General features: G+C 62.6%; 192 protein-coding genes, 1 other RNA gene, 2 pseudogenes and 1 riboswitch (1 of these 196 cut by a window edge). Of the genes and pseudogenes, 122 read left to right on the top strand and 73 right to left on the bottom strand.

Going from position 1 to position 230,686, the window contains the following annotated elements:
• The 5 genes in view from Q390_RS0100965 to Q390_RS0100945 are tightly spaced (at most 39 nt apart) and all read left to right on the top strand, a layout consistent with a single transcriptional unit that may run on beyond the window.
• On the top strand, positions 1-1,471 hold the 3' portion of the coding sequence (locus Q390_RS0100965; protein ID WP_027994388.1) for an adenosylcobalamin-dependent ribonucleoside-diphosphate reductase. It extends 989 nt beyond the left edge of the window; 1,471 of the gene's 2,460 nt are visible here — the last part of the coding sequence; the start codon falls outside the window, past its left edge; it ends in the stop codon at positions 1,469-1,471.
• Positions 1,468-2,790 (top strand): NnrS family protein, encoded by a 1,323-nt coding sequence (locus tag Q390_RS0100960; RefSeq protein ID WP_245606832.1) that lies wholly within the window; start codon positions 1,468-1,470, stop codon positions 2,788-2,790. The genes Q390_RS0100965 and Q390_RS0100960 overlap by 4 nt, the downstream gene beginning before the upstream one ends.
• Positions 2,774-3,406 (top strand): nitroreductase family protein, encoded by a 633-nt coding sequence (locus tag Q390_RS0100955; protein ID WP_037471912.1) that lies wholly within the window; start codon positions 2,774-2,776, stop codon positions 3,404-3,406. Before Q390_RS0100960 ends, Q390_RS0100955 begins: the two co-directional genes overlap by 17 nt.
• Positions 3,407-3,445: 39 nt before the next feature.
• Positions 3,446-3,850, top strand: coding sequence for a hypothetical protein (locus Q390_RS0100950; RefSeq protein WP_027994385.1), 405 nt, complete (start codon positions 3,446-3,448; stop codon positions 3,848-3,850).
• 5 nt (positions 3,851-3,855) lie between these two features.
• Positions 3,856-4,407: a hemerythrin domain-containing protein gene (locus Q390_RS0100945; RefSeq protein ID WP_037471966.1), complete on the top strand. Its 552-nt coding sequence runs from the start codon at positions 3,856-3,858 to the stop codon at positions 4,405-4,407.
• Positions 4,408-4,483: 76 nt separating this feature from the next.
• Here the strand turns inward: Q390_RS0100945 and maiA are convergent, their stop codons facing one another.
• Genes maiA through Q390_RS0100915 form a run of 6 tightly spaced genes read right to left on the bottom strand, consistent with a single transcriptional unit; the run spans position 4,484 to position 9,712 of the window.
• A complete protein-coding gene (gene maiA, locus Q390_RS0100940) occupies positions 4,484-5,155 on the bottom strand; it encodes a maleylacetoacetate isomerase (RefSeq protein ID WP_027994383.1) in 672 nt (223 codons plus the stop codon).
• Positions 5,156-5,190: 35 nt separating this feature from the next.
• Complete coding sequence (locus Q390_RS0100935; RefSeq protein WP_027994382.1) at positions 5,191-6,213, bottom strand: fumarylacetoacetate hydrolase family protein; 1,023 nt, start codon at positions 6,211-6,213, stop codon at positions 5,191-5,193.
• A 60-nt stretch (positions 6,214-6,273) separates the two neighbouring features.
• Positions 6,274-7,272, bottom strand: coding sequence for a TRAP transporter substrate-binding protein (locus Q390_RS0100930; protein WP_027994381.1), 999 nt, complete (start codon positions 7,270-7,272; stop codon positions 6,274-6,276).
• Between the two features lie 34 nt (positions 7,273-7,306).
• Complete coding sequence (locus Q390_RS0100925) at positions 7,307-8,584, bottom strand: TRAP transporter large permease (RefSeq protein WP_027994380.1); 1,278 nt, start codon at positions 8,582-8,584, stop codon at positions 7,307-7,309.
• Positions 8,581-9,138 carry a TRAP transporter small permease gene (locus Q390_RS17140; RefSeq protein ID WP_037471910.1) on the bottom strand — a complete coding sequence of 186 codons (558 nt, stop codon included), beginning with the start codon at positions 9,136-9,138 and terminating at the stop codon, positions 8,581-8,583. The genes Q390_RS0100925 and Q390_RS17140 overlap by 4 nt, the downstream gene beginning before the upstream one ends.
• 34 nt (positions 9,139-9,172) lie before the next feature.
• Complete coding sequence (locus Q390_RS0100915) at positions 9,173-9,712, bottom strand: VOC family protein (protein WP_027994379.1); 540 nt, start codon at positions 9,710-9,712, stop codon at positions 9,173-9,175.
• Positions 9,713-9,854: 142 nt separating this feature from the next.
• On the opposite strand from Q390_RS0100915, the gene Q390_RS0100910 reads away from it, so the two are divergent.
• Positions 9,855-10,769, top strand: a complete 915-nt coding sequence (locus Q390_RS0100910) for a LysR family transcriptional regulator (RefSeq protein WP_027994378.1) — start codon at positions 9,855-9,857, stop codon at positions 10,767-10,769.
• Here Q390_RS0100910 and Q390_RS17135 read toward each other — a convergent pair.
• The 8 genes from Q390_RS17135 to metK form a co-directional block, all read right to left on the bottom strand.
• Positions 10,722-12,608, bottom strand: a complete 1,887-nt coding sequence (locus Q390_RS17135; RefSeq protein ID WP_037471908.1) for a glycosyltransferase — start codon at positions 12,606-12,608, stop codon at positions 10,722-10,724. The two genes, Q390_RS0100910 and Q390_RS17135, sit on opposite strands and share 48 nt — an antisense overlap.
• Before the next feature lie 4 nt (positions 12,609-12,612).
• Positions 12,613-14,592 (bottom strand): tetratricopeptide repeat protein, encoded by a 1,980-nt coding sequence (locus tag Q390_RS0100900; RefSeq protein WP_027994377.1) that lies wholly within the window; start codon positions 14,590-14,592, stop codon positions 12,613-12,615.
• Between the two features lie 181 nt (positions 14,593-14,773).
• Positions 14,774-15,826, bottom strand: a complete 1,053-nt coding sequence (locus Q390_RS0100895; RefSeq protein WP_027994376.1) for a bifunctional nicotinamide-nucleotide adenylyltransferase/Nudix hydroxylase — start codon at positions 15,824-15,826, stop codon at positions 14,774-14,776.
• Positions 15,827-15,985: 159 nt separating this feature from the next.
• Positions 15,986-17,173, bottom strand: coding sequence for a nicotinate phosphoribosyltransferase (pncB, locus tag Q390_RS0100890; protein ID WP_027994375.1), 1,188 nt, complete (start codon positions 17,171-17,173; stop codon positions 15,986-15,988).
• 134 nt (positions 17,174-17,307) lie between these two features.
• Positions 17,308-17,493 (bottom strand): DUF1328 domain-containing protein, encoded by a 186-nt coding sequence (locus Q390_RS0100885; protein ID WP_027994374.1) that lies wholly within the window; start codon positions 17,491-17,493, stop codon positions 17,308-17,310.
• Positions 17,494-17,654: 161 nt separating this feature from the next.
• Positions 17,655-18,326, bottom strand: coding sequence for a LysE family translocator (locus tag Q390_RS0100880; RefSeq protein WP_245606831.1), 672 nt, complete (start codon positions 18,324-18,326; stop codon positions 17,655-17,657).
• Positions 18,327-18,380: 54 nt separating this feature from the next.
• Entirely contained in the window at positions 18,381-19,211 is an 831-nt protein-coding gene (locus tag Q390_RS0100875) for a helix-turn-helix transcriptional regulator (RefSeq protein WP_245606830.1), read from the bottom strand.
• Between the two features lie 17 nt (positions 19,212-19,228).
• Positions 19,229-20,416, bottom strand: coding sequence for a methionine adenosyltransferase (gene metK / locus Q390_RS0100870; RefSeq protein WP_027994371.1), 1,188 nt, complete (start codon positions 20,414-20,416; stop codon positions 19,229-19,231).
• Positions 20,417-20,548: 132 nt separating this feature from the next.
• On the opposite strand from metK, the gene Q390_RS0100865 reads away from it, so the two are divergent.
• Together Q390_RS0100865 and Q390_RS0100860 are read left to right on the top strand one after the other, a co-directional pair.
• Positions 20,549-21,403 (top strand): lysophospholipid acyltransferase family protein, encoded by an 855-nt coding sequence (locus Q390_RS0100865; protein ID WP_027994370.1) that lies wholly within the window; start codon positions 20,549-20,551, stop codon positions 21,401-21,403.
• Positions 21,400-22,266 carry a lysophospholipid acyltransferase family protein gene (locus Q390_RS0100860; protein WP_027994369.1) on the top strand — a complete coding sequence of 289 codons (867 nt, stop codon included), beginning with the start codon at positions 21,400-21,402 and terminating at the stop codon, positions 22,264-22,266. Before Q390_RS0100865 ends, Q390_RS0100860 begins: the two co-directional genes overlap by 4 nt.
• A gap of 75 nt (positions 22,267-22,341) precedes the next feature.
• Here Q390_RS0100860 and yihA read toward each other — a convergent pair whose 3' ends face one another.
• On the bottom strand, positions 22,342-23,088 hold the full coding sequence (gene yihA, locus Q390_RS0100855; RefSeq protein ID WP_027994368.1) for a ribosome biogenesis GTP-binding protein YihA/YsxC: 747 nt from the start codon (positions 23,086-23,088) through the stop codon (positions 22,342-22,344).
• A gap of 73 nt (positions 23,089-23,161) precedes the next feature.
• Here yihA and Q390_RS0100850 point away from each other — a divergent pair, with 73 nt between their 5' ends.
• The 5 genes from Q390_RS0100850 to Q390_RS0100830 all read left to right on the top strand — a co-directional run bounded on the left by Q390_RS0100850 (position 23,162) and on the right by Q390_RS0100830 (position 29,280).
• Positions 23,162-23,791, top strand: a complete 630-nt coding sequence (locus tag Q390_RS0100850; RefSeq protein ID WP_027994367.1) for a c-type cytochrome — start codon at positions 23,162-23,164, stop codon at positions 23,789-23,791.
• 134 nt (positions 23,792-23,925) lie between these two features.
• Entirely contained in the window at positions 23,926-26,070 is a 2,145-nt protein-coding gene (locus tag Q390_RS0100845; RefSeq protein ID WP_027994366.1) for a cytochrome c biogenesis protein ResB, read from the top strand.
• Complete coding sequence (ccsB, locus tag Q390_RS0100840; protein ID WP_027994365.1) at positions 26,067-27,440, top strand: c-type cytochrome biogenesis protein CcsB; 1,374 nt, start codon at positions 26,067-26,069, stop codon at positions 27,438-27,440. The genes Q390_RS0100845 and ccsB overlap by 4 nt, the downstream gene beginning before the upstream one ends.
• Before the next feature lie 136 nt (positions 27,441-27,576).
• Complete coding sequence (msrP, locus tag Q390_RS0100835; protein WP_027994364.1) at positions 27,577-28,584, top strand: protein-methionine-sulfoxide reductase catalytic subunit MsrP; 1,008 nt, start codon at positions 27,577-27,579, stop codon at positions 28,582-28,584.
• 63 nt (positions 28,585-28,647) lie between these two features.
• Positions 28,648-29,280, top strand: coding sequence for a protein-methionine-sulfoxide reductase heme-binding subunit MsrQ (locus Q390_RS0100830; RefSeq protein WP_027994363.1), 633 nt, complete (start codon positions 28,648-28,650; stop codon positions 29,278-29,280).
• A gap of 118 nt (positions 29,281-29,398) precedes the next feature.
• Here the strand turns inward: Q390_RS0100830 and lysA are convergent, their stop codons facing one another.
• Both lysA and lptM read right to left on the bottom strand, forming a co-directional pair.
• Positions 29,399-30,688, bottom strand: a complete 1,290-nt coding sequence (gene lysA, locus Q390_RS0100825) for a diaminopimelate decarboxylase (protein WP_027994362.1) — start codon at positions 30,686-30,688, stop codon at positions 29,399-29,401.
• Positions 30,685-30,915 (bottom strand): LPS translocon maturation chaperone LptM, encoded by a 231-nt coding sequence (gene lptM, locus Q390_RS20230; RefSeq protein WP_084153700.1) that lies wholly within the window; start codon positions 30,913-30,915, stop codon positions 30,685-30,687. The genes lysA and lptM overlap by 4 nt, the downstream gene beginning before the upstream one ends.
• Positions 30,916-30,929: 14 nt before the next feature.
• Between lptM and cyaY the strand changes: the two genes are divergently transcribed.
• A complete protein-coding gene (gene cyaY, locus Q390_RS0100820; protein WP_027994361.1) occupies positions 30,930-31,259 on the top strand; it encodes an iron donor protein CyaY in 330 nt (109 codons plus the stop codon).
• Between the two features lie 80 nt (positions 31,260-31,339).
• Here cyaY and Q390_RS0100815 read toward each other — a convergent pair whose 3' ends face one another.
• Positions 31,340-33,742 carry a penicillin-binding protein 1A gene (locus Q390_RS0100815; RefSeq protein WP_027994360.1) on the bottom strand — a complete coding sequence of 801 codons (2,403 nt, stop codon included), beginning with the start codon at positions 33,740-33,742 and terminating at the stop codon, positions 31,340-31,342.
• 268 nt (positions 33,743-34,010) lie between these two features.
• Between Q390_RS0100815 and Q390_RS0100810 the strand changes: the two genes are divergently transcribed.
• From Q390_RS0100810 to Q390_RS19275, 19 genes are all read left to right on the top strand, one after another.
• Positions 34,011-35,090 (top strand): pilus assembly protein PilM, encoded by a 1,080-nt coding sequence (locus tag Q390_RS0100810; protein WP_027994359.1) that lies wholly within the window; start codon positions 34,011-34,013, stop codon positions 35,088-35,090.
• Entirely contained in the window at positions 35,087-35,707 is a 621-nt protein-coding gene (locus Q390_RS0100805) for a PilN domain-containing protein (RefSeq protein ID WP_027994358.1), read from the top strand. Before Q390_RS0100810 ends, Q390_RS0100805 begins: the two co-directional genes overlap by 4 nt.
• Positions 35,708-35,710: 3 nt before the next feature.
• The gene (locus tag Q390_RS0100800; RefSeq protein ID WP_027994357.1) at positions 35,711-36,391 is read left to right on the top strand and encodes a type IV pilus inner membrane component PilO; all 681 of its coding nucleotides are present in this window, start codon (positions 35,711-35,713) and stop codon (positions 36,389-36,391) included.
• Positions 36,388-36,933, top strand: a complete 546-nt coding sequence (locus Q390_RS0100795) for a pilus assembly protein PilP (RefSeq protein ID WP_027994356.1) — start codon at positions 36,388-36,390, stop codon at positions 36,931-36,933. Before Q390_RS0100800 ends, Q390_RS0100795 begins: the two co-directional genes overlap by 4 nt.
• Positions 36,930-39,083 carry a type IV pilus secretin PilQ gene (locus tag Q390_RS0100790; protein ID WP_027994355.1) on the top strand — a complete coding sequence of 718 codons (2,154 nt, stop codon included), beginning with the start codon at positions 36,930-36,932 and terminating at the stop codon, positions 39,081-39,083. Before Q390_RS0100795 ends, Q390_RS0100790 begins: the two co-directional genes overlap by 4 nt.
• Before the next feature lie 26 nt (positions 39,084-39,109).
• Positions 39,110-40,693, top strand: coding sequence for a hypothetical protein (locus Q390_RS19280; RefSeq protein WP_084153699.1), 1,584 nt, complete (start codon positions 39,110-39,112; stop codon positions 40,691-40,693).
• Between the two features lie 66 nt (positions 40,694-40,759).
• Positions 40,760-41,275, top strand: coding sequence for a shikimate kinase (locus tag Q390_RS0100780; RefSeq protein ID WP_037471906.1), 516 nt, complete (start codon positions 40,760-40,762; stop codon positions 41,273-41,275).
• A 26-nt stretch (positions 41,276-41,301) separates the two neighbouring features.
• Entirely contained in the window at positions 41,302-42,417 is a 1,116-nt protein-coding gene (gene aroB / locus Q390_RS0100775; RefSeq protein ID WP_027994352.1) for a 3-dehydroquinate synthase, read from the top strand.
• Between the two features lie 54 nt (positions 42,418-42,471).
• On the top strand, positions 42,472-43,644 hold the full coding sequence (locus Q390_RS0100770; protein ID WP_037471905.1) for a deoxyguanosinetriphosphate triphosphohydrolase: 1,173 nt from the start codon (positions 42,472-42,474) through the stop codon (positions 43,642-43,644).
• A gap of 166 nt (positions 43,645-43,810) precedes the next feature.
• A complete protein-coding gene (locus Q390_RS0100765) occupies positions 43,811-44,440 on the top strand; it encodes a DUF1415 domain-containing protein (protein WP_027994350.1) in 630 nt (209 codons plus the stop codon).
• A gap of 17 nt (positions 44,441-44,457) precedes the next feature.
• The gene (locus Q390_RS0100760) at positions 44,458-45,357 is read left to right on the top strand and encodes a class I SAM-dependent methyltransferase (protein ID WP_027994349.1); all 900 of its coding nucleotides are present in this window, start codon (positions 44,458-44,460) and stop codon (positions 45,355-45,357) included.
• Positions 45,358-45,472: 115 nt separating this feature from the next.
• Positions 45,473-46,177, top strand: coding sequence for a transposase (locus Q390_RS0100755; protein WP_027994348.1), 705 nt, complete (start codon positions 45,473-45,475; stop codon positions 46,175-46,177).
• A gap of 181 nt (positions 46,178-46,358) precedes the next feature.
• Entirely contained in the window at positions 46,359-51,089 is a 4,731-nt protein-coding gene (locus Q390_RS0100750; protein WP_027994347.1) for a glutamate synthase-related protein, read from the top strand.
• A 50-nt stretch (positions 51,090-51,139) separates the two neighbouring features.
• Complete coding sequence (locus tag Q390_RS0100745; protein WP_027994346.1) at positions 51,140-52,618, top strand: glutamate synthase subunit beta; 1,479 nt, start codon at positions 51,140-51,142, stop codon at positions 52,616-52,618.
• 122 nt (positions 52,619-52,740) lie between these two features.
• Positions 52,741-53,535, top strand: coding sequence for an amino acid ABC transporter substrate-binding protein (locus tag Q390_RS0100740; RefSeq protein WP_027994345.1), 795 nt, complete (start codon positions 52,741-52,743; stop codon positions 53,533-53,535).
• 94 nt (positions 53,536-53,629) lie between these two features.
• On the top strand, positions 53,630-54,283 hold the full coding sequence (locus tag Q390_RS0100735) for an amino acid ABC transporter permease (protein WP_027994344.1): 654 nt from the start codon (positions 53,630-53,632) through the stop codon (positions 54,281-54,283).
• Positions 54,264-55,070, top strand: coding sequence for an amino acid ABC transporter ATP-binding protein (locus Q390_RS0100730; protein ID WP_281174759.1), 807 nt, complete (start codon positions 54,264-54,266; stop codon positions 55,068-55,070). Before Q390_RS0100735 ends, Q390_RS0100730 begins: the two co-directional genes overlap by 20 nt.
• Positions 55,071-55,309: 239 nt before the next feature.
• Entirely contained in the window at positions 55,310-55,711 is a 402-nt protein-coding gene (locus tag Q390_RS0100725; RefSeq protein ID WP_027994342.1) for a hypothetical protein, read from the top strand.
• A 565-nt stretch (positions 55,712-56,276) separates the two neighbouring features.
• Positions 56,277-56,732, top strand: a complete 456-nt coding sequence (locus tag Q390_RS19275) for an RcnB family protein (protein WP_245606829.1) — start codon at positions 56,277-56,279, stop codon at positions 56,730-56,732.
• 76 nt (positions 56,733-56,808) lie between these two features.
• On the opposite strand, the gene Q390_RS17130 is transcribed toward Q390_RS19275, so the two are convergent.
• The 9 genes from Q390_RS17130 to Q390_RS0100675 all read right to left on the bottom strand — a co-directional run bounded on the left by Q390_RS17130 (position 56,809) and on the right by Q390_RS0100675 (position 65,371).
• Positions 56,809-57,237, bottom strand: a complete 429-nt coding sequence (locus Q390_RS17130) for a hypothetical protein (protein WP_084153698.1) — start codon at positions 57,235-57,237, stop codon at positions 56,809-56,811.
• Positions 57,238-57,298: 61 nt separating this feature from the next.
• Entirely contained in the window at positions 57,299-57,847 is a 549-nt protein-coding gene (gene ruvC / locus Q390_RS0100710; RefSeq protein WP_027994340.1) for a crossover junction endodeoxyribonuclease RuvC, read from the bottom strand.
• Positions 57,848-57,968: 121 nt separating this feature from the next.
• A complete protein-coding gene (locus Q390_RS0100705) occupies positions 57,969-59,216 on the bottom strand; it encodes an NADH:flavin oxidoreductase (protein WP_051602960.1) in 1,248 nt (415 codons plus the stop codon).
• A gap of 89 nt (positions 59,217-59,305) precedes the next feature.
• Positions 59,306-60,061 (bottom strand): transglycosylase domain-containing protein, encoded by a 756-nt coding sequence (locus Q390_RS0100700; protein ID WP_027994338.1) that lies wholly within the window; start codon positions 60,059-60,061, stop codon positions 59,306-59,308.
• Positions 60,058-60,930 carry a shikimate dehydrogenase gene (gene aroE / locus Q390_RS0100695; RefSeq protein WP_027994337.1) on the bottom strand — a complete coding sequence of 291 codons (873 nt, stop codon included), beginning with the start codon at positions 60,928-60,930 and terminating at the stop codon, positions 60,058-60,060. Before aroE ends, Q390_RS0100700 begins: the two co-directional genes overlap by 4 nt.
• Complete coding sequence (locus tag Q390_RS0100690; protein ID WP_027994336.1) at positions 60,927-61,787, bottom strand: energy transducer TonB; 861 nt, start codon at positions 61,785-61,787, stop codon at positions 60,927-60,929. The genes aroE and Q390_RS0100690 overlap by 4 nt, the downstream gene beginning before the upstream one ends.
• Positions 61,788-61,866: 79 nt before the next feature.
• Positions 61,867-63,960 carry a ribonuclease catalytic domain-containing protein gene (locus Q390_RS0100685; RefSeq protein ID WP_027994335.1) on the bottom strand — a complete coding sequence of 698 codons (2,094 nt, stop codon included), beginning with the start codon at positions 63,958-63,960 and terminating at the stop codon, positions 61,867-61,869.
• A gap of 35 nt (positions 63,961-63,995) precedes the next feature.
• On the bottom strand, positions 63,996-64,757 hold the full coding sequence (locus Q390_RS0100680) for a metallophosphoesterase (RefSeq protein ID WP_027994334.1): 762 nt from the start codon (positions 64,755-64,757) through the stop codon (positions 63,996-63,998).
• Positions 64,754-65,371 (bottom strand): YqiA/YcfP family alpha/beta fold hydrolase, encoded by a 618-nt coding sequence (locus tag Q390_RS0100675; protein WP_027994333.1) that lies wholly within the window; start codon positions 65,369-65,371, stop codon positions 64,754-64,756. The genes Q390_RS0100680 and Q390_RS0100675 overlap by 4 nt, the downstream gene beginning before the upstream one ends.
• 76 nt (positions 65,372-65,447) lie before the next feature.
• Here Q390_RS0100675 and rodA point away from each other — a divergent pair, with 76 nt between their 5' ends.
• The 5 genes from rodA (at position 65,448) to Q390_RS0100650 (ending at position 70,449) form a co-directional block, all read left to right on the top strand.
• A complete protein-coding gene (gene rodA, locus Q390_RS0100670) occupies positions 65,448-66,620 on the top strand; it encodes a rod shape-determining protein RodA (RefSeq protein ID WP_027994332.1) in 1,173 nt (390 codons plus the stop codon).
• A gap of 45 nt (positions 66,621-66,665) precedes the next feature.
• Positions 66,666-68,150: a metalloprotease TldD gene (gene tldD / locus Q390_RS0100665; RefSeq protein ID WP_027994331.1), complete on the top strand. Its 1,485-nt coding sequence runs from the start codon at positions 66,666-66,668 to the stop codon at positions 68,148-68,150.
• Between the two features lie 14 nt (positions 68,151-68,164).
• Positions 68,165-68,701 (top strand): hypothetical protein, encoded by a 537-nt coding sequence (locus Q390_RS0100660; RefSeq protein ID WP_051602959.1) that lies wholly within the window; start codon positions 68,165-68,167, stop codon positions 68,699-68,701.
• 244 nt (positions 68,702-68,945) lie between these two features.
• Positions 68,946-70,091 carry a 3-deoxy-7-phosphoheptulonate synthase gene (locus Q390_RS0100655; protein WP_027994329.1) on the top strand — a complete coding sequence of 382 codons (1,146 nt, stop codon included), beginning with the start codon at positions 68,946-68,948 and terminating at the stop codon, positions 70,089-70,091.
• Positions 70,092-70,137: 46 nt separating this feature from the next.
• On the top strand, positions 70,138-70,449 hold the full coding sequence (locus tag Q390_RS0100650) for a hypothetical protein (protein WP_027994328.1): 312 nt from the start codon (positions 70,138-70,140) through the stop codon (positions 70,447-70,449).
• A gap of 117 nt (positions 70,450-70,566) precedes the next feature.
• On the opposite strand, the gene mpl is transcribed toward Q390_RS0100650, so the two are convergent.
• Positions 70,567-71,994, bottom strand: a complete 1,428-nt coding sequence (gene mpl / locus Q390_RS0100645) for a UDP-N-acetylmuramate:L-alanyl-gamma-D-glutamyl-meso-diaminopimelate ligase (RefSeq protein ID WP_027994327.1) — start codon at positions 71,992-71,994, stop codon at positions 70,567-70,569.
• Positions 71,995-72,173: 179 nt separating this feature from the next.
• Between mpl and Q390_RS0100640 the strand changes: the two genes are divergently transcribed.
• From Q390_RS0100640 to htpX, 12 genes are all read left to right on the top strand, one after another.
• Positions 72,174-72,770 (top strand): hypothetical protein, encoded by a 597-nt coding sequence (locus Q390_RS0100640; RefSeq protein WP_027994326.1) that lies wholly within the window; start codon positions 72,174-72,176, stop codon positions 72,768-72,770.
• On the top strand, positions 72,767-73,363 hold the full coding sequence (locus Q390_RS0100635) for a TlpA family protein disulfide reductase (protein ID WP_037471902.1): 597 nt from the start codon (positions 72,767-72,769) through the stop codon (positions 73,361-73,363). The genes Q390_RS0100640 and Q390_RS0100635 overlap by 4 nt, the downstream gene beginning before the upstream one ends.
• Positions 73,364-73,502: 139 nt before the next feature.
• Complete coding sequence (accB, locus tag Q390_RS0100630) at positions 73,503-73,958, top strand: acetyl-CoA carboxylase biotin carboxyl carrier protein (RefSeq protein ID WP_027994324.1); 456 nt, start codon at positions 73,503-73,505, stop codon at positions 73,956-73,958.
• Between the two features lie 7 nt (positions 73,959-73,965).
• Positions 73,966-75,315, top strand: coding sequence for an acetyl-CoA carboxylase biotin carboxylase subunit (gene accC, locus Q390_RS0100625; protein WP_027994323.1), 1,350 nt, complete (start codon positions 73,966-73,968; stop codon positions 75,313-75,315).
• Positions 75,316-75,398: 83 nt separating this feature from the next.
• The gene (prmA, locus tag Q390_RS0100620; protein WP_027994322.1) at positions 75,399-76,286 is read left to right on the top strand and encodes a 50S ribosomal protein L11 methyltransferase; all 888 of its coding nucleotides are present in this window, start codon (positions 75,399-75,401) and stop codon (positions 76,284-76,286) included.
• A 52-nt stretch (positions 76,287-76,338) separates the two neighbouring features.
• The gene (locus Q390_RS18945) at positions 76,339-77,934 is read left to right on the top strand and encodes a DUF3426 domain-containing protein (RefSeq protein ID WP_051602957.1); all 1,596 of its coding nucleotides are present in this window, start codon (positions 76,339-76,341) and stop codon (positions 77,932-77,934) included.
• Between the two features lie 30 nt (positions 77,935-77,964).
• Positions 77,965-78,867 carry a carbohydrate kinase family protein gene (locus tag Q390_RS0100610; protein ID WP_027994321.1) on the top strand — a complete coding sequence of 301 codons (903 nt, stop codon included), beginning with the start codon at positions 77,965-77,967 and terminating at the stop codon, positions 78,865-78,867.
• A 76-nt stretch (positions 78,868-78,943) separates the two neighbouring features.
• The gene (locus Q390_RS0100605) at positions 78,944-79,135 is read left to right on the top strand and encodes a DUF7706 family protein (protein WP_027994320.1); all 192 of its coding nucleotides are present in this window, start codon (positions 78,944-78,946) and stop codon (positions 79,133-79,135) included.
• Between the two features lie 161 nt (positions 79,136-79,296).
• Positions 79,297-80,352: a dihydroorotase gene (gene pyrC, locus Q390_RS0100600; protein ID WP_027994319.1), complete on the top strand. Its 1,056-nt coding sequence runs from the start codon at positions 79,297-79,299 to the stop codon at positions 80,350-80,352.
• Positions 80,349-81,407, top strand: a complete 1,059-nt coding sequence (locus Q390_RS17120; protein ID WP_084153697.1) for an NYN domain-containing protein — start codon at positions 80,349-80,351, stop codon at positions 81,405-81,407. The genes pyrC and Q390_RS17120 overlap by 4 nt, the downstream gene beginning before the upstream one ends.
• Positions 81,400-82,191, top strand: a complete 792-nt coding sequence (locus Q390_RS0100590) for a DUF3025 domain-containing protein (protein ID WP_037471960.1) — start codon at positions 81,400-81,402, stop codon at positions 82,189-82,191. The genes Q390_RS17120 and Q390_RS0100590 overlap by 8 nt, the downstream gene beginning before the upstream one ends.
• 62 nt (positions 82,192-82,253) lie before the next feature.
• On the top strand, positions 82,254-83,129 hold the full coding sequence (gene htpX / locus Q390_RS0100585) for a protease HtpX (RefSeq protein ID WP_027994317.1): 876 nt from the start codon (positions 82,254-82,256) through the stop codon (positions 83,127-83,129).
• 43 nt (positions 83,130-83,172) lie between these two features.
• Here htpX and Q390_RS0100580 read toward each other — a convergent pair whose 3' ends face one another.
• The 6 genes from Q390_RS0100580 to Q390_RS17115 all read right to left on the bottom strand — a co-directional run bounded on the left by Q390_RS0100580 (position 83,173) and on the right by Q390_RS17115 (position 90,282).
• Complete coding sequence (locus Q390_RS0100580; protein WP_037471901.1) at positions 83,173-84,564, bottom strand: IS4 family transposase; 1,392 nt, start codon at positions 84,562-84,564, stop codon at positions 83,173-83,175.
• Between the two features lie 209 nt (positions 84,565-84,773).
• On the bottom strand, positions 84,774-85,322 hold the full coding sequence (locus Q390_RS0100575) for a VUT family protein (RefSeq protein ID WP_027994315.1): 549 nt from the start codon (positions 85,320-85,322) through the stop codon (positions 84,774-84,776).
• Complete coding sequence (locus tag Q390_RS0100570; RefSeq protein WP_027994314.1) at positions 85,319-87,130, bottom strand: NAD(P)/FAD-dependent oxidoreductase; 1,812 nt, start codon at positions 87,128-87,130, stop codon at positions 85,319-85,321. The genes Q390_RS0100575 and Q390_RS0100570 overlap by 4 nt, the downstream gene beginning before the upstream one ends.
• A gap of 174 nt (positions 87,131-87,304) precedes the next feature.
• Positions 87,305-88,222 (bottom strand): cysteine synthase A, encoded by a 918-nt coding sequence (gene cysK, locus Q390_RS0100565; protein ID WP_027994313.1) that lies wholly within the window; start codon positions 88,220-88,222, stop codon positions 87,305-87,307.
• A 110-nt stretch (positions 88,223-88,332) separates the two neighbouring features.
• The gene (locus Q390_RS0100560; protein ID WP_027994312.1) at positions 88,333-89,592 is read right to left on the bottom strand and encodes an HD-GYP domain-containing protein; all 1,260 of its coding nucleotides are present in this window, start codon (positions 89,590-89,592) and stop codon (positions 88,333-88,335) included.
• A 69-nt stretch (positions 89,593-89,661) separates the two neighbouring features.
• On the bottom strand, positions 89,662-90,282 hold the full coding sequence (locus Q390_RS17115) for a class I SAM-dependent DNA methyltransferase (RefSeq protein WP_051602956.1): 621 nt from the start codon (positions 90,280-90,282) through the stop codon (positions 89,662-89,664).
• Between the two features lie 73 nt (positions 90,283-90,355).
• Between Q390_RS17115 and rnpB the strand changes: the two genes are divergently transcribed.
• Positions 90,356-90,687, top strand: an RNA gene (rnpB, locus tag Q390_RS18965) — RNase P RNA component class A.
• A gap of 2 nt (positions 90,688-90,689) precedes the next feature.
• Here the strand turns inward: rnpB and Q390_RS17110 are convergent.
• From Q390_RS17110 to Q390_RS0100540, 3 genes are read right to left on the bottom strand one after another with little or no spacing between them, the layout of a single operon-like run.
• A complete protein-coding gene (locus Q390_RS17110) occupies positions 90,690-91,268 on the bottom strand; it encodes an MgtC/SapB family protein (RefSeq protein ID WP_211250398.1) in 579 nt (192 codons plus the stop codon).
• Entirely contained in the window at positions 91,268-92,056 is a 789-nt protein-coding gene (locus Q390_RS0100545) for an RNA pseudouridine synthase (RefSeq protein ID WP_027994311.1), read from the bottom strand. Before Q390_RS0100545 ends, Q390_RS17110 begins: the two co-directional genes overlap by 1 nt.
• Positions 92,049-93,719: an MBL fold metallo-hydrolase gene (locus tag Q390_RS0100540; protein ID WP_027994310.1), complete on the bottom strand. Its 1,671-nt coding sequence runs from the start codon at positions 93,717-93,719 to the stop codon at positions 92,049-92,051. Before Q390_RS0100540 ends, Q390_RS0100545 begins: the two co-directional genes overlap by 8 nt.
• A gap of 78 nt (positions 93,720-93,797) precedes the next feature.
• On the opposite strand from Q390_RS0100540, the gene dapF reads away from it, so the two are divergent.
• The 25 genes from dapF (at position 93,798) to thiC (ending at position 122,738) form a co-directional block, all read left to right on the top strand.
• Positions 93,798-94,676: a diaminopimelate epimerase gene (gene dapF, locus Q390_RS0100535; RefSeq protein ID WP_027994309.1), complete on the top strand. Its 879-nt coding sequence runs from the start codon at positions 93,798-93,800 to the stop codon at positions 94,674-94,676.
• Positions 94,673-95,380: a DUF484 family protein gene (locus Q390_RS0100530; protein WP_027994308.1), complete on the top strand. Its 708-nt coding sequence runs from the start codon at positions 94,673-94,675 to the stop codon at positions 95,378-95,380. The genes dapF and Q390_RS0100530 overlap by 4 nt, the downstream gene beginning before the upstream one ends.
• A 158-nt stretch (positions 95,381-95,538) precedes the next feature.
• A complete protein-coding gene (locus Q390_RS0100525) occupies positions 95,539-96,600 on the top strand; it encodes a CobW family GTP-binding protein (RefSeq protein ID WP_027994307.1) in 1,062 nt (353 codons plus the stop codon).
• 180 nt (positions 96,601-96,780) lie between these two features.
• Positions 96,781-97,557, top strand: a complete 777-nt coding sequence (gene dksA, locus Q390_RS17105) for an RNA polymerase-binding protein DksA (RefSeq protein WP_027994306.1) — start codon at positions 96,781-96,783, stop codon at positions 97,555-97,557.
• Between the two features lie 59 nt (positions 97,558-97,616).
• Positions 97,617-99,344, top strand: coding sequence for an STAS domain-containing protein (locus Q390_RS0100515; protein WP_027994305.1), 1,728 nt, complete (start codon positions 97,617-97,619; stop codon positions 99,342-99,344).
• A 65-nt stretch (positions 99,345-99,409) separates the two neighbouring features.
• Positions 99,410-99,955 carry an ATP-dependent protease subunit HslV gene (hslV, locus tag Q390_RS0100510; protein WP_027994304.1) on the top strand — a complete coding sequence of 182 codons (546 nt, stop codon included), beginning with the start codon at positions 99,410-99,412 and terminating at the stop codon, positions 99,953-99,955.
• A gap of 131 nt (positions 99,956-100,086) precedes the next feature.
• Positions 100,087-101,418 carry an ATP-dependent protease ATPase subunit HslU gene (gene hslU / locus Q390_RS0100505; protein ID WP_027994303.1) on the top strand — a complete coding sequence of 444 codons (1,332 nt, stop codon included), beginning with the start codon at positions 100,087-100,089 and terminating at the stop codon, positions 101,416-101,418.
• A gap of 331 nt (positions 101,419-101,749) precedes the next feature.
• Entirely contained in the window at positions 101,750-102,178 is a 429-nt protein-coding gene (gene mraZ, locus Q390_RS0100500; RefSeq protein ID WP_027994302.1) for a division/cell wall cluster transcriptional repressor MraZ, read from the top strand.
• Between the two features lie 9 nt (positions 102,179-102,187).
• Positions 102,188-103,117: a 16S rRNA (cytosine(1402)-N(4))-methyltransferase RsmH gene (rsmH, locus tag Q390_RS0100495; RefSeq protein WP_027994301.1), complete on the top strand. Its 930-nt coding sequence runs from the start codon at positions 102,188-102,190 to the stop codon at positions 103,115-103,117.
• 90 nt (positions 103,118-103,207) lie between these two features.
• A complete protein-coding gene (gene ftsL, locus Q390_RS0100490; RefSeq protein ID WP_027994300.1) occupies positions 103,208-103,543 on the top strand; it encodes a cell division protein FtsL in 336 nt (111 codons plus the stop codon).
• Positions 103,540-105,285, top strand: a complete 1,746-nt coding sequence (locus tag Q390_RS0100485; RefSeq protein WP_027994299.1) for a peptidoglycan D,D-transpeptidase FtsI family protein — start codon at positions 103,540-103,542, stop codon at positions 105,283-105,285. The genes ftsL and Q390_RS0100485 overlap by 4 nt, the downstream gene beginning before the upstream one ends.
• Positions 105,285-106,772: a UDP-N-acetylmuramoyl-L-alanyl-D-glutamate--2,6-diaminopimelate ligase gene (locus Q390_RS0100480; RefSeq protein WP_027994298.1), complete on the top strand. Its 1,488-nt coding sequence runs from the start codon at positions 105,285-105,287 to the stop codon at positions 106,770-106,772. Before Q390_RS0100485 ends, Q390_RS0100480 begins: the two co-directional genes overlap by 1 nt.
• Positions 106,773-106,774: 2 nt before the next feature.
• Complete coding sequence (locus Q390_RS0100475) at positions 106,775-108,163, top strand: UDP-N-acetylmuramoyl-tripeptide--D-alanyl-D-alanine ligase (protein ID WP_156949800.1); 1,389 nt, start codon at positions 106,775-106,777, stop codon at positions 108,161-108,163.
• Positions 108,157-109,335: a phospho-N-acetylmuramoyl-pentapeptide-transferase gene (gene mraY / locus Q390_RS0100470; RefSeq protein WP_027994296.1), complete on the top strand. Its 1,179-nt coding sequence runs from the start codon at positions 108,157-108,159 to the stop codon at positions 109,333-109,335. Before Q390_RS0100475 ends, mraY begins: the two co-directional genes overlap by 7 nt.
• The gene (murD, locus tag Q390_RS0100465) at positions 109,332-111,137 is read left to right on the top strand and encodes a UDP-N-acetylmuramoyl-L-alanine--D-glutamate ligase (RefSeq protein WP_027994295.1); all 1,806 of its coding nucleotides are present in this window, start codon (positions 109,332-109,334) and stop codon (positions 111,135-111,137) included. Before mraY ends, murD begins: the two co-directional genes overlap by 4 nt.
• Positions 111,134-112,438: a putative lipid II flippase FtsW gene (gene ftsW / locus Q390_RS17100; protein ID WP_051602955.1), complete on the top strand. Its 1,305-nt coding sequence runs from the start codon at positions 111,134-111,136 to the stop codon at positions 112,436-112,438. Before murD ends, ftsW begins: the two co-directional genes overlap by 4 nt.
• Positions 112,435-113,526, top strand: a complete 1,092-nt coding sequence (murG, locus tag Q390_RS0100455) for an undecaprenyldiphospho-muramoylpentapeptide beta-N-acetylglucosaminyltransferase (protein WP_037471900.1) — start codon at positions 112,435-112,437, stop codon at positions 113,524-113,526. Before ftsW ends, murG begins: the two co-directional genes overlap by 4 nt.
• Positions 113,523-114,956 carry a UDP-N-acetylmuramate--L-alanine ligase gene (murC, locus tag Q390_RS0100450; RefSeq protein WP_027994293.1) on the top strand — a complete coding sequence of 478 codons (1,434 nt, stop codon included), beginning with the start codon at positions 113,523-113,525 and terminating at the stop codon, positions 114,954-114,956. Before murG ends, murC begins: the two co-directional genes overlap by 4 nt.
• Positions 114,953-115,951 carry a D-alanine--D-alanine ligase gene (locus tag Q390_RS0100445; RefSeq protein WP_027994292.1) on the top strand — a complete coding sequence of 333 codons (999 nt, stop codon included), beginning with the start codon at positions 114,953-114,955 and terminating at the stop codon, positions 115,949-115,951. Before murC ends, Q390_RS0100445 begins: the two co-directional genes overlap by 4 nt.
• Positions 115,948-116,742 (top strand): cell division protein FtsQ/DivIB, encoded by a 795-nt coding sequence (locus Q390_RS0100440; protein WP_027994291.1) that lies wholly within the window; start codon positions 115,948-115,950, stop codon positions 116,740-116,742. Before Q390_RS0100445 ends, Q390_RS0100440 begins: the two co-directional genes overlap by 4 nt.
• Positions 116,743-116,774: 32 nt before the next feature.
• Positions 116,775-118,004, top strand: coding sequence for a cell division protein FtsA (gene ftsA / locus Q390_RS0100435; RefSeq protein ID WP_027994290.1), 1,230 nt, complete (start codon positions 116,775-116,777; stop codon positions 118,002-118,004).
• Positions 118,005-118,152: 148 nt separating this feature from the next.
• Positions 118,153-119,388 (top strand): cell division protein FtsZ, encoded by a 1,236-nt coding sequence (gene ftsZ / locus Q390_RS0100430; protein WP_027994289.1) that lies wholly within the window; start codon positions 118,153-118,155, stop codon positions 119,386-119,388.
• A 17-nt stretch (positions 119,389-119,405) separates the two neighbouring features.
• Positions 119,406-120,329: a UDP-3-O-acyl-N-acetylglucosamine deacetylase gene (gene lpxC / locus Q390_RS0100425; protein ID WP_027994288.1), complete on the top strand. Its 924-nt coding sequence runs from the start codon at positions 119,406-119,408 to the stop codon at positions 120,327-120,329.
• A 93-nt stretch (positions 120,330-120,422) separates the two neighbouring features.
• Positions 120,423-120,578 carry a hypothetical protein gene (locus Q390_RS0100420; protein ID WP_245606828.1) on the top strand — a complete coding sequence of 52 codons (156 nt, stop codon included), beginning with the start codon at positions 120,423-120,425 and terminating at the stop codon, positions 120,576-120,578.
• Between the two features lie 39 nt (positions 120,579-120,617).
• A riboswitch (TPP riboswitch) is annotated at positions 120,618-120,746 on the top strand.
• Between the two features lie 129 nt (positions 120,747-120,875).
• Positions 120,876-122,738, top strand: a complete 1,863-nt coding sequence (thiC, locus tag Q390_RS0100415; RefSeq protein ID WP_027994286.1) for a phosphomethylpyrimidine synthase ThiC — start codon at positions 120,876-120,878, stop codon at positions 122,736-122,738.
• A gap of 72 nt (positions 122,739-122,810) precedes the next feature.
• On the opposite strand, the gene Q390_RS0100410 is transcribed toward thiC, so the two are convergent.
• Positions 122,811-124,184 carry a sigma-54 interaction domain-containing protein gene (locus Q390_RS0100410; RefSeq protein WP_027994285.1) on the bottom strand — a complete coding sequence of 458 codons (1,374 nt, stop codon included), beginning with the start codon at positions 124,182-124,184 and terminating at the stop codon, positions 122,811-122,813.
• Positions 124,185-124,381: 197 nt separating this feature from the next.
• On the opposite strand from Q390_RS0100410, the gene ccoG reads away from it, so the two are divergent.
• Positions 124,382-125,848: a cytochrome c oxidase accessory protein CcoG gene (gene ccoG, locus Q390_RS0100405; RefSeq protein WP_027994284.1), complete on the top strand. Its 1,467-nt coding sequence runs from the start codon at positions 124,382-124,384 to the stop codon at positions 125,846-125,848.
• Between the two features lie 86 nt (positions 125,849-125,934).
• On the opposite strand, the gene Q390_RS0100400 is transcribed toward ccoG, so the two are convergent.
• The 3 genes from Q390_RS0100400 to speD all read right to left on the bottom strand — a co-directional run bounded on the left by Q390_RS0100400 (position 125,935) and on the right by speD (position 129,237).
• Positions 125,935-127,614: a methyl-accepting chemotaxis protein gene (locus Q390_RS0100400; protein ID WP_027994283.1), complete on the bottom strand. Its 1,680-nt coding sequence runs from the start codon at positions 127,612-127,614 to the stop codon at positions 125,935-125,937.
• Positions 127,615-127,866: 252 nt separating this feature from the next.
• On the bottom strand, positions 127,867-128,826 hold the full coding sequence (gene speE / locus Q390_RS0100395) for a polyamine aminopropyltransferase (RefSeq protein WP_027994282.1): 960 nt from the start codon (positions 128,824-128,826) through the stop codon (positions 127,867-127,869).
• The gene (gene speD / locus Q390_RS0100390) at positions 128,827-129,237 is read right to left on the bottom strand and encodes an adenosylmethionine decarboxylase (protein WP_037471898.1); all 411 of its coding nucleotides are present in this window, start codon (positions 129,235-129,237) and stop codon (positions 128,827-128,829) included. It lies immediately after the preceding gene.
• Between the two features lie 306 nt (positions 129,238-129,543).
• On the opposite strand from speD, the gene Q390_RS0100385 reads away from it, so the two are divergent.
• The 13 genes from Q390_RS0100385 to hisD all read left to right on the top strand — a co-directional run bounded on the left by Q390_RS0100385 (position 129,544) and on the right by hisD (position 139,360).
• Positions 129,544-130,377 carry an ABC transporter ATP-binding protein gene (locus tag Q390_RS0100385; RefSeq protein WP_027994280.1) on the top strand — a complete coding sequence of 278 codons (834 nt, stop codon included), beginning with the start codon at positions 129,544-129,546 and terminating at the stop codon, positions 130,375-130,377.
• A complete protein-coding gene (gene mlaE / locus Q390_RS0100380) occupies positions 130,374-131,156 on the top strand; it encodes a lipid asymmetry maintenance ABC transporter permease subunit MlaE (RefSeq protein WP_027994279.1) in 783 nt (260 codons plus the stop codon). Before Q390_RS0100385 ends, mlaE begins: the two co-directional genes overlap by 4 nt.
• A 36-nt stretch (positions 131,157-131,192) precedes the next feature.
• Positions 131,193-131,678: an outer membrane lipid asymmetry maintenance protein MlaD gene (mlaD, locus tag Q390_RS0100375; RefSeq protein ID WP_027994278.1), complete on the top strand. Its 486-nt coding sequence runs from the start codon at positions 131,193-131,195 to the stop codon at positions 131,676-131,678.
• Positions 131,675-132,460, top strand: a complete 786-nt coding sequence (locus tag Q390_RS0100370) for an MlaA family lipoprotein (protein ID WP_027994277.1) — start codon at positions 131,675-131,677, stop codon at positions 132,458-132,460. Before mlaD ends, Q390_RS0100370 begins: the two co-directional genes overlap by 4 nt.
• A gap of 14 nt (positions 132,461-132,474) precedes the next feature.
• Positions 132,475-133,128 carry an MlaC/ttg2D family ABC transporter substrate-binding protein gene (locus Q390_RS0100365; RefSeq protein WP_027994276.1) on the top strand — a complete coding sequence of 218 codons (654 nt, stop codon included), beginning with the start codon at positions 132,475-132,477 and terminating at the stop codon, positions 133,126-133,128.
• Positions 133,129-133,158: 30 nt separating this feature from the next.
• Entirely contained in the window at positions 133,159-133,431 is a 273-nt protein-coding gene (locus Q390_RS0100360; protein ID WP_027994275.1) for an STAS domain-containing protein, read from the top strand.
• Positions 133,432-133,494: 63 nt separating this feature from the next.
• On the top strand, positions 133,495-134,415 hold the full coding sequence (locus Q390_RS0100355; RefSeq protein ID WP_027994274.1) for an ABC transporter ATP-binding protein: 921 nt from the start codon (positions 133,495-133,497) through the stop codon (positions 134,413-134,415).
• Positions 134,412-135,167: an ABC transporter permease gene (locus Q390_RS0100350; protein WP_027994273.1), complete on the top strand. Its 756-nt coding sequence runs from the start codon at positions 134,412-134,414 to the stop codon at positions 135,165-135,167. The genes Q390_RS0100355 and Q390_RS0100350 overlap by 4 nt, the downstream gene beginning before the upstream one ends.
• Positions 135,168-135,210: 43 nt before the next feature.
• Entirely contained in the window at positions 135,211-135,459 is a 249-nt protein-coding gene (locus Q390_RS0100345; protein WP_027994272.1) for a BolA family protein, read from the top strand.
• A 127-nt stretch (positions 135,460-135,586) separates the two neighbouring features.
• Positions 135,587-136,867, top strand: coding sequence for a UDP-N-acetylglucosamine 1-carboxyvinyltransferase (gene murA, locus Q390_RS0100340; protein ID WP_027994271.1), 1,281 nt, complete (start codon positions 135,587-135,589; stop codon positions 136,865-136,867).
• Positions 136,864-137,529, top strand: coding sequence for an ATP phosphoribosyltransferase (hisG, locus tag Q390_RS0100335; RefSeq protein ID WP_027994270.1), 666 nt, complete (start codon positions 136,864-136,866; stop codon positions 137,527-137,529). Before murA ends, hisG begins: the two co-directional genes overlap by 4 nt.
• A gap of 121 nt (positions 137,530-137,650) precedes the next feature.
• Positions 137,651-138,004, top strand: a complete 354-nt coding sequence (locus Q390_RS0100330) for a hypothetical protein (RefSeq protein ID WP_027994269.1) — start codon at positions 137,651-137,653, stop codon at positions 138,002-138,004.
• Between the two features lie 36 nt (positions 138,005-138,040).
• The gene (gene hisD, locus Q390_RS0100325; RefSeq protein WP_027994268.1) at positions 138,041-139,360 is read left to right on the top strand and encodes a histidinol dehydrogenase; all 1,320 of its coding nucleotides are present in this window, start codon (positions 138,041-138,043) and stop codon (positions 139,358-139,360) included.
• On the opposite strand, the gene Q390_RS18940 is transcribed toward hisD, so the two are convergent.
• Positions 139,344-139,700, bottom strand: a complete 357-nt coding sequence (locus Q390_RS18940; RefSeq protein ID WP_051602954.1) for a DUF2917 domain-containing protein — start codon at positions 139,698-139,700, stop codon at positions 139,344-139,346. The genes hisD and Q390_RS18940 overlap by 17 nt on opposite strands.
• A gap of 153 nt (positions 139,701-139,853) precedes the next feature.
• Between Q390_RS18940 and Q390_RS0100315 the strand changes: the two genes are divergently transcribed.
• The 6 genes and pseudogenes from Q390_RS0100315 to hisA all read left to right on the top strand — a co-directional run bounded on the left by Q390_RS0100315 (position 139,854) and on the right by hisA (position 145,399).
• Positions 139,854-141,287, top strand: a complete 1,434-nt coding sequence (locus tag Q390_RS0100315) for an aminotransferase-like domain-containing protein (protein WP_027994267.1) — start codon at positions 139,854-139,856, stop codon at positions 141,285-141,287.
• A gap of 61 nt (positions 141,288-141,348) precedes the next feature.
• A pseudogene (locus tag Q390_RS20600) lies at positions 141,349-141,558 on the top strand (hypothetical protein); the annotation flags it as partial.
• A 517-nt stretch (positions 141,559-142,075) separates the two neighbouring features.
• A complete protein-coding gene (gene hisC / locus Q390_RS0100305; RefSeq protein WP_027994265.1) occupies positions 142,076-143,182 on the top strand; it encodes a histidinol-phosphate transaminase in 1,107 nt (368 codons plus the stop codon).
• On the top strand, positions 143,179-143,802 hold the full coding sequence (gene hisB / locus Q390_RS0100300; protein WP_027994264.1) for an imidazoleglycerol-phosphate dehydratase HisB: 624 nt from the start codon (positions 143,179-143,181) through the stop codon (positions 143,800-143,802). Before hisC ends, hisB begins: the two co-directional genes overlap by 4 nt.
• A 52-nt stretch (positions 143,803-143,854) precedes the next feature.
• The gene (hisH, locus tag Q390_RS0100295) at positions 143,855-144,541 is read left to right on the top strand and encodes an imidazole glycerol phosphate synthase subunit HisH (RefSeq protein WP_027994263.1); all 687 of its coding nucleotides are present in this window, start codon (positions 143,855-143,857) and stop codon (positions 144,539-144,541) included.
• 117 nt (positions 144,542-144,658) lie between these two features.
• The gene (gene hisA / locus Q390_RS0100290) at positions 144,659-145,399 is read left to right on the top strand and encodes a 1-(5-phosphoribosyl)-5-[(5-phosphoribosylamino)methylideneamino]imidazole-4-carboxamide isomerase (protein WP_027994262.1); all 741 of its coding nucleotides are present in this window, start codon (positions 144,659-144,661) and stop codon (positions 145,397-145,399) included.
• Positions 145,400-145,421: 22 nt separating this feature from the next.
• On the opposite strand, the gene bcsG is transcribed toward hisA, so the two are convergent.
• The 8 genes from bcsG to bcsB are packed head-to-tail and all read right to left on the bottom strand — an operon-like array spanning position 145,422 to position 159,681.
• Complete coding sequence (gene bcsG / locus Q390_RS0100285) at positions 145,422-147,017, bottom strand: cellulose biosynthesis protein BcsG (protein WP_027994261.1); 1,596 nt, start codon at positions 147,015-147,017, stop codon at positions 145,422-145,424.
• Between the two features lie 26 nt (positions 147,018-147,043).
• Complete coding sequence (gene bcsA, locus Q390_RS17090) at positions 147,044-149,515, bottom strand: UDP-forming cellulose synthase catalytic subunit (protein ID WP_051602953.1); 2,472 nt, start codon at positions 149,513-149,515, stop codon at positions 147,044-147,046.
• The gene (gene bcsQ / locus Q390_RS0100275) at positions 149,512-150,321 is read right to left on the bottom strand and encodes a cellulose biosynthesis protein BcsQ (protein WP_027994260.1); all 810 of its coding nucleotides are present in this window, start codon (positions 150,319-150,321) and stop codon (positions 149,512-149,514) included. The genes bcsA and bcsQ overlap by 4 nt, the downstream gene beginning before the upstream one ends.
• Positions 150,318-150,476: a hypothetical protein gene (locus Q390_RS19780; RefSeq protein ID WP_156949782.1), complete on the bottom strand. Its 159-nt coding sequence runs from the start codon at positions 150,474-150,476 to the stop codon at positions 150,318-150,320. Before Q390_RS19780 ends, bcsQ begins: the two co-directional genes overlap by 4 nt.
• 9 nt (positions 150,477-150,485) lie before the next feature.
• Complete coding sequence (bcsE, locus tag Q390_RS18935; protein ID WP_027994259.1) at positions 150,486-152,342, bottom strand: cellulose biosynthesis protein BcsE; 1,857 nt, start codon at positions 152,340-152,342, stop codon at positions 150,486-150,488.
• A 1-nt stretch (position 152,343) separates the two neighbouring features.
• Positions 152,344-156,207, bottom strand: coding sequence for a cellulose synthase subunit BcsC-related outer membrane protein (locus Q390_RS0100260; protein ID WP_156949781.1), 3,864 nt, complete (start codon positions 156,205-156,207; stop codon positions 152,344-152,346).
• Complete coding sequence (bcsZ, locus tag Q390_RS0100255; RefSeq protein WP_084153696.1) at positions 156,207-157,412, bottom strand: cellulose synthase complex periplasmic endoglucanase BcsZ; 1,206 nt, start codon at positions 157,410-157,412, stop codon at positions 156,207-156,209. The genes Q390_RS0100260 and bcsZ overlap by 1 nt, the downstream gene beginning before the upstream one ends.
• Positions 157,405-159,681: a cellulose biosynthesis cyclic di-GMP-binding regulatory protein BcsB gene (bcsB, locus tag Q390_RS0100250; RefSeq protein WP_245606827.1), complete on the bottom strand. Its 2,277-nt coding sequence runs from the start codon at positions 159,679-159,681 to the stop codon at positions 157,405-157,407. The genes bcsZ and bcsB overlap by 8 nt, the downstream gene beginning before the upstream one ends.
• A 357-nt stretch (positions 159,682-160,038) precedes the next feature.
• On the opposite strand from bcsB, the gene hisF reads away from it, so the two are divergent.
• Positions 160,039-160,839 (top strand): imidazole glycerol phosphate synthase subunit HisF, encoded by an 801-nt coding sequence (gene hisF / locus Q390_RS0100245; protein ID WP_027994255.1) that lies wholly within the window; start codon positions 160,039-160,041, stop codon positions 160,837-160,839.
• Between the two features lie 211 nt (positions 160,840-161,050).
• On the opposite strand, the gene Q390_RS0100240 is transcribed toward hisF, so the two are convergent.
• Together Q390_RS0100240 and Q390_RS0100235 are read right to left on the bottom strand one after the other, a co-directional pair.
• Entirely contained in the window at positions 161,051-161,803 is a 753-nt protein-coding gene (locus Q390_RS0100240) for a LytR/AlgR family response regulator transcription factor (RefSeq protein ID WP_027994254.1), read from the bottom strand.
• Positions 161,800-162,933, bottom strand: a complete 1,134-nt coding sequence (locus Q390_RS0100235; RefSeq protein ID WP_027994253.1) for a sensor histidine kinase — start codon at positions 162,931-162,933, stop codon at positions 161,800-161,802. Before Q390_RS0100235 ends, Q390_RS0100240 begins: the two co-directional genes overlap by 4 nt.
• 51 nt (positions 162,934-162,984) lie before the next feature.
• Between Q390_RS0100235 and argH the strand changes: the two genes are divergently transcribed.
• The 3 genes from argH (at position 162,985) to Q390_RS0100225 (ending at position 166,397) form a co-directional block, all read left to right on the top strand.
• A complete protein-coding gene (gene argH / locus Q390_RS0100230; RefSeq protein ID WP_027994252.1) occupies positions 162,985-164,469 on the top strand; it encodes an argininosuccinate lyase in 1,485 nt (494 codons plus the stop codon).
• A gap of 378 nt (positions 164,470-164,847) precedes the next feature.
• Positions 164,848-165,084: a hypothetical protein gene (locus Q390_RS19775; RefSeq protein ID WP_156949780.1), complete on the top strand. Its 237-nt coding sequence runs from the start codon at positions 164,848-164,850 to the stop codon at positions 165,082-165,084.
• A 164-nt stretch (positions 165,085-165,248) separates the two neighbouring features.
• Positions 165,249-166,397: an HDOD domain-containing protein gene (locus tag Q390_RS0100225; RefSeq protein WP_156949779.1), complete on the top strand. Its 1,149-nt coding sequence runs from the start codon at positions 165,249-165,251 to the stop codon at positions 166,395-166,397.
• A gap of 12 nt (positions 166,398-166,409) precedes the next feature.
• Here Q390_RS0100225 and Q390_RS0100220 read toward each other — a convergent pair whose 3' ends face one another.
• Positions 166,410-167,018 (bottom strand): hypothetical protein, encoded by a 609-nt coding sequence (locus tag Q390_RS0100220; protein ID WP_027994250.1) that lies wholly within the window; start codon positions 167,016-167,018, stop codon positions 166,410-166,412.
• 76 nt (positions 167,019-167,094) lie between these two features.
• A complete protein-coding gene (locus Q390_RS0100215; protein ID WP_211250397.1) occupies positions 167,095-169,206 on the bottom strand; it encodes a catalase in 2,112 nt (703 codons plus the stop codon).
• Between the two features lie 143 nt (positions 169,207-169,349).
• Here Q390_RS0100215 and Q390_RS0100210 point away from each other — a divergent pair, with 143 nt between their 5' ends.
• Both Q390_RS0100210 and Q390_RS17080 read left to right on the top strand, forming a co-directional pair.
• Entirely contained in the window at positions 169,350-175,355 is a 6,006-nt protein-coding gene (locus Q390_RS0100210) for an alpha-2-macroglobulin family protein (RefSeq protein WP_084153695.1), read from the top strand.
• A 272-nt stretch (positions 175,356-175,627) separates the two neighbouring features.
• A complete protein-coding gene (locus Q390_RS17080; RefSeq protein WP_084153722.1) occupies positions 175,628-181,627 on the top strand; it encodes a DUF4011 domain-containing protein in 6,000 nt (1,999 codons plus the stop codon).
• 152 nt (positions 181,628-181,779) lie between these two features.
• Here Q390_RS17080 and Q390_RS0100200 read toward each other — a convergent pair whose 3' ends face one another.
• From Q390_RS0100200 to Q390_RS0100190, 3 genes are all read right to left on the bottom strand, one after another.
• Entirely contained in the window at positions 181,780-183,870 is a 2,091-nt protein-coding gene (locus Q390_RS0100200; RefSeq protein WP_084153694.1) for a BCCT family transporter, read from the bottom strand.
• A gap of 283 nt (positions 183,871-184,153) precedes the next feature.
• Positions 184,154-185,530 (bottom strand): right-handed parallel beta-helix repeat-containing protein, encoded by a 1,377-nt coding sequence (locus tag Q390_RS18930; RefSeq protein WP_156949778.1) that lies wholly within the window; start codon positions 185,528-185,530, stop codon positions 184,154-184,156.
• Positions 185,531-185,751: 221 nt separating this feature from the next.
• Positions 185,752-186,465, bottom strand: coding sequence for a Crp/Fnr family transcriptional regulator (locus tag Q390_RS0100190; protein ID WP_027994246.1), 714 nt, complete (start codon positions 186,463-186,465; stop codon positions 185,752-185,754).
• Positions 186,466-186,500: 35 nt separating this feature from the next.
• On the opposite strand from Q390_RS0100190, the gene Q390_RS0100185 reads away from it, so the two are divergent.
• The 9 genes from Q390_RS0100185 (at position 186,501) to Q390_RS0100145 (ending at position 199,712) form a co-directional block, all read left to right on the top strand.
• Entirely contained in the window at positions 186,501-188,654 is a 2,154-nt protein-coding gene (locus Q390_RS0100185) for a TonB-dependent receptor family protein (RefSeq protein WP_051602951.1), read from the top strand.
• A gap of 11 nt (positions 188,655-188,665) precedes the next feature.
• On the top strand, positions 188,666-189,679 hold the full coding sequence (locus Q390_RS0100180; protein WP_027994244.1) for an ABC transporter substrate-binding protein: 1,014 nt from the start codon (positions 188,666-188,668) through the stop codon (positions 189,677-189,679).
• A 108-nt stretch (positions 189,680-189,787) separates the two neighbouring features.
• Positions 189,788-191,833, top strand: a complete 2,046-nt coding sequence (locus Q390_RS0100175; RefSeq protein WP_245606825.1) for a TonB-dependent receptor plug domain-containing protein — start codon at positions 189,788-189,790, stop codon at positions 191,831-191,833.
• Positions 191,834-191,968: 135 nt separating this feature from the next.
• On the top strand, positions 191,969-196,078 hold the full coding sequence (gene cobN, locus Q390_RS17070) for a cobaltochelatase subunit CobN (protein ID WP_245606824.1): 4,110 nt from the start codon (positions 191,969-191,971) through the stop codon (positions 196,076-196,078).
• On the top strand, positions 196,075-196,611 hold the full coding sequence (locus tag Q390_RS17065) for a MotA/TolQ/ExbB proton channel family protein (RefSeq protein ID WP_051602950.1): 537 nt from the start codon (positions 196,075-196,077) through the stop codon (positions 196,609-196,611). Before cobN ends, Q390_RS17065 begins: the two co-directional genes overlap by 4 nt.
• Entirely contained in the window at positions 196,608-196,967 is a 360-nt protein-coding gene (locus Q390_RS17060; protein ID WP_051602949.1) for a DUF2149 domain-containing protein, read from the top strand. Before Q390_RS17065 ends, Q390_RS17060 begins: the two co-directional genes overlap by 4 nt.
• The gene (locus Q390_RS0100155; protein WP_156949777.1) at positions 196,967-197,761 is read left to right on the top strand and encodes an ABC transporter permease; all 795 of its coding nucleotides are present in this window, start codon (positions 196,967-196,969) and stop codon (positions 197,759-197,761) included. Before Q390_RS17060 ends, Q390_RS0100155 begins: the two co-directional genes overlap by 1 nt.
• On the top strand, positions 197,758-198,510 hold the full coding sequence (locus tag Q390_RS17055; RefSeq protein ID WP_051602948.1) for an ABC transporter ATP-binding protein: 753 nt from the start codon (positions 197,758-197,760) through the stop codon (positions 198,508-198,510). The genes Q390_RS0100155 and Q390_RS17055 overlap by 4 nt, the downstream gene beginning before the upstream one ends.
• A complete protein-coding gene (locus tag Q390_RS0100145) occupies positions 198,501-199,712 on the top strand; it encodes an NnrS family protein (protein ID WP_084153693.1) in 1,212 nt (403 codons plus the stop codon). Before Q390_RS17055 ends, Q390_RS0100145 begins: the two co-directional genes overlap by 10 nt.
• 140 nt (positions 199,713-199,852) lie before the next feature.
• Here Q390_RS0100145 and Q390_RS20225 read toward each other — a convergent pair.
• From Q390_RS20225 to Q390_RS20670, 3 genes and pseudogenes are all read right to left on the bottom strand, one after another.
• A pseudogene (locus Q390_RS20225) lies at positions 199,853-199,990 on the bottom strand (mandelate racemase); the annotation flags it as partial.
• Positions 199,991-200,281: 291 nt separating this feature from the next.
• Positions 200,282-200,500, bottom strand: coding sequence for a hypothetical protein (locus tag Q390_RS0100135; protein ID WP_027994240.1), 219 nt, complete (start codon positions 200,498-200,500; stop codon positions 200,282-200,284).
• Positions 200,501-200,643: 143 nt separating this feature from the next.
• Entirely contained in the window at positions 200,644-200,829 is a 186-nt protein-coding gene (locus tag Q390_RS20670; RefSeq protein ID WP_027994239.1) for a hypothetical protein, read from the bottom strand.
• A 152-nt stretch (positions 200,830-200,981) separates the two neighbouring features.
• Between Q390_RS20670 and Q390_RS0100125 the strand changes: the two genes are divergently transcribed.
• Positions 200,982-202,181, top strand: a complete 1,200-nt coding sequence (locus Q390_RS0100125; RefSeq protein WP_027994238.1) for a hypothetical protein — start codon at positions 200,982-200,984, stop codon at positions 202,179-202,181.
• Here Q390_RS0100125 and Q390_RS0100120 read toward each other — a convergent pair.
• The 4 genes from Q390_RS0100120 to Q390_RS0100105 all read right to left on the bottom strand — a co-directional run bounded on the left by Q390_RS0100120 (position 202,162) and on the right by Q390_RS0100105 (position 205,940).
• Positions 202,162-202,878, bottom strand: a complete 717-nt coding sequence (locus Q390_RS0100120) for an anaerobic ribonucleoside-triphosphate reductase activating protein (RefSeq protein ID WP_245606823.1) — start codon at positions 202,876-202,878, stop codon at positions 202,162-202,164. The two genes, Q390_RS0100125 and Q390_RS0100120, sit on opposite strands and share 20 nt — an antisense overlap.
• Positions 202,853-203,041, bottom strand: a complete 189-nt coding sequence (nrdD, locus tag Q390_RS0100115; protein WP_027994236.1) for an anaerobic ribonucleoside-triphosphate reductase — start codon at positions 203,039-203,041, stop codon at positions 202,853-202,855. The genes Q390_RS0100120 and nrdD overlap by 26 nt, the downstream gene beginning before the upstream one ends.
• A 166-nt stretch (positions 203,042-203,207) precedes the next feature.
• The gene (locus Q390_RS0100110; RefSeq protein ID WP_051602947.1) at positions 203,208-204,956 is read right to left on the bottom strand and encodes a ribonucleoside triphosphate reductase; all 1,749 of its coding nucleotides are present in this window, start codon (positions 204,954-204,956) and stop codon (positions 203,208-203,210) included.
• A gap of 111 nt (positions 204,957-205,067) precedes the next feature.
• Positions 205,068-205,940, bottom strand: a complete 873-nt coding sequence (locus Q390_RS0100105) for an isocitrate lyase/PEP mutase family protein (RefSeq protein ID WP_027994234.1) — start codon at positions 205,938-205,940, stop codon at positions 205,068-205,070.
• 242 nt (positions 205,941-206,182) lie between these two features.
• Between Q390_RS0100105 and prpR the strand changes: the two genes are divergently transcribed.
• Positions 206,183-208,144, top strand: a complete 1,962-nt coding sequence (gene prpR / locus Q390_RS0100100; RefSeq protein WP_027994233.1) for a propionate catabolism operon regulatory protein PrpR — start codon at positions 206,183-206,185, stop codon at positions 208,142-208,144.
• A gap of 21 nt (positions 208,145-208,165) precedes the next feature.
• Here prpR and Q390_RS0100095 read toward each other — a convergent pair whose 3' ends face one another.
• Genes Q390_RS0100095 through Q390_RS0100085 form a run of 3 tightly spaced genes read right to left on the bottom strand, consistent with a single transcriptional unit; the run spans position 208,166 to position 210,761 of the window.
• Positions 208,166-209,101: a 2-hydroxyacid dehydrogenase gene (locus Q390_RS0100095; protein ID WP_027994232.1), complete on the bottom strand. Its 936-nt coding sequence runs from the start codon at positions 209,099-209,101 to the stop codon at positions 208,166-208,168.
• Between the two features lie 4 nt (positions 209,102-209,105).
• Complete coding sequence (locus tag Q390_RS0100090; RefSeq protein ID WP_037471895.1) at positions 209,106-209,873, bottom strand: class II aldolase/adducin family protein; 768 nt, start codon at positions 209,871-209,873, stop codon at positions 209,106-209,108.
• A 48-nt stretch (positions 209,874-209,921) separates the two neighbouring features.
• Positions 209,922-210,761 carry a TauD/TfdA dioxygenase family protein gene (locus Q390_RS0100085; RefSeq protein WP_027994230.1) on the bottom strand — a complete coding sequence of 280 codons (840 nt, stop codon included), beginning with the start codon at positions 210,759-210,761 and terminating at the stop codon, positions 209,922-209,924.
• A gap of 154 nt (positions 210,762-210,915) precedes the next feature.
• Here Q390_RS0100085 and Q390_RS17050 point away from each other — a divergent pair, with 154 nt between their 5' ends.
• On the top strand, positions 210,916-211,614 hold the full coding sequence (locus Q390_RS17050; RefSeq protein ID WP_051602946.1) for a TetR/AcrR family transcriptional regulator: 699 nt from the start codon (positions 210,916-210,918) through the stop codon (positions 211,612-211,614).
• A gap of 145 nt (positions 211,615-211,759) precedes the next feature.
• The gene (locus tag Q390_RS0100075; RefSeq protein WP_027994229.1) at positions 211,760-212,800 is read left to right on the top strand and encodes a patatin-like phospholipase family protein; all 1,041 of its coding nucleotides are present in this window, start codon (positions 211,760-211,762) and stop codon (positions 212,798-212,800) included.
• A 241-nt stretch (positions 212,801-213,041) separates the two neighbouring features.
• On the opposite strand, the gene Q390_RS0100070 is transcribed toward Q390_RS0100075, so the two are convergent.
• Complete coding sequence (locus Q390_RS0100070; protein WP_027994228.1) at positions 213,042-214,190, bottom strand: acyltransferase family protein; 1,149 nt, start codon at positions 214,188-214,190, stop codon at positions 213,042-213,044.
• A gap of 128 nt (positions 214,191-214,318) precedes the next feature.
• Here Q390_RS0100070 and Q390_RS0100065 point away from each other — a divergent pair, with 128 nt between their 5' ends.
• The 3 genes from Q390_RS0100065 (at position 214,319) to Q390_RS17045 (ending at position 216,599) form a co-directional block, all read left to right on the top strand.
• Complete coding sequence (locus Q390_RS0100065; protein WP_027994227.1) at positions 214,319-215,116, top strand: TIGR04255 family protein; 798 nt, start codon at positions 214,319-214,321, stop codon at positions 215,114-215,116.
• Positions 215,113-215,748, top strand: coding sequence for a hypothetical protein (locus Q390_RS0100060; RefSeq protein ID WP_027994226.1), 636 nt, complete (start codon positions 215,113-215,115; stop codon positions 215,746-215,748). Before Q390_RS0100065 ends, Q390_RS0100060 begins: the two co-directional genes overlap by 4 nt.
• 308 nt (positions 215,749-216,056) lie before the next feature.
• Positions 216,057-216,599 carry a hypothetical protein gene (locus tag Q390_RS17045; protein WP_245606822.1) on the top strand — a complete coding sequence of 181 codons (543 nt, stop codon included), beginning with the start codon at positions 216,057-216,059 and terminating at the stop codon, positions 216,597-216,599.
• Between the two features lie 80 nt (positions 216,600-216,679).
• On the opposite strand, the gene prpF is transcribed toward Q390_RS17045, so the two are convergent.
• From prpF to prpC, 3 genes are all read right to left on the bottom strand, one after another.
• Positions 216,680-217,885 (bottom strand): 2-methylaconitate cis-trans isomerase PrpF, encoded by a 1,206-nt coding sequence (gene prpF, locus Q390_RS0100050; RefSeq protein WP_037471894.1) that lies wholly within the window; start codon positions 217,883-217,885, stop codon positions 216,680-216,682.
• 80 nt (positions 217,886-217,965) lie between these two features.
• Complete coding sequence (gene acnD, locus Q390_RS0100045; protein WP_027994224.1) at positions 217,966-220,569, bottom strand: Fe/S-dependent 2-methylisocitrate dehydratase AcnD; 2,604 nt, start codon at positions 220,567-220,569, stop codon at positions 217,966-217,968.
• Positions 220,570-220,603: 34 nt separating this feature from the next.
• Complete coding sequence (gene prpC, locus Q390_RS0100040; protein WP_027994223.1) at positions 220,604-221,764, bottom strand: bifunctional 2-methylcitrate synthase/citrate synthase; 1,161 nt, start codon at positions 221,762-221,764, stop codon at positions 220,604-220,606.
• Positions 221,765-221,932: 168 nt separating this feature from the next.
• Here prpC and Q390_RS0100035 point away from each other — a divergent pair, with 168 nt between their 5' ends.
• The 3 genes from Q390_RS0100035 to Q390_RS0100025 all read left to right on the top strand — a co-directional run bounded on the left by Q390_RS0100035 (position 221,933) and on the right by Q390_RS0100025 (position 225,851).
• Complete coding sequence (locus Q390_RS0100035) at positions 221,933-223,381, top strand: short-chain fatty acyl-CoA regulator family protein (RefSeq protein WP_027994222.1); 1,449 nt, start codon at positions 221,933-221,935, stop codon at positions 223,379-223,381.
• A gap of 80 nt (positions 223,382-223,461) precedes the next feature.
• Positions 223,462-224,319 carry an excinuclease Cho gene (gene cho / locus Q390_RS0100030; RefSeq protein ID WP_027994221.1) on the top strand — a complete coding sequence of 286 codons (858 nt, stop codon included), beginning with the start codon at positions 223,462-223,464 and terminating at the stop codon, positions 224,317-224,319.
• 398 nt (positions 224,320-224,717) lie between these two features.
• Entirely contained in the window at positions 224,718-225,851 is a 1,134-nt protein-coding gene (locus tag Q390_RS0100025) for a hypothetical protein (protein ID WP_156949774.1), read from the top strand.
• 447 nt (positions 225,852-226,298) lie between these two features.
• Here the strand turns inward: Q390_RS0100025 and Q390_RS0100015 are convergent, their stop codons facing one another.
• Both Q390_RS0100015 and Q390_RS0100010 read right to left on the bottom strand, forming a co-directional pair.
• Positions 226,299-226,574, bottom strand: a complete 276-nt coding sequence (locus Q390_RS0100015) for a helix-turn-helix transcriptional regulator (RefSeq protein WP_037471934.1) — start codon at positions 226,572-226,574, stop codon at positions 226,299-226,301.
• A gap of 144 nt (positions 226,575-226,718) precedes the next feature.
• Entirely contained in the window at positions 226,719-226,964 is a 246-nt protein-coding gene (locus tag Q390_RS0100010; RefSeq protein WP_027994218.1) for a hypothetical protein, read from the bottom strand.
• A gap of 602 nt (positions 226,965-227,566) precedes the next feature.
• On the opposite strand from Q390_RS0100010, the gene Q390_RS17040 reads away from it, so the two are divergent.
• The gene (locus Q390_RS17040) at positions 227,567-230,464 is read left to right on the top strand and encodes a hybrid sensor histidine kinase/response regulator (protein WP_156949773.1); all 2,898 of its coding nucleotides are present in this window, start codon (positions 227,567-227,569) and stop codon (positions 230,462-230,464) included.
• Positions 230,465-230,686 lie beyond the last annotated feature (222 nt).

Below are 230,686 nucleotides of genomic sequence, written 5' to 3'. Positions count from 1 at the left end.
GCCGGAATTTGACTTTGTGGCGTTTGAAAACTCGGTCGCGTTGCAAGTGCGTGCGCTGGACAATGTGCTCGACGTGACCTTCTGGCCCCTGCCGCAGCAGCGCGAAGAGGCGCACGCCAAGCGCCGGATTGGTGTCGGCTTTACCGGCATGGGCAACACGCTGGCCATGCTGCGCCTGCGCTACGACACCGACGAAGGCCGCGCCATGGCGGCGCGCATTGCCGAGCGGATGCGCGATGCGGCCTACACCGCGTCGGTGGCGCTGGCGCGCGAGAAAGGTGCGTTCCCCAAGTTCGACGCCGACGGCTATCTGGCCAGCGGCACCTTTGCCAGCCGCCTGCCGGCAGCACTGCAAAAAGACATCCGCCAGTACGGCATCCGCAACAGCCACCTGCTGTCGATTGCGCCCACCGGCACCGTCAGCCTGGCCTTTGCCGACAACGCCTCCAACGGCATCGAGCCGCCGTTTTCGTGGATGTACAAGCGCAAAAAGCGCGAGGCCGATGGCAGCACGGCGGAGTACGCGGTCGAAGACCACGCCTGGCGCCTGTACCGTGAACTGGGCGGCGACGTGAACCAGCTGCCGGACTACTTTGTTTCGGCGCTGGAGATGAGCGCCGACGGCCACATTGCCATGATGGAAGCGGTGCAGCCGTTCGTCGATACGGCCATTTCCAAGACGGTGAACATTCCGGCCGATTACCCCTACGATGACTTCAAGAGCTTGTATCTGCAGGCTTGGCGCGCGCGTCTCAAGGGCTTGGCGACCTATCGTCCCAACAGCATTTTGGGCTCGGTGCTGGAGGTGCATGCCGCCCCCGAGACCGCGTCTGAGGCTGCGCTCGCACCACCGCCTCTGGTCGATCCCATGCGCACCGTGATTGAAAGCCGCCCCAAGGGCGCGCTGTCGGCGGTAGCAGAAAAGGTCGAATACTGGACGCAGGAGGGCAAAAAACGCCTGTACCTGGTGGTCTCCTTCCTGCCCGTGCCCAATGCCGATGGCAGCGGCACGGTGGACCGCGCCATCGAGTTTTTCATGCCGGTGGGACAGAGCAGCGAATCGCAGCAGTGGATGACATCGAGCATGCGTTTGCTGTCGCTGGCGGCACGCGGTGGCTTCTTGGCGCGGGCCTTGAGCGATATGCGCAAGGTCGCCTGGGACCGCGGCCCGGTGCGACTGGGGAAACACCAAAAGGCCGACGGCACGCAGGTGCCGATGTGGCACGAGTCCGAAGTGGCCGCAGTGGCCTACGCCATTCAGTACATCTTGGAGCGGCGCGCCAAGCTGCGCGCACCCAGCGCGTTGGCCGGTGCGGTGCACGCGCAAGAGGAGAGGGAACAGCAAAGTGCAGCCTCGACCCCACCCGTCATGGCCGGTAAAAAATGCCCTGAATGCGGCGCCCACGCCATGATCCGCAAGGACGGTTGCGACTATTGCACCCAGTGCGGGCATTTGGGAACCTGTGGGTGAGCGCTGGCCGCACCATCCCGATCCAAGTGGTGGGCGGCAAGCCTGATGCGCAAACGCTGGCGCAGTTAGACCGCCGCTGGCGCCCGCGCTATTTGCTGCGGGCGCCGCACCGGCTGGGTTTTTTTCTGGCCATGGTGGTGCTGCTGGCAGCGAGTGCGTGGTGGGCGCTGGTGCAGCTCGATCGTGTCAGCGGCTGGTTGGGCCTGCCGCTGGTGCTGCCGCCTTCGCTGGTGCACGCAGCGGTGATGGTGTTTGGCTTCATGCCGTTGTTTTTTTCTGGATTTATGTTCACTGCCGGGCCGAAGTGGCTGCAAGTGCCGCAGCCCCGGTCCGCGCGGTTGCTGCTGCCACTGTTGCTGCAAACGCTCGGCTGGTTGCTGTGGCTGGCCGGCGGGCATCTGCACGCGGGTGTTGCGTTGGCGGGCGTGGCGTTGGCGACGCTGGGCTGGGCGATGGTGGCCGCGTTGTTCTGGTCGCTGCTGTGGCGCAGCCAGGCCGAGGACCCAGTCCATGCGCGTGCGCTGGGTGTGGCCTTGCTGGTTGGCGGATTGAGTCTCGCCGGCGTGGCCCTTGGCGTGGCGCTGGAGGCTCCGGTGGTGGCACGCGCCTGTGTGTTGACTGGGCTGTGGGGTTGTGTGGTGGTGGTGTTCGTCACCGTGGCGCACCGCATGGTGCCTTTTTTGTCCTCTGACACCTTGCCTTTGATTGCGGCATGGCGCTCGTTGGGGGTGCTGTGGCTGATGCTCGGCGCCGCCGTGCTGGAGGCCGCAGCGATTTGGGTCGAGTTTGATGGCCCGCTGCCAGGCTCGATTGCGGCGTGGTGGATGTTGCTGCGCGGCAGTCTGGAACTGGTTGTGGGCACGGTGTTGCTGTGGCTGGCGCTGCGGTGGGGCCGGGGTCAAAGCCGCAAGAACCGCCAGATGGTGATGTTGCACCTTGGCTTTGTCTGGCTCGGCCTGTCGATGCTGTTGGCCGGTTTATCGCAGTGGCTGGGTTTGTGGCAAGGCGCGCCGGTGATGGGCTTGGGCGCTTTGCATGCCCTGACCATGGGCTGCCTGGCCTCGCTGATGCTGACCATGGTGACGCGCGTGTCGTGCGCCCACAGCGGCCGTGCCACGCAGGCCGACCGGATCACTTGGCCGCTGCTGTGGTTTTTGCAGCTGGCCACACTGCTGCGCATTGCCGCTGCCTGGCCCAGTGGCATATCTGCCTATCTGCTGGTCTTGGCCGCGTGGCTGTGGTTGGCGCTGATGGCTGTGTGGGCGCTGCGGCTGGCACCGTGGTACGGACGGATGCGCAGCGATGGCCGCCCGGGTTGATATGGCCAGCAATGTGCTGTCCCCTCCCGCTGCCGAGGTGGCCACCATGGCCGCGGCACTGATGCAGGCACGCCAGACCATCCTGCCCAAGCGCCTGACCGAGCCAGGCCCCAGCGCCGCCGAACTGCAAGCCATCGTTGGCGCCGCCGCGCACGCGCCCGACCATGGGCAGTTGCTGCCCTGGCGCCTGGTGCGCGTGCCACCAGCGCAGCGCACCGCCTTGGCCGAAGTGTTTGCCGCTTCTTTGCTGGAGCGCGACGCTACGGCTACACCTGAGCAGGTGGCGCAGGCGCGCGACAAGGCCAATCGCTCGCCGGTGTTGCTGTTGCTGGTGGTCGATGGCCTGCGCGGCGACCCGGAGATCGACCTGTACGAGCGCCTGCTGTCGGCGGGTTGTGCGGTGCAAAACATGCTGCTGATGGCTACCGCGCTGGGTTACGGCTCGGCGCTGACCAGCGGCAAAGCGCTGAAATACACCGGTCTGCGCACGCTGTTTGGCCTGACCGAGGGCGAGTACGCGGTGTGCTTTGTCAGCCTGGGCACGGTGCAGTCGCGCAAGCAGGCGCGTCTGCGGCCGGCGCTGGCGGACTACTTCAGCACCTTGGGTGAGCCCTGAACCAACACCCGATCCACCGCCATTTTTTGGAGTGACACCATGGAAATTTCCAGTTTTGACGATCTGTTGCAGGCGGCCTGCCGCCAGCCGCAGCCCCAGCGCCTGCTGTTTGTCTTTGCCGGCGCTGAGTTGCCCGACGACGCTACGCCGGCGCAACAGGCCGACTTTGCTGCCGGCTACGGCGGCGCGCTGGTGCCGTTGATGTGCGCCGACAAACTGCCCGAAGAAATAGCGTCTTTTGCCGCACTGGCGCAAGAGTCGGGCCAGTTTGGCCACGACTGGCAGATGGTGTTTGCCGCCGCCTTGTCCGGCACCGCGCACCAGGCGCCTAGCAGCGAAGATGCCGAGGCACCGCTGCAGCGCATGGTCGAGGCCATCAAGCTGGGGCAGCACCACGGCTTCATTCCGTTTGATCGGCACGGTGCCCCCGTGCAATTGGGTTGAACACCATGACACGCAGCACCACAGCCTTGCCGGGTTTTGGCGCCCCGGCCGTGGGTTTTGATACGCCGTTTGAAATGCTGGAGGCCTGCCACGAGCGTGTGCAGCGCACGCTGGCGCTGCTGGAGAAGCTGTGTCGCTACCTGGACGATCACGCCTGTGACGACTCCGCAAGGCAGGCCGCCCGCGACGTGCTGCGCTACTTCGACCTGGCCGCGCCGCTGCACCATGAAGACGAGGAGCTGCACATCTTCCCGCTGCTGCTGGTACAGGGCACGCCGGAGGTGGTGCAGCGGGTACGCCAGCTGCAGCACGACCACGAGCGCATGGCCGCACACTGGCAAGACGCGCGACTGTGTCTGCTGGCGCTGGCGGATGGCCAGAGCCATGCCTTCACTGCGCAGGACGAAGCTGCGTTTGCCCGGTTTGCCGGCGGCTATGCGGCGCATATCGCTAGCGAAGAAGAGGTGGTGTACCCGGCGGCGCGTGCGCTGCTGAGCGAGCCGGCGGTGCAGCAGATGGGCCAGAAAATGCGCCAGCGGCGGGGCGCAGTAGCTTGATTTGATAGCTGCAAGCGCACGCCCCATAACGGTTTGAGGCGGATTTGATGTTTATTTTGGCCCGCAGTGTGGCTTTTTACGCTGCATCCGGCTGCTGCGCCGGGTGGGCGGCGATGAACGCCGGCAGTGCTTCGCAGTGCTGCGCAATGCGCACCAGCGTCGGGTAGGGCGCCAGGTCAAGGTGAAAACGCTGCGCATTGAAGACCTGTGGCACGACACAGCAATCGGCCATCGTCGGCGTGTCGCCGTGGCTGCACAGGCCGGTGGCCGGACTGTGCGCTAGGTGTTCTTCCAGCGCCGCAAAGCCCAGCGCCATCCAGTGGCGTGCCCAGGCATTGCGTGCGTCGCCGCTGGCGTGCAGTTCACCCGACAGGTAGGTCAGCACACGCAGGTTGTTCAGCGGGTGGATGTCGCACGCCACCGTCAGGGTCAGCGCACGCACGCGCGCACGGCCTAGCGCATCGGCTGGCAGCAGCGGTGGTTGCGGGTGTGTTTCTTCCAGGTACTCCATGATCGCCAGCGACTGCGTCAGCGTCACGGTGTGCCCGCTGCCGCTGCCATTGCTGTCGCATTGCAAGGCCGGCACCAGCCCTGCCGGGTTGATGGCCCGGTAAGCGCTTTGCAGCTGCTCGCCGCCGCCCTTGAGCAGGTGCACCGGCACGGTGTCAAACGCCAGACCTTTGAGGTGCAGCGCAATGCGCAGGCGGTACGCAGCCGAACTGCGAAAGTAGGAATAAAGCTGAAGCATGGGGCCGTCCTTGCGCGTGGGGTGCAGACGCAGGTTCAGGCCGGAGCCTGCACGCGGCGCACGGTTTGTTCGATGGCACCAAAGATGCTGGCACCCTCGGCGTTGAGCATTTCAATGCGCACCCGGTCGCCAAAGTGCAGGAACGGCGTCACGGCCGCGCCGCTTTCGATGGTTTCGTACATGCGTACTTCCGCCAGGCAGCAGTAGCCGACGCCGCCATTGGCCATGCTGGAGCCGTGCAGATCGCCCTGTTTGTTCGACACCGTGCCCGAACCGATGATCGAACCGGCCGCCATGGCGCGCGTCTTGGTGACATGTGCCACCAGCTGGGCAAAGCTGAAGGCCATGTCCTCGCCGGCGTTCGGGCAGCCAAAGGGCTGCTCGTTGATCTGCACGCGCAGCGGCAGGCGCAGCTTGCTGTCCTGCCAGGCGCTGCCCAATTCATCGGGCGTCACGGCGACGGGCGAAAACGCGCTGGCCGGTTTCGACTGGAAGAAGCCAAAGCCTTTGGCCAGTTCGGCCGGAATCAGGTTGCGCAGTGACACGTCGTTCACCAACATCACCAGCCGGATGGCTTGGCCAGCCTGCGCCACGCTGGCGCCCAGTGGCAGGTCGCCGGTGACTACGGCCACTTCGGCTTCAAGGTCGATGCCCCAGTCTTCGGTGATGGCATCGATCGGGTCGCGCGGGCCGACAAACGAGTCCGAACCACCTTGGTACATCAGCGGATCAGTCCAGAACGAAGCCGGCACTTCGCTGTTGCGGGCCTTGCGCACCAGCTCCACGTGGTTCAGGTAGGCCGAGCCGTCAGCCCACTGGTAGGCGCGCGGCAGCGGCGAATGGCAGGCGGCGGCATCGAAGGCTTGTGCGCCCGCCGCCGTGCCGGCGTTCAGGGCGTCTGACACGGCCTGCAGCTGCGGGACGATCCGGTCCCACTCGTCGAGTGCCGCCTGCAGCGTGGCCGCAATCTGTGGCACGGCGATGCATTGCGAGAGGTCACGGCATACGACGACCAAGGTGCCGTCACGGCCGCCCGTCTTCAGTGTGGCGAGTTTCATGCGGAAGTCCTTTATGTGAATGAGTGGGGAGAGATGCCGGTGCAAACGCCCCGGCCTGCCTTACTTGGCGCTGAGCTGGTCGCTCACTTCTTTGTAGAGAGCTTCGCCCACGCTGGGGATGAACATCTTCCACACCGGCTGCACCTTGTCGCGCATCCGGGCGTGCTCGGCCTCGGTGACGTCGTTGACGATCAGGCCCTTGGCGGCCATGGCGGCCTGGGCTGATTTTTCTTGGTCGCGGGCGACGCCGCGCTGGAAGGTGCGGGCTTCGATGGCGGCGTCTTTCAGGATATTGCGGTCGCCTTCACTGAGCTTGTCCCAGTATTTTTTCGATACCAGCGGAATGAAGGCGCCGTAGCTGTGGCGCGTCAGCGAGAGGTACTTTTGCACTTCATTGAGCTTGAGCGCAGCAATCACGGCCGTCGGTGTGCCTTGGCCGTCCACGGTGCGCGTTTCGAGTGCGGTGTAGAGCTCAGGCACGGCCAGCGGCACCGGGTTGGCACCCAATGCCTTAATGGTTTCTTGCGAAATCTTGGCCTGCACGGCACGGAATTTCAGGCCGGCAAAGTCTTCCACCTTGTTGATCGGGCGTTTGCTGTTGGTGGCGTTGAAGAAACCGTTTTCCCAGTACGCCAATCCGACCAGCCCCTTGGCCGGCAGCAGGGCCAGCAGCTTGTCGCCGACCGGGCCGTCCAGTACTTTTTCAGCCTGCTGGGCGTTGGAGAACAGGAACGGGAAATCCAGAATTTCGTATTCCTTGACCATGCCGGTCAGCGTGGTGGTCTGCGGCACGGTGAATTCGATGGTGCCGCCCTGCAGCGCCGAAGTGACCTGCACATCGTTGCCCAGCGCGCCGTTGTAGAACGCCTTGATCTTGATCTTGCCGGCGCTCTTGGCGTCCACCAGCTCAATGAACTTGGCCACCCCCTGACCCTGGTGCGATTTCTCTGGCAGCGTCACGGCAAATTTTGCCGGGGCTTGGGCGGCGGCGCTCAAAGGAAGCGCCATGGCGAAGCTGCCGGCCAGCGCCAAGGCTATCAGTGGGGAAAGTGCTTTCATGGGTTGTCTCCTGTTTTGAAAAGGGAAAATCAATTTAACGCCACCAGCCGGCGGGCACGGTGACCAGCGCCGGCCACAGCACCAGCGCCACCAGTACCGCCAGCTCGGCCAGCAGGAAGGGTAGGATGCCGCGCGCCGCCTGGCCCAGCGTCACCTTGCCAATCGAGCTGACCACGTTCAGCACCACACCGACGGGCGGGGTGATCATGCCGAGCGAGCAGTTGATGATGAAGATGACGCCAAAGTACACCGGATCGATGCCGGCCTGCTGCACGATAGGCATGAACACTGGCGTGAAGATCAGCACGATGGGAATGAAGTCCAGCACCATGCCGGAGAGGAACACTACCGCCATCATGGCCGCCGTGAGCGCCAGCGGATGCTCACTCAGCCCGCCCAACCAGCCGCCTACTTGGCCCGGCACATCGGCAATGGTGATCATGTACGACGCCACCATTGCCAGGCTGGCGAGCAGCAGCACCACGGCGGTGGTGCGCGCCGTCACCAAAAAACAGTGGTAGATGTCGGCCAGCCTGAGCTCGCGGTAGATCACGGCGCCGACAAACAGCGCGTACACCGCGGCCACCACCGCCGCTTCGGTGGGCGTGAAGATGCCAAATTTCAGGCCACCGATGATGATCACCGGCAGCATCAGCGCCCAAAACCCCTTGCCCAGCAGCGCCAGGCGCTCGCTCCACGGCTTGCGCGGCGCCACCAGTACGTTGGTGCGGCGCGCCACCAGCCACCAGGCGATGACCAGCGCGCCGCCCATCATCACGCCCGGCACGATGCCAGCCAGAAACAGCCGCGTGATCGACACGTTGGCCACCACGCCAAACAACAGAAAACCAATCGACGGCGGAATGACTGGGGCGATGATGCCGCCCGCCGCCATCAGCCCGCAGGCACGCGCCGGGTCATAACCGGCCTGGCGCATCATCGGCACCAAAATGGCGGCCAGCGCGGCGGTATCGGCCACCGCTGAACCCGACAGGCTGGCCAGCAGGATGGCGGCAAAAATCGCCACATAGCCCAGGCCGCCGCGCAGGTGGCCGACAAAGGCGCCGGCCATCTCGACGATGCGGCGCGAGAGCCCGCCGGCGTTCATGAATTCGCCGGCCAAAATGAAGAAGGGCACGGCCATGAGGACAAAGTTGTCGGCCCCGCCAATGGCGTTCTGCACCACGATCTGCGCGTCGAACTGCCCCAGCTGGAACATCACGGCCACGCCCGAGAACAGCAGTGCAAAGGCAATCGGCATGCCCAGCGCGATCAGCAGCAGCAGTGCTGCCAGGAAGATGGCGGCGCTCACTGCGGCTCCTCCTGCTTTTCAACAGACGCCACGTCAGGCATTTTTTCCAGAATGCGGTCGCCCAGGTCTTTGGTCAGCACCGGCCCGCCGGGATCGCGCAGCGTTTGCCAGATGTTGTTGGCAATCGCCAGTGCCATGCCGCAGCCAAACACAATCGCCACGCCGTATAGCCAGCCATAAGAGATACCCAGCACCGGGTAGCTGTTGCCGAGGTTGATTTCAGTTTGCTGCCAGCCGCCGACGATGAACATGCCGCAGGCCCAGAGCATCAGGCCGCCGGTCAGCACCACCAGCAGCTTGCGGCCCACCAGCGGCAAGCGCTGCACCAGCGCGTCAAAACCAATGTGTGCGTGCTGCACCGACGCCAAGATGGCGCCCAGGAAGATCAGCCAGACAAACAGCAGGCGCGAGAGTTCTTCGGACACCGCAATGCCGGAATCGAACGCATAGCGCAGCACCACGTTGCCGAACACCAGTACCGCCATCAGCGCCAGACAGGCGACGATGACGATCTCCAATGCACGCACGCAGGCGTGCCCCCAACGGTTGCCCATGGCGTATCTCCTTTGCGGTGCTGCGCTTTTTCGCTTACTTGGTGGCGACGCTGCCGTCGTGCATCCAGGCGGCGTGCTTGGGGGCTTTCTTGGTGGCGGCCCATTCGTTGAGCATGTCCCACTTCACGTCATCCAGCTGTTTCATCATCTCGGGTGTGCCGGTGTTGACGGCCAGCTCCAGGCGGTGGCCGCTCGGATCGCGGAAGTAGATCGACTTGAAGATGGTGTGCTCGGTCGGGCCCACCACCTCGATGCCGTCAGCTTCCATGCGCGCCTTGGCTTCCATCATCTCCTCGATGCTGCCCACTTCCATGGCCAGGTGCTGCGTCCAGGTGGGGGTGTTGCGGTCACGGTCCATCGGCGCCTTGGTGGGCAGCTCAAAGAAGGCCAGGATATTGCCGGCGCCTGCATCCAGAAAGATGTGCATGTACGGATCGGGTTCTTTGGTCGATGGCACTTCGTCTTCGGCAATGGCGAGGATGAAATCCATGTTCAGGTATTTGCCATACCACTCGACGGTTTCTTTGGCGTCGATGCAGCGATAGGCTACATGGTGAAATTTCTTGATCTTCATGGGGATGTCTCCAGTCTGAGGGGTCAGTGGGTACAAGGGTTGTGTGGTCTGCAGGTGCCACTTTGGCCGTTGTGTGGCTATTAGAGGCGCTTTGAATCTATGATTCAAACGATTTTTATGAATGTATTAACAAGATAAGCTTATGAATGTGACCTTGCGTCAATTGCGCGCGCTGGTGGCATTGGCCCACACCGGCAGCTTTACCCAGGCGGCGGCGGTGTTGCACATCACCCAGTCGGCGCTCAGTGGGCTGATCAAAGAATTGGAGCTGCAGCTGGGCGTGCGCTTGGTCGATCGCAACACGCGCAGCATCGCGCTGACCCAGGTCGGCCAGGGTTTTGTGCCCTTGATTGAAAAGGTGCTGCAAGACCTCGATGGCGTGCTACATGGCCTGGACGATCTGAAGGCCTTGCAGCGCGGCATGGTGCGCATTGCCGTGCCGCAGCTGATGGCCTGCACGCTGTTGCCAGACGTGATGGCGGCCTTTTGCACCGCCCACCCCGGCGTGCAGGTGCGCCTGGTGGACTGCGCTGTCGAGAGCGTGCTGGCGCGGGTCGGCGCCGGCGAGGTGGACTTTGGCATCGGGCCCGAGCGCGCCACCACTACCGAGATCGCTACGCAAGAGCTGTTCGACATGCCCTTCATGGTGGTGTTTCCGCCCGGACACGCACTGCAGCAGTGCAAGCGCATTGGCTGGCGTGATGTGGTGCAGTACCCGTTCATTGCGCTCCAGGGCCAGTTCACCGAGCGCCTGGCGCTGGACTTGCACCTGGCACGGCGGGAGTTGACGCTGCATTCGACGCACGAAGTGGCCTTCATGACCACCGCGCTGAGCATGGTCAGCGCACGCCAAGGCGTCACCGCCTGCCTGCCTTACGCCGTCTCGCTGGTGGATTTGCACCAGCTGGAAATGCGCCCGGTGTACGCACCCGAGCTGCGGCGCAAATTTCTGGTGTACCGCCGTGCCAGCGCTGCACTGTCGCCAGCAGCAGCCACCTTCATGGAGTTCCTATTCGCCTTTGTGGCTTCCCATGGCTGGAGCACCAGCGCGGCGTAGACGCGGTGCGCGCACCTGCCAGCGCGCCATGCACAGCAGCGTGGTGGCGGCCATGTATTTCCCCACGCTGAACCAGGAGTTGAAGATGCGTGACTGGCCGACGGCACGCAGGTTCATGGAGACCGGCACTTCGGTGATGTTCAGCCCAGCGCGGCGCACCATCAGCAGGGCGCCCAGATCCTGGTAGTCGAGCAAAGTGGCCTCGCGCGAGGCCAGCAGCGCCATGGCGTCGCGGTTGTACAGCCGAAACCCCGAGGTCAAGTCGCGCAGTTCAAAACCGGCCAAGCGGCGAAACCAGCCCCAGGCGATTTGTCGCAGCCGGCTGGCGCGCTCCGGAAAGGCGCCGATCACCACATCAGCCTGCCCACGTGCCTGCAGCAAGGAGGGAAGTTCCGCCACTTCATGCTGGCCGTCGGCATCCATGGTGATGACGGCCTGGTAGCCGCGCGACAGGCCGTAGCGGATGCCCGCCTGCATGCCACCCCAGGCGCCCATGGGCAGCACCGGTTCGAGCACCTGGGCACCCGCAGCGCGGGCAATGCTGCCGGTGTCGTCGCTGCTGTGGTCGTTGATGACCAGTACGTCGTGCCAGCCGGCGGCTTGCAGATGCTGCAGCAGCGCGCCAATGGTGGCAGCTTCGTTGCGTGCTGGAATGACGATCAGCACATCCTTGCCAGCTGTGGTGGCGTGGTTCGCCTCGGGTGCGGCCAAGGCGTATTGCGTGGTGATGGCGCGTGCGCAGGCATCGATCGAAAAACGCTGATGCAGCGCTTGTTGTCCGGCCTGTCCGTAGGGCTGGCGCAGCGCTGGCTGTTGCCACTGCGCAATCGCTGCCTGCCAGGCCGGTACGTCTTCCACTGCGACCAGCTGGCCGGCGCCAGCGCTCTGGACCAGCCACGGCATCCCTGATCCGGACAGCGCCGAGACGAGGCATGGGCGTGCGTGCTCCATGGCTTCGAGCAGCACTACGCCAAAAGCTTCGGTGCGCTCGCGCGAGGCCAGGCAAAACACGTCGCAGCTTTGCAGCAGGGCGGTTTTGTCGGCTTCGCTGATGCTGCCGAGCAGGCGCACGCGTGCGGCTTGGCCGGGCGGCGTTTGGGTGTCAATCAGCGCCTGCAGCGCGGCGCGCAGCTCGCCGTCGCCGGCAATCAGCAACTCGACACCGGGCAGGTCGGCCACGGCCACAATCAGGGTTTCAAAGCCCTTGTAATAGGTCAGCCGGCCAATCGAGAGCAGGCGCAGGGTGCCTTTCTGCCAGTGATGAACGGATGGCTCGCTGGCTGCGGCAATGTCGGCTACCGGGGTGAGTTGCAGGCCCAGCGGCACAACAGCGCATTTGTCGTGCCATTGCTGCAGCGGCTCGCTGGCCTGCAGGTAGGGCGGTGAGGTGGCGATGATGCGCGTGGCGCGCTCCAGCACCGCTTGTTCAAACGGCCGGTACAGCCGGTACGCCAGCCTCAAGGCAGGTCGGATGCGCGACATCACCACGTCCGAGTGCCAGTGCACCACCCAGGGCACAGCCCGTGCATCGGCCAGCGTCAGCGCCCAGAATACCGAATTGTTGGGCAGGTGCAGGTGCAGCACGTCAGGTTGCCACTGCTCCAGCGCACGCGCCAGCGCCGCACGAAAACCGATGGCTATCGGGGCATGCAGCAGGTGAAATTGCACCGGCACACGCAGCAGCCATGGCGGGTCGTCTGGCTCGGGTTGGCCGTGTACCAGAGCTGCGGCGTCGATGCCTTGGGCGCGTTGGGCAGCGATCAGGTCGGCCAGAAACACTTCCATCCCGCCGTGGTGGGGCGGGTAGAACTTGCCAATGTGCAATACGGTAACACCCATGGCGTCAGCGCGGCTCTTTGCCAGCGGCAATTTGGGCGCGGATCTCTTTGTAGCGAGGGTTGCTCGGCTCCAGCGCAATGGCTTGGTCCAGGTCTTGCAGACTGGCTGCTGGGTCGCCGGCTTTCAGGTACGCCATGGCGCGCCCGTAGTAGGCCGTAGCGCTCGGGCTCTTGGCGATGAGGGGATTGAAAATCGCCAAAGCTGCCGGTGCATTGCCTTTGCCCACCTGCGCCAATCCCAGGCCTTGCAGCAAACGGCTATCAGTGGGGGCATCTAGGAGTAGCCGTTGAAAGTCTGCTATTGCCACCTCGTATTGCTGCACCGCCAGCGCCGCTTCGGCACGCAAGGTGCGGTATTTGGCATGGTCTTGCGCGGCCACCGGCATGGTCAGCGCCTTTGACAGGCTTTGGTAGGCCTGCGCCCATTGGCCCAGCGCAAACAGCGACTCGCCTTGGTGGTAGGGCAGCAGTGCCATGTGAAAGCCTTTGGCCTCGGAGCGGGTAAACCACGCCAAGGCCTCGGCGTGCTTTTTCTCGTATTGGGCAGCAAGGCCCATGTTGAACAGGGCGTAGCCATTGTTTTCGCCCAGCGCGATGGCGGTAGTCAGCGCTTTGCGGGCTTCGGTGCGTGAGCCGAATTCAACGTGGTAGCCCCCCAGGTTGAGGAAGGCCTGCCAGCGTCCCACGGCGTTGGGCGGGGCCTTGATATCTATTTTTTCGGCGGCATCGCCCCAGGCGGTAAAGCCATCGCGCAGCGACAGGGTGCGCTCCAGCGCCAGCACCGACCACAGCAGCATCAAGATAGCGCCCAAGACATAGATGGTGCGGGGGGCAAACCCGGTCAACACCACCGCAATCAGGCCCGGCACTGCAATGGCCCACAGGTAGCTGCGGTACAGCACCATCGGGTCTTGCACCCAGACCGTGGCAAATTCAGTAAAAAACAGCAGCAGCGGAAACAGTAGGCACAGTGCGGCAAAACTCAGCGCACCGCGCCCGCGCAAGAAAAACCACACTGAAGCGGCCCACAGCGCCACATAGCCAATAGCGCCCAGGATGTGTGGAAACGAGGTCAGGGACAGCGGAAAGGCGGGTCGCAAATCGATCGACATCCAATCCACGTTGGGCAAAAACCAGAGCACACCATAGGCAAAAAACAGCCATGCCTCGTTCAGGATGCTCAGCGGGTACATGCGCCCGGAGATACCGGGACTGAGAATTTCTAACTGGCGGATGAACTCCTGCGAGCGAGCGTCAAAGGCGGTGCCGAAAAAGCTGGCATAAATCGACCACAGCACTGCGCTGGCGATGCCCACAACGGCCAAAGACACCCCGGCCGTCACGAGCATCTTTTTCCAGGGGGGGCGTCGGATAAAGATATACAGCGGCAAAGCCATCGCTGCCATCAAAAATGCATGTTCTTTGGACAGCACTGCCAGCACATAGCTCAGCAGCGCCAGCCCATACCAATAGGCGTGCCCGCGCGTCAGGCCACGCACATACAACCAGCACGCCAGCACCGCAAAAAAAGTGGCCATGAGGATGGAGCGCTGCATCAGATACGCCACCGCATACACCGCTACCGGGTTGACGGCAAACAGCGCCACACCGACGCGCAGCGCCGCCGTGCGGGACAAGCCAAAGTGCGGCTGGGCTTCAAATTCTTCAGGAAAGCGGGTGCGCGCCAACAGCTCGCGCAGCAGCGCGTACAGCGCCGCCACCGTGCCCAGGTGCAGCAGGATGTTCACCAGGCGCTGCTTGCCCCAATCAGGGCCGAACAGCGCATCGATCCAGACAAAGCTGCCGTAGGACAACATGCGCTGCTTGAATTCGGTCAGGTGGCCATAAACACCGAACACCGATCCGTCGAGCAGCCGCTGGTCGTCAAATAAAAGCTGGTTGTTCCAGCCAGGCAGGTAGATGCCCAGCACGGCAGCGGTCACGACAAGGCCAAAAATGAGCAGGGATAAAGACGGCTTGGTCATACAAAGAGGGGCAGAAGGGCGGCGCGCGCTCGGTGTCAGGGCTGGACGCTGCACACTGGGCGCGGGGGTTGCGCAGGCCGTGGAGTCTAAGGCATGGCCTATATGCTGCTTTGTAAATACTATCAAATCAATAGCTGCAACCGCTTAATTTATAAGCGGTAAAGGCTGTTTTGACTCTTTTTCATGGCAGCAGCAAGCCATCCATCCCCGTCAGTCCGAAGAAGTGGTCGAGCATGTGAAAGTGGTCTTCAAAAAATGCTTCTTCCAGGCTTGCCAGCTGCTCTATCGGCACCCACAACACTTGCGCGGCGTCGTCGTCGGCCTGCACCGCCGGGAAGGGCGCTTCGGCCAGATCAAAGTAATGCGCGTGCGTGATGGTGCGCCCGCGCTGGCTGCGGTCGGGGTGGTCGAACACGGTGACTTCGCGCAGAGCGGTGCGCAGCGTGGCTTCGGGCAGGGCGCAGTGGGTCTCTTCGGTCAGCTCGCGCAGGCACGATTGCCACACCGTTTCGCGCTGCTCGATGAAACCACCTGGCACCGCCAGTTGCCCCTGACCGGGCGCGTGGGCACGCCGGATCAGCAGCACCTGGCCTTGGCAGCGCAGCACCGCGTCCACGGTGACAAACACCGGCGGGTAGGGCGCCTGCGCCCAGGCGGCGCGGTAGCCGCGCAACATGCGCCATTCTTCCTGTAGCACTGGGTATTCGGGCTGCTGGGCAAAGGCGATCAGCGCCGCCAGCGTGCTGGCTGGCATCTGACTGGCCAGTGGCGCCAGCGCGGCGGCGGCGCTGGCCGGGGTGGCGCCAAAGTAGGTATCGCGGATGGTGGTGGCGTCGATGCACCCCTGGCGCGCCATGTGGATCAGATCCCAGCCGGGAAACTGGTCCAGGTAGCTGCTGGTAGCGTCTTTGAAGTGGCCCACCAGTGCGATGCGTGCATGGGCCGGCGTGCCCTCTGCCACCGCGCGGCGCACGGCTTGCACCCAGACGGCTTCGTTGTAGTAGTCGCGCACCGGCAGCACTTGCAGGCGCGCGTTGTCGGCGCTGCTCAGGGCGGCGCGCAGCATGATCTCGCGCTCGGGCCAGGTGAAAGGGTTTTTTGGCGAGCGCACCTGCCAGGCCGACCCCATCACCACGATGGCTTGCGGCGCGCTGTCGAGTGCGCGCTGCAGCAAGGCCATGTGGCCGGCATGGGGCGGTTCAAAGCGGCCAATGTAGAGAGCGGTGTCGTACATGTGTCGGATCAGAGCGGGCTGTGGCAGCAGATTGTCAAAAAAGTGAGCTATCAGCGCATGAATCCAGTGGTTTTCACACTGTTTTATAGCGGAGATGGCCAGAACGCAAGCGCTGGATGCTCTGGTAAAGAGAGCGACAAAGCACGGCTGAGCTTCACTTTACGCGCTGACGTCAAACACCTGGCGCAGATAAGCCAGAAAGGTCGGGTTGTCGCACAGCGTCTTGCCGGGACTGTCAGAGATTTTGGCGACCGGCTGGCCGTTGGCGTGGGTCAGCTTCATGACGATGCTCAGGGGCTCTAGCCCCATGTCGTTGGTCAGTTGCGTGCCAATACCGCAGCCCAGTTGCGTGCGGTCGCCAAAATGGCGGTACAGGGCCAGGGCGCGTGGGATGTCCAGCCCGTCGGAAAACACCAGCCGTTTGGTGTGCGGGTCGATGCGCAGTTTTTCGTAGTGCGCCAAGGCCTTTTCGCCCCACACATACGGGTCGCCCGAGTCGTGGCGCAGGCCGTCAAACAGCTTGGCGAAGTACAAATCAAAGTCGCTCAGGAAGGCGTCCATGCCGATGGTGTCGGTCAGGGCGATGCCTAAGTCGCCGCGGTATTCCTGCACCCAGTCTTCCAAGGCTGCAGTTTGAAAGTCGCGCAGGCGCACGCCCAGCGCCTGGTAGGTTTGCAGGTATTCGTGCGCCATCGTGCCGACGGGCACCAAGTTCAACTCGCGCGCCAAGTGCACGTTGGAGGTCGCCTTGAACCACTCGCCGGCCTGGCTGGCAAAGGCCTGCACCACCTCGCGCTGCCAAGCGCTGGAATAGCGCCGGCGCACGCCAAAGTCGAATAGCTCGAACGGGTGTGCCAGCGCCACCTCGCTGGCCAGTTGCTGCAATTGAGTGATCTTGCACGCCAGATTGATGCGCCCCTGCGCCAGCGCGGCGGTGGCGTCAAAGCGGCGAAAGTACAGCTCGTTGACGATGGCCAGGACAAAAATCTCAAAGCCCATCACATGCACCTGCGGCCCGCGCGCCACGATGCGCAGCTGCTCGCCTTCGGCGCTGGCGCTGATGAAGGCGCGCTGGAACTGGAAGATGCGCAAAAAATCGACAAAGTCGGATTTGATGAAACGCAGCCCGCCCAGATAGTCCAGCTCACCCGGCGTAAAGCGCAGCTGGCACAGCTGATCGAGTTCGGCGTTCACCTCGTCCAGCAGATCGGCCAGCCGGTATTGCGGCGCGTTGCGGCAGACAAATTCGTACTCGGCCTGGGTTTGCGGGTGCCGATGCAGCAGCGCCTGCCACATGGTGAATTTGTACAGATCGGTATCAAGCAGGCTGGTGATGATGGCGGGCATGGGCAGTTTCGTAGCGGTAGTGTGCTACGCAAATAATAGCTTGTAGCGCAAACAGCATAAGCGCCAGAGGCTGATTTCGCTGCAAGCCGACGGGGCCATGCCCGGCGCCGCTCAGTGGCGCCTTGTCAGTGGGCTTACTTCAGCGCTTTGCGCGCCGCGCCGATCCCCAGCAGCGCCAGCACCACAAAGATGACCGCCAGTACCAAAAACAGGATGAAGAGGATTTTGGCGATGCCGGCAGAGCCAGCAGCCACGCCGGTAAAACCCAGGGCACCGGCGATGAGCGAGATGATGGCAAAAACGATGGCGTACTTCAGCATGGCAATCTCCTTGAGGGGCGCCGCATCCCAAGCGGCACGGCATGTCGGTCAAGGTAACTGGCCGGCTCGCCGCACGCCGTAAGAACAGGGGAGTCGCGGGTGTAGGACATGCGTTGCAAATGCAGCCACAGATCGCTCCGATTTTTCTCGCCATGCCGCGATCAGCCGGGCCGGGGCAGTGCTGCCGCCGCGACACCCACGGCCAAGAGGATGAGCACGCCACCGGTGGTGCGCTCTATCGCAGCCATATGCCGAGAGAAGCGCAGTACCACCGAAGGGTGACCCATGGCGATGGCGACCACAAGGTCCCAACCCAAGACAGCGAAGAACATCCAAGCACCGTAGAAGACTTGTATTTCTTTTTCCGTTCCGGCCAAAAGGGAAAAAAGACTGGCGTAGAACAGCGCGTTTTTAGGATTGAGCAGGCCCGATGCTAGACCCATGCGCAGGCCAGTGAACCAGCCAGTAGTCGCTTGTGGGCTGTGCAGCCCCTTCTGCGGCAGAGGCAATGGGGCTCCAGTAGAGCGCAACAAGCGGCTGCCCAGCCAGGCCAGGTACAGACAGCCGCTCCACTGCAACAGGTTGAACCAGGCGTTGCCAGGCCGCAGAGCCGAGAACCCGCCGAGCGCCAGGGCGATGAACAGGCCGTTAGCCAAGGCCACGCCAAGACAGATGCCGCTGGCACGCCGCCAGCCCTGCGCCAGTGCCGCCTGCGCGATGAGAAAAAAATCGGGCCCGGGGCTTAGCAGCGCTAAAAAATGGGCCCCGGCAACCATCCAGAACTGTTCGAACAATGCACGCCTCCTTGCACGCAACCCGGTGTCGCGCAGCAAGAAGTTTCTCGTTTCGGATGAATGGCGTATTGGAAAAAACGGCCAGTAGCGGTTTTAGATCGCAGAGGCGTGCTGATAAAGCCTCGGCGTGGCCGCCACCCGTTGTTTGAACGTGGTCTGGAAGTGGCTCTGGTCGTAGAAGCCCAACTCCTGCGCCACCTGCGCTGCGGTGCCACCCGCACTCAAGAGTTTGCGTGCGGTATGGACGCGCAAGTCGAGTTGGTAGGCATGGGGCGTGAGGCCCGTGGCGTCAAGAAACGTCCGCGCCAGTGTGCGCGGCGCCATGTGGGCGACCTTGGCCAGCTGTGCCACGGGAAGAGGATCGGCATGCTGGCTGTGCAGCAGGCTCAGTACGCGATCCAAGGGCGGAAGGGTATTTCCGGCAATGGGTGTCAGCGCCTGTCCGGCGCGCCAGACACGCCGGACCACGAATTGTTCCAGCGCTGCGATTTTTTGCTGAAGGCTGGCTTGAGAAAAAAGCTGCTGGTTGAGCGCACAGAACGCGGCATACGCCGCTGCATCGTGCACGACCCAAGCTTGGCCGGCTGGAGGCGGACAGGGGTCATGGCGAACCAGCACACTAGCGACCCACGCCGGGTCGAGGTGCAGCATCTGATAGCTCCAGTGCGCGCCGGGCTGCGGATTGCACGAATGCACGCAGCCTGCGGCTACGACCACTAGGCTGCCAGGCCCGATGCACGCGCTGTGCCCGCGTGACGAAAAAATGCTGTTGCCCGCGTCCACCGCACCGATCGACAGCGTGGGGTGCGTGTGCGGCCGATAGCAGGCGCGGCTGCGGAGGGCACGCCGGCTTTCGACGAAGGGCAGTCCGGGGTCGCGCCAGAAAGACGGCGCCGCGCGGTGGGAGATTGGGAAGTTAGCCAAGCTCGCGGCGCTCGTGCTTACAGTCCAGCCGCAGCCCGCAGCACAGCCGCCTTATCCGTCCGCTCCCAGGTGAAGTCCGGCTCGTCACGGCCGAAGTGGCCGTAGGCGGCGGTCTTTTCGTAGATCGGGCGCAGCAAGTCGAGCATCTGGATGATGCCCTTGGGACGCAGGTCGAAGTGCTCTTGCACCAGCGCGGCGATTTGGGCGTCCGGGATCACGCCGGTGCCTTCGGTGTAGACGGTGACGTTCATCGGGCGGGCTACGCCGATGGCGTAGGCCACCTGAATTTGGCACTGGCGCGCAATGCCGGCGGCAACGATGTTCTTGGCCACGTAGCGCGCTGCGTAAGCCGCCGAGCGATCGACTTTTGTTGGGTCTTTGCCGCTGAAAGCACCGCCGCCGTGCGGGCAGGCACCGCCGTAGGTGTCCACAATGATTTTGCGCCCGGTCAGACCACAGTCGCCCTGCGGGCCGCCGACGACGAAGCGGCCGGTGGGGTTGATCAGGTACTTGGTGTCGGGCGTGAGCCACTCGGGCGGCAGCACCGGGCGGATGATTTCTTCGCGGATGGCCTCGTAGAACTCGGGCTTCATCTTGTCGCCCAAACTCATTTCAGGCGAATGCTGGGTGGACAGCACCACGGTGTCGATGCTATGCGGCTTGCCATCGACGTAGCGCAGCGTCACCTGGCTCTTGGCGTCGGGGCGCAGGAACGGCAGGCGTCCGTCCTTGCGCAACTGGGCCTGGCGCTCGACCAAGCGGTGGGCGTAGTAAATCGGCGCGGGCATCAGCTCGGGCGTTTCGTCGCAGGCGTAGCCAAACATCAGACCTTGGTCGCCGGCGCCGGTGTTGAGGTGGTCGTCGCTGGCGTGATCGACGCCCTGGGCGATGTCGCAGCTTTGCTTGTCGTAGGCCACCAGCACCGCGCAGCCCTTGTAGTCGATGCCGTATTCGGTGTTGTCGTAGCCGATGCGCTTGATGGTGTCGCGCGCCACCTGGATGTAGTCCACGTTGACGCCAGGATTGGCAGTGATTTCGCCGGCCAGCACCACCAGGCCAGTGTTGCACAGCGTCTCGGCAGCGACGCGGGCGTTCGGGTCTTGCGCCAGGATGGCGTCGAGGATGGCGTCCGAGATCTGGTCGGACACTTTGTCGGGGTGGCCTTCGGAGACGGATTCAGAGGTAAAAAGAAAGTCGTTCGCCATTTGAATAAACTCCTATGTTTTGGCAGGTAGGGCGTTGCGCGCAGCCTGTGGAGCTTCTGGCGAACGCTTTAGCAGTTTTGTTTAACGTCGCCCTGCAAGTTGCTCATTTAACTTGGCGACCTTTCGATTCTAATGCCCGTCGTTTTTCGGTTTCTTTCCTTACTTCCTTTGGGGTTGCTACACGTGCTGGGCGCAGCCATGGGCTGGCTGGCTTTTTTGGCCTCGCCTGTGTACCGGCGCCGCTTTCTGGCCAACGCTGCGCTGGCCGGCTATCGCTTTGCTGCCGTGCGCGCGGCTGTGGGGCACGCTGGGCGCATGGTGGCCGAGCTGCCGCGCCTGTGGCTGGGTGCGCCGCCGCCCTGCCGGCTGGTGGGCACCGCCTGTGTCGAGCAGGCCTATGCCGGCGGGCGCGGCATTGTTTTCTTGACGCCGCACCTGGGCTGCTTTGAGTTGTCAGTGCAGGCGGCGGCGCGGCGCTGGAGCGCGCAGCACGGCCCCATCACCGTGCTGTACCGCCCGGCGCGCCAAGCGTGGCTGGCCAAAGTGATGGAGACGGCGCGCAATCGCCCCGGTGTGCAGGCGGTACCGACCTCGCTGGCCGGCGTGCGCCAGATGATCAAGGCGCTGCGCCGGGGCGAGGCCGTCGGTCTGCTGCCCGACCAAGTGCCGCCGCAGGGTCAAGGCGTGTGGTCGCCGGTGTTTGGCCGCGATGCCTACACCATGACGCTGGCCGCGCGCCTGGCGCTGCAAACCGGCGCGGCTGTAGTGCTGGCGCGTTGCGAACGCTTGCCGTGGGGGCGTGGTTTTGTGACTTATTTCGAACCCTTGCCCGCGCCGCTGCAAGCGCCGCTGGAGCGGGCGGTGCAACATATCAACCAAGCCATGGAACACACCATTGCCCAGTGTCCGCAGCAATATTTGTGGGGCTATGGCCGCTACAAACAGCCGCGCGCAGAGGCCGCCACTCCGAGCGGAGCGGCCGCATGATGGGGCGTTTGGGGGTTGGGCTGATGGGGGCGCTGGCGCACCTGCCGCTGCCGCTACTGCGCGGTCTGGGCTGGCTGCTGGGGCAGATGCTGTATGTGCTGGCGGTGCCTCGGCGCAAGGTGGCACTGCGCAATCTGCAGCTGTGCTTTCCAGACGCTTCGCCGGCGCAGCGCCGCGCCTGGGCGCGCGAGACGTTTGTGGTGTTTTGCCAGACTTGGCTGGACCGCAGCTGGTTGTGGTCGGCACCGCGTGCGCTGGTCGAGCAGCGCGTGACGCTGCAAGGTGCGCTGCATGAGCTGGAGGGCGATACACCGACCATCATCTTTGCGCCGCATTTTTACGGTATGGACGCCGGCGGTTTGGCTCTGCCACTGCGCACCACGCGCGCGTTCACCTCGATTTTTTCCACGCACCCGAACCCGGCGGTGGACAACTGGTTTATGCAGGGGCGCCAGCGTTTTGGTGATGTGCGGATGCTGAACCGCGCGGATGGCGTCAAACCGATCTTGACCAGCCTGCGCCAAGGGGGCTTGCTGTATTTGTTGCCCGACATGGACTTTGGGCCGAAAGAGTCGATTTTTGTGCCCTTTCATGGCGTGCAGGCGGCCACCGTGCCGTCGTTGTCGCGCTTTGCCCGGCTGGGCCGTGCCAAGGTGGTCGGCATGGTCACGCGCCTGACGCCGGCCGGCTATGTGGCTGAAATTACCCCGGCCTGGGAGCACTTTCCGACGGGGGATGTGCAGGCCGATACTGCGCGCATGAACCAAGAACTGGAGCGCTACATCGCCACCATGCCGGGACAGTACTACTGGGTGCACAAGCGCTTCAAGACGCGCCCGCCGGGCGAGCCGGCGGTGTATTGACCGGTTTTAGGTCAAATTGGCCTGTAGCTCTTTAAATACAAGCGGTATTAGCTATTAAAAATATAGCTAACAGCTTTAATCTAATGCGGGTGGTTCATTGTCTTCACTGGGTTCGTCGTCGTGCGCTGGCGCGGCGTCATCTTGCTCGTCGGCTGGCGGATGCGCCCAGTGCCACAGCAACAGCGCCGCTTCGTCCACCCCCTGCTTTTTCAGCGCCGAGAACATCCGTACCTCGCCACCGCCGGTTTGCAGGCGGGCAATCGACAGCGCCTTGGCCTGCTCGACGCGCGTCAGCTTGTCGGCCTTGGTCAGCAGCACCAGAAATTTCAGGCCGGCCTCGACGCGTGGGCGCACCACTTCCAGCAGCGCCTCGTCCAGCCCGGTCAGGCCCAGGCGCGGGTCGCACAGCAGCACGATGCCCGTGAGGCTGGGGCGGCTGACGAGGTAGTTCACCATCACCTGCTGCCAGCGCATCTTGTCCGAGCGCGAGACGGCGGCGTAGCCGTAGCCCGGCAGGTCGGCCAGCACCGCATCGGTGATGCCCTGGCGCCCGAGGGAGAACAGGTTGATGTGCTGCGTGCGGCCGGGTTTTTTCGACGCGAAGGCCAGTTGTTTTTGCTGCGTCAAGGTGTTGATGCAGGACGACTTGCCCGCATTGGATCGACCGACAAAAGCAATTTCGGGCACGTCGATCACAGGCAACTGGTGCAGTTGGGCGGCGGTGGTCAGAAAGCGCGCGGTGTGCATCCAGCCCATGGCGAAGCGGCCGTCTGGAGCGGGCAGGGCGCTGTCGGCAGCGGGCGTGGCGGAGGGCAGAGTCATGGGTTCATGGAAAGCGTTGGAGCGTCATTGTAGAATCGCGCTGTTTTGCGCCATCCCACATAAGTCCCTCGATATGAAGTTACTCGCCTCCTTGCTCATGGCTGCCGCGCTGGTAGCTCCCGCTTTCTCGGCTTCTGCTGCCGATGCTGCTCCCGTTGCTGCCAAACCTGACTTGGCCAAAGGGCAGGCCAGCTTTTCTGCTGTGTGCGTGGCCTGCCATGGCGCTGACGGCAATTCCAGCATTGGTGCCAACCCGAGTCTGGCGCAACAGCACCCCGAATATCTGGTCAAGCAGTTGCAAGACTTCAAGGCGGGCAAACGCACCAGCGCCATCATGCAAGGCTTTGCCGGCATGTTGACCGATGAAGACATGAAGAATATCGCCTGGTGGGTGGCAAGCAATGCTGCCAAACCCGGTTTTGCCCAGAATAAAGACTTGGTTTCCATGGGCGAGCGTATTTATCGCGGTGGCATCCAGGATCGCAACGTCCCGGCTTGCGCCGCTTGCCACAGCCCCAATGGCGCCGGAATTCCGGTTCAATACCCGCGCCTGAGCGGTCAGCACGCCGAATACACCGCCGCTCAGCTGGTTATGTTTCGTGACGGTGTGCGCCTGAACAGCCCGCAAATGACCGGCGTTGCTGCCAAACTGAACGACCGCGAGATCAAGGCGGTATCGGATTACATTTCCGGCCTGCGTTGATTCATTTTTCCCTGTCTTGGCGCTGTTCTGGGCGCGTGACACGGAACCAACCGCCAATCACCAACCTCTCAAGGGCGGGCCCATCAGGCTGATGGACCCGCCCTTTCCATTTCGGTCACCGAATCGTTCTTTCCATGTCTGACAATACCTTAGGCGTTCGCCCTTCGTTTGGTTCGCAAGCTGTGCGCGCCAGCACGGAGCTGCTGTCGTCGATGCGCTTTGCCATTGCGCTGCTGACGGTTATTTGTATTGCTTCGGTCATTGGCACCGTGCTCAAGCAGCATGAGCCGGCGGTGAACTATGTCAACCAGTTTGGGCCGTTCTGGGCCGAGGTGTTCAGCGCGCTCAAGCTCAATGCGGTCTATAGCGCTTGGTGGTTTTTGCTGATTCTGGCGTTTCTGGTCACCAGCACCTCGCTGTGCATTGCGCGCAACGCGCCCAAAATCATTGCTGACCTGGGCAATTACAAAGAAAACATCCGCGAAAAAAACCTCGCCGCGTTTCACCACAAGGCGCAGGCTGATCTGGTCGGCGACACTGCGGCCGAAGCGCAGCGCATCGGCCAGATGCTGGTCGGCGGCGGCTGGAAAGTCAAACTGCAGCAGCGCGACACGTCGGCGGGCCCCGGCACTGGCTGGATGGTGGCGGCCAAGGCGGGCGCCGCCAATAAATTTGGCTATATCGCGGCGCACAGTGCCATCGTGCTGGTATGCCTTGGCGGTCTGCTCGATGGCGACCTGATCGTGCGTGCGCAAATGTGGCTCAACGGCAAGACGCCCTACAACGGCGGCGGCCTGATCTCCCAGGTGGCGCCCGAGCACCGCCTGAGTGCGCGCAATCCGACGTTTCGCGGCAATCTGGTGGTGGCCGAGGGCTCACGCGCCGGCACTGCCATCCTGAACCAGGCCGACGGCATCCTGCTGCAGGAGCTGCCATTTTCTGTGGAACTGAAGAAGTTCATTGTCGAGTACTACTCGACCGGTATGCCCAAGCTGTTTGCCAGCGACGTGGTGATCCACGACAACGAAACCGGTGCCGAGGTTCCGGCGCGCATTGAGGTCAACCACCCGGCTAACTACAAGGGCGTAGAGATTTACCAATCGAGTTTTGACGACGGTGGTTCCACCGTCACGCTGCGTGCGCAGCCGCTGCTGGGCGGTGTGCAGCCGTTTGATCTGCCCGGCGTGATTGGTGGCGCAGCGCAGACCGTCAAGGGGGCCAATGGGGAGCAACTGACGCTCGAATTGACCTCGCTGCGCACCATCAACGTCGAGAATTTTGCCAATGAAGGCGCCGCGGGTGGCACTGACGTGCGCAAGGTCGATCTGCGCCATTCGATTGACGCCCGCCTGGGTGCAGCCAACAAAACCGTGACCACCAAAGAGCTGCGCAACGTCGGTCCGAGCATTGGCTACAAGCTGCGCGACGCCTCCGGCCAAGCACGTGAATACCATAATTACATGCTGCCCATGGCCATGGAAGCGGGCGGCGCGCCGATGTTCCTGATGGGCGTGCGCGAGAATCCGGTGGATCCGCTGCGCTACCTGCGTGTGCCGGCCGATACGCAGGGCAGCATGGACGGTTTCTTGCGGATGCACGCCGCGCTGGCCGATCCGGCCTTTCGCGAGCAGGCGGTGCGCCGTTACGTGGCGCTGGCCGTTGATAGCCAACGCTCCGAACTGGCCGAGCAATTGACCCTGTCGGCCACGCGCGCTCTGACCTTGTTTGCCGGCAGTGTCGGTGCAGACGGTCAACGCCAGGGCGGCTTGCCAGCCATTGCGCAATTTATGGAAGACAATGTTCCTGAGGCCGAACGCAACCGCGCCGGTGAAGTGCTGGTGCGCATCCTGAGCGGCACCCTGTTCGAACTGGCTCAGATGACGCGCGAGCGTGCTGGCTTGGCGCCCCTGGAACCCAATGAGCAGACACAAGGTTTCATGTCCCAGGCCTTGCGCGCCTTGAGCGATGTGCAGTTCTACCCCTCGGCGATAGTGTTTGAACTCAAAGACTTCAAGCAGGTGCAGGCCAGCGTGTTCGAGGTGGCGCGTGCCCCTGGCAAGAACATTGTTTATCTGGGCTGTGCCTTCCTGATTCTGGGCATTTTTGCCATGCTCTACGTGCGCGAGCGGCGCATCTGGGTTTGGTTGGCGCCGCAGGGTGACCATACCCATGCCACGATGGCGCTGTCCACCAACCGCAAGACCATGGACGGCGATGTTGAATTCGCCCAGATCTCCGAAAAACTCATCGGGGTACGCCCCGACGGAAGTACCGTATGAACACTGCCAGTACCTCTCCCGTGACGAGCCCCAACCCGGGGGGAAATGCCACGTTGCACCTGAACGAGAGTTTTCTTTCGCGCCGCAACTGGTTCGATTGGGTATTTGCTGCCCTAGTGGTGGCGGGCGGATTGTTTGCCTTGCAGCGCTATGGCGCCTACATGGACGTGTACGAAAAAGGCATCTTGCTTGGTGCCATTCCAAGCGCCATTTGGTTGGGCTGGTTCTGGCGCCCACTGCGCGTGCTGATGCTGGTGGCTACTGGTTTTGCCCTGCTCGCCATCAGCTTGTACCAGCAGGACGGCGTGGGCCAGCTGGCGCGCGCCGACACGGTGTTCTGGCTGAAATATTTCTTGTCCAGCCAGTCTGCCATCCTGTGGATGAGCATGTTGTTCTTCATGGGCACTATCTTTTATTGGATTGGCATGGTGGCGCGCGGCGAGGGTGCCACGATGTCGCTGATCGGCTCACGTCTGGTTTGGGTCGCGGTGACCATGGCGCTGATCGGCACGCTGGTGCGTTGGTATGAAAGCTATCTGGTAGGCGTTGATGTCGGCCATATTCCGGTCAGCAACCTGTATGAAGTGTTTGTCATGTTCTGCTGGATGACCGCGGCTTTTTACCTGTACTACGAAGAGCACTACCGCACGCGCGCGCTGGGTGCTTTTGTCATGCTGGTGGTCAGCGCGGCGGTGGGTTTTCTGCTTTGGTACACCGTGGTGCGCGAAGCCCACGAAATCCAGCCGCTGGTACCCGCCCTGAAAAGCTGGTGGATGAAGCTGCACGTGCCAGCCAACTTCATTGGCTATGGCACTTTTGCGCTGTCGGCCATGGTTGCCTTTGCCTACCTCATCAAGCAATCGGCGGGTGAGACGCGCTGGTACAAGCTCATGCCCTTGTGGCTGCTGGGCGTAGTGCTGTGCTTTGAGCCGGTGGTGTTTCGCCCCACGGTGGGTCAGGGCGGTGGCGGCAGCTACTGGATGATCTACTTTGGCATTTCTGCCTTGGCCATCGGCACGATTTTGTTTGGTCGCCAGCACATTGCCAGCAAATTGCCGCCGCTGGCACTGCTGGACGACCTGATGTACAAGTCGATCGCTGTCGGCTTTGCCTTTTTCACCATTGCCACCGTGCTCGGCGCCTTGTGGGCTGCCGAAGCCTGGGGCGGCTACTGGAGCTGGGACCCGAAAGAAACCTGGGCGCTGATTGTCTGGCTGAACTACGCTGCCTGGTTACACATGCGGCTGATGAAGGGCTTGCGCGGCACGGTCTCGGCTTGGTGGGCGCTGGTGGGTCTGGTGGTCACGACCTTTGCGTTTCTGGGTGTCAATATGTTCCTGAGCGGCTTGCACAGCTACGGCACTTTGTAAGGGTGAGCGCGTTGTAGACGCACTGCCACCGGGGCGGCGGCGTTGTCTGGCAGCAGAAAAAAGGCAGTGGATAGAAAATGCGAACTCTTGCGTTTCTCACGTCTCCAAATTGTCTGTCCCACTCCGGAGCCCTGCCATGCTGATTTCCTCGCGCCATAGCGGCTTTGATCATCCTATCCCCAGCGATATCACGCCCCGTAGCGTCTATGAAGATCGGCGCGCTTTGCTGCGTTTGGCTGCCGGTAGTGCTGTTGGCGTAGCGGTGAGCGGGTGGGCTGGCGGACAGAGCGGGTCAGGTGCTGGGGCGGCGGTGGCGCGTCCGGGCAAGCTGGACTTGCTGGCTGGGGCGACATCAGGCGTGCCCGGCGGCGTCACCATGGAAAAGCTGACCTCGTACCAAGATGCCACCAGCTACAACAACTTCTATGAGTTCGGCACCGACAAGGCTGATCCGGCGCGCAATGCACACACGCTGAAAACTGCGCCCTGGACGGTAAATATTGAGGGTTTGGTCAAGAAGCCCGGTGCCTACGCGCTGGAAGACCTGCTCAAGCTCAGCGCCCAAGAAGAACGCATTTACCGGATGCGCTGCGTCGAAGGCTGGTCGATGGTGATTCCGTGGGTCGGCTATTCGCTGGCGGCGCTGATTAAAAAGGTGGAGCCGCTGGCCAGTGCGAAATATGTCGAGTTCGTCACCCTGGCCGATAAGGCCACCATGCCGTTTGTCGGCTCGCGCGTGCTGGATTGGCCCTACACCGAAGGCCTGCGCATGGACGAGGCCATGCACCCGCTCACCTTGTTGACGTTTGGCATGTACGGCGAGGTCTTGCCCAACCAGAATGGCGCACCGGTGCGCATCGTGGTGCCGTGGAAGTACGGCTTCAAGAGTGCCAAGAGCATCGTCAAGATCCGCTTCACCGACAAAGAGCCGGGCACCGCCTGGAACAAGGCGGCGCGCAATGAATACGGCTTTTATTCCAACGTCAATCCCGACGTTGACCACCCACGCTGGAGCCAGGCGACCGAGCGGCGTATCGGTGAAGGAGGTTTGTTTGCCAAAAAACGCAAAACGCTGCTGTTCAACGGCTACGAAGCCCAGGTCGGTCAGCTGTACACGGGCATGGACCTGAAAAAATTCTTTTGAGTCGGCGCGTCCCGGTGCCAGTATTGGACGGGCGCTGAATATTGTTTCTGGCCTCGGATGTCTTTGAAAAAAATACTGTTGCACCGCGCTGCAAAACCGGTAGTTTTTGCGCTGGCATTGCTGCCCTTTTGCTGGCTGTTCTATGGCGCTGCCACCGACCAGTTGGGCGCCAATCCGGCAGAAGCGCTGATCCGTGCCCTGGGCGACTGGACGCTGCGTTTTTTATGCTTGGTGCTGGCCATCACGCCGCTGCGGGTGCTGACGCACACGCCAGCGCTGGCACGCTTTCGTCGCATGGTCGGGTTGTTCGTGTTTTTTTATGCCGTCTTGCACTTGCTCAGCTACGCCGTGTTTGACATGGGACTGGATATGGCCGAAATAGCACACGACATTGCCAAGCGGCCTTTCATTCTGGTCGGCTCGCTGGCGCTGCTGCTACTGACGCTGCTGGCCGCTACGTCTTTCAACCGTGCCATCCGCTGGCTCGGCGCTGCGCGCTGGCGGGCGCTGCACCGCACCGTGTATGCCGTCGCCGTCCTGGCAGTGCTGCATTTTTTCTGGATGCGTGCCGGAAAAAACGACTTTGCTGAAGTGGCTGTGTATGGCGTTATCTTGGCCCTGTTGCTGGGCTGGCGTGTCTGGCAGGCGTGGCAACAGCACCGGCGTGCTGCGCCAGTGGTGGTGCCAGTGCCTTGATGTCGTGCGTTGGTCTGTCTTAATTTGCTATTTAATTAATAGCTATAGACGCACGTTGTATGTGGGCTGGAGGCTGATTTGGCTATGGATATAGTGCAAATCAGCTCGTTTTGATGGCCTAGGCTGCTGTGCGGGCGCGCAGCGTTTCACCCCGGAAGGTGTCGGCAGCGGTTTCACGGCTGCGGATCAGATCGGCCTGGGCGCCGTTGACCAGCACTTCGGCCGCGCGGCCGCGCGTGTTGTAGTTGCTGGCCATGGACATGCAATAGGCCCCGGTGGACAGCACGGCCAGCCGGTCGCCGGCCTGTACCGCCAAGCTGCGGTCGCGGCCAATCCAGTCACCGCTTTCGCAGATCGGGCCGACCACATCGTAGGTCTGTGCTGGCTCGGCGCGCACTTGCAGCGGTGCAATGGCATGAAAAGCCTGGTACATGGTGGGACGCGGTAAATCATTCATGGCGGCGTCCACAATGCAGAAATTTTTGGTTTCACCGGGCTTGAGGTACAGCACCTGTGTCACGCACAGCCCGGCGTTACCGACCAGTGAGCGTCCGGGTTCGATGACGAACTGGCGATTGCCAAAGCCACGCGCGTCGATTTTGGCCAGCAGTTGTGCCCACAGCGTATCGGCTGCCGGGGGTGTGTCGCCGTTGTAATTGATGCCCAGGCCGCCACCAAAGTCGATGTGGTGGATGGGAATGCCAGCGGCTTCAATCTCTTCAATCAGGTCGAGCAGGCGATCGGTGGCATCCAGATAGGGCGTGGTTTCGGTGATTTGCGAGCCGATATGAAAATCAATGCCAACCACCTGCAGACCCGGCAAGCTGGCAGCGCGTTGGTACACGGCCAGCGTGCGTTCGTGGGCAATGCCGAACTTGTTGCCCTTGAGTCCGGTGGAGATGTACGGGTGGGTTTTTGGATCCACATTCGGGTTGATACGAATGCTCACCGGTGCAATGTGGCCCACCGCCGTGGCCACAGCGCTGAGTTCTTCCAACTCGGCTTCGCTTTCGACGTTGAAGCACAAGATGCCCGCCTGCAGTGCCTGCAGCATTTCGGCGCGGGTCTTGCCAACGCCAGAAAAAATCACCTTGCCGGCGTCGCCTCCGGCAGCCAGCACACGTTCGAGTTCACCCCCCGAGACGATATCGAAACCACATCCTTGTTCGGCAAAAAACTGCAGTATCGCCAAAGATGAATTGGCCTTCATGGCGTAGCAAATGTGCAGCTTGCGCCCGGCAAAGCCGCGTTGGTAGGCGGCCAGGGCGTCTTGCATGGCGGCTTGCGAATAGACAAACAGCGGTGTGCCGTAGGTTGCTGCCAGATCGTCCACGCGCACGTTTTCAATGCACAGTGTGTCGCCCTGGTAGGCGATGTGGGGATGGCCGGGGAGTGTGGGATGGGTCATGGTGTAGCAGTGGTGCGGGGTGTCGAAGGCGCAGGAGCGGCCGGGGCCGATGTTGGTGCAGTGGTGCGCAGCGCAGCAGGTGTCAGGACTTGTGGCAGTGTGGCCTGCTGTCCGGCCGCCGCTTTAGTGGGCAAAAAAAGGGGTCCGCGCTGACCACAAGCACACAACACTGCCACGCTGATGCCAAGGACACTGTGTCTGGCTAGAATTTGAAAAGCTTTCAACATATAACTAAATTGTAATGACCGATCTTGAATTCATGGACCGTGCTGAGCAGTTGCTGCTGGCCGTAGAGCAAGGGTGCGACCGCATCAACGACGCCACCGATGCCGACGTGGACAGCCAGCGTTCGGGCGGCATGATCACCCTGACGTTTCCCAACCGCACACAAATCATCATCAACCAGCAAAAGCCGCTGCATGAAATATGGATGGCGGCCAAATCGGGCGGCTACCACTATCGCCTGGACGGTGGTCAGTGGCTGGACACCAAAGGCGAAGGCGAGTTTTTTGCCCACCTGAGCCGTGATGCGTCCGCCCAGTCAGGCTTGACGCTGCACTTTTGCGCCTGAGCGTTGAAATTTTTCATCCAGCACAGCCGGTGCCTGCGCCGAGCTGGATTTGAAAATAGTGTGAGCCCGACGCTGTCCGGTCAATTGCGAAACAGATCCAGAATGCGCCGCCGCTCTTCAGGGGCCGGGCCTTCTGGTGATGCAATCGATGCAGTTGGCGGGCGATTCTCCATGCCCAAACTGGCTACACCGCCGCCACTGCCGCGGCTGTATTCCTCGTAGAACCACTCGCCGCCCACATTCACCACCCCCGGTGGCACTGTGGGCTCCATCACCGGAACGCCTTTGAGCGCGCGCTCCATGAAACTGATCCATATCGGCAAACTCAGCCCGCCGCCAGTTTCACGGCTGCCCAGGTTGCGCGGTGTGTCGTAGCCAATCCAAGTGACGGCGGCAATGGTCGGTTGAAAACCGGCAAACCACGCATCCACCGCGTCGTTGGTTGTGCCGGTCTTGCCATACAAGTCCGGGCGCTTGAGCGTGGCCTGGGCGCGTGCGGCGGTGCCCGAGCGTGTCACTTCTTGCAGCAGGCTGTCCATGATGAATGCGTTGCGCGGCTCGATGGCGCGTTGTTGACCCTCCAGTACGGGGGCCTCTGTTTCAGACAGCACGCGTCCCTTGTGGTCGGTGACGCGGGTGATCAGCCACGGATTGATGCGGTAACCGCCATTGGCAAAAACCGAATAGCCCACCGCCATCTGCATCGGCGTGACCGAGCCCGCGCCCAGGGCCATGGTCAGGTAGGGCGGGTGTTTTTCAGCGTCAAAGCCAAAGCGCGACACCCATTCTTGTGCGTTCTTCGGCCCCACTGCCTGCAGGATGCGAATGGAAATCATGTTTTTGGAGCGTGCCAGACCAGTGCGCATGGTCATGGGGCCATCGTATTTACCGTCGTAGTTTTTGGGCTCCCAGGGCTGACCACCAGTGACGCCAGCACTGAAGAACAGCGGTGAATCGTTGATGATCGTGGCGGGCGTGAAGCCCTTTTCCAACGATGCCGAGTAAATAAAGGGCTTGAAACTTGACCCTGGCTGGCGCCAGGCCTGCGTGACGTGGTTGAACTTGTTTTTGTCGAAATCAAAGCCCCCCACCAGTGCCTTGATGGCCCCGCTGCGCGGATCAATAGCTACCAGCGCACCCTCGACTTCAGGCAATTGCGTGATCTCCCAGGCGTTTTTGACTGTCTTGGAGACGCGGATGATGGCACCACGGCGCAGCTTGGTATTGGGTGGCGCCTTGTCGCTCAACCCTGACTGTGCCGGTTTGAGGCCCTCGCCGGTGATCTCGACGCTGTCGCCGTTTTGTCGCACGGCCACCACTTTGCGTGGACTGACTTCCAGCACAATGGCCGACATGACATCACCATTGTCAGGATGGTCGGCCAAGGCGTCATCAATGGCTTCTTCCAGTTCAGACCCCGAGGCTGGCAGCGTGACAAATTTTTCTGGCCCACGGTAATGCTGGCGCCGCTCATAGTCCATGATGCCGCGGCGCAGCGCTTTATAAGCGGTGTCTTGTTCGGCGGCATTCAAGGTGGTGTAGACATTCAGCCCGCGTGTATAGGCTTCGTTGCCGTACTGCGCAAAGATCAGTTGGCGTGCCATTTCAGCCACGTATTCAGCATGCACCTGGGTGTTGTTGCTGCCACTGCGGATTTTCAGCTCTTCGCTGCGTGCTGCGGCCGCCTGTTCGGGCGTGATGAAATGATTGACCTCCATCCGGTCAATGATGTGGAGTTGGCGCACCCGGGCACGCTTGGGATTGCTGATCGGGTTATAGGCCGATGGCGCCTTGGGCAGGCCGGCCAGCATGGCGGCTTCAGCCACCGATACTGATTTCAGGGGTTTGCCAAAGTATGCCTCAGAAGCCGCTGAGAAACCATAGGCGCGATTGCCCAGATAAATCTGATTCATGTAAATCTCAAGAATCTGATTCTTGGACAGCAAATGCTCTAGTTTAAATGTTAGTAATACTTCGTAAATCTTTCTTGTAAATGTTTTTTCTGACGAGAGATACACATTGCGCGCCACCTGCATGGTGATAGTAGATGCCCCCTGGCTTTTGACGCGCCCAAAGTTGGCCAGACCAGCACGCACCATCCCCTTGTAATCCACTCCACCGTGCTCAAAAAATCGCGTGTCCTCAATGGCTAGCACGGCATTTTTCATCACGTCCGGAATATCTGCGATCGGCGTCAGGGTGCGACGTTCTTCGCCAAACTCTCCCATCAGTGCCCCCTCTGCCGAATACACCCGCAACGGAAGCTTGGGACGGTAGTCGGCCAGAGCGGACACGTCGGGCAGATTGGGGTAGGCCATGGCCAGCGCAACTGCAATGACCAGCGCCAGCGCCACGGCACTGGCGGCCAGCAGACCGACAGTCCAAGCCAGGAAGCGCAGCAAGCGGCGCAATAGGGCGGAGTGTATGGGGGACGAAGGGGAATCAGCAGGGCTGGGAGAGGGGGACTGGACTGGGCGCGGCATATCGCTCCGGATGGAAATGAGCGGCCATTATAAAAATGGCGGCCGCATTTTCAGGAAAGGGTGAATCGTGAGAACTCTACTGGGGGTGCAAAGAAAGCTCCATAAGAGCAAAAACGCGTGTTAAAGGAGGGCGCTTAACGTCTGCTTTTGACAACGGTGGACGAACGTGGTTTCCGCAAAACGTTTTGCCCGATAAGTATCTTACTGATAGCATTCATGTCAAATGTTAAGTTTTGTCGTGTCATTCTGACAATAAAAAGGAGCTATCTTGATCTCTGCAGGATCTCTGTTCAGTCGTCAGTCTGCGCCGTTGCTGGGCATCGATATCAGTTCTTCCAGCGTTAAGCTGGTTGAATTGGGGCGCGACAAGGCGGGTGCGCTGGTCTTGGAGCGTTGTGCCATCGAACCGCTCGAACGCGGCTGGATTACAGATGGAAACGTCGAGAAATTCGACGATGTTGCAGATGCCTTGCGCCGTCTTGTCAAAAAAAGCGGTGCCCGGACCAAAAATGTCGCGCTGGCCTTGCCCCCGTCTGCAGTCATCACCAAAAAAATCACTTTGCCTGCAGGCATGACAGACCAAGAGCTCGAAGTGCAGGTGGAGTCTGAAGCCAACCAATATATTCCGTTCTCACTCGATGAAGTGAGCCTGGATTTTTGCGTTATCGGGCCGAGCAAAAATGCTCCCGGTGATGTGGACGTGCTGATTGCTGCGTCGCGCCGCGAGAAAGTGCAAGACATGCAAGGCTTGGCAGAGGCCGCTGGCCTCAAGGCCGTCATTGTGGACATCGAGTCCCATGCCTCGCGGCTCGCTGCCAGCCGCCTGATTGCCGCACTGCCCAACCAAGGCGTCGATACCATGGTGGCGCTGTTCGAGGTGGGGGCATTGACCACCAGTATGCAAGTCATTCGCAACGACGAAGTGCTCTATGACCGCGATCAGGCGTTTGGCGGCGCGCAACTGACACAACTCATCGTGCGCCAATACGGTTTTTCTGCTGAAGAAGCCGAAAGCAAAAAACGCAGCGGCGATCTGCCGGAAGACTATATGTCGACCGTATTACGCCCCTTTGTCGAAATCATGGCCCAGGAAATAGGGCGCACCTTGCAGTTCTTCTATACCAGCACGCCGCACAACCGCGTTGACCACATCCTGCTGGCAGGGGGTTCCGCCCCGTTGCTGGGACTGACTGACGCTGTCACCCAAAGCCTGGGTGCTGCCTGCAGCGTGGTCAATCCATTTGATGGTATGGAAATCGGCAGTGCCGTTCGCATGAAAAAAATGGCGCGCGAGGCGCCGTCCTACCTGACATCCTGTGGGCTGGCCATGCGGAGGTTCTACCAGTGATTCTTATCAACCTGCTTCCGCACCGGGAAGCGGCACGCAAGCGCCGGCGCGAAGCTTTTCAGGCCGCCATGCTGGCTTCTTTTTTGGTCGGCTTGCTCATCTCTGGCGCGATCTATTGGTGGTTCCAGGGCATGGTGACTGACCAGCAGGCAAAAAATAGTTTTTTGAGTAGAGAAATCAAAACCCTTGAAACCCAGATCAAGGAAATTGCCACTATCGAAGAAGAAATTGCTGCGCTGCAGGCACGCCAAAAAGCCGTCGAAGACCTGCAGTCCGACCGCAATCTGCCGGTGCATTTGCTCAGTGAGCTGGTCAAGCAACTGCCGGACGGTGTCTACATCACCAGTCTCAAGCAAGCCGATCAAACGGTCACCATGCAAGGCATGGCCCAGTCCAATGAGCGGGTGTCCGAGATGTTGCGCAATCTGTCCAACAACACGCCGTGGCTGTCCAAGCCCGAACTGGTCGAAATTGTGGCCAGCAACCTGGCCTTGTCCGCCCGTGACCAGCGACGCGTTGCTGCTTTCAATCTCCGCTTTCAGCTTATGCGCTCCAGCGAAGCGAAAAAAGCGATGGATGACGCAGTCAGTGCCACCACCCCTGCTGCAGGGAAGTGATCCATGCTCAAAAAGAAAGTACCAAAAATTGACATGGTCCAGCTGCAAGAAAATCTGCAGCGCCAGTTCTCCAATCTCGACCCCAAGGATCCCTCCTTATGGCCTGCACTGCCGCGCTACCTGCTGTGCGCCTTCATTGCCTTGGGCGTGGCCACAGTGCTGTGGTTTGTCAAATTGTCCGACTATGAGCAAGAGTGGGAGGCAGAAAAAACCACTGAGATAACGCTCAAGCAGGATTATCAGAAAAAACTGCTCAAGGCCGTCAGCCTGGACGCCTTGAAAAAGCAGCGCGAGCAAGTCCAGCAATACGTGATTCAGCTGGAAAAGCAGTTGCCCAGCAAAGCTGAAATGGCGGCGCTATTGTCGGACATCAACCAAGCGGGTCTGGGACGTAGCCTGCAATTTGACTTGTTTCGTCCGGGACAGATTGTCGTGCGCGATTACTACGCCGAACTTCCGATTGCCGTGCGCGTGACCGGAAAATACCACGACATGGGCGCTTTTGCGGCCGATATTGCCAATTTGTCGCGCATCGTCACGCTGAACAACATCTCTATCGCCCCGGCTGCCAAAGACAGCGGCAGCCTCACGATGGACGCCACTGCACGCACCTTCCGTTACCTCGACTCAGATGAGGTTCAGGCCCAGCGAAAGGCGAATGCGAAGACTGGAGGCAAAAAATGAACCGCCTCACCGTGGCATCTCTTGTCGTCGCTGTTTTGCCTTTGTTCGGTTGCGGCTCTGGCGGAGAAGACGATCTGCGCCAATGGATGGCCGATGAGCGCGCCCAAACCAAGCCCCGCGTGACGCCTCTCACCGAGCCTAAACAGTTTCAGCCGGCGCTCTACACGGCAGGAGACGGCATCGAGCCTTTCAACTCCCTCAAGCTGACCCAGGCACTGCGCCGCGACTCTGCCCAGGTGGCCTCGAACGCTGCACTTATCACTCCTGAAATGGCGCGCCGCAAAGAGCCTTTAGAGGCGTTTCCGCTAGACACCATGACCATGGTCGGAAGCCTCAATAAAGTCGGGCACCCCACTGCCTTGTTGAAAGTGGACAACCTCTTGTACCAAGTGCAAGTCGGTGCCTACCTGGGGCAAAACTACGGCCGTATTACCCAAATTACAGACAATGCGATCCAGCTGCGCGAAATTGTGCAAGACGCCACGGGTGACTGGATTGAGAGAAATGTATCGCTTGCACTGCAAGAGGGAGACAAAAAATGAAGCAAGAGAACACCGCGATCATAAAAATATTTCAACAGGCAGTGATCGCCCTGGCTGCTGCTATGGGTTGCACTTGGGTGCTGGCTGACGGTGCCATTCAATCCGTGATCGGCGACGTGCAGGGCGGCGCAGAAGTTGTGCGCATCCTGCTGTCCGAGCCACTGCTGGTGGTTCCCGCCGGTTTCGCCATCCAGTCGCCAGCGCGCATCGCGCTCGACTTCCCGGCTACCTCTAACGCCATTGGCCGCTCGCTGATCGACCTGAACCAAGGCAATCTGAAGTCGGTCAACGTAGTGCAGGCGGGCGGCCGCTCGCGCGTGGTGCTTAACCTCAAGCAGGCCACTACCTACCGCGCTGAAATTCAAGGCAATACCCTGGTCGTCTCGTTGGCGCCGGTGGCAGTCATGGGCGTAACGTCTGCGCCATCGGCCCCACCGCCAGCCACCGTTTTTGTCGAAAGCACCACCAGCGACATTCTGCCGCTCAAAGATGTCGATTTTCGACGTGGCACTGATGGCTCAGGGCGCGTGGTGGTGAGTCTGGGCAGCAGCCAGATGGGTGTGGATATCCGTGAACAGGGCAAAGGCCTGGTGGTTGAATTTTTGCGCGCCTCTTTGTCTGAAGGTTTGCGCCGGCGTTTGGATGTGAGCGACTTTGGCACGCCGGTGCAGCGCATCACCACCACCGAGCAAAACGACCGTGTGCGTATGCTGATCGAACCGATTGGCGAGTGGGAGCACAGCGCTTACCAAAGTGATAACCAGTTTGTCGTCGAAATACGCCAGAAGAAAATCGACCCGACCAAGCTGACCCAAGGGCAAGGCTACAACGGCGAGAAGCTCTCGCTGAACTTCCAAAATATCGAAGTACGCTCACTGCTCCAAGTGATCGCTGATTTCACCAACTTCAACGTGGTGACTTCCGACACCGTCACCGGCGCGCTCACTTTGCGTCTGAAAGACGTCCCTTGGGATCAAGCGCTGCAAATCATCATGGATGCCAAAGGCTTGGACAAACGCAAGTCTGGCAACGTGTTGTGGATTGCACCCAAAGATGAGATTGATGCACGCACACGTAAGGATTTTGAAGCGGCGCAGATTATTGAAAAATTAGAGCCACTGCGTACGCAGGCGTACCAGTTGAACTACGCCAAAGCCGCTGAAATGGTGACGCAGCTCACAACTTCTAGTTCAGGCGGCGGCACCGATTCTTCTTCAACGCGGTTTTTATCTGAAAGAGGCAGCGCCATTTCAGAGCCACGAACAAACCAGCTGTTCGTGACAGATACTCCAGCCAAGCTTGAAGAAGTGCGCAAACTTTTGGTGTCTTTGGATGTGGCCGTGCGTCAAGTCTTGATTGAGGCGCGCATCGTTGAGGCGCGCGATACCTTCGGTCGTTCGCTGGGTGCGCGCTTGGGTGCGACAGACTTGCGGGCCAACCGCGGCGGCGATGGCGGCTACGGTATTGGCGGTGGCAACCGCGTCGGTTTCGGCACCAACTATGGCAATTCGGTCTCCAGCAGCGGCGCTGGCGGATCGACCGATGCGTTTGGCAGCTTCGTCAACTTGCCTGCTCAATTGGGTGGCGTTGAGAGCGTGGGCAGTTTTGCACTTTCTATTTTTAACACTGCAGCCAATCGATTTTTGACTTTAGAGCTGTCTGCCATGGAAGCAGATGGCAAAGGTAAGATCGTATCAAGTCCGCGTGTGATTACGGCTGACCAGACGAAAGCATTGATTGAGCAAGGTACTGAGTACCCTTATTCTGTGACGGCACCTAATGGCGCAACCACGATTGCCTTCAAAAAAGCGGTTTTGAAATTGGAGGTCACGCCGCAAATTACCCCTGAAGGCAGCATTATTCTGGACTTGGATATCAATAAAGACAGCCGAGGCGAGACCACAACCCAGGGCGTAGCCATTGACACTAAACATATCAAGACGCAAATTTTGATTGAAAATGGCGGTACCGTGGTGATTGGTGGTATTTTCGAGATGGAAGAAACCAGCAAGGAAAACAAGATACCTTTTTTGGGTGATGTTCCTGTGTTGGGTAATCTGTTTAAAAGCAATACCAAAGAGTCTTCCAAGCGAGAGATGCTGGTTTTTATAACGCCCAAGGTCATTACTGACCGTGGTCCAACGCGTTAAATATTTAATATAAATAGGAATATAAAATGCAAAAGATATTCAAGATTTCAGCTTTGCTGCTGACAGCATCGTTAGCAGCATGTGGTGGTGGCGGTGGAAGCCCCGGAACTACTCAAGAGAGCTATGTCATTACGCTTAGAGCGGATAAAACACAATTGCCAATCAATGTGGCTGGTAAGTCGATAGGGATGGGTGTGTATTCGCCATATAGCACTACGTTGTATGTTGATGCGAGTATGGGCGGTAGGCCGATACCTGGCGGGGAGGATATATTTGCATGTAATGTCTCTGGGGGTCTCAATTCTGGGCCGCTTTACTACCTTGATGGAAAGCCAGAGCACGAGGTTGAAATCGATGATGGCAATGGTGGAAAAATTAAAGTTCCAGGGGCTTATCGTAGTATTACACTCGGTTCAAATTCCGGTGGAAATTCATTCCACTTCCATGCAAACAATCAGGCTGGCACTGCGCGTATTACCTGTACGGTGACAGATCCGCGTGATAAGCAGCAGAAATCAGCCTATGTCGATATTACTGTTGGCGGTGCCACAGGCAAGCCTGCGAGTATTAGAATTGACGCATCAATTCCTAACTACAACTACTATTTTGGTACGAAAGATAATGTTGCTGGGCTTGATAATCAGATGGCCATGGTTGCATTTGTCATGGACGATGCCAATCAGCCAGTAGTCAGTTCCAGTGCTCCCAACTTGCAGGTGAGTATTCGCTCTGGTGCCAGCACCGCGTCGGGCGCACGCTTGCTGGCAGGTAATCAGTCCGGAAGTGTAGTGCAGCTAAATACGGGTGGTAGCGGTACAGCACAGTATTCATTACTTAGTGGTGATGAAACAGGGCTAGTTGTCTTGGAATTCACCGCTGATCGGTATGACAACAACGTACAAAATGGTATTCAAGATCCTGTTTCTGCGTTGAAGCAGGTCTATGTAGTCAAAGACATCACGACGCGCTTGACTGTAGTACCGACATATTTTGGCGATGTGACCAATGGTGTGCCGTTCTTTTACATGATGGAAGCCCAAGGTGGCTTGCCGCCTTACACTTGGACAATCACTGACTTGCCTGCTGGACTGACAGCTGATAGCGCTGGCGTTATCAGTGGTACGCCCAAGGCACCACAAGGTATCTACCGCGGACAAGCAACCGTGATAGATAAAAATAAACTTACGGCTTCTGTGAGTATTTCATTCAATCTGGTAGGTGATCCTGAGGTGATCAATCCTAATAATGTCGTTATTAATGGTTGCCCTGCCACAACTGACGTCAATGCGGCTTGTCCATTGCCTGATGCAATCTCTGGAAGTTTGTACGTATATGCGTTCTCAGCTTCGGTGCCTGGCGTGACTTGGGAGTTTTCCGGTTTGCCCGATTGGTTGAAGAGTGGTGCCACAGGAAGCAACGGCTTTATTAGCGGCAAGCCTGTAGCGCCCGATATGACCGCTTCTTTGAAGCCAAAATTAGGAGATTGTGGAAAGCACGAATTTTTGGTAACTGCCAAGCGTGGGGTCACAGCAGTGACACGCAAGGCTTCGATTTTGGTCACCGGGGGTAGTGTCACCGGGTTTAGTCCAGAACCATATATCTGCCCGTGATATTTGTTGCACGGCTTGGAGCGCATTTGATGCTCCAAGCTGTGTGATGCTTTTCATTGTTTTCCTATGATTTTTCTCATCGGCCTCCCCGGCTGTGGTAAATCCACCGTCGGGCGGCAGTTAGCCCGGCGGTTGGGGGTGGCGTTTGTGGACTCTGACCACGTGATAGAGCAGCGCCTTGGCTGCTCTATCAAAACCTTCTTCGCCCGCGAGGGCGAGGAGCGGTTTCGGGACTTGGAGCAGTCCACCCTGGATGAACTGACCGCCGGCACTACGCCGGCGGTTTTGTCTACGGGCGGCGGAGCGGTGCTGCGCGCGCCCAACCGTCTGCATTTACACGAGCGTGGGCAGGTGATTTACCTGCACGCGCTACCTGATGATATTTTTCGGCGCCTGCGCCACGACACCACGCGGCCGCTGTTGCAGGTGCAAGACCCGTTGCAGCGGCTGCGCACTCTGTATGAGGAGCGCGACCCGCTGTACCGCGAGACAGCGCATTACGTGATTGAAACTGGCCGCCCCTCGGTGGCGACGCTGGTCAACATGGTGGTGATGCAGCTAGAGCTGGCGGGTAATTTGTAAGCGCTTCTTTCCAAATTTTGTTCTCTATGTCTACTGTTTCTTCCGCATCGCATACCGTCACCATTGATTTGGGCGAGCGCAGCTACCCCATCGTGATTGGCACCGAGCTGCTGGGCAATCCGGCCACCTACGCCGCGCTGCCCAAAGGCGCAGCGGCGCTGATTGTTACCAACACCACCGTGGCACCGCTGTATGCCGACCAGCTGCGCGCGGCACTGGCAGCCAAGTACGCCCAAGTCCACACCGTGGTGCTGCCTGATGGCGAGGAGCACAAAAACTGGCAAACACTGAATCTGATTTTTGACGCCTTGCTGGGACACGGCTGCGACCGCAAGACGGTGTTGTTTGCCCTCGGCGGTGGTGTCATCGGCGATATGACCGGCTTTGCCGCTGCCAGCTATATGCGCGGCGTGCCGTTTGTGCAGGTGCCGACCACGTTGTTGGCGCAGGTCGATTCGTCGGTCGGTGGCAAAACCGCCATTAACCACCCGCTGGGAAAAAACATGATTGGCGCTTTCTACCAGCCGCAGCTGGTGGTGTGCGACTTAGCGACGCTCGACACGCTGGAGCCGCGCCAGTTGAGCGCTGGATTGGGTGAAATCATCAAATACGGCCCGATTGCCGACATGGATTTCATGGACTGGCTGCAAACACACATGGATGCACTGTTGGCGCGCGATCGCACGGCGCTGGCGCATGCGGTGCGGCGCAGTTGCGAGATCAAAGCCTGGGTGGTCGGCCAAGACGAGCGCGAGTCTGGCTTGCGCGCCATTCTGAATTTTGGTCACACCTTTGGCCACGCCATCGAAGCCGGCATGGGCTACGGCAATTGGCTGCACGGCGAAGGTGTCGGCGCTGGCATGGTGATGGCCGCTGAGTTGTCGCGCCGCTTGGGACTGGTCGATGCCGCATTTGCCGAGCGCTTGCGCACATTAGTGCAGCGCGCCGGCCTGCCGCTGTGCGGGCCGCTGCTGGATGCGGCGGACAACGCCGGGCGCTACCTAGAACTGATGCGCGTCGATAAAAAATCTGAGGCCGGTGAAATTCGCTTTGTGCTGATCGACGGCCCCGGCCAAGCCACCGTGCGCGCTGCGCCCGATGCGCTGGTGCGCGAGGTGATTGACGCCTGTTGCGCGGCGTAATCACTCATTAATTGATAGCTATTAGCGCTTATAAATAGGGCGCTAGAGGCCGATTTGACTAAAAACACTGTTTTGGCCTGTTATGCCTGCGACCCGGCGTTGACACGCGGGCGTCGCTTCCCCGAGCCGTTGGCCCCGACGCGCACCGACTACCAGCGCGACCGCGACCGCATCGTGCATTCGTCGGCGTTTCGGCGGCTGGTCTACAAAACACAGGTGTTTTTGAACCACGAGGGCGACTTGTTTCGCACGCGGCTGACGCACTCGCTGGAGGTGGCGCAACTCGGGCGCTCGGTGGCGCGTTCGCTGCGCATCAATGAAGATTTGGTGGAAGCCATTTCATTGGCGCACGACTTGGGTCACACGCCGTTTGGCCACGCCGGCCAAGACGCGCTGAACGCCTGCATGGCCGATTACGGCGGCTTTGAGCACAACCTGCAAAGCCTGCGCGTGGTCGATGCGCTGGAAGAGCGCTATCCGCAGTTTGATGGTTTGAACCTGACCTTTGAGACGCGCGAAGGCATTCTGAAGCACTGCTCGCGCCTTCACGCCGAACAGCTTGAAGCGGCTGAGCCGGGCGGTGTCGGCCAACGGTTTTTGCTGCGCCAACAGCCCAGCTTGGAGGCGCAGTTGTGCAACTTGGCCGACGAGATTGCCTACAACGCGCACGACATCGACGACGGCGTGCGCTCGGGCTTGATCACCATGGCGCAGCTGCGCGAGTTGCCGTTGTTTGACCGCTACCGCGCCGAAGCGCAGAGCGAGTTTCCGCCACTGGGCGCGGCGGATGGCCAGCGGCGTTTGCTGTACGAGGCGATTCGGCGCATGTTGAGCGCGCAGGTTTACGACGTGATTGCCGCCACCAACGCTGCGCTGGCGCAGGTGCAGCCGGCCAGCGTGCAGGACGTGCGCGCGGCACCGGCGCTGGTGCAGTTCAGCGCCGACATGCGTGTGCAGTCGCAGGCGCTGAAACATTTTTTACTGCACAAGCTGTATCGGCATCCGCAGGTGGTACAGGTGATGGACAAGGCGCAGCAAGTGGTGCGCGAGCTGTTTGCCTGCTATGTGGCACAGCCGCAGACGATGAAGGCTGGTTTTGCCCAGCGTGCTGATGGTGTCTCGGAGCGCGAACGCGCCCGCGCCGTAGCGGATTTCATTGCCGGCATGACCGACCGCTACGCCGCCCGTGAGCATGAACGCCTGACCGGCCAGCGCTTGCTGGGCTGATCATTGCGCGCGCCGTAGGTCGGGTTAGCCCAAAGGGCGTAACACGACAGGTATCGGGAAGGTTGGCGGGGGTGTCGGGTTACGCTGCGCTAACCCGACCTACAGACAGTGCGGCTGTAGGTAGCTCAGTAAAATCAGCCAATTTTTGTCCCGTTAGGCCTACCGTATGTCGTCCACGCCCTCGCCATCTTCCGTCCCGCTTGCGGCCACTGCTTACGACCCCGATACCGTGCTGCAAGACACCGTGCGCTGGCTGGAGCGCGCGGTGATCGACCTGAACCTGTGCCCGTTTGCCAAGGGCGTACACACCAAGGGGCAAATCCACTACTTTGTCAGCACCGCCACTGACGCCGAAGCGCTGGCGCAAGACCTGGCGCGCGAACTCGAAGCCTTGGCCAAAAGTCCGCCTGAGCAGCGCGACACCACCTTGCTGATGGCGCCCGGTTGTCTGCAGGATTTTCTGGATTTCAACGACTTTATGAGTGTGGCCGACCGCTTGCTGAACTCGCTCGACCTGGGCGGTATGTTGCAAATTGCCAGCTTCCACCCGCAGTTTCAGTTTGCCGGCACGGCGGAAGACGACGTCACCAACTGCACCAACCGTGCTCCGTACCCCACGCTGCATTTGATCCGCGAAGCCAGTATTGACCGCGCCGTGGCGGTGTTTCCCGAGGCGGAAATGATTTTTGAGCGCAACATCGAAGTGCTGGAAGGCTTAGGCTTGGCTGGCTGGAAAGCGCTAGACGTCGGCGCGCGCTGCCCGGTGGCGCACCAGCCCACACAGGGCAAAGCATGAAGCCCGCTGCCCAGAAAATGGGGAAGGCTGGCAAAGGCGCTGTCTCTGCTGCTGCCTCAGACCTGTCCGAACTGCGCCCCGGCCAGTCGCTGGAATTGCTGAAAGAGCTGCACATCTTGACGCGCGAAGGGCGGCTGAACCAAGACTCGCGGCGCAAGCTCAAGCAGGTCTATCACCTGTTCCAGTTCATCCAGCCGCTGCTGCAAGAGCTGTCGGCCGACGGCCACGCGCCGACGCTGGCTGACCACGGCGCGGGCAAGTCGTATCTGGGTTTCATCCTGTACGACCTGTATTTCAAAGCCCTGGGGCGCGGCCATATTTACGGCATTGAATGGCGCGCCGAGCTGGTGGAGAAATCGCGCGCCTTGGCCCAGCATTTGGGCTTTGAGCGCATGTCGTTTTTAAACCTCTCGGTGGCCGAATCTGCCGATGCCGCCGACCTGCCCGAGCGCATCGACCTCGTCACCGCGCTGCACGCCTGCGACACCGCCACCGACGACGCCATCGCCTTCGGCCTGCAAAAGCGTGCCCGCGCGATGGTCATCGTGCCCTGCTGTCAGGCCGAAGTGGCAGCGTGTCTGCGCCAAGGCAAAGCGTTGCAACTGTCGCGCACGCCATTGGCTGAACTATGGCGCCACCCGATCCACACGCGCGAGATGGGTAGCCAGATCACCAACGTGTTGCGCTGTCTGCACTTGGAGGCGTCGGGCTACCAAGTCACCGTGACCGAACTGGTCGGCTGGGAGCACAGCATGAAAAACGAGCTGATCATTGCCCAATACACCGGCCAGAAAAAACGCAGTGCGGCCGAGCGCTTGCGGGCGATTCTGGTCGAGTTCGGGTTGGAGCAGTCGTTGGAGGCGCGGTTTGGGTTGCAGGCGGTGTTGCCAGCCGCCGCCGTGGATGGCGCCGACTGATTTTTGGTGTTTTAGGCTTCAAACGACCGCTGGATAAGCGGTAGTAGCTATTGTTTTTTAATTGGGGTCAGAGTCGAATTAAAATAACAGCTACTGCAATTCTGGGAGCCCCACCATGGCCCGTCTGCCTCGCCTGACCCTTGCCGGCTATCCGCACCACATCATTCAGCGCGGCAACAACCGCCAGCTGATTTTTACCGATACGCAGGACTTCGAGACCATGCTGGCGTTGCTCGTTGAGAACGCGCAGAAGTTCGCCGTGGCGGTGCACGCTTATGTGCTGATGGACAACCACTTCCACCTGTTGGCCACGCCGGCCACGGCGGAGGCGCTGCCTTTGATGATGCAGGCCGTGGGGCGCAGCTATGTGCGCTATTTCAACAACCGCCATGGTCGCAGCGGCACGCTGTGGGAGGGGCGCTACCGCTCGACGCTGATCGAGAGCGAGCGCTATCTGCTGGCCTGCATGGTCTATATCGATCTGAACCCGGTGCATGCTGGCATGGTGGCGCAAGCAGCGGATTGGCGCTGGTCCAGCCATGCGCACAGTTTGGGTTGGCGTGTCGATGAATTGGTCACACCGCACGCGCTGTATTGGGCGCTGGGTAATACGCCGTTTGCGCGCGAGGCGGCGTATGGCGCACTGGTCCAGGCGGGGGTCAGCACCCATCAGCAGAGCGTCTTGACCGACGCTACGCTGCGGGGCTGGGCGCTGGGGGAGGATGATTTTGTTGCGGCGTTACAAAAAAAATCAGCACGCCGGGTCAGCAAAGCCAAGGCCGGCAGACCGTCGGCAGCGGCCAAGTTAGAGATTAAATAGGCCTTTATCGCTTATGTATAAAGCGCTATAAGCTATTAAATTTGATGTGACCCCAAATAAATTAACAACATAAATCACGTCGAATAATTGGACTCTGACCCCAATTATTCTGCTTGCGCAAAGATGCTGCATTGCACTAATCTAGTTGTCCTTGTGAACACACCAGAGATGGATGCACCCCATGACCACCGCCGCTGAAATTGCGCACCTCACACAACACGGCCTGTATGCGGCCGGGCATGAGCACGATGCCTGCGGGCTGGGCTTTGTCGCCCACATCAAGGGCGAGAAGCGCCACGACATCGTTGCGCAGGCGCTGAAGATTCTGGAGAACATCGACCACCGCGGCGCCGTCGGAGCCGACAAGCTGATGGGCGATGGCGCCGGCATCCTGATCCAGATTCCCGATGCGCTGTATCGCCAGGAAATGGCGGCGCAAGGCGTGACGCTGCCGCCAGCCGGCGAATACGGCGTGGGCATGATTTTCTTGCCCAAGGAGCACGCGTCCCGCCTGGCCTGCGAGCAGGAGATGGATCGCGCCATCCGCGCTGAAGGCCAGGTGTTGCTGGGCTGGCGCGATGTGCCGCTGAACCACGACATGCCGATGTCGCCCACGGTACGCGCCAAGGAGCCGATCCTGCGCCAAGTGTTCATTGGCCGGGGCAACGACGTGATCGTGCAGGACGCGCTGGAGCGCAAGCTGTACGTGATCCGCAAGACTGCCAGCGCCGCCATCCAGGCGCTCCAGCTCCAGCACAGCAAAGAGTATTACGTGCCCAGCATGAGCAGCCGCACTGTCATCTACAAGGGTTTGCTGCTGGCCGACCAGGTGGGCAAGTACTACCTTGATTTGCAGGATGAGCGCTGCGTGTCGGCGCTGGGTCTGGTGCACCAGCGCTTTTCGACCAACACCTTCCCCGAGTGGCCACTGGCGCACCCGTACCGCTATGTGGCGCACAACGGCGAGATCAACACCGTCAAGGGCAACTACAACTGGATGAAGGCGCGCGAGGGCGTGATGGCCTCGGCCGTGCTCGGCGAGGATCTGCAAAAGCTCTACCCGATCAGCTTTGCCGACCAGTCCGACACCGCTACGTTTGACAACTGCCTTGAACTCTTGACCATGGCTGGTTATCCCATCAGCCAGGCGGTGATGATGATGATCCCCGAGCCCTGGGAGCAGCACACGACCATGGACCCGCGCCGGCGCGCGTTCTATGAATACCACGCGCCGATGATCGAGCCCTGGGACGGCCCGGCGTCCATTGTCTTTACCGACGGCCGCCAGATTGGCGCCACACTCGACCGCAACGGCCTGCGTCCGTCGCGCTATTGCGTGACCGATGATGATCTGGTCATCCTGGCGTCCGAGTCCGGCGTGCTGCCGGTGCCGGAGAATCGCATCGTGCGCAAATGGCGTTTGCAGCCGGGTAAGATGCTGCTCATCGATCTGGAGCAGGGCCGCATGATCGACGACGAGGAGTTGAAAGCCAACATCGTCAACACCAAGCCGTATAAGCAGTGGATCGAAAACCTGCGCATCAAGCTCGATAGCATCGTGCTGGACGCGCCGGTGGTGGCGCCGGTTTCCACGCTGCCGCTGCTGGAGCGCCAGCAGGCCTTTGGCACGACGCAGGAAGACCTGAAGTTTTTGCTGGCGCCGATGGCCAAGAATGGCGAGGAGGGCATCGGCTCGATGGGCAACGACAGCCCGCTGGCCGTGCTCTCGGGCAAGAATAAGCCGCTCTACAACTACTTCAAGCAACTGTTTGCGCAGGTGACGAATCCGCCGATCGACCCGATCCGCGAGGCCATCGTCATGTCGCTCAACAGCTTCATCGGCCCCAAACCGAACTTGCTGGACATCAATCAGGTGAATCCGCCGATGCGCTTGGAAGTGAGCCAGCCGGTGCTGGACTTTGCTGCCATGGCCAAGCTGCGCGACATTGAAAAATACACGCAGGGCAAGTTCAAGAGCGCCACCATTGACATCACCTACCCGCTGGCCTGGGGCCGCGAGGGTGTCGAAGCCAAGCTGGCCTCGCTGTGCGCGCAGGCGGTGGATGCCATCAAGGGCGGTGCCAACATCCTGATCATCAGCGACCGTGGCGTCAGCGCCAAGCAGGTCGCCATTCCGGCGCTGCTGGCGCTGTCGGCCATCCACCAGCATCTGGTGGTCAAGGGGCTGCGCACCACGGCGGGTCTGGTGGTCGAAACCGGCACGGCGCGCGAGGTGCACCATTTTGCCGTGCTCGCCGGTTACGGCGCCGAGGCCGTGCACCCCTACCTGGCGCTGGAAACGCTGGCCGACATGCACAAGGATTTGTCGGGCGACCTGTCAGCCGACAAGGCCGTTACCAACTACATCAAGGCCATCGGCAAGGGCCTGTCGAAGATCATGTCCAAGATGGGTGTTAGCACCTACATGAGCTACTGCGGCGCGCAGCTGTTTGAAGCCATCGGCATCCACAGCGCCACCATTGCCAAATACTTCACCGGCACCGCCAGCCGCGTCGAGGGCATTGGCGTGTTCGAGATTGCCGAAGAGGCGCTGCGGATGCACAAGGCCGCGTTTGGTGGCGACCCGCTGCTGGCGCATATGCTGGACGCCGGTGGTGAATACGCCTGGCGCGCACGCGGTGAAGAGCACATGTGGACGCCCGACACCATCGCCAAGCTGCAGCACAGCACGCGCGCCAATAACTGGAATACCTACAAGGAATATGCCCAGTTGGTCAACGACCAAAGCAAGCGCCACATGACGCTGCGCGGCCTGTTTGAATTCAAATTCGACCCGGCGCAGGCGATTGCCATTGATGAGGTCGAGCCGGCCAAGGAGATCGTCAAGCGCTTTGCCAGCGGCGCCATGTCGCTCGGTTCGATCAGCACCGAAGCCCACGCCACGCTGGCTGTCGCCATGAACCGCATCGGTGGCAAGAGCAACACCGGCGAAGGCGGCGAAGACGCCGCGCGCTATCGCAACGAGCTCAAGGGCATTCCGATCAAGGTTGGCGATACGCTGAAAAGCGTCATTGGTGCTGCCAACGTCGAGGTCGATCTGCCACTGCAGGACGGTGACTCGCTGCGCAGCCGCATCAAGCAGGTGGCGTCCGGCCGCTTTGGCGTCACCGCCGAATACCTGAGCAGCGCCGATCAGATCCAGATCAAGATGGCCCAGGGTGCCAAGCCCGGCGAAGGCGGCCAGCTGCCCGGCGGCAAGGTCAGCGAATACATCGGCAAGCTGCGCCACAGCGTGCCCGGCGTCGGCTTGATTTCGCCACCACCGCACCACGACATCTATTCGATTGAAGACTTGGCGCAGCTGATCCACGACCTGAAAAATGTCGCGCCGCACGCCAGCATCAGCGTCAAATTGGTGTCTGAAATCGGCGTCGGTACCATTGCAGCGGGTGTGGCCAAGTGCAAGAGCGACCACGTGGTGATTGCCGGGCACGACGGCGGCACCGGCGCTTCGCCCTGGTCATCCATCAAACATTGCGGCAGCCCGTGGGAAATCGGCTTGGCTGAAACCCAACAAACACTGGTGCTGAACCGCCTGCGCGGCCGTATCCGCGTGCAGGCCGACGGCCAGATGAAAACCGGCCGCGACGTGGCGATTGGCGCGCTGCTGGGTGCCGACGAGTTTGGCTTTGCTACGGCGCCGCTGGTGGTCGAGGGCTGCATCATGATGCGCAAATGCCATCTCAACACCTGCCCAGTGGGCGTGGCCACGCAAGACCCAACACTGCGTGCCAAGTTCTCCGGCAAGCCCGAGCACCTGGTCAACTACTTCTTCTTTGTCGCCGAAGAGGTGCGCCACATCATGGCGCAGCTGGGCATCCGCCACTTTGACGAGCTCATCGGCCGCACCGACCTGCTCGACATGCGCGCCGGCATTGAACATTGGAAGGCCAGCGGTCTAGACTTTGGTCGCCTATTTGCCCAGCCGCAGGTCGGCGCCGAGGTGCCGCGTTTCCACGTTGAAGAGCAGGACCACAACCTGGGCCACACGCTGGATCGCAAGCTGATCCAGCGCTGCCAGCCGGCGATTGAGCACGGCGAGCGCGTGCAGATCATGGAAGTGGCGCGCAACGTCAACCGCACCGTGGGCGCGATGCTCTCAGGCGCCGTGACACGCGCGCACCCCGACGGCCTGCCCGACGACACCATCCGCATCCAGTTCGAGGGCACCGGCGGCCAGTCGTTTGGCGCGTTTTTGGCACGCGGCATCACGCTGAGCCTGATTGGTGACGCCAACGACTACACCGGCAAGGGCTTGTCCGGCGGGCGCATCGTTGTGCGCCCCAGCTTGGACTTTCGCGGTGAGGCCGCGCGCAATACCATTGTTGGCAACACCGTGCTGTATGGCGCGACCAGCGGCGAGGCTTTCTTCAGTGGCATTGCCGGCGAGCGCTTTGCCGTGCGCCTGTCGGGCGCCACGGCCGTCGTCGAGGGCACGGGTGACCATGGTTGCGAATACATGACCGGCGGCACCGTGGTGGTGCTGGGCCAGACCGGGCGCAACTTTGCCGCTGGCATGAGCGGCGGCGTGGCCTATGTCTATGACGAGGACGGCCTGTTCGACACGCGCTGCAACATGGCCATGGTGGCGCTGGAACGCATCCTGCCCAGCGATGAGCAGATCGCCACGCACCCGCGCGTGGTACGCCACCAGGGCAAGACCGACGAGGCGCTGCTCAAGAAGATGCTGGAAGACCACAACCGCTGGACCGGCAGCAAACGCGCGCGCGAGCTGCTCGACCACTGGGCCGTCTCGCGCAGCAAGTTTGTCAAGGTTTTTCCGACCGAGTACAAGCGCGCGCTGTCCGAGATGTATGAGCGAAAAGTGCTCGAAGACGCCGCCACGCCTGCGGTAGCAGCTCCTGAAAACGAAGCGATAGCGGCCAAGTAAGCCCGTTTTCCACACTACAACTACAGCACAGCATTCACCAGGACACGGACATGGGAAAGACCACCGGCTTCATGGAATACGAGCGCATCGAGGAGGGCTACCGGCCCGCTCCCGAGCGCGTCAAGGGCTACAAGGAATTCGTTATCGGCCTGAGCGACGCGCAGGCCAAAGTGCAGGCCGCGCGCTGCATGGACTGCGGCACGCCGTTCTGCAACAACGGCTGCCCGGTCAACAACGTCATTCCCGACTTCAACGATCTGGTCTACCAGCAGGACTGGAAGAGCGCCTTTGCCGTGCTCGACTCGACCAATAACTTCCCTGAGTTCACCGGCCGCATCTGTCCCGCGCCCTGCGAGTCGGCCTGCGTGCTGAACATCAACGACGACGCGGTGGGCATCAAGAGCATCGAGCACGCCATCATCGACCGCGCCTGGGAGCACGGCTGGGTCACGCCGCAACGGGCGCACCACCAGAGCGGCAAGAAGGTGGCGGTGGTCGGCTCTGGCCCGGCCGGTCTGGCAGCGGCGCAGCAACTGGCGCGCGCTGGCCACAGCGTCACCGTGTTTGAGAAGAATGACCGCCTCGGTGGCCTGCTGCGCTACGGCATTCCCGACTTCAAGATGGAAAAGAGCCACATCGACAAGCGCGTGGTGCAGATGCAGGCCGAGGGAGTGCAGTTTCGTACCGGCGTGTTTGTCGGTGTCGCCAAGGACGGCCTGGGCAAAGGCTCCAAAGTGCAGAGCGACGCCAAGGAAACCATCACGCCCGAGCAGTTGCAGCAGCAGTTTGACGCCGTGCTGCTGGCCGGCGGCGCCGAGCAATCGCGTGACCTGCCGGTGCCGGGGCGCGAGTTGGGCGGCGTGCATTTCGCCATGGAATTTTTGCCGCAGCAGAACAAGGCCAACGCCGGCGACAAGCTCAAGGGCCAGATGCTGGCCACTGGCAAGCATGTCATCGTCATTGGCGGCGGCGACACTGGCAGCGATTGCGTCGGCACCAGCAACCGCCACGGCGCCGCCAGCGTGACGCAGTTTGAGGTCATGCCGCAGCCGCCTGAAGTCGAAAACCGGCCGTTGACCTGGCCCTACTGGCCGCTGAAGCTGCGCACCAGTTCCAGCCACGAAGAAGGCTGCACGCGCGAGTTCGCTGTCTCCACCAAGGCGTTCACCGGCGAAAAAGGCAAGCTCAAGGGCTTGACCACCGTGCAGGTCGAATTCAAGGACGGCAAGCTGGTCGAAGTGACTGGCACTGAAAAGCACTACCCGGCCGACTTGGTGCTGCTGGCGATGGGCTTTGTCAGCCCGGTGGCCCCGGTGCTGGAGGCTTTTGGCATCGACAAGGACGCGCGCGGCAACGCCCGTGCCAGCACCGACCTGATCGGCGGCTACGCCACCAACGTGGCCAAGGTGTTTGCGGCCGGCGACATCCGGCGCGGGCAAAGTCTGGTGGTCTGGGCGATCCGCGAAGGCCGCCAAGCTGCACGCGCGGTGGACGAGTTTCTGATGGGGTGCAGCGACCTGCCGCGCTGATACTGCAGCGGCGCATGCCGATTCGGGGACAATACCGGCTTCCATAAATCCATGGCGCGTGGCAGCCTGCCTGATGCAGGCAGGCCACGCGTGTCTTTTTTAGCCCCGAAATTCCACACACCATGAAAAAATTCACTGCCGTTCTGTTGTTGTCCGTAGGCGCCCTGTTGGCCGGGTGCGGCAAGCAGGAACCTGCCACGCCTGCCGCTGCGCCGGCGCCCGCCGCCCTCACCAAGATCGTGGTCGGTCTGGACGACAATTTTCCGCCCATGGGTTTCCGTAACGAGAAGAATGAACTGGTCGGCTTTGACATCGACATGGCGCGTGAAGCTGCCAAGCGCATGGGCGTCGAGGTCGAATTCAAGCCGATTGACTGGAGCGCCAAAGAAGCCGAGCTGGCCGGCAAGCGTGTGGATGCCCTCTGGAATGGCCTGACCATCACCGAAGAGCGCAAGAAGAACATCGACTTCACCGCGCCCTACATGGAAAACCACCAGATCGTTGTGGTCGCAGCCAACTCTTCCGTCAAGACCAAGGCCGACCTGGCGGGCAAGGTGGTCGGTGCGCAAGACGGCAGCAGCGCCGTCGATGCCGTCAAGAAGGACGAGGCAGTGTTCGCTTCGTTCAAGGAACTCAAGACCTTTGGCGACAACGTCACCGCGTTGATGGATTTGTCCACCGGCCGCCTGGATGCCGTGGTGGTCGATGAGGTAGTGGGCCGCTATTACGTCGCCAAAAAGCCAGCCGACTACGCCATCCTGGACGAAAACTTTGGCACTGAAGAATACGGTGTCGGTGTGCGCAAGGACGATACCGAACTGCATACCCGTCTGAACAAGGCGCTGGCCGACATGAAGGCCGACGGTGCGGCTGCAGTGATTGCCACCCAATGGTTTGGCAAGGACATCATCAAGTAATCTGCACACTGCATGAGCACACCGGCTGAGCCGCTTCACTGCGGCCTGCCGGTGTTTTTCGTTCCAGCGCCGCTGGCGCTTTGAGGCAATTTGTATGGATTACGTGCTTTCAATGGTGGCGCCGCTGTGGCAAGGCGCCACGGTGACGCTCAAGCTTTTTTTCATTGTCCTGGCGCTGGCGGTGCCGCTGGGCCTGGTGCTGGCGCTGGCGCGTCTGTCGCGCTGGCCGGCACTCAGTGCGCTGGTCAACGGCTATATCTGGCTGATGCGCGGCACGCCGCTGATGTTGCAGATGCTGTTCATCTACTTTGCGCTGCCGTTTGTGCCGGTGATTGGCGTGCGCCTGCCGGACTTTCCGGCGGCGGTGCTGGCGTTTGCGCTGAATTACGCCGCCTACTTTGCCGAGATTTTTCGCGCCGGTATCCAGTCGATTGACAAAGGCCAGTACGAAGCTGCGCGCGTGCTGGGCATGAGCTACGGCCAGACCATGCGCCGCATCGTGCTGCCGCAAATGGTGCGGCGCATTTTGCCGCCGATGAGCAACGAGACCATCACGCTGGTCAAAGACACCTCGCTGATTTACGTGCTGGCGCTGAACGACTTGCTGCGTGCCGCGCGCGGCATTGTGCAGCGCGACTTCACCACCACGCCGTTCATCGTCGCCGCCGCCTTTTACCTGACCATGACCCTGGTGCTGACCTGGGGCTTCCAGACTTTGGAGAAACGCTATGCCCGCCACGACGCCTGATCGCTCCCCTGGGGCCGTTACTGATGGCGCACCGATGATCGATGCCCAAGGCATCCATAAGCGCTTTGGCAGTCTCCATGTGCTGAAAAACGTCTCGCTGCGCTTGGACCCAGGCGAAGTGGTGGCCATCATTGGCCCCTCCGGCTCGGGGAAAAGTACTTTTTTGCGCTGCCTGAACTACCTCGAAACGATTGACCAGGGTCGCATCGCCATCGAGGGCGAAACCTTGGCTAGCACCAGTGCCCAAGGCCAGTGCAGCTACGCCCCCGAGCGCGAAGCGCGCCGCATCTGCCGCAAGATGGGCATGGTGTTCCAGCACTTCAACCTGTTCCCGCACCTGAGCGTGCTGCAAAACATCATCGAGGCACCGATGGTGGTCAAGGGCCTGACGGCCGCCGAAATCACGCCCAAGGCCGAAGCACTGCTGGCCAAGGTCGGCCTGAGCGACAAGGCGGGCAGCTACCCAGCGCGCCTGTCCGGCGGACAAAAGCAGCGCGTCGCCATTGCCCGCGCGCTGGCGATGGAGCCGGACATCATGCTGTTCGACGAGCCGACCTCAGCGCTCGACCCGGAACTGACCGGCGAAGTGCTGCGCACCATGCGTCAGCTGGCCGACGAGCGCATGACGATGCTGGTCGTCACGCACGAAATGGGCTTTGCCCGCGAAGTCGCCAGCAAGGTGGTGTTCATGGACCAGGGTGAGTTGATCGAAGCCCAGCCCGCACGCGAGTTTTTTGCCCACCCACAGCACGCACGTACGCGGGCGTTTCTGGAGCACATGCTTTAATTGGGGTCAGAGTCCAATTATTCTCGGCTGCTACCGGGCGCCTCCCCAAGCGGGCTACACCGGCGCGCGTGTGGCGATCCTTAGAATCTGACCCCATGCACCTCGGCAGAATGGATATTGAGGCTAAATAGGCGCTAGCCCTTGTTCCATAAGCACTAGAAGCTATAAATAACAGAGCAATTGCACCGACTGGATCAAAGCCGTAGGCTTGTTAGCCACGGCATCGCACCACGCCCCAGATGTCGAAACATCCCGTCAAGCCCCTATTTTTGCCACCGCTGCTGTTTGGCGAGGCGGATGCGACGATCGAATCGGATATTGACGTCTTTCGTGACCGAATGGCGACGGTGATCAAGTCGATCCAATCTTATGAAGCGTGCCACCACGCCATCGACTTTCAGTACAAATCCAGCATTCTGAGCATCAACGGCATGAAACTGGTCGCCAGCGTCAATACCGATGTTGATGTGGTGGTGAACGACACCCACGACACCACCTTGATGATTCCGTTCTACGGACAAAATCTCTCCAGTGTGGGCAAAAAATATGCACTGGCGGGCGGACGACAGTGCGATGTTTTTCCCCGGAATGGGACGCCGGGGCGCCTCCAGCACCCGCGCCTCATTGATGGTGGACCTTGATCCGCTTCGCTTGCAGGCAATGGCCTGCAGCATGTTGGGCTTGCCGGCCCATTCCCCGATGGATTTCGCCCTCCAGATCGCGCAGCGGGTCTCGCAGGACATCAAAGCCATTCGGCTAGCTTTCCTGGAGAGCCGCATCTCTGCCAGCCTGGGCTTAAGCCTGTACCGCCTCGGCGAACATTTTTCAGAAACTTTGAACCGGGCTGATGCGGCTTTGTTGCAAGCCAAAGCCGATAGTCGGGATCGGATGGCAGGATCAATGGGGTGGGTAGCTTGGCCACCAACTGCACCGCCACCACCATGGCCCAGCGCAGCAAGTGGAGTGCTGTGCTGTGCAGTCAGTCCCCCGGGATGATCTTCTGGTTTTTAGGACGCTGACGGTCGTGCCCTGTAACTCTGACCCCCATTAAGTTCCGGCAAAGTCCTACGGTATGGCAGGCAAAGCTGTTGTAAAACTGGCAGATGACCCACTGCAGCGCACTGCAATGGGTGCAAGATGGTTTTATCCGCTGCTGGGAGACCGTCAAACGACGACAAGCAGCTTCAAAGAGGAAAGGAATTTCACATGCCTCATTTCACCCGCACCCTCTGGATTGCCACGGCCGTGCTCGCCCTGGGCAGTTCCATGGCCAATGCACAGTCCTACGATCAGCGCCATCGAGACGACCCTCGATCCCAGGCACATCGGCCTGACAACCGACCCGACTATCGCCATGACAATCGGCCCGACAACCGACCCGACTATCGCCATGACGGCCGTCCCGACTATCGCCCTGGCTTTCGGCCTGGAGGCCCCTCCTCCAATTTTCAGAGTCGGCGTGGCGCAGGCCCTAACCACAATTGGTACCGTGGGACGCGGATGCCGCCGGCGTACCGCACACAGCATTACGTGGTCAACGACTGGCGTATGCACCACCTCACCGCTCCGCCGCGCGGCTACTACTGGGTGCAAAACGGCGCTGACTACCTGTTGATCGCTATTGCCACCGGTGTGATTGCACAAATCATCCTGAGCCAGTAACCCGGCTTTTTGGGAGCCCCCGCACTGCAAAGCGCGGGGTTCTTGCTTTTTGGCTGGAGGGGGCGTCGGCAGTGCGCTAGGGCACTGGCTGCTCCAGCAGCCAGCCTGTGGCCGTTGCCCTGTCCTGCAGGCGCACGCCCTGCAGGGTGTAGTGGATTTCGGTGCCGGCAGGTGCCTCCAGCGTCGGTAGCAGCTGTTGCAGCGTGGTGCGCGCTGCCGCCAGATCTGAGACGTTGATGTCAATGCGGAGATAGGCCGCCACCCGCGAGCCGTCAGCGCGCCGCTCGCCCAGTGAGTCGCCCCAGCCCAGCACGGTGCCGATGCCTTGTGCGTGCAAGGCCTGGTCGATCTCGTCTTCACGCTGGTGCAGCGGGTCAACGCGCTGGCGCGGCTGTAGCGGAATGCGCACATAGACAAACTGCGCCGGCACGTCGGGTGGCGGTGGAATGAAGAAGGCGCTGTGGTGCAGCGCAGCCGGCGATGGGGGGTCAGAGGGAGGAAGCATGGCACTGCATTCTAGAAATAACGCCGCTCTTGTGCTATGGGCAGATGGCCGTCGGGGCTGTTCAGTAGCTGCGCCCGCCTTTGTACATCGCGTGCTGGCGCCGTTGCAGCGTGCCGGCCTCGGCCAGCCGCGCCATGGCGGCGCCGGCATGCGCGTGCGTGATCGCCATCCCGAGCGCGTCAGCCGCGTCGCTGCCGGGCAGGCCGGGCAGTTGCAGCAGGCGGCGCACCATCTCCTGGACCTGCGTCTTGGCGGCGCGGCCGTGGCCGACGACGGCTTTCTTCATCTGCAGCGCGGTGTATTCGGCCACCGGGAGGTTGCTGGCCACCAGCGCCGTGATGGCCGCGCCGCGTGCCTGTCCCAGCAGCAACGTGGATTGCGGATTCACGTTGACAAAGACGATTTCGACCGTGGACGCATCGGGCTGGTAGCGTGCCGCTACCTCGGTGATGCCATCAAACAGAATTTTGAGCCGCCCCGGCAAGTCCCCCAGCGCCAGCGCGGTAGTGCGGATGGTGCCGCTGGCCACATAGCTGAGCGCATGCCCTTGCACATCGATCACGCCAAAGCCGGTGGTCTGCAGGCCGGGGTCGATGCCAAGGATTCTCATAGGGGGTATTTATGTGGATTTTTGCTACGCTGTTTGTAGCTAATAGCGTACACCAGATAAGCTTTTGCGGTGTATTTTACCTAAAAAAGCTATCTGCCCGCCTATCACCTATCACCTGTCTTCAGCCCGCCGCTCGGGTTTGGTTCAGCGTCAGGCTGTTGGCTGGACGTTCAATGCACCACGTGCCGGCGGGGTGGTAGATGTAGGGTACGCAGCCGTTGCAGTTGCTGCAGCCCGATTGGCTCAGCTCGCCGCTTTGGAAGCGATGGACCAGCGCCGGCTCATGGATCAGCGCGCGCGCCAGCACCACGGCCTCAAAGCCGTCGGCCAGCGCGGTGCGCACGTTGTCCATTGATTTGACGCCGCCTAAATAGCCCAGCGGCACCTCTACGGCGGCGCGGATTTGGCGTGAGTATTCGAGAAAATACATCTCCTTGAACGCCACTTTGGGGGCGCCCATTTGCGACAGTTTCAGCATCAGCGGCGTCAGCCAGCCGCTGCCTTTGAGCACTTTGGCCATTTCTTCCATGTTGAAGTTGCTGCCAAACATGAACCAGCCCGACTCGATATTGCGTCCGCCCGACAGTACCAGCATGTCGGCCCCAGCCGCTTGCAGCGCCCGTGCGGTGACGATGGCGTCTTGCACCGTGGCGCCGCCGGGCACACCATCGGCGACGTTGATTTTGGCCAGTACCGCCATGTCGTGGCCCACGGCTTGTTTCACGCGGCGCAGCACTTCAGCCGGAAAACGGGCACGGTTCTCGGCGCTGCCACCCCAAGCGTCTTGGCGTTTGTTCGACAGCGGCGAGATGAACTGGTTGAGCAAATAGCCGTGGCCCATGTGGATTTCGACCGCGTCAAAGCCCGCCTCGCGGCACAGCTGGGCGGCGGTGACAAATTCGCTGGCGACGCGCTCCATGTCGCTCTCGTTCATGGCGCGGTGCCAGTAGTTGCCGCGCAGCAGGCCAGCCTTGTTCAGTCCGGACGAGGCGCTCAGGGTGGCGCCTTGGACTTTGCACGAGGTGACAAACGAGCCGCCGTGGGTGATTTGAAAGCTGATGCGTCCGCCCGCGTCGTGCACCGCCTGGGCCAGCGCCTTCAGGTCGGGCAGGATGCTGGGCCGCAGCCAGATCTGATTCTCCAGCGTGCGCCCGACTTTGGACACGGCGCCATAGGCCACAGTGGTCAGCCCGACGCCGCCAGCGGCCAGGTCGCGGTGGTGTTTCACCAGCGCTTTGGACGGCGCGCCATCGACGCACATGCCCTCATTGGCGCCAGCACGGATGAAGCGGTTGCGCAGCGTGATGGGGCCGAGTTGGAAGGGAGCGAACGGATCGCAGGCGGGGGTGGCAGGCAGGGTGGTGGTCATGGCAGGTGTCTCCTGCAGCGATTGTGGTGGCGCCCGTGCTGCCTTGGCATCGTCTGTTTGAGGGCTTTTGACGGCCCGCGTGCTGGCGTTTACGGCAGTTGGGCGTTGCGCATCCGTGCGGCAATCACCCGCGTTCTGCCGGCCAGATAGGCCGAGCCTGGCATTTTTTCAAAGCGTTTGGGCGCGGGCAGCATGACGGCCAGGCGGGCAGCTTCGGTTGGGCTCAGACGTGCTGCGCTTTTGCTGAAGTAGTGCTGGGCGGCGGCTTCGGCGCCGAAGACGCCTTCACCCCATTCGACGTTGTTCAGGTAGATCTCCAGGATGCGTTGTTTGCTCAGCAACTGCTCCAGCAGCAGCGTCAGCACGAATTCCTGGCCTTTGCGCAGCAGGGTGCGTTCGCTCGACAGCAGCAGGTTTTTGGCCAATTGCTGGGTGATGGTCGAGCCGCCGCGCACTTTGGCGGTGGGCGCAGGGATCGGGGCGGCGTCGGGTGAACGGGCTTGGGCGCGCGCGTGGGCCTTGGCCGCCTGGGCTTCGGCCAAGGCATTGCGCTCCCAGGCTTTTTCCAGGGCGTTCCAGTCGATGCCGTCGTGTTGGGTGAAGCTGTCGTCTTCCGAGGCAATGACGGCGCGTTTCAGGTGGTCGGAGATCTGCGCATACGGCACCCACTGCTGGCGCCAGCGCAGCGGCCCCGGGCCGGTGATTTGTGCCCAGGCTTCGGAGCGCTGGAAGGTGGTGGATTCGGGCCCCAGCACCGCCATGGTGGCAATGCGGCCGATAAACAGCAGTTGCAGCGCCAGCAGGGCCAGCACCACCAAGGCCAGCCAGCGCAGCAGGGCCTTCATGCGGCGGTCATCAGCGCCCGCAGCTCGGCCAGAACCGAGGCACTAGGCGGACGCACGCCGCGCCACAGGGCAAAGGCTTCGGCCGCTTGCTCGACCAACATGCCCAGGCCGTCGCGTGGCTGTGCGCCGTGGGCCGTCGCCCAATTCAGAAAGCCTTGCGCCGCTGGGCCGTACATCATGTCGTAGGCCAGGCTGCCGGTGCGCAGCACGCTGGCCGGTACCGGTACGGCATCGCCGGCCAGGCTGCTGGCGCTGGCGTTGATGACGATGTCGAAGCTGCCGTTTTGAGTCAAATCGGCCTCCAGCGCTTGTGGGGTAAGCGCTAGCAGCTCTGTTTTTTGTAGTGCGGCAATGGCGCTGTGCGCCTGCACTAGCCCTTGCGCCCGGGTCAGTGTGCGGTTGGCGACGACGATGCGGCGCGGGCCGGTAGCCAGCAGCGGGCCGAGGGCGCCAGCGGCGGCGCCGCCCGCACCGATCAACAGCACGTCGCGTCCTGCCAACTCGACGCCGGCATTGCGGCTGATGTCGGCCACCAGGCCTAGACCGTCGGTGTTATCGGCAACGATGGCGCCGCCTACAAAGCTCAGGGTGTTGGCGGCGCCAGCCAGTTGTACGCGTTGGCTGCGCTGGCTGGCCCGCTGCGCTGCTGCCAGCTTGAACGGCACGGTGATGTTGCAGCCGCGTCCGCCGGCAGCGGCAAACTCGCTCAGGGCCTGGGCGAAGCCGTCCAGCGGCACCAAGCGGCGCTCGTAGGTCAGCACTTGGCCGGTGAGTTCGGCAAAACGCGCGTGGATCCACGGCGAGCGGCTGTGCTCGACCGGGTGGCCCATGACGCAATATAAATCGGTAGAGACGGCGGTGCTGCTCATTGCACGCTGGTCTCCAGGGTCTGCTCGCGCGTGAATTTGAAGCGCGAGACGACGGCGATCTGGTCGGCCTTGCTGCGCATTTCAGGGTTGAAGGCGCCAAACGGGCCCGCCGCGCGGGCGATAGCCTGGGCGCGGTTGTCCAGTAAATGGTTGCCCGAGCCCTGCACGATTTCAGTGTCCAGTACGCGCCCGTCGTGGTTGACGGTGACGATCATGGTCAGCTCGCCGTAGAGTTTTTTGCCGGCTTGTTCGGGGAAATTCTGTGTGCCCTTGTCTTCCACCTTGCGGCGCATGGCGTCGTAGTAGATGGCGTAAACCTCTTCGCGCGTCGCCGGGCTGATAAAGCGTTTTTTCGGGCGGGCGTTTTCTTCGTTGATGCGCTTTTCAATTTCGGCCAGCAATTTGACGAGTTGGCGGCGCTTTTCGTCCTGCACGCTTTGGGCGTTGTTTTTGCTCGCTTGGCGCGGGTCGGGCGGCGGCAGGGCGGCGATCTGCCGGCGCAACTGGGCCAGCAATTGGGTTTGCTGTTCCTGCAAGGTATCCATCTTGCGCTGTGCGTCTTCAAAGTCGTTACCGACAGCGGTCAGGGCCGAGTAGGGCAGCGGGCTGGTGGCGCGTCCCTGGGCCGCTTCGCCGCCCCCGGCCAGTGCAAACTGGGCAATGGCCTGCGCCTTGTCGGGGCGTTCATTCGATTTGGCATTGACCAGAATCACTTCCAGCGGCGTGTCCTGGAACACGCGGTTGAAGCCTTCGGGATCGACAAAGCGCACCGATAGCACGGCGGCGTGCAGCAGCACGGAGACGCCCAGCGCCAGCTGCAGCGTGCTCAACGACCGGAAGTAGGCAGGTTTTTTCATCGCCGGGCCACCCCAAGATGAAAAAGCGGCCGCCCCGGGGGGCAGCGACTCGCGCAACGGTGGAGCATGGGGGCTATGTTCACGGGGCAGGATTATCAGCGCTGGCCGGTGCCTCGGTCTCGTTCATGTCCACGGCGATGGCGATCGGGCCGGCGCTGGCTTGGTCGTCTTCGCTGTCTTCGCTGTCATCTACCGGGCCATCGTCGGTTGCATCGTCCGGATTGTCCAGGCGCTCCAGCAGCGTGCCGTGCAGGTCCAGGGTGATGTCGTCGATGTCGCCCAGCCGCACCCGCAGGCGCGCGCCGCGCGGCAGGTTTTGTGCGCCCAGCACCGGAAACACCAGCGGCAGTGTGTCGGCGCGTACCAAATAGCTGCCGGCGTAGCCTTCTTTAAAGACGGTGACTTCTAGCTCAGTGATGTTGTTTTGCGCCAAATATTTCAGCGTCCAGAAGCGCTCCATGCCCGACTGGTAGCCGTTGTAGGCGCTGTAGGTGGCGTCAAAGTTGCTGATGATGGAGAACAGATCGGCGTCTTTGGGCTTGAACGGCGCCGCCAGTGCGGCAGTGTTGCCGTGGCGCGCGCAGGCAATGATTTGCCACTGATTGACCAAGTCGGTGTAGCGGCGCAGCGGTGAGGTCGCCCAGGCGTAGCTCTTGACGCCAATGCCGGCGTGCGGCAGCGCCTTGGTGCCCATGCGCACCTTGACGCCCGGCGCCAAGCTGGCTTGGCTGCGGTAAATGCCGGGCACACCCAGCTCGGCCATCCAATTGCCCCAGGTGCTGTTGGCGACGATGGCCGCCTCGGCCACGATCAGGTCGAGTGGCGCACCGCGCTGGCGGGTGGTGATGACGACTTGTTCCGTGCCATCCGGCTCGTTGCCCTTGCTGGCTTCGTCGCGGCGCAGGCTGAAGTTGTAGTCCGGGCGGTTGAAGTTCTCGGGCTTGCCGCGTACCACTTCGCGCTGGGCTTTCAGGTGCTTGGCGAGAATATATAAAAATGATAGCTGGTTGCGCACGTCCTGTAAGGGCTGTGGGGTGTTTTCATGCTCAATAGTCGGATCAGCCAGCCATTCCTCGGTGACGATGTGGTCGAGCTGGTCGTGGCGCAGGTTCACGCTGACGGGTACGCGCTCCAGCTTGGTTTCGGTGGCGGTGATCTCCAGCGTGGCTTCGTCGAAGGTGACGTACAGCGATACGGCGGGATTGGCGCGGCCGGCGTCCAACGTGTAGATCTGCACCACCTCGCTGGGCAGCATGGTGATTTTGTAGCCCGGCATGTACACCGTGGACAGGCGCTGGCGACCGACCTGGTCGAGTGCGCTGCCGGGCACGATGGCCAAGCCCGGCGCAGCGATGTGGATACCCAGCACCACGGTGCCGCTACCCAAGCCTTGCACCGACAGCGCATCGTCGATTTCGGTGGTGTTGGAGTCGTCGATGGAGTAGGCCTGCACATCGGCCAGCGGCAGGTCTTGCGGCGGCTGGGGTGCGTCCAGCGCCGGAAAGCCGGTGCCCTTGGGGAAGTTGTCGAACAAAAAGCGCTTCCAGTGGAACTGGTAGCTCGAATCGATGGCGCCGGCTTTTTGCAGCAGCTCCAGCGGTGCGGTGTGCGTGGCGCGGCTGGCCTCGACCACGGCCTTGTATTCGGGCGCGTTTTTATCCGGGCGAAACAGGATTTTGTAGAGCTGCTCGCGGATCGGCTCGGGGCAGACGCCCTGGCCCAGTTGCGCGGCCCAGTCGTCGATTTGCGCCAGCAGGGCTTTTTTCTTCTCGATAGCGGCCAGGGCCTGCTGCAAGATGTCTGGTGTGGCCTTTTTGAAGCGGCCTTTGCCGGCGCGGCGGAAGTAGTGCGGCGCTTGGTACAGCGCAAACAGTACGCCGGCTTGCTCGCTCAGCGGGGCGCTGGCCGAAAAATAGTCGCGTGCCAGCTCAGCAAAACCAAATTCGTCCTCGGGGGCAAATTCCCAGGCCAGGTCGAGTTCGATGCTCTCGGCCACAGCCTGGGCCTGGGCCATCAATTCGGCTGGCGCGGGCTTGTCAAATTTGAGCAGAATGTGGGCGCTTTTGACCTTGACCCGTTTACCAGAGTCCAGCTCAATTTGCGCCGAGGTGTCGGCTTCGGAGAGGATGCGGCCGGCCAGAAATTTACCGGTTTCTTCAAACAGTGCGTGCATGGGCGGCATTCTCCCATGGGTGCCGCAGCGGCTTTTCAGATTTCGATAGTCAATAGCGGCTGGAAATGTTTGTTTTCGGCCACGCCTTCGGGCGCGTAGCCGCGCGGGTTGGCGACGATGCGCGTGGCGCCGACTTGGTAGTCAAAGCTGTCATGCACATGGCCGTGCAGCCACAGGACGGGCTGCCAGCGCAGGATGTGCGCTTCTAAATCAGAGACAAAGCAGGCGTTCAGCGGCGAGCCGGCAAACTGCGCCGCCACACTGCCGCGCGCCGGAGCAAAGTGGGTGATGACGACGGTGGGGCCGTCAAACGGTTCGGCAAAGCGATCATCGAGCCACTGCACTGATTGCTCAAACAGCAACTGCGAAATGGCGGGTGTGAAGCGCTCCGCAAAGTCGGGCGCCACACCGATGCGACTGAAGTCGCGGACAAATTCTTGTGCTTTGCGCAGACCTTCTTCGCGCTGCTCGGGCGAGCTGAACAGCCGGTAGTCCGACCACAGTGTGCAGCCTAAAAAACGCACACCGCCGTGCTGCCATGCATTGCGTTCCAGCACGCGCACGTGGCTGTCCTGCGCGTGCGTGCGCAGTTGCGCCAGCGTGCTACTCAGGTCCGAGCCATAAAACTCGTGGTTGCCGGCGACAAACAGGGTGGGCTGGGCAAACTGCCGCGCCCAGGCCATGGCCTGGGCCGGGCGGTGCAGATCGCCGGCCAGCACCATCACGTCGGCGTCAGTGGGTGGTGCATCCATAGGGTGGACCGAGAGATGCAAGTCGGAGAGCAGGGCGATTTTCATGGTGCAGACCGAGTGGAGAGAGGCAGGGAGGGGGCTAATTGTAAAAATTCGATGATGGCGGGCAAGTGCTGGTCAAAGTCGCTCAGGGCGTGGTCGCCGCCGTCCAGCAGGCGCAGTTGGGCCTGCGGGTAGCGTGCCACCATATCGCGCCAGTCGAGCACTTCGTCGCCCTTGGCAATCACTGCCAGTTGCCGCGCCGCAGCGGGCACGGCGCTGACATCGAGTGCGCGCAGTTCGTCGATGAAGCGCGGCTCAAAAAAGAAGTGCTCGGCCGGGTCATGCCACGCGGTTTGCTCACCGATGTAGCGCTCCAGGTCGCGCGCCGGGTGAACGGCCGGGTTGAGCAGGACGCTTGGGCAGCCGGTCTGCTGCGCCACCCAGCTGGCGTAATAGCCGCCCAGCGACGAGCCGACCACCGCCATCGCCCCGTGCGGCCAGTCGGCGATGCCGGCGCTGAGCAGCGCCATGGCGGCACGCGGCGACGGCGGTAGCTGCGGGCACCACCAGTGGACATCGGGGTGTTGGCTGGCCACCTGCGCCGCCATCTGGCGGGCTTTGGCAGACTGGGGCGAAGAGCGAAAACCGTGCAGGTAGAGCAAATGGGTGGTGGTCATAAGGGTTTCAGGGGGGGCTGTAGGGGCGCAGCGGTGGTCAGAGCAGGCGTGGTGGGCGCACCGCGATAATTGCGCCATGGGAACTATTTTTGACAAACCTTCGCTCGCGCAGCGCATCTTGCCGCTGTTTCGTGGGTTTGATGTCTGGCTGATGGCGATTGTGCTGATGCTGGCAGGCATTGGCTTGCTGGCCATGTATTCCTCCGGCTACGACCATGGCACGCGTTTTGTTGACCATGGCCGCAACATGCTGATTGCCGTGGTGCTGCTGTTTGTCGTGGCGCAGATTCCGCCGCAGAAAATCATGGCAGCGGCCGTGCCGCTGTATGGCCTGGGGGTGGTTTTGCTGTTGGCGGTGGCGTTGTTTGGCATCACCAAAAAAGGCGCCCAGCGCTGGATTGACGTCGGTATCACCATCCAGCCCAGCGAGTTGCTGAAAATCGCCATGCCGTTGATGCTGGCCTGGTGGTTTCAAAACCGCGAGGGCGTGTTGCGCCCCCTGGATTTCTTTGTCGCCACCTTGTTGCTGATGGTGCCGGTGGGACTGATCATGAAGCAGCCTGACCTGGGCACCTCGCTGCTGGTGTTGGCGGCAGGACTGTCGGTGATCTTTTTTGCCGGTCTGTCGTGGAAGCTGATCGTGCCGCCGGTGTTGCTTGGAGTGGTGGGCATTGCGCTGGTGGTGAGCTTTGAACCCCAACTGTGTGCTGACGGGGTGCGCTGGGCAGTGCTGCACGATTACCAGCAGCAGCGCATCTGTACGCTGCTGGATCCGTCGCGCGACCCGCTGGGCCGAGGGTTTCACATCATCCAGGGGATGATCGCCATTGGCGCCGGGGGCGTGTTTGGCAAGGGTTTCATGGCCGGGACGCAGACGCACCTGGAATTCATCCCCGAGCGCACCACCGACTTTATCTTTGCGGCTTTTTCTGAAGAATTCGGCCTGATCGGCAACCTGATCCTGATCGTCTGCTTTTTGCTGCTGGTGTGGCGCAGCCTGGCGATTGCTGTGGGCGCCACGACGCGCTTTAGCCGCCTGATGGCGGGCGCGGTATCGATGATTTTTTTCACCTATGCCTTTGTCAACATGGGTATGGTCAGCGGCATTTTGCCGGTGGTCGGCGTGCCGCTGCCTTTTGTCAGCTACGGCGGCACGGCCATGGTCACGCTGGGGTTGGCGCTGGGCATCCTGATGTCCATCGTGCGCGCCCAACGACCGCCTAGCAGCCAGGCCCGTCCGGCGCCCTAAAGCCGCGCTGGTGCACACGCTGGCGTGCGCATCTAAAATGGGCTGATGACCTTTAGCTCTTCTTCTGGTGCGCCGCAGCGCGCCCCCACCGCCCGGCGTATCGACATCGCGCGTGAGTTGCTTCTGACGCCTTTTGGCCTGGATGAGGGCCACTTGGCACGCGCGCTGGCAGACATCCGTGCCCACCAGGTGGACGACGCCGATCTGTACTTTCAATACACCCGCAGCGAAGGCTGGAGCCTGGAAGAGGGCATCGTCAAGACAGGCTCGTTTTCCATCGACCAAGGCGTGGGCGTGCGCGCCGTCAGTGGTGAAAAAACGGCGTTTGCCTACTCCGACGACATTTCTGAAGCCTCGCTGCGCGATGCGGCCCGCACGGTGCGGTCTATTTCGGCGGTATCGCAGGCAGGACGTGTGCGCGTAGCTGCAAAAAAGATAGCGCCTAGCCGCAGCCTGTACGACGGTGTCGATCCCATCAGCACGCTCGACAGCACCGCCAAGGTGGCGCTGCTGGAAAGAGTCGAGCAGCGCGCCCGCACCAAGGACCCGCGCGTGGCGCAGGTCATGGCCGGTCTGGCGAGCGAATACGACGTGGTGCTGGTGGCGCGTGCCGATGGCACGCTGGCCGCTGATGTGCGCCCGCTGGTGCGCCTGTCGGTGACGGTGATTGCCGAGCAGGGCGGGCGCCGCGAGGTCGGTTCGGCCGGCGGCGGCGGGCGTTTTGGCTTGGCTTATTTTGACGACGCGCAAATCAACCAGTATGTCGATGAAGCGGTCAATGCCGCCCTGGTCAACTTGGAAGCGCGCCCGGCGCCAGCCGGTGTGATGACGGTGGTACTTGGTCCCGGTTGGCCTGGCGTGCTGCTGCATGAGGCCGTCGGCCACGGCCTAGAAGGCGACTTCAATCGCAAGGGTTCGAGCGCCTTCAGTGGCCGTATTGGCCAGCGCGTCGCCGCCAAGGGCGTGACGGTGCTGGACGACGGCACCATCGCCGACCGGCGCGGCTCGCTGAATGTGGACGATGAAGGCTGTGCCAGCCAGCGCAATGTGCTGATCGAGGATGGCATCTTGAAGGGCTATATCCAGGATGCGCTGAACGCCCGCCTGATGGGCGTCGCGCCCACCGGCAATGGCCGGCGCGAGAGCTACGCGCACATTCCGATGCCGCGCATGACCAATACCTACATGTTGGGTGGCGACAAGGACCCGCAAGAGATTATCGCCAGCATCAAAAAGGGGCTCTACGCCAGCAATTTTGGTGGTGGTCAGGTGGACATCACCTCGGGTAAGTTCGTGTTTTCTGCCAGTGAAGCCTATTGGGTGGAAAACGGCAAAATTTTGTACCCGGTCAAGGGCGCCACCATCGTTGGCAGCGGCCCCGAATCGCTGAAAAAAATCAGCATGATCGGCAACGACATGAAGCTCGACAGCGGTGTTGGCACCTGTGGCAAAGAGGGCCAGAGCGTGCCGGTGGGCGTGGGCCAGCCAACGCTGCGCATCGAAGGCTTGACGGTGGGCGGCACCGCCTGAGTGTTGTTGTCGCGATGACGAGCACCGGCCTGCAACCCACGCCGGCATGGTCTGGCCACTCCAGCCGTTTTGGGCGCGATTTCCGGGCCGAGGAAGAGTTGCAGCAATGGCGCACCAGCCTAGGCGCGCTGGCCCAATGCATTGAAAATGCCTTGCAGGCACGCCGCCTGCGCCGCGATGCCGCGCACATCACCCGCTGTGCGGTGGCGCTGTGGCAGGGCGTGCGCCAGCACCAGTTTTTTTTGACCGGGCTCGATTCTGCTTGGCATACCCTGTATTCCTTTGACGCTTATCAGAACGCGCAACAAGAATTGTCTGGCGCCGTGCAGGACTGGCGCCAGGCGCTGGAGGAGCGCAGCCTGCGCGAGGGCGACTGCTTTGACCGCGTCGAACTGCTGGCCTGGCGCACCTTGGGCGAGGGCGTGCTGCTGGTGGATATCTACCAGCATGGCAATGGCCCGCTGAGCGAGGCGCCGCCGGTGCCACTCGGGCGCAGCAGCGCGGCGTGGCTGCGCCTGCGTGCCTGGTGGCAGCGATATCGCGCGTCGTGAAAGGTTTTCTGGTGCGGCGACAGCGGGGTTGTTGCCATGCTGCAGTGCAGCGCGACTGTGCTACATTGAGCGCCATGTATTTACGTGGCGCGTTTTATTTTTGGTTTTACTTCTCGGTCCAAGGCGGATGAGAGGCAAGCGCGCAAGCACCTGAATACTTCCCACCCAACCGCCGACGCTGCAGAGCCCGGCGGTTTTTTGTTTTTAAGTGTCTGTTGATTTACCCATCGAGAGGAAGCGAACCATGACGGCTCAAGCCACCCCCGCCAGCGATGCCTGGTACCGAAACGTCGAAAAAACCAGCCAAGCCGACGACGAACGTATCAAGGACATCACCGTGCTGCCCCCTCCCGAACATTTGATCCGCTTCTTCCCGATCCGCGCCACCGCGATCGAGACGCTGGTCACGCAGACCCGCAAAAATATCCATGACATCATGGCCAGCGACGACGACCGTCTGCTGGTCATCATTGGTCCGTGCTCCATCCACGACCCGGTGGCGGCGCTGGACTACGCCCGTCGCCTGCAGGCCGCGCGGGCCCAGTACGCCGACACGCTGGAGATCGTGATGCGTGTGTATTTTGAAAAACCACGCACTACCGTCGGCTGGAAGGGCCTGATCAATGACCCTTACCTGGACGAGAGCTACCGCATCGACGAAGGCCTGCGCATGGCGCGCCAGTTGCTGATCGACATCAACCGCCTGGGCGTGCCGGCGGGCAGCGAGTTTCTGGACGTCATTTCGCCGCAATACATTGCCGACCTCATCAGCTGGGGTGCGATTGGCGCGCGCACCACCGAGAGTCAAGTGCATCGCGAGCTGGCCTCGGGCCTGTCGGCGCCGATTGGCTTCAAGAACGGCACCGATGGCAACATTCGCATTGCCACCGACGCCATCCAGTCGGCCAGCCGGGGGCACCACTTCTTGTCGGTGCACAAGAACGGCCAAGTGGCGATTGTCGATACCCAGGGCAACCGCGACTGCCACGTCATCCTGCGCGGTGGCAAGGCACCCAACTACGACGCTGCCAGCGTCGCCGCTGCATGCCAGGACCTGGCTGCAGCCCAATTGCCCGCCACCCTGATGGTTGATTGCAGCCACGCCAACAGCAGCAAGCAGCACCAGAAGCAGCAAGACGTGGCGCGCGACATTGCCGCGCAGATCGCCGCCGGCTCACGCAGCGTGTTTGGCCTCATGATTGAAAGCAACCTGATGGCTGGCACGCAAAAATTCACTCCCGGAAAAGACCTGCCGAGCAGCCTTGAATATGGCAAAAGCATCACCGATGCCTGCCTGGGCTGGGAAGACTCGCTGCACACCCTGGGGGAACTCGCTGCCGCCGTGCAGGCCCGCCGCGCCCTTGAAAAAGAAGCCATGCCTACGGTGTAAGCTTGGGTTATTTTTCATTCCTCCTGATCCCCCTTGAAAGGCCACCATGCGCAGCGAAGTCTCTGTCTCCTTGTCCCAGAACGAAGAATTCAAATTTGATCTCGAAGATCAGGCGCCCATGAGCAACGAAGAGGGCCGCCGCTGGCTGGAAGACCAGTTTGTCAGCTTGGAGTGCGAGCCGCTGCGCGCCAGCGGCAAGGTGCTGGCCGCAGACAAGGTGCTCACGGTGGCGCAGGCCGGCGGCAGGCGCCTGTTGGCTGACCCGGAATGGTCGCTGCACTTTGCCCGCGCCGCCAAGGCTGCGCTGGGCAAACCGGTGGTGCGGGTGGATGTGGCGTCGATGTCCATCAGCTATTAATGGTCAAAAGTGGCTGTAGCGCTTGCTGGACAAGCGCTAACAGCTCCTGAAAAAGAAGCAAAAACGGATCGGCGCCAGCCAGATCCGTTTTTTTATTGCTGCGCCGGCCGTGCCGATTCAAGCCAGCGCGTCCAGCAACTGCTGGTGGATGCCGCCAAACGCGCCGTTGCTCATGCAGACAATGTGGTCGCCCGGCTGCGCGGCTTGCACCACCTGGGCTATGAGTTGCGCGATGTTGCCCGCGGTTTGCGCGCGTTGGCCCGGCCCTAAACCCAGCGGTGCCAGGGGCGCCAGCGCGGCGTTGGCATCCCAGTCCAGCCCGGCGGTGTGACAAAAGGCCAGATCGGCCGCTTCCAGTGCCCACGGTAATTGCGCCTTCATGGCACCCAGCTTCATGGTGTTGCTGCGCGGCTCAAACACCGCCAGCAGGCGCGCCTGCGATCCGACGCTGCGGCGCAGGCCGTCCAGCGTGGTGCGAATGGCGGTGGGGTGGTGGGCAAAGTCGTCGTACACGGTGATGCCGCGCACACTGCCGCGCAACTCCATACGCCGGCGCACGTTTTGGAAGGTGGTCAGTGCCTGCGCCGCTTGGGCTGGGGCCACGCCGACATGGTGGGCAGCGGCAATGGCGGCCAGCGCATTGAGCTGGTTGTGCACGCCGGTTAAGGACCATGCCACCTGCGCCACCACCTGGCCGCGCTGCAGCACGTCAAAAGCGTTGGGCTCGCCCTGGGCTGAAAAATCGCTGATGGTGGTGCCAAAGCTGCTTTGCGCGCTCCAGCAGCCTTGGTGCATCACACGCGCCAGGCTGTCTTCCAATCCATTAAATACCACGCAGCCCGAGGGCGGCACGGTGCGCACCAGATGCTGGAATTGACGCTCGATGGCCGCCAGATCATCAAAGATGTCGGCATGATCGAATTCCAGGTTGTTCAGCACGGCGGTGCGCGGGCGGTAATGGACGAATTTGCTGCGCTTATCGAAAAACGCCGTGTCGTACTCATCGGCTTCGATGACGAACAGCGGTGCGCTGCCCAGTGCCCCCGTGCCTGCGATGGGCCGCACAGCCGTCCCGAGGCGTGCCGAAACGCCAAAATTCAGCGGTACGCCGCCGACCAGAAAGCCCGGCTGTAGTCCTGCGCATTCCAGAATCCAGGCCAGCATCGAGGTCGTGGTGGTTTTGCCATGCGTGCCAGCCACGGCCAGCACATGGCGGCCCTGCAAGACGTGCTCGGCCAGCCACTGCGGGCCGCTGGTGTAGGGCAGGCCGGCGTCCAAAATGGCGTCCATCAGCGCAAACTTGGCGCTGCCATTGGGTAGACGGGCACGGCTAACGACGTTGCCGATGACAAATATGTCCGGCTGCAGCGCCAATTGGTCGGCGCCAAATCCCTCGATCAATTCAATGCCCAAAGCGCGCAACTGGTCGCTCATCGGCGGATAGACCCCCGCGTCGCAGCCCGTCACTTTGTGTCCCGCCTCGCGCGCTAAAGCGGCCAGACCGCCCATGAACGTACCGCAAATGCCCAGTATGTGTATATGCATGGCTGGATTTTAAGCCAGTGGTCAAAACAGGCTGTAGCGCCCTGTGGATAAGCGCTATCAGCTATCAAAAAAATAGTTATATAAGGTGCCGTTGGCTGCACTCCGAGAGCCCCCACGTGCTCCGGGTGTTGTCACCGTGCGGTGCGTTGGGGGGACAATGCCGGCTCAAGAGTCTTGCCATGCACCTGTCCATCGAATCTGAAATTGCCCAAACCGCTGCCGCTCTGGTGGTGGACGAGGGTCTGGAATACGGCCCCGCCAAGCGGCGCGCGCTCAAGCAGTTGGGCCTGCCCGCGCGCACCGCGCTGCCCGACAATGAGCGCGTGGAAGAGGCAGTGCGCGAACATTTGGCGCTGTTTTGTGCCGATACGCAGCCGGCCGAACTGCAGACGCTGCGCCGGATGGCGTTGCTGTGGATGCAGCGCATGGCGGCGTTTCGCCCCTATCTGAGCGGCGCCGTCTGGCATGGAACCGCGACACGTTTGTCCGATATTTACCTGCAATTATTTTGCGATGATTCCAAATCGGCGGAAATCACGCTGATTGACCGGGGTATCGACTATGCAGTGCAAACCGTGCAAGGTTTGCATGGCCAGCCGGTGGAAGCGCTCAGTATCGGCTGTCCGTCGGCCGAGTTGGAGGTGATCGTTGGCATTCACCTGTTGATCTACGATCTGGATGACCTGCGCGGCGCCTTGCGTGCCGATGCCCGTGGGCGCACGCCGCGCGGCGACACGGCGGCGGTGCGCCAGCTTTTACAGGAGTCCGAGTCGTGAGCCTGCCTTCTTCCTCTTCGTCTTCTTCAGGCACTGATCCGGCGGTGGCATTGCCAATGCCGCCGCGCCGGCGTGCTTTGTACGCTCTGGTGGCTGCCGCTGCCGGGGCCAGCGGCGCTGGTTGGGCCTGGTGGAAGTTTCGGCCCCATGGCGCAGATACCGCGCTCGATAGCGAGCAAACGCTGTGGGCGCAGCATTTTCAGACCCCTGACGGCGCGGCCCTGGCCATGCAGGCGTTTCAGGGGCGGCCGCTGGTGGTTAATTTTTGGGCTACTTGGTGTCCGCCATGTATTGCCGAATTACCGCTGTTGAATGATTTTTTTCAGCAAAATTCTGCCCAGGGCTGGCAGGTAGTCGGGTTGGCCGTCGATCAGCCTGCTGCGGTGCGCAGCTTTCTGGCGCGCGCGCCGGTGCATTTTCCCATCGGCATGGCCGGTCTGGGCGGCACCGAGCTGGCGCGTGCCCTGGGGAACCTCACCGGCGGTCTGCCGTTTACGGTGGTGCTGGGCCGCGGCGGCCAAGTGCTGCACCGTAAAATAGGTCAGATCAAAGCACAAGACCTGCAGCGTTGGCGCGAGTCGTCTGGGGGTTGAGCGGCTCTGACTCAGTCCATGGGGTATTTGGCGCTCTCAAAGTTGGCGTCTTTTGATCGAAAATAAGCTACAAAAGATGGAGTAGGGCTAAATTAGAGTAAATTTGCGCCCTGTTCAGATTCTTAGCGTTGGAGTCCCCATGGATTTGCGAAAACTCAAAACCCTCATTGACCTCGTTTCCGAGTCGAATGTCTCCGAGCTCGAAATCACCGAGGCCGAGGGCAAAGTCCGCATCGTCAAGAGCGGCGCCACGGTAGTGCACCAGTACGCTGGCGCCCCGGCTCCGGCAGGCGCCCCTCCTGCGGCGGCACCCGTCGCCGCAGTGGCCGAACTGCCGGCCCCCGTTCCTGCGCAGCCTGCGGGCCATGTCGTCAAGTCGCCGATGGTCGGCACTTTTTACCGTGCTTCCAGCCCGGGCGCCAAATCATTTGTCGAAGTCGGCAGCGTGGTTAAAGAGGGCGAGACCATCTGCATCATTGAGGCCATGAAAATTCTCAACGAAATCGAGGCCGACAAGTCGGGCACCATCGGCCGCATTCTGGGCGAGAACGGCCAGGCGGTGGAGTACGGACAGCCGTTGTTCGTGATCGAATAAGGCGCCCATGTTCAAAAAAATACTGGTCGCTAACCGGGGCGAGATTGCGCTGCGTATTCAGCGTGCTTGCCACGAGCTGGGTGTCAAGGCCGTCATGGTGTATTCCGAGGCCGACCGCGACGCCAAATACGTCAAGCTGGCAGAAGAGGCGGTGTGCATTGGCCCCGCGCCCTCGCCACTGTCCTACCTGAATATGCCGGCCATCATTTCGGCGGCTGAAGTCACCGATGCCGAGGCGATTCACCCTGGCTATGGTTTTCTGAGCGAAAACGCCGACTTTGCCGAGCGCGTCGAAAAGAGCGGCTTTCAGTTCATCGGCCCGACGCCCGAGAACATCCGCACGATGGGCGACAAGGTAGCGGCCAAGCAGGCCATGATCAAGGCGGGCGTGCCCTGCGTACCCGGTTCAGAAGGTGAGCTGCCCGATGACCCGGTGCAAATCCGCCGTCTGGCCAAGGCCGTCGGCTATCCGGTCATCATCAAGGCTGCGGGGGGTGGCGGCGGGCGCGGTATGCGCGTGGTGCACACCGAGGCCGCACTGATCAATGCCGTGCAGATGACCAAGGCCGAGGCCGGCGCCGCGTTTGGCAATCCGGCGGTGTATATGGAAAAGTTCTTGCAGAACCCGCGCCATATCGAGATCCAGATCCTTGCCGACAAGCACCGCAACGTGGTGTATCTGGGTGAGCGCGACTGTTCCATGCAGCGGCGCCACCAGAAGGTGATTGAAGAGGCGCCCGCACCCGGTATTCCGCGCAAGCTGATCGAGCGCATTGGCGAGCGCTGCGTCACCGCCTGCAAGAAAATTGGCTACCGCGGAGCCGGCACCTTTGAATTTCTCTATGAAAACGGCGAGTTCTACTTCATCGAAATGAACACGCGCGTGCAGGTTGAGCACCCGGTGACCGAATGGATCACCGGCGTGGACATTGTGCGCACACAGATCATGGTGGCTGCGGGCGAAAAATTGCCGTTCACGCAGCGCCAGATTCAGCTGCGCGGCCACGCCATCGAGTGTCGCATCAACGCTGAAGATCCCTACAAGTTCACGCCCTCGCCCGGACGTATCACCACTTGGCACGCCCCCGGTGGGCCCGGGGTGCGGGTGGATTCGCACATCTATACCAACTACTATGTGCCGCCGAACTACGACTCGATGATTGGCAAGATCATCGTTCACGGCGACACGCGCGAGCAAGCCCTGGCGCGAATGCGCACGGCGCTGTCCGAAACGGTGATCGAAGGCATCAACAGCAACGTGCCGTTGCACCGCGAGCTGATGGTGGATGCCAAGTTCATGGACGGCGGCACCAACATCCACTATCTGGAAGAGTGGTTGTCGCATCGCCAGCGCTGATCGAGCACTTGCCCCCGAACGCGGGCCCACGCCAAACTGGGGCGCGGGCCCGCTTTGTTTTTCTGTCAATGAGGCGCAACGCCATGTATGAATTGAGCCTGATGTGCCCGGAAGACCGGGTCGAAACCCTGAGCGATGCACTCGACGCGCTGGATGCGCTGAGCGTGTCGGTGGAAGACGCCGATGCCCAGACCGACGCCGAGCAGGCGCTGTTTGGCGAGCCCGGTATGCCACCGCCCAAAGACGGCTGGCAGCGCAGCCGCGTACTGGCCCTGTTTACGCAGGAGGCGCAGGCGCGCGAAGCGGTGGAGCTACTGGCGGCGCAAGATTTCTTTGCCAGTTGCCAAGTGCTGGGCGTGGCCGCTGTGCCCGACCAGGACTGGGTACGCCTGACGCAGTCGCAATTTGCCCCGGTGGACATCACACCCGATTTTTGGATCGTGCCGACCTGGCACGAGCCACCCGCCGAGGCCACGCGCGTCATTCGCCTCGACCCGGGTTTGGCTTTTGGCACCGGCACGCACCCGACGACGCGCATGTGTTTGCGCTGGATTGCGCGTCAAGCCGCCACGCCGGGGCTGGGGCGCGTACTCGATTACGGCTGCGGTTCGGGTATTTTGGCGATGGGTGCAGCCAAGTTTGGCGCTACGGATATTGATGCCGTGGACATTGACATGGCCGCCGTGGAATCGACCGAGTACAACGCCAAGGCCAATGGCGTGCAGCTGAATGCGGGTCTGCCTGACAAGGCCACGGGCTGCTACCAGACGGTGCTGGCGAATATTTTGGCCACGCCGCTCAAAGTGCTGGCGCCGCTGCTGTGTAACCATGTGGCCGATGGTGGCCATCTGGTGCTGGCCGGCATTCTGGAGCGCCAGGCGCAGGAGCTGAAAGATGCCTACGCCCCTTATCTGGCACTGAGCGTGGCCGACACCGAAGATGGTTGGATCTTGATGACAGGCGCACGTTGACCCCACCGCTGGATGCCGTACCGCTGCTGGGCGCTTCTACAATTCACTGCCGATGAGCCAGAACACCCGCTGCCCGTCCTGCGCAACCCTGTTCAAGGTGGTTGCCGATCAACTGCGCATCTCCGATGGCTGGGTGCGTTGTGGCCAGTGCCAGCAGATTTTTGACGCCACGGCGCATTTGCAGGAGCCCTTGGATCCGGCGCTGTTGCCTGACCTGGAGCTGCCGCTGGACAGTGGGCGTGCGCTGCCTGGAGCCGCTAATGCTGATGCTGATGTCAGTCAGCCGGTGCCTGGTTGGGAGGCGGCGCCCAACGCAGACGGCTTTCCGATTTTTTCTGAATTGCCCCGGGTTGCGCCGGTGCTCGACGTGCCCGATCCAGTTGTGCCCGGCTTTTTGATGGTCCCGGCCAGCCCCCAGGCCTTAGCGCCTGCAGCCGGACCCAGGGCTGCAGATCAGCTGGCTTCGGCCACAGAAGCGCCAGAAGGCCCAGAGCCCGCAGAAGACGAAGCCGCTCCCGTCGAACCAGAGAGCAGCCACACAGTGCTGATGGCGCCCGAGCCTTTGCTGCCTGAACCACTCCGGCCGGGGCCGGTGATGGCGACGCCCCTGGCTGGCTATGAATTGCCATCGGCAGACCTGCCTGAAGCGGATTTTGAGTGGCTGGCGGACTACGAGACCTTGGAGTCGGCACCGGATACAGAGCCCGCGCCAGATTTTTACGTGCCGTTTGAAGCAGCCCCGACGGATTCTTCGGTACCGTTGGTGGCCGATCCGGTTGATCCAGCTGATCTGCCCTGGATGCCGTCCCCGACTGCGCCGGCGCTGGAGAGGCCGCCAGAACCGTTGCCGGTGTCGCAGAAGCCGCCTGTGCTGCTCGCGCCGCCCAGCCAGCCCTTGCCTCCTGTATCGCCGTCACCAGACGATAGTGCCGGCGCCGAGCCAGAGCCCGCTGCTGAGCCTTTGGAGACGCCCGACTGGGTGACGAACCTGGTGCGACCCCCTGATCCGCAGCGCATTGAGCCCGTGCTGCACGCATACGCCAGTGATGAGCCTGAGCCTAAAGGTGCAGCCAAAGCCGAAGAAGAAACCGACACTGAGCTGTCGCCGGCGCTGCCTCCTTCTGAGCGCCCTCTGGAACCCTCTTTTGTCCGCAGCGCCCGCCGCCAGGCCTTTTGGCGCCAGTGGGAAGTGCGCCTGGCGCTGGCGTTGCTCAGTCTGCTGCTGGTCGTGGTATTAGCGCTGCAGGTGGCGCTGCACCAGCGTAACCATCTGGCGGCCGCACAGCCGCAGTGGCGCTCTTTCCTGCAGACTTTGTGTGTGCCCTTGCAGTGCAAGGTAGGCCCCTATCGGCACATTTCCTCGATCGTCATCGACAGCTCCTCCTTCAACAAGGTCCAAGGCGATGCCTACCAGTTCGCCATTGCGCTGAAAAATACCTCGGGTAACGTGCTGGAGATACCAGCCATCGAACTGACCCTGACCGATGCCCAAGACCAGGCGGTGCTGCGCCGCGTCTTTACGCGCAAAGACCTGTCGGCACCCCGCACGCTGGCGGCGCACGGCGACTGGAGCGCGAATTTGCAAGTCCAGCTGACATTCGACGGCGCGCCGATTGCGGGCTACCGGGTGCTGGCTTTTTACCCTTGAACCAGCCCCTGGCTGAAATGGAACCTTGATATGGCAGTTTTAATTTGCGGCTCGTTGGCGTTTGACACCATCATGACTTTTGAGGGCCGCTTTGCTGAGCAGATCCTGCCTGCGCAGCTGCACATCCTGAATGTGTCCTTTCTGGTGCCCTCGCTGCGCCGCGACTTTGGCGGCTGTGCCGGCAACATTGCTTACAGCCTGAAACTGCTCGGCGGTGAGCCCTTGCCGATGGCAGCGTTGGGCAACGATGGCCACGAATACCTCGAACGCCTGGAGGCGCAGGGCATCAGCACACAGCACGTCACGCAGATCAATGACACCTACACCGCGCAGGCCATGATCATGACCGACCGCGACAACAACCAAATCACAGCCTTTCACCCCGGCGCCATGATGCAGGCGCACACCCGCCGCATCGAGGCCGGCGTGCCGGGCGTGGCCTTGGGCATCATTGCCCCCGATGGGCGCGATGCCATGCTGGAACACGCAGCGCAGTTCCGTGCAGCCGGTATCCCGTTTGTGTTCGATCCCGGCCAGGGTCTGCCGATGTTCAGCGGTGAAGAACTGGCGCGCTTTGTCGAACAGGCTAGCTGGGTGGCAGTCAATGACTACGAAGCCAAGATGCTGTGCGAGCGCACCGGCTGGAGTCTGGAGCAGATCTCGCGCAAGGTGCGCGGACTGGTAGTAACGTTGGGCGGGCAGGGCTGCGAAGTTTGGGTGGACGGTGGAAAAATCCGGATCGACCCGGTTACGCCGAGCGCCATTGTCGATCCTACCGGCTGCGGCGATGCCTGGCGCGGTGCGCTGTTGTTTGGTCTGGAAAAAGGCTGGTCGCTGGCGCGCTGCGCTGAACTGGGCAATCGCTTGGGCGCGCTGAAAATCGCCACACGCGGGCCGCAAAACTACAGCCTCGATTTTGCGGTACCAGCCTGAACCCGTTTGAATGGTGGTGTGCGTGTACTAATATGCAACGTGCACACCTTGTGCGTTACCTGAGAAATACTCCAGCATGAAAACCCCCGTCCTCATCACTGCCGACCTCACGCAAGAAAACGCCCAGGCGCTGGCGCAGTTCATTAAAACCGTCAGCCATGATGCGATTCGCCAGTGCGTGGCCGACGATGCGCAAACCTTTCTGGTGCGCGACGCACTGGACTCGCTGCGCGAAGCGCTGGACGTCGTCGGCATTGACCCGCAATAAAAGCTCGATAGCCGCCTGAAATTTGCGCCACCTGCTTGGGTGGCGCTTGGACTCGCCTGTAGAACACCAAATCATGAGTGTTTTAGGCCTCTAAGGCATACAGGGTAAGCGGTTGCAGCTATTTTTTTGATGTTTTTCAGGGGGGTGGGAGAATGCTGCCCATGACCGCCCTTCATGCCCCCACTCCCAACACCCTGACCCTCATCCGCCCGGACGACTGGCACCTGCATGTGCGCGACGGCGAGCCGTTGCTCACCGTCGTGCCACACACCGCGGCGCAATTTGGCCGGGCGGTCATCATGCCCAACCTGCGCCCGCCCGTGACCACCGCCGCGCAGGCGCTGGCTTACAAAGAACGCATCCTGGCCGCAGTGCCCGCCGGCGTGGCCTTTGAGCCGTTGATGACGCTGTACCTGACCGACCAGCTGCCGCCCGACGAAATCGCCCGCGCCCAAGCCGCTGGCGTGGTCGCTGCCAAGCTGTACCCGGCAGGTGCCACCACCAACAGCGATGCCGGCGTGACCGACCTGCGCAACATTTACCCGACGCTGGAAGCGATGCAACGCGCCGGTATGCCACTGCTGGTGCACGGCGAAGTCACCGCGCCCGAGATTGACCTGTTCGACCGCGAAGCGGTATTCATCGACACCCAGCTGATCCCGCTGCGGCGCGACTTCCCCGAGCTGAAAATCGTCTTCGAGCACATCACCACGCAAGACGCGGCGCAGTACGTCGCCAGCGCCGACCGCTTTACCGCTGCCACGCTGACGGTGCACCACCTGCTGTACAACCGCAACGCCATCTTCACCGGCGGCATCCGTCCGCACTACTACTGCCTGCCAGTGCTCAAGCGCGAAACGCACCGTCTGGCGCTGGTGCAAGCGGCTATCAGCGGATCGCCGCAATTCTTTTTGGGCACCGACAGCGCGCCGCACCCCGCGCACCTGAAAGAGCACGCCAGCGGCTGTGCCGGTTGCTACACCGCCCATGCCGCCATCGAGATGTACGCCGAAGCCTTCGACAACGCCGGCGCGCTGGACAAGTTAGAAGGCTTTTCCAGCTTCTACGGCGCCGACTTTTACGGTCTGCCACGCAACCAAAGCACCATCACCCTGCGCCGCGAAAGCTGGACACCACCCGACAGCTTTGCCTTTGGCGAGGCTGAACTCAAACCCCTGCGCGCCGGTGAAGCACTGCCGTGGCGCTTGGTGAAATGAGCGCAGACAGCGCAGCACGAACCACCACGGCCAAAAATATGGCCGTGTTCATTGATGCGGACAACTTGAACGATCCGACCGCTTTGGACCATGTGTTGACGACTCTGCGCTCTAAAGCGGAGCGGGTGCTTTACAAGCGCGCCTATGGTCGGACAGAAAGCCTCAAAGGCATTGAAGCCGTGCTGTGGCGCCACGGCGTGCGCCCGGTGGCCAACATGATTGTCAACAAGGTCACTACCGACAGCGCCTTGGTGATTGATGCGGTCGAGGCGGTGTGCAGCAACCACATTGACGCAGTGGCCATTTGCTCGGGCGATGCGGATTTTGTGCCACTGGTCACGTGGATGAGGGAGCGGGGCTGTTACGTTTTTTGCTTTAGCCTGGCCAACAAAATTTTTGCCAATCCAGAGAGTTTTTACGATGACGTGGTGTTGTTGGAGGTGGTGGAGGATGAGTCCGCTGCGGCTGAAACTCCTTCGGCATCCTCTGTCCAGCCGCTCTATCCGGTCACTGGTCAACCCCACCTCGACATGGTGGAGCAGGTGTTGACAGCTTTTCCTGCGCTGCGCAGTGGTGAGCCACAGCAGCTTAGCCAAGTGGTGGCGGTGCTGCGGCAGTACGGCATTTTGAATAAAAGCATTAAAACGGCGGCTTGGTTCGAGAAGTGGGCTTTGGCGTTTCGCTTATTACCCCAGCCGGTGCCGAATCGAATCATCTATCAAAAACCATCGGCGGCGGCCCACCCGCTGCAGGAGCCGCACAGCGTGCCGGTGCAGAGAGGGGATCCAGAACCCGCGCGGCAGTGGCCGCCCATAGCGCCGCAGCACCCTTCTGCTGTGCCTGACGAGGTCGCGCGCATCTTGAAAGCCCTGCCGGATTTGCGTTATGAGCCACAGATGTTGAGTCAGGCCGTGCCGGTGCTGCGCCAGAAAACGATTTTGGGCAAACACGCCAAGTCCACGGAATTTTTTGCCCCTTATGCGGCGTATTTCACCCTCAGCCCGGCGCACCAGCCGATGCAGCTGCCGTACACCGCGCCTTGCCGTGATAACTGATCCGAATGCGCTGGCGCCGCTGCACCACATCAGCTGGCAAGCCCCGTGGCTACACGACCTGCGCGCCATCGGCGCCAGCGCACACCAGCGCGTGTTGGACGGCGCCAGCGTCGCCCAAGCCCTTGGCGCCCAGCCGCACACGCCCATCCGCTTCGTCCCCCAAGCGGACTTGCCCGCCGGCACCGCCTACGAGAGCTTCATCTTCGGCACTGGCGGCGTACCGACGCGCGACAATTTGCACGATTTTTTCAATGGCCTGATCTGGCAGCACTACCCGCAGACCAAGCGGCGTCTGAACCAATGGCAGGCGCAGGCGATTGCCGCGCAGGGTGTCGGCCCGGTGCGTGGGCCGCTGCGCGATGCGTTGACACTGCTGGATGAGAGCGGCGCCCTCTTGCAAGCGCCGGCGCCGCTGTGGCAGGCGCTGCGGGCGCGCGACTGGCAGCGGCTGTTTATTGACTTGCGACCGCTGTGGACGCAGGCCCGTTTGCAGGTGTTTGGCCATGCCGTGCTGGAAAAGCTGGTTTATCCACGAAAATCGGTCGTAGCCCATATCTACTGTGCGCCTACAGCTATGAAATCAGGAGTTGATGTGGACGCCTGGCTGCCCGGTGTGCTATCGCCCGAGCACTTGGCGACCAAACCCTTTACCCCATTGCCGCTGCTGGGTGTGCCGGGCTGGTGGCCTGCGAATGAGAATGTTTGCTTCTATGATGACGCTGCGGTGTTTCGCAGTGTTTGCCGCCCGCGTCTGCCTGGGCCGGCCAGCATTCCGACGGCTTGAAAGCCATCCCCCTTCCCCCATTTAGCAGCGACGGGTTTTGATTCCTTCGCTGAGGAAAATTTATGAAACGTATTGCCTTGTTTTTGTTGACCAACGTTGCCGTGGTAGTGGTGCTGGGCATCGTCGCCAGCCTGCTCGGCGTGAACCGCTTTCTGACGGCCAATGGCCTGAACCTGGGCGCGCTGCTGGGCTTTGCCTTCATCATGGGTTTTGGCGGCGCCATCATTTCGCTGCTGATCAGCAAGCCGGTGGCCAAGTGGAGTTCCGGCGTGCAAATCATCGAGCAGCCGCGCAACCAGGACGAGGCCTGGATTGTCGAGACAGTGCGCAAATTTGCCGACAAGGCCGGCATCGGAATGCCGGAAGTCGGCATTTTTGAGGGCGACCCGAATGCCTTTGCCACCGGCGCGTTCAAAAATTCGGCGCTGGTGGCCGTGTCCACTGGTCTGCTGCAAAGCATGACGCACGAAGAGATCGAGGCCGTCATCGGCCACGAGGTGGCGCACATTGCCAATGGCGACATGGTCACCATGACGCTGATCCAGGGCGTGATGAACACCTTTGTGGTGTTCCTGTCGCGCGTCATCGGTTACGCGGTCGATAGCTTCTTGCGCAAGGGCGACAACAACAGCAGCGGCCCCGGCATTGGGTACTACGTCAGCACCATCGTGCTGGATATTTTGTTGGGCTTTTTGGCGTCCATCATCGTCGCCTGGTTCTCGCGCCAGCGCGAGTTTCGTGCCGATGCCGGTGCCGCGCAGTTGATGGGCCGGCGCCAGCCGATGATCAACGCGCTGGCGCGCTTGGGCGGTGTGCACACCGCCGAGCTGCCCAAGAGCATGGCGGCGATGGGTATTGCCGGCGGGATGGGCCAGTTGTTCTCGACGCACCCACCGATTGAAGAGCGCATTGCTGCGCTGCAAAGAATGCAGAGCTGAACTGCAAATCGCTCCCTGTAGGTCGGGTTAGCGCGAATGGCACTTACTTAGCCCTGCGCTCATGTCCGTGCAGCGCTACGTCTCGGCGCGCCTCGTCCCGTGGCACCTTCAGCCACGGGTAGGGTTTGGGGCGGCGCTTTCGCATGCGTGGCTCGATGCGCCCGGGTCGATGGCCCACCTTGCATTGGGCGATCAACGCCAGCAACCGATGCTCCTCGCCCTGCACCGACAGGCCCCTTGCGCTCCACTGCGTCCACAGCTGCACCGTGTGCTTAAAGCTCAGGCTGCGCGGCTCTACACCTGCGTAGCTGGCCGCCTGCGCCATCAGCAGCCGAATCACGTTGTAGGCCAGCAGATGAACCCACAACTGCTTTTCGTTCATCTCTGGCGTCTGGCAGCGCAGCACGTCCATGGCGCAGGTGGTTTTGAGGCTGCGCAGGTCCAACTCAATGTTCCAGCGCCGTGCGTACAGCTGCGACAAATCCTCCTTGCTGCTCTGGCGGTGGTTCACCAGCGTGCTCACCAGCACCCGATGCGCCACCTTGACTTCGCGCAGCACGATCTCATGAGGAGCTTGTGCGTACTGCTCGGGCGTCATCCATGGGGGGCGCTTGGGCGGCTTGGGCCAGCGCACAACATGGTCGTGCGCGCCCAGCGATTGGCCGCACTCGAAGTTGGTGATGCGCGAGCCGTTTTGCTCCATCAGCACATCTACTCCTGCAGCCATCAGCGCAGCGATAAGAAAGTAGTTGCAGTACAAAGCGTCGGCCAGCACGATGTCGCCCGCAGAGAAGCGGGCCAGCAGGGGGCGCACCAAGCTCAACTCGCCACTGCCTTTGCCCCCAAGGGGGCCGATGGCCGCCTCCAGCACCGCGCCCGTGGCCAGGCACGTTACCAAGACCAGCCGCGCCATCGGGAAACCCACGCCAAGTGCCTGCGAGCTGGGCTGGGGATAGCGCGCCTGATTCTCCTTGGTGTCGGGCATGGACAGCCCGGTGCCCTCGACCAGTTTCACTGTGCGCGCGCGCCACAGCCATGGGGCCAGCGCCTTGTGGTGCAGGCACTGGCCTGCCCTGCGTGCCAAGGTGCTGATGGCCTCTAGCGGCAAGCGCTGACGCGCTCTGCAGTAGCCGCCGGTGCGCACGCTGCACGCGCTCAGCCCAGTAGCAGCGCGCTGCGCGGCCCAGCTGTTGACGGCCTCTTGGCACGAGCCATCGGCCTGCAGCACCTGGCGCATGAACATCGACAGCGCAACCGTGGGTGGGTACAGCCGCTGGCGGTGGTGTGGCCACAGCGCCTCGGTCGTGTCCAGAAACTGCGCGCTGCTCAGGACGTTAAAGAACTCCAGTGCAGAGGTCGATTTGGCGCGCCGTTCAATAGTGCGCTGGCGTTGTTGCAAAGCTCTATGGGCATTACGATGGGTGGTGGCTGGCATTTGGAGAGATGGTTTGGGTGTTTGGTACCAACCATCCTATCGATCCTGTGTCAGCCGCACCTCTTTGCAAGCGGGCCTTTACGGCGCTTTCTGGGAGCGCAGGGCTAAAGTAAGTGCCATTCGGGTTAGCGCAGCGTAACCCGACATTTTCAAAGCGGCCTGTCGGGTTACGCTGCGCTAACCCGACCTACAAAGAGTAGCGGGAGTTTTTACGCGCTGGTGGCCGGCGCCATAAAGCGCCCCATCAGCAGGCGAAACGGCAACAGCATCAGCACGCCAATCGCCAACTTCACGCCCAAGTCGCCCAGTGCCCACGTAATCCACGGGAAGTCGTTGACGCCGGCGAAGGCGATGCTCCAGAACACCGCCGTGTCCAAGCAGGCCGCCGCCACGGTCGCCACCAGCGGTGCGCGCCACCAGAGCCCTTGGCGCAGGCGGTGAAAGAGGCCGATGTCCAGCCACTGCGACAGCAAAAACGCCAGCCCTGACGCAATGGCGATGCGCGTCGGTGCCAGCACCAACGAGGCGGCGACCGCCACGGCAAAACCGACCCACGCCACATGCCGCGCCATGTCCGGCCCATAGCGGCGATTGGCCAGATCGCTGACCAAAAACGCCACCGGGTAGGTGAAAGCGCCCCAAGTCAGCCAGTCGTTGAGCGGGTATTGCACCAGGATGTTGGACGCCAGTACCACCAGCGCCATGGCCAGCGTGGCAGCGGCAAATTGGGCGCCGGTGGCACGGGGGAAAAGCATCATGCAGGGCTCTTTGGTGTGGTGGCTGTCAGTATTTGCCGCACTACGGCTTCGGCCATCTTGATGCCATCGACGCCCGCCGACAGAATGCCGCCGGCGTAGCCCGCGCCTTCCCCCGCTGGGTACAAACCGGCGGTGTTGAGGCTTTGCCCGTCGGCGCCGCGCGTGATTTGCAGCGGTGCCGAGGTGCGGGTTTCGATGCCGGTCAGCACCGCATCCGGCATATCGAAACCTTTGATTTTTTTACCAAACTGCGGCAAAGCTTCTTGCATCGCCTCAATGGCAAAGTGCGGCAGCGCACTGCGCAGATCGGTCGGTTTGACACCGGGCTGATACGAGGGCGCGACGCTGGCAAACACCGTCGATGCCTTGCCCGCCAGAAAATCGCCGACGCGCTGACCGGGGGCGTCGTAGTTGCTGCCGCCCAGCAGGTAGGCGCTCGATTCCAGCTGGCGCTGCATCACCAAGCCGGCCAGCGGGTGTATGTCTTGCCCAGCAGGCGGCGTGGTGTCAGCAAATTCGGTGCCCAGCGCAGTAACAAAGGCGGCACTGTCGGTGGGGAAGTCGCTCGGATCAATGCCGACCACCAAACCGGCGTTGGCGTTGCGCTCGTTGCGCGAATACTGGCTCATGCCGTTGGTGACGACCCGGCCCGGTTCGCTGGTCGCGGCCACCACCATGCCGCCGGGGCACATGCAAAAGCTGTACACGGTGCGGCCATTGGCGGCGTGGTGCACCAGTTTGTAATCCGCCGCGCCCAAGACAGGGTGGCCAGCATGGCGACCCCAGCGGGCGCGGTCGATGACGCTTTGCGGGTGCTCAATACGAAAGCCGATGGAAAACGGCTTGGCCTGCAGCCACACGCCGCGCTGGTACAGCACGCCAAAGGTGTCGCGCGCGCTGTGGCCCAGTGCCAGTACCACATGGTCGGCACGCAGCTCGCTGCTGGTGCCGCTGGCCCGGTCTTGTACTTGCAGACCGCGCACGCGGCGGCCCGTGGGGCCGTCTTCAATATGCAGGTCGGTGACGCGCTGGCCAAAGCGCACTTCGCCGCCCAAGGCAATGATTTGTGCGCGCAGACTTTCGACCACCTTGACCAGTTTGAACGTGCCGATGTGCGGGTGCGCAGCGTACAAAATATCGGCCGGAGCGCCGGCCTGCACAAACTCGTGCATCACCTTGCGGCCCAAGTGGCGTGGGTCTTTGATTTGGCTGTAGAGCTTGCCGTCCGAAAACGTGCCGGCGCCGCCTTCGCCAAACTGCACATTGCTCTCGGGGTCGAGCGCCCGTTTGCGCCAGAGGCCCCAGGTGTCTTGCGTGCGCTCGCGCACTGCCTTGCCGCGCTCAATGACGATGGGCCGATAGCCCTGCTGCGCCAGCACCAGCGCGGCAAAAATGCCACACGGGCCAAAGCCGATGACCACCGGGCGCACCGCTGCTGCTGCGGCCGCTGCACTGGCGTGCGGTGGTGGCTGGTAAGCCATATCCGGCGTCGGTTGGATGTGCGAGTTGCCGGCGTGCTGCGCCAGCAGGGCGGCTTCTTGCGTGGCGTCCGTCAGCGCCACATCGACGATATACACCGCCAACAGCGCCGCCTTGCGCGCGTCAAAGCTGCGCTTGAACACGTCCAGTTGGGTGATGGCGCTGTCGTCCTGCAGGCCCAACGCCTGCGCCGCCAACTGGCGCAGTGCCGCGATCGGGTGGGGTGCCGGGGCACGGTCGGCGTCGGTTTCGGCCGGGGCATCGGCGTTGCGCATGGCATTAACCGGCAGCGCCGTCAGGGGGAGTTTGAGTTCGGAGAGGCGAATCATGGTGCGGCCGGCCCGTAGTTATCGGGCGGGGCAGAGGCAAAGAAAAGAGCGCGAATTTTACTGGTTGGGGTTGGCTGGTGTGCGCAGGTACGGTGAATTCACTATTCAATAAATAGCTAATGCCGCACGTATCCACAGGGCTAGAAGCTGATTTGATGCCAAATCAACGCCGTTTTAAGCCGGCAAGAAGCCTTCGACCGACAGGTAACGCTCGCCGGTGTCGTAGTTAAAGCCCAGCACGCGGCTGCCGGTCGGTAGTTCAGGCAATTTCTGGGCGATGGCAGCCAGTGCAGCGCCGGACGAGATACCGACCAAAATGCCTTCTTCACGCGCGCTGCGGCGGGCGTATTCGCGGGCGGGTTCGGCGTCCACCAAGATGACGCCGTCGAGCAGGCTGACATCCAGGTTCTTCGGGATAAAGCCAGCGCCCAGGCCTTGCAGCGTGTGCGGCCCCGGCTGGCCGCCAGAAATCACCGGCGAAGCGCTGGGCTCAACGGCAAACACCTTGAGCTGTGGAAACTTGGCCTTGAGGATGCGCGCCACGCCGGTGATGTGGCCGCCGGTGCCGACGCCGGTGATCAGTGCGTCCAGTCCCTCGGGGAAATCAGCCAGGATTTCTTGCGCCGTGGTGCGCGCGTGCACCTCGATGTTGGCCGGGTTTTCAAACTGCTGCGGAATCCACGAGTTGGGCGTTTGCGTCTGCAATTCTTCAACGCGGGCAATGGCGCCCTTCATGCCTTTTTCTTTCGGTGTCAGATCAAACTGCGCGCCATAGGCCAGCATCAGGCGGCGCCGCTCAATGCTCATGCTGTCGGGCATCACCAAGATTAATTTGTAGCCCTTGACGGCAGCCACCATGGCCAGACCAATGCCGGTGTTGCCTGAAGTCGGCTCGATGATGGTGCCGCCAGGTTGCAGGGCGCCAGATTTTTCTGCGTCTTCAACCATGGCCAACGCAATACGGTCCTTGATGGAGCCGCCGGGGTTGCTGCGCTCAGATTTGATCCAGACATTGGCAGCGGGGCCAAAAATACGGTTGATGCGCACATGCGGGGTGTTGCCGATGGTTTGCAAAATGTTGTCGAATTTCATGGCGGCGTCTCCTGAAGGAAAAAAGAGAATATGCAGCACATTCTGGCCCACTTGTGTGAGCCTTCAGGCTATTTGCATATAGCCGGTTCTCGCAAGCACTTGTGCCGTCGTCAGACCAAAATTTCAAAGTGCCGATGCACCATGTCGGTCATCAGTTTGCGGGTGGCAGTTTCGTCCAGTCCTTGTAATGCCCTGTCCAGGGCCGGGGCCAGTTGGGCAAAGGTGTCCAGTACGGTAGGGTCGAAATGGCTGCCCCGGCCTTCGTGCAGGATGGCCATGACTTGCGCAAATGGCATCGGCCCTTTGTAGGGGCGGCGCGAGCTGAGGGCGTCGAACACATCGGCCACGGCAAAGATGCGCGCCGATAGCGGAATACCCTCGCCCGACAGGCCGCGCGGATAGCCGGAGCCATCCCATTTTTCGTGGTGGCTGCCGACGACGTCGCGGGCGCCATCCAACCAGCCGGCGCCGCTGACGATGTCCTCGCCCTGTGCCACATGGGTGCGCATGATGGCCATTTCTGCTTCGTCCAAGCGCCCCGGCTTGAGCAGGATGGCGTCTGGAATACCGATCTTGCCGGCGTCGTGCAAAAAGCTGCCGGCAATCAGCGACTGCATCGCGCTGCCTTCGAGCTTCAAGGCCTCGGCGGTGCGAGCGGCCAGCCACGCCACGCGGTAGTTGTGGGCGCCAGTGTCAGAGTCGCGCTTGGCAATCGCCCGCCCCAGCGCTTCCATCATGGCAATGTGCGATTCCAGTAACTGCTGGGCCTTGTGCTCATTCTCTTTTACCAGGTGCACCACCACCGGGTAGATGACGGCACCGCAGATCAGCGAGGCCAAGCACACCATCAGGCTGACGATGAAGGCATCGGACGAAATTTGTCGGTTCTGCCATGCGGGAATGATGCGCACCCCCTCAAAGTAGCCGCTGATGGGGTCGGCGGCGGTGGCGCGCAGTGGCACAAACACCCGCAAGGCCCATTGGCCATCGGGCAGGGTCAGGTTCTCGTAAAACGACTCGGTATATGTCGGCGTGCCGTGGCCGGGCAATTGCTTCTCCAGCACCTCGCCATCTTCGGTGACCGACTCGGCCAGTTTGCGGCCTTGGGTGTCGTAGATTTCTGCGATTTCAAACAGGCCGCCGGTCAGCAACTGCGCCGCTCTTTGGGCCTGCACCAGCGCCTCGGGGCCAGCGAGCTGCAGGCTGCCCTGCACCATGAGGACGCGGCGCGATTCTTCTTGGGCGAAGGCGACGACTTCTTGCTCGGCGTTCTCGCGCGAGACAAACCAAGCCAGGGGGCTGGCGCAGGCCGCCATCAGGAGCGTGACCGCAGCAATGCGGCCAGCGGTTTTACGTTGAAAAGTTTTCATCCGGGATACCTTTGGTAACCCGTAACTATGCACCCAGCCGGCGGAAGAAAAGCGAAACGCCCTCAGGCTTTACGCCTTGCACCCGGTCATCAAAAACAGCGGATAGGCGCGGCCATTGCGGTGTTGCATCTCCTGGAGGTGGCTGAAGGCGATATCGGTCACACCTGCTTGTTCGGCCAGGGCTTGCAAGGCTGCGGGTGCGAATCCGAAGTGCTGTACGCCCTTGGCCTCGTTGTCACCATGAAAACTGCCGTCCTCAGTCACCAAATCCACCAGGGCAATGCGCCCGCCGCGGTGCAACGCGTCGGCAAAGGCCTGCAGCAGTGCGGCGGTGTTGGCGACGTGGTGCATCGCCATGCAACTGACCACTACGTTATAGCGCTCGGGCAGGCCGGCAAAAATGTCTTGCTGGCGCGTGGTGATGTTGGCAAAGCCTTTCTCGTGGAGCACTTGCAGCATGGCGGCCGAGGTGTCCAGCGCCGTGACCTGGGCCACTTGGGGCGCGATGGCGGTGGACAGCAGGCCGGTGCCGGCGCCAAAGTCCAGCACATGGTCGTCAGCATGCAACGGCACCTGTGCCAGCAGACGCGCCGGCACGCTGGCCAGTTGCTGCGACATCGGGCGCTGGTCCCAGTCACGCGCCGAGACGTCGAAATGCGTGGCGGTGGTGGGTGTGGATGGAGTGGTCATGGTGTGACGGGGCAAGAGTGAAATAAACGGTGCGCGCGCGGCGGGCGCTTGCGTCGGTGATAATCGCCGCCGTGAAGCGCGCCAGACCGCCGCTGGTGCAAGCTGGGAAACCAGGCACTGGAGGAACGTCCGGACTGCACAGGACAGCGTAGCAGCTAACGGCTGCCCACCGTGAGGTGAGGATCAGAGCAACAGAGACGAGCCGATTAAGTTCGGGTGAAACGGGCAATCTCTACGCGCAGCAATACCAAGTAGGCCAACGTTGATGTGGTTCCGCAGAGTTGGCGGGTAGGTAGCATCGAGCCGTGGTGGCGACACCCGGCCCAGAGTAATGGCGGTCACGCTGCAGGCCTTCGCAAGAGGGCCGGCGGTGCACAGAATCCGGCTTATCGGCGCGCTTCACACTTTTATTTTTTGTCGCGGGCGCCAGTGCGCGCCGACGCTGTCTGCTCGGGCGCTGCAGGTGCGTTGGCTGCACCGCTGTCCAGCAGGTCGTTCTCTTTCTCGGGCAGTTGGCGTATCAGCGCCGGCACCAGGGCAAACACGCCCAGCGCCAGCAGGGTGCTAAGCACGGCCGTGGATTCGCGTCCCAGCCCGGCGGCCACGCCAATGGCGGCGGTCAGCCAGATGCCGGCGGCGGTGGTCAGGCCGCGCACCTTGTCCTCATGCTCGGCCTTGAGGATGGTGCCGGCGCCCAGAAAGCCGACGCCGGCGATCACGCCTTGCAGCACCCGGCTCAGTTCAGCGTCTTCCATGCCGCCCTGGCTGGCCAGTAGCACAAAAAGCGCCGCACCCATTGATACCAGCATGTGTGTGCGCACGCCCGCTGCTTTACCCTTTTGCTCGCGCTCCATGCCCAGCAGGCCGCCGAGCAGCGCTGCCAGCAGCAGCCGCAGCAAGACGCGGGTGAACTCTGCCGCATTGGGCAGATCGGAAAATTCCGCCGCCACCGCGCTGCTGACCTGGCTCCACAGGTCGGGCTGCATCAGAACTTTTCCCAGGCCTGCAGATAACGCCATTGCCCTTCAGGCACTTTGGCCAGCGGTACGCGGCCGATGCGGATGCGCTTGATGGCCATGACGCGCAGGCCGACGGCTTCGCACATCGCCGGGATCTGTCCGGGGCGAATGCCTTGCAACGCAAAGCGCAGTTTGGTTTCGCTCTGCCAGCTGACTTTGATCGGCGGCAGCGGGCGGCCGTTGAAGCTCAGGCCGTGGCACAGGCGCTTCAAGCCGTGGTCGATGATCTGGCCGGCCACTTCGACGATGCATTCCTGCTCCAGCGATTCGATGTCCTCGGCCAGTTTGCGCGCGATGCGCTTGTCTTGCGTAAACACCACTAGCCCGCTGGCCGGCGTCGGCAGCGGCGTGAAGCATTCCAGGTCTTTGAAGTGGCGCAGCAACACGCGGGTGTCGGCGGCGTCGCCAGCCATGTGCGAGGCGATATTCAACAGCGTTTGTGCGGGGCGCTCGCCCTGGCTGCGGCTGCCGTGCGCGGCGCTGGCGGCCTCCATGCCGAGGCCGGCCTCAAAGCCCGGCGGCTTGTGCAGCAGCAGGGTGACGGGCACCAGGTCGAACAGGCTGGCTTCTTTCTCGACCACGATGCTTTGTTTGGGCGAGACGCGCGCGCCCGGCACTTCGATGGTCTTGCCATCGACGGTGACCCAGCCGCCTTCGATGTATTGCTCTGCCGTGCTGCGCGAGCATTGCAGTTGTTCGGCCAGCCGTTTGGCCAGGCGAACGGTGGTGTGGGTGGTGTGGTGTGTATCAGTCATTACCGGGTTCCATTGCGCGGATGCGTTCAACGTGGGCCATCAGCGAGCGCTGTGCCACCGGCCACATGCGCGGGGGCACGTCGGCGTAGGCGTAGGCGACCCATTCTTCTAAAGTGCCGTCCGGCAGTGCCTGCATGGCAGCGATAACTTTGGCCTCGCGCGCCAGGCGGTGGGCGGTCAGTTGGGCGATGGCGCCGCGGGCGTTGCCCAGCACGTAGCCGTGCGCCGGCAGGATGAATGCGGCGTGGTACTGCACGCACAGCGCGTCCAGCGTGGCCAGTGAGTCCAAATACTCGGCCATGTTGCCGTCGGGCGGGCTGATGACGGTGGTGCTGCCGTTCAAGATGTGGTCGCCCGAGAACAGCAGGCCGTCCTCTTGCAGCAGCAGGCACAGGTGGTTAGCCGCGTGGCCGGGGGTGTGGATGACCTGCAAAGTATGGGTGATTTCGCCGTCTAGCCCTTTTCCTGTCAGCGCTAGTAGCTCATTATTTTGTAGTGCGCGGTCGGGCGTGAACAGGCTGTGTGCCTGCGCTGTCGGTGCGGATGGCAAACCTAGAATCAGCGGCGCGGCGTGGCCGGCTTGCACGCACAGGGCTTGCAAGGGCGCCGCGCCGGGTGAGTGATCGGGGTGCGAATGCGTGCAGACAATCATGCGGATGTCGCCGCCGGCGGCACGCCACAGGCGCTCCAGGTGCTCGGCATCTGCGGGGCCGGGGTCGATAGCGATGTAGCCGGTGGCGGGATCGCCGACCAAGTAGCTGTTGGTGCCGGGGCCGGTCATGACGCCGGGGTTGGGTGCGGTCAGTCGCTGTACGTTTTTCAGCAGCGCCACGGTGCGCTCGCTCTGCCAGTCCAGCGGATGGACGATTTGGCCGTCGGGGCAGACCAGGGCCAGTTCGCCAAATGGCTGCTCGTTTTCCATGTAGCGTGCTTCTTTGCCGGCCAGCAGGCCGGCACGTGGGCAGCTGGTCCACAGTGGGATTTCGCCGCTGCAGGCGGCGAGCACGGCGCCGGCGTTGGCGAACTTTGCCAGGCGCTCCAGCGTGCGGATGGTCGGGTAGATCATGAAAAACTGGCCGGTGGTGTGGCGTGCCAGCGCGTCAGCGGGGCGTACCCAGACCGGCTCAAACTGCTCTTTTTCATCGGCCACCGGCGTTTGCCCGGGCGGCATCTGGGCGACCAAAAACGGCACGTCAAAGCGCTTGGGCAGGTCGCGGTCGGCCGTCCAGTGCGCCAGCACAAATACGCCGTCGGCCGCCAACGTCAGGCCGCGTGCCTGGCATTGCGCGGCAAACGGCGCGTGGCGATCCAGGGCGGCGATGTCGTCCTCGTTGGCCACGCGGCCATCGGCATGGCGTGCCAGCAGCACGCCCAGCTCTTCATAGCTCTCGCGGATGGCGGCAATGGCCTGGGTCAGGTGCTCGTCGCTTTGTGCCGGGCGGCGCGCCGCAGCGGCGTGGGTAGCTGGGTCGGCATCGAGGGCGTCGATGCCGCCGCCCGGAAACACATAGGCGCCGGGGGCAAAGCTGGCTTTGCCTGAGCGCCGCGTCATCAGTACTTCCAGCGTGCCGTCGGCAGCGTCGCGCAGCAGCAGTACCGTGGCTGCGGCCAAAGTGGGCACCGGGTCGCGGTGGGGGTGGAGTTGTTGGTTGGGGCGGGGCATGGCTGCATTATCGGATGGCGCTGCATGGGGTTGGGCGCACGGCCAGCGACAGCCACAGCGACGGTGATAATCGCGTCCATGCAGATTCGCTTCACCAAAATGCAGGGCGCGGGCAACGATTTTGTCGTGCTGGACGAAACCCAGGCCCGTCTGGGCTTGACGCCTGCGCAATACCGCTTTCTCGCTGATCGCCACTTTGGCGTCGGCGCCGACCAGATCCTCACGGTGCGGCCTTCGCCCGGCGTGGGCATTGATTTTGAATACGTCATCCACAACGCCGATGGCGGCGAAGTCGGCCAGTGCGGCAACGGTGCGCGCTGCTTTGCCCGCTATGTGCGCGACCAAGGGCTGACGCACAAGGACACCATCCGTGTGCAGACGCTGTCCGGTGTGATCGCCCCGCAGCTGACGCCGGACGGCCGCGTGACAGTGGATATGGGCTGCCCGGTATGGGAGCCAGCGCGCGTGCCGTTTGATACCCAGGGTTTGCAGCCAGTGGTGCAGGGTTCAGTGCAAAAATGGCCTCTAACGCTGACAGGACAAGCGCTACAAGCTACTGTTTTAGTAGCGGTGGTGTCGATGGGCAATCCCCATGCCGTGCAGTGGGTGGACGATGTGGATACCGCACCGGTGCTGCAGCAAGGCCCCTTGATCGAACAGCATGTGCGCTTTGCGCAGCGCGTGAATGCCGGGTTCCTGCAAATCGTTGACCGCAGCCAAGTACGCTTGCGCGTTTTTGAGCGCGGCGCTGGCGAAACGCTGGCCTGTGGCACCGGCGCCTGCGCTGCCGTGGTGGCGGGCATCCGCGCCGGACTGCTGGACGCCAGCGTGCAGGTCGATACCCGGGGCGGGCGTTTGGGTATTGCCTGGACGGGCGAAGCGAATGCCCCGGTGTACCTGAGCGGCCCGGCGACCACGGTTTTTGAAGGCCAGATCGATATTCCTGAAACACCATGACCACTTCCCATATTTCCCCCATCACCGAAGACGACATTGCCCAGTTTCTGGTGCAGACGCCAGAGTTTTTTGAGCGCCACGCCGAGGTGCTGGCCAGCGTGCAGATCAACAGCCCGCACCGCACCCGTGCCGTCAGCCTGCAAGAGCGCCAAGCCGAGATGCTGCGCGACAAGATCAAGGCGCTGGAGCAGCGGGTCATGGACATGGTGCGCCACAGCCACGAAAACGCAGCCACTGCGCAGAAGATCCACACTTGGAGCTGCGCGTTGCAGCGTGTGCAAAATCCGGCCGATTTGCCCGAGATACTGGTGCACAGCATTGCCGCGCAGTTTGATGTGCCGCAGGTGGCGATTCGTCTGTGGGGTGTGGCACCGGGCTACGCGCATGAAGCCTTTGCGCAGGGGGCGAGCGACGACGTGCGTGCCTTGGCGACGTCGCTGACCATGCCGTTTTGTGGCCCGAACCTGGGCTTTGAGGCGGCTTCCTGGCTGCCCGAGGGCGGTGTGGCACACGCCGATGGCACCGGTGCGCAGTCGCTGGCGCTGCTGCCGCTGCGCGAGGGTCCGATGGACAGCGCCACCCCGGCCTTTGGGCTGCTGGTGCTGGCCTCGCACGACGTACACCGCTTTGACGCCACCATGGGCGTGGACTTTCTCTCGCACATGACGGAAATGGCCAGCGCGGCGCTGGCACGCTTGCGCTGAGCTGAGCTGAGCTGAGCTGAGCTGAGCTGAGCTGAGCTGGGCGCTGGCGCTGCGCCTTGATTGCGCCGCCCGGTGCCCCATATAACGGGCTTTGTTGTTGTGCCTGCCCTTTTGTGTCCGCCCTGTGTGGCGTGTTTTCGTATACCAAGGTGTTTTTCATGTCCCTCATCCCCGTCACCATCCTTACCGGCTTTCTGGGCTCGGGCAAGACCACGCTGCTCAAGCGCCTGCTGAGCGAGGCCCATGGCCAGAAGATCGCCGTGATTGAAAACGAGTTTGGCGAAGAAAACATCGACTCCGACATCCTGGTCACTGAATCAACAGAGCAGATCCTGCAGATGAGCAACGGCTGCATTTGCTGCACCATCCGCGAAGATCTGCGCGAGACGCTGCAGCTGCTGGCGGCGAAGAAGCGCAAGGGTTTGCTCGACTTTGAGCGCATAGTCATCGAAACCACCGGCCTGGCCGACCCCGGTCCGGTGGCGCAGACGTTTTTCATGGACGAAGAAATCGCCGAGACCTACCTGATCGACTCGATCATCACCCTGGTCGATGCCAAGCACGCACCGCAGCAACTCAACGACCGCCAGGAGGCACGCCGCCAAGTCGGCTTTGCCGACCAGATCTTTTTGTCCAAGACTGAGCTGGTCAGTGCCGAGGAGACCGATGCGCTGATCCACCGGCTCAAGCACATGAACCCGCGCGCGCCGATCAGGGCAGTGCATTTTGGTGATGTACCACTGGCCGAGGTGCTCGACTTGCGCGGTTTCAACCTGAACACCAAGCTCGATATTGACCCTGATTTCCTTAAGGAAGATGAGCAGGAAGAGGCGCATGCGCACCACGACCACGCACATGGCGAGGATTGCAGCCATCCCTCACACCAGCACAGCCACGGCCATGGGCACCACCACCATCACGACGATGATGTGAAAAGCTTTGTCTACCGCGCCCAGCGTCCGTTTGATCCAGCCAAGCTGGAAGACTTTCTCGGTGCCATCGTCAATATTTATGGGCCACGCATGTTGCGCTACAAAGGCGTGTTGAACATGGTCGGCACCGAGCGCAAGGTGATCTTTCAGGGCGTGCACCAGCTCATGGGCAGCGACCTGGGGCCAGCTTGGGCGGAAGGGGAACAGCGCACCAGCAAAATGGTGTTTATCGGCATCGACCTGCCGCGCGACATTCTGGAGCAAGGGCTGGAGCAATGCCTGGCATGAGTCAGGCGTCGGTGCGTTGGGGCAGTGGATTAGTTTGTGGGCATTACGCAACACTGCGGTGCCTGTCAGCAGGTGCCGATACAATCGCGCCCCGGTCAAGAGAGGGGTTTACCGCCCACCCGCCTGCCAGCACGCCCGGGGCGCCGCTGCAGGCTCGTACGTACTGTGAGGAGACAGGAATTGAAAGCTGAACCCAGCAAATCCAAGGTAACCACCAAGGTCACGGCGAGCGCTGCCAAAGCCGCCGCCGTCGCCGAGGTGCCCGTGACATCTGCTGTGCGAACGGCTTCCAAAGCCGCGCAGGCAGAGCCCGCTGCTGCCCAGGTAGAGTCCGCATCCGCCGCTTTGCAGACGCCTGTGCGCAGTACCCGGCCTTCATCGCGTCTGGCGCAATTGACGGTGCCTTCCATGGCACAGACAACGGCCTCCACGGGCGCCAAGGCCATCTACACCAACACCATGCCCTCGACCATGCAGGTGCCGATGCCGGCAGGCATGATCAAAAAAGACGCCAAGCTGGCCAACAACTGGAAAACCACCCCGGTTGAAGCGCTCAGTGACGCCGAGGTGTTGGCGATGCCAGACGATGAGTACATGAACGAGCAGCAAATGGCGTTCTTTCGCCACAAACTGGTGCTGTTGAAGAAGGAAATCCACGACAGCGCCGGTAAAACGACCGAGAGCCTGCGTGAAGACACCGTGGTGGTGCCCGATCCTGCCGACCGTGCCACGATTGAAGAAGAGCACGCGCTGGAGCTGCGCACGCGCGACCGCGAACGCAAACTGCTGAAAAAAATCGAGCAATCGATTGGTCGCATCGATGCGGGTGATTACGGCTATTGCGACGAAACCGGCGAGCCCATTGGTGTCGGCCGTCTGCTCGCTCGCCCGACAGCCACCTTGTCGTTGGAAGCGCAGCAACGGCGTGAGCTGAAGCAAAAAATGTTTGGCGACTAAGGCAGCAGAGGCCATGTGATGCCCGCGCTCTTGACTTCTTCGTACCGCATGGGTGCTGTATGAGCAAAGAAGACAGCTCTTCCGGTGGACTGTTGTCGAAGGTAGTGCGTTTTGTACGCAACCCAACTGTCAACTGGAACGATCTGGACTCGATCCAAGCCGACCGGGAGAGCCAATACAGCAAGCAGGTGCTCAAGGAAATGATCGAGCGCAAGCGGCGCAACGACTTTGTACGCCGCCGTGAGTTTGACCAGCTGCGCAAATTGCGCCAGCGCGGGCCACTGACCAGTCAGCGCACCGAAGAGCCGGGCGTGCGTCCGTCGTTTTTTCAGAGCAGCCTGACGTCGCCGCTGGAGCGTGCCGTCACCATCAAGAAGATCGACGAAATTGAAGCGCAGATGTCGATGCAGTGGTGGAAAAGCAAGCCACAAGGCGATGCCAGCGCACGCGGTACTGCAGCGCCGCAGCGGCCCGAGGCTGTCGTAGAAACCAATTTTGCCGCCACGGCGCTGCTGTCCCTGCCGATGGAGCTGTTGGCGCCTGCCCCACCGTTGTTTGCCGATGACAGTTCGTTCGTTAATCGAGTGGATGTTCTACCCGACCTGTCGTTGGCGCTGCCCGGTGGCAGGCCATCTGATCTCAACCGACTGGGCGCAGTGCCTGTCCCTGTTGCCGAAATGGAGGAGTTCGTGCACGAACCCGACTTGGAAGAAGCTGCCATCCGGTTCGCCAATGGCGACTATGCAGGCGCTGAAGCCGGCCTGCTGGGCGTACTGGCGCAACATGTCCAGAGCCCGCCTGAGCAGCAGTTCGACATCTGGATGACGCTCTTTGATCTGTACCGTGCCACCGGCCAGCAAGAGCGTTTTGACACCCTGGCGCTGGATTTTGCGGCGCGTTTCAGCCGCTCGGCACCGCTGTGGTTCTCCATTCCGGAGCAGTTGGGTCTGGCCAGCGCCGCGCCCTCCGAGCCGATGCAGGCCCCTGCGCGGCGTGACTTCAGTTGGAATGCGCCTGCCGCCCTGACAGCGCAATCGGTGGCCAGCTTGCACGCTTCGCTGGAACGGGCCGCCTCGCCCTGGGTGCTGGTGTGGTCGCGTTTGCGCACCCTGGAAGACGCCGCGCTGGTGGCGCTGGAAAAAGAATTCACCCGGTGGGCTGAGCAAAAGGTGCAGATCGTGTTCTCTGGCGCCGAGGTGCTGCATGCCCTGCTGGAAGCGCACACCCAGTCGGGGGATCGTTCCGGCAATGCCGTCTGGTGGGGCTTGCGTATGGCGGCGCTGCGCTTCATGAATCGCTCCGACGAGTTCGAACTGGTGGCGCTGGATTACTGCGTGACCTACGAAGTCTCGCCGCCTTCCTGGGTCGCGCCGCGCTGCACGTATTCCGATGACCCCAAGGAGGGTGCTGCGGCGTCCCCGTCCGCCCCGGTGCAAGAACTGCTGGCCAAACCCAACTGGAGCGCTGCCACTGAACTGGCGCCACTGTCCCTGCTGAGTGACATGGCGCAGACGCTGCCCACGCTCAGTGGCCATATTGAAAACGATGCCACAGCGGCACTCGATGCGCTGGCCGGCGGCGCGCCTGCTGGCGAGCCCTTGGTCATTGATTGCGGACGTCTGATCCGGATGGATTTCTCTGCAGCTGGTTCGGTGCTCAACTGGGCTGCCGAACAACAAGGCAAAGGGCGCGACGTGCGCTTTCAGGATCTGCACCGCCTGGTCGCAGTGTTCTTCAATGTCATTGGCATCAGTGAACACGCCTGGGTGGTGCCGCGTAAAAATTGAAACCCTTGCCGCAGCGCCTTGGCTTGCCACGGGCGTCGGCATTCTCACTCTCACCTATGGCCGCTATGGAACAATTTCACGGAACAACCATCATCAGCGTGCGCCGCCAGACGCCTAACGGCGTGCAGGTGGCCATTGGCGGTGACGGCCAGGTCACGCTGGGCAATGTGGTCATCAAGGGCACGGCGCGCAAAGTGCGCCGCCTGTACCACGGCAAGGTGCTGGCCGGTTTTGCCGGCGCCACCGCCGATGCCTTCACGCTGTTCGAGCGCTTTGAAGCCAAGCTGGAAAAGCACCAGGGTCAACTGGTGCGTGCTGCCATTGAGCTGACCAAGGAATGGCGTACCGACCGGGTGTTGCGCCGTTTGGAGGCCATGCTGGCCGTGGCCGATCTGGAAGCCTCACTGATCATCACCGGCAACGGCGATGTGCTCGAGCCCGAGCAGGGCATCGTCGCCATTGGCTCCGGGGGGACCTATGCGCAGGCTGCGGCCAAGGCGCTGCTGGAAAACACCGATCTGTCGGCGCAAGAGATTGTCAAAAAGTCGTTAGAAATTGCCGGCGATTTGTGCATTTACACCAACATGCACCACACCATCGAGACCTTGTAACGCTGCCGGCGCGCGCACTGCAGCGGTTGTAGCGGCTGCGACGGCACCAAGTTTTCTGGAATACTATTTATTTAATAGCTGTCACCGCTTGCTGCATAAGCGTTTGAGGCCTATTTGACCAAAGGTTTTGCATGTCGTCCATGACCCCCCAAGAGATTGTCTCCGAACTCGACAAGCACATCGTCGGCCAGGCCAGCGCCAAGCGTGCCGTGGCGATTGCGCTGCGCAACCGCTGGCGCCGCCAGCAGGTGCCCGAAGCGCTGCGCCACGAAATTACGCCGAAAAACATCTTGATGATTGGCCCCACCGGTGTCGGCAAGACCGAAATTGCCCGGCGCCTGGCGCGTCTGGCGGACGCACCTTTCATCAAGGTCGAAGCGACCAAGTTCACCGAGGTCGGCTATGTCGGCAAGGATGTGGACGCCATCATTCGGGATCTGGCGGAAATCGCCGTCAAACAAGAGCGCCAGGCGCAGGTGTTGCGCGTGCGCGCCGGCGCTGAAGATGCGGCCGAAGAGCGCATCCTGGATGCATTGATTCCCGGCGCGCGTAGCAGCGATATCGCCTCTGCTGCGCCCGCCACCGAGAGCACAGCGCGCCAGGTGTTTCGTAAAAAGCTGCGCGAAGGCCAGCTCGACGACAAGGAGATCGAGATTGACGTCGCCGATGCACGCCCGCAACTCGAAATCATGGGGCCCCAGGGCATGGAAGAAATGGCCGAGCAGTTGCGCGGCGTCTTCAGCCAGATGGGGCAAGAGCGGCGCCACACGCGCAAGCTGCGCATTGCCGAGGCGCGCAAGCTGCTGATCGAAGAAGAAGCCGGCAAGCTGGTCAACGAAGATGACATCAAGAGCCGCGCGCTGGTCAGTGCCGAGCAAAACGGCATCGTGTTCATCGATGAAATCGATAAAGTGGCCTCGCGCCAAGACAGCAGCAATGCCGATGTGTCGCGCCAAGGGGTGCAGCGCGACTTGCTGCCGCTGGTTGAGGGCACCACGGTGTCAACCAAATACGGCGTGGTCAAGACCGACCACATTCTGTTCATTGCCTCGGGTGCGTTCCATGTGTCCAAACCGAGCGATCTGATCCCCGAGCTGCAAGGGCGTTTCCCGATCCGTGTGGAGTTGGAGTCGCTGTCGGTGCAGGACTTTGAGGCCATCCTGATGCAGACTCAGGCCTCGCTGGTCAAGCAGTACCAGGCCTTGCTGGCGACCGAAGGCGTGACACTGGAGTTTTCTGCTGAGGGTATTACGCGCCTGGCGCAAATTGCTTTTGACGTCAATGAAAGCACCGAAAACATCGGTGCCCGTCGGCTCTCGACGGTGATGGAGCGCCTGCTGGATGAAGTCAGTTTTGATGCGGCCCACCGCGCCGGCCAGACCGTGCAGATCGACGCCGCGTATGTCAACGAGCGGCTCCAGGCCCTGAGCCAGGACGAAGACCTGTCGCGCTACATCCTGTGAGCCCAGGGACTGGGGGCTGTTCACGTCCGCTGTCCACGTCACTTTTCGTTCAATGCGCTGAAATACGGGATTACCCTAATGCTCTGTAGGGAGAAGGCGTTGGGCGCAGAGAGCGCGCTAACTGCCTTTGTGCGTACAGAGTTTTGCTATTTTCAATATTCGATCTGCCGGCTAAGTGGTTGATTTCATTGAAAGAAGATGTTTCCTGGGGTGGTCGGTCGGATTGATTTCCTGATACAGTGCAAAAAAGTGCAATGAAGTGGGAAAATAGCCGGCTTCGTCGCAGTTTTTGGCGTTGAACCAGCAAAAATCAAGAGCGAGGTGTCTGTCTGTGTTTCAAGGGGCTTCCTCGCTGAGTCTGGATGCAAAGGGCCGCCTCTCGATACCTACCCGGCACCGCGATGTTTTGGCCACCACTGCTTCAGGCCAGCTCACTCTTACCAAACACCCCCACGGATGCCTTATGGTTTTTCCCCGTCCCGAATGGGAAAAATTTCGCGAACGCATTGCCCAGTTGCCTTTGTCGGCCCAGTGGTGGAAGCGTATTTTTTTAGGCAATGCCCTGGACGTGGATATGGATGCCACCGGCCGTGTGCTGGTGTCACCCGAGTTGCGCCAAGCCGCTGGCATTCGGCGTGACGCCACGCTGCTGGGCATGGGCCACCATTTCGAGTTGTGGGACCGGGCGACTTACGAGACACAAGAGGCGCAAGCCCTGCAGGGTCCCATGCCTGACGTCTTCCACGATTTTGCTTTCTGAAGGCGCAGTGTGACCGAACAACGACAACACAAGACGGTGCTGCTGGACGAGGCGGTAGATGCCCTGCTGGCCGGTGCCGAGACCGCGCCGCAAGGCACCTGGATCGATGCCACCTTTGGCCGGGGTGGCCATTCGCGGCACATCCTTTTGCGCTTGGGGCCGCAGGGACGGTTATTGGCGTTCGACAAGGACCCTGAAGCCATCGCCGAAGCGGCGCGCATCCAGGATGCGCGTTTTTCGATTCGCCACGAAGGGTTTCGCCATCTGGCCGACTTGGCGCCTGCCAGCGCTGCCGGTGTGCTAATGGACCTGGGCGTGAGTTCGCCCCAGATTGACAGCCCCGAGCGCGGTTTCAGCTTTCGCTTTGATGGCCCGTTGGACATGCGCATGGACACCACACGTGGCGAGAGCGTGGCGCAGTGGCTGGCCTATGCCGAGGTGGGGCAGATTGCGGAGGTGATACGTGAATATGGTGAAGAACGGTTTGCTGGCCCCATTGCAAAGGCGATTGTTGCGCGCCGACAAGAACGTGGCCCGCTGGCTACGACCGCCGAACTGGCCGAACTCGTGGCTGGCACGGTCAAGACCCGCGAAGCGGGCCAAAATCCGGCCACACGCACCTTTCAGGCTTTTCGGATTTTTATCAATGCCGAACTGCAAGAGCTGCAGCAAGCGCTAGAAGCCAGTTTGTCGGTGCTCCAGCCCGGCGGGCGTCTGGTGGTGATCAGCTTTCATTCGCTGGAAGACCGCATCGTCAAGCAGTTCATTGCCGAGCACTCCAAAGAGGTCTATGACCGGCGCGCGCCGTTTGCGCCGCCCAAGGCCATGCGCCTCACGGCACTGGCGCGTATCAAGCCCAGCGCTGCCGAAGTCACGGGTAATCCGCGCTCCCGCAGTGCCGTGATGCGCGTGGCCGAACGCACCCAGGTGCCTGCATGAGCCTTTCTGTGCCGCCCGCAGCAGTGCCTGCCCGAGGGAGAGCGGCGTGGGTGTGGACGGGTGTGGCTGCGCCGCGGCAAGGGGCTGCCCATGATGCGGCTTAACGTGCTGCTGCTGTTGGCGGTGCTGGTCAGTGCCTTGTATCTGGTGCGTAACCAATACGACTCGCGCCTGCTCTACACCGAGCTGGACCGTGCCCAGGTGGAGGCGCGGCGCCTCGCGCTGGAGCAGGAGCGTCTGCAGGTGGACAAGCGGGCGCAAGCCACGCCGCTGCGCGTCGAAACCTTGGCCCATACGCGGCTACAAATGCGCACGGCCACGCCGTCCATCACGGAATATGTGCGTGATGCGCCCGCTGCTGCCGCCACAGGCGCCGCCGTAGCGCCGCCGCAGTCCGCTGGCGCGCCCAAAAAGGGCGTGCCATGAAGCGCAGCATCCGTTACACCTCCAGTCCGCTGCTGGCGAGCAAGACACCGCCCGGGCGCAGCAAGCTGATCGTCGGGGTGATCGCGGTGGCCTTTTTTGGTCTGGGCGCGCGTGCGGCCTATGTGCAAGTGCTGGACAACGCCTTTTTTCAGCGCCAGGGCGAGGTGCGTTTTGCACGCACCCTGGATTTGCCCGCCTACCGCGGCAAGTTGCTCGACCGTAATGGCCTGATTCTGGCCTCCAGCGTGCCCGCCGCCAGCATTTGGGCCATTCCGGAAGACGTCGAGCAAGACGATCCGCAGGTGCGCGCCCAACTCAAGCAGTTGGCCAAACTCATGGACACGCCGCTGGCCAGTCTGAGCGCCAAACTGGCGGATGAAGACAAGACCTTCGTCTGGCTCAAGCGCCAGCTGGACTGGGATGTGGGCGAGAAAATCACTGCGCTGGGTATCAAGGGCATCTATTTGCGCAAGGAATACAAGCGCCTCTACCCCGAAGGCGAGGCGATTGCCCACGTGGTCGGTTTCACCAACGTCGAGGACAAGGGTCAGGAGGGCATGGAACTGGCTTTCAACGACCTGCTGGCCGGCAAGGCCGGTTCGCGCCGCGTCATCAAGGACCGTATGGGTCGTGTGGTCGAGGGCGTGGGCGAAGTCGTGCCACCCATGGACGGGCGCGACATGCAGTTGTCGATTGACAGCAAGGTACAGTTTTTTGCCTACCAAAAATTGCGTGACCAGGTGATTGCGCACAAGGCCAAGGCCGGCAGCGTGGTGGTGCTGGACGCCGTGACCGGCGAAGTGCTGGCACTGGCCAATTACCCCAGCTACGTGCCGGACAAGCGCCAGAATCTGACCGGTGAGCAGTTGCGCAACCGGGCCCTGACCGACACTTTCGAGCCCGGCTCGACCATGAAGCCGTTCACCATCGGCTTGGCGCTGGACAGCGGGCGCGTGCGCCCCGGCACCATCGTGGACACCACTCCCGGGCGCATCACCATCACCGGTTCGACCATTTCCGATACGCACAACTACGGTGTGCTCACGGTCGAAGGCGTGATCCAGAAGTCCAGCAACGTCGGCACGACCAAGATTGCGATGCAGATGCCGGCGCGCGAGATGTGGGAGACCTTCTCTGCCGCTGGCTTTGGGCAAAAGCCGCAAATTGCCTTTCCCGGCGCTGTCAGTGGCCGTTTGCGCGCTTACAAGACCTGGCGCCCGATCGAGCAGGCCACCATGTCGTATGGCTATGGTCTGTCAGCCAGCCTGTTTCAGATGGCGCGCTCGTACACCGTGTTTGCGCACGATGGTCAGATCATCACCGCCACCATGCTCAAAAGCGAGCAGCCCGCCTTGGGCGTGCCGGTGTTTTCGCCGCAGACTGCGGCCCAAGTACGCAAGATGCTGCAAATGGCCGCTGGCCCTGGTGGTACCGGACAGCGGGCGCAAACACAGGGCTATTCGGTCGGCGGCAAGTCCGGCACGGCGCGCAAACAGATTGGCAAAACTTATTCCACGGGCAAATACCGTGCCTGGTTCACCGGCATGGCGCCGATTGAAAAGCCCCGCATCATCGTCGCCGTGATGGTGGACGAACCTAACAACGGCACCTACTACGGCGGTACCGTCGCCGCGCCCGTGTTCAGCGAAGTGGTACAGCAAACCCTGCGCATGATGGGTGTGCCGCCGGACATGGCGGTGAAGCCACAAATCGTTGCCGATGTGGCGGAGGAGACCTTGTAATGCGCCTGTTGGATAACGCCTTGGATGCCGTGCAGTGGCTGCGCCAGCACGTCACCGGTACGCTGCACACCGACAGCCGCCGGATTGCCCCCGGCGACGGTTTCATCGCCTGGCCCGGCGCTGCCACCGATGGCCGCGCGCATGTGGCTGATGCCTTGGCGCGCGGTGCCAGCGCCTGCCTGGTCGAGCAGGTCGGCGCCGAGCCTTTTGGTCTTGCTGGCGCCGACCTGGCGGCGTTGACTGGCCTCAAGGCCGCCACCGGCGACATCGCGGCGCAGTGGTTTGCCCAGCCGTCACAGGCGCTTAACGTCGTTGCCTTTACCGGCACCAATGGCAAGACCAGCAGCGCCTGGTGGTTGGCGGATGCGCTACAACATAGTGAGCTGGATGCGCTTGCCCCGTGTGGGTTGGTGGGTACTTTGGGCATGGGTGTGATACCCCACCTGCAAAGCACGGGCATGACCACGCCCGATCCGGTGCGGCTGCAGCGCGCGTTTCGCCAGTTTGTTGATGCGGGTGTGCACAGCTGCGCCATCGAAGCCTCGTCGATTGGTCTGGCCGAGCACCGACTGGCCGGCACGCGCATCCGCGTCGGTGTGTTCACCAATTTCACGCAAGACCACCTCGACTACCACGGCAGCATGGAGGCCTACTGGCAGTCCAAGGTGGCGCTGTTCGACTGGCCCGGCCTGCAGGCGGCAGTGATCAATATCGATGATGCGCATGGCGCCACGCTGCACGCCACCTTGGCGGGCCGTGGGCTGGATCTGTGGAGCGTGTCCATGCAGCGTAGCGCGCGGCTGCAGGCGCAAGCCGTGGGTTTTGGCGATGCTGGTCTGCGGTTTGCCGTGGTTGAGGGCGATGAGCGCCATCTGCTGCAAACCGCGCTGATCGGCGACTACAACGTCTCCAATCTGCTCGGTGTGATTGCCGCCCTGCGCGCGCTCGGCGTGCCGCTGGCGCGCGCCGTGTGGGCCTGCGCGGCGCTGTTGCCGGTGCCGGGGCGCATGGAGCGCATCGCTGCTGCTGGCCAGCCGCTGGTGGCGGTGGACTATGCCCACACGCCCGATGCGCTGCAGCAGGCGCTGCGTGCCCTGCGCGCGCTGGCGACGGAGCGCGGCGGGCAGCTGTGGTGCGTGTTTGGCTGCGGCGGCGACCGCGACGCCAGCAAACGCCCGCTGATGGGTGCAGCCGCGCAGCGCCAAGCCGATTGGGTGGTGCTGACCAGTGACAACCCGCGCAGCGAAGACCCGGCGCACATCCTTCACCAGGTGCTGCAAGGCACGATTGCGGGCGAGACCGTGCGCGTTGAGCCGGACCGTGCCACCGCCATTGCGCTGGCACTGGCCGAGGCCGATGCCCGCGATGTGGTGCTGATCGCGGGCAAGGGACACGAAGATTACCAAGAGACGGCAGGCGTGCGCCGGCCGTTCTCGGACATGGCCCAGGCACGCGCGGCGTTGCAGGCCCGAGGAAGTATCGAATGAGCATGATGAGCTTGCAACAGGCGCTGGGGTTCATTCAGCAGCGCATTCCCCAGGCCCGTCTGGTGGGCGAGGGCAGCACGGCTATAGCGCGTGTCCACACCGACAGCCGCAGTCTGCAAGCGGGCGATTTGTTTGTCGCGCTGCAGGGCGAGCGTTTTGACGCCCACCAGTTTCTGCCCCAGGCGCGCCAAGCCGGCGCAGTAGCCGCCGTGGCCCACGGTGGTTTGCCGAACGCAGGCCTGGCCGGCATTGAAGTGCCTGACACGCTACTGGCGCTGGGCGCTTTGGCGGCGGGCTGGCGCGCGCAGTTTGACCTGCCGCTGATAGCGGTGACTGGCAGCAACGGCAAAACCACCGTGACGCAGATGCTGGCGTCCATCCTGGCGGCCCATGCTGGCAGTGCCGCCTTCGCCACGCAAGGCAATTTCAACAACGCCATTGGTGTGCCGCACACCCTGCTGCGCCTGCGCGCGCAGCACCGCATCGGCGTGGTCGAACTGGGCATGAACCATCCTGGTGAAATCGCTTTGCTGGCCGACATGGCGCGGCCGACGGTGGCGTTGGTTAACAACGCACAGCGTGAGCACCTCGAATTCATGCACACCGTGCAGGCCGTGGCCGAAGAAAACGGCGGCGTGCTGAGCGCTTTGCCGGTGGATGGCGTGGCAGTTTTTCCTGCCGGCGACACCTACACCGCGCTGTGGCGTGGCCTGGCCGGTGCGCGGCGCTGCCTCACTTTTGGTGACGGCGGTGACATCCATAGCCTCCAAGCGGATTGGCAAAGCCGTGCTTGGCAGGTGCGTATCGCCACGCCGCAGGGGGCCCTGGACTGCACGCTGGCGATTGCCGGGCGCCACAACGTCAGCAATGCTTTGGCGGCGACTGCCTGCGCAATCGCCGCCGGCGTGCCGCTGGCGGCGATTGCGCAGGGACTGGCGGCGTTTGCCCCGGTCAAGGGCCGTTCGCGGGCTTTCAGCGTGCAGCACGGCACGCGCCACATCACCGTGGTGGACGACAGCTACAACGCCAACCCCGACTCGATGCACGCTGCCATTGCGGTACTGGCCGAGCTGCCGGCGCCGCGCCTGCTGGTGATGGGTGACATGGGCGAAGTCGGCAACCAAGGGCCGCAGTTTCACACCGAAGCCGGCACCCAGGCGCGGGACTGCGGCATTGAGCAGCTGTTCACGCTGGGCGCGCAATCGGCGCACGCCGCCAGCGCCTTTGGCGCGGGACAGCATTTTGACAACATGGCGCTGCTGCTGGCAGCGGTGCAGGCGCAATTGCCCACGGTGGGCAGCGTGCTGGTAAAGGGATCTCGGTTTATGAAGATGGAACAAGTGCTGGACGCCCTGGCGGCGCCCGCGGTGCAACGGAGTGCTCCATGCTGATGTGGTTGGCGCAGTGGCTGCAAAGCGTGTCCACTGAATTTGGATTTTTTCGAGTCTTCCAGTACCTGACGCTGCGCGCCGTGATGGCCGCGTTGACGGCACTGCTGATCGGTCTGCTTGCTGGCCCACGCGTCATTCGGCGCCTGACCGAACTGAAAATTGGCCAGCCGATTCGCACCAACGGCATGGAAACGCACCATGTCAAAAGCGGTACCCCCACCATGGGCGGCGTGCTGATCCTGCTCGCCATCACCGTCTCCACCTTGCTGTGGGCCGACCTGTCGAACCGCTTTGTCTGGATCGTGCTGCTGGTGATGCTGGGTTTTGGCGCCATTGGCTGGGTGGACGACTGGCGCAAGGTGGTCTACAAAGACCCCAACGGCATGCGTTCGCGCGAAAAATACCTATGGCAGTCGATCGTCGGGCTGCTGGCGGCGTTGTATCTGGTGTTCAGCATCTCCGAGAGTTCGAACTACAAGGTGTTCGAGTTGTTCGTCTCCTGGGTGCGCTCGGGTCTGGATGTTACTTTGCCCGCCCAGGCCGGCCTGTTGCTACCGTTTTTCAAGGAAGTGAGCTACCCGCTGGGCGTGCTGGGTTTTGTCATCATGACCTACTTAGTCATCGTTGGCTCCAGCAACGCCGTCAATCTAACCGACGGGCTGGATGGGCTGGCCATCATGCCGGTGGTCATGGTCGGCTCATCGCTGGGGGTATTTGCTTATGTGGTTGGCAGCGCGGTGTATTCCAAGTATTTGTTGTTTCCGCACATTCCGGGCTCGGGGGAGTTGCTGATCTTTTGTGCCGCCATGGCCGGTGCTGGCCTGGCATTTTTATGGTTCAACACGCACCCGGCGCAGGTTTTCATGGGCGACGTCGGCGCGCTGGCGCTGGGGGCGGCGCTGGGCACCATTGCGGTCATCGTGCGCCAGGAGATCGTGCTGGCCATCATGGGTGGCATTTTTGTGGTTGAAGCCATTTCGGTGATGTTGCAGGTGACCTGGTTCAAGGCGACCAAAAAGCGCTACGGCGAGGGCCGGCGCCTGCTCAGGATGGCACCCCTGCACCACCATTTTGAAAAAATCGGCTGGAAGGAAACGCAGGTGGTGGTGCGTTTCTGGATCGTCACCATGTTGCTGTGCCTGGTGGGTTTATCGACCCTGAAACTGCGATGAATAGCGACGCTTTGAACCCGCACGACAGCCCCGCAGCGGTGTCCGCTGGCGTGCCAGCGCCCAAACCTGACTGGTTGCTGGACGGCCATGCCCCCGCAGTGTCGGCGGCGCAGGTGGCGACCGAGTTTGTGGCGCAAATGTTTGCCGATGTCAGCACGCCGGCGACGGCTTTGGCGGCGGTAGCTGCTGCGGCAGAAGCCGAGGCAGTGTCTGCCGATACAACTTTCGAGTGGTCTTCCCATGTGCCCGCTGCTATGTCCGCCGAGCAAGACCTGGTGCCACTGCAAGGCCGCAAGGTGCTGGTGCTGGGGCTGGGCGATTCCGGTCTGGCCATGGCGCGCTGGTGTGTGCGCTGCTGTGCGCAGGTGACGGTGGCGGACACACGCGCCGCACCGCCGCAACTGGTCGCTTTGCAGGCCGAATGGCCCCAGGTGCAGTTTGTGGCCGGCGCTTTCGATGCGGCACTGGTGGACGGTCAGGACCTGCACGCCATTTACCGCTCTCCGGGGCTGAGTCCCGCCAGTATTGATGCTGTTTTGATAGCTGCTAGCGCAAGCGGAGTAAGCGTTGGAGGCGAGTTAAGCTTGTATTCGATGGCCTTGCGCACCTTGCGTGCTACGCAAGGCTACGCGCCGGCGGTGCTGGCGATCACCGGCACCAATGGCAAAACCACGGTCACCTCGCTGACGTGCCAACTGGTCGAGCGCGCCGGCCAATCGGTGGCGATGGCCGGCAACATTGGCCCAACCTTGCTCGATACCCTCACGGCGCATCTGGACGCGGGCACATTGCCAGCAGTGTGGGTGCTAGAGCTGTCGAGCTTTCAACTCGATGGCGTGACTGGCTTTGAGCCGACGGCCGCCGCAGTGCTCAACCTCACCCAAGACCATTTGGACTGGCACGGCAGCCTGGAGGCCTACGCTGGCGCCAAAGCGCGTATTTTTGGCAGCGCGGCACTGATGGTGCTGAACCGTGAAGACCCTGGTGTGATGGCCATGCTGCCCGAGCCGGTGCGCGTCAAGCTGCAAAAACCGCAGTGGCGTGCTTACACCACCTTTGGTGCCGACCTGCCGCAGCGCCCCGGCGACTTTGGCATTGAAACCCTCAACGGCATGGCCTGGCTGGTGCGCGCGCAGCCGGCAGACGGCACGCCCCAGCGCCGCACGCGCGGCTTGGACGCCGAGGTTGAACCGCTGCATCTGCAGCGCCTGATGCCGGCGGACGCCCTGCGTATCCGCGGCCGGCACAACGCCACCAATGCGCTGGCGGCACTGGCGCTGGCGCACGCTGCCGGCGGAGCACTCGGGCCGATGCTGTACGGCCTGCGCGAATACCACGGCGAGCCGCACCGTGTGCAGTCCATCGGTCGGCTCAATGGCATCGAATACTTTGACGATAGCAAGGGTACCAATGTGGGTGCCACGGTGGCCGCGTTGGCGGGCCTGGGCGCCGAGCGGCGTGTGGTCGTTATTCTGGGCGGCGATGGCAAGGGCCAAGATTTTTCCCCGTTGGCGCTGCCGGTAGCGCGCTACGCCCGCGCGGTACTGCTCATTGGCCGCGATGCGCCGCTGATCCGCCACGCGCTGGAGGATGCCGGCGTACCGCTGCTGGCCGCGATCGATATGGCGCACGCAGTGCAAGTGGCGGCGCAGCGGGCCCATCCCGGCGACGCTGTCTTGCTGTCGCCCGCTTGCGCCAGTTTTGACATGTTCAATGGCTATGAGCACCGCGCGCAGGTCTTTGGCGCAGCGGTGCAGGCCCTCGCGCAGGACGTTGGGCAGAGCCTGGAGGGTGCACCATGAGCAGCGATAGGCCGAATGTTTTTGCACGCCTGGTCGGCTGGTTTAGCGGTTTGCCCAGCAAGGCGGTCGATGTGTTGCCGGTGCGCGTGGGCGGCATGGAGTACCGCCGCACCACCGCCACGCCGGCGCACGTGCTGGGCTTTGACCAAACGCTGCTGTGGGTGGTGGTGGCGTTACTGGCCTGGGGGCTGGTGATGGTGTATTCGGCCTCGATTGCCATGCCGCAGAATCCGCGCTTTGGCAAGATTGCGCCGACGCACTTTTTGGTGCGCCATGCGATGTCGCTGGTGATTGGCTTTATCGTGGCGCTGTTGACGTTCCAGATCTCCATGGCCACTTGGGAGCGCTCGGCGCGGGCGCTGTTCCTGGTATCAATTGGCCTGCTGGTGCTGGTGCTGGTGCCGCATGTGGGCACGGTGGTCAATGGCGCGCGGCGCTGGCTGTCGCTGGGGGTGATGAATTTTCAGCCCTCTGAGCTAGCCAAATTTGCCGTGCTGATCTACGCCTCAGATTACATGTGCCGCAAGATGGAGGTGAAGGAGCGCTTCTTTCGCGCCGTGCTGCCCATGGGGGCTGCGGTCGGCTTGGTGGGGGCGCTGCTGCTGGCCGAGCCGGACATGGGCGCTTTCATGGTGATTGCCGTGATTGCCATGGGCATCCTATTTCTGGGCGGCGTCAATGCGCGCATGTTCATCATGATCGGCGTGGTGCTGGTGTCGGCGTTCGGGCTGATGATCGCCTTCAACGATTACCGGCGCGCGCGCATTTTTGCTTACCTGGACCCCTGGAGCGAAAACAATGCGCTGGCCAAGAGCTACCAGCTCACGCACTCGCTGATTGCCATCGGGCGTGGCGAAGTGTTTGGCGTTGGCTTGGGCGGCAGCGTCGAAAAGCTGCACTGGTTGCCCGAGGCACATACCGATTTTCTGGTTGCCGTGATTGGCGAAGAGTTTGGCCTGATGGGCGTACTCACTTTGCTGCTGCTGTTCTTGTGGATGGCGCGGCGCATCATGCACATTGGCCGCCAGGCGATTGCACTGGACCGGGTGTTTGCCGGCTTGGTGGCGCAAGGCGTGGCCATCTGGATGGGTTTTCAGGCCTTCATCAACGTCGGCGTGAACCTGGGCGCGCTGCCGACCAAGGGCCTGACGCTGCCTCTCATGAGCTTTGGCGGCTCGGCCATTTTGATGAACATGGTGGCGCTGGCGGTGGTGTTTCGCATCGACTATGAAAACAAGCTGCTGATGCGCGCCGGCGACAGCACTGCGGCATCAGCGCGCACCCACGGGGGCTCGGCATGACCGCAGTGCCCCACACCACCGCTGCGCGCAGTAAAACCGCGCTCATCATGGCGGGTGGTACCGGTGGCCACATCTTTCCGGGCCTGGCGGTGGCGCAGGAGTTGCGCGCGCGCGGCTGGCGCGTGCACTGGCTCGGCGCGCCCGCCAGCATGGAGGCCCGCATCGTGCCGCAGCACGGTTTTGCGCTGGAGACCATTGACTTTTCCGGCGTGCGCGGCAAGGGCGTGCTGACACTGTTGCGCCTGCCGCTGCGCTTGCTGCGTGCCTTTTGGCAGGCACGCGCCGTGGTGCAGCGGGTGCAACCCGACGTGGTGGTCGGCCTGGGAGGCTACATCAGCTTTCCCGGGGGGCTGGTGGCCTGGGCCGCCGGCAAGCCGCTGGTGCTGCATGAGCAAAATTCCGTCGCCGGCATGGCCAACAAGCTATTGGCACGCTTGGCGGAGCGAGTGTTTACGGCCTTTCCCGGGGTATTTCCCCAGGCCCAATGGGTCGGCAACCCGCTGCGCGCGGCGTTCACCCAGCAGCCTGGGCCGGTTGAGCGCTTTGCCGGGCGCAGTGGGCCGTTGCGCCTGTTGGTCGTCGGTGGCAGCCTGGGCGCACGTGCGCTCAATGACATCGTGCCGCAGGCGCTGGCGCTGATTCCCGCTTGGCAGCGCCCGCTGGTCACGCACCAAAGCGGCGCGGCGCAAATCGACGCGCTGCGCGCCAACTACGCTGCGGCCGGTGCCGAAGCCGAACTCACGCCTTTCATCGATGACACCGCCAGCGCTTTTGCCGATGCCGACATCATCGTTTGTCGTGCCGGTGCCAGTACGGTCACCGAGATCGCCGCCATCGGCGCGGCGGCCGTATTCGTGCCGTTCCCGTCGGCGGTGGACGACCATCAGACCACCAACGCGCAATTTTTGGTGCAGGCGGGCGGCGGCTGGTTGCTGCCGCAGCGCGACATGACACCGCAACGATTGGCAGATATGCTACAAAATATGGAGCGAACTGCGCTTGTGCAGCGGGCGCTAGAGGCTAAAAAGATGCAAAAAATAAACGCCACCCACGAGGTGGTTGCTGCGTGCGAGGCACTGACCGTATGAAGCACGCTATCCACCACATCCATTTCGTCGGCATTGGCGGCTCGGGCATGAGCGGCATTGCCGAAGTCATGCACAACCTGGGTTACGCCATCACCGGCTCTGATTTGGCCGACAGCGCGGTGCTGCGCCGGTTGCAAACCCTGGGAATCGTTATCCACGTGGGCCACGCCGCTGAGCACATCGCGGGCGCCGATGCCGTAGTCACCTCGACGGCGGTGAAGGCCGACAACCCCGAGGTGCTGGCAGCACGCGAGAAAAGAATTCCGGTGGTGCCCCGCGCCCTGATGCTGGCCGAGCTGATGCGCCTCAAGCGCGGCATTGCCATTGCCGGTGCGCATGGCAAGACAACGACTACCAGCTTGGTCACTAGCGTGCTGGCCGAGGCTGATCTGGACCCGACGTTTGTGATTGGCGGGCGCCTCAACAGCGTGGGTGCCAATGCGCGGCTGGGACAGGGTGAATACATCATTGTCGAGGCCGACGAGTCCGATGCCTCGTTCCTGAACCTGCTGCCGGTGATGGCCGTGGTGACCAACATTGACGCCGACCACATGGAAACCTACGGCCACGATTTTGGCCGGCTGAAGAAGGCATTTGTCGAGTTTTTGCACCGGATGCCGTTTTATGGCGCCGCCATCATGTGCATTGACGATGCCGCGGTGCGTGACATCCTCGACCAGATCGCCCGCCCCATCACCAGTTATGGCTTTAGTGACGAGGCGCAGGTGCGTGCCATTAACGTGCGCGCCGCGGCGGGGCAGATGTACTTCACGGTGCAGCGGCGCAACGGCGTCAGCCTGCCGGACATGGACGTGGTGCTAAATCTGGCGGGCGAGCACAACGTGCTCAATGCCCTGGCCGCCATTGCCGTGGCGGTGGAGCTGGGCATTGACGACGCCGCCGTGCTGCGCGCGTTGGCCAGCTTCAAGGGTGTGGGCCGGCGTTTTCAGCGCTATGGCGATTTGCCGGCACAGGGCGGCGGCCATTTCACCGTGATCGACGACTACGGCCACCACCCGGTCGAGATGGCGGCCACACTGGCCGCAGCGCGCGGCGCCTTTCCGGGCCAGCGCCTGGTGCTGGCGTTTCAGCCGCACCGCTACACGCGCACCCGCGACTGTTTCGAAGATTTCATCCAGGTGCTGGGCGGTGCCGACGCAGTGCTGCTGACCGAGGTTTATGCCGCTGGCGAGGCGCCGATAGTCGGCGCCGATGGCCGCGCACTGGCGCGCGCGCTGCGTTTGGCCGGTCGGGTCGAGCCGTTGTTCGTCGCCAATGTTGCAGATTTACCACGGACCATAGCCGACAATGCGCGCGCAGGGGATGTGGTGCTGTGCATGGGGGCCGGAACCATCGGAACAGTTGCCGCCAAGATCGTGGAATTGCTACAAAATAGCGAGCTATTAGCGCTGGATGGGGGCGCCTTATGACCTTATTTGATTCAAAAACAGACATTGCCGCGCTGGGCAAGGTCGCCGTGCTGATGGGCGGCGCCTCGGCCGAGCGCGAAGTTTCACTGATGTCCGGCAGCGGCGTGCTGCAGGCGCTGCGCGCCCGCGGCGTGGATGCGCACGCCTTTGATCCGGCCCACACCGGCCTGAACGTGCTGCAGCACGAGGGCTATGCACGCTGCTTTATTGCACTGCACGGGCGCCACGGCGAAGACGGCACGGTGCAGGGCGCGCTCGAATTGATGGGTATTCCCTACACCGGCCCTGGCGTGTTGGCATCCAGCATCGCCATGGACAAGATCATGACCAAGCGCCTGTGGCGCGCCGATGGTTTGCCCACCCCCGACTGGCGTTTGGTGGACAGCGCCGCCGACACCGAGCACGCGCTGCGGGCCCTGGGCGTGCCGATGATTGTCAAGCCGGCGCGCGAGGGCTCGACCATCGGCCTGACCAAGGTGTTCACGGCGGATCAGTGCGCCCAGGCCTATGCGCTGGCGGCGCTCTATGACCCTGAAGTGCTGTGCGAGCAATTCATCGAGGGTGATGAAACCACCTGTCCGGTGCTGGGCGAGGGCGCCAGTGCGCAGGCTTTTCCGCTGATCCGCATCGTCGCGCCGCAAGGCAATTACGACTACCAGAACAAATATTTCACCGACGACACGCAATACCACTGCCCCAGCGGCTTGCCCGAGGCCGAGGAGCGTGAAATTGCACGTCTTGTTGTGGCGGCTTACCGCTCGCTTGGCTGCCGTGGTTGGGCGCGTGCCGACATCATGATCCGCGCCAGCGACCGCCAGCCGTTCTTGCTGGAGATCAACACCTCGCCCGGCATGACCGGGCATTCACTGGTGCCGATGTCCGCCCGTGCTGCCGGCCTCAGCTATGGCGACTTGTGTCTGCGCCTGCTGGCCAGCGCCACGCTCGATACCCCGCAGGGTGCCTGCCCGGCCATGCTGCAGGAGATGCCTGCATGAATCCTGGGCTGCCCGCACCCCTGGACGTCAAGTTCATGAACCTGGCTGCGTCGCTGGTGTTCATGGCGTGCGTCGTGCTGGTGCTGGCCGCGGGAGCGTGGTGGGTGCTGCGCCATCCGGCGTTTGCCATTGGCCGCATCGTGGTGCAGGGGGAACTGGTGCACAACAACGCAGTGACGCTGCGCGCCAACGTGGCGCCGCAGCTGGTGGGTAATTTTTTCACTATCAATCTGGGTGCGGCCCGCGATGCCTTTGAGCAGGTACCCTGGGTGCGCAGCGCGCAGGTGCGCCGCGAATACCCGCGCACGCTGCGTGTGGTGCTGCAGGAGCACCACGCCGCAGCCCATTGGGGCCCCGAGGCGGGCAATGCCATGCTGAACCAGCAGGGGCACGTGTTCGAGGCCAACGGCGAGGACGCCGAGCAGGATGACTTGCCACGCCTGAATGGCCCCGAGGGCTATGCCGCGCAGGTGTTGCAGATGCACGCGCTGCTGCAGCCGGTGTTTGCTCTGTTGGATATGGAGATAGACGAACTGACGCTCTCGGGCCGTGGTGGCTGGCACGTGGTGCTTGACAGCGGAGCGGTGGTCGAATTGGGCGGGGGGACGAACCAGGAGGTAGTCCAGCGTACCCAGCGTTTTGCCCACACGCTCACGCAAGTGGCGGCGCAGCACCGGCGCCATGCGGACGCACTGGAATCGGCCGATCTGCGCCACACCGGCGGCTACGCACTGCGTTTGCGCGGTATCACCACAGTCGCGTCCGATGCCCCGACAGCAGCGCGCAAGTAGGCAAAATAGAAGAACAAAAGGCAGACAGGCATATGGCAAGAGAATACAAAGATGTAGTGGTAGGGCTGGACATCGGCACGGCAAAGATCATGGCGGTGGTGGCCGAGGTGTTGCCCAACGGTTCGCTCAAGCTGGCGGGCTTGGGTGTGGCCCCCAGTAACGGCCTCAAACGCGGCGTGGTGGTCAATATTGACGCTACGGTGCAGAGCATCCAGCTGGCACTCAAAGAAGCCGAATTGATGGCTGACTGCAAGATCCAGCGCGTCTACACCGGTATTACCGGCAGCCACATCCGCGGGCTCAACTCCAGCGGCATGGTGGCGGTGAAGGACAAAGAGGTCACCGCTGCCGACGTGGCGCGCGTGGTAGAGACCGCCAAGGCCATCAACATCTCCAGTGACCAGCGTTTATTGCTGGTAGAGCCGCAAGAATTTGTAATAGATGGACAGGATGTAAAAGAGCCGATTGGCATGAGTGGCATCCGTCTGGAGGCCAAAATCCACATCGTTACCGGTGCCCAGAGTGCCGCTGAAAACATCATCAAATGTGTGCGCCGCTGCGGTCTGGAGGTCGAGCAATTGCTGCTCAATCCGCTGGCGTCGAGCCAGGCCGTGCTCACGGACGATGAGCGCGAACTGGGCGTGGCGCTGGTCGATATTGGCGCTGGCACCACCGATGTCGCCATCTTCACCGGTGGCGCGATTCGCCATACGGCAGTGATCCCGATTGCTGGTGACTTGATCACCAGCGACATCGCCATGGCGCTGCGCACCCCTACCAAGGACGCCGAAGACATCAAGGTCGAGAGCGGCTACGCCAAGCAATTGCTGGCCGATCCCGAGGCCCAAGTCGAAGTGCCCGGCCTGGGCGACCGTGGCCCGCGCATGATCAGTAAACAGGCGCTGGCCGGGGTGATTGAGCCGCGCGTGGAAGAGATTTTTTCGCTGGTTCAACAGGTCATTCGCGAGTCCGGTTTTGAGGAGGTGCTGTCATCCGGCATCGTGCTTACCGGCGGCAGCGTGGTCATGCCGGGCATGGTCGAACTGGGCGAAGACATTTTCCTGAAACCGGTGCGCCGGGGCATTCCCAAGTATTCCAGCGCGCTGTCCGACATGGTGGCCCAGCCGCGTGCGGCTACCGTGATGGGGCTGCTGGAAGAAGCGCGCTTGGCCCGGCTGCGAGGTTTCAAGGTGGCGCAAAAAAGCGGTTCCGTGCAAACTGCTTTTGGCCGCTTCAAAGATTTCATCGTGGGCAATTTCTGACCATGCCAAATGCCTTCTGGTCCGCGTTACATGTTACTTCCCGATGGGGCTTAATGGGTCCATTGCGTGCGCTGCATCAGCGTCAGTATGCACGTTCACTGTTCTAATATTTCATCTTTGCATATCCGTTAGTTATAGGAGCTCCAACATGTCCATCGAAATGATCGAAGCGGAAGAATTCAACCAGGGCACCCAGATCAAAGTGATTGGTGTGGGCGGCGGGGGCGGCAATGCGGTCGAGCACATGATTGCGCGCAATGTTCAGGGCGTGGAGTTCGTCAGTGCCAACACCGATGCGCAGGCGCTCACGCGGAGTTCGGCGCACCGCATCATCCAGCTCGGCCAAAGTGGCCTGGGTGCCGGCAGCAAACCCGACAAGGGACGCGAAGCCGCCGAAGCCGCTGTGGACGATATCCGCAGCGCTATCGAGGGTGCGCACATGCTGTTCATCACCGCCGGGATGGGCGGGGGTACCGGCACCGGCGCTGCGCCGGTGATTGCGCGCATTGCCAAGGAGATGGGCATCCTCACCGTGGGGGTGGTCACCAAGCCGTTTGACTGGGAAGGGGGCCGGCGTATGGCCAACGCGGACGGCGGTCTGGCCGAACTCGAAGCCAATGTGGACTCGCTCATTGTCGTGCTGAACGAAAAGCTGCTGGATGTGCTGGGCGACGACGTGACGCAGGATGAAGCCTTTGCCCATGCCAACGACGTGCTGAAAAACGCGGTCGGCGGCATTGCCGAAATCATCAACGAGCACGGCCAAGTCAATGTTGACTTTGAAGACGTGCGCACCGTCATGGGCGAGCCCGGCAAAGCCATGATGGGCACCGCCGTCGCCAGCGGCCCGGACCGCGCGCGCATCGCTGCCGAACAGGCTATTGCCTGCCCGCTGCTGGAAGGCATCGACCTCTCCGGCGCCAAGGGCGTGCTGGTGCTGGTAACAGCGAGCAAGGGCAGCCTCAAACTGGCCGAGTCGCGCCTAGCCATGAGCACCATCAACGCCTACGCCTCCGCCGATGCGCACGTCATCTACGGCGCCGCTTACGACGATTCGCTGGGCGAAGAAATCCGCGTCACGGTGGTGGCTACCGGCCTGTCACGCCAGAATGCGCGGCGCCAGAACATCCAGGTGGTGCAGGGCGGTTTGCGCACCGGTACCGACAACGTGCCCTACCAGATGCCCAGCAGCAGCGCCGTCATGGGCAGCGTCAGCACGACTTCGGGTGGCAACTCTGGCGCGCAGGCCGATTACGGCAACATGACCGTGCCCAGCGTCTGGCGCACTAACCGCGCGCAGGCTACAGCGCGTGTCGATGCGCTGTCCTCGGGCGGCATGGACGATCTGGAAATCCCGGCTTTCCTGCGCAAGCAGGCTGATTAATGCGGTGTGGCCGGCGCATGTTGCAGCAACGCACGCTGAAGACACTCACCCGTGCGGTCGGCGTGGGCTTGCACAGCGGCCAGCGCGTCGAACTGACCCTGCGTCCAGCCCAGCCGGACACCGGCATTGTGTTTCGCCGCATCGATTTGCCCGAACCGGTGGACATTCCCATCTCGGCCGAGGCCGTAACCGATACACGCATGGCTTCGACCATCTCATGTGGCCAGGCCAAGGTGCATACCGTTGAGCACCTGATGTCGGCTTGTGCCGGTCTGGGCATTGACAACCTGTATATCGACATCACCGCCGAAGAAGTGCCGATCTTGGACGGATCCTCGGCATCGTTCGTGTTTTTGCTGCAAAGCGCCGGCATTACCTTGCAAAACGCGCCGAAAAAATGGATTCGCGTCACACGCCCGGTGCAGATCAGTCAGGGCGAAGGCACGGACGCCAAATGGGCCCGGCTCGACCCCTACCACGGCTTCAAGCTGCGCTTTGAGATCGACTTTGCCCACCCTGCCGTCGATTCGACCGGCCAGTGCGTCGAATTTGATTTGGGCACTGGCAACTACAGCCGCGACATTGCCCGCGCCCGCACCTTCGGCTTTACCAAAGATGTCGAAATGATGCGTGCCAATGGCTTGGCGCTGGGCGGTGGGCTGGACAACGCCATCGTCATGGACGACTACAAGGTGCTCAATGCCGATGGCCTGCGCTACGACGACGAGTTCGTCAAGCACAAGATCCTCGATGCCATGGGCGATCTGTACCTGCTGGGCAAACCGCTGCTGGCGGCATACAGCGCCTTTCGTTCGGGCCATGCACTGAACAACCTGCTGTTGCGTGAATTGCTCCGCCAGCCCGACGCCTGGGAAGTGGTGACGTTTGAGAACGATCGACAAGCGCCCGTCGGCTTTGCCCAGCCGGCGCGTGCTTGGTAATGGTGTAAAGGTGGGTAACAACCTGCTGTGAGCGCAGCGCGCTGTACCCCGCCTCAGCCCCGCATGATTTTTATCCGTTGGCTCGTTCCACTGATGTTGCTTGTCTCCGCGGGGTTTTTTGCTGCGTCCATCCTTACGGGCGAGTTGCGCCACCGCCGCACCGGTTTGATCGTTTTGAAATGGACAGTGGTTGCGGCACTGGTGTTTTTTGCCGTGCTGGTGGTGGACCGCCTGCGCGACGGCGTTTAGAGCGTCCGAGCCGGCTGCGGGGTTGTCGCCTCTATACTCGCGCTTGCTCCGGGGTGTGCTGATGCACTGAGATGCTGGCAGTCTGGCTACGAAAGTAGTCGATGGGCCAGCGAACCCGATGAACTTGATCCGGTTGATACCGGCGGAAGAAGAGCTGATCTCCCCCTGCGCTGGCGCCCTTGGTCAATAAGTGGATGCACAGCGCAGACTGCAGCGCCACAGTGCGCGGGCGACAGGGCACAGGTCCACTCCGGAGCACATCCCGTCATTGCCGTGACCTGCTCTGGAGACTGCCCCATGAATGCCCCCGAAACCCTTCCCCGCGAATCTTTTGCCGAATTGCTGCTGCGCGCCCGTGCGCCGTTTCCAGCCTCGCGCAAGGTCTATGTGCCCGGCCAATTGCACGCCGACCTGCGCGTGCCAGTGCGCGACATTGCCCTGAGCAATGGCGAGCAGGTTAGCGTCTACGACACCTCGGGTCCCTACACCGATCCCGACGCCGTGATTGACGTGCGCCGGGGCTTGGCCAGCGTGCGCAGCGGCTGGATTGAGGGCCGTGGTGATGTGGAGCGCTATCCAGGTCGCCCCCCGGTGGCGCTGGACGATGGCAGCAAGAGCGAAGATGCCGTGCGGCTGGCCCAACTGCGCATCGAGGCTGCGGCCCTGCAACGCCAGCCGCTGCGCGCCAAGAGCGGCGCCAACGTCACGCAAATGCACTACGCCCGGCGCGGCATCATCACGCCCGAGATGGAGTACGTGGCGATCCGTGAAAACGGCAAGCGTGAGTGGATGGCGCAGTACCAGCAGGACGCCGCGCGCGAGCAGCGCCTGATGGGCAATCCGCTGGGTGCGATGATTCCCAAAATCATCACCCCTGAATTTGTGCGTGACGAGGTGGCGCGCGGCCGCGCCATCATCCCGGCCAACATCAACCACCCCGAAGTCGAGCCAATGGCGATTGGGCGCAACTTCTTGGTCAAGATCAACGCCAACATCGGCAACTCGGCGGTTACGTCGAGCATTGAGGAAGAAGTTGAAAAGCTGGTCTGGGCGATCCGCTGGGGCGCTGACAACGTGATGGACTTGTCCACCGGCAAAAACATCCACACCACGCGCGACTGGATCGTGCGCAATTCGCCGGTGCCGATTGGCACCGTGCCGATTTACCAAGCGCTGGAAAAAGTCGGCGGCATTGCCGAAGACTTGACCTGGGCCATCTTCCGCGACACGCTGGTCGAGCAGGCCGAGCAGGGCGTGGACTACTTCACCATCCACGCCGGCGTACGCCTAGCGTATATCCACCTGACGGCGCAGCGGCGCACCGGTATCGTCTCGCGCGGCGGCTCCATCATGGCCAAGTGGTGCATGGCGCACCACCGCGAGAGCTTCTTGTACGAGCACTTTGAAGACATCTGCGACATCATGAAGTCGTATGACGTCGCCTTCAGCTTGGGTGATGGCCTGCGCCCCGGTTGTGCCTCCGATGCCAACGATGAAGCGCAATTCGCCGAACTGCACACCCTGGGTGAGCTGACGCAAGTAGCGTGGAAGCACGACGTGCAAACCATGATCGAAGGCCCCGGCCATGTGCCGATGCACCTGATCCAGGCCAATATGACCGAGCAGCTCAAGACCTGCCACGAGGCGCCGTTCTACACGCTGGGCCCACTGACCATCGACATTGCACCCGGCTACGACCACATTGCGTCGGCCATCGGCGCCGCCATGATCGGCTGGATGGGCACCGCCATGCTGTGCTACGTCACGCCGAAAGAGCACCTGGGCTTGCCGGACCGCGACGATGTCAAGCAGGGCATCATTGCTTACAAGATTGCCGCACACGCCGCCGATGTGGCCAAGGGCCATCCGGGCGCCCGTTCGCGTGACGATGCCCTGAGTCAGGCGCGTTTCGACTTCCGTTGGGAAGACCAGTTCAACCTGGGACTCGACCCGGACACGGCGCGCGCCTTCCACGATGAAACCCTGCCCAAGGACGCCTCCAAGGTGGCGCATTTCTGCTCCATGTGCGGCCCCAAGTTCTGCTCGATGAAGATCACCCAGGAAGTGCGCGAATTTGCTGCCAAGGGCTTGCAAGACAAGGCCGCCGAGTTCCGTGGCACCGGCGGCGAGCTGTACGTGCCCATCGTGCCGGTGGCTTGAGTAGGGTTGCTGTCAAAAACAATAGCTGCTAGCGCTTGCTGGATAAGCGATAGCGGTAGTTTTTGTTATGAATCAGCTGCGGAGTGCTTTGATGCGGCGGTACAGGGAGCGTTCGCTCATGCCCAGTTGCGCGGCCAGTTCGGCGCGGCTGCCGGTGTGCTGGGCCAGCACCTGCTGCAAGTTGGCTTGCTCTAGCGTGTGGCGCGACTGAAGCGACTGGAACGCTGTCAGCGCCGGGCCCAAGGATGCCGTCCCGGCCTCTGCAGGGTGGACTGGTGGCCACTCTGTCAGGGTGCTGGGGCGCATACCTGCCTGCAAAGCTTGCTGCACATGGCTGGCTTCGACGGTGTTGCCATCGCACAGCAGCGAGGCGCGCTCCAGCAAATTGCGCAGCTCGCGCACATTGCCGGGGTAATCCTGCGTTTGCAACAGCGCCAGTGCGTCGCTAGACAAGGCCAGCGGGCGCGCTGCGGTCACGCGTTGCAGCAGCGTCGGCGCCAGCAGGGCAATATCCTCGCGCCGCTCGCGCAGGGCCGGCAGGCGGATGGGGAAGGTGCTCAGGCGGTAATACAGATCTTCACGGAAACGCCCATCGCTGACCATTTGCGCCAAATTGCGGTGCGTGGCCGAGACCACGCGGAGATCGGCATGGCGCACCTCAGTGCTGCCGACCCGGCGGTAGGTGCCGCTCTCTAACAGCCGCAGCAACTTGACCTGCATCGTCAGCGCAATATCACCGACTTCGTCAATAAACAACGTGCCGCCACTGGCCGCCTCGACCAACCCCGGCTGGGTCGAAGTAGCGCCCGTAAAAGCGCCGCGTTCGTGGCCAAACAGGGCCGACTCAAACAGATTTTCGGGCAAGCTGGAGCAGTCTACCGCCACCAGTGGACGCTGGGCGCGCGGGCTGGCCTCATGGACGGCGCGTGCCACCAGTTCCTTGCCGGTGCCCGACTCGCCCAGCAGCAACACCGTGGCGCGCGCCGGGGCCACGCGCGCCACCAGCCCCAACATGTGCTGAAAGGCCGGCGCGCGACCGATCAGGTGGTGCCCCTGCGCTGGAGTGCGGCTGGCGTGCAGGGGCGCCATCTTCTCGACAAAAAAGGCCTGTTCGCCCTGGGCGTCGCGCAGCGGCGCCAGTTCGATCTGGATGTATTCCTCGCCATGCGGTGTGTGGTGCAGGTGCAGCACGCGCTCGCGCTGGCCCGAGGCGCGCGCCAGGGCCAGCGGGCAGGATTCGCCGGCTTGGTCACAGGGTTTGTCAAAGTGGTGTGACACCTCATAACACGTGCGCCCGACCACGTTGTGCTGCGGGCTGAACTGGTGCCGATACGCCGCATTGGCTGCCAGGATGCGGTATTGCCGGTCAAGCAGAATGTGCGGCTCAGACATTCCTTCCAGAAAGGACATCAGCTCGGGCAAGGGCGGGGCAGGGGGCGTTGTCATGCGCTGGCAGTGTAGGTACAACTGCCAAACACTGCCGCCGATGGCAGTGGTGCTGCCACAGTGGCAGTCGGACATCCGGGCTGCACCGCTTGTAGGAGGTGTGCAAGTGGTTGATGGCCATCAAATTTCTGCGCGTAAGGAGGTGTGGCACGGTTCTTGAATGCAGCGAGTGCAGTACCTCGACCAAGAACGCCACCATGAACACCCCGTCCTGCAAAACATCCCCGGTGATTCCGATCGTGCCCTCGGCGGATAAAAGCCCGCTTGCACCGCCCCCCGGTGCCGACGCCAAGACCATGGCGCTGTACGCTGCGCACCAAAAAATCTACCCGCGCAGTACCGAAGGATTTTTTACCCGCTGGCGCTGGGTGCTGGTGTTTTTGACCCAGTTGGCTTTTTATGGCCTGCCTTGGCTTGAATGGGGTCAGCGCCAGATGGTGCTGTTTGATTTGGCGGCACGGCGGTTTTATATTTTCAAGCTGGTGCTGTACCCACAAGATTTTATTTATTTGACCGGCATTTTGGTGATATCGGCCCTGTCGCTGTTTTTATTTACGGCGGTGGCGGGGCGCTTATGGTGCGGTTATGCCTGTCCACAAACTGTCTATACCGAAATTTTTCTGTGGCTTGAAAAATTGACCGAAGGCGACCGCTCGGCGCGCCTGCGGCTGGATGCGGCGCCCTGGACGATGGAAAAAATAGGTCGCAAAGCCGCCAAAAATTTCTTGTGGCTCGCCGTGGCTTTGTGGACTGGATTGACTTTTGTCGGTTATTTCTCACCGATCCGCGAACTGGGCGGTGATTTTATTCAGCGCCACCTGAGCGGTTGGCAGGCTTTCTGGATTTTCTTTTACGGTTTTGCCACCTATGGCGCCGCGGGTTATATGCGTGAGCAGGTGTGCAAACACATGTGCCCTTATGCGCGCTTTCAGAGTGCCATGTTCGACAAGGACACGCTCGTCGTTACCTACGATGCCGAGCGCGGCGAACCACGCGGCACTCGCGCGAAAAAGGCCGACCTTGCCCTGCTTAACCTGGGCGCCTGCATCAGCTGCAACCTGTGCGTGCAGGTCTGCCCCACGGGGATTGATATCCGCAATGGCCTGCAATACGAATGTATTGGTTGCGGCGCTTGCGCCGACGCCTGTGATGCGGTGATGGACAAGGTCGGTTATGCCCGGGGCCTGGTCAAGTATTCGACTGAAAATGCCCTGAAACATAAATGGACCCGTGCGCAAACGTGGCGCCATGTGTTGCGCCCGCGTGTGTTGATTTACAGCGCCATTCTGATCAGCATCGTTGTGGCCATGGCTGTCAGTCTGGCGCTGCGGGTACCACTCAAGGTCGATGTGGTGCGCGACCGGGGCGCGCTGGCACGCATGGCGCCAGGGGGACAGATCGAGAACGTGTACCGCCTGCAAATCATGAATGCCACCGAATCGGGCCAGCGTTTCCGTATCCGTGTTGAGGGCCTGCCTGGGGTGGCGGTCGTCTCGGACAGCGAGGTGACGATCGACTCGACCCAATCGCGTTGGGTGCCAGTGCGTGTGCAAGTGCCCTATACCGCTGCGGTGGCTGGTTCGCACACCATTCACTTCGAAATCAGCAACCAGGACAATTCAGACAAAGTAGTCGAAAAATCTGTATTTTTGGTGCCGCGCTGATCGGCCGCAGCAGACTGTCCGGGGCACTCGCTTCGTCCAGCATGCGGCCCAGGCAAGGGGCTGCACTGATGGCAACGATATCGGGATCATGCCAACTGCAAGGGTTGCAAGGGTTGCAAGGCTTGCAAGGGTGAGCGTGCTGCCTCCATGCGCCGCGCTGCGCCTGAAGGCGTTGCACCAGCCCATGCCGGAGGCTTCTGGTCCGGCAGCACAAAACGGCTGATCAGCGCCGACAGCTCCTGCGCCTGGCTGTGCAGGCTGGCGGAAGCGGCAGCCGATTCCTCGACCAGAGCCGAGTTGGCCTGGGTCATTTGGTCGAGCCGCGAGACGGCGCTGCCGACCTGGGCAATATCGCGGTTCTGCTCCTGTGTAGCCGAGGTGATCTCTGTCAATATGCGCTCCGCCCTCTGGGTGGAGTCCATGATGCAGCGCATGGTGGCGCCTGCGCTGCCTGCCAGGCTGGCGCCGGTGCTTACCTGTGCGACAGAGGCGGCAATCAGGGTTTTGATTTCCTGCGCTGCCACGGCCGAGCGCGTGGCGAGGCTGCGCACCTCGGCGGCCACCACGGCAAAGCCGCGCCCTTGTGCGCCGGCGTGGGCCGCTTCGACGGCGGCGTTGAGGGCGAGGATATTGGTCTGAAAGGCGATGGTGTCGATCACGCCGATGATGTCCACGATCTTGCCGGCCGAGCGCTGGATGTCGTGCATGGTGGTTTCCATCTGGCTGACAACATGCCCTCCCTGCTGCGCTACCGCAGTGGCTGCGGCGGCCATCTGCTGTGCTTGCTGGGCGGTTTCGGCAGACTGCAGCACCCGCACCGTGATCTGCTCCAGCGCGGCAGCGGTTTGCTGCAGGTTGGCCGCTGTTTCTTCGGTGCGGCCGGAAAGTTCCGTGTTGCCGTTGGCGATGTCTGCGGCGGCGCTGTGGACGTTGTGCGCTGAGCCCCGCACCTGCGCCACCAGCGTACGCAGTGCGTGCTGCATCACCGCCAGCGACTGCAACATGCGGCCCGCTTCGTCACGCCCGTGGCCCGCGATGTCGTGGCGCAAATCCAGTTGCGCCACCCGGTCGGCCGTGGCACTGGCTGCGGCAATGGGCTGCGTGATGCTGCGGCGCAGCCACAGCGCCAGCAAGCTGCCCATCACCAGGGCCAGGGCGGTAAAGACCAGCAGCACCAGGCGCGCCCGGTTGCTCCACTGTGCAATGGTGGCGTCACTGGCATCGATATCGTTGCGCTGCGACTGGGTCAGGGTGCCCAGGGACGCTTGCAAAGCGACGGAGGCTGGCAAAAAGCGTTGGGTATAGGTATCACGGATACGCTGCGTCAGCCCCGAGTCGCGGGCAGCCACCAGTTCAGTGCGCGCTGTGGTGAAGCTCCTTTCAGCGCTTTGGACTTGCTGCAGCAATTGCTGCTCCTGCGCGCTTTGCAGCAAAGTGGTCACCTGGGCCATGAGCTGGTCGTAGGTTTTTTGCGTGCTGGCAATGTCAGCGCCCAGAATCTCGCCCACCTCGGGTTCGGAGCTCAGGGCGGCCGCCTTGTAGCGCTCGGCGTTGATGGCTTGCGCGCGGTAGGCATCGGCGATGAGTCTTTCGGCGGTGATGCTGTGCTGCACCATGTGCGAGGTGGCTGTGTGGATGCGCTCCAGCGACCAGATACCGGTGGCCGAGCCGATCAGACCCAGCAACAGCACGACAAAAAACGCCAACAGCAGGCGCTGGCCCAAGGTGTTGCGTGGCGAGAGGACGGGGTGTTGGATGGCGTGCATGGGGCGAGGGGCTGGTGGTGCCCCTAAGGGCAAAGTGCTGACCAGGACACTATGGCGCCGCTGTGTGACACTTTTTTGTCAGTCCGCCCGCTTGGGCGCTGGCTTGCCGGGTACGCGGGGGGCAGTCCTTCAGGTGTAATTTATAGTGTTTTTGGCATCTAGCCCATATCAGGTAAGCGCTAATAGCTATTTATTAAATAGCATTCATGGCGAAAAAAAAGCGCCATCGGCGCTTTTTGCGGCGTCTTATCTTCAAACCGCCGTGATGGCGATGGCCGGCAGGCTGTCCGGGTCGATGGCTTCGTCCAGCGTGCTGCCCCGGTAGATGGGCTGCGCTGGCTGGGCCAGCAAGTCGCGGACAAAGTTGGGCTGGGCCAACAGGGCATGGTGCGTATCGCCGTTGTACAGCTGCAGGTCTTGCAGGCCGCGTGTGGCAATGCGCGCATCCACCTCGGCGCTGCTCAGCAAAGTCGGATCGGTGCTGTCGGACGCCATCGCCATGCACCACAGCGTGCCGTACAGCGGCACATATTGCAGGTACGGGCGCACGATGGGGAAGGCGGCGTGCAGCGAGGCTGCAATGCGCGCCATCGTCTGCGGTACATGGATCGGTGAGCCCAGATGCAGCGACAGCACGCCGCCGGGGTGCAGGGTGCGCCGGCAGGCCTGGTAGAACTCGACGGTGTACAAATCGAGTGCCGGGCCGAAGGGGTCGGTCAGATCGAGCACGATCTGGTCGAAGCGCTCAGTGCCCGACTCGATCAGGGTGCGGGCATCGCCCAGGCGCAGTTCCAAGCGCGGGTCGTCCAGCGCGCCCTTGTGGATCTGGCCCAGCCATTCGCGTGCCAGTTGCACCACATCGGCGTCCAGCTCGGCCAGTACCACCCGTTCCATGGTGGGGTATTTGAGCAATTCTTCTGCGGCGCCGCCGTCGCCGCCGCCCACTATCAGCGCGCTGCGCGGCCCGGGGTGGGCCAGGGCCGGCAGGTGGATCATCGGCTCATGGTAGAAAAATTCGTCACGCTCGGAGGTCATGAAGCAGCCATCAATGCGCATCACCCGGCCAAACAGCGCGTTGTCAAAGACTTCGATGTGCTGCCAGGGCGACTGCTTTTGTGCCAGCAAGCGGGCTTCGCGCAGGTAAAAACCAAAATCGGGCGTCAGGCGCTCGGCCACGTAGCGCGCGGCCTGCGCGGTCTGCGGGGTGCCCATTCAAGCGCGCTCGACGCTGTGCAGGTGTGGGTCGCTGGGGCTGAAAGCGGCCTGGATGTCCTGGAACAGTTGTTGCGCCTTCGGGCGGTTATTGGTGGAGTAGTTGCACACATACACGTCCAGCGTGACGTAGCCCGATTCTGGCCAGGTGTGGATGGACAGGTGCGACTCGGCCAGCACGACCACGCCGGTCACGCCGCCGCCTTCGCCAAAGCTGTGGAACAGACTGCCTACCGAAGTCAGGCCGGCAGCGGCCACGCGCGCCTTGCAGAATGCTTCAAGGTAGCTGGCATCCAGCATCAGGCGGCTGTCGCACAGGCAGCCATACAGGTCACCGATCAGGTGCAGACCGGTGGCTTGGCGGGCAATGGCGGCGGCCTGGATCGGCACAACTTGTTGAAAATTCTTCATCTTGAGGGGGTTCCTTTTTGCGAGGGTTGCAAAACACAGCGCGCTGCTGGCGTGCCTGCACAAGGAAGAGAGAAGCGTCGCCGGCCTGATTGCCGCGCCCTCGTTCCGTTGTGCGTCGGTGACGCCAAAGTAACGCTGACAGCAGTCCGCTCGGCCGGCCGAGCGGGTCATTTCTGAACCTCTCATTGTAACTTCGCGCTATTTGTATGGATCAGACACCAAACCAGCGCTTCAGGGTTTTCCATCATATGATGTGCGGCTTGCGCCGTACCCTTTTTGTGTGCGGCGCTTTTGTCTGGTCCCTGCATGTCTTCTTCCTTACTGTCCACCTCTGCTGCGCTGGTTGAATTGCGCGATGTCCACTTCAGCTATGGCGAGCAGCCGGTGCTGCGCGGGCTGTCGCTGACCGTGCCGCGTGGCAAGGTGACGGCCATCATGGGTGCCTCGGGCGGCGGCAAGACTACGGTACTGCGCCTGATTGGTGGCCAGCAGCGCGCCCAGCAAGGCCAGGTGCTGTTCGACGGCCAGGATGTCGGGCGCATGGATACGACCGCGCTGTATGCGGCGCGCCGGCGCATGGGCATGTTGTTTCAATATGGCGCGCTGTTCACCGACATGGACGTGTTTGAGAACGTCGCCTTTCCCCTGCGCGAGCACACCGACCTGCCCGAAGCGCTGCTGCGTGACATCGTGCTGATGAAGCTGCACGCTGTCGGCCTGCGCGGCGCACGCAAGCTGATGCCGGCACAAATTTCGGGCGGCATGGCGCGGCGCGTGGCACTGGCGCGCTCGATGGCCCTCGATCCCGAGCTGGTGATGTATGACGAGCCCTTTGCCGGACTCGACCCGATTTCTCTCGGCACGGCGGCGCAGTTGATCCGCCAGTTGAACGACGCCATGGGGCTGACCACCATTCTGGTATCGCACGATCTGGAGGCGACCTTTCGCTTGGCCGACCACATCATCATCCTGGGCCCTGGCACCATTGCCGCCCAGGGCACGCCGGACGAAGTGCGGCACAGCACGGATGCGCTGGTCCACCAGTTCGTCAATGCCTTACCAACCGGCCCGGTGCCGTTCCATTACCCCGGCCCGGACGTGGCGCAAGACTTTGCTGCCATCAACGGAGACGCGCCATGAGCTGGTACAAACCTGCCGACGTCGGCTTTGCCGTGCGCTCCCAATTGGTCGCTCTCGGCCAGGGCGCGCGCCTGTTGGCCCGGCTGCTGGCCTTGCTGCCGGCAGTGCTCAAGCGGCCCAGGCTGGTGCGCGACCAAATCCATTTTTTGGGCAATTACTCGCTGGGCATCATTGCCGTGTCGGGCCTGTTTGTCGGTTTTGTCATGGCCTTGCAGGGCTACTACACGCTGCAGAGTTTTGGCTCGACCGAGGCACTGGGCCAGTTGGTGGCGCTGAGCCTGCTGCGCGAACTTGGGCCGGTGATCACGGCGCTGCTGTTTGCCGGACGCGCCGGCACCTCGCTGACGGCTGAAATTGGCCTGATGCGCGCCGGTGAACAACTCAGCGCCATGGAAATGATGGCGGTGGACCCGGTACAACGCATTCTGGCGCCGCGCTTCTGGGCCGGCGTGATTGCCATGCCGGTGCTGGCGGCGGTGTTCAGCGCGGTCGGTGTCGTCGGCGGCTGGGTGGTGGCGGTGCCGCTGATTGGCATCGACTCGGGCTCATTTTGGAGCCAGATGCAGGGCGGTGTGGACGTGTTCAGTGATGTCGGCAACGGCATCATCAAAAGCGGGGTGTTTGGCCTGACGGTGACGTTTGTCGCTTTGCTGCAAGGCTTTACCGCCAAGCCCACGCCCGAGGGTGTCTCGCGCGCCACCACGCGCACGGTGGTGGTGGCGTCGTTGGCGGTGCTGGGGCTGGACTTTCTCCTGACCGCCCTGATGTTCAGTATCTGACCCGGGCAAAGGCCCCCGGCACAAGGAAAATCAACAATGCAACAGTCCAAAAACGATCTCTGGGTGGGCCTGTTCGTCATGCTCGGTGCGGCGGCGGTGGTGTTTCTGGCCCTGCAGGCAGCCAACCTGCTCAGCCTGAACTTCCAGTCCGGCTACCGCGTCACGGCACGCTTTGACAACATTGGCGGCCTCAAACCCAAGGCCGCGGTGCGCAGCTCGGGCGTGGTGGTGGGGCGCATCGAGTCGATCACCTTTGACGACAAGGTGTACCAAGCCCGCGTCACGCTGGTGCTGGAAGACCGTTATCTTTTCCCCAAAGATAGTTCGCTCAAAATCCTCACCAGCGGTTTGCTGGGTGAGCAATACCTCGGCATTGAGGCCGGTGCCGATGAAGCCAACTTGGCCAACGGCGACACGGTGACGGCGACACAGTCGGCCGTGGTGCTTGAAAATCTGATTAGCCAATTTCTCTACAGTAAGGCTGCTGAGGGGGCTTCCCCCGCAACAGAAGAACCAAAATGACCTCCTTTCTTTCTGCAGGCGCCGCTTGCCCCTCTGAATCCCCGCGCCGTGCCAGCCTGGCCCGTGCAGCGATCTGTGCAGTTTTTGCCTTGGTATTGGCCGGCTGCGCCAACGGCCCCGCCAACGACCCGTTCGAGCGCTACAACCGGGGTACGATCGATTTCAACGAGTCACTCGATGCCATGGTGCTCAAGCCGGTGGCCGAGACATACCAAGAGGTGACGCCAGTGATGGCGCGCACCGGCGTGAGTAATTTCTTTTCCAACCTGGGCGACGCCTGGTCGTTTGTCAACAACCTGCTGCAACTGCGCCCCGAGCCGGCCATGAACAGCCTGGTGCGTTTCAATGTCAATACCTTGTTCGGTCTGGGCGGATTGCTGGATGTTGCCAGCGAAATGGGCGTGGACCGCTACAAGCAGGACCTGGGCCAGACCCTGGGACGCTGGGGCGTGCCGACCGGGCCGTATGTGGTGCTGCCCATTCTGGGGTCATCGACGGTACGCGATACCCTGACCTTGCCCCTGAGCTGGCGCGGCAATCTGATCTCCCAGGTGGAATCCACCACGGTGAGCAACAGCCTGTATGCGCTCAGTGCCGTCAATACCCGCGCCAATCTGCTGCGCGCCAGCGCCGTGCTGGACAGCGCTGCGCTAGACAAATACAGCTTCATGCGCGATGTTTATATGCGTGTGCGCCGCCAGGATGGCGCGCCACCAGAGGGCAGCAAGGCCGATGACGACAGTGGCGCTGACGAAGGCATCTTGCCCAACGAGCCGTATTGATCAAGGGAAATGAAATGAATCGACGTTTGCTGGGCCGCATGGCCGCTGTTTTTGGAGTAGCTCTGTGGTTGGGTCTGCCGCTGTCCGCACAGGCGGCCGACGAGGCACCAGACGACCTGATGCGGCGCCTGTCTGACGAGGTGTTGGAGACGCTGCGCAGCGATAAAACCCTGCGCAGCGGCAACATCTCTTACGTCATCAGCATGGTGGACAAAATCGTCATGCCCAACGTCAACTTTCGCCGCATGACGGCGGCGGCCGTCGGCCCCGCCTGGCGCCAGGCCAGCGCCGCGCAGCAGCAGCGCCTGCAGGACGAATTCAAGAACCTGCTGGTACGCACCTATGCCGGTGCCTTGTCGCAAGTGAAGGACCAGACCGTCACCGTTAAGCCACTGCGCGCCGCAGCGCAGGACAAGGACGTGCTGGTGCGCACCGAAGTGCGGGGCCGGGGCGACCCGGTGCAGCTGGATTACCGCCTGGAAAAAACCCCCGGTGTCGGCGCCGGTTGGAAGATCTACAACCTCAACGTGATGGGCGTGTGGCTGGTCGAAACCTACCGCAGCCAGTTTTCCGAGCAGATCAACAAGAGCGCCAATGTGCAAAAGGGCATTGATGAGCTGATTGCAGCGCTGGCCGCGCGCAACCAGAGCAACGCCAGTCAGGACTGAAGGCCGAACGCCATGAACACCCTGCCCACCCTGCTTGCGTTGCCCGCCCAATTGACGCTGCGCCAAGCGCGCGCGGCGCTGGAGGTACTGCTGCAAGCGCTGCGTGGGCAGACCCAGGCGCACTTGGTTTGCGACGCCAGCGCGCTGCAGGTGTTTGATTCCTCGGCGCTGGCGGTGCTGCTGGAATGCCGCCGCCACGCGCTGGCGGCCGGCAAGACCTTTGCCGTGCATGCTTTGCCGCCGGCGCTGGCCGGTATGGCGGCGCTGTACGGCGTGGCCGAATTGCTCCCGGCTGCGGCCTAAAAAGGTGTTCCCGGTGGCGGGCGCAGCCCCCGCGCTGCCTACACCGTAAAATAGCCGGCTCCCATGCCTGCCATCTCTTTTCAGACTGTCTCCAAGACCTATCCCACGCCCCAAGGCCTGTTCCGTGCGCTGGACAACGTCAGCCTGGACATCCAAGAAGGCGAATTCTTTGGCTTGCTGGGGCCCAATGGTGCCGGCAAGACCACCCTGATCAGCATCCTCGCCGGTCTGGCACGTGCCAGCAGTGGCCGCGTGCTGGTGCAGGGCTGCGACGTGCAGACCGACTACGCCGCCGCCCGGCGCAAGCTCGGGGTGGTGCCACAAGAGTTGGTGTTCGATCCGTTTTTCAATGTGCGTGAAGCGCTGCGCTTTCAGTCGGGCTATTTCGGCGTCACCCACAACGGCGACTGGATCGATGAACTGCTGCACAGCCTGGGCCTGGCCGACAAGGCCAACGCCAACATGCGCCAGCTCTCGGGCGGCATGAAGCGGCGCGTGCTGGTCGCGCAGGCGCTGGTGCACAAGCCGCCGATCATCGTACTCGACGAGCCCACGGCTGGTGTCGATGTGGAACTGCGCCAGACGCTGTGGCACTTCATTGCGCGCCTGAACAAGGAAGGCCATACCGTGCTGCTGACCACGCACTACCTCGAAGAGGCCGAGGCGCTGTGTGGCCGCATTGCCATGCTCAAGCGCGGCCGTGTGGTGGCGCTGGACGCGACGTCCGAGCTGCTCAAGGCGGCGTCGGGCAATGTGCTGGTGTTCAAGACCGACAGCCCGCTGCCACCGGCCATCGCTGCACAGGCGCGCGTCACCGGACGCGTGGTGCAACTGGCGACGCAAGAGACGCAAGATATCGAGCAGTACCTGACCGCGCTGCGCCAGGCCCAGGTCGATGTGCAGGACATCGAAATTCGCCGCGCCGACCTGGAGGACGTGTTCCTCAGCGTCATGGCCAAGGCCAGTGCCGAGGACACGCCATGACCGGCTGGCAAATGCTGCTCTACAAAGAGGTGCTGCGCTTCTGGAAGGTCGGCTTTCAGACCGTGGCGGCGCCGGTACTCACGGCGGCGCTGTATTTGCTGATATTTGGCCATGTGCTGCAAGGGCGGGTGCAGGTGTACGAAGGCGTGGACTATGTGGCTTTTCTGGTGCCTGGCCTGGTGATGATGAGCGTGCTGCAAAACGCCTTTGCCAACAGCTCGTCCAGCATGGTGCAAAGCAAGATCATGGGCAGTCTGGTGTTTCTGCTGCTGACGCCGCTGTCGCACCGGGCCTGGTTTGTGGCGTATGTCGGCGCCTCGGTGTTGCGCGGGCTGATGGTGGGGCTGGGCGTCTTTGTAATCACCCTGGCTTTTGCCCCGCCGCAGTTTGCCGCCCCGCTGTGGAGCCTGGTGTTTGTCGTGCTCGGTGCCGCGCTGCTGGCCACGCTGGGGCTGATTGCCGGCTTGTGGGCCGACAAGTTCGACCAGATGGCGACGTTTCAAAACTTCATCATCGTGCCGCTGACTTTTCTGTCGGGCGTGTTTTATTCCATCCAGTCGCTGCCGCCGTTCTGGCGTGCCGTGAGCCACCTGAACCCGTTCTTCTACATGGTGGACGGTTTTCGCTACGGCTTTTTTGGCCAGAGCGACACCTCGCCCTGGTTCAGCCTGGGCATCGTCGGGGGCGCCTGGCTGCTGGTCAGCGGGCTGGCTTTGCACTTGCTGCGCACTGGCTACAAACTGCGCTCTTGACCACGCATCCACGCGTATTTGCTATTTTTTTAGGACTTTTGCCATGACCGCCGAACAAATCCAGCACCTCATCAGCACCGGCCTGGCCTGTGAATACATCACCCTCGAAGGCGATGGCCGCCATTGGTACGCCACCATCGTCTCCGCCGAATTTGAAGGCAAGCGCCCGATTGCCCGCCACCAGCAGGTCTATGCCACCCTGGGCAGCAAAATGGCCACCGACGAAGTGCACGCGCTGTCGATGAAGACCTTCACGCCGGCGGAATGGGCCACCGCCCAAGCCAAGGGTTAAGGCCCAGGCCTTGCGTCCGCTCTGATCAGATCGGACCTAATTTACTCATTTTTTAATAGCTGTTGGCGCTTTCTACATAAGCGTTACAAGGCTATTTGACCCTTAAACACTCTTTTTATTGCCCGCCATGGACAAACTCCTCATCCGCGGAGGTCGGCCCCTGCATGGCGACATCGCTATCTCTGGTGCCAAGAATGCCGCCCTGCCCGAGCTGTGCGCCGCGCTGCTGACGGCCGAGCCGGTGGTGCTGCACAACGTGCCGCGCCTGCAAGACGTGGCCACCATGCTCAAGCTGATCCGCAACATGGGTGTCACTGCTGAGCGTGATGACAACGGCATGGTCAGCATCAACGCTGGCGGCCTGCACACGCCCGAAGCACCGTATGAGCTGGTGAAAACCATGCGCGCCTCGGTGCTGGCGCTGGGCCCACTGCTGGCACGCTTTGGCCGCGCGCGGGTGTCGCTGCCAGGCGGCTGCGCCATTGGCTCGCGCCCGGTCGATCAGCACATCAAAGGCCTGCAAGCGATGGGCGCTGAGATCGTTGTCGAGCACGGCTACATGATCGCCACGCTGCCGGCTGGCCGCACGCGTCTCAAAGGCGCGCGCATCACCACCGATATGGTGACCGTCACTGGCACTGAAAACTTCCTGATGGCCGCGACGTTGGCCGAGGGCGAAACGATTCTGGAAAACGCTGCTCAGGAGCCCGAAATTGCCGACCTGGCCGAGATGCTGATCGCCATGGGCGCACGCATTGAGGGCCACGGCACCAGCCGCATTCGTATCCAGGGCGTGGACGCATTGCACGGCTGCACGCACGCCGTGGTGGCGGACCGCATTGAAGCCGGCACCTTTTTGTGTGCCGTGGCCGCCACCGGTGGCGACGTGCTGCTGCGCCATGCGCGCGCTGAGCACTTGGATGCGGTGGTTGAAAAACTGCAAGAAGCGGGCGTGAAGATCGCGCCGGTCGAGGGGGGGATGCGCGTGATGAGCGCCGGCGCTGCCAAGCTCAAGGCGCAGGGTTTTCGCACCACCGAATACCCCGGATTTCCGACCGACATGCAGGCGCAATTTATGGCGCTGAACTGCGTCGCGCACGGCACGGCCGCCGTGACGGAAACCATTTTTGAAAACCGCTTCATGCACGTCAACGAGTTGGTGCGCCTGGGTGCGCGCATCCAGGTGGATGGCCGCGTCGCCATCATCGAGGGGTTGGACGGCACCGCGCGTTTGTCCGGCGCAGCGGTCATGGCGACGGACTTGCGCGCTTCGGCCAGCTTGGTGATTGCCGGCTTGGTCGCCGAAGGCGAAACCGTGGTCGAGCGCATTTACCACCTCGACCGCGGCTACGACCGGATGGAAGCCAAATTGCGCGCCCTGGGCGCCGACATTGAAAGAATTGAATGATCACCCTTGCCCTGTCCAAAGGCCGCATCTTTGACGAAATCATGCCGCTGCTGGCCGCGGCCGGCATCGAGGTGTTGGAAGACCCCGAAAAATCGCGCAAGCTGATTTTGCCGACCAACCGCGACGACGTGCGCGTGGTCATCGTGCGCGCCACCGATGTGCCAACCTACGTGCAGTACGGTGGTGCCGATATCGGTGTCTGCGGTAAAGACACCTTGATCGAGCACAGTGCCGAATGGGGCGGCGCCGCGCGCTCGGGGCTGTACCTGCCGCTGGACCTGCGCATTGCCCAATGCCGCGTCAGCGTGGCTGTGCGCTCGGACTTTGACTACACGCAGGCGGTCAAGCAAGGCTCGCGCTTGAAAGTCGCTACCAAATACACGTCGATTGCGCGCGACTTTTTTGCCAGCAAGGGCGTACACGTCGATCTGATCAAGCTGTACGGCAGCATGGAGCTGGCGCCATTGATTGGCTTGTCCGATGCCATCGTCGATCTGGTTTCGACCGGCAACACGCTCAAGGCCAATCACCTGGTCGAAGTAGAACGCATCATGGACATCAGCTCGCACTTGGTGGTCAACCAGGCGATGCTGAAAATCAAACAAGCGCCGCTGCGGCGCATCATTGACGCCTTTGCCGGGGCGATTCGCCCCGCGCCCTGAAGGTCGATAACAACGAAATGAAACAACAACACCTTGGATGGACAAATAACCCTCGACAATGCGGGTGCTTCAGGCCGATGTGTGTCTGAATGCAATGTTTGATTAAAAAAACAAGGTTTGTATGTTCAAGAAAATTGCTTTGATCGGTTTGCTGGCTGCTGCGGGCGTGACGCACGCTGCGGATGCCGATTTCACCCTCGTCAACCGCACCGGCTATGCCCTCAATGAGGTCTACATTTCGCCCACCAAAATGGACAACTGGGGCAAAGACCGCCTGGGCAGCAACCAGTTACCCAATGGCATTGCGCGCAAGTTCAAGTTTGGCGACACCAAACACTGCGTTCAGGACATCAAGGTCGTGTTCACCGACGATGAGTCCGAAGTCGAGTGGGAAGGCTTCAATCTGTGCGAGTTGGACAAAATCACCCTGCGTTACAACCGCAAGACGGGCGATGTATCGGCTGATACCGAATAATCATCCGTCTCCCCCGTTTTATTGCAATAGAGCCCCATGAACGCTACGCCTGCCCGTTTGCGCACTGACAGTGCTACCTTTGAAGCCGATTTTCAGGCCCGGTTGCACTGGTCTGCTGATCAAGACGCCGCCATCGAGCAGCGCGTGGCTGACATCCTCGCCGACGTGCAAACACGCGGCGATGCAGCAGTGCTGGAATACACCACCCGTTTTGATGGCTTGACTGCGCCCAGCGTGGCGGCGCTGGAACTGACGCAGGCCGAATTAAAGGCGGCGTTTGACAGCATTCCCGCCGTGCAGCGCGACGCTCTACAAGCGGCGGCAGCGCGGGTGCGCAGCTACCACGAAGCACAGAAAAAGGCCTGCGGCGAGAGTTGGAGCTACCGCGATGCGGACGGCAGTTTGCTGGGTCAAAAGGTCACACCGCTGGACCGCGTCGGCATCTATGTGCCCGGCGGCAAGGCGGCGTACCCGAGCAGCGTGCTGATGAACGCCATCCCCGCGCACGTGGCGGGGGTGCCGGAAATCATCATGGTGGTGCCGACACCCAAGGGTGAAAAAAATGCCCTAGTGCTGGCCGCCGCTTATGTGGCGGGCGTGACGCGCGCCTTCACCATCGGCGGCGCGCAAGCGGTGGCGGCGCTGGCCTACGGCACGGCAACCGTGCCCAAGGTGGACAAGATCACCGGCCCCGGCAACGCCTACGTCGCCAGCGCCAAAAAGCGCGTGTTTGGCACCGTCGGCATCGACATGATTGCCGGCCCGAGCGAGATTTTGGTGCTGGCTGATGGCAGCACGCCGGCCGATTGGGTGGCGATGGATTTGTTTTCACAAGCCGAGCACGACGAGCTGGCGCAAAGCATCTTGCTGTGCCCCGATGCGGCCTATATCGACGCGGTGCAAGAAGCCATCGACCGCCTGCTGCCGACCATGCCGCGCGCCGAGATCATTGCCAAAAGCCTCACTGGCCGGGGCGCGCTGATCCACACGCGCAGTATGGAAGAAGCGTGCGACATTTCCAACCGCATTGCGCCCGAGCATTTGGAAGTCTCCAGCCATGAGCCGTACCGCTGGGAGCCGCTGCTGCGCCACGCCGGCGCCATCTTTTTGGGCGCTTACACCAGCGAGAGCTTGGGCGACTACTGCGCCGGCCCGAACCACGTGTTGCCCACCAGCGGCACGGCGCGCTTTAGCTCGCCGCTGGGGGTGTACGACTTCCAAAAGCGCAGCAGCATTATTGAAGTCAGCCAAGCTGGCGCACAGATTCTTGGCCCGATTGCGGCCACGCTGGCCTATGGCGAAGGCTTGCAGGCACACGCGCAGGCGGCAGAGATGCGGCTCAAGGCACCACGCTGAGAGCTACGAAGCGGCGCCGCATTTGCAGTCTGTGCCAAGCCGCTGCCAGCCCCTGCCATCGGGGCAGTGGCGGACGTATCTCCCATTCCACCTCGGCCATCTTGTGCAAAGCGGCCGTGCCCAGCCGCAGGCAGGCCGGGCCCTGCACGGTTCGCTGACTGCCGGCAGGTAAAAACCAGTCTGGCAGCGCGCCATCGCAGGTGAGCCAGGTGCAGCCGGCGGTGGTCTTTAGCTGGAGGGTGTGGCCGCGTGCGATGACCAGGGTGCGCACGGGCTGACCCGGTTGCAAGGTGGCCGCGTTGCGGGTGTGGGGCGAACGGTACAGGTGCAGTGATTTCATGCTCTGTACTCTGCGCCGTGGAATGCTTGCCAGCCAGTCACAGACAGCCGCAGGGTGCAGGCAGTCACAGGCCGGCAAATGCGGCGCTGTACTGCATGGCATGTGCTGCATCTGTACTGCCTCGCGGCAAGCTGGGCCGTACAGAATGGCTTTATGTCCGTTGAAAATTTGCCGCTGTATGTCCAGATTGCTAACCAGTTACTGGAGGCTGTACGCACCGGCGCACTGCCTGCGGGGGCCAAACTGCCGTCGGTGCGCGCCATGGCCCGCCAGCAAGGGGTGGCCCAGAGCACCGTGGTGCAGGCCTACCACTGGCTTGAAGATGGACAGGTCATTGCCGCGCGGCCGCGCTCCGGCTTTTTTGTGGCGTCGCGCAATCCCAGTGGCCGTGGTGTGCCCGAGCCAACGGTGTCGCGCCCGGCGCAGCGCCCACGTGCTGTGGCCATCGACTGGTGGGGGCAGCGCATCCTCGGACAAGACCCGCCGGCAGACATGCTGTCGTTCAGCAGTGGCACACCGGGCCTGGATTTGCTGAACACTGACCGGGTGCGCCGCGCCGTGGTTCAAGCCGCGCAGCGCCAGCGCCACCTGCTGTGTACCTACCCGGTGGGACAAGGCAGCGAAGAGTTGCGCTGTGCTCTGGCGCGTTACGCCCTGGCGCTGGGTTGTTCGCTCGCCCCCAACAACATCGTGGTCACGGGGGGCTGCATGGATGCGATTGTTCTGTGTCTGCGTGCCGTGACGCAGCCGGGCGACATCGTGGCGCTGGAGTCGCCGACGCACTTTTCCTTTCTGGAAGTGCTGCAAAGCCTGCAGTTGCGTGCGCTGGAAATTCCCACCCATCCGCGCCACGGCATTTCGCTCGATGCCCTGCAACTGGCGCTGGACACTCAGCCGGTCAAGGCGCTGCTGGTGACACCGACGCTGAGCAATCCGCTGGGCTGCTCGATGCCCCAGGCCGAGCGCCGGCGGCTGGCAAAAATGGCCAGCGAGCATGGCTTGGCGGTGGTGGAGGACGCCATTTACAACGAACTCTGCGAGTTCGATGACCTGCGCCGTACGGTGAAGTCTTACGACGCCACCGGCCATGTGCTGCTGTGCCATTCTTTTGCCAAGACGCTGGCACCGGGCCTGCGCTTGGGCTGGGTCGAGGCCGGGCGCTGGACGCCGGCCCTGTGCCGCATCCACAGCATGGAGTCGGGGGCGAAGACGGCGGTGCTGGAGCTGGCGCTGGCGCAGCTGGTGTCGCAGGCCGGACATGCGCTGGCGATGCGCCAGCTGCGCGGTGCCATCACGGCGCGGCTGGCCGAGGCGCGGGAAACCATCGCCAGTCACTTTCCCAAAGGCACGCGCGTCAGCCACCCTGCCGGCGGCCTGTTGCTGTGGCTGGAGCTGCCGCGCCAGGTGGATGCCAAGCGTTTCCATGAGGCCTGTCTTGCCGAAAACATGCTGGTGCCGCCGGGGCGGTTGTTCAGCACCGGCGGGCGGTTTGGGCAGTGCCTGCGCATCGGCCTGGGTGGGGAATGGTCGGCTGCGCATGTGCAGGCCCTGCGGCGCATGGGCGAGTTGGCCGCGCTCGCGCACTGACAGGGAAAAGAATAAGTCACACGAAACTCGTGCTACACGAAATTCGTGTAGCATCAATGCCATGAAGAATCTCACCATCACCGTGGACGACAGCGTGCTGGAATGGGCGCGCATCGAGGCGGCGCGGCGCGGCGCCAGTGTCTCGCGCATGGTGGGTGACTTCATGGCCGAGATGCAGCGCCGCGAAGATGCTTACGAGCGCGCCTATCTGGCCTGGCGCACCGACGAGCGCAACTGGCGCGCCGAAGTTGCCGCCACCGCAGCGCCCGCCGTGGCAGTCGCCGCCGCCGAGCCACTGCCGCGCGATGTCACGGTGTTTGTCGATACCGGCGTGCTGGTGCTGGCCGAGGACACGTCGGCGGGCCACTGGCACGTGCAAACCCTGGACTGTCTCGATCACCTCTGGCGCGAGCGCACTGGCCGCGTCAGCACCCAGGGCCTCACCGCGTTCTACGCAGCCGTCACCGGCCGCGCCCAGTGCGCCATGCCGCAGGGCGATGCGCGCGCCGCCATCCGCCGCTACAACAGCTGGACGCCCTGGCAAATCGACGCTGCCACGCTGGAAACCGCCTGGGCGCTGCAAGCCCGCCACCCATTGGCCTGGGGCGACTGCCTGGCGCTGGCAGCGGCGCAGCACAGCGGTTGTGCGGCGCTGCTGTCGCTGCACCTGCCCGGCGGCGCGCAGTACGGTGGCGTGCAGGTGGCCCACCCGGCCAGCCTGCAATTTGCCGCTTGAACGCCTGCTGCGCCACGAACATTCCATTTTGTTTTGACCGAGTGATCGCTGAATGACCTCTGAAATCTCCCATTCCTTAGCGCTGCAACGCATCCGCCCTGACGTGCGCGCCATGCACGCCTATGTGGTGCAAAACTCCGATGGCCTGCTGAAGATGGACGCCATGGAAAACCCGTTTAGCCTGCCGCCGGCGCTGCAGGCCGAATTGGGTCAGCGCCTGGGCGCTTTGGCGCTGAACCGCTACCCCGGCGACGGCACGGCCCAGCTGCAGCAGGTGCTGGCCAGCTACGTGGATTTGCCCGCCGGTTGTAGCGTGGTGCTGGGCAATGGCTCGGACGAGTTGATCAGCCTGCTGGCGCTGGCTTGTGCCCAGCCGGGCGCGAAAGTGCTGGCGCCTGTGCCGGGCTTTGTCATGTACGCCATGAGCGCGCAGCTGCAAGGGCTGGGTTTTGTCGGCGTGCCGTTGACGGCTGATTTCGAGTTGGACGAAGCTGCGATGCTGGCCGCGATCGCCGAGCACCGCCCAGCCATCACCTACATCGCTTACCCGAACAACCCCACCGCCACGCTGTGGGACGAGGCAGTGGTGCAGCGCATCATCGACGCCGTGGGCGCGCAGGGGGGCATCGTCGCCATCGACGAGGCCTATCAACCGTTTGCCAGCCGCACCTGGCTGGATCGCATCCGTGCCGAGCCGCAGCGCAACCAGCATGTGCTGCTGATGCGCACGCTGAGCAAGTTTGGCTTGGCTGGCGTGCGCCTGGGTTATTTGATGGGCCCAACGGCGCTGGTGGGTGAAATCGACAAAGTGCGCCCGCCGTACAACATCAGCGTGCTCAACTCGGAAGCGGCGCTGTTTGCGCTGGAGCACACCGAGGTGTTTGCCGGCCAAGCGGCCGAGCTGCGCGCCCAGCGCAGCGCCTTGATCGCCGCTCTGCGTGCCCTACCCGGCATTGAGAAATGCTGGGACAGCGAAGCCAACATGGTGCTGGTGCGCGTGCCCGACGCGGCCCGCACCTATGCCGGCATGAAGGAGCGCAAAGTGCTGATCAAGAACGTTTCTACAATGCATTCCACCCTGGCCAACTGCCTGCGACTCACCGTTGGCAGCGCCGCTGACAACGCGCGTATGTTGGCCGCACTTCAGGCATCCCTATGACCTCTTCTGCCCTCGTTCCCTCTTCTGCCACCGACCGCATCGCTGAAGTCAGCCGCAACACCGCCGAGACGCGCATCAGCGTACGCATCAACCTGGACGGGACCGGCCAATCCAATCTGCGCACCGGCATCGGTTTCTTTGACCACATGCTGGAGCAGATCGCCCGCCACGGCCTGATCGACCTGGAAGTGGACGCCGACGGCGACCTGCACATCGACGGCCACCACACGGTGGAAGACGTCGGCATCACCTTCGGCCAGGCCGTGGCCCGCGCCGTCGGCGACAAAAAGGGCCTGCGCCGCTACGGCCACGCCTATGTGCCGCTGGACGAGGCGCTGACGCGCGTGGTGATTGACCTGTCGGGTCGCCCCGGTCTGGTGCAAAACATCCCGTTCACCAGCGGCATGATCGGCCAGTTCGACACCCAGCTGGCGCACGAATTCTTTCAGGGTTTTGCCAACCACGCCGGTGCCACGCTGCACATCGACAACCTGCGCGGCGTCAACGCGCACCACCAGTGCGAGACCGCGTTCAAGGCCTTTGCGCGCGCGCTGCGCTGTGCGGTCGAGCGCGACGCCCGTGCCGCCGGCACTATTCCATCGACCAAAGGGTCGCTTTGATATTTTTAGGTAAAAATGGCCTCAAACCCTTACTGGATATGCGGTAGTAGCTATGAATAACAGAGTAAATACCGTGGCGATTGTGGACTACGGCATGGGCAATTTGCGCTCGGTGTCGCAGGCGATGCAGGTGGCGGCGCAAGGGACGGCCTGGCAGGTACTGGTCACTTCGCACCCTGAAGAGGTGCGCGCCGCCAGCCGCATCGTGCTGCCCGGCCAGGGCGCCATGCCCGACTGCATGGCTGAGCTGCAGGCCTCGGGGCTGCAGGCCTCGGTGCTCGAAGCAGCGGCCAGCAAGCCGCTGTTTGGTGTCTGCGTCGGTATGCAGATGCTGCTGGACCACAGTGCCGAAGGGCCGGACGGTGGCACGGCCTGTTTGGGCCTGATCCCGGGCGAAGTGCGCAAATTTGACTTGGGTGATCGCACCCAGGCCGACGGCAGTCGCTACAAGGTGCCGCAAATGGGCTGGAACCAGGTGCGCCAAAGGCCACAGGGGCCGCAGGGCGGCGCCGTGCACCCGGTGTGGGCCGGCGTGCCCGACAGCAGCTACTTCTATTTTGTCCATAGCTACTACGCCCGCCCGCTGGACGCGCTGCATTGCGCCGGCGAAGCCGACTACGGTGGCCCGTTTGCGGCAGCCGTTGCCAAAGACAACATTTTTGCCACGCAATTCCACCCAGAAAAAAGCGCGGCCCAAGGTTTGATGCTTTATCGCAACTTTCTGCACTGGAAGCCGTAGGCACTTACCTTTTGGGCTTGCGCTGGGAGCAGCCCGCCGTTAAAACATTCTGTCCCCTGTGTCTCGCCTCGGCTGCTCGGGCGGTAGCCATCCAAGCCTCTTTTTTTCTACACCACCATGCTGCTTATTCCTGCCATCGATCTCAAGGACGGTCACTGCGTACGCCTGAAACAAGGCGATATGGAGCAATCCACCACCTTTGGCGAAGACCCCGCCGCCATGGCGCGCCGCTGGGTCAACGCCGGCGCGCGGCGCCTGCATCTGGTCGATTTGAATGGCGCCTTTGCCGGTAAACCAAAGAATTTTGCCGCCATCAAGGCCATCCTGAAAGAAGTCGGCGAGGACATTCCGGTGCAATTGGGCGGCGGTATCCGCGACTTGGACACGATTGAAAAATACATCGATGGTGGCCTGCGCTACGTCATCATCGGCACTGCGGCCGTGAAGAATCCCGGCTTTCTGAAAGACGCCTGCACGGCTTTTGGTGGCCACATCATCGTCGGCCTCGATGCCAAAGATGGCAAAGTCGCCACCGACGGCTGGAGCAAGCTCACTGGCCATGAAGTGGCCGACCTGGGCAAAAAATTCCAAGACTGGGGCGTCGAGTCCATCATCTACACCGACATCGGCCGCGACGGCATGCTCTCGGGCATCAACATCGAGGCCACCGTCAAGCTGGCGCAGGCGCTGACCATTCCGGTGATTGCCTCGGGCGGCCTGGGTAGCATGGGCGATATCGAGCAGCTGTGCGCGGTGCAGGAGGAAGGCGTGCAAGGGGTCATTTGCGGTCGCGCCATTTACTCCGGCGACCTCGATTTTGCCGCAGCGCAGGCGCGTGCCGATGCCCTGAACGGCTGACACCTGCACAGCGGCGCCGCTATCAGGGCGTGTATCTGATCCAGGGATCGTTGCCGGATTTCAGCATGTATTGACCGGCGTCGTTGCGCATCGTGATGACGTCGGCGTTTTCTGCCACGAAGCGGGTACCTGGCAATTTTTCCACGCGCTCGGCCAGGGTTTGCCGGGGCTGGGCGGCGTAGGGGCTGTCTGCCAGCCAGTCGCCCAGCAGCGCAAACAGACCCAGGTAGCTCATGGGCGCATCCACCACCAAGGGCACGCCGGCCGTGCCCCTGGTAGGGGAGACGGCGCCTTCGGCTGGGGAGGGCGTTTTCAGACCGATCAGTTTGACCGCCGTGGGCACCAGCGTGATGTGCGGGTTAGGGATTTCGCGCATACCGGAAATTTGCATCTTGTCGCCGCTCAAGGCGGCGCCATGCTCGGGCACCAGCACCAACACCACCGGGCGCTGCGCTTTTTCCAGATCGGTGATGAATTGGTCGAAATCTGCCAGCAATTGCGCCAAGCGCGGCTTGTAGGTATCCAGGCTTCTGCGCGAGGTCATGCCTGGGACGCGGTTGCCATCGTGCAGTGAAATAGTGTTGTAGTACAGCGCCACTGGCGCATCGCCTTGTGCCAGACGTTGTTTCCACCACTGTGATAGCAGGGCGTAGTCGTTGTAGATCGGTGAACCATCAAAATTTTGCATGTGCACCGTCGCACTCTGGTTGGGTAGCAATTTGCCCGCCAGACCGCCTTTTTTCTCCAGCGTCGCGGCAAAATCTTCATATAAACCATCGTGGTTGAGCAGGGCTTGGGTCTGGTAGCCCAGTTTTTCCAGGCTCGGAAAGGCGTAGCAGGCGGCGTCTTCGCCGGCGTAAATTTGGTTGTGGGGCTGCTGTCCACAGGTGCCGTGCAGCACCCGCAGCGAGGCCGGGCCGCTGTAACTGGCGGCGCTGTTGAAGTTGCTAAACACCACGTCAAAGCGCGCCAGCAAAGCCGGGTTGTGCAGTCCGACAAACTCCATATCGTCCCAGGACAGCGAGCACACATGCAGCACGATGATGTCAAACGGCGGTGCTGCGTTGGCGTCGGTCTGCAGTTGCAGGCGCAACTGGCTTTGCTCGGTATAAAAGGCCTGCAGCAGTGCGTCCGGGGTGGCGGGCGGGCCGTCGGCGGCGGTGGTGGCGCTGGCGTCGCCGACGCCGGCAAGGGTGTTGGCCGGGTTGGAGGGCAGGAGGGCCACCAAGGGTACGCTCAAAATGCCGGCCAGGGCCAGTGTGGCAAAGCGGATGCGCTGCGCCAGGAGGGCATAGGCGAGGGCGATGACGACCAGGGCCAGTGCCAGCGTGGGACTGAAGAGGCGTTGCAGCAACTCCAGCCAGTAGTCGGCACTAAAGCCCAGCAGGGCCTGGGCTTGCGAGAGCACGCGCGCCGGTGGCGGCAAGTAGGAGTCGTGGTAGAGCAGTGCCAGCGCCGCAGGCCAGGCCAGCACGTTGCGCAGCCGCCGCCAATGGCCCTGGGGCAGGGGCCAGGCCAGGGCGACGCCCAGGGCCAGGTTCAGTTCCCAGTGAAAGCCGGTGTAGCCGCGATAGAAAAGCGCGACCTTGAGCAGAAAATACAGATTCCAGTAGTGCATGTGGCGCGGTTTGGCGGGGTAGCGGCTTAACGGACACGGGGGCGGGAGCGCTTGATGAAGCGCTCCACGAATTGGCGCAGGTCGTCGTGCAAGGTTAGCCAGAAAGTGCGGTAGCCGCGCACACCCAGCTGGGCGATTTCCTGCAGGCCGTGCAGCGGGCGGTCCTCGTCGTGGCTGTCGCTCCAGTTCTTCCAGACGTCTGAGCGCGCAAAGGTGCATTGCACCAGGTCGATTTGCTGATTTTTACTCAGTGCATCAAACTGCAAGCCCACTTCGCCGCTATTGCGTTGCAACGCCACGCTGGCGGGAAAGGTGCACTCCGTGGGGCCACGCCACAACCCCACATGGACTTTCTGCCCCGCCACGAGCGGGGCACCGGGGGCCAGTTGCAGACCCACGCCGGTCATGGAGAAGTCCACACATTCGGCGCGCAGCACTTGGCCATCCTCCAGAAACAAGGTGGCTGGCAAGCGCGTGCTGACACGGTGCATACGCCGCACCTGGCGCGATTCGGAGGACACGCCCAAGGCGGCGCCCAGTATCAAAATGCTGTAAGCCGTCCACAGCAGGTTGAGAAAAACGGTGGCTGTTTCGTGCGTGTTCCAGAAAAACAAACGTCCCAGACCCATGCCAAAAGCCAAAAAATTCAGTAGCACCAAAAGCGTGTAGGGGCGCGAGATGCTCCAGTCGAAATACGGATCGGCGACCAGACCGCCTTTGGCGGTGACGTTGAACGTACCAATGCGTGGGTTGATGAGCGCCACCGTGGTCGGCCAGGCCACGTACCAGGCGAGCACAGTTTCATATACCTCCGCCCAGAAGGTGTGGCGGTATTTACCCTGCACATGCGCGTTGGCGATGTTCGATTGCAGGATGTAGGGCAGCACATACAGGGCAATCATGAGGGCGCCGGCGTTGATGATGTGCCATTCGAAAAACAGGAAGGTCATCGGCGCGGTGAGGAATACCAGGCGCGGCAGGCCAAAGAAGAAATGCAGCATGGCGTTGGTGTAGCAAATGCGCTGCCACAGGCTCAGGCCGGGGCCCAGAAAGGGGTTGTCGGTGCGGAAGATTTGCGCCATGCCGCGCGCCCAGCGAATGCGCTGGCCGACATGCGCGGACAGGCTTTCGGTGGCCAGACCGGCGGCCAGGGTGCGGTTGATATAGGCCGTGTTGTAGCCCCGGCGGTGCAGTTTGAGGGCGGTGTGGGCGTCTTCCGTCACGGTTTCGACGGCAATGCCGCCGACTTCCATCAGCGGGCCACGCCGGATCACGGCGCACGAGCCGCAAAAGAAGGTGGCATTCCAGAAGTCGTTACCGTCCTGGATCAGACCGTAGAACAGCGCGCCCTCGTTGGGCACGCGCCGGAAGGTACCCAGATTGCGCTCAAACGGATCGGGTGAGAAAAAATGGTGCGGCGTCTGCAGCATGGCGCACTTCGGGTCACGCTGAAACCAGCCGACAGCGCTGGTCAGAAAGGAGTGTGTCGGGATGTGGTCGCAGTCAAAGATGGCCACCAGTTCGCTGTGGGTTATGCCCAGAGCGTGGTTCAGGTTGCCGGCCTTGGCGTGCCGGTTGTCGCTGCGCGTGATATGCCTGACCCCGACCGACTCGGCAAATTCGCGAAATTCTTCACGCTTGCCGTCGTCCAGAATGAAGATGTTGAGTTTGTCCGCTGGCCAGTCCAGCGCCAGCGCGGCCAGCACGGTGGCGCGCACCACGCTCAGGGGCTCGTTGTAGGTGGGGATGAAAACGTCCACGCTGGGCCAGTCGTGGGGTACACCGACCAGTGCCGCAGCCGGGCGTTGCAGCGGCCAGGCGGTCTGGATAAAGCCAAAAACCACCACCAGCCAGGTGTAGGCCTCGGCCAGCAGCAGGCCACAGCCCAGGGCGTACTCTATCGGTGAGTCAAATTCCAGCGAGAAGGTCAGGCGCCACCAGGCATAGCGGCCCATGGCCAGCAGGCTCAGGGTGGCCAGCATCAGCGTCGGGTAGCGTCCGGGCAGGCGGCGCAGCACCATGGCCAGCGCCCACCCTAGCACCAGGAACAAGGCCTGACCAAACCAGTTGAATGGCGTGGTCATGACGATGATGGCGGCCACTGAGCCGATGCACACGGCTATCCATCGGGCCCCAGGCAAGGCCAAAACCGGCGACAGGTAGCGATCGGCCAGGCGGCCGGATGTTTCGACGTTGATGTGCAGCGCCAGCCGGTCCAGTGCGTGCATGGCTAGGCGAATCGGCCAGGCAGCGACATACAGCAGCGTTCCCGCCACTTTGAAGAGCCCGCCCAACGCCCACCCCAGAGCGCCCAGCAGGCGTAAGGCGCCTGCTGCAAGACTGGCAAAAAAACCGACGCCTGGGTTGGCCGGGCGTACCAGCAGGCGCCACAGCCACAGCCACACCGGGGCGCTGCTGGGGACTTCCAGCAGGCTGGCCAGCCACTCTTGAAGGCGGCGCGCCAGGCTGGCCGGTGTCAGTCGGGGCGCTGGCGTCATAGAGGTTGCGGCAACGGTGTGGTGCGCGGATCTGCCGTCGCTGCAGCAGCGAGGTGATCCAGCAGCCACTGGCCAATACCTTGCAGATCGTGGGAGGACTGCGTGTGTGGTGTTCGGGTGCAGACGCTGGTGGCATATTCGCATGCCTGGGCGATATTTTCATCCTCATGCACCACGTACGGCAGCAGCAAAGTGCCCCATTGCGTACGCAGCGTCTCCAGGGCGCGGCGTTGCGAAGCACGGCGCGGATCAACGCGGTTGATGGTGATGGCGCAGTGTGCATCGGGAGGCGCCCACGCCAGCACCTGTGTCACCAGGGGTTGTGCATGGCAGGCCCGTGCAGAAGCCTCCAGCACGATCAGTACGATGCGGGCGGCGGTCAGCGCCTGGAGTGCCAGCGGCGCCGGCCAGGGCGGAGTATCGAGAAAAATAGCGCTACCCGCTGGCACTTCCAGGGCGTCGAGCTGATGGCGCAGCCACTCGGGGGTCAGCGCCCATTCACGTTGCAAAGTGTCCATCGCCGGCGTGCTGGCTGCGCCAAAGGGCAGCAGATCGACACCGTCCGAGTTGCTCAGTGCTGCCTGTCCCCACCACTGGTGTTCTGCGGCCAGCGTGGCCCATCCTGACTTCGCCGACTGCTGCATGCCCAAGTGCCGCCCGAGCATGTTTTGCGCACACAAATCAATCGCCAGGCATGGCTGGTTGCGTGTCGCCAAGAGCGTGGCCAAGTGCGCCGTCAGGGTCGTGCAGCCGGTGCCGCCCAGGGGCGAGACAAGGGCAATGGGGCGAACCGGGGTGGCGGTCATGGTTTTGACCGGGGTACGGCGTTGCGCTGCTTGGCAGGCACATAAGGCGTGATGCAGCGCAGGTCGCTTCGGCGCGTGCGTTGCAGCAGGGTGACGCACGCCCAGGCCAGCACGGCACCGATGGCGACATAAGCGAACAGGGTGAGCAAAGTCATGGCGTGCTTTCAGGGGGCAGGGTGATTCCAGCAGCGCTGGCCAATGGGCTTGGTGCGCAGGCTGGGACGCTCTGCATGCCGTGCGGCTGGCAGTGCGGCCTGCTCGGAGGGGGGCGCAGTCAGCGGCAATGTGGATGCCATGGCAGCGGCAGACGACTGGAGCGTAGGGGTTGCAGTAGGGGCGACAGGCACGGCTGGTATTGCCGACGCAGGCGGCTGGAGCAGGCTGCTGTAGTCGGGCAAGCCCTGGCGGGCAGCGTTGTCCAGGCCTTCGAGCAGGGCGATCATCCCGGTGCCAGAGCAGTCGGTACTCTGGGCGGTAAAGAGTTGCGCCACCGGCACATCAAACAGGCGCTGGAGCGCAGATTCGATGTCGGGTTCGCGGCAGGCAAACAAAAACACATATATGGCGCTGTGGCTGGCCGTGGCCAGATCGCCGTCGCGCGACATTTTGCAGGCGTGCAAAGCGATGATGTGCGGGATGTGCGGCGCTATGTCCAGACGCACCATGCTGTGGCCCAGGCCGATGTCTTGCGTGCGCGCCAGCATGTCGCGCACCAGGCGTGAAAATTCGGGTGCTGGCTGATAGCCCCGTGTTGGCACGGGCATGAAGGCATCCAGCGCCTGTTGGTAATCGGGGTTGACCGGGCGTATATAGCTTTGATGGCGGATATCCTGCAGCAATTGCAGCAGGCGCGAAAACCCCTGTTCGCGGTAGAAAACGGCGTTGGCGCCCAGTTGCAGCAGGGCTTGCTCGCTGTGCGAGCGCAGCTTGCCGGCGTTCTCTCGCACCACGATTTTCAGGGTGGACGGGCGCGTCAGGCGCAACTGGTGCACCAGGCGCGCGCGCTCTTCAAATTCGTTGCTGTTGCCCGCGTCCAGCAGCACAGTGGCGCCCACGCTTTGCGCTGCCGCCGCAGCCACATTGTCCAGCGTATCGACGAGGTGCCAGTGCTGCGGTACGCCATGCTGCTGGGCCACGGCGGCACGGGTAGCAATCACGGCGCGCTGGTCGGACGCTTCTATCAAGGTCTGGCCTTGGCCCTCGGTGCGGCTGCCGTCATAGCACAGCTGCTGTGTCTGTGGGTCCAGCGTGAGGCCAAAACCGGTCTGAAAGACAGCGCCGCTGTCGCTGTTCCAGCGCTCAAAGTGCAGGGCGGTGTGTTCTGTAGTGGTGCTGAGCGTGGCGATGTGCAAGGTCATGTTGCACAGCCCTCGCAGCATTGGCAGGACATCGGTGTGGTTTGCCACTGCGACATCTGGGCCTGCATCCGGTGGTGGGGCAAAGCCCAATACGACCGGCTGTTGGCGCCCCAGACACCATACGCGCAGCTGTTCGCCCACGCGCTGCAAAGACACCAAGTCCAGGCCGATGAACAGGGGCTGCGCCTCCATGACATACAAGGCGTGGTGGGTGTGCAGGCCGACGACTTCCAGTTCTGCGATCAAGGGACGCAGCCCCTGTGTGCGCAACTGCTGCTGCAGGTCGGGCGCCACGGTCCATATCACCAGCTGTCCTTGCGCATGGGCACTGTGCAGCGCCGCATGGGTCAGCAGGCGGTCAGCCCACTTCTGGGTGGGTGCGAGTAGAAACACGCTGGTGGCAGACACTGCATCGGCCAGCAGGGCCGGGAACCACAGCGCTGCACTGCGTGCGTCGCGTGCCACCAGTGCTACAGGGGCGCCGCGCGGCAGTTGCTCCATCCCGTCGGGCAACGCACCTACACCCAGCCCGATGGGCTGCACCGGGCGGGCGGGTCGTGCCAAGAAGTGGCGCCCACTGCTGGCGAGGGCGCGCAGCAGGCTGAAAAAATCCAGTCGGGGCCCAGGTTTGTGGGGCAGTCGCTCTGGGTGAGAAGCAGGCATCTCAGAAACTGGAATAGGTTTGCACCGGGCGCGGGCGATTTCCTGAGGGCGCCAGTACCGGGTCAAAACTGTAGCGGACGTAGAGCAACAGGTTGGTGGGCGCGTAATAGGCCGATCGGTCTATGTCGAGCTGTGCACCCATCGTCAATTGCCGCGATAGGTCGTATTCGACGGCACCGCGCAAGGAGCGGCCAAAACCGGTGCTGCGGCTGCCAGCATACACCGGCTGATCCCCCAGATTGCTGGCCTGTGCTTGCAGTGCCGAATGGTCTGGAAAAAAATTGGACGCCGCGCTGGAGCTGCGCGACACCGACACGGCGCCGCGCAATAGCCACGTCAAGTCGCCCTTGCGACCGCTCCACTCCACGGGCAGCGCCAGTGACACGTAGTTCCGCGGGCTGTAGTAGCCGCCATGCCCCCAGCTGAACTCCGACAAGTCGTGGCCATAGCGCCAGGCCGACAGCGCCAGCGACACGTTGATGTTGCTGTGGCGCGACTGCCAGACATCGCGGTCTGCCGCCCAGCGCACCTGCAGGCGCGTGTTGTTGCGTACGTTCTGGCCGGTGAGCAGGGCATAGCTGGCACTCAGCGAGGTGCTGTAGGGGCCGATATTGGTAGACACCCGGCCTGATGCGCCGGTGGCCACCACGCCGCCCCAGACCTGACCGGTGACGGGGTCGTTCGCTCCGGCGTAGGTCATCAGGTTGCCAGTGAGGGGCCGGCGTGCCAGGGCCATCTGGTAGTTGATGTCCTCGGTGCTGTCGCTGTAGGAGACGCCGCCCACCCAATTGGTCACCGGAAAACCAATGCCGGTCACGCCGATGTCCCATTCCACCTTGTCGCCGACAAAGCCAAAGCCGACATTGGTGGCCGAGTTGCGTTGGCGTGCGCCACCGGAGCGGTAGTCGTTGCCGGGCCACGCCGCTACCTGGCCGTAGTTGCGTGCATCGTCCCTGTTCTGCGGTAGCTTGCCCGCGTCCAGTTGTACCTGGTCAACGTGCAAGAAATAATGACCGTCATAAACTCTGGGCATCCAGGCCACCAGGGGCCGCTCCCAGCCATGCAGACTGGAGATGCCTTCCGTGGCCTTTTTTTGCATTGTTTGCTGCCCGCCTTCGATCCAGACTTGGCGGCGCGCTTCGATGGCGTTGATTTCAGTGGTGATCTTGGCCAGAGTTTCACTGTCGGTGCTGGCCGGAGCCAGAGCCTGAGACGGGACTGGGGCCGCCACCATGACGACGGCATTGTTCGCTTCCTGTGTCCAGGCACGCTGGAACAGGGCCACCGCCTGCGCATAGTGGCGATCGGCACGCTCCAGCCGTGCGGCGTGCAGCAGCACGTCGGTATTAGCGGGTGCCGATTGCAACAACTGCAGCAACAAGGCCCGCGCTGGCTGCATCTGTCCGATGCGCTGCCACAGGCGCAGCAGGGCCAGCTGCTGGTTGGTCTCGGTGGTGGGCAGGTGCTGCTCCAGCCAACGCGCCTGGACTATGGCTTCTTCGCTGCGCTTCTGGCGTGATAGGGCATCACCCAGCGCCAAGCGCAGTGGTGCGTCGTTGGGCAACTGCGCTACCAGCGCCTGTAGCAAAGGGATGGCATCAGCGTATTCGCCGGCTGCAGCCAACAACTGTGCCTGCACGCGGCCCCGCTGCTGCGCAGTCTGGGTGGCGTCGCTGCGGGCGTCAATGTCCGGCAACGGAGCGCGTGCCAATTGCACGGCTTGTTGCGTACCCCCGGCGGCGCGCTGGCGCTCGATCAGGCGCTCCTGGTGGTTGCCATACAGGGCCAGCAGCTGCGCTTCTTGCGCACTGCTCCATTGCAGTTGCGTCAGCAAGTGGGGCAGGCGCTCCTCTACGGCAGCGTCATCTTGTGCGCGGTGCAGCAAGGCCGCATAGTCGAGTTGCACTGGCGCTGGCAACGGCCCGGCGCGTTGTTGCAGTCGGTCAAATACTGCTACGCCAGCGGCCGGCTGGTTGCGCTTGAACCAGGCATTGGCCACGGCGTACAGCAGGCTGGCATCGTCGCGGGCCAGTGCCTCGGCACGCTGCAGTAAGTTGTGGGCATCGGTGGTGCTGGCGGGTGTGGCGGTGCTGGTGGCCTGCGCTATCAGCTGGTTTACCGAGGCGCGCTGCACCAGTTCCTGCATCCCTTCACTGCGCGCTGCGGGTGCAATGTGTTGCATGTCTGCCAGTGCGCCGGCATTATCGTCCAGCGCGCTGCGGATCAGGGCGCGCGCATAGCGCATGGGCGCCGCTTCGGGGGTGAGGGTGATGCCTTCGTTCATGGCGCTGTGGGCTTCCTGTGGCAAACCCAGGCGCACATACAGTTGCGCCAGGCTGTGGCGCGCCCACGGGTTATCGGGTTCCAGTGCCACGGCAGTTTCCAGCGCGCGCAGTGCGGCGCCGGGGCGCTGCGCTTGCAGGAAGGCTTTGGCTTGCTCTTGTAGCAGATCAGCACGCGTGCTAGCCAGTGTGCCGGCCAGCGTGGTGTCGGTGGCGGCGGCCTGCTCCAGCAGTGCCAGCGCTTTGTCTGGTTGGCCGCTGTGCGCATACACGCTGGCCAGGCCTTTAAGGGCCGCGCTGTTGCCGGCTTCGTGCTGCAGGGCTTGTTCGTACAGCGTTTGCGCCTCGGGCAGGGCGTTTTGCAGTGCGCGAATGTCGGCCAGGGTGCTCAGCGCTTCCGGGTTGTCTGGCTGCAGCGCCAGCGCCTTGCGCGCCAGGCTGACGGCGGTGTCGAGTTCGTTCTTGTCCAGCGCCACATTTGCCTGGCGCAGCAAACCCCAAAAGCGCGCGGTGGCCTGCAGTTCCGACCACTTTTGTTCGCCTGACAGGGCAAAGGCCTGGCCGAACAGCTCCTGTGCCTGGGTATGTTGTCCTTGGCGCAGCCGCATCAGTCCCAGGTTGCCAATACTTTCAGCATCGCGCTGGTTCAGCGACAAAACCGTTTGGAGTTTTTCTTCGGCCAGTGCCATGTTTTTCTGATCCAGCGTCTGCAGCGCCACGTTACGCGCTCCATTGGCCGGTTCTTGCGCCCGCTGCTGCCCGCGCTCTTGCGTCTGCTGCAGGGCCGCCAATCGCTCGACGACGGCCGTGTCGCCTGGAAAACGGCGCAAAAACTGCTGCGCTGAGCGTAAGCCGGCAGCGTTGTCGCCTTGTTGAACCAGTGCCCGGCGCCACAGTGCCTGCAGCCCCGGGGTGTCCACGTCAGTGTGTTCGGCCAGCGCTTCAATGGCCGCCAGCAGCGTCTGCGCGCGCGTACCCTGCGCCAGTTGCATGTCCAGCAAGGCCAATTGGTAGCGCGATTCGCCCGTTTGTTGATAGATCCGGTTGAGCTGTGCCTGTGCCTGTGCCTGCGCCTCGTCGCCAGAGGCACTGCCGATGATCTGAAAATATTCCAGTGCCAGATTGCCAATCGTCGGTGGGCCGGCTGGAAACAGCGCGCGTGCCATTTGCACGGCCTCCTCTTGGCGGCCCGCACGCGCCATAAGGCGCATTTGCGCCAGTTTTTCGCGTTCGGGACCATACACCCGCACCAGTACCTCCAGCTCTTGCGTGAGTGGGTTCTTTGGGTGTTTGGTGCGCAGGGTGGTCAGGATGCGCTGCGCTTCTTCTGTCTTGTTTTCGCGCAGTGCCAGATCCCCCAGGGTGGCCAGAGCGATGGGCGAATAGGGGTCGGCCAGCAGCATTTTCTGCACCAGCTGGCGCGCCAGATCGGTGCGATTTTTTGTCGCCCACATTTGTGCGCCGCGCAACAACTGGGTCTGGGCGTCGGGTGCAGCCTGTACTTGCATCTGCGCTGGCCCGCTGGCTAGGCAGAGGGCCGCCAGCACGCTCCAGCCTGCGGCCTTCAGAGGTGAGTTACTCATCAGCGCTGCCACCGCACCTGCAGCTGACCCGCCGCAGAAAATTGGTAAAAACCTTCATCCCAGCCCATGCCAAACAGCCCCAGTGCCTGTTCGTAATAAGCGTTCGTGCGGATTGGGCGCGCTTCGATCCGCGTGCGCTGTTCCTGCAAGGCCGTATTTTCTTTTTCGGCCTGCAAAAAGGGCAGCATGGCTGCAGAAAACGCCGAGGCGGCCACGCCGCTGCTTTTGCCGCTCAGGATGTCAATGGTTTCGGGCGGATGGCCCTGTTCGCGGACCAGGCGCGCCATCGGCGCCAGCGCATCCAGTACGCGCTGGCGATCGGGAGCGTCGGGGTGCAGCATACCGGCCCACAAATACACACGAATGGCGTTGTAGCCCCCTTGGCCCTTTTCTGCCCCCTCGGTGTCCGGCAGAAAGCCCTTGTTTGCGTCGTACAGCGTCCAGTCCGGAGTAAATCCTTTGGGGGACGCACCAATGAGGATGTCGCGTGAGCTGTGCACCAGTGCACGCCATTCGGGTTGGGGCTGGGTTTGGGCCAGCCATTGCATGACTTGCAGCGGCATGTAGCTGGGGTTCAGGCGCCAGCGGTTTTTGCCTTTGGTAAAGCCTTTGGGCGCTGGCAACAGAGTGCGGCCCAGGCCGGGCAGGTCGGCGGTTTCTTCGCGCAAAATGCGCGCCGCCAGCAGGCTCGACAAGGCGCGGTAGCGCCGCTCGTTCCATAGGCGCCCGGCTTCGCCCAGGGCGTAAGCCATCCACACATCGGCGTCCGAGGCCGGGTTGCTGTCCATCACGTCCCAGCTGCCATCCACGCGTTTGCCCCATAGCCAAGCGGGCAGCTGCGCTGTCATGTCGCCGGCACACAGGTTGTTTTCCGTCCACGCCAGAATTTTGTCGAAGGCCGGGCGGTCGTTGGCCACCAGGGCAAAAAACAGGGCGTAGGCCTGTGCTTCGGAGTAGGTTTGTCCCGTGCCCTCGGCGCCTGACAGAATGCGTCCGCCTTCCTGCATGAATTGCGTGCGAAAAATTTCCCAGGCTGGCCAGGCAGGTGTGCCTGGCGCTGTGCTGACCGATGCGCTGGCCGATGTGGTGACCGCTGTACTGGCGGCTGTGCTGGCCGGCGCTTGTGCCGCCACGCTGTGCAGCGGCAGCAGCAGGGCGCACAAGCCGGTGTGTAGAATTTTTCGACGCAGTGGCAAATCAGCCATGATCCCCCCTCAGACGGCGTGCCGCCATGGCGCGCAGGGCGCCGTACACGATAAAAGTGACCAATAAACCCGCACCAATGCCCAGCAAGGCGAGCAGCAGCGGGTGGCTGTGTAAATGAAACCACAGCCACTGCCACCACGGCAGATCGCCGACGTAATACACCGGGTGGATGCGAAAGCTCTCGATGGCGTCGCCGCGCAGCAGGCCCAGATCGCCGCGCAGGAGCTGGATCTTGCCCGAGTCGCTCAGCCCGCTGCTCACCAGTGCCATGGCGGCGCTGTCGCTGGCGGTGAGGGCTACCACGCTGCGTCCCTTTTGCACGGGGGATTCAAATCCAACGATGGCCGCTAAAGGGCCATCACCTGTCAGGGTGGTGCGCCCGCCAGAAGACGACAGTTGGATTTCAGATTCCAGCTGAAACAGTTGGATGAACGAGCCCATCGTCCGCTCCAGCGACGCCACCGAGCGCGAGCCGGCCGCCACCAGGGCTGGCAAATGCTGCTGCCACTGCGCCAGCAGTCCGTCGCGATCGCCCTGCGCCACGAGCAGAATGTCGGTGTCGCCTGCCTGCTTGATTTGTGCCGCCGTCAGCAGCTGAAAGCGCGTGCCGGGGTAACCGGTTGAGGCACTCATGCGGCTGATGGCGGTCAAAAACACCTGGATGTCGGCGATGGTCGGCTGGTTGGGCAAGATGACGGAGGTTTGCGCCAGATCGGGCACGCGGGTGAATGGAAAGCCGCTATTGGCATAGGCCGCCAGATTGGGCATGGCCAGATAGTGGTGAAAGCCGGTCAGGTCGATGGTCGATTGCGGGTCGATGGTAGCCACCCGTTCGCTCGGTTGCGTCGAGCGGCAATGCCCCATGTCATTGGGCGGAATTTCAAAGGAAAACTGCAACTGGTTATCGCCGCCCAACATGAAAGCAGGAATCTGCAGGTTCGAGCGCGCTTGCACATTGCTGTCGTCAAACAGCGGTAGCAATACCTTGTTTTTGCCACTGGGTTGCATGCCCCGCGATGCCAGCGGATAGCTTTGAATGAACTGGTTGTTGATGGATACATTCAGCGTGCCGGGATCGGCATCACTGCCGGGCGTGTGGCGGTACTTCAGATCCAGCGGCACCCCTTTGGCGTTCCAGGTGAACAGATCGGGCGCCATGCGGGTGGCGATATTGACGGTGTCGTTCAGCGCCGCACCGCGTACTTGCAGCGCAGAGGCGTTTTGCACCAATTCGGCCAGGTGCACCGGGCGCTCACTGGTAAGCCAGCGCGGGGCGTCGTAGGGACGCGTCGGCGGTGGGTATTTTAGCGCTGTGACGGTCATGCTGGAGCCAGACAGGGCCGCCTTGCCCAGCGCCAGCGCATCGGCCGCCATTTGCAGTTGGGCGGCGTCCTTGCCCAGTACCAGCAGCAACTTGGCGCCGGGTACGGTAGGGTGGGCCAGCATGGTCAGCGTCGGCTGCGTAATGGGGGGCAGGTCGTGCAGGAACGCCGGGCGCTGGTCGTTGGTGGCAAACACCACGGCATGGCGCTGTGGCAACTGGTCCTCAAACACCGAGAAGTGGTTGCCCCGGTAGTCGGCCAGCATGCCCATCCAGCTGGCCACCGAGCCCGAGGCCTTGAGTACCGCCATGCTGGGCTGTTTCGGATAGACAAAGGCCAACTGTAAGGGCTGGTTGTCGCGCGGATCAAAAAAGGGCGCCGGCAGCAAGGCCAGGTCGTCGCGCTGGGGCAATTGGCGCAACGACAGCACCAGGGTGCTCTCGTTGCTGACGCTGGCCCACAGGCTGGTGTGGGACGGGGTTTCGCACTCCATCGTGTAATGGCCAATGAATTGAAAGCGAAACCGGTTGTAGTCGGTGAAGTAGCGCGGATCAATCTCCAGATCCACCATCTGTGGCACGCCCAGTTGATCCTTGTTCAGCACGACGGTCTGCAACAACTCATCGTTGAGCAGTACCTTCAGGTGCGACAGTGCGGGCAGCAAGGACGGCGACAGTGTGAAAGTCACGCGCAGCCGGGCGAACTCGACCAGCTCGTCGCGCCGCACGCCCACGCTGAAACTGCCCTCACTCTCCATGCCGCGCAGGGTTAGCGGACTGCTCACTCCCAGATTTTTGAAGCTGCTTTTCCAGTGGCGCAGTCGCAGCAGCGCTGCGGTCTCCACGGCAGGTGCTGACAGCGGCGCTGCGCTGGTGTCAGCGAGGACCGGGGTGCTTTTGCTTGGGGTGGATTTTTCCTGGGCACTGGCCAGCGGTGTCGCTGCCATGCCACACGCCAAGAGCACTGCAAGCCAAGGCGCTGCAGCAGATTGATTACGAGTGATCACTGAATAGTTTCTTTGAGAGCGCCTGAAAACATGCCTGCGCCACCACAAAAAGGGTGCGGGCTGGGGATGTGGATCCAAATTTTCATGGCTGCATCAAAGTGTATCGATAGTTTTGCATGGTGCCGTTAGCTGACGATGGTTGAAATTATTTCGGAGGCATTGTTGTTTTTTGATTGGAGGCCCTCCCTTGGGCCGTCCACCCCTGTAAAGCAGCGCCGTGGTATCTTGCCGGCCGCACAGGGGCCGTGTTGTGCACTGGCCCCTCTTTTTCTTCGACTACAGGACGGTTTTCACGCCATGCTTGCCAAACGCATCATTCCCTGCCTTGACGTGACCGGTGGCCGCGTCGTCAAGGGCGTTAATTTTGTTGAACTGCGCGATGCCGGTGACCCGGTGGAAATTGCCGCGCGCTATAACGAACAGGGCGCCGATGAGTTGACCTTTCTCGATATCACCGCCACCAGTGACGGACGCGACTTGATCCTGCACATCATCGAGGCCGTGGCCAGCCAGGTGTTCATTCCGCTCACCGTCGGCGGCGGCGTGCGCACCGTGGACGACGTGCGCCGTCTGCTCAACGCCGGCGCCGACAAGACCAGCTTCAACTCGGCCGCGCTGGCCCACCCGGAAGTCATCAACGCCGTGTCAGCCAAGTACGGCGCGCAGTGCATCGTTGTCGCCATTGATGCCAAGCGCCGCACTGCCGAGGACGCGCAGCGCCTACGCGCCAACGGCCAGCCCGTAGGCGCCGGCTGGGATGTCTACAGCCACGGTGGGCGCAAAAACACCGGCCTGGACGCCGTCGCCTGGGCCACCGAGATGGCAGAGCGCGGCGCGGGCGAAATTTTGCTCACCAGCATGGACCGCGACGGCACCAAGTCCGGTTTTGACTTGGCGCTGACCCGCGCCGTCAGTGACGCCGTCAGCGTGCCAGTGATCGCCTCGGGCGGCGTCGGTACGCTGGACCACTTGGCCGACGGTATCCAGATCGGCGGCGCCGACGCGGTGCTGGCCGCCAGCATCTTCCACTACGGCGAATTCACCGTGCAGCAGGCCAAGCAACACATGGCCGCGCGCGGCATTCCAGTGCGCTTGTAAGGGCCTCGTAGGTTGGGTTGTACTCAACCCAACATCCCCAAATCCCAAATCCCAAATCCCAAATCCCAAATCCCAAATCCCAAATCCCAAATCCCCAACAGCGACATAAATGTTGCAACATATGATCAAAACGGCTTCTAGCCCTTTAACTGCGTGCGCTTGAAGCTATTGATTTAATAGTGATTTGCTGGGGTCTACGGAGAGTGAGCCCTCATCGCCCCATCTCCTCTCGCACCGCGGCCACTTGGCGGCGCGACACCGCCAGCAACTCGCTCAGGCCGTGCAGGCGCACCGCCCAGCCTTCGCCTTCTTCAGGGTCGTAGTGCTTTTCCAGCGCGCGCACGGCGCGGCGGGCGACCAAGGCGTTGCGGTGGATGCGCAAAAAATCAGCGGCGTGGCGCGCTTCGAGATCGTTCAGGGTGCCGTCCAGGATGTAGCTGCGCGCGGCGGTACGCACCGTGACGTACTTTTGTTCCGCCTTGAAATACAGCACCTCGGCCAGCGGCACGCGCTCGGTGCGGCCCCGGTCCTGGATCAGCAGTGCCTCGCCGCTCGCCTGCGTGGCGGCGGGCAGCAGCGCCAGAACGCTGGGCGCGGCGCGCTGTACCTTGGCCAGCGCCTGTTGCAGGCGCTCGCGCCGTACCGGTTTGGTGAGGTAGTCCACAGCATCCAACTCAAAAGCGCTCAGCGCATGGTCGGTGTGCGCCGTGACAAATACGATGGCCGGTGGATAGGCCAGCGTGCGCAAGTGGTGCGCCAGCGCCAGCCCGTCCTGACCGGGCATGTGGATGTCCAGTAGTGCCAAGTCGCAGGCGCGTCCGCTGGTCGGTGCCAGCCAGTCCAGGGCTTCGGCCGCCGTAGCGGCTTCGGCGACATGGTGGCGCGGGCTGTCGCTGCCCTCGGTCAGCAGGGTGCGCAGGCGGCTGCGGGCCAGCGCTTCGTCGTCAACGATCAGGATGTTCATGGGGCCGTCGGCGTGCTGGGGCGCGGGGTGGTGGAAGAGGGTGCCGGGCCGTTGCCGGGGCGCGGTGCGGGCAGGACCATGCGCACCTGGTAGAGGCCCTCCTGCACGCCGGCGCTGAACTCGCCCTGCACGTCGTGCAGCAGCGCCAAGCGTGCGCGCACATTGGCCAGCGCGATACCGTGGCCTTGCGGCGCAGTGCCGTCGCGCAGGGGGTCACCGGGCAGGGTATTGGTGATGCGCACCAGCACCCGGCTGCCGCGCTGCTGGGTTTGCACGCGCAACTTGCCGCCGTGCGCACTGGGCTCGACGCCGTGTTTGACCGCGTTCTCTACCAGCGGCTGTAGCAGCAGCGGCGGCAAGCGCGCACCATCGGCACGCGGGTCGATGTCCCATTGCACTTGCAGGCGCGTGCCAAAACGCACTTGCTCGATGTGCAGGTAGCGCTTGGCCAGCGTAATTTCTTCGCCCAACGTCACCGCCTCGCCCTGCTCGATCAGCGCGTGGCGAAACAGGTCGCTTAAATCTTCCAGCAGCGACTCGGCCTGGGCTGGATCGTTGCGCACCAGGGCGATGGCGCTGTTGAGCGTGTTGAACAAAAAATGCGGCCGGATGCGCGACTGCAGCTCGACCAGCCGTGCCGTGGTGGCTGCGGGCGTTCTGCCGCGGGCGCGCAGCACCAGGGCGGCCACCAGCGCCGCTGCCAGCAGTGCGCCGCTGGCGCTGCTGGCCAGCCAGGGCGGGTGCGCCACCACGCCGGCCAGCGCCAGCATAGCGCAGGCATACAAGCCGGCCAGCGCCCCCAGCGCCACGCCGGCAGCGTACTGGCCACGGGTGCTCAGGCGCTGCAACAGCGTCTTGAGGCTGCAGGCGGCAATCAGCCAAGCCAGCGTGGCCGGCAGGGCGCCGCCAGTGAACAGCGACAGCCGCGCCAGCCAATCCAGCAGCGTGTCAACGCCATATATCGCACCCACGCCCAGCACGGTTTCCACGAACAGCACCGCCCGCAGCACCACGCCGACTTCGCAGGCGTCAAACACCAGCGTGCGCCGTACCTTGCCGTGGTCGCGGGGCCTTGCGGCCGCAGATTGCGGCTCAGGGGGCGGGGTCGATAAAATTTGCGGGTTTTGCATTGCGGCATCCGGGCGTTCCGGGTGTCTGTTCCATCGGATTATTGCCACATCATGTCTACCAGCTCCCACAGCCCCAGCGCGTCGCCGTCCCACAACCAGCTCGATACCAAGGCGCAGGCCTGGTCGGCGCTTTTCTCGGAGCCGATGAGCGACTTGGTCAAGCGCTACACCTCCAGCGTGTTTTTTGACAAGCGCCTGTGGCAGGCTGACATTGCCGGCAGCCTGGCGCACGCTGACATGCTGGCCGCGCAAAACATCATCGGCGCGGACGACCACGCTGCCATCCAAAAGGGCATGGCGCAAATCGCGCAAGAGATCGCCTCCGGCGCCTTCGACTGGAAGCTCGACCTCGAAGACGTGCATCTGAATATCGAAGCGCGCCTGACGCAACTGGTCGGCGATGCCGGCAAGCGCCTGCACACCGGCCGCAGCCGCAACGACCAAGTCGCCACCGACGTGCGCCTGTGGCTGCGCGATGAAATCGACCTGATTGCCAACCTGCTGGTCGAGTTGCAACAAGCGCTGGTGGCGACTGCCGTGCAGAACATCGACGTCATCCTGCCTGGCTTTACCCACCTGCAAGTGGCGCAACCGGTCAGCTTTGGCCACCACCTGTTGGCCTATGTCGAAATGTTTGCGCGCGACGCTGAGCGGATGCAGGACGTGCGCCGGCGCGTCAACGTGTTGCCGCTGGGCAGCGCTGCGTTGGCCGGTACCACCTACCCGCTGGACCGCGAGCGCGTGGCGCGCACGCTGGGCATGGTCGATGCCAACGGCGACGCACGCGTTTGCCAAAACAGCCTGGACGCCGTCAGCGACCGCGACTTTGCGATTGAATTCACCGCCGCCGCCAGCCTGTGCATGGTGCACATCAGCCGCCTGAGCGAAGAGCTGATTGTGTGGATGAGCCAGAACTTCGGTTTCATCCAAATTGCCGACCGCTTCACCACCGGCTCGTCGATCATGCCGCAGAAGAAAAACCCCGACGTGCCTGAGCTGGCGCGCGGTAAAACCGGCCGCGTCGTCGGCCATTTGATGGGCCTGATCACGCTGATGAAGGGCCAGCCGCTGGCCTACAACAAAGACAACCAGGAAGACAAAGAGCCGCTGTTCGACACCGTGGACACGCTGAAAGACACGCTGCGCATCTTTGCCGAAATGGTTGGTGGTCAGCTCAACCCAACCACCGGCGCCAAGGAAGGCGGTATCACCGTCAATGCCCAGGCCATGGAGGACGCGGCCAAAAAAGGCTACGCCACCGCCACCGACTTGGCTGACTACCTGGTCAAAAAAGGCCTGCCGTTCCGCGACGCCCACGAAACGGTGGCCCACGCCGTCAAAGCCGCGCAGTCGCACGCCTGTGATTTGTCCGAGCTGCCGCTGGCGGTGCTGCAGGGATTTCACCCCGACATTGAAAAAGACGTCTACGAAGTGCTGAGCCTGCGTGGCTCGCTGAACGCGCGCAATACGCTGGGCGGCACCGCGCCAGCGCAGGTACGGGCGCAGATTGCGCGGCACCAGGCGCGCCTGGGCTGAAGCCGACAGCAGCCGGCGGGAGTCGGCTGCAGGCCGCTTACACGCCAGAATAAGGGTAAAAATTGCCTTAGGCGCTTATGTCTATTGCGCTAGTAGCTATTGTTTTTGATGTGGAGATGCTGTTTATTGGCTATGCGCTCATAGCTTTTAATTCAGCGTTCAACGCAGGCGATTCTTGGTACCCGTGTGATGGCCGCTACTGTTTATTGGTTCGGTTGCCAACATCTTTTGATGTGTCCGTTTCTGATCTGCCTATTCGGCAGTGAACCGTTTATCCGAGCTGTCTATGCGGCACTGAACTTTCTGAGCTACCTATGCGGCAGTGAACGAGAGTGATTGTTACCTGAAACCTGTTCGGATAGGAGCTAAAAACAGTCGATGATCAGCGCTGAAAAGCCAGACACCGATTTAGGCTATGAAGCTCTGGTGCGGCTTTCATCCGCATTTCTTTTATGCGCATTTTTTGTGATTGTCCCGGATGTGATAGCCCATCCACTGACCGTAAGCATGTTGCTGATCATTAAAGAACTGTATGCAACGGGATATCTGTATATGGCCTACCACCGTGCAATTGGACTTGGTGCAGGTCAATTTCCAGCGCATCAGAGTGGTTAGCATAGACAACTTTTAACCCACCGCGAGTTGCACCTGTGCCACCTTTACTGCTCCTGATCTCCGCTGTAGCGGCTATTGTTGCTGCCCTGGCCTGGTGGAAACTCAGTCGTTCGGCGCCCGCCCCGAAGCCCCCTTCGGCGGTGCCGCGTCCTTTGGCCCAGCCTGTGAGTCAGACGCCCGTGGCGCCACCAGCGCCACCAGCGCCGCCTGTCCCTGCCGAAGAGCCCCCGCCACCTGCAGCTCCCGCCTCTGAACCCACCGTCGCACCCGAGGCATCGGCGCAAGCACCCGAGCCGCTGGAGGCTGCAGAACCAGCAGAACCAGCAGAACCAGCAGAACCCGTAGAGCCGGTAGAGCCTGTAGAGGAAATACCCGCTGCGTTGACCGCCTTTTCCTGGACGCACGAGCACGAATTGCCCGATGCGCGGCGTGATGCGCTGATGAGCGTGATTGGCGGCATTCCCTGCCCGCCGCAGTCGTTGCACCAGTTGTTGGCACCCGATTTTTTTGACCGGATCGGCCCGTCCGAGTTGACCGAGCTGCTGCGCGGTGAGCCGTTGATTGCCGCCAAGGTGCTGGCTACGGTCAACGCGCCGTTTTATGGGCTGAGTCAGCCGGTGACCAGCATCGAGCACTCGGTGGCTTTTCTGGGCATGGAAACGGTGCGTAATATTTGCGTGCAGTACCTGTTGGCGCAGGCGTTCAAGCCCGAGCTCAGTTCATCGCAGCACTCGTTCGACACCATCTGGCGTGCCAGCTCCATTGCCAGCGAGCTGGCCTTGCACCTGGGCAAGGCGCTCAATCTGCCCGACCACGGCGCCCTGGCAACCAAGGTGGTCATGGCCTTTGTTGGCCATCTGGCGACGGCAGCGCTGTTGCCGCACAACGCGGTCGATGAATGGCTGGTGCGCGGCCGTCTGGAGCGGGCCCAATTGGAGCAGGAGGTGATTGGCCTGAGTGCCGGCGAAATCGGCGCCCTGGTGCTGCGCCTGTGGGCGCTGCCTGCAGGACTGGTGAGTGACGTCTCCGACAGCAGTCGGGTGCTGGTCACGCCGGCCAGCACCTTTGACCCGCAAGCAGTGCCGTATCTGGCGCTGAGCTATTTGTGCGTCGGCCTGGGCGAGCGTCTGGCGCTGGGCGACGTGTTTGCGCTGGTCGGGTACGAGCCAGCGAGCGACGTCGTTGATGAAAATTTTTACCTGCGCGCGTATCTGAAACACCCGGCGCTGGCCGGGCTGAACGATGCGCTGAGCTCGCCCGCCCTGATTGCCGTGGTGCAGCAGATGCGCGGCACCGGCGCCACTTGGCCCTGATCCACCCTGCGCCTACAGCAGGGTGGTGCGTTGCTGCTCTGCACGCGAGGCGCCAATGGCGGTCTCAACCTGCTTGATTTCTTCGGGCGGCGGCAGCACCGCTGGCATGCCCAGGCTCTGAATCCATAACTCCCGGCACCAGCCCATGGTGTGATACAGGTGGTGCTGCTCGTCCTGCTGCACCTTGTCATAGGCGTCCTGCAGGGCTTTGGCGGTGGCGCCGCTGGCCGCTTGGGCCACTTGGCCGAGCAACTCCCAGTTGGCATGGTCCTTGGTTTCGGCCAGCACCACGCATTCACACGCTGTCAGTTCGGCCGCCGTGGGCGTACCGCTCTTCAAGGCCAGTTGCATGGCCTGGACCAGCGAATCGCCCAGGTGCTTGACCACTTTGCGCGATGGCGTCTGGGCGCTGGCATCCATGCCCAGTGCTTCGCACAGCGTGCGCACTGTGCGCTGGTGCATGCGGGTTTCTTCTAGGTATCCCTGCCATTCTTTTTTCAGATCGGCGTTCTGCGCGCACTGCAGCGCGGCCAGGTAAACCTGCTCGCCACCGAGTTCGGTTTCCATCATCTGCAGCACCAAGTCCTGCAGTTGCTCGGCGTTGTAGGATTTTTTGGTCATCGGAAAGCTCCTTGGATTGGACATAGAAAAAGGGTCAGCGGGACGGCGTCAGGTGCGGCTGACCAAGTCAGCTCCCTCAGGCCAGGGTGCGCAGCTTGGGTTCACGTTCCCATTGGCGCGTTTTGGCGGCGGCCACGAAGGCTGCAGTGTTGGACGGGGCCATCACGCCGGCGTCGGGCTGGATGCCGGCGGCCTGCAGGATCGGCTGCGAGCCTTGGCAGGCGGCAATGGCTTTGAGGTGACCAAAGGCATCGCGGAACCAGTCCACTGCAGCGGCTTCTTTCGCCAGCTTGGCGCCGCGCTCGGGTGCCAACACCGACGCCACGGCGTCGAACAGTGCCGACGGCGTCCCCGCCAGCTGGCCGTCTGCCGCCAGGTGGCTGCCATCGTCCAGCTGGGCACCACCGACCTTGGGCGCGACGATCTTCACGCGTGCGCCTTCGGCTTCGATGGCTTGGCGCAGCGCGGCAATGCTTTGAGCGCTGGAGCCGTCGTCCACCAGGATGCCGATGCAGCGGCCTTGCAGCGTGTCCTTCATGCGCGGGATGAGGGCGGTGGCGGGCGACAACGCCACGCCCTTGGCGGGTCGTGCAGCAGGTGGGGCAGGCGGCAGGGACGGCAGACCCAGCCCATCGGCCACGCGCTGGGCCAGTGATTCGTCGATGTGGCGCAGTTGCCCGACCACGGCCTCGCGCACACGCACGGTTTCGACCTTGGACAGCTCGAACACCAGCGCTGACGCCAAGTGCGCCTGCTCCACCTTGCTTTGGCTGTGCAGAAACATGCGCGCCTGGCTGAAGTGGTCGGCAAAGCTCTCGGCGCGCACGCGGCCCTTGGCGCCGTCGTCTGGGCGCTCGGCAAAGGCGTGCGTACCCACGGCCTGCGAGGCGCGCGGTGTGTCGGGCTGCAGGCTGCTCGGTTCGTAGTTGACACGCCCTTTGTGCTGCTGCATCTGCATGTGGCCGTCGCGCTGGAAGTTGTGGAACGGGCACTGCGGTGCGTTGATCGGGATCTGCGTGAAGTTGGGCCCGCCCAGGCGGATCAACTGCGTGTCCAGGTACGAAAACAACCGGCCCTGCAGTAGCGGGTCGTTGGAGAAATCAATGCCCGGCGGCACGTTGGCGGGGCAGAACGCCACCTGCTCGGTTTCGGCAAAGAAGTTGTTCGGCCAGCGGTTGAGCACCATGCGCCCAATGGTGCGCAGCGGAATGACCTCTTCAGGAATCAGCTTGGTGGCGTCCAAGTGGTCGAAGTCGAAATGCTCGGCCTCTGCTTCGGTGAACAGTTGTACCGCCAGCTCCCATTCCGGAAAATCGCCGGCCTCGATGGCCTCAAACAGGTCGCGGCGCAGAAAGTCGTTGTCGGCGGCCTGCAGCTTGACTGCCTCGTCCCACACCGTAGATTGCAGCCCCAGTTTGGGGCGCCAGTGGAATTTGACGAAGGTGCTCTGACCCTGGGCGTCCAGCAGGCGGAAGGAGTGGATGCCAAAGCCTTCGATCATGCGCAGGCTGCGCGGAATGGTGCGGTCGCTCATTTGCCACATCACCATGTGCATCGATTCGGGCATCAGCGAGATGAAGTCCCAGAAAGTGTCGTGCGCGCTGGCCGCCTGCGGGAAGGCGCGATCGGGCTCCATCTTGACGGCGTGCACCAGGTCGGGGAACTTCATCGCGTCCTGGATGAAGAACACTGGAATGTTGTTGCCCACCAGATCCCAGTTGCCCTCATTGGTATAGAACTTGACGGCAAAGCCGCGCACGTCACGCGGTGTATCGACTGAGCCGGCGCCACCCGCCACGGTGGAAATGCGCGCAAACACCGGAGTCTGCTGGCCGACTTCGGTCAGGATCTTGGCGGTGGTGAATTGCTCCAGCGACTCGGTCAGTTCAAAAAAACCGTGGGCGCCGGTGCCACGTGCGTGCACTACCCGTTCGGGGATGCGCTCGTGGTCGAAATGGGTGATCTTCTCGCGCAGGATGAAGTCTTCCAGCAGCGTCGGGCCGCGCGGTGTGGCGCGCAGCGAGTTTTGGTTGTCGGCAATGGCAATGCCCTGCTGGGTCGTCAGCACCGGGTGTGCGCCGCCGGCCTGCTGCTGTAATTCGCCGCCCTGGCCGTGCTCGTCTGTCGGTTGGGGCACCTTGCCAGCAGGAGAAGAAGCGGTGGAACGAGAGGGGGGTTTGGTGGTCATGGACATCTTTCTGTGGGACACATGGGAGGGTGCAAAAACGGTGAACGAAAGCGACTTTGTATGGTGCGCCGCAGCGCGCGGCGTGAAAGTAGGACAGCGCCAACGGGGGCTGTCAGCGTCCGGCAAACAGGGCGGGGGGCGCCATGGAGGTAGAACTTGTTACCCTTGCGGCTCTCGGAAAAGGGCTTGGCGTGAAATTTCAGAACATCCTTATCGGCACAGGCTTGAGCCTGGCATCGTTGTGTGCGCAGGCACTGCAGATCACCAGCCTGTCACCGCAGGGCGAGGTGGCGCGTGTGCAACAGGTGGTGGCCAAATTTGACAGCGCGGCGGTGCGCTTTGGCGACGCGCAGGCTGGGGCGCCGTTGACGCTGCAGTGCAGTGATGCGCAGGCCAGCCAAGGCAGTGGCCGCTGGACCAGCGAGCGCGAATGGGTATTCGACTTTGCCAACGAGTTGCCGCCCGGCGTGCGCTGCACGGTACAGGCCAAACCCGGGTTTAAATGGGCTTCTAACGCAGCATGGACGGGCGCTAAAAGCTATACTTTCAATAGCGGTGGGCCGTTTGTCCAGCGCACCCTGCCAGGCAGTGGGGAGAAGATCGATGAAGAGCAGTTCTTCCTCCTGCAACTCAATGGTGCAGCCACGCTGGCCAGCGTGCAACAGCATGTCTGGTGTGCGGCTGAGGGCGTGGGCGAACGCATTCCAGTGCGCCTGATAGAAGGCGCGCAGCGCACCGAGCTGCTCAAGACGCAGCGCGTGGACAAGCGCGCTGCCAAAGAGCCGCTGGCCTGGGTCACGCTGGCCTGCAACCGCCGCCTGACGCCGGCCGCCAAAGTGCAGCTGGTCTGGGGCGAGGGCGTGGCCACACCCAGCGGCGTGGCCAACCGGGTGGAGCAGCGCGTGACCTTTGAGGTGCGTGCGCCTTTCACCGCCGAGTTTGGCTGCGAACGTGAAAATGCCCAGTCCGCCTGCCTGCCGATTCGCCCGCTGACGCTGTCCTTCAATGCTCCGGTGTCGCGCAAGTTGGCTGGCGCCATCCGCCTCAAGTCGAACCAAGAGAGCATTGCGCCGCAACAGGCCGCGCCCGGCGAGGATGGTGCGAGTGCCGATGCGCTGGTGAATGCGGTGCAGTTTGCTGCGCCCTTCGCCGAGAACATGGCGTTCAAGCTGGAGCTGCCGAAGAACTTTCAGGACGCTGCCGGGCGCGCGCTGAGCAATGCGGCCAGTTTTCCTCTGGCGGTGGCTACGGGCGGGATGCCGCCGTTGGCCAAGTTTGCTGCGGCGCCGTTTGGCATCGTCGAGCGCTTTGCCGAGGGCCCGGACGGCCCGGCGCTGCTGCCGGTGACGCTGCGCAACGTCGAAGCCGCCACCCAAGTGCGTACGCTGCAACCCCAGGGCGATGCCCAGACCATTGCCTGGTACCGCAAGGTGCAGGCCTATGACAACTTCCTGGTGCAGCGCAAGCAGGCGCAGCGCGATACCAAAGCCGCGTTGCCCGCTGTGGTGACCGAGGACGACAAGACGCATGTGCAAGCGCGCATGGTGTCGCTGCTGGGCAGCCAGAGTGCGGCCAAGGCGCTGGAAGTGCCAGCACCGACGCGCGCCGATCCGCGCCCGTTTGAGGTGGTCGGCATTCCGCTGGCGCCGGGTTTCCATGTGGTCGAGATCGCCTCGCCGCTGCTGGGCGCCGCGCTGCTGGATGCCCAGCATGGCGCCGGCCGCACGATGTATGTGCGCACCACGGCGCTGGTGACCAATCTGGCGGTGCACTTCAAGCTCGGGCGAGAAAATGCGCTCGCCTGGGTGACCTCGCTCGACAAGGGAAAGCCGGTGGCCGGCGCGCAGGTGGCGGTGTCGGACTGCCGGGGCAAGCCGCTGGCCAGCGCCACCACCGACGCCCAAGGCCGGGCACAGTTTGACGGCTTGGCGCCCGATGCGCCCACCTGCCATGGCGACAGCGGTGGCTCGGAAGGCTACTTTGTCAGTGTCCGTCTGCAGGGCACCGATGGTGTGCCGGACATGGCTTTTACTTGGAGCGACTGGCAGCGCGGTATTGAGCCGTGGCGCTTCAACGTGCCTACCAGCAGTGCGGCCCAGCCCGACGCAGTGGCGCACACCATTTTTGACCGCACTTTGTTGCGGGCGGGCGAGACGGTGTCGATGAAGCACCTGCTGCGCACGCAAACACAACAGGGCTTTGCCCTGGCGCAGCACGAACCCGACACCCTGGTCATCACCCACCAGGGCAGCGGCCAGACCTACCAGCAAGCACTGCGCTGGCGCAAGACCGCCACCGGCGGGCGCAGTGCTGAGAGCCGCTTTGCTGTGCCGCCCGCTGCCAAGCTGGGCGTGTACACCGTGGAGTTGAAAAACAGTGGCGCGAACGGTCAGGGCGGACGCAGCTTGGGCTCGGGCCAGTTCCGTGTCGAAGAGTTTCGCCTGCCGGTGTTTGAGGGCCGCATCGGCCCGGTGGATGCCAAAGCGCTGGTCAATGTGCGCACTGTGCCGGTCAGCGTGCAGCTGAACTACGTCTCGGGCGGCCTGGCCGGACAGTGGCCGGTGCGGGTCTCGGCACTGGTGCGGCGCAAAAGCCTGCACTTTGACGAGTACGACGCCTTCAGCTTTCGCGCGCCGCAGGGCCGCAAGCAGACCACCTCCCAGGGAGAAGAAGAAGAAACTGCCGGCGAGGATGCGCGTGTGATTGCCGACAAGCTGCCCTTGACGCTGGACCGCAGCGGCGCCGGTCACGTCACGCTGGACAAGGTACCGCGCGCCAGTGCGGCGCAAGACTTGCTGATCGAAGCCAGCTACGCCGACCCGAGTGGCGAAGTGCAAACCCTGCGCAGCACCCACACGCTGTGGCCTGCGGCGGTGGTGGCGGGCATCAAGACCGAGGGCTGGGTGTCGGCGAGCGACAAAGCCCGCTTTCAGGCGCTGGCGCTGGACACCAGCGGGCGCCCACTGGCGAATGTGCCGCTGCAGGTGCAGGCGATTGCGCGCAGCACCACCACCAGCCGCAAGCGCATGGTCGGCGGTTTTTACAGCTACGACAGCAAGACCGAGACCAAAGACTTGGGGACGGTCTGCACCGGCAAAAGCGACAGCCGCGGCCTGCTGCTGTGCGAAGCGTTGCTAGACGAGCCGGGCGAAGTCGAACTGGTGGCCACTGCGCGCGACAAGGACGGTAATACCTTTGATGCGGCCGCTTCGGTGTGGGTGACGCGGCGCGGTGAGCTGTGGTTTGGTGGCCAGAACCACGACCGCATGGACGTGCTGCCCGAGCAGAAAAGCTACCAGCCGGGCGACGTCGCCAAATTCCAAGTGCGGATGCCGTTCCGCTTTGCCACCGCGCTGGTCACCGTCGAGCGCGAAGGCATTTTGCAAACCCAGGTGGTGCAGCTGAACGGCAAAGACCCGACCATCCGCCTGAAAGTGCAGGAGGACTGGGGCCCCAACGTGTATGTCAGCGTGCTGGCGCTGCGCGGGCGTTTGCGTGATGTCCCGTGGTACAGCCTGTTCACGTGGGGATACCAAGCGCCGCGCGAGTGGTGGACGGCGTTTTGGTACGAGGGCAAGGAATACATCGCCCCGACGGCGTTGGTCGATTTGAGCAAGCCGGCGTTTCGCATCGGTCTGGCAGAAATCAAGGTCGGCGCGCAGGCGCACCAGATCAACGTCAAGGTGACGGCGGACAAGGACAGCTATCCGGTGCGCGGCCAGGCGCGTATCACCATCCGCGCCACCCTGCCTAACGGCCAGCCGGCGGCGCACGCTGAAGTGGCGCTGGCCGCCGTCGATCAGGCGCTGCTGGAGCTGATGCCCAACACCAGCTGGAATCTGCTGGACGCCATGTTGCAGCGGCGCAGCTGGGGCGTCTCGACCTCGACGGCGCAGATGGAAATCATTGGCCGGCGCCACTATGGCCGCAAGGCCGTGGCGGCGGGCGGTGGTGGCGGGCGCAGTCCGACGCGTGAGCTGCTCGACACGCTGCTGCTGTGGCAACCGGCGCTGGCGCTGGACGCCAATGGTCAGGCGCAAATTACCGTGCCGCTGAACGACGCGCTGACCAGCTTTCAAATCGTCGCCGTCGCCGATGCCGGGGTCGGGCTGTTTGGCACCGGCAGCACCACCGTGCGCACCACGCAAGACCTGCAAATCATCAGCGGCCTGCCGCCGCTGGTGCGCGAGGGCGACCAGTTCCGCGCGCAGTTCACGCTGCGCAACACCACCAAAAAGCCGATGCAAGTGGTGCTGGCGCCGCGCGCCACGCTGCTCGAATTGCTGCCGAAAACGGTCGATTTGGCGGCCGGTGAAACGCGCGAATTGGCCTGGGACGTGACGGCGCCGGCGCAACGGGCGCACACGCGCTTTGACGCGCTGATCTGGGAGATCGACGCCACCGCCAAAGGCGCGAACCCGGCAAGCGATGCGCTGAAAATCAGCCAGCGCATCGTCCCCGCCGTGCCGCTCAGCGTGCAGCAGGCCACGTTGGTGCAGGTGGATGGCGCTTTCCAGTTGCCCGTCAAACCACCCGTTGACGCACTGCCCGGACGCGGTGGTCTGCAGCTGTCGCTGCAACCCAGCTTGGCCAGCGGCTTGCCCGGTGTGCGCGACTGGTGGGCGCGCTACCCCTACAGCTGCCTAGAGCAACAAGCCAGCCGTGCCATCGGCCTGGACGACAGCACGCGCTGGCTGGCGCTGATCGGGCAACTGCCGACGTATCTGGACAGCGACGGCTTGGCCAGCTACTTTCCGCCGCGCAACGGTGACACGCAACACGGCAGCGACACCCTCACCGCCTACCTGCTGGCCAGCGCCCACGAGGCGGCACGCCTGAACCCGGCCTTTGCCCTGGCCGACGAGGTGCGTGCGCCGATGGAGCTCGGTCTGATCGCCTTTGTTGAAGGGCGTATCGAGCGCACCTTCTGGAGCCCGCGCCAAGACCTGGAGATGCGCAAGCTGGCCGCCATCGAAGCGCTGTCGCGCTACGGCAAGGCGCAGGCGCGGATGCTCGACAGCATCACCGTGGCGCCGCAGCAGTGGCCCACACACGCTGTCATCGACTGGCTGAATGTGTTGCAGCGGGTGCAAGGCATCCCGCAGCGCAGCGAACGTCTGGCCGAAGCGCAGCAAATTTTGCGCAGCCGCCTGAGCTACCAGGGCAGCAAACTGGTGTTCAGCACCGCGCAGGACGATGACTGGTGGTGGCTGATGCAGGGCAGCGACGTCAACAGCGCACGCCTGCTGCTGGCGGTGATGGACCTCCCCGCCTGGAAGGCCGATGTGCCGCGCCTGGCCAACGGTTTCATGGCGCGCCAGCAGAACGGCGCCTGGCACACCACCACTGCCAACTTGTGGGGTGGTTTTGCGCTGGCGCGTTTCTCGGCGACGTTTGAAGCCACGCCGGTGGCGGGCAGCACCCAGGCCACGTTGGGCGACAGCAGCGCCAAGGTCGATTGGGCGCAGGTCAAACGCGCCAAGGCCGCGGACGCCAGCGGCGCGGCGCACCAGACGAGTTGGTTTGGCGCACCGAATGCGCCGGGTCATTTGCAGGGCAACCGGATGTTTTTGCCGTGGGGCACGGGCAAGGGCGCTGAGCCAAACCTGAACGTCACGCACCGGGGCAGTGGCAAGCCGTGGCTGACGCTGCAATCGCTGGCTGCCGTCCCACTGCAAGCGCCGGTCAATGCTGGCTACGCCCTTGAAAAGACCATCACGCCGATCGAGCAGGCCAACAAGAACCTGCCCGCTGGCCAATACACGCGCGGCGATGTGCTGCGCGTGACGCTGCAAGTCAGCGCCAGCGCACCGATGACCTGGGTGGCGATCACCGACCCGATTCCGGCCGGCGCCACCATTTTGGGCAGCGGCCTGGGACGCGACTCGGCGATGGCCACGCAGGGCGAAAAAAGCAGCGGCGCCGGCTGGTCGGCGTTTGAGGAGCGCAGCTTTGAGTCCTTCCGCAGCTATTACGAGTACCTGCCCAAAGGCACGGTGACGATGGAATACACGCTGCGCCTGAACAACGTCGGCGATTTCGCCCTGCCGCCCAGCCGGGTCGAAGCGTTGTATGCGCCGGAGATGTTTGGCGCGGCACCGAATGCGCGCGTGCAGGTATTGGCCCCTACCGAGCTATCAAGAAAATAGCTGCTAGCGCACGTCCAGCAAGTGTTTGAGGCATGAAACTAGCTATAACGCATATGAATCATGCGCTTATAGCTATTGTTTTTATATGGCTAGCTGGCCGGGCGTGCCGCACGTCGGCATCGCTGGTGCGGCTAAAGCATTGAAATGCTTGGGAATTTTCTGCCCAGCGATAATTCCAGCCAACAGGAGAACATATGTCAGAGGCGCCGCTGGAGCTGGTGGATGTGGGTATGGATATGGATACGGTGATGGATGCGGGGGGAGCTACGGCTATGGACGCGCAGGCAGGCGCAACCAATGGCGATGCAACGGTGACCGGCGCGGCGTCCAGGCCGGCGCCAGTCAGCCTGCACGTCAGCGCCGTGGCCAAGCTCAATTTGGCAGACTTTCAAAATGCTGTCCCGGCGCTGTTGGAATTGGCGGTGCGCAATGCCATGCCCGCGCCCCTCGCCGGGCTGACGCTGGTTTTGACCTCCGAGCCGGCCTTCATCCAACCCCGGAGCTGGCATCTGGACGCCGTGGCTGCGGGTGAAACCTATGACCTGCACGACCTCGATGTCAAGCTCGATGGCGCGCTGCTGTCGCGCCTGACCGAGGCCGAGCCGGCGGTGCTGCACTTTGAACTGCGCAGCCAAAAACCGTCGGATCCATCTGAATCACCCGAAAAAATAGCCACCGTCCTGGCCACGCACGACTGCACGGTGGAGCTGCTGGCGCGCAACCAGTGGGGTGGTCTGGGCGAGTTGCCGGCGATGGTGGCGGCGTTTGTCCAACCCAACGACCCGGCGGTCGATCGGGTGCTGAAAAGCGCCGCCTTGGTGCTGGAGGCGGCCGGCAAGTCCGGCGCCATGGATGGCTACACGCAAGGCCCCCAACGCGCGTGGGAGCTGGCCTCGGCGATCTGGACGGCGCTGCTGCACAAGAAGCTGCACTACGCGCTGCCGCCGGCCAGCTTTGAGCGCACCGGGCAGAAGGTGCGCAGCCCCAGCCAGGTGCTGGATGCCGGCCTGGCGACCTGTCTGGATCTGGCGCTGCTGTTTGCTGCCTGTCTGGAGCAGGCGCATCTGCACCCGCTGCTGGTCTTTACCCGGGGCCATGCCTTTGCCGGCCTGTGGTTGGGCGCTGAGGAATTTGCCAGCGCCGTGGTGGACGACGTCACCGCCGTGCGCAAGCGCTTGCAGTTGCAGGAGCTGCTGGTGTTTGAGACCACCCTGGTGGCGCAGAGCCAGCCAGTGCGCTTTAGCCAGGCGATTGCCCAGGCCGTGCGCCAGCTGTCGGAAGAAGAGGATGACAAGTTCGAGCGCGTGGTGGACATCCGGCGCGCGCGCATGGCGCGCATCAAGCCGCTGGCGCAAGCCGGGGCCGAGCCGCTGCTGCCGGCGCAGGGGTCACCAGGGCCCGAGCCGAGCAGCACCATCGAACACGCGCCCGAACTGCCCGGCCCCAAGAGCCTGGAAGACATCCCCACCGCCGAGCTGGACCCCAAAGACCGGCTGGCGCGCTGGCAGCGCAAGCTGCTTGATTTGTCGCTGCGCAATGTGCTGCTGAACTTCAAACCGGGCAAAAAGTCCTTGCAGCTGGAAGTCGCCGCACCAGCGCTGGAAGATGCTCTGGCCCAGGGCCAGACCCTCAAACTGCTGCCGACGCGCGCGCTGATGGACGGGCCAGACCCGCGCAGCCAGCAGCTGCACGAAGCGCGCAGTCTGGAAGATCTGCACTCTGCCCAGGCCGCTGAAGCCTTGCAGCGCAAGGAGGTTTTTGTCCGGCTGGAAGATCAGGAGATGGACGCGCGGCTGGTCGATTTGTACCGGGGCGCGCGCAATGCGCTGCAAGAGGGCGGGGCCAATACGCTGTTCATTGCGCTGGGATTTTTGGTGTGGACGCGGCCGGACAAGCCGGAGGTGCGCGTCAAGGCGCCGCTGATCCTGTTGCCGGTCACGCTGGAGCGCAAAAGCGCGCGCTCGGGCTTTACGCTGCAAGCCCATGAGGACGAAGCGCGCTTCAATCCGACGCTGGTGGAGATGCTGCGCCAGGATTTTCAGCTGGAGCTGGGCGTGCCCGCCGGTGACCTGCCGCAAGACGCCGCCGGCCTGGACATCGCCGGGCTGTGGACGCGCGTGCGCAGCGCCATCAAGAACGTGCGCGGCTGGGAGGTCAACGAGGACGTGGTGCTGTCGATGTTCTCGTTTGCCAAGTACCTGATGTGGAAGGACTTGGTGGACCGCACCGAAGACCTGAAAAAATCCCCCGTCGTCGCCCACCTGCTCGACACCCCGCGCGAGCCGTACCGCTCCAGCATCACCTTCCCCGAAGTGCGCCAGCTGGACGCCGAGTACCCGCCGGACAAAGTCTTCAGCCCGCTGCCGGCGGACTCGTCGCAGCTGTCGGCCATCCTGGCCGCCGCCAAGGGCAAGGACTTTGTGCTAATTGGCCCGCCCGGCACCGGCAAGAGCCAGACCATTGCCAACCTGATTGCGCAGTGCCTAGCCGAAGGCAAGCGAGTGCTGTTCGTGGCCGAAAAAATTGCCGCGCTGGACGTGGTCTATCGCCGCCTGCGCGAAGTCGGCCTGGGCGAATTTTGCCTGGAGCTGCACTCGAACAAAAGCCGCAAGCTCGACGTGCTCAAGCAGCTGCACCAATCATGGGACTCCAGCGGCCAGGTCGATGCCGCCAGCTGGCGCGCCAAGGCGCAGCAACTGGGCCGCGTGCGCGAACACCTGTCCACCTATGTCGAACGCCTGCACCGGCGCTACGACAACGGCCTGACGATTTACCGCGCCATCGGCCAGGTGGTGGCGGGCGCGGCCTTGCCGGAATTGAATTTCCGCTGGCCGTCGCCGCACATCCACGACGAAGCCTCTTTGGCGCAGCTGCGCGATTTCGCTGCGCGCCTGCGTGCCAACGCCAGCGCCGTCGGCGGCGAACATTTGGCCGCTGGTCCGTTGGCTCTCATCCACGCCACCGACTGGTCGGTGCGTTGGCAGCAAGACACCGTGCGCGCCGCGCAGGCGCTGCAAGCGGCCAGCAAAGGTGTGACAACCGCCGCCGAGCAATTGGGCGAGCAACTGCACCTGGACTGGCCAGCGCTGCACCGGCCCGCCCGCACCGCGCTGGCGCTGCTGGCGCACACGCTGCCGCAGGCCGCTGATCAGGCTTGGGGCTTTTGCGCGGCGCCTGACAGCGCGCCGGTGTGTGAGGCACTGCAATCGGGCGTTGAACTACTGGCGCAGCACCGCGATCTTTCGGCGCACCTGTCCCCAGTTTGCCCGGCCGAGGTGCAAGACCGTCTGACCCAGGCCATTGCTGCGCTGGAGCAGCGCCAGCGCCTGCACGCCGAGCTGGGCACGCCCTGGCCGGCAGCCGTCAGCGACGACATCGACAACGGCTTGCAGTGCCTGGCCGAGATCGCACAACTGCGCCAACGCCTGTCCGTGCCCTACAGCGCGGGCGTGGCCCAGCTGAATGTGGCGCAGTTGCAGCGCGCCTGGGCCAAGGCAGAAAAAGCCATCTGGCCGCTGTCGTGGCTCGGCCAGCGAAAAGTGCGCGCCGCCTTGGACGCCGTTACCGAAGGCACCGGCGAGCCGCGTGTGGCAGATGACTTGGCAGCGCTGGTGCGCATCAAGGCGCTGGGTGAGGCACTCAGCCAGATTGATCCAGGTGCGGCAGCCGATGGCCTGTGGTTGGGTAGCAAAACCCGCACCGACGAACTGCGCCGCGCCTTGCAGGCCAACACCGCTTTGAAAGCCGCGCGCCTGCACCAGCCGTATGACGTGGACGGGCTGGCCGCCGTGGCCGAAGGCTCTTGCGGCGAACGCTGGGCCCAAGACGCCCAGCGTTTGCAAGCCCTGCACGCCATCGACCAGCAACTCGCCGAGTGCGCGCCGCTGTCCGCCGTCAGCCACGGCCTGTGGCGCGGCCACGATACCGACGTCGAACTGCTGCGCGCCGCATTGGCGTTTGAGCGCGAACGCCTGACGCTGGCCGAACGCGGCAGCCTGCGCGCAGCGCACCCTGTCATCGCCGAAGGCCGCTGCGGCGCGCTGCTGCAACAAGCGCACCGGCGCCTGCAAATGCGCGCGGCGCTGGAGGCGCGTTTGGCCGCGCTGGGCGATGTCGCAAGCCAGTCCCTGGGTCTGTGGCAGGGCTTGGACACTGACACCGACGCCGTTGAACGCGCCCTGCGTTTCCACACTGCACTGCACAACAGCCTGAGCGGGCTGGGGCGGGCAAACGACGCCGCTGCACGCCAAGCGCTGCACCAAGTGCTGACCACGCGCCATGCAGAGCTGGCCAGCGGCGGCGCTGTCGCACAGGCCTGCCAGCAGGTCGCGGCGCAGATCAGCCACTTGCACAAAGCCATCGAACACTTCAGCACGCTGGCCGACCAGCCCGACGCGCTGCAACGCAGTTTTGCCGACGCGGCACCGGTCGAACTGGCCGACGTGGCCGCGCGCATCGAGGCCCATGCCCCCAGCCTGCACGCCTGGTGCGCGTGGCGCTACACCCAAGCGGCCGTGCACGAGGCCGGCCTGGGTGCGCTGGCCGCTGCCATCGAAGCGGGCCAGATTGCGCCGGCGCAGGCACTGCAAGCTTTCGAGGTCAACTACGCGCGCTGGTGGCTGGCAGAAGTGGTGGACGAGGATGAGGTGCTCAAGCGCTTTGTCTCGGCCGAACACGAGCAGCGCATCAGCGCCTTTCGCGCCCTGGACGACGAATTCACCATGGCCACGCGCCAGTGGATTCGCGCCAAGCTGTGCGCTGATTTGCCGTCCGCCGACAGTCTGGAGCGCCACAGCGAATGGGGCGTGCTGCGCCGCGAAATCACCAAAAAGAGCAAGCACCTGCCGCTGCGCCAGCTGCTGCAGGAGATTCCCTCGGTGGTGCTGCGGCTGACGCCGTGCCTGTTGATGAGCCCGTTGTCGATTGCGCAATACCTCTCGGCCGATGTCAGCAATTTCGACATCGTCATCTTTGACGAGGCCTCGCAAATCCCGGTGTGGGACGCCGTCGGCGCCATGGCCCGGGGCAAGCAGGTGGTGATGGTCGGCGACCCGAAGCAGCTGCCACCGACCAACTTCTTTGGCCGCGAAGCCAGCCAAGACGACGACGCGCCGGACGTGGAAAGCGACCTGGAAAGCATCCTTGACGAATGCCTGGGCGCCAGCCTGCCGACGCGCAACCTGTCGTGGCACTACCGCTCCAAGCACGAAAGCCTGATCGCTTTCAGCAACCACAAGTACTACGGCGGCGGGTTGGTGACCTTTCCGTCGCCAGCGACGCAAGACAACGCCGTCAGCTTCCACTGGGTGGCTGGGCGCTACGAAAAAGGCGGCGCGCGCACCAACCAGATCGAAGCCAAAGCGCTGGTGGCCGATTTGGTGGCGCGGCTGCAAGCACCGGGATTTCGCGCTTCGGGCCTGACCGTGGGCGTGGTGACCTTCAACGCCGAGCAGCAGCATTTGATCGAAGACCTGCTGGACGCCGAGCGGCGCCAAGACCCCGAGCTGGAGTCCTACTTCGCCGAGTCGGAGCTGGAGCCGCTGTTCGTCAAAAACCTGGAAAGCGTGCAGGGCGACGAGCGCGACATCATGTATTTCTCCATCACCTACGGCCCGGACATTGCGGGCACGGTGTCGATGAACTTTGGCCCGCTGAACCGCGATGGCGGCGAGCGCCGGCTGAACGTCGCCGTGACGCGCGCACGGCATGAACTGCGCGTGTTCTCCAGTCTGCGCGGCGACCAGATGGATTTGTCGCGCACCCAGGCGAATGGCGTGCGCGACCTGAAGCACTTTCTGGAGTTTGCCGAGCGCGGCCCGCAAGCGCTGGTCGAGTCACACCGGGGCAGCCAGGGCGACTTTGACAGCCCGTTTGAAGCCAGCGTGGCCGAAGCGCTGGAGCGCAAGGGCTGGCGCGTACACACGCAAATTGGCGCCTCCTCGTTCCGCATCGACCTCGGGGTGGTGCATCCGGACTTTCCGGGCCGCTATCTGTCTGGGGTCGAGTGCGACGGCGCCACCTACCACAGCTCCGCCACCGCGCGCGACCGCGACAAACTGCGCGAGCAGGTGTTGCGCGGCTTGGGCTGGGAGATTTTGCGCATCTGGTCCACCGACTGGTGGGTCAATCCGGGTGGCACGCTGGAGCGCGTGCACTTGGCGCTGCAAGCGCTGCTCACAGCCGACCGCAGCGCGCAGGCGGTGAAAGAGGCGCAGGCGGCGGCCCATGCGGCAAAGACCGAGGATGCAGCACCAGCCGATGGGGCGGCCTGAGTGCTCAAGCAGATGTTGGGTTGAGTACAACCCAACCTACGGGAATTATGCTGTTTTTGGCATCTAGCCCAATAGATACGTGCGCTAGTAGCTATGATTTTTGATGCGCTGTATTCGCAGGTTGGGTTGTACCCAACCCAACATCTGACGGTTTACAGCGTATCCGTATGCCCCGGCGCGCGGTTCAGCAGTTGCGTGCGCTCGTCCGCCGTCACTGAGCGGTAGCGCTCGTAGTGGCGCAGGATATCGACGATCAGCTCCTCGGGGCGCAGGTACTGGATGTCGTAACCCGGGCGGCCATCGGCAAAGAAGGTGATGGGTTCATAGACCTGGCTGCGCTCGGTTTCTTGCGCCGCTTCGCGCACCAAAAACACCGGCACCGCACGCGGCTGCACCTTGACGCCATAGACAAAGTCGCGCATCAGCGGGTCGGGAATCGTCAGGCGCAGCGTGCCGTCCGGCACTTCTTCGCTGTGCACCACCGCTTCGACGCCGCGCTTGCGCAGCTCGGTGGCGACTTGCTCCATCGCCGGCAGCACGGTGGCGCGCAGGTACTTCAGCACATCGCTGCGCGTCGATTGGTGGACGATCTGCTCCAGCCGGCGCAGCCAGTGCTGGCCGCTCCAGAAGTTGGTGGCGGGTGACAGGTCTTGTGCCGAATGCGCCACGTCGGCCGCCAAGCCGCGCCACAGGCCGTAGCACAGCGCCAGCATGATCACGGCCACCGGCAGTGCCGCTACCAGCGTCATGGCTTGCAGCGCTTTCAGGCCACCGGCCAGCAGCAGCACCACGGCGGTGACGCCCAGCACCGCTGCCCAAAACAGCCGCTGCCACACCGGCGAACGCGGGTTGCCGCGCGAGGCAATCGAATCCACCACAAATGCGCCCGAGTCGGCCGAGGTAACAAAGAACACGCCGATCAACACAATCGCCAGCCACGACACGGCGCGGGTGAACGGCAGGTAGTCAAAAAAGCGGAACAGCAGCGCGTCCACATTGCCCACGGTTTGCGCCAGCGCGCCCTGGGCCATATGGGTGTCGATCCAGATGGCACCATTGCCAAACACCGTCATCCACACCAAGTTAAACGCTGTGGGCACCAGCAGCACGCCGACGACAAACTGGCGGATGGTGCGGCCGCGCGAAATGCGCGCAATGAACATGCCGACAAACGGCGACCAGGAAATCCACCAGGCCCAGTACAAAATCGTCCAGCCGCCAAACCAGCCGGGGTCGCGGGTCGGTTCGTAGGCAAAGGTGCGCAGCGACATGTTCACCAGCTGCGACAGGTAGCCGCCGATGTTCTCGCTCAGCGCCTGGAACAAAAATACCGTCGGCCCGGCGATCAGCACAAAACCGAGCAGGATGAACGACAGCGACAGGTTCAGCTCGCTCAGGCGGCGCACGCCCTTGTCGAGACCGGAGACCGCCGACAGGCCGGCCAGCGCCACCACCACCACGATGATGGCAATGCGAAAGCCGGCGGTCGAGGTGTCCCAACTGGTCAGCGTGGCCAGTCCGGCCGACAGTTGCAGCGCGCCATAACCCAGCGTGGTGGCAATGCCGGCAATGGTGCCAACCAGCGCAAAGGCATCGACGGCGTGGCCCATCGGTCCGTTGATGCGTTCCTTGAGCAACGGGTACAGGCCCGAGCGCATGGTCAGTGGCAGGTTGTAGCGAAAACCAAAATACGCCAGCACCAGTCCCATGGTGCCGTACACCGCCCAGGCATGAAAGCCCCAGTGAAAGAACGTCACCTGCATGGCCTCGCGCGCCGCTGCCGGGGTGCCGCCGATCTGCGTCGGCGGCTTGAGAAAGTGTTGCAATGGCTCGCCGACGCCAAAGTACATCAGGCCAATGCCCATGCCGGCGGCAAACAGCATCGCTGTCCAGGAGATAAAGCTGAAGTCCGGCACGGCATCGTCCGGCCCGAGGCGGATGTCGCCATAGCGGCTGGACGCCACCAGCACCAGAAACACCAGAAACACCGTCACCACGGCGGTGTAGAACCAGTCAAAGTGCCCCACCACCCAGGTTTGTGCGCCCGAGAAAAACACCTCGGCGCGCTGCGGGTAGACGCCGCAAAACACCAGCAGCGCGCCCAGCACCAGCAGGGCCGGCAACACCACTGCGGGTACAAAAGTGGTGCGCGAGGCGGGGGGCGTGCTCGCGCTGTGCAGCGGCGGCGAGGTGGGAGGAATGGGCGGCGCACTGTCTGCGCGTGGTGGAACCGGGTCTGACATGCCTTGCCCCTTGATGACATAGTGTGCGTAGTTAGGTACGCTCGCTGACACACATTATTGCAATTTGTCGCAGGTGCGGCTTTTACACCACACAGTATGCGCGCCCGCGTCTGAGCGCCGTCAAGGGGGAGGGGCACGCTGTGCACAGCTTTGCCATATTCAAACATAAAAAGCCTCTAGCCTTTATGCAGTAAGCGCTGATAGCTATTGAATGCATAGTGACGTATGGTTCGCGTACGCCCTTATCGCTGCCGCTGGCGCCAGCGGCGGCGGTTTTCTGCGATCAAGGGGCCGATTGCAAGGCCCCAGCGCGGCGTGCGCCGGTGGCGAGGGGGCGCAGAACCTGGGGCGCCGGTGTGTCGTAGTGGTAGCTGGGGTCCAGCACCCCGGGCAAGCTTGTCAGGGCTAGGCTTGCCGCGTCGGGCCAGAAGTTGGGTGCGGCAATGTTGCTGGCGCCGGGAAAGTTGCTGGCCGCCAGCACCACGTTGGACTGCTGCACGATGCGCCCCAGCGCAAACTCGCTGCCCGCTATCAGCACCCCCGGGCCGGTGCTGGCCAGAATGTTGGCTGTCAGCTTGACCGATTGCGCCCACGGCATCACCCGCAAAAAGATGCTGCTCGGGCGCGTCATGACCACGGTGTTGTGCGCCATTTCCAGCGTGTTGGTCGGCCAGCGCTGGCCCTCGGCGCCGTATTCGATGGCGACCTTATTGGGCGACTTCGGGCCCTTCTGGAACAGGTTGCCGCGCAAGACCACCTGGCCGCCGTTGGGGAAGTCGGCCAGATAGCTGGACATGCCCTGGGTGCCATCCATCAGGTAGTTGTTTTCCAACACGCTCACCTTGGCGCGGCTCTTGAAGTTGTGGCCGTAGCGTGACTCGTGAAAAGAGCTGGCCGATACCGATACCCGGTCGATGTCGTTGACATAAATGTTGTGCGTCTGTCCGCTGGTGTTGGCGGCGCTGTTGCGCGCAAATTCCGAGCGCTCGATGGTCAGTGTCACCGGGCCGCTGCCGGCCAGGATGCCGTTTTCGTTGTCGTAAAAACCGCTGTTGATGATGTGCAGATCCCCATTTTTGTGCTCGGCCCGGATGCCGGCGCCATTTTTATCGGGCACGGCCGTCTTGTGAAACTCGATGCTGTCGATGGTGGTGTTGGCGCCGCTGACCACCCACAGGGCTTTGCCGCCGGCGTTCTTGCCATCGGCAAACAGGCGTGCCCGGCCACCGCTGCCGCAAATGGTCAGGCGGTCCACCTTCCAGGTGGCCACGTCAGCGTGGTAGTCGCCGGCGGCAATGCGGATCACATCGCCGGCCCGTGCGGCGGCTGCGGCGGCGCTGGGGGTGGCGTACCTCTTGCCCGGTCCGACCTCCAGCACCGGCCCGCTGGCGCTGTCGCAAGCGGTCTTGAATACCGGCGGCGTGCTGGTTGCCGGTGGGTTTGTCGGTGGAGTGGGCGCTGTCACTGCACCTCCCGCTGTGGCGGTGTCAGTGACGGTGGCGCCTGGGACGACGGACGCAGTCGGTGTAGATGCTTCGGTGCCCAGGTCAGCGCCACCACCACCACAGGCCGCCAGTGCGGTGACGAGGGCTAAGGCGATAGCGCTGCGCGGCAGGTTCTTGCCGCAGCGCAGGGAAGGGGATGAGATCAAGAGAGGCATAAAAAGTTAACCAGATGATTAGGCGTAAAGACGATGGATGCACGGGGCCAGCACAGGTCACCTGCAACACACTGGCTGCAGCTCGCCACAACGCGGGAAGGGAGAAAGCCGACCGCAGTGTTATCTGTTGGCCAGGGGCTATTGCTACCAAGAGTTTTAAGTGAAACCAAGTGCATAAGTAGTTTGTGTTCCCCGCTTTCTGCGCCTGCAGCGCCGCCCTCTCAAAAAGGCCGGGCCCAGCCACCTGCCAGCACGCGCAGGGGCGCGGCGTCCAGCACCTCCCAGCTGCGCCGCTGGCCACAGATCCAGCATTGCGCCTGCCACTGCGACAACAGGCGGCTGAGGGTTTCGGGCCGGATGCCCAGTTGCGTCGCCAACTGGCGTTGGCTGGAGGGCAGCTGCACGCGCGCGCACGGGTCGGCCGGCAGCCGCAAGAAATACGCTGCCAGCCGCTGCGGCGCACTGCTGGCAGCGAGCCACTGCACTTCATTGATGTAGTAGTACAGGCGCTCGCTGAAGCTTTGCAGCAGACGCAGCGCCAGCGGCGGGTGCGCCTGGCAGGCTGCATGCAGCGCTGGACGCGTACAGCGCCAGACCTGCGCCGGGCCGGGCGTGCGCGCCGTCATCGGGTAGCGGCCATGGGCCATGAACATCGCTGCCTCGGCCACGCTGTGGCCGCTGTGAAAGCAGTGGAACACGTGCTCCTCGCCCTGCGGATCAAAGCGCAGCACTTCCACACAGCCTTGCACCACCAGCAGCCAATGCTGGGCGGCGTCGCCCTCGTGGAACAGCACTTCGCCGGGCCGATAGCGGTGCAAGCGGGCCTGCGCGCCCAGCAATTGCAGGGCGCTGGCGGGCAGGCCGTGCAGCGCGGGATGGGCAGCCAGCGCCGCGTCAAGACCCGGGGGCAGGGCGGTGGGATTGATAAATGTCATTTGCGGGGAACCTTTTTTCTTGGATCATATTGCAAATGCGAATTACTCTTAATACGTTTCCCGTGGCTCCGGCCCGTTTTCTTTCCTCACCCTGGGCGGTGCCGTGTGTGCTGCTGGCGGCTTCCCTGGGTGCGCCTGCCGTGGCGCAGGAGGGGGCTGCGCTGCCCGCCGTCACCGTGCAGTCCAGCCGCGCCAGCGCCACGCTGCCGCTGCAGGGCAGGGTGCAGGTCGAACGTGAAAAACTTGCCCAGGTGTCCGGCGGCACCAACTTGGCCGAGCCCCAAAAGGAGGCGCGCCTGGCCACGCTGCGCGATGCCTTGGACTACCAACCGGGCATCGTGCTGCAAGATTTTTTTGGCGGCACCGACCAGCCACGCCTGAGCGTGCGCGGCTCGGGTATCCAGAGCAATCCGGTGAATCGCGGCGTGCTGCTGCTGCAGGACGGCCTGCCGTTGAACGAGGCGGATGGCTCTTTCATCATCGGCCTGATCGAGCCGCGCAACGTCGCTTTCATCAGTGCGCGGCGCGGTGCCAATGCCACCACGCCCGGTGCCACCACCCTGGGCGGTGAGCTGGACTTTGTCTCGCTGACCGGTGCCGACGAGCGCGGCCGGGTGCGCGCCGAATATGGCAGCTTTGGCCGCCAGGGGTCGCAAGCGGCAGTGGGCGGTGTCGGCGAGCGACTCGACGGCCGTGTCTCCGTCAGCAGCGACCGCTACGACGGCTACCGCCACCATGCGGACTCGCAGCGCGACAGCCTGCAGGCCAACATTGGTTTCCAGGGCGATGGCGGGTTCGAGAACCGCACCTATCTGTCGTGGACCGACCTGGCGTTTCATATTCCCAATGTGGTGCCCAAGGACCGTATCCAGTCCGACCCGCGCGGCGTGATGGGCGATGGCAACACGCCGCAGGACAAGCTGCTCAACGTCTATCACCGCGACCCGCGCCGCGCGGCCACGCAGTTGCGCCTGGCCAACCGCTCGCGCTGGGGCAACGATACCCTGCGCCAGGACGTGGGCGTGTATTGGCAGGACACCGACGATCTGTTCAACAACATGACCAGCCACACCGTGACGCACAGCCGCAGCACTGGCGCCCAGTGGCAGGCCAGTGGCCGCCCCGGCGGCAGCGAAGGCGCGCTGGGCTGGCGCACGGCGCTGTCGTGGGCCAACAGCAGCATGGAGCGTGACCTGTATGCCACCAACCCGGCCAACGGCCAGCAGCTGCAACGCTTTGGCGCCTACGACCTGGATGCCAACAACCTGCAGGCACTGGCCGCAGCCGACTGGCGCCTGGCGCCCGACTGGACGCTGCTGGGCAGCGTGCAATGGAGCCAGCTGACACGCGATGCCCGCAGCCGCAGCAGCGGCGCGCAGCGGGACCAGGACTGGCGCTTTGCCACGCCCAAAATTGGCGTCAACTGGGCGGCCACGCCCAGCACGCGCCTGTGGGCCAACCTGAGCCGCAGCCAGGAAGCGCCGACGTTCTGGGAAATCGTCAGCGCCACCGTGGCCCCCAACAGCCCGGCCACCGCCAGCGCCGAACTGGTGCGCCTGCAGATGCAGCGCGCCACCACTATCGAACTCGGCGGCGCCGGCCGTTGGGGTGAAGGTGCCAACGCGGTGCAGTGGACGGCAGCGGTGTACCGCAGCGTGCTGGCCGATGAACTGATCTCCACCACCGACGACAGCGGCATCAAGGTCGGCACCTACAACTACCAAGGCGGCACGCGCCACCAGGGCGTGGAACTGGGCCTGTCGGGCAGCCAGCGCATCGGTGTGGGCGCGCTGGACTACCGCACCAGCTGGACCTACAGCGACTTCCGCTTTCGCGGGGGTGAATACGCTGGCAAGCAGATTGCCGGTGTGCCGCGCCAGCTGATCAATGCCGAAGTGCTGTACCGCCTCGGTGCTTGGCGCTTTGGCCCGAATGTGCGCTGGATGCCAGTCAGCACGCCCACCGACCACGCCAACACCGCGGGCAGCGAGCAAGACGCCTACGCACTGCTGGGCCTGAAGCTGGAATGGCGCGACGGCCCGTGGACTGCCTATGTCCAGGCCGACAACGTCACCGACCGGCGCTACGCCAGTGCCTTTGTCATCCGCAACCAGGCCACTGCCGCGCAGCCGGGCTACCTGCAGGGCTTGGGGCGCAGTGTCACTGCCGGCCTGAGCTACCAGTTTTGAAGGCGCGCACCATGCTGAAAATTTCTTCTGCTGATCTTTCGCGCCGCCAACTGCTGGCCGTGGTGGCGGCGACCAGTCTGCCCAGGGCGGTAGGCGCGGCGCCGCTGCGGGAAAGCCTCCTGCTTTCGGGCCCGCCGGCCATCGTTTCGGCGCCGCTGATGCACATGGCCGATACCGGCGCACTGGCCAGCGTCGCCGGGCGCACCACGTTCACCGCGTGGCGCGACCCCGACCAGCTGCGCATGATGGCCATGGGCGGCAAAGCCGACGTGCTGGCCATGCCCAGCAACGTGGCGGCGAACCTGTTCAATCGGGGCGCGGGCGTCACCTTGCTCAACATCTCTGCCTGGGGCGGGCTGTGGATCGTCACCCGCGATGCACAGCGCAAGGCGCTGGCCGACTACCGGGGCGAAGAAATTGCCGTGCCGTTTCGCGGCGATATGCCCGACATCGTGTTGCAGCTGCTGGCCACCCAGCAGGGGCTGGATCCTTTGAAAGACTTTCGTCTGCGCTACGTACCCACGCCGATGGAGGCGATGCAGTTGCTGATCACGCGGCGTGTCTCGCACGCGCTGCTGGCCGAACCTGCCATATCGCTGGCGCTGCGCAAGACCCAATCGTTCCCGGTGGGCCTGATTGCCCCCGAACTGCACCGGGGCGCTGATCTGTCGCAGGAATGGGGCCGTGTTTTTGGCCGCAAACCGCGCCTGCCGCAGGCTGGCATGGTTGCCGTCGGCGCCGTGCGCCAGCAGCCACAGCTGCTGGCTGCGCTCGAAAAGGCCTACGCGCAGTCGCTGGCCTGGTGCTACGCACACCCGCTCGAGTGCGGCGCCCTGATGGCCAAGCACATTAACCTGCTTACCCCCGAGGCCGTGGCCGATGCCATTGCCGTGAGCCAGCCCAATGTCGTGCCCGCTGCGATTGCCCGGCCTGAGCTGGAGTTCTTCTTTGGCCAGCTGATGGCACGCCATCCGGGGCTGATCGGCGGCAAGCTGCCCGCCAGCGCGTTCTACGGCATGGCGTAGCGGTCGTGGCGGTGCGCCGCACCGCATTTCTTTTCACTGTTTTCTTTTCTATCCCCGGCAGCCGCCGCCACCTGGGTCTTCTTTTTTTGACTCCAGGAGTTTGCATTCATGACGTATTCCCCCGAGGCCCCCGCCGCGCCGCGCGCCGCACTGTGCTTGGCACAGCCGCTGCGCCGCCGACCTGTCGCACTGGCCGTGCTGTGGCTGCTGGCCGGTGCCAACGTACAGGCGCAGGAGATGCGTGCGTCTGGAACCGCTGCCACCGTCACCGCCTCTTCTACGGAGTCTGTGCAGATGGCGCAGGCCAGCGCCGCCTTGCCCGCCGTCACAGTCACCGCCACGATGACCGAGCAGGACGCGCGCACCGCGCCTGCCAGCGTCACCGTGATCGGCCGTGAGGAGCTGGCCACGCGCAACGCCTCCAATTTGCTCGATGCCGTGCGCGGCGCACCGGGTCTGACGCTCTCGCCGCGCCAGGTGGGCGGGCGCAAAACGCTGGCGCTGCGCGGGCTGGAAGGCAAGCACACGCTGACCCTCATCGATGGCCGGCGCATCAGCGCGTCGGACGACGTGGTGGGCCACTCCGACTACCAATACGGCTGGCTGCCGATGTCGGCGGTGGAGCGCATCGAGATCATTCGCGGCCCGATGTCGGCGTTGTATGGCTCCGAAGCGCTGGGCGGCGTCATCAACCTGATCACGCGCCAGCCCAAAGACAAGTGGATCGGCTCGGTCGGTGTTTCCGGCAGCACGCCCACCAGCTCCAGCCAGGGCGAGCCGACCGGCTCCACCTCGGTGTTCGCCGCCGGCCCGGTGGGTGAGCGCCTGAGCTTGCGCGTCAACGCCGAACTGGCGCACAGCGCCCCCGTGGCCGACCGACGCAACCGGGCGCTGTCAGAAATAGAAGGAAACCACGCGAAGAGTGGGGGCTTGGCCGCGAGTTTTGCACTCACCCCGCAGCAGACGCTGGAGGCCGGCTGGAGCGGTGGCAAGGAGGAGCGTGTCTACGACACCGAGTCCCGTGGCACGGTCTACCGCAGCACCTACGACATCGACCGCTCGCAGGCGCATGTCGGTTGGGAAGGAAAATTCGACGGCTGGCGCGGCCAGCTGCGTGCCTACCGCAGCGAGATCGACATCGTCAACCGCGCCAGCAGCGGTGGCACACCGACGCGGCCACAAAACATGGTGGACGACGTGATGGACGGCCACGCCAGCTTTACCTTGGGGGCGCACAAACTCACCGTGGGCGGTGAATGGCGCAAGGAAAGATTAGAGAACGCCGGCCTGAAAAACGGCGTGGACGACGCCACGCACAAGGCGCTGTTTGCTCAGGACGAAATCGCCCTGAGCGACACGCTGATGTTCACCGCCGGCCTACGCGCCGACCACCACGCCATTTTTGGCAGCGAAGTCAGCCCACGCGCCTACCTGGTCTGGGAGCCCAGCCCGGCGCTGGTGGTCAAGGGCGGCTTTGGCCATGCCTTCAAGGCGCCCACGCTCAAGCAAATTTCGCCCAACTACGTTGGCGCCGAAGGCCCGCACACCTTTGCCGGCAACGGCAACATCCAACCCGAGTCGTCGAATTCGTTCGAGATCGGTGCCGACTGGCAGGTGGCGCCCGCCTGGTCGCTGCGCGCCACGGTGTTCAACACCGAGGTCAAAGACCTCATCACCTACCGCCTGCTGCGCACCGAAGGCGTGCGCCGTTTCTACCAGTACGACAACGTGGACGCCGCCCGCATCCGCGGTCTGGAGGCCGGTATGACCTGGGACGTGACGCGCCAGATCGCCTGGAGCAACGACCTGACCTTGCTGCAGACGCGCGACAAAAGCACCGGTAAAAAATTGGCCGACCGGCCGTCCAGCAGCCTGACCTCGCGCCTCGAATGGAAGGGCCATGAAGGCTGGAGTGCCCGCCTGACCGGCGAATTCACTGGCAGCCAGGCCGGCACCGATGGCGTCACTCTGCCTTCGTATGCGCTGTGGAGCGTCAGCGTAGGCAAGCAGTTGGCGCTGGATGCACAACGCAAAGTGGTGTTGCGCGCCGGGCTGGAGAACCTGGGCAACGTGAACCTGGCCGAGAAGTCGGCGAGCTTTGGTTATGCCGAGCGCGCACGGCGCGTGTTCGTCACTGCGCGGGTGGATTTTTGAACCAGGACGCCACGTGATCCTCCCCTGGCCCCCTCTCTGGTGGGGAAGTGTGGGCCAGGGGTCGGGTGCGCAGGCATCCGGAAACTACGTATTTGATAGCTATCACCGCTTGATGGATAAGCGCTAGAGGTCAATTTGACTCATAAAAATTCTCAAAACACCCTGGCTTGGCTGCGGCGCTGGCTGGCGCTGTGCCTGCTGGCGCTGGCGCCTTGGGGGGCCGTGCAGGCGGCGCAGGTGTTGTTCATCGCCACCTCCAACTTGCCGGCGGGCAAGTTCCGCCAGTTGGCCGACATTGCGCGCCCGCACGGCATCCAGCTCCAGATGCGCTACTTGGAAAGGCTGCCGGCCGACACCGATGAAGGTCTGTTCAAAGGTTTTGACGCCGTCTTCATCGACAGCTATTTGCAGGACGTGGTGCAAGACCGGTTGGCGCGTGCGCTGCCGGGCCTGCGCGCGCCCCACGCTTGGTTGTACGCCGCCAAACCGGTCTGGGGCGGCGGATTGCCTGAGCCTGTGGCGCGGCGGCTCATCACCTATTACAGCAACGGCGGCAAGCAGAACTTTGACGGCTTCTTTGCCACGCTGGCGGCGCAGCTGCAGGGCCGTAGCGCGCCCGTCGGGTTGCCTGAGCCGGTGGTGTTCCCCAAAACCGCCGTCTACCACCCGCGCGCGCCGGGCCTCGTCATGGCCGACCCGGTGGCTTGGCTGCGCTCGCAGGGCGTGGACATGGCCAACCCGCAGCGCCGCCCGGTGGTAGCGCTGGCGCTGCACCAGCAGTACATCGCCTCGATGCAAACCGACTTCATCGACGACCTGATTGCCCGCATTGAAGCCGGCGGCGCCGTGGCGCTGCCGTTCTACAGCCCGATGCTGGAGGCCGGCACGCTGGAGCAGATGCTCAAGCCCGCAGGCACCCGGCTGGCGGATGTGCTCATCAACACGCAAATCATGCTGGGCGCTGAAGAACGCCGCGCCGAGTTCGACCGGCTGGGCATCCCCGTGCTGCAAGCCATGCCCTACCGCCGTGGCGACGAGGCCGCCTGGGCCGCCAACCCGCAAGGCGTGGCGCTGATGGACGTGCCGTTTTACCTGGCGCAGGCCGAATACGCCGGTGTGATTGATATCCAGGTCGCCGCCGCCACGCGCGCGTCAGACGAGCAAATGGTGTCGATTGCTGCGCAGGCCGACGCGGTGGTCGGCAAGGCGCTGAATCTGGCGCAGTTGCAGCGCAAGCAGAACGCCGACAAGCGCCTGTCCATCTTTTTCTGGAACTACCCGCCGGGCGAGAAGAACCTGTCGGCCTCGTTTCTGAACGTGCCACGCAGCCTGCAAACCACGCTGGCTGCGCTGCACGCTGCGGGCTACGACACTGAGTCGCCCGCCGAGCCGTTGCTGATTGGCAACCTGCAACGCCTGCTGGCCCCGTCGTACCGCCAAGGGGAGCTGGAACCGCTGCTGCGCGACGGCCTAGCCGCTGCCCTGCCGGTGGCGCAGTACCGCCAATGGCTGGCCACGCTGCCCGCCGCCACGCAAGCATCCCTGCGCGCGCGCTGGGGCGAGCCCGAGGCGTCGAGCATGGTGCTGCGCCGGGGTGGCGAGGCGGTGTTCGTCGTGCCGCGCCTGATGCTGGGCAAGGTAGCGATCCTGCCGCAGCCGCCACGCGGCGAGCAGTGGGACGACAAGGAAAAGGCGCTGTACCACTCGCCCAGCGCCCTGCCGTCGCACTACTACCTGGCCGCTTACTTGTGGGCGCGCGAGCAGCAAAAAAGCGATGCGCTGGTGCACTTTGGCACCCACGGCAGCCAGGAGTGGTTGCCCGGCAAGGAGCGCGGTCTGTCGGTGTTCGACCCCGGGATGCTGGCCTTGGGCAACGTGCCGGTGGCCTACCCGTACATTGCCGACAACATTGGCGAGGCCCAGCAGGCCAAACGCCGTGGCCGCGCCGTCATCGTCAGCCACCAGACGCCGCCCTTCAAGCCCGCCGGCCTGCACGAGGTGCTGACCACAATGCACGACCTGCTGCACGCCTGGGTGGCGCAGGACGAGGGCGTGGTCAAAGAAAAAATCAAGGCCGACCTGCTGGCCGCCGTGGCCAAAGAGCGCATCGACCGCGACATGGGCTGGACGGCCCAGCGCACGCGCAGCGAGTTCCCGGCGTTTGTGGATTTGCTGCACAACCACCTGCACGAACTGGCCGAAACCGCCCAGCCGCTCGGTCTGCACACGCTGGGCCGTGCCCCCGAAGAACAACATCGCCTGGCCACCGTGCTGCTGATGCTAGGGCGCCCGTTCTGGGAGGCGGCGGCGACGAATGCAGGCGCCCGCGCGGCCGACCTCGATGAAGCGCTGGTGGGCGACTACAGCCAGTTGGCGCAGACCACGCCGTACCAGTTGCTAGAGCGCCATGTGGTGCAAAAGGAAAGCACCGACGCCCTGCCAACGCTGCTGAAAACCAGCATCGACCAAGCACGGGGCTGGTATGCCGATATTGGCGCAGATCGGGAGCTGCCGGCGCTGCTACAGGTGCTGGCTGGCCGGCATCTGGCTACGTCCTACGGCGGTGACCCCATCAAGAACCCGGATGCTTATCCGACCGGGCGCAACCTGTACGGCTTTGATCCTTCGCGCGTGCCGACGCCCCAGGCTTGGGCCGCAGGCAAAGACGCAGCCGAGCAATTGATTGCCGAGCACCAGCGTCTGACCGGCAAAGCACCGACCAAGCTGGCGGTGTCGCTGTGGTCGGTGGAAACCATGCGCCACCAGGGCTTGCTCGAAGCGCAAGCCCTGTGGCTGCTGGGCGTGGAGCCGGTGTGGGACGAAGGTGGGCGCGTGACCGGCGTCAAGCTGGTGCCGCGCGCGGCGCTGGGGCGCGAGCGGGTGGACGTGGTGCTGTCAGCCACCGGCCTGTACCGCGACCATTTCCCCAACGCCATGAAGCAACTGGCGCGCGCCGTGCAGTTGGCGGCTGAAGCGCAAGGGCTGGGCGAAGAAGCCAACCCGGTGGCGGCGCACACGCGCAGCCTCGCGGCGCAGCTGCGCGCCCAAGGCATGGGAGACAAGGCGGCGTTGTCAGCAGCGCAAACGCGCATCTTCTCGTCCGAAACCGGCAACTACGGCACCGGCCTGGACAACGCCACGTTGGCCACCGACAGCTGGCAGGGCAAGAAGGAAGGCGACCGCAAATTGGCGCAGCTGTACCTGTCACGGATGCAGTACGCCTATGGCCCCGACGAAGCCACTTGGGGCAGCTTGCCGACGGCGGGCAAAGAGGGGGAAAGTGGCAAAGGCGGCAAGGCGCTCAATTTGTACGCCGAACAGCTGCGCGGCACCGAGGGCGCGGTGCTGTCGCGCAGCTCCAACCTGTACGGCATGTTGACCACCGACGACCCGTTCCAGTACCTGGGCGGCATTGCGCTGGCGGTGCGGTATTTGGACGGTAAAGCACCACAGCTGTACATCAGCAACCTGCGCGGCAGTGGCAGTGGGCGGGTTGAAGGTGCAGCGCAGTTTTTGTCCAAAGAACTGGCGACACGGCAGTTTCACCCCGGCTACATCAAAGGTCTGATGGCCGAGGGCTACGCCGGCACCTTGCAGGTGCTGGACGCCACCAACAACTTTTGGGGCTGGACGGCGGTGGCACGTGAAATCGTGCGCGATGACCAGTGGCAGGAGATGGCCGATGTCTACGTGGGCGACAAGCACCAACTGGGACTCAAGCGCTGGTTTGAAGCCAACAACCCGCACGCGCTGGCGCAGACCATGGAGCGGATGTTGGAAGCCGCACGCCAAGGCTACTGGAAGGCCGATCCGAAGATGGTGGCCGAGCTGAAACAGCGCTGGCGTGACCTGTCTGAGCGCTTTGATGTGCAGAGTGACAACGCCCGCTTTCAGGCCTATGTCGGCCAGACGCCAGCGACGAACAGCGCCACCGCTGCTGTTGCACCGGGCTTTGGTTTGGATGCGCCGCTGGCTGCTGCCGAAGCGTCACCAGCATCCGCACCGCCGCAAGCCACCGAGCCGCCCGCTGGACAGGAGCCGCCTGCTGCCGAGCCTCCCGTCGTCAGTGGCATTTTGATGGCACCGGTGCCACCGGCTACGCCAGTGGATGTCAGCCCAACGCAGGCCGCACTGCTGGGACTGCTGCTGGCTGGCACCAGCGCCGCCGGTGCCGTACAGCAGGCACGCCGGCGCAAAAGCGTGCGCCGCGCCCCGATTCATTCACTTTTTGGAGTTTTCAAATGAGCAATCCCGTCGAATCCATGATGTATGGCGTCAGCCAGTTCTTTTTGTACCCGGTGCTGCTGGCGATTGCTGCGCTGTTCGTCCACGCCTTCTACGCGCTGGGCGCTTTTGTTTGGCAAGCTTGGCAGCGACACAACGGCAAGGTCGCCGGTTTTGAAATGCTGGTGGCGCGCCGCGCTAACCCGGCCATCAGCGTGCTCGATCTCGAAGTGCTGGCCGCCGAGCGGCTGGAATTTGCCCGCATTGCCACCCGTGTAGCACCGATGCTGGGCTTGGTGGCGACGATGATTCCAATGGGCCCGGCGCTGATGGCGCTGGCCGATGGCAACTTGGTCGATGTCTCGCGCAGCCTGATGGTGGCGTTTTCGGCAGTGATTTTGGCGCTGCTGGCCGCCGCACTCAGCTACAGCGTGGTCAACGTGCGCAAGCGCTGGTATGCCGCTGACTTGGCCGCCATCGAGCAAGGCATTGCCCCCACCGAAACACCGGCGCAAGACATGCTGGGCCACCTGGTCAATGAGGTGCCGGCATGAAGCTGCGTTTGATGGACGACATGGAGGCCGACGACCCGATCCAGTCGGTGGTCAATTTGATCGACGTGTTTTTGGTCATCATCGCCGCGCTGTTGCTGGCGGTAGCCAACAACCCAGTGAACCCGTTCAGCACCGAATCGGTCACCGTCATTAAAAACCCCGGCAAACCGAACATGGAAGTGGTCATCAAAGACGGCCAAAAAATTGAGCGCTACAAAGCCAGCGGCGAAATTGGCGAAGGCCAAGGCAACAAGGCCGGTGTCGCCTACCGGCTGAAGGACGGCTCGATGGTTTATGTGCCCGAAGCCGGTGCTGATCCGTCCGCAGCCGAAACGCCTGTGCAGGCCAGCGAGTAATGTTGCGCCTGCTGGTGCGTGTGCTGCGCGGTTTGCCCGGCTACCTGTGGAGCGGCTGGGGCGCGGGTGCCAGCCTGTTTTTGCTGCTGGCGGCATGGGAGGCGGTGGCCGCTTTTTACGACCCGCTGATTCTGCCGGCACCGCTGGACGCTTTTGCGGCGCTGCGCGGTCTGGTGGAACAAGGCAGCGCATGGCCCGCGCTGGCCGCCACCGCGCGGCGCGCGCTGATGGGGCTGGCGTTGGCGCTGACGGTGGGCAGCCTGCTGGGGCTGGCCGCCGGGCTGTCGGTGACGGCGTCGGTATTGGCACGGCCACTGGTCACGGTGCTGCTGGGCACGCCGCCGATTGCTTGGCTGGTGCTGGCGATGCTGTGGTTTGGCATGAGCGACGGCACCCCCGTTTTCACCGTCTTTATCGCCTGCTTTCCGGTGGTGTTTGCCAGTGCGCTGCAAGGCACGCGCACGTTGGATTTACAGCTGCGCGATATGGCGCGCGCCTACCGCCTGCCGCGCGGCATGGCGCTGCGCGAGGTCTATGGCCCACACGTGCTGTCGTACCTGTTTCCGGCTTGGGTGACGGCGCTGGGCAGTGCGTGGAAAGTCACGGTGATGGCCGAGCTGCTGGCCAGCAGCGACGGTGTCGGTGCCGCGCTGGCGGCGAGCCGCTCGCAGCTTGATACCGCCACCACGCTGGGCTGGATCGTCGCCGTGGTCGGCTGCCTGCTGGTCGTTGAATATGGATTTTTAGAGCCACTCAAGCGCGAAGTTGAGCGCTGGCGAGAAGCAACCCCATGAGTTTGTGTTTACAAGAAGTGCGCCACAGCTACGCGCTGACCGAAGTGCTGGGCGGTGTCAGTCTGGCGCTCGCGCCCGGTGCTGTCTTGGCGCTGGTCGGCCCGTCGGGCTGCGGCAAGACCACGCTACTGCACCTGTGCGCCGGCCTGTTGACGCTGCAAGACGGACGTTTGCGCAACCGCTTTGCTTGCCCGGCGCTGATGTTTCAGCAGCCGCGCCTGCTGCCGTGGCAAACCTGTGCCGACAACATTGCTTTGGGCTTGCGCGCCCAAGGTATGACGCGGGCCGAGGCACGCAGCCGCGCCCATGCCATCGGGCAACTGCTGGGGCTGGACGGCGCGGCGCTGGCCGCCTACCCGCACCAGTTGTCGGGCGGTATGCAAAGCCGCGCCGCGCTGGCCCGGGCGCTGGTGCTGCAACCCGATTTGCTGCTGATGGACGAGCCGTTTGCCGCGCTCGACATTGGCCTCAAAGCCCAACTGCACCGCCTGCTGCTGCGCCACCAAGCAGAGCAAGGCACGGCGGTGCTGATGATTACCCACGACCTGATGGAAGCGGTGCGCTTGGCCGACACGGTGCTGGTGATGGCCGCCGGCCCGGGCCGCGTGGTGCACCAGTACACCCCGCCCGGCGCGGCGCTGGCGCGCACCGATGCCACCGTTTACCACGACACCGCCGAGCTGCTGCGCGTGCCGGCCGTGCGCGCCGCCTTTGGGCTGGATGCCTTGCAGGAGGCGTCATGCGGGTAAATAATTTTTTGTTGGCGCAGCACCCGCTGTGGATGTGCGCCATGCGGCCGTTTTTTGTGCTGACCATGGGATCGGCGGTACTGCTGATCGGCCTGTGGATCGCGGTGTTGGCACTGGGCCTACCGCCGCCCCCGGTTGCTGGCGGCGCGCTGGTCTGGCACGCGCATGAGTTGTTGCTGGGCTTTGGCTTGGCGGCGGTGGCCGGTTTTGTGCTGACCGCCGTGCCCGAGTTCACCAAGACCGCTGGCGCGTCCACCCGCACCGCGCGCCAGTTGGTCGCGCTGTGGCTGCTGGGGCGCGTTGGGTTTTGGCTATCGGGCAGCCTGGGTTGGCCGGCGCTGGCGCTGGCCGGTGCGGCGCAACTGGCGCTGCTGGGCGGCTTGCTGGTGCTGCTATGGCCCGCTCTGCGCACCAGCGCCGGTCAACGCCACCGTGCCTTTGGCTGGGCGCTGGCGGGCCTGCTGCTGCTGGTCGCTGGCTTCTACTTTGATGCGCTGCGCGGTGCCTATCCGATGCGCTGGCTGCACGCCTTGCTAGGTTTGCTGATGGTGCTGATCGTCATCGCCCTGAGCCGCATCTCGATGCGCATCGTCAACCGCGCCATTGACGACGCCGGCACTGGTGCCGCGCCCTATCTGGCCCGGCCACCCCGGCGCAATTTGCTGGTGCTGTGTATCGCGCTGTTCACGCTGGCCGAGTTTTGGCAACCCGGCAGCCGCACCAGCGGTTGGCTGGCCTGCGCTACCGCTGCTGCCGTGTTCAACCTGATGGGCGACTGGCATATCGGCCGGCCGCTGTTGCAGCGCTGGCCGCTCACGCTCTACAGCGTGTACGGGTGCATGGCGCTGGGCTACGCGCTGATGGGCTGGGCGCTGCTGGCGGGTGGCCCGGGCGTCACGGCCGGGCGGCACCTGCTGACCGTGGGCGCCATCGGTCTGGCCATCTACGCCGTGATTTGCATTGCCGGTCGCGCGCATTGCGGCTTGGCGATAGACGAGCGTACCTGGAGTCAGTGGGGTGTCGGCCTGATCGCCATGGCTGCCGTGTTGCGCGTCGCTGTGGCGTGGGCGGGCGAATATTCTGTCGCCTGCATGGCAGCCGCTGGCCTGTGCTGGATAGCGGCGTTTGGCCTGTTGTGCTGGTTTATTGCGCCGGTGCTGTGGCAGGTGCGGGCGGACGGGCTGTGGGGGTGTCAGGGGTAGGGCGGTGCTTTGCTCGCACATTGCTGGGCTGATCGCGCTGCCAGCCTAGACGATTCAATCAGCGCGACAACCGGCCCGTGCAAAACCGGCGCTGCGCAACCGAATTTGCTCCTGCGGTTGCCGGCGTTTTTGGGCGTGTCTTATACCGAGCGCACCTGCATTTCGCGGTATAGGGCAGCCTTGCCTTCAAAGCCGATGCCGGCAAGGTCGGGCCACGCCACGTCGCTGTTCTCGACCTTGACGCCGTCGGGGAAGCCGCCGAAAGGCTGGAACAGGTTCGACCGGTGGCCATCGGGTTCTTGTCTAGGTTGCGCAGGGCGACCTGCAGGAAGAAGTCGATCGGGCCGGCTGTTAGAACAGCAAAGTAGCCTGCGTCTTCTCCCCATCCTTCAGCGCCATCACCGTGAAACGGCGTAAAGCGTGAGCGCATCGTGCGGTAGGGGCTACGGATTCAACCGATCGATTTTTGCCGAATGTCCAGTTATTTTGAAAACGGTACGAATTTTTGGTGCCCGATTTTTCCTCGTAAGCCATCCACTGCTTGATTCGTTCGCAGCGACAGCCACAGGTCAGCGCAAGAAAGCATCGGTCGCATCCAATGGAGGCGTACGCAGGAGGTCTTGGTCGATACCCATGACTTGGCTGGCATGTTCTATGGCCTGCCAAAGGGCCGGAGGCATCTTCAAAATTTCATCTGGCGACCCGGCTTGCGCAATCCATGCGTCGATTTGAATGTGCTGTTCTGGGGTCAACAAGTCCAGGTGCAGCATCTCGTCAATGGTCTTCATTGTGGTCAATAGGTTGCGTTTCGCATGGGCCCCAAGAGCGGTTGCTGCAGGGGCAAGAGGGGAATATGCCTGCGCAATTACAAAGTTCAAGAAGGAGGCTGCGACCGCGCCCCTTCTGCGCACTCCCAGCGGCAAGATTGAGGTCAATGAGGCGGGTACTCGGATCGGTCCGTCCCGCCGGCGGGCAGCTCCCGGGTTGCGCGCTTGCCGGCCTTGGGCCTGGGCTCGATGGGGAAGACCATGCCTTCCTGCAATCGCAGGCCCTGGCCGCAGAACCCACGCACCACGCTGAAGCGCTCGCCGATGTAGTACCAGAATGCATGGATCATTCCATGGTGGGATGCAGCTCACTAGGGAGGTGCAAATGACAGTTCCTGACAGACGACTGAATTTAAAAATCTCCCTCTCGGACTCTGAAAAATTTGACCACGACCCGTAACATGGGGACAAATCCATCCCTTTCGTTCGATCGCAAAAATCCATGAAAACAGCCCCGCTTGTGGGCGATACCACGCCCCACCAAAATATCCAGCGTCCCGGCCTGTGGCTGCGCATGGCACTGGTGTTGACCCTGGCGCTGGCCTTGGCCAGCACCATCGCCGCCGGTACCACCGAGGCGCCTTATGAAGACCGGCTGGTAGAGGTGGCACTGCGCCAAGCCCATGCGTCCGATTGGAAGAGCGTGGCCGCGCAGCCGACGGCAGTGAAGGCGCTGTTGCTGGACTATGACCATGAACTGGCCTTCAAGGCACAGCTGGCCCTCCATAAATATGGCGACGCCGCCCAAGAGGTGCTGCTGCGGTTTGGCGATGATCCAACGTTTCAGGCCGTCCTGCGGCAGTACGGTGAGAACACCCTTCCGGTGATTGCTTATTTCGTCAAAAATGATCTTGCATCGATGCGCTTGCTCTATTTGGCACAACAAAAAAGCGAGGTTGCTATCGCTGCGGCCAAGGACTTTTGGGCCCAGTGGTGGCCATCAGTGCCGGTAGAGTCGTCCAGCGCAGCCGAGTACAAAAAGGCACCGCTGCCAGCCACTTATGGCCCCGACCTGCGTGGGCAGCGTGCCATTGCTTTCATCGCGCACGACGGCTACCAATTTTTGGGGCAGTTTGTGCTGGACCCCCAAGGGCAGGCGGTGTGGGTGCAGACCGAGCGCGGCTTGGGTGCGGCGAAGTCGTTGTTCTTCTCGGGCGCCATTGGCCTAGAGAAAAAATACAAAAGCGGACAACCGCTCGAGGCCGTGGATGTCTTGAGTGCCGGGATGGATGTGTTCATCGTCGTCGGCGCCTTCAAGGCCATCAAATTCTTGCGTGCTGCCCGCGAGGTGCGCGCAGTTGGTGTGGTGCAGCGCACCCAGCTGCTGGGAGCGCCGCTACTGCGGCGCAGCGCGCTGGGCCGCTATGTGGTCCAGTACGGTGCCATCGCAGGCACGGTCTATCTGGTCGTACGCCATCCCAGCTTGCTGAGCAGCCTGTGGGTGACCTGGGGGCGTTGGCTGGGTCTTTCGCCCTTTCTGGCCAAAACCATCGGCTGGGGTGTGTTGTTGGCACCCTTGCTTTTACCACTGCTGTCACTCTTGGGTTTGGCATTGAGTGCGGCCGGTACCCTGCTTATAACCACCAGCAAAGGCCTGCGCTGGACGCAAAGACGTCTGGGCTTCAGCCCCGGCGCAGCGTGAAAACCGCAAACCGCTGCTCCAACGCCAGCACCTGAGCAGCGCTCAATTCCCACGCCGCCGCGCCCGGCGCACGGCATTCCTGCAGCGCCCAATGCGCCACGCCCAGCGCGGCCAGTGCATCGGCCAGCGCCAGCAATTCCACCGCACTGAACAGCCCGGCGTGCCAAGTGGTGCGGCATTCATAAGCCACGCCGCTGGCCAGTAGGCGGCGCAGCGATGCCCAGGCTTTGTCGCCACTGCCCGGCGCGCCGGTGATAGCGTCGTAGCGCTGCAGCGGGCCTTTGATGTCCAGTCCGACCCAGTCCAGCAGCGGCAGCAGTGCGCTCAGGCGCTCGGGGTACATGCCGCCGGTGTGCAGGGCGGTTTGAAAGCCCATAGCACGCACCTCCCGCACAGCAGCGGGCAGGGCGGTTTGCAGCGTCGGCTCGCCGCCAGAAAAAACCACCCCGTCCAGCAGGCCCCGGCGCTTGTCCAGAAAGGCCAGCACCTGCGACCAGTCTAGTGCGGCGGGCGTGGTGGCATCGAGCAGTCCGGGGTTGTGGCAGTAGCCGCAACGCCACGGGCAGCCTTGGGCATACACCACCGCCGCCAGACGACCGGGAAAGTCGATGCTGGTCAGCGACGTCAGGCCGCCGACGCGCAGCGTGGCGGCCTGGGCGGCAGCCACCGACTTAGCGGCCACAGGGCGTTTCAGCAAAAAACTGGCGCTCGTGGTGTTCCCCTTGCTTGCCGATGTTGAAGCTGGCGACCGGGCGGTGGTAGCCCATCACGCGCGTCCAGACTTCGCAGGGCTGGCGCTCGGCGTCGGTCAGTTGTACGTCGGCAAGGGCGGGGTGTTCGGTGCTGGAAAAGTGGCTCATGGATGGATCTCCGGGGGTGACAAAAAGACGCGTGCCCAGAGGCTACACGTCGGGGGTGGGCAGGTGCCCGTCGGCACCGCCTGAAACTATGAAATCAATAGCTGCTAGCGCTTATGGGATAAGCGCTTGAGGGCTTTTTGGCTTGATATGTGGGCAGCGGCGCCGATCACGCCGCCAACGCCGCACGCTTGGCCGCCAGCCGCTCGCCATCGCAGGTCGGGCAGAACGGGTGCTCTCCGGTCAGATAGCCGTGCGTTGGGCAGATCGAAAACGTCGGCGTGATGGTGATGTACGGCAGGCGAAAGCGCGTCAGCGCGCGCCGAACCAAGTCGCGGCAGGCCGTGCCGCTGGACAGGCGCTCGCCCATATACAGGTGCAACACGGTGCCGCCGGTGTATTTAGACTGCAGCACCTCTTGGCGCTCCAGCGCCTCAAACGGGTCGTCGGTAAAGCCCACCGGCAATTGCGACGAGTTGGTGTAGTAGGGCTTATCGGCAGTACCGGCTTGCAAGATCGCTGGCCAGCGCTTTTTGTCTTCTTTGGCAAAGCGGTAGGTGGTGCCTTCGGCGGGTGTGGCTTCTAAGTTGTAGAGGTGGCCGGTGGCTTCTTGAAAGTCGGTCATGCGCGCGCGCACATGGTCCAGCAGTCGCACCGCCAACTGGTGGCCGGCACCACTGGTGATGTCGTACGCGCCACCGCTGAAGTTGCGCACCATCTCGTTGATGCCGTTCACGCCCAGCGTCGAAAAGTGGTTGCGCAGCGTGCCCAGATAGCGCTTGGTGTAGGGGAACAAGCCCTCATCCATCAGTTGCTGGATCAGCTGGCGCTTGGTTTCTAGGCTTTGCTTGCCCAGCTCCATCAGGCGATCCAGTGCCGCCATCAGCCCCGCTTCATCGCCTTGGTGCAAATAGCCCAAGCGCGCACAGTTGATGGTCACCACGCCCAAACTGCCGGTCTGCTCGGCACTGCCAAACAGGCCATTGCCGCGTTTCAGCAACTCGCGCAAATCGAGCTGCAAGCGGCAACACATCGAGCGCACCATGTTCGGCTCCAGCTCGGAATTGATGAAGTTCTGGAAATACGGCAGGCCGTACTTGGCCGTCATATCAAACAGCCGCGCCGCGTTGTCGCTCTCCCACGGAAAATCTTTGGTGATGTTGTAGGTCGGAATTGGAAAGGTAAACACCCGGCCTTTGGCGTCGCCAGCGGTCATCACGTCGATGTAGGCGCGGTTGATGACGTCCATCTCGGCCTGCAAATCGCCGTAGCAAAACGGCATCTCCTTGCCGGCAATCACCGGCACCTGCGCGCGCAAATCGTCCGGGCAGACCCAGTCAAAAGTCAAATTGGTGAATGGCGTTTGTGTGCCCCAGCGCGAGGGCACGTTGAGGTTGTAAACCAGCTCCTGGATGCACTGGCGCACGGCGGCGTAGTCCATCGCATCGACGCGGACATACGGTGCCATGTAGGTGTCGAACGACGAGAATGCCTGCGCGCCGGCCCATTCGTTTTGCAGCGTGCCCAAAAAATTGACGATTTGCCCGACCGCCGACGACATGTGCTTGGGTGGCCCGGCCTCGACCTTGCCGGGCACGCCGTTCAGACCTTCGTTGAGCAGCGTGCGCAGCGACCAGCCAGCGCAGTAGCCACTGAGCATGTCCAAGTCGTGGATGTGCAGGTCGCCGCTGCGGTGCGCCGCGCCAATCTCCGGCGTGTAAACGTGCGACAGCCAGTAGTTGGCAATGACTTTGCCCGACACGTTCAGGATCAGCCCGCCGAGCGAATACCCTTGATTGGCGTTGGCGTTGACGCGCCAATCGGCGCGCGTCAGGTATTCGTTGATGGAGGATTCGACATTCACCAGCGTGGGGTGCAATGTGGCGGCAGGGGCTGGCTGAAGAGAGAGATTTTGCATGAATATTTGAGTGGACAGTAAGGTATTAACGCTACCTATGGTGTCTACGATACATGCAAAGCACTACCTGTGGTTTTGACGTGGCGCAGTGATTAGCGCCCCCTTCACGCTTCAAACTGTGGCATAGCGCTGCTCCAGCGCATCCATTTCGGGCTTGCGCACCAGCCGTTGGCGCTCGGCAAACGGCACCACCAGCGCCGGGTCTTCGTCCAAGCGACGGGTGTCGCGCAGCACACCCAGCGCTTGTTGCATTCCGGCGACAGCGCCTTGCAACGCGGCGTTGGCGTACAGCACCAGCCCATAGCCCATCTCGCCCAGCTCCTCGGTGCCAAAAATCGGCGTCTTGCCGCCAATCACCATGTTCATCAGCTGGGGCTTGGACAGGCGCTGGGGCAGGCTGCGGATGTGTTCGGCGGTGGTGACGGCTTCGACAAACAAGATGTCCGCACCGGCTTCGCTATAGCGGTGGGCGCGCTCCAGTGCAGCTTCAAAACCATGCACCGCGCAAGCGTCGGTGCGTGCCATGATCAGCAGGTTTTGGTCGTGGCGCGCGTCCACGGCGGCCTTGATTTTGGCCACGGCTTCTGCGGTAGAAATCACCTCTTTGCCCGAAAAATGCCCGCAGCGCTTGGGCGCGACTTGGTCTTCCAGCTGAATGCAATCGGCGCCGGCGCGCTCTAACACGCGCACCGTGTGGCGCACGTTCAAGGCGTTGCCAAAGCCGGTATCGGCATCAACGATCAGCGGCAAATGGACGGCATCGCGGATGCGTGCGGTGTGCTCGGCAATCTCTGAAAGGCCCATAAAACCTTGATCCGGCAGGCCAAACCACATATTGGTCACGCCCGCGCCGGTGACGTAAATTGCCTCAAAACCCAGGTCTTCAATCACCCGCGCCGACAGGGCGTTGAACGCGCCCGGCACCAATACGCCACGGCGGGCGTTGGCAAGGGCTTTGAGTTGTTGTTTGGGCTGGGAATACATCGGCAATCCTTGTGAAAATAAAAAATAATTTGATAGCTGCTAGCGCACGTATTTATTGTGTTTGCGTATCAAAACAGTCTTAAACCCTTTGAAATCGTGCGCTAGCAGCTATTAAATTTGATGAGCGCACTGCGCTTGTCAGTAGCAATGCAAGCCGCGTGCCAACGGCTTTGGCTGGCGGGCTGCGGGTGCAGACGCTGGCAAAGCCGCCGTTTTATTTCAGTATTGAAATAATGCGCTGCATGAATGAAACATTTGCATTGCCCCACATCGTCACCGTCGGTCGCCACCGCATTGCGCGGGTGTTGGAGCGCGCGGCGGAGGGCTTTGAAAGCCAAGCCCGCATTACCCACCTCAGTGCCTCGTTTGACGCCGCCGTCGATGCGGTACTGGCTCTGCACGCGCGCACGCCGATTGACGCGTTGGTGGTGGCGGGAGCCAGCGGTGCGTGGATTCGGGGGCGCGTCGATATTCCCGTTGCCATGATTGAAGTGCGCGGCTTTGATTTGCTGGGCGCGCTGGCGCGGGCGCGGGCCTTGTCGCCGCCAAACACCCAGGTGGCGCTGGTGACGTTTGGCGCTGTATCCGAGCAAGTTGCGCAGTTTGATGTGCAATTTGGCGCTGGCATCGTCCAGTTCAGCTACCACGGCTCCGACGACGCCGCCGCTTGCGTACACGCGCTGCAAGCTGCGGGTATCGGTGCAGTGGTGGCGCCGGGGCTGGTGGCGGATTTGGCCGAAGAGGTCGGCATCGCCAGCGTGCTGCTGTATTCCGACGTCGCCGTAAAACAAGCCTTGAACGAAGCCCTGCTGGTGGCCCGCCAGCGCTTGGCCGAACGCACGCGCCACCAGCGGCTGGAAACCATCCTCAGCCAACTGCAAGACGGTGTGGTGGCGGTCGATTGCCAGCAGCGTATTCAAGCGCTCAACCCAGCGATGGCCGCGCTGCTGGGCGCACCAGCCGCGCAATGGCATGGCCGCGCGCTGGGTGTCGTCGCACCGCAGTTGGACATGGCGCGCACCTTGCAATACCAAGAAAGCAGCGAAGACGTGGTGCAACTGGCTACCCGCACCCAAGTCGTGCGCCGCGCGCCGATGGTGGAAAACGGCCAGCTCACCGGCGCGCTGCTGGTCTGCCGCGACCCGCACACCATCCACAGCGCCGACCGCCACCTGCGCGCCAACCAGCGCCAGCGCCAGGGTGGTGTTGGCGGCGTGCGCTGGCGCATCGACGATTTTTTGGGCGATAGCCCGGCCGTGCAGCGCCTGCGCACGTTGGCGCTGCAATGCGCTGTCAGCGATGCCACCGTGCTGATCTTGGGTGAAAGCGGCACCGGCAAAGAGCTGGTGGCCCAAGGCATCCACCGCGCCAGTCGCCGCGCGCTGCAACCGTTTCTGGCCGTCAACTGCGCCGCTTTAGGCGAGAGTCTGTTGGAGAGCGAGTTGTTCGGCTACGAAGAAGGCGCTTTCACCGGCGCGCGGCGTGGCGGCAAAACCGGGCTGGTCGAAGCCGCCCACACCGGCACGCTGTTTCTGGATGAAATCGGTGACATGCCGCTGGCGCTGCAATCGCGCCTGCTGCGCGTGCTGCAAGAGCGCGAAGTGCTGCGTATCGGCTCGACTACGCCCGTACCGGTCGATGTGCGCGTGATTGCCGCCACCCACGCCGACTTGGCTGCGCAAGTGGATCAAGGCCTGTTCCGCCGCGATCTGTATTACCGCTTGGCGGTGCTGCGCCTGAGCACTCCGGCGCTGCGCGAGCGCAGTTGCAGTGACGTGGCGCAACTGGCGCAGGCGTTGTTGCAGCGGCGGTTGAAGGCGTTGGCTATCGAGGCGCCGGCTGTCCTACAAACCTTGTTAACCACCGTGCTGCAACGGGCCCACGGCCACTGCTGGCGCGGCAATGTGCGTGAGTTGGAAAACTGGGTCGAACGCCTGCTGGCTTGCCATGCCTCTCTCTGCGACGCGCAAGGCACCGTCGATGCGGCGCGGCTGCAAGAAATCTTCCCCGAATGCGCCGATCCGCTGGCGCCAAGGCACCTAAAAGACACGCGTCGCCAAGCCGAACAGCAGCGGCTGCGTGAGGTGCTGGAGTCAGTCGGCGGCGATCAGCGGCAGGCTTGCGAGATTCTGGGCATCAGCCGTGCGACGCTGTGGCGCCGGATGAAAGCAAACCGCATGGCTGTGGATGGCGCTGCGGCTTGACGCCCTAGCGCCCCAACACACTTACGCCACCGGCGCCGGTACCGGCAGGCCGTCGAAATGCGCGGCCAAGTTGTCGAAGGTCAGGTCAAACATGGCCTGCACGGTGGCACCGGTGGTGCTGGCCATGTGCGGTGTGAGCACCACGTTGTCGAGCGCCAAGAGCTCTGGCGCAAGCTGTGGCTCATGGCAGAACACGTCCAGCCCGGCTGCCAAAATCTGGCGCTCGCGCAGCGCGGTGATTAGCGCCTCCTCGTCGACGATGGAGCCGCGGGCAATGTTGACCAAGACGCCGGTCGGCCCCAGCGCGGCCAGCACGTCGGCGTTGACCAAGGCGCGCGTGTCAGCGCCGCCGCTGGCGCAGACCACCAGAAAATCCACGCTGGTCGCCAACGCCTGCGCATCGCTGCACCAGCGGTAAGGCGCGTCGGCCTTGGGCGTGCGCCCGGTGTAGGCAATCTCCATCCCAAACGCCAGCGCCCGCTGCGCCACCGCCCGGCCAATGCGGCCCAAACCGACGATGCCCAGACGGGCGCCCGACACGCGCCGCGTCATCGGGTGGCGCCCGGTGGTCCAATCGCCGCGCCGCACGAACTGGTCGGCGTTGACCACTTGGCGCGCTGCCGCCAGCAACAGCGCCATCGCAAAATCGGCAATGTCGTCGGTGGACAGACCGGGGGTGTGGGCCACGCAGATGCCGCGCTCACGCGCCGCCGCTAGGTCGATGCCGTCGTAGCCGACGCCCAGCACGGAAATCACTTCCAGCGCAGGCAGGCTGGCCATCAGCGCGCGGCTGACGACCGACTCGCCCGTCGCCACCATGCCGCGCAGCTGCGGCGCCAGCGCCTGCAAGCCCGCGGCGTCCAGTGGTGCCAACTCATGGCAATCAAAACGCTCGCGCAAGCGCCCGGCTAAGGGTTCGGGCAGGCGCGACATCAGCAGGACGGCAGGTTTGCTCATGCGTTTATTCCAGCACGCTCGGGTCGCGGCGAATTTCTTCGCGGGCCATCGCTTCCCACAGGAAGGGAAAGCCATTGGCGTCGGTGCGACCGCCGGTTGCCGCCGCGACGGCCGCTGGCAGTGGCGTGCCACCGCCCAGCATCTCCACGCGCCACGCCATGCGGCTGCGCCACTCCAGCGTGATGGCGCGCAGGTGCGCTTGGCGCAGGTTGTTGGCCACCAGCAGCACGCCGTGGTTGGCCAGTAGCGCCCATTTGTGCGTGCCCAGCGCACCGGCGGCAGCGCGGCCGGCTTCGCCGTCTTCCACCGTGCCACGGTACTCGTCGTAAATCACCGGATCGGTATCGACCAAGGCCGAGGTCTGGTCGTAAATCGGCGGCACGCGCCCGACCGCCGACCACACCGAACCCCACTCGGGGTGGTTGTGGATCACCACGCTGACATCGTGGCGGGCGGTGTGCACATCGATGTGCAGGTTGATGGCCGGCGTGATGTTCCATGCGCCTTCGATGACTTTGCCGGCTTGGTCCAGACGCAAGATGTCTGACGCAGTCAACTCGCTCCAAGTCAGCTCCCACGGGTTGGCCAAGTAGCTACCGTCTTCTTGCTTGACGGTGATATGGCCGGCAATGTGGTCGTTATAGCCCTCGCGCGACAGCATGCGGCACGTCAGCGCCACTTCCTGCTGCGCGGTCAGCGGGGGCAGCAGCGCATGGCGTCCCGGATGGGGCGCATAACGGGCCAGCAACTCGGTATTGATGGAATTTTTCATCGTCGTTGTCTCTTATTTAAATCAAAAAACCGGGCAGATTGCCGCTGCTTAGGCGTGCCACGGCCCGCGTGCAAACACCGAGGCGCGTTGCATGCGGCGCTGGTGCGGCTGGTAGTCCAGGATGGCGTTGTGCAGCACGCTGCGGTTGTCCCACAGCACCATGTCGCCCAGTGTCCAGCGATGGCGAAAGCCAAACTGAATTTGCTGGCAGTGCGTGTGCAGGTAGGCCAAGATGGCGTCGCTTTCTGCGTTGGCCACGCCGTCGATGTGCGTGGTGTAGGTCGGGCTGATAAACAGCGCTTTGCGCCCCGTCACCGGGTGGGTGATGACCACCGGGTGGCTGTGGCGGCGGTTCATCTGGACGATTTCGAGGTAGCGCTCGTGCGTTACGACGTTTTGGCGCAGGGAGGCGGTGATCGGGCGGTTCAAGTCGTGCCACGCTTGCAGGCCGTCCAGGTAGGCTTTCATGCGCTCAGACAGCGCGTCATAGGCCGATGTCATGCTGATCCAGCAGGTGTCGCCACCGCAGGGCGGCAAAATTTTGGCCTGCGTCATGGTGACGATCGGTGGGCTGGCCAGAAAGCTCTCGTCGTGGTGCCACATATCGGCGCGGTCACCCAGCTTGGAGTCGATGATGGTGATTTGCTCCAAGCCCGCTCCCAAGTTGGGAAAGAAGGTGTGCACTTCTGGCTCGCCAAAATGCTCGGCAATCGCCAGATGCTGCGCTGGCGTCATGTCTGGAACGTGCAGCACCAGGGCTTCGTGCTTGACCAGCGCCGCTTCGATGCTGGCCAGTGTCTCTGGCGAAAGCCCTTGGCTAAGATCAAGATCAATGGCTTCGGCGCCAATGGCAGGACCGAGGGGGCGGATAGTGAGCGGCGATGGCATAAGTGTCTCCTGATGAATTTGTAAATGAAGTTTATGAAGCCCACTTACTTTGCGATAGTCGCTTTTGCGCGCAACGCATTTTCAGTGCAAGCCATTGATTTCATTGATAAATTTAGAATAATTGGCGACCCAGACAATCGACACTCGCATTTCTATGCCCAAGAAGCGCACTCCACCCTCTTTTGATGCTTCGCCCTTGCCGGTGCAGCTGCCCACGCCCCGCAAGCGCCCCAACCAATCGCGCTCGCGCGCGCTGGTCGATGCCGTGGCGCAGGCCTGCCTGCACATCTTGGACGGGGAGGGCGACGAGGCGTTGACCGTGGCCCGTATCGCCGAAGTCTCGGGCGCCGCCGTGGGCTCTATCTACCAATACTTTCCCAACAAAGACGCCATCGTGGCCATGCTGTACGAGCGCGTGCTGGACGAGGAGTCCGAGCAGCTGCTCTTGATGCGCCAAAAACTGGCCGGCGTGCCGTTGGCCAGCGCGCTGCGTCAAATTTTGGCCAACATCATTCGGGTGGAGTTGCGCCTTTTTCAATTGAACCAAGCCTTTCATTTGCGCTATCACAGCGCTTTGCACTTGGGTCGGTGGCGCGGCCCCTACCGCACGGCGGGTGAATTTATTGAAGCGACTTGGCTGCCGCTGCTGCGGATGTATGCGCAGGAAATCAACACCCCGCACCCCGCCTTGGCGGCTTATTTACTCGGCCAGGGCTTGCGCAGCATGATCCGCTCGGTCATGGAAGATATGCCCGCGCAACTGGAATCGCCGGCGCTGCTGGACAGCTTGGTGGCAATGGCCATCGGCTGCTTGCGCCCGCAGGATTTAAGCCTCGGGCAGGCACCTGCTTGAAATTTGCTAATGAGTTTGGGGAATTATGTCAAATTTCATAGCAGCTAGCGTAGGTATATAAAAGGCTAGCGTTGATTTTGACTGCTATTTCCTTAGTATCTGCTGCCGCTAAACTGCACATCCCATGACCGCACTACCTTCGCCCTTGCGCCCAAGCGCCTTTTTACGTCCGCTGCTGTACTTGGGTTTAGCCGCCTTGGCCGCTTGCAGTAGCACCCCACCCGCCCCGTCTGCCACGGCTCCCGCAGCCACCGCCACCCCTGCGACACCGATCAAAATTGGCATTGCTCTGGGCGGTGGCGCCGCCAAAGGCTTTGCGCACATCGGTGTCATCAAGATGCTGGAGGCCAACGGCTTTACGCCCGCCGTGGTGGCCGGCACCAGCGCCGGCAGCGTCGTCGGCGCGCTGTATGCCAGCGGCATGGATGCGTTTGAGTTGCAAGAAAAAGCCGTGGCCCTGGACGAAAGCAAAATTCGCGACTTGCAGCTGTCCTCGGGCGGGCTGGTCTTGGGCCAAAAGCTGGAGGACTACGTCAACGAGCAAGTCCAGCGTAAGCCGCTGGAGCAGCTGGCCAAGCCGTTTGTGGCGGTGGCGACGCGGCTCGAAGACGGCGAGCGCACCGTATTTGCCCGCGGCAACACCGGCCAAGCGGTGCGCGCGTCCAGCAGCATTCCGGGCGTGTTCCAGTCCGTGAGCATTGGCAAATACCATTTTGTCGATGGCGGCATCACCAGCCCGGTGCCGGTGGATGCCGCGCGCCAGCTGGGCGCGGATATGGTGATTGCCGTGGACATCTCCAACAAAGCACGTGGCAAAACGCCGGATGGCCTGCTGGGCACGCTGGGCCAGTCGATTGCCATCATGGGCCAAAAGCTGGGCCAAGCCGAGCTGGCGCGCGCCGACATCATCATCCGCCCCAAGGTGCTGGACATGGGTTCGACCGACTTCAGCCAGCGCGCCCAGGCCATCATCGAAGGCGAAAAAGCCGCGATGGCTGCCATGCCGCAAATCCGCGCCCGCGTGGCGCAACTGCAGGCCGAACGCGCACAAGCCGCCCATCTGGCGCAGAAGCAGGCGGAGAAAAAAGCCGCTGAGGCTGAGTACCAGAACTGCCTGGAAAAGCGCTCGCGCCTGCGCAAACTGGCAGGCATGGCCGGGATGGATGGGGATTGCGTTGCGCCTTGATATTGAAGCGCCTCAAGTTAAAGCCGCCCAGAGTTTACGCAGTGCTGTGGGCGAAGTGGCTTTTCCGTTCTTTAGGTAAAAAGTCAAAGGTGCCTTAATGAAAAGGCGCTGAACCGCCGTACCCAGCGCTTTTTAGCGCTGATACAAATCAAAAATAATAGCTATAACCGTTAGCATCCATTGGGTTTTAGAGAGTTTTCATCCTGAAACGCAACAAACGCGTGCGGTATAAGCTCACTTTTTAGCTTGGCGCTAAGCCCTCATGCCTTGCGCTGCGCCGCCCAAGCCGCATGGTGGGCTGCTCCACGCCGTAATACACCGCTGCGGCCAGCGCTACGCTGCCCAGCACGGACAGCAGCAAATACACCGCCATCGGCGCGTTAGCCAGTGCCGGCAAGTAGCCATCGCGCACGGCAACGAACAGTGGGTAAAAAACCAACGGGTGAAACAGATAGAGCGAATAGCTGATGGCGCCCAGCCAGAGCCACAAGCGGCTTGGCTGGCGCCAGTACAGCGCAAGCCAGATAAACAATCCCACGCCCAGCGCCTGTGCAATCGTCATCTTCCACAAGGGCGCTGCCGGCGCGCTCGGTACCCAGTGCAGCAGCAACGGCACGCACAGCGGCCCTAAGCCAATGCCCAGCGGAAACAACCAAAACAGCAGCCGCACCCCGCGTGAAAACGCTGGGGCCGTGCCGCTGGTGCGCTGGTCGTGCCAACAGCGAAACAGCGCGCCCCAAAACATGGTGGCGATGAACAGGCTGTACAGCGGCAAAAACACCCACGCCTCGGGCCAGACGGTGTCGGGCGCAGCCAGTGCCTTGGCGGCCACCGCGCCCAGCACCACGACCGCGCAGGCGACGATGGCCCCGGCGAGTGCGCTCGGTCGGCGCAAGAGGCCGGCGTAAAACAGAGCGGCGCACAGCAGATAAAACACCAGTTCCAGCCGCAGACTCCAGTACAGCCCCAGCGCATCGGGCACGCCCCACCAGCCTTGCAACATCGTCACATTAGCGGCCAGCGCCGCCCAAGACAGCGGCGCTTGCAGCCACCAAGCCATCACCGCCGCGCCAGCCAGCGACACCCAGTACGCCGGAAACAGCCGCCAAAACCGCCGCACCGCAAACACCCGCAGCGCCTGAGCTGCTGTGCCCGGTGCGGTCGTCGGGCGCAGGCTGGACGGAATCACAAAACCGCTGATGGCAAAAAACAGCACCACCCCGATGCGCCCGGTGTCGACGGACGCCGCGACCTCATACAGCCAAGCCCCCGCCGGACGCACGGGCAACTGCATAAAAGTTTCGGTGACGTGCAGCCAGACCACCAGCAGCGCCGCCAGCCCGCGCAGCGCGTCAATCGGATCAAAGCGGGATTTGGTAACAGCTTGCATAAATAAATCATTAAAATGATAGCTTCTAGCGCACGTATTTAAAGGGCTAGAGGCTTATTTGACTTAAAATTTGAAACAATAAAATTGTTAACCGTACTGTAAACTGCGGCTTCATCGAGGAGCCAAAAATGGGAATGCCGCTAAAAAATCCGCCTGTCTATTTCACTGTTGCACAGGTACGTTTCAACACACTGCTAAAGCTTGCTGACTACCTGCCGTCTATTCAAGAAGGGCTTCGCAAAGCTGGCTTTCCGGCCTTCTCTACCCACAAGGGCATCGCGGTGCAGCTTGTCGTTCAAGATGGCTTGACCATTCCGCAGCCGATATCGTACGAACAGTTTTTGTTCGGAAACGTCGAGCAAACCCATAGTTTTGTGCTGAGCACGGATACGCTGACGTTTCAGTCAACCAACTACGGAACCTACGAGACGTTCTCCTCAACCTTCCTGGAAGGCCTGAAACTGGTTCACGACGTTGTCACTTTGGATTTCACTGAACGTGTCGGTTTGCGTTACCTTGACCACCTTTCTCCAAAGGCAAGCGACAGTTTGGATCGGTATCTGGCCTCACAGGTGCGCGGCCTGAGCGCTTGCATCGGCGGCGAGTCGGTTCACTCTTACGCCGAAGCTTTTAACCTGATGAACGAAGTGAGACTGCGAACGCGCGTCGTCATTCAGGATGACTACTTGGCTTTCCCGCCAGACCTTTTGCCTCAAGGAATGGTCTTGCAGCAGCGCTTTGTCCAAGCCAAAGGCTTGCACGCCATTCTCGATATGGACGGCTCCATCGAAGGGCGTCAACTGTTCTCCCTCAGCACCTTGAACCAACAGTTGCAGTCCATCCACCATGTGATTAGTACCGCCTTTCACACCACCGTGACGGATCACGCGCGGGCTGCTTGGGATGAAAGAGAGGGTGAGTCATGATTTCCACCATCTTTCCTATTCCTGTGCCTTTGTCCGCTGACTTTGCAGCGGCCCATTACCGTCCGCAGTCAGCACTTATCAGCCGTGTGCAAGCCATTCAGCGCCCGTTGCCTTATCTGGAGGCGGGCACGGGAGGTTTGACCATTGAGCCGTTCATTCGGCAAAACATGGGTTATCAGCCTTATGTCGTTTTGGTGCCAACCCAGCCTGTCGAGGCGATGCCCTACACCAAGCTGATGGCGCAGGTGAAGGCGGGGTTTGGTCGAACGATGTCGCGTCTGCCAGAAGTGTTTGGGGTATCGCGCCAGACGCTCTACAACTGGCTGGACGGCGAAACACCAAAGCCTGCGCATCACGAGCGGCTGACAGAGCTGGCCGAGGCCGCACAAGTTTTTGCTGAATTAGGGATAAAGCCCACAACTGCCATGCTTGACCGGACGGTAGTGCAGGGCAAGTCGTTCTTGCAGTTACTTGCCAATGGCGCAGACGGTAAGGAGACAGCCAAGCAGCTGATTCGTATCGTCCAGCGGGCAAGCGATTCGCGCGCCAAGTTGGACAACCTCCTTGCCGGGCGCAAGGAAAAAACCACTGCTGCCGACTTTGGTGCTGCGGCGCTTGATGAAACGGTTTGATGCGCTATGCCAGAGCAAAATCTAAAGCAGTGGACACGTGAAACCAACTGGAAGCAGGGTCATGTCTTACCAGCATCGGCTATGGCGCACTTCGGTCTCAGCCACCCCACAGACACAGATGCCGCCTGCGCGGTGGTCATCACGCACGACTGTGATCTTGCAAATGACAATCTTGATGCCGAGCCAGATGTCAGATCATTGTGGGCCGCACCGTTGAGGCGTTGAGTGGCAATTTTTGCTGGGGCAAAGCGCCGCGAACGCTTCACTATTCAGGCTAGCGCGATGGCGTACTCGTTTACATCGAGTTGGTGACGACCAGCAAACGGGCGCTTCTCAAGAGCGAGTTGGCTAGCTTCGAGCCTGACCCAGTTTTCAGCCTTGATGGCCCAACGCTGGCGGTAGTGCGCAGTTGGTTGGGTTCTCGGTACAACCGGGCCGCTTTTCCAGATGCGTTTGTCAATCGCATGAAGCAGACAAAGGCCGATACCCGGCTTAGCAAAATGTTGGAGCCCTCCGGCAAAGACATCTCGTTCGTTTACTTTGATTTAGATGAGGGTCTGTGTATCGAGCGTGCAGAGGGTGACCCGTACAAGCTCAACATCGTGCTGGTTTTCAATCCGGGCGCAAACGCCGAAGCTGCCGCCGATGCTGCCGATGAGGTGGCCGGGAAAATAGATGTGGCTATACGCGCACGGCTTGCTACAGATGCCTCAATCGCGCTTGGCGCGTGCTTTGCCATCTCTGAAGACGATATCTCGGTGAGTAAAGCGCGTGTCCTGACGCAGTGGCGTTTAGAGCATATGACGCTGAGAGCCGCCGATCCAGAGCAACTGGGACCGCCGGCTGTGTAAGCTTGCTTTATTTGTGCCTTTCGAATCAAAAATAATAGCTGCTAGCGCACGTATCTAAAGGTCTAGTGGCCAATTTGGCCTTAAATATCTGCCAAAACCTCCCCCGGCACCCGCACCCACCCTTCCATCAACACCCGCGCGCTGCGGCTCATCAGGGCTTTGGTGACTTGCCATTGGCCGTGGTCGTCTTGCGCGGCTTCAGCGCCTACGCGCAGCGTCCCGGATGGGTGGCCGAAGCGCACGGCTTCTCGTGTGCCGCCGCCCGCCGCCAAGTTGACCAACGTCCCCGGCACTGCCGCCGCCGTACCGATGGCGACAGCCGCCGTGCCCATCATGGCGTGGTGCAGTTTGCCCATTGACAGGGCGCGCACCAGCAGGTCGATGTCGGCTGCATCAATCGCTTTGCCGCTGGACGCGGTGTAGCTGGCCGGCGGCGCGACGATGGCGATTTTTGGCGTGTGTTGGCGGTGCGCGGCCTCGGCAATGTCTTTGATGAGGCCCATTTGCACGGCACCGTGAGCGCGGATTTTTTCAAAGCGGGCCAGCGCGGCTGGGTCGCTGTTGATGGCGTCTTGCAGTTCGGTGCCGGTGTAGCCAAAATCTTGGGCGTTCAGAAAGATGGTTGGGATGCCGGCGTTGATGAAGGTCGCCGGCATAGCTGCTTCGCCGGAGACGTGCAGCGTATCGACCACGTTGCCGGTGGGGAACATCGCTCCGCCCGCGCCATCTTCGTCCGCCGCCGGATTGACGAATTCGAGCTGCACTTCCGCCGCTGCAAAGGTCACGCCGTCCAACTCAAAGTCGCCAGTTTCTTGCACTTGGCCGTCGGTCATCGGCACGCGGGCGATGATGGTTTTGCCAATGTTGGCTTGCCAAATGCGGATGGTCGCCCAGCCGTTGTCGGGCAGGCGGCGCGGGTCAATCAGCCCCATCTGGATGGCGCACGGGCCGACGGCGGCGGACAGGTTGCCGCAGTTGCCGCTCCAATCGACCAACGGTTGGTCGATGCTGACTTGGCCGAACAAATAGTCCACATCGTGGCCGGCTCGGGTGCTGGCGCTCAGGATGACGGCTTTGCTGGTGCTCGACGAGGCGTTGCCCAGTCCGTCAATTTGCTTGCCATACGGGTCGGGGCTGCCCAAGGCGCGCAGCAACAGCGCATCGCGCACCGCGCCGGGTGGTTGCGCGGCGGCGGGCAGGTCTTGCAAGTTGAAGAACAGGCCTTTGCTGGTGCCGCCGCGCATATAAGTCGCGGGGATTTTGATTTGGGGGGCAAAGCGGGTCATGGTTTCTTATCAATTTTTTATCAAATTTGATAGCTGCTAGCGCACGTATCTAAAGGGCTAGAGGCCGATTTGGCTTACATTTAGTCTAAATTTTGGGCTAAAAAGTCTTGTGCAAAGCGTTGCAGCACGCCGCCGGCGTCGTAAATCGACACTTCTTCCGCCGTGTCCAAGCGGCAGGTGACGGGCACTTCCACCTGTTCACCGTTCTTACGGGTGATGACCAGCGTCAGCGTTGCGCCGGGATGGCGTTCGCCTATGACGTCAAACACCTCGCTGCCGTCGATGCGCAGCGTGTGGCGGTCGGTGCCGGGTTGGAACTCCAGCGGCAGCACGCCCATGCCGACCAAGTTGGTGCGGTGGATGCGCTCAAAGCCTTCCGCCGCGATGGCTTCGACCCCGGCGAGGCGCACGCCCTTGGCTGCCCAGTCGCGCGAGCTGCCTTGGCCGTAATCCGCGCCGGCAATGATGATGAGCGGCTGTTTGCGCTCCATATACGTTTCGATGGCTTCCCACATCCTCACCACTTCGCCGTCGGGTTCGATGCGCGTCAGCGAGCCTTTTTGCACCGCGCCATCGACCACGGCCATTTCATTGACCAGTTGCGGGTTGGCAAAGGTGGCGCGCTGGGCCGTGAGGTGGTCGCCCCGGTGGGTGGCGTAGGAGTTGAAGTCTTCCTCGGGCAGGCCCATTTTTGCCAAGTATTCGCCGGCAGCGCTGTCCGCCAAGATGGCGTTGGACGGCGACAAGTGGTCGGTGGTGATGTTGTCGGGCAGCACCGCCAGCGGGCGCAGGCCGCGCAGAGTGCGTTCCCCTGCCAGCGCGCCTTCCCAGTAGGGCGGGCGGCGGATGTAGGTGGACTGGGGCCGCCAGTCGTACAGCGGGTCAATGCTGTCGTCCGTCACCACACCCAGTTTGAACATCGGCTCATAGACTTGGCGGAAGTGCTCGGGCTTGACGCTTTGGGCCACCACCGCGTCGATTTCCGCATCGGTCGGCCAAATGTCTTTCAGCGTCACCGGCTGGCCGTTGGCATCAAGGCCGAGCACATCCTTTTCAATATCAAAGCGCACCGTACCGGCAATGGCGTAGGCCACCACCAGCGGCGGCGAGGCCAAAAACGCTTGTTTGGCATACGGGTGGATGCGTCCGTCAAAGTTGCGGTTGCCCGATAGCACGGCGGCGGTGTTAAGGCCCCGCTCCATGATTTCTTGCTGAATCAGCGGGTCGAGCGCGCCGCTCATGCCGTTGCAGGTGGTGCAGGCAAAGCCGACGATGCCAAAGCCCAGTTGCTCTAGCTCTTTCAGCAAATCAGCGTCTTGCAGATACAGCTCGACCGCTTTGGAGCCGGGTGCCAGCGAGGTTTTGACCCACGGTTTGCGCGTCAAGCCACGGGCGTTGGCGTTGCGCGCCAGCAGGGCGGCGGCGATGACGTTGCGCGGGTTGCTGGTGTTGGTGCAGCTGGTAATCGCAGCAATGATGACTGCGCCGTCGGGCATTTGACCCGGCGTTTCTTGCCACGCACCGGCAATGCCGCGCGCCGTCAGGTCGCTGGTCGGCAAGCGTTTGTGCGGGTTCGATGGGCCAGCCATGTTGCGCACCACGCTGGACAAATCAAAGCGCAGCACGCGTTCGTATTCGGCGGTGGTCAGTGCGTCGGCCCACAGGCCGGTGTGCTTGGCGTAGGTTTCGACCAGCGCCACTTGCGCGGCTTCGCGCCCGGTCAGCTTGAGGTAGTCGATGGTCTGCTGGTCGATGTAGAACATCGCCGCCGTCGCGCCAAACTCGGGCGTCATGTTGGAGATGGTGGCGCGGTCGCCCAGCGTCAGGGCACTCGCGCCTTTGCCGTAAAACTCCAAATACGCACCGACGACTTTTTGTTGGCGCAAAAACTCGGTCAGCGCCAGCACCACGTCGGTGGCGGTAATGCCCGGTTGCGGCTGGCCGGTCAGCTCGACGCCAATGATGTCGGGCAGGCGCATCCACGAGGCGCGCCCCAGCATCACGCTCTCGGCCTCCAAGCCGCCGACGCCGATGGCAATCACGCCCAAAGCGTCAACGTGCGGCGTGTGGCTGTCGGTGCCAACCAGCGTATCGGGGAAGGCCACGCCGCCGCGTGAATGCACCACCGGCGACATTCTTTCGAGGTTGATTTGGTGCATGATGCCGTTCCCCGGCGGTATCACTTCGACGTTTTTAAACGCCGTTTTGCACCATTCGATGAAGTGAAAACGGTCTTCATTGCGGCGGTCTTCCACCGCGCGGTTCTTCTCGAAAGCGTCTGGGTCAAAGCCGGCAAATTCCACCGCCAGCGAGTGGTCAACGATGAGTTGCGTTGGCACTACCGGATTGACCTGCGCTGGGTCGCCGCCCGCGTCGGCAATCGCGTCGCGCAGGCCAGCCAAATCGACCAGCGCCGTTTGTCCCAAGATGTCGTGGCACACCACCCGCGCCGGAAACCACGGAAAGTCCACATCGCGCCGGCGCTCAATCAGTTGTTGCAGCGAGGCGGTGAGCGTCGCCGGGTCGCAGCGGCGCACCAGGTTTTCTGCATGGACGCGGGCGGTGTAGGACAGCTGGTCGTAGGCGCCGGGCGCAATCGCATCGACGGCTGCGCGGGCATCAAAGTAATCCAGCGCGGTGCCGGGCAGGTTTTTGCGGTAGTGGGATGGGGCTGGGGTGTTCATCATGGTGTGAATGCTGGCTGTGGCTATTTTTTGTTTATTGGCGCTCGCTCAGGGGCACAAACCGCTTGTCATCCGGCCCGGTGTAATTAGCGCTGGGGCGGATGATTTTGTTGTCGATGCGCTGTTCGATGATGTGCGCCGCCCAGCCGCTGGTGCGCGCCATGACAAACAGGGGGGTGAACATGGCAGTCGGCACACCCATCAGGTGGTAGCTGACAGCGCTGAACCAGTCGAGGTTGGGGAACATCTGCTTGGCATCCCACATGACGTTTTCTAGCCGCTCGGCAATGTCGTACATCTTGGTGGATTCGGCCTCTTTCGACAGCGAATGCGCCACGCCTTTGATGACCACGTTGCGCGGGTCGCTGACGGTGTAGACCGGGTGACCAAAGCCAATCACTACTTCTTTGGCTTCGACTCGGCGGCGGATGTCGGCCTCGGCTTCGTCGGGCGAGTCGTAGCGCTTTTGGATTTCAAACGCCACTTCGTTGGCGCCGCCGTGCTTGGGGCCGCGCAGCGCGCCAATGCCGCCGGTAATGCAGGAGTACATGTCCGAGCCGGTGCCGGCAATCACGCGGCAGGCAAAGGTGCTGGCGTTGAATTCGTGTTCGGCGTACAGATTGAGCGAGGTGTGCATGGCGCGCTCCCACTCTTTGGACGGCGCTTTGCCGTGCAGCAGGTGCAAGAAGTGCGCGCCAATTGAGTCGTCATCGGTCTCGACATTGATGCGCTTGCCCTGCGTGCTCCAGTGGTACCAGTACAGCAGCATCGAGCCGAGCGAGGCCATCAGCCGGTCGGCAATATCGCGCGCGCCGGGGGTGTTGTGGTCTTCCTTTTCTGGCAGTACGCAGCCTAGGGCGGATACGCCGGTACGCATCACGTCCATCGGGTGGCTGTTGGCGGGCAGGTGTTCTAGCGCTTCTTTCACGCTGGCCGGCAGACCGCGCAGGGCTTTCAGTTTGGCTTTGTAGGCGCGCAGTTCAGCCGGCGTGGGCAGCTTGCCGTGGACCAGCAGGTGCGCGACTTCTTCAAACTCGCAAGTGCCGGCCATGTCGAGGATGTCGTAGCCCCGGTAGTGCAAGTCGTTGCCGGTTTTGCCGACGCTGCACAGCGCGGTGTTGCCAGCCGTCACGCCGGACAGGGCGACGGATTTTTTGGCTTTGAAAGGGGTCGGGGCGGTTGCAATGGCGGTCATGGTGTCTCCAAGTTCACTTTAAATTTAGGACGGGCGTTGTCAGAGATTCGCAATTTACGCACAATTAATCCCCTGCGGAAGGGCTAAAAAAGTGAATGATTGCGAACCAAAACCGGTAAATTTGCGAATTTTGCAAATTTCTGCGAATAACAAGGCACTGCTATGTCGATGAAAAAAACCTTCATGGGCGTGCGCCTGCGCACCCTGCGCATGGAGCGCGGCATGACGCAAATGGCGATGGCGCAACTGCTGGGTTTGTCGCCCAGTTACCTGAACCAGCTGGAGCAAAACCAGCGCCCGCTGACGGTGGCGGTGCTGCTGAAAGTCAGCCGCGCTTTGGGCGTGGACGTGCAACAGTTCTCGGAGGACGAGGAGACGCGCTTGGTGCTGGCGATGCAAGAAGCGCTGGTCGATAACCCCGGCGGCGAGCCGGTTGCCCTGCCCGAGCTGCGCGAAATCGCCGCGCAAATGCCGGCGGTCGGGCGCGCACTGCTGGCGCTGCACCGGCGCAATGTCGAAGCGACGCAGCAACTGGAAGCGCTGGCACTGCAATTGGGCGACGACCGCGCTGACACCGGTTTTCTGCCAGCGCTGCGACCGATGGCGTTTGAGATGGTGCGTGACTTCTTTTTTGCCCACCAAAACTATTTCAACGAGGTCGATGTCGCCGCCGAAGCGCTGGCGGCGCAGGCGCAGTCACAAGGCGTGGCGTTGGCGCAATGGCTGATGGAGCGGCTGGCGCAGCAGCACGGCGTGCGTGCCATTCCGGTGCCGGATGCGGCGCACGATGGCCCGGGCAGCAGCCACCGCCATTACGACCCCAGCACCCGGGTGCTGCGCTTTTCGGCCACGCTGGCACCGGGGCCGCTGGTGTTTCAGCTGGCAACGCAGTTGGCGCTGCTAGAGCATTCAGCCCTGCTGGACGCGCTGATTGACGCCATGCCCTTGGGCCAAGACCCGCAGGCGCGCACGCTGGCGCGCATTGGGCTGGCCAATTATTTTGCTGGCGCGGTGCTATTGCCCTACGGCGCTTTTCTGGCGGCGGCAGAGGCCTTGCACTACGACATTGATTTGCTGTCGCGCCGCTTTGGTGTGGGTTTTGAGACGGTGTGCCACCGCCTCAGTTCCTTGCAGCGCCCCGGCGCGCCGGGCTTGCCGTTCTTTTTTATCCGCATCGACCGCGCTGGCAATATCTCCAAACGCCAGTCAGCGACGCACTTTCACTTTTCTAAAGCCGGTGGCACCTGCCCGCTGTGGAACGTGTACGAAGCGTTTTCGCAGCCCGGCAAAATCCTGCCGCAAATCGCCCGAATGCCCGATGGCCGCAGTTATTTATGGATTGCCCGCACTGTCTCCAACGGCCAAGGCGGTTATGGCGCGCCGAGCAAAACCTTCTCGGTGGCGCTGGGCTGCGACATTCGCCACGCCAGCCGCTTGGTGTATGCCCGCGCCATGAATCTGGACGACCCGGATATCGCCACGCCGATTGGCATGGGCTGCAAAATCTGCGAGCGCACTACCTGCCCGCAGCGGGCCTTTCCGTTCGTCGGCCGCCCGCTGGACGTGCGCGAAAACGAAAGCCGCTTTGTGCCGTATCCGGGGCAGGCGGGGGCGTAATGGGCATCCATCCAGAGTTTTTGCTATTAATAAAATAGCTAGTACCGCACGTTAAATAAGCGTTAGAAGCACTTTTGACCATGAATTTGCCCCGTTCCCGGCCGGCGATGGATGCCGCCCAGCTCTACGAATACCCCAGCCACCTGCGCGAGGCGGTGGCCGGTATGCCGGACGCGCCGGGGGTCTATATCTTTCATGGCGCGGAGGGCGATTTGCCGCTGTACATCGGCAAAAGCATCCGCCTGCGCAGCCGGGTGCTGTCGCATTTGCGCACGCCCGATGAAGCCCGGATGCTGCGCCAGACGCAGCGCATCAGCCACATCCGCACTACCGGCGAGATTGGCGCTTTGCTGCTGGAGGCGCAACTGATCAAGCAGCAGCACCCGCTGTTCAACCAGAAGCTGCGCCGCCAGCGCCAGCTGTGTTCCCTGCGCGTGCAGGGGGCGGCGGTCGAGGTGGTGTATTCCAAAGACATCAACTTCGCCACCGAAACCGACCTGTACGGCCTGTACGCCAGCCGCCACAGTGCCCTGGAGGCGCTGCGCCAGTTAGCTGACGACCAGCGCCTGTGCTACGGCGCACTGGGCCTGGAAAAATTGGCCCAAGGACGTGGCTGCTTTCGGGCGCAGTTGCACCAGTGCGCCGGTGTTTGCCGGGGTGATGAAACCCCACAGGCGCACCAGCAGCGCCTGTGCGCCGCACTGGAGGTGCTGCGCATCGCCTGCTGGCCGTATGCCGGCGCAGTCGGGCTGGTGGAGCGCTATGGGCAGGAGCAGCAAATTCACCTGATCCACCACTGGCACTATTTGGGCAGCGTGTCGGATGTGGCCCAGGTCGGCAGGCTGCACCAGGTGGCACCCGGGTTTGATGCGGACGGCTACAAAATTTTGTGCCGTCCGCTGCTGAGTGGCGGCTGCGAAGTCATTCCGTTGCCTTGACGGGAGGGCTAGCGTTGGAAAAAAACGCTAGGCATGAGTCAACAGAACTCTCCCCGGTGGTGCCAGGCGGTGTGGCGAGCGGCACGCTTGGCAGCGTGCGCTGCGTGTGCAAAAGCGTTGAAGGAGGGCGCCTTGGAGTAGGTGTTTGGAGCTCCATAGCCAATGAATTTTGATGTTCTGAATCGTATTCGCACCAACAGCAAAACAGCTGTTTACAAGGGTCTATGTCGAATAAATTGACATCTCTCCCGTTGATTTTGTGCTGGGGTCTGAGGCCATGGCCATAGACCATTGATATCGTTGGGTTATCGACGTCGGCATGTTTATTGCAGGTTGTTTTTTGGGTTGTCAATGGTGCTCCGCACCCTTCAATCCATGCCTCCTGATAGGAGAGTGCCATGCAAAAATTGAAATCACTGGTGGGGCGGTGCGGTATCAACTACCGACGCAAGCATCCGATGAATCACGATGGCTTGGTGCGGCCATGTGCAAAAGCCTATAGGCTCTTTGGAATGGTCTGCCTGGGTTGGGCCATGGTGACGGCATCAGGCGGGGCGCAGGCTGTGCCCGTCAGCGTCATCCAGAACATCAGCTTCAAGGTGGACAACGAGAGCTTCTGGGGCGGTGGCACGGGCTACAAGTTTGGTAGTGCTGGGGAATTCGGGCCCTCAGCTGTCAATTTTTCCTGGGACATCGGTGCTAGCAGCGGCACGGTGGATGCCTCGGTGTCCGGTGGGCTGAAGGCAAGCTTTGATACTTTGAAACGCAATACAGGCTTGACGCCTTTGAGTCTGAGCTTTAGCGGGCTGACGAATGGTGGCGCGCTGTCTTCTGAGCTGGGAGCCTGGGCCAAGTCATCGGTCTCACTGCTAGGGGCTACGTTGCCGCTGATCGACTATGGCTTCAAGCTTGATCCCAATACCACCTTCACGCCGGTGCTCGGGCAAAGCTATGCAGCCAAGGATTTTGATGCACTCGCAGGCACGGGGGTGGATATCGGAATTTTCAGTACGGGGGTCAATTTCGGTGTCGCACAAGATGAATCGCTGCTGCTGGAGTCGATTACCGGCACGCTCAAATACGGACTCAAGAACAGCGGTACTGTGAACAGCCTGCCATTTTTGCTGGGCAGCACTTCTTCGGCCGCACTGACTCCGCTGCTCTCCACCCTGGGCGTTTGGGAGTTCTGGATCGCCGATCTGGAGTTGAACGCACTGTTCTCCACCGACTTTGATCTGTCGCTGCGCTTTTACGAGACGCATCCAGACGGCATCGAGTGGTGCAGCCGTAAAGTATGGGGCTTCAAGTTGAGTTGGCCGTGCGGTTTGGCTTACGACAAAAATGAGTGGGAAGCGGCAGCGCTGAATGTCTACGATGGCAAACCTTTTCATCTCAATTTCGACACCACCATGGCGAGCCCGTGGAAATTCGCTATCTTGGTGGTCCCTGAACCGCCCATGTGGCTGCTGTTGGCGCCAGCGTTTCTGACGCTGCTGGCCACGCGGCGAAGGGTGGTTTCCAAGACCCCTTGAGCATGAGCCACCAAACTGTCCCGTGCTGCGGCGGGGACGGCCGGCCTCCACGGTGGAGGTTGGCCTGACGAGATGCCAAGAGAGGATTACTGAAGCGATCTAGATGGGAGGCTCGAGCGAACTGACAATTTGCTCGTCATACCTAAGCGCCTTGTGGCCAATTCGCTCTTGGCGGTGAATCGCCCCGGGTTTTGAGGAGGCTTCAACTCTTGAGAAGATGAAGCCATGAAGAAGTCAAACAAGTTCTCACCCGAAGTCCGCGAGCGCGCAGTGCGCATGGTGCAGGAGCAGCACCATGCTTTGCAAGAGCAAGAGCAAGAGTGAGGAGGAATGGTGTTGGTCTGTTTCGCCGACAGTGGCATAGACCAGCCGCAACTGGACGTTCCCCGATCGCCCGTCTTGAAGGACCGATCGTTGCTGCATCTACTGGTCGGGTGACTCAGTCATTTAAAGGTTAACGGCGTTGCTTGAATTCTCCGGCGACTGCAATGCCGTTGTGATCCCGTAAAGCGCAAGCAGACCCAGCACATGTCCAACCGCAACGCCCGGCTCGCCGGATTCGATGCGGGCAATGGTCTGCACGTGGACGCCGAGACGGGTCGCCGCAGCAGCTTGCCCATCGCCTGCGTGCAGGCGGGCGCGCTTTGCCGCTGTCCCCATATCTTTGATTGCCTGCACTGCATCGCTACCAATGTTCGAAGATATTCGTTTGCCTTGGGTCATTCTTGGAATGTCTCTGGACTGCAGTGTGTGGAGCGCGCGCCTTCGATCGCACGGCATTTGCTTTGAGAACCTGCCATCGAGTTCCATTTTCCCCCCATTGCCACCGAGGAAGCGCTTCCTTGGACCCGGCTGTAGCGACGAAAGCTAGGTTATTTTGAAAATGGTGCGAACTTTTTTGGAGCCCGACTTTTCCTCGTAAGCAGCCCACTGCTTGATTCCTTTGACCAGCACCTGGGTGCTCACGTCTCGCACCGCCTTCTTGGCCTGAAGTTGGGCTGTGAGCCAGTCTTGGATGTGCGCAAAGTACGCACCCTCTTGTCCGGTAGGAATCAGCATTTCTTTGCCTGCCAATTTGCCGGCAGGGGTCACTGTAATTTCGGTGGCAGGCATCTATGGGTGGTGGCGGGCTGGCTGCCGTTTGGCATCCAGCAAGCATGGATCTATTCAATGTGGGCGAATTCCAGCGATGCAAAGGGACTGGTCGCAACGCCGAAGGAAGATGCATTTTATGCTGCGCATGTCTGCTGTTGGGCGTTTGTGCAAACGTCCCGTCTTGGCAAGGTGCTGCAGTTTGCCTGCAGTCACTGTCGATCCATTGCAGACCTACGTGAAGCACCAAGGACAGGGAGGGATTGTTTAGCTAACCACGGGCTGTTGGCCGCGGACGCTTGGTCCCTCAATTTCGACACTCTTGTGCCCATCAACATGGGTACCAACAGTAAGATTTTTATCCGTCACGACTTTAGCACGCGAAGGATTTCCTAGTCCGTGACCGTGCAGCCGGCGAGCTATGAGCCCTTTAACCAGCAGTCAGAAGATTGCCATCCTGCCTTGGCACCCCGGTACCCTGGAAACTGGATAAGCTCGCAACGGTTTGAAGGGCGTCTCGGCTTATCCGATGCCCTAGTAGGCTCAACTTGCCTTTCACCCATTGTGCTAGGCCTACCCTGCACGGAGGGGTGCTGGCTAAGCAAAACAAACACAAACGTCGAATGCATAAACTTTTGCCGCCCGCCACCATTGACGACGCCACTGTCATCCAACTGGGTTCTCCTGCCATCGTGCTGCCCCCTTTTCTGCAAGCGCGCGGCGCTATGGGCACCCTGATTGCCGCCTTTGACTGGAACAGTACTTCGTTGGGGCCGCTGGACAGTTGGTCAGACAGCATGACGGCGTCGGTGGCACTCATGCTGAGCTCGCAGGTGCCGATGGTGATGCTCTGGGGCAGCGAGGGCGTGATGCTCTACAACGACAGCTATGCGGTGTTTGCCGAAAAACGCCACCCCTTGAGCCTGGGCCGGCCAGTGTGCGAAACCTGGCCCGAGGTTGCCACCTTCAATGGCTACGTGCTGGAGCAGTGCCTGGCGGGCGAAACGCTGTCGTACAAGGATCAGGAATTCGTGCTGAACCGTACCGGCGAACCCGAGCAAGTATGGATTGACCTGGACTATTCGCCCTTGCTGGATGCCGCTGGCACGCCGGTGGCGGTACTGGCCATCGTGGTCAATACCACGGCCAAGGTGCATGCCGAGCAGCGCATCGGTCGCGAGCGTGAGCGCCTGCACCGCATGTTTGCCCAGACGCCTAGTTTCATGGCCATGCTGACGGGGCCGGAGCATGTGTTCGATATGGCCAATCCGGCTTATATGCAGCTGGTAGGCCATCGCGACGTGTTGGGCAAACCCGTGCGCGAGGCCATTCCAGACATTGAAGGGCAGGGGTTTTTCGAGCTGCTCGATACGGTGTACCGCACAGGCGAAGTATTTTTTGGCAATTCCATGTCCGCGCTGCTGCAGCGTACGCCGGGCGCATCGCCCGAGCAGCGCTATGTGGATCTAGTATTCCAGCCGCTGCGCGACGAGTCCGACCAGGTGATGGGCATCTTTGTCGAAGGTTCGGACGTGACCGCGCGCGTCCAGGCCGAAGCCGCAGTGCGCGCCAACGAGCAGCAACTGCGCGAATTTGCCCAAGCGATGCCGAACCACGTCTGGGCAGCGCGGCCCGATGGCCAGCTCGACTGGTTCAACGACCGACTCATCAGCTATAGCGGCCTGACCCTGGAAGAGCTGGAGAGAAGACCGTGGCAGGCCATGGTGCATGAAGAAGACGCCGACCGCGCGCAGCGCCAGTGGGCGCATGCATTGCTCAGTGGCCAGCCCTATGAGGTCGAATTTCGGCTGCGCCGCGCCGACGGCAGCTATTTTTGGCACTTGTCACGCGCGCAGCCCATCCGTGACGACCAGGGTCGCATTACGCGCTGGGTCGCGACCAACACCGACATTGACGAGCAAAAACGCACAGCGCGCGCGTTGGCGCACCTCAACGAGGATCTGGAGCACCAGGTGGCGGTGCGCACGGCGGAGCGCGACCGCATGTGGCGCCTCTCGACCGATGTCATGCTGGTGGCGGACATGAAAGGCAACCTGCTGTCTCTCAACCCGGCGTGGACCACGTTGCTGGGCTGGACGCAAACCGAGCTTCTGGGGCGCACCTTCCTCGACTTTATCCATCCCGACGATCTGCAGGCCACGCGCGTTGAGATAGGCAAATTGGCTAAAGGCATCACCACCTACCGTTATGAAAACCGCTACCGGCGCAAGAACGGTAGTTATTGTCTGCTGCTGTGGACGGCCGTGCCTGAAGGCGGCCTGATACACGCCGTAGGGCGCGACATCACTGCCGATCGCGAAGCTGCACTGGCGCACAAGCGCACCGAGGCGGCGCTGCACCAGGCGCAGAAGATGGAGAGCATCGGCCAGCTGACCGGCGGTCTGGCGCACGACTTCAACAACCTGCTGCAGGTCATTTCCGGCAATCTGCAACTGCTCGGGCGTGCTGTGGCAGGACAGGAGCGCGCCCAGGGCTATGTCAAGAGCGCGCTCGACGGCGTGCGCCGCGCCGCCAAGCTGGCCAGCCAGCTGCTGGCGTTTTCGCGCCGTCAGCCGCTCGAGCCCAAAACCGTCAACCTGGGGCGCTTTGTCACTGGGCTGGAGGAGCTGCTGCACCGTACGTTGGGTGAGGGCATTGCGGTGGAAACCGTGGTGGCTGACGGGCTGTGGAATTCGCTGGTGGACCCCACGCAAGTCGAAAACGCGCTGCTCAACCTGGCCATTAACGCGCGCGACGCGATGGGGGGCAGCGGCAGCCTGACGATCGAAGCGCGCAATGCGCTGCTGGACGAGGCCTATGCGCGCCAGCAGACTGACCTAGTGGCTGGCGAGTACGTGCTGCTGTCGGTGACCGATACTGGGAGCGGCATGGCGCCTGATGTGCTGCTGCGGGCTTTCGAACCCTTCTTTTCGACCAAGCCCGAGGGCCATGGCACGGGCTTGGGGTTGTCGATGGTCTATGGCTTCATGCAGCAGTCCGGCGGGCATGTCAAAGTGTTCAGCGAGCCGGGCCAGGGCACCACTGTCAAGCTGTACCTGCCGCGCAGCCTGGACGATGAGGCCCCGGCGCTGCCCGCGCCGCAGCAGGAAGGTTCGGGTGGCAGCGAAACCGTTTTGGTGGCCGAGGACGACGACGGCGTGCGCGCCACCGTGGTTGAATTGCTGCAGCAATTGGGCTACCAAGTGCTGCACGCGCGCGATGCTGCCAGTGCGCTGGCTGTCATCGACACCGGTGTGCACATCGACCTGCTGTTTACCGACGTGGTGATGCCCGGCCGCCTGCGCAGCCCCGAGCTGGCACGCATCGCGCGCGAGCGTCAACCACATATGGCCGTGCTTTTCACTTCGGGCTATGCGCAGGACGCCATCGTGCACAGCGGTCGGCTGGACCCCGGCCTGGACCTGCTGGGTAAGCCCTATACTCAGGATGCGCTGGCTCGCAAAATTCGCCATGTACTGGCATACCAGAGTCGTGCGCCGATGCTGAGCCGAGAAAAGTGAATTGGTATGGGCCGCGCTTTTCTTCATAAAGAGACATCTAGCAATCTGTCGGGCCCATAGATCTGCATATTCGCATGCCAGACCCGTTGTATCTCAGGCGCCAGCACATCATCACGTTGCTTTAAAAGTCATTGTGTGTAGAGCCAGGAGGTTGGTTTCAAAAGCCGGCAAGTGGCGGCTGCGAAAGCGGCGGGGAGAGAAAAGTTTTGGGTTTTGGAGGAA

It is taken from the genome of Simplicispira psychrophila DSM 11588, from assembly GCF_000688255.1.
GTDB lineage: Bacteria > Pseudomonadota > Gammaproteobacteria > Burkholderiales > Burkholderiaceae_C > Simplicispira > Simplicispira psychrophila.
This window is presented reverse-complemented; position numbering and strand designations above follow the sequence as displayed.

What these genes read in the sequence shown, in the direction of transcription:
- Q390_RS18930 (WP_156949778.1), bottom strand. Translation starts at nt 185,530, where the DNA reads ATGCCTCTCTTGATCTCATCCCCTTCCCTGCGCTGCGGCAAGAACCTG.
- Q390_RS0100540 (WP_027994310.1), bottom strand. Translation starts at nt 93,719, where the DNA reads ATGCCCCGCCCCAACCAACAACTCCACCCCCACCGCGACCCGGTGCCC.
- murC (WP_027994293.1), top strand. Translation starts at nt 113,523, where the DNA reads ATGAAGCACGCTATCCACCACATCCATTTCGTCGGCATTGGCGGCTCG.
- msrP (WP_027994364.1), top strand. Translation starts at nt 27,577, where the DNA reads ATGCTGATTTCCTCGCGCCATAGCGGCTTTGATCATCCTATCCCCAGC.
- Q390_RS0100760 (WP_027994349.1), top strand. Translation starts at nt 44,458, where the DNA reads ATGGGGAAGGCTGGCAAAGGCGCTGTCTCTGCTGCTGCCTCAGACCTG.
- Q390_RS0100610 (WP_027994321.1), top strand. Translation starts at nt 77,965, where the DNA reads ATGGCAGTTTTAATTTGCGGCTCGTTGGCGTTTGACACCATCATGACT.
- Q390_RS0100745 (WP_027994346.1), top strand. Translation starts at nt 51,140, where the DNA reads ATGGGAAAGACCACCGGCTTCATGGAATACGAGCGCATCGAGGAGGGC.
- Q390_RS17115 (WP_051602956.1), bottom strand. Translation starts at nt 90,282, where the DNA reads ATGACCACTCCATCCACACCCACCACCGCCACGCATTTCGACGTCTCG.
- cyaY (WP_027994361.1), top strand. Translation starts at nt 30,930, where the DNA reads ATGACCGATCTTGAATTCATGGACCGTGCTGAGCAGTTGCTGCTGGCC.
- bcsE (WP_027994259.1), bottom strand. Translation starts at nt 152,342, where the DNA reads ATGCCTGCTTCTCACCCAGAGCGACTGCCCCACAAACCTGGGCCCCGA.
- Q390_RS0100260 (WP_156949781.1), bottom strand. Translation starts at nt 156,207, where the DNA reads ATGAGTAACTCACCTCTGAAGGCCGCAGGCTGGAGCGTGCTGGCGGCC.
- hisC (WP_027994265.1), top strand. Translation starts at nt 142,076, where the DNA reads ATGACCTCTGAAATCTCCCATTCCTTAGCGCTGCAACGCATCCGCCCT.
- Q390_RS17135 (WP_037471908.1), bottom strand. Translation starts at nt 12,608, where the DNA reads ATGGGTGTTACCGTATTGCACATTGGCAAGTTCTACCCGCCCCACCAC.
- Q390_RS0100755 (WP_027994348.1), top strand. Translation starts at nt 45,473, where the DNA reads ATGGCCCGTCTGCCTCGCCTGACCCTTGCCGGCTATCCGCACCACATC.
- bcsZ (WP_084153696.1), bottom strand. Translation starts at nt 157,412, where the DNA reads ATGGCTGATTTGCCACTGCGTCGAAAAATTCTACACACCGGCTTGTGC.
- Q390_RS0100365 (WP_027994276.1), top strand. Translation starts at nt 132,475, where the DNA reads ATGAATCGACGTTTGCTGGGCCGCATGGCCGCTGTTTTTGGAGTAGCT.
- prpC (WP_027994223.1), bottom strand. Translation starts at nt 221,764, where the DNA reads ATGACCGCCATTGCAACCGCCCCGACCCCTTTCAAAGCCAAAAAATCC.
- Q390_RS0100845 (WP_027994366.1), top strand. Translation starts at nt 23,926, where the DNA reads ATGTCTGACAATACCTTAGGCGTTCGCCCTTCGTTTGGTTCGCAAGCT.
- pncB (WP_027994375.1), bottom strand. Translation starts at nt 17,173, where the DNA reads ATGCCCGCCATCATCACCAGCCTGCTTGATACCGATCTGTACAAATTC.
- Q390_RS19275 (WP_245606829.1), top strand. Translation starts at nt 56,277, where the DNA reads ATGCCTCATTTCACCCGCACCCTCTGGATTGCCACGGCCGTGCTCGCC.
- lysA (WP_027994362.1), bottom strand. Translation starts at nt 30,688, where the DNA reads ATGACCCATCCCACACTCCCCGGCCATCCCCACATCGCCTACCAGGGC.
- acnD (WP_027994224.1), bottom strand. Translation starts at nt 220,569, where the DNA reads ATGAACACCCCAGCCCCATCCCACTACCGCAAAAACCTGCCCGGCACC.
- Q390_RS0100790 (WP_027994355.1), top strand. Translation starts at nt 36,930, where the DNA reads ATGAAGCAAGAGAACACCGCGATCATAAAAATATTTCAACAGGCAGTG.
- Q390_RS0100355 (WP_027994274.1), top strand. Translation starts at nt 133,495, where the DNA reads ATGCCTGCCATCTCTTTTCAGACTGTCTCCAAGACCTATCCCACGCCC.
- Q390_RS0100315 (WP_027994267.1), top strand. Translation starts at nt 139,854, where the DNA reads ATGTCCGTTGAAAATTTGCCGCTGTATGTCCAGATTGCTAACCAGTTA.
- cysK (WP_027994313.1), bottom strand. Translation starts at nt 88,222, where the DNA reads ATGAAATTCGACAACATTTTGCAAACCATCGGCAACACCCCGCATGTG.
- Q390_RS0100560 (WP_027994312.1), bottom strand. Translation starts at nt 89,592, where the DNA reads ATGAAAACTTTTCAACGTAAAACCGCTGGCCGCATTGCTGCGGTCACG.
- Q390_RS0100010 (WP_027994218.1), bottom strand. Translation starts at nt 226,964, where the DNA reads ATGCCTGCCACCGAAATTACAGTGACCCCTGCCGGCAAATTGGCAGGC.
- Q390_RS19280 (WP_084153699.1), top strand. Translation starts at nt 39,110, where the DNA reads ATGCAAAAGATATTCAAGATTTCAGCTTTGCTGCTGACAGCATCGTTA.
- Q390_RS0100065 (WP_027994227.1), top strand. Translation starts at nt 214,319, where the DNA reads ATGGGAATGCCGCTAAAAAATCCGCCTGTCTATTTCACTGTTGCACAG.
- Q390_RS0100015 (WP_037471934.1), bottom strand. Translation starts at nt 226,574, where the DNA reads ATGACCCAAGGCAAACGAATATCTTCGAACATTGGTAGCGATGCAGTG.
- mlaE (WP_027994279.1), top strand. Translation starts at nt 130,374, where the DNA reads ATGAGCTGGTACAAACCTGCCGACGTCGGCTTTGCCGTGCGCTCCCAA.
- Q390_RS0100950 (WP_027994385.1), top strand. Translation starts at nt 3,446, where the DNA reads ATGGAAATTTCCAGTTTTGACGATCTGTTGCAGGCGGCCTGCCGCCAG.
- Q390_RS0100070 (WP_027994228.1), bottom strand. Translation starts at nt 214,190, where the DNA reads ATGCAAGCTGTTACCAAATCCCGCTTTGATCCGATTGACGCGCTGCGC.
- Q390_RS17120 (WP_084153697.1), top strand. Translation starts at nt 80,349, where the DNA reads ATGAGCGCAGACAGCGCAGCACGAACCACCACGGCCAAAAATATGGCC.
- Q390_RS0100370 (WP_027994277.1), top strand. Translation starts at nt 131,675, where the DNA reads ATGACCTCCTTTCTTTCTGCAGGCGCCGCTTGCCCCTCTGAATCCCCG.
- Q390_RS18940 (WP_051602954.1), bottom strand. Translation starts at nt 139,700, where the DNA reads ATGAAATCACTGCACCTGTACCGTTCGCCCCACACCCGCAACGCGGCC.
- Q390_RS0100530 (WP_027994308.1), top strand. Translation starts at nt 94,673, where the DNA reads ATGACCACTTCCCATATTTCCCCCATCACCGAAGACGACATTGCCCAG.
- dapF (WP_027994309.1), top strand. Translation starts at nt 93,798, where the DNA reads ATGCAGATTCGCTTCACCAAAATGCAGGGCGCGGGCAACGATTTTGTC.
- cho (WP_027994221.1), top strand. Translation starts at nt 223,462, where the DNA reads ATGAATTTGCCCCGTTCCCGGCCGGCGATGGATGCCGCCCAGCTCTAC.
- Q390_RS17055 (WP_051602948.1), top strand. Translation starts at nt 197,758, where the DNA reads ATGAGTTTGTGTTTACAAGAAGTGCGCCACAGCTACGCGCTGACCGAA.
- Q390_RS0100125 (WP_027994238.1), top strand. Translation starts at nt 200,982, where the DNA reads ATGAAAACAGCCCCGCTTGTGGGCGATACCACGCCCCACCAAAATATC.
- Q390_RS17110 (WP_211250398.1), bottom strand. Translation starts at nt 91,268, where the DNA reads ATGCAGCCCGACCTGTGGAGCCAGGTCAGCAGCGCGGTGGCGGCGGAA.
- Q390_RS0100210 (WP_084153695.1), top strand. Translation starts at nt 169,350, where the DNA reads ATGGAGGTAGAACTTGTTACCCTTGCGGCTCTCGGAAAAGGGCTTGGC.
- Q390_RS0100655 (WP_027994329.1), top strand. Translation starts at nt 68,946, where the DNA reads ATGACGGCTCAAGCCACCCCCGCCAGCGATGCCTGGTACCGAAACGTC.
- ccsB (WP_027994365.1), top strand. Translation starts at nt 26,067, where the DNA reads ATGAACACTGCCAGTACCTCTCCCGTGACGAGCCCCAACCCGGGGGGA.
- Q390_RS0100515 (WP_027994305.1), top strand. Translation starts at nt 97,617, where the DNA reads ATGAGCAAAGAAGACAGCTCTTCCGGTGGACTGTTGTCGAAGGTAGTG.
- pyrC (WP_027994319.1), top strand. Translation starts at nt 79,297, where the DNA reads ATGACCGCCCTTCATGCCCCCACTCCCAACACCCTGACCCTCATCCGC.
- murG (WP_037471900.1), top strand. Translation starts at nt 112,435, where the DNA reads ATGACCGCAGTGCCCCACACCACCGCTGCGCGCAGTAAAACCGCGCTC.
- aroB (WP_027994352.1), top strand. Translation starts at nt 41,302, where the DNA reads ATGTCTACTGTTTCTTCCGCATCGCATACCGTCACCATTGATTTGGGC.
- Q390_RS0100485 (WP_027994299.1), top strand. Translation starts at nt 103,540, where the DNA reads ATGAAGCGCAGCATCCGTTACACCTCCAGTCCGCTGCTGGCGAGCAAG.
- Q390_RS0100350 (WP_027994273.1), top strand. Translation starts at nt 134,412, where the DNA reads ATGACCGGCTGGCAAATGCTGCTCTACAAAGAGGTGCTGCGCTTCTGG.
- Q390_RS0100200 (WP_084153694.1), bottom strand. Translation starts at nt 183,870, where the DNA reads ATGTCAGACCCGGTTCCACCACGCGCAGACAGTGCGCCGCCCATTCCT.
- Q390_RS0100740 (WP_027994345.1), top strand. Translation starts at nt 52,741, where the DNA reads ATGAAAAAATTCACTGCCGTTCTGTTGTTGTCCGTAGGCGCCCTGTTG.
- hisD (WP_027994268.1), top strand. Translation starts at nt 138,041, where the DNA reads ATGAACGCTACGCCTGCCCGTTTGCGCACTGACAGTGCTACCTTTGAA.
- Q390_RS0100570 (WP_027994314.1), bottom strand. Translation starts at nt 87,130, where the DNA reads ATGATTCGCCTCTCCGAACTCAAACTCCCCCTGACGGCGCTGCCGGTT.
- Q390_RS0100795 (WP_027994356.1), top strand. Translation starts at nt 36,388, where the DNA reads ATGAACCGCCTCACCGTGGCATCTCTTGTCGTCGCTGTTTTGCCTTTG.
- Q390_RS0100725 (WP_027994342.1), top strand. Translation starts at nt 55,310, where the DNA reads ATGTCGAAACATCCCGTCAAGCCCCTATTTTTGCCACCGCTGCTGTTT.
- bcsA (WP_051602953.1), bottom strand. Translation starts at nt 149,515, where the DNA reads ATGACGCCAGCGCCCCGACTGACACCGGCCAGCCTGGCGCGCCGCCTT.
- bcsQ (WP_027994260.1), bottom strand. Translation starts at nt 150,321, where the DNA reads ATGACCGCCACCCCGGTTCGCCCCATTGCCCTTGTCTCGCCCCTGGGC.
- Q390_RS17080 (WP_084153722.1), top strand. Translation starts at nt 175,628, where the DNA reads ATGGACGCGCAGGCAGGCGCAACCAATGGCGATGCAACGGTGACCGGC.
- tldD (WP_027994331.1), top strand. Translation starts at nt 66,666, where the DNA reads ATGACCTTTAGCTCTTCTTCTGGTGCGCCGCAGCGCGCCCCCACCGCC.
- ruvC (WP_027994340.1), bottom strand. Translation starts at nt 57,847, where the DNA reads ATGAGAATCCTTGGCATCGACCCCGGCCTGCAGACCACCGGCTTTGGC.
- Q390_RS0100885 (WP_027994374.1), bottom strand. Translation starts at nt 17,493, where the DNA reads ATGCTGAAGTACGCCATCGTTTTTGCCATCATCTCGCTCATCGCCGGT.
- ftsL (WP_027994300.1), top strand. Translation starts at nt 103,208, where the DNA reads ATGATGCGGCTTAACGTGCTGCTGCTGTTGGCGGTGCTGGTCAGTGCC.
- Q390_RS0100935 (WP_027994382.1), bottom strand. Translation starts at nt 6,213, where the DNA reads ATGAAACTCGCCACACTGAAGACGGGCGGCCGTGACGGCACCTTGGTC.
- aroE (WP_027994337.1), bottom strand. Translation starts at nt 60,930, where the DNA reads ATGAGCAGCACCGCCGTCTCTACCGATTTATATTGCGTCATGGGCCAC.
- nrdD (WP_027994236.1), bottom strand. Translation starts at nt 203,041, where the DNA reads ATGAGCCACTTTTCCAGCACCGAACACCCCGCCCTTGCCGACGTACAA.
- Q390_RS0100860 (WP_027994369.1), top strand. Translation starts at nt 21,400, where the DNA reads ATGATGGGGCGTTTGGGGGTTGGGCTGATGGGGGCGCTGGCGCACCTG.
- Q390_RS0100650 (WP_027994328.1), top strand. Translation starts at nt 70,138, where the DNA reads ATGCGCAGCGAAGTCTCTGTCTCCTTGTCCCAGAACGAAGAATTCAAA.
- Q390_RS17140 (WP_037471910.1), bottom strand. Translation starts at nt 9,138, where the DNA reads ATGGGCAACCGTTGGGGGCACGCCTGCGTGCGTGCATTGGAGATCGTC.
- Q390_RS0100730 (WP_281174759.1), top strand. Translation starts at nt 54,264, where the DNA reads ATGCCCGCCACGACGCCTGATCGCTCCCCTGGGGCCGTTACTGATGGC.
- Q390_RS0100660 (WP_051602959.1), top strand. Translation starts at nt 68,165, where the DNA reads ATGACGAGCACCGGCCTGCAACCCACGCCGGCATGGTCTGGCCACTCC.
- Q390_RS0100690 (WP_027994336.1), bottom strand. Translation starts at nt 61,787, where the DNA reads ATGAAAAAACCTGCCTACTTCCGGTCGTTGAGCACGCTGCAGCTGGCG.
- hisB (WP_027994264.1), top strand. Translation starts at nt 143,179, where the DNA reads ATGACCTCTTCTGCCCTCGTTCCCTCTTCTGCCACCGACCGCATCGCT.
- rodA (WP_027994332.1), top strand. Translation starts at nt 65,448, where the DNA reads ATGGGAACTATTTTTGACAAACCTTCGCTCGCGCAGCGCATCTTGCCG.
- mpl (WP_027994327.1), bottom strand. Translation starts at nt 71,994, where the DNA reads ATGCATATACACATACTGGGCATTTGCGGTACGTTCATGGGCGGTCTG.
- Q390_RS0100190 (WP_027994246.1), bottom strand. Translation starts at nt 186,465, where the DNA reads ATGACATTTATCAATCCCACCGCCCTGCCCCCGGGTCTTGACGCGGCG.
- speD (WP_037471898.1), bottom strand. Translation starts at nt 129,237, where the DNA reads ATGAAGAATTTTCAACAAGTTGTGCCGATCCAGGCCGCCGCCATTGCC.
- Q390_RS0100440 (WP_027994291.1), top strand. Translation starts at nt 115,948, where the DNA reads ATGAATCCTGGGCTGCCCGCACCCCTGGACGTCAAGTTCATGAACCTG.
- Q390_RS0100815 (WP_027994360.1), bottom strand. Translation starts at nt 33,742, where the DNA reads ATGCCGCGCCCAGTCCAGTCCCCCTCTCCCAGCCCTGCTGATTCCCCT.
- Q390_RS0100765 (WP_027994350.1), top strand. Translation starts at nt 43,811, where the DNA reads ATGTCGTCCACGCCCTCGCCATCTTCCGTCCCGCTTGCGGCCACTGCT.
- Q390_RS0100525 (WP_027994307.1), top strand. Translation starts at nt 95,539, where the DNA reads ATGTCCCTCATCCCCGTCACCATCCTTACCGGCTTTCTGGGCTCGGGC.
- Q390_RS0100180 (WP_027994244.1), top strand. Translation starts at nt 188,666, where the DNA reads ATGCTGAAAATTTCTTCTGCTGATCTTTCGCGCCGCCAACTGCTGGCC.
- Q390_RS17060 (WP_051602949.1), top strand. Translation starts at nt 196,608, where the DNA reads ATGAAGCTGCGTTTGATGGACGACATGGAGGCCGACGACCCGATCCAG.
- Q390_RS0100575 (WP_027994315.1), bottom strand. Translation starts at nt 85,322, where the DNA reads ATGATGCTTTTCCCCCGTGCCACCGGCGCCCAATTTGCCGCTGCCACG.
- Q390_RS0100910 (WP_027994378.1), top strand. Translation starts at nt 9,855, where the DNA reads ATGAATGTGACCTTGCGTCAATTGCGCGCGCTGGTGGCATTGGCCCAC.
- murA (WP_027994271.1), top strand. Translation starts at nt 135,587, where the DNA reads ATGGACAAACTCCTCATCCGCGGAGGTCGGCCCCTGCATGGCGACATC.
- Q390_RS0100420 (WP_245606828.1), top strand. Translation starts at nt 120,423, where the DNA reads ATGTTGCTTGTCTCCGCGGGGTTTTTTGCTGCGTCCATCCTTACGGGC.
- Q390_RS0100445 (WP_027994292.1), top strand. Translation starts at nt 114,953, where the DNA reads ATGACCTTATTTGATTCAAAAACAGACATTGCCGCGCTGGGCAAGGTC.
- ftsW (WP_051602955.1), top strand. Translation starts at nt 111,134, where the DNA reads ATGAGCAGCGATAGGCCGAATGTTTTTGCACGCCTGGTCGGCTGGTTT.
- hisF (WP_027994255.1), top strand. Translation starts at nt 160,039, where the DNA reads ATGCTTGCCAAACGCATCATTCCCTGCCTTGACGTGACCGGTGGCCGC.
- hslV (WP_027994304.1), top strand. Translation starts at nt 99,410, where the DNA reads ATGGAACAATTTCACGGAACAACCATCATCAGCGTGCGCCGCCAGACG.
- hisG (WP_027994270.1), top strand. Translation starts at nt 136,864, where the DNA reads ATGATCACCCTTGCCCTGTCCAAAGGCCGCATCTTTGACGAAATCATG.
- Q390_RS0100135 (WP_027994240.1), bottom strand. Translation starts at nt 200,500, where the DNA reads ATGAAGACCATTGACGAGATGCTGCACCTGGACTTGTTGACCCCAGAA.
- yihA (WP_027994368.1), bottom strand. Translation starts at nt 23,088, where the DNA reads ATGACTCTGCCCTCCGCCACGCCCGCTGCCGACAGCGCCCTGCCCGCT.
- Q390_RS0100345 (WP_027994272.1), top strand. Translation starts at nt 135,211, where the DNA reads ATGACCGCCGAACAAATCCAGCACCTCATCAGCACCGGCCTGGCCTGT.
- Q390_RS0100900 (WP_027994377.1), bottom strand. Translation starts at nt 14,592, where the DNA reads ATGACCAAGCCGTCTTTATCCCTGCTCATTTTTGGCCTTGTCGTGACC.
- Q390_RS0100220 (WP_027994250.1), bottom strand. Translation starts at nt 167,018, where the DNA reads ATGACCAAAAAATCCTACAACGCCGAGCAACTGCAGGACTTGGTGCTG.
- htpX (WP_027994317.1), top strand. Translation starts at nt 82,254, where the DNA reads ATGAAACGTATTGCCTTGTTTTTGTTGACCAACGTTGCCGTGGTAGTG.
- Q390_RS0100145 (WP_084153693.1), top strand. Translation starts at nt 198,501, where the DNA reads ATGCGGGTAAATAATTTTTTGTTGGCGCAGCACCCGCTGTGGATGTGC.
- hisA (WP_027994262.1), top strand. Translation starts at nt 144,659, where the DNA reads ATGCTGCTTATTCCTGCCATCGATCTCAAGGACGGTCACTGCGTACGC.
- Q390_RS0100035 (WP_027994222.1), top strand. Translation starts at nt 221,933, where the DNA reads ATGAAAAAAACCTTCATGGGCGTGCGCCTGCGCACCCTGCGCATGGAG.
- mlaD (WP_027994278.1), top strand. Translation starts at nt 131,193, where the DNA reads ATGCAACAGTCCAAAAACGATCTCTGGGTGGGCCTGTTCGTCATGCTC.
- Q390_RS0100475 (WP_156949800.1), top strand. Translation starts at nt 106,775, where the DNA reads ATGATGAGCTTGCAACAGGCGCTGGGGTTCATTCAGCAGCGCATTCCC.
- Q390_RS0100865 (WP_027994370.1), top strand. Translation starts at nt 20,549, where the DNA reads ATGCCCGTCGTTTTTCGGTTTCTTTCCTTACTTCCTTTGGGGTTGCTA.
- Q390_RS0100330 (WP_027994269.1), top strand. Translation starts at nt 137,651, where the DNA reads ATGTTCAAGAAAATTGCTTTGATCGGTTTGCTGGCTGCTGCGGGCGTG.
- thiC (WP_027994286.1), top strand. Translation starts at nt 120,876, where the DNA reads ATGAATGCCCCCGAAACCCTTCCCCGCGAATCTTTTGCCGAATTGCTG.
- Q390_RS0100105 (WP_027994234.1), bottom strand. Translation starts at nt 205,940, where the DNA reads ATGTATTCCCAGCCCAAACAACAACTCAAAGCCCTTGCCAACGCCCGC.
- Q390_RS0100085 (WP_027994230.1), bottom strand. Translation starts at nt 210,761, where the DNA reads ATGCCATCGCCGCTCACTATCCGCCCCCTCGGTCCTGCCATTGGCGCC.
- Q390_RS0100580 (WP_037471901.1), bottom strand. Translation starts at nt 84,564, where the DNA reads ATGCCAGCCACCACCCATCGTAATGCCCATAGAGCTTTGCAACAACGC.
- Q390_RS0100930 (WP_027994381.1), bottom strand. Translation starts at nt 7,272, where the DNA reads ATGAAAGCACTTTCCCCACTGATAGCCTTGGCGCTGGCCGGCAGCTTC.
- ftsA (WP_027994290.1), top strand. Translation starts at nt 116,775, where the DNA reads ATGGCAAGAGAATACAAAGATGTAGTGGTAGGGCTGGACATCGGCACG.
- Q390_RS0100605 (WP_027994320.1), top strand. Translation starts at nt 78,944, where the DNA reads ATGAAAACCCCCGTCCTCATCACTGCCGACCTCACGCAAGAAAACGCC.
- Q390_RS0100155 (WP_156949777.1), top strand. Translation starts at nt 196,967, where the DNA reads ATGTTGCGCCTGCTGGTGCGTGTGCTGCGCGGTTTGCCCGGCTACCTG.
- Q390_RS0100640 (WP_027994326.1), top strand. Translation starts at nt 72,174, where the DNA reads ATGCACCTGTCCATCGAATCTGAAATTGCCCAAACCGCTGCCGCTCTG.
- prpR (WP_027994233.1), top strand. Translation starts at nt 206,183, where the DNA reads ATGAATGAAACATTTGCATTGCCCCACATCGTCACCGTCGGTCGCCAC.
- prpF (WP_037471894.1), bottom strand. Translation starts at nt 217,885, where the DNA reads ATGACCCGCTTTGCCCCCCAAATCAAAATCCCCGCGACTTATATGCGC.
- prmA (WP_027994322.1), top strand. Translation starts at nt 75,399, where the DNA reads ATGTATGAATTGAGCCTGATGTGCCCGGAAGACCGGGTCGAAACCCTG.
- maiA (WP_027994383.1), bottom strand. Translation starts at nt 5,155, where the DNA reads ATGCTTCAGCTTTATTCCTACTTTCGCAGTTCGGCTGCGTACCGCCTG.
- Q390_RS0100095 (WP_027994232.1), bottom strand. Translation starts at nt 209,101, where the DNA reads ATGAGCAAACCTGCCGTCCTGCTGATGTCGCGCCTGCCCGAACCCTTA.
- Q390_RS17065 (WP_051602950.1), top strand. Translation starts at nt 196,075, where the DNA reads ATGAGCAATCCCGTCGAATCCATGATGTATGGCGTCAGCCAGTTCTTT.
- Q390_RS0100110 (WP_051602947.1), bottom strand. Translation starts at nt 204,956, where the DNA reads ATGCAAAATCTCTCTCTTCAGCCAGCCCCTGCCGCCACATTGCACCCC.
- Q390_RS0100850 (WP_027994367.1), top strand. Translation starts at nt 23,162, where the DNA reads ATGAAGTTACTCGCCTCCTTGCTCATGGCTGCCGCGCTGGTAGCTCCC.
- Q390_RS0100685 (WP_027994335.1), bottom strand. Translation starts at nt 63,960, where the DNA reads ATGCACGCACTGTTTGAAGAAACCGGTAAATTTCTGGCCGGCCGCATC.
- Q390_RS0100915 (WP_027994379.1), bottom strand. Translation starts at nt 9,712, where the DNA reads ATGAAGATCAAGAAATTTCACCATGTAGCCTATCGCTGCATCGACGCC.
- Q390_RS0100800 (WP_027994357.1), top strand. Translation starts at nt 35,711, where the DNA reads ATGCTCAAAAAGAAAGTACCAAAAATTGACATGGTCCAGCTGCAAGAA.
- Q390_RS0100175 (WP_245606825.1), top strand. Translation starts at nt 189,788, where the DNA reads ATGACGTATTCCCCCGAGGCCCCCGCCGCGCCGCGCGCCGCACTGTGC.
- Q390_RS0100480 (WP_027994298.1), top strand. Translation starts at nt 105,285, where the DNA reads ATGCGCCTGTTGGATAACGCCTTGGATGCCGTGCAGTGGCTGCGCCAG.
- Q390_RS0100750 (WP_027994347.1), top strand. Translation starts at nt 46,359, where the DNA reads ATGACCACCGCCGCTGAAATTGCGCACCTCACACAACACGGCCTGTAT.
- bcsB (WP_245606827.1), bottom strand. Translation starts at nt 159,681, where the DNA reads ATGGCAGCGACACCGCTGGCCAGTGCCCAGGAAAAATCCACCCCAAGC.
- Q390_RS20670 (WP_027994239.1), bottom strand. Translation starts at nt 200,829, where the DNA reads ATGATCCATGCATTCTGGTACTACATCGGCGAGCGCTTCAGCGTGGTG.
- Q390_RS0100235 (WP_027994253.1), bottom strand. Translation starts at nt 162,933, where the DNA reads ATGCAAAACCCGCAAATTTTATCGACCCCGCCCCCTGAGCCGCAATCT.
- Q390_RS0100385 (WP_027994280.1), top strand. Translation starts at nt 129,544, where the DNA reads ATGTCTTCTTCCTTACTGTCCACCTCTGCTGCGCTGGTTGAATTGCGC.
- Q390_RS0100680 (WP_027994334.1), bottom strand. Translation starts at nt 64,757, where the DNA reads ATGAAAATCGCCCTGCTCTCCGACTTGCATCTCTCGGTCCACCCTATG.
- Q390_RS0100780 (WP_037471906.1), top strand. Translation starts at nt 40,760, where the DNA reads ATGATTTTTCTCATCGGCCTCCCCGGCTGTGGTAAATCCACCGTCGGG.
- accC (WP_027994323.1), top strand. Translation starts at nt 73,966, where the DNA reads ATGTTCAAAAAAATACTGGTCGCTAACCGGGGCGAGATTGCGCTGCGT.
- murD (WP_027994295.1), top strand. Translation starts at nt 109,332, where the DNA reads ATGAATAGCGACGCTTTGAACCCGCACGACAGCCCCGCAGCGGTGTCC.
- Q390_RS0100545 (WP_027994311.1), bottom strand. Translation starts at nt 92,056, where the DNA reads ATGACTGATACACACCACACCACCCACACCACCGTTCGCCTGGCCAAA.
- Q390_RS0100735 (WP_027994344.1), top strand. Translation starts at nt 53,630, where the DNA reads ATGGATTACGTGCTTTCAATGGTGGCGCCGCTGTGGCAAGGCGCCACG.
- Q390_RS0100090 (WP_037471895.1), bottom strand. Translation starts at nt 209,873, where the DNA reads ATGAAAAATTCCATCAATACCGAGTTGCTGGCCCGTTATGCGCCCCAT.
- ftsZ (WP_027994289.1), top strand. Translation starts at nt 118,153, where the DNA reads ATGTCCATCGAAATGATCGAAGCGGAAGAATTCAACCAGGGCACCCAG.
- Q390_RS0100060 (WP_027994226.1), top strand. Translation starts at nt 215,113, where the DNA reads ATGATTTCCACCATCTTTCCTATTCCTGTGCCTTTGTCCGCTGACTTT.
- Q390_RS0100700 (WP_027994338.1), bottom strand. Translation starts at nt 60,061, where the DNA reads ATGAAGGCCCTGCTGCGCTGGCTGGCCTTGGTGGTGCTGGCCCTGCTG.
- Q390_RS0100215 (WP_211250397.1), bottom strand. Translation starts at nt 169,206, where the DNA reads ATGACCACCAAACCCCCCTCTCGTTCCACCGCTTCTTCTCCTGCTGGC.
- bcsG (WP_027994261.1), bottom strand. Translation starts at nt 147,017, where the DNA reads ATGCACTACTGGAATCTGTATTTTCTGCTCAAGGTCGCGCTTTTCTAT.
- Q390_RS0100185 (WP_051602951.1), top strand. Translation starts at nt 186,501, where the DNA reads ATGCGAATTACTCTTAATACGTTTCCCGTGGCTCCGGCCCGTTTTCTT.
- hslU (WP_027994303.1), top strand. Translation starts at nt 100,087, where the DNA reads ATGTCGTCCATGACCCCCCAAGAGATTGTCTCCGAACTCGACAAGCAC.
- Q390_RS19775 (WP_156949780.1), top strand. Translation starts at nt 164,848, where the DNA reads ATGATCAGCGCTGAAAAGCCAGACACCGATTTAGGCTATGAAGCTCTG.
- speE (WP_027994282.1), bottom strand. Translation starts at nt 128,826, where the DNA reads ATGGGCACCCCGCAGACCGCGCAGGCCGCGCGCTACGTGGCCGAGCGC.
- argH (WP_027994252.1), top strand. Translation starts at nt 162,985, where the DNA reads ATGTCTACCAGCTCCCACAGCCCCAGCGCGTCGCCGTCCCACAACCAG.
- Q390_RS0100410 (WP_027994285.1), bottom strand. Translation starts at nt 124,184, where the DNA reads ATGACAACGCCCCCTGCCCCGCCCTTGCCCGAGCTGATGTCCTTTCTG.
- hisH (WP_027994263.1), top strand. Translation starts at nt 143,855, where the DNA reads ATGAATAACAGAGTAAATACCGTGGCGATTGTGGACTACGGCATGGGC.
- Q390_RS0100675 (WP_027994333.1), bottom strand. Translation starts at nt 65,371, where the DNA reads ATGACCACCACCCATTTGCTCTACCTGCACGGTTTTCGCTCTTCGCCC.
- lpxC (WP_027994288.1), top strand. Translation starts at nt 119,406, where the DNA reads ATGTTGCAGCAACGCACGCTGAAGACACTCACCCGTGCGGTCGGCGTG.
- Q390_RS0100025 (WP_156949774.1), top strand. Translation starts at nt 224,718, where the DNA reads ATGCAAAAATTGAAATCACTGGTGGGGCGGTGCGGTATCAACTACCGA.
- Q390_RS0100400 (WP_027994283.1), bottom strand. Translation starts at nt 127,614, where the DNA reads ATGCACGCCATCCAACACCCCGTCCTCTCGCCACGCAACACCTTGGGC.
- Q390_RS17040 (WP_156949773.1), top strand. Translation starts at nt 227,567, where the DNA reads ATGCATAAACTTTTGCCGCCCGCCACCATTGACGACGCCACTGTCATC.
- ccoG (WP_027994284.1), top strand. Translation starts at nt 124,382, where the DNA reads ATGAACACCCCGTCCTGCAAAACATCCCCGGTGATTCCGATCGTGCCC.
- Q390_RS19780 (WP_156949782.1), bottom strand. Translation starts at nt 150,476, where the DNA reads ATGACTTTGCTCACCCTGTTCGCTTATGTCGCCATCGGTGCCGTGCTG.
- accB (WP_027994324.1), top strand. Translation starts at nt 73,503, where the DNA reads ATGGATTTGCGAAAACTCAAAACCCTCATTGACCTCGTTTCCGAGTCG.
- Q390_RS17130 (WP_084153698.1), bottom strand. Translation starts at nt 57,237, where the DNA reads ATGCTTCCTCCCTCTGACCCCCCATCGCCGGCTGCGCTGCACCACAGC.
- Q390_RS0100240 (WP_027994254.1), bottom strand. Translation starts at nt 161,803, where the DNA reads ATGAACATCCTGATCGTTGACGACGAAGCGCTGGCCCGCAGCCGCCTG.
- Q390_RS18945 (WP_051602957.1), top strand. Translation starts at nt 76,339, where the DNA reads ATGAGCCAGAACACCCGCTGCCCGTCCTGCGCAACCCTGTTCAAGGTG.
- Q390_RS0100895 (WP_027994376.1), bottom strand. Translation starts at nt 15,826, where the DNA reads ATGTACGACACCGCTCTCTACATTGGCCGCTTTGAACCGCCCCATGCC.
- mraY (WP_027994296.1), top strand. Translation starts at nt 108,157, where the DNA reads ATGCTGATGTGGTTGGCGCAGTGGCTGCAAAGCGTGTCCACTGAATTT.
- lptM (WP_084153700.1), bottom strand. Translation starts at nt 30,915, where the DNA reads ATGTTGAAAGCTTTTCAAATTCTAGCCAGACACAGTGTCCTTGGCATC.
- Q390_RS0100705 (WP_051602960.1), bottom strand. Translation starts at nt 59,216, where the DNA reads ATGACCACCACCCTGCCTGCCACCCCCGCCTGCGATCCGTTCGCTCCC.
- Q390_RS0100955 (WP_037471912.1), top strand. Translation starts at nt 2,774, where the DNA reads ATGGCCGCCCGGGTTGATATGGCCAGCAATGTGCTGTCCCCTCCCGCT.
- Q390_RS17050 (WP_051602946.1), top strand. Translation starts at nt 210,916, where the DNA reads ATGCCCAAGAAGCGCACTCCACCCTCTTTTGATGCTTCGCCCTTGCCG.
- metK (WP_027994371.1), bottom strand. Translation starts at nt 20,416, where the DNA reads ATGGCGAACGACTTTCTTTTTACCTCTGAATCCGTCTCCGAAGGCCAC.
- Q390_RS0100945 (WP_037471966.1), top strand. Translation starts at nt 3,856, where the DNA reads ATGACACGCAGCACCACAGCCTTGCCGGGTTTTGGCGCCCCGGCCGTG.